This window comes from Hydrocarboniphaga effusa AP103 (assembly GCF_000271305.1).
Taxonomy (GTDB): domain Bacteria; phylum Pseudomonadota; class Gammaproteobacteria; order Nevskiales; family Nevskiaceae; genus Hydrocarboniphaga; species Hydrocarboniphaga effusa.
On the sequence record NZ_AKGD01000003.1, the window covers coordinates 460,214 to 672,278 of the forward strand.

Annotated in this window: 170 protein-coding genes, 9 tRNA genes and 2 pseudogenes (1 of these 181 only partly in view); 100 read left to right on the forward strand and 81 right to left on the reverse strand. The window is 64.6% G+C overall.

Annotated elements, in window-relative coordinates; translation table 11 throughout:
* Positions 1–2,585: the 3' portion of an RHS repeat-associated core domain-containing protein gene (locus tag WQQ_RS24480; protein WP_007186764.1), read on the forward strand. Its footprint begins 1,816 nt before the window's first position; only the last 2,585 of its 4,401 coding nucleotides appear in the window; its start codon lies off the left edge, out of view; its stop codon occupies positions 2,583–2,585.
* A 434-nt stretch (positions 2,586–3,019) separates the two neighbouring features.
* Here WQQ_RS24480 and WQQ_RS24485 read toward each other — a convergent pair whose 3' ends face one another.
* The 3 genes from WQQ_RS24485 to WQQ_RS23885 form a co-directional block, all read right to left on the reverse strand.
* Positions 3,020–4,693, reverse strand: a complete 1,674-nt coding sequence (locus tag WQQ_RS24485; protein WP_007186765.1) for a P-loop ATPase, Sll1717 family — start codon at positions 4,691–4,693, stop codon at positions 3,020–3,022.
* Between the two features lie 53 nt (positions 4,694–4,746).
* On the reverse strand, positions 4,747–5,940 hold the full coding sequence (locus WQQ_RS18410) for a ribonucleotide-diphosphate reductase subunit beta (RefSeq protein ID WP_050997753.1): 1,194 nt from the start codon (positions 5,938–5,940) through the stop codon (positions 4,747–4,749).
* 220 nt (positions 5,941–6,160) lie between these two features.
* Positions 6,161–6,916 carry a DUF2214 family protein gene (locus WQQ_RS23885; RefSeq protein ID WP_007186767.1) on the reverse strand — a complete coding sequence of 252 codons (756 nt, stop codon included), beginning with the start codon at positions 6,914–6,916 and terminating at the stop codon, positions 6,161–6,163.
* 155 nt (positions 6,917–7,071) lie between these two features.
* Here WQQ_RS23885 and WQQ_RS18425 point away from each other — a divergent pair.
* Positions 7,072–7,148, forward strand: a tRNA-Pro gene (locus tag WQQ_RS18425).
* 115 nt (positions 7,149–7,263) lie between these two features.
* Here WQQ_RS18425 and astD read toward each other — a convergent pair.
* From astD to WQQ_RS18440, 3 genes are all read right to left on the reverse strand, one after another.
* Positions 7,264–8,748, reverse strand: a complete 1,485-nt coding sequence (astD, locus tag WQQ_RS18430) for a succinylglutamate-semialdehyde dehydrogenase (RefSeq protein ID WP_202800703.1) — start codon at positions 8,746–8,748, stop codon at positions 7,264–7,266.
* On the reverse strand, positions 8,745–9,755 hold the full coding sequence (gene astA, locus WQQ_RS18435; protein WP_007186769.1) for an arginine N-succinyltransferase: 1,011 nt from the start codon (positions 9,753–9,755) through the stop codon (positions 8,745–8,747). Before astA ends, astD begins: the two co-directional genes overlap by 4 nt.
* Before the next feature lie 190 nt (positions 9,756–9,945).
* On the reverse strand, positions 9,946–11,160 hold the full coding sequence (locus tag WQQ_RS18440) for a hydrolase (protein WP_007186771.1): 1,215 nt from the start codon (positions 11,158–11,160) through the stop codon (positions 9,946–9,948).
* Between the two features lie 135 nt (positions 11,161–11,295).
* Here WQQ_RS18440 and WQQ_RS18445 point away from each other — a divergent pair, with 135 nt between their 5' ends.
* The 7 genes from WQQ_RS18445 (at position 11,296) to WQQ_RS18475 (ending at position 17,616) form a co-directional block, all read left to right on the forward strand.
* Positions 11,296–12,126 (forward strand): transporter substrate-binding domain-containing protein, encoded by an 831-nt coding sequence (locus WQQ_RS18445; protein ID WP_083844640.1) that lies wholly within the window; start codon positions 11,296–11,298, stop codon positions 12,124–12,126.
* A 195-nt stretch (positions 12,127–12,321) separates the two neighbouring features.
* Complete coding sequence (locus WQQ_RS18450) at positions 12,322–13,269, forward strand: amino acid ABC transporter permease (protein ID WP_007186773.1); 948 nt, start codon at positions 12,322–12,324, stop codon at positions 13,267–13,269.
* Complete coding sequence (locus WQQ_RS18455) at positions 13,262–14,014, forward strand: amino acid ABC transporter ATP-binding protein (RefSeq protein ID WP_007186774.1); 753 nt, start codon at positions 13,262–13,264, stop codon at positions 14,012–14,014. The genes WQQ_RS18450 and WQQ_RS18455 overlap by 8 nt, the downstream gene beginning before the upstream one ends.
* A gap of 105 nt (positions 14,015–14,119) precedes the next feature.
* Positions 14,120–14,196: transfer RNA gene (locus WQQ_RS18460), tRNA-Arg, on the forward strand.
* Between the two features lie 189 nt (positions 14,197–14,385).
* A complete protein-coding gene (locus tag WQQ_RS18465) occupies positions 14,386–16,251 on the forward strand; it encodes an Ig-like domain-containing protein (protein WP_040454851.1) in 1,866 nt (621 codons plus the stop codon).
* Positions 16,252–16,326: 75 nt separating this feature from the next.
* Complete coding sequence (ald, locus tag WQQ_RS18470; RefSeq protein ID WP_007186776.1) at positions 16,327–17,442, forward strand: alanine dehydrogenase; 1,116 nt, start codon at positions 16,327–16,329, stop codon at positions 17,440–17,442.
* 98 nt (positions 17,443–17,540) lie between these two features.
* Positions 17,541–17,616 (forward strand) — tRNA-His (locus WQQ_RS18475).
* Between the two features lie 29 nt (positions 17,617–17,645).
* Here the strand turns inward: WQQ_RS18475 and WQQ_RS18480 are convergent.
* Both WQQ_RS18480 and WQQ_RS18485 read right to left on the reverse strand, forming a co-directional pair.
* A complete protein-coding gene (locus WQQ_RS18480) occupies positions 17,646–18,539 on the reverse strand; it encodes a carbon-nitrogen hydrolase (protein ID WP_007186777.1) in 894 nt (297 codons plus the stop codon).
* Positions 18,540–18,573: 34 nt separating this feature from the next.
* The gene (locus WQQ_RS18485; RefSeq protein WP_007186778.1) at positions 18,574–19,605 is read right to left on the reverse strand and encodes an agmatine deiminase family protein; all 1,032 of its coding nucleotides are present in this window, start codon (positions 19,603–19,605) and stop codon (positions 18,574–18,576) included.
* 162 nt (positions 19,606–19,767) lie between these two features.
* On the opposite strand from WQQ_RS18485, the gene WQQ_RS23890 reads away from it, so the two are divergent.
* Positions 19,768–19,938, forward strand: a complete 171-nt coding sequence (locus WQQ_RS23890) for an entericidin A/B family lipoprotein (RefSeq protein ID WP_007186779.1) — start codon at positions 19,768–19,770, stop codon at positions 19,936–19,938.
* Between the two features lie 92 nt (positions 19,939–20,030).
* Here WQQ_RS23890 and WQQ_RS18490 read toward each other — a convergent pair whose 3' ends face one another.
* Entirely contained in the window at positions 20,031–20,375 is a 345-nt protein-coding gene (locus WQQ_RS18490) for a hypothetical protein (protein ID WP_007186780.1), read from the reverse strand.
* A 186-nt stretch (positions 20,376–20,561) separates the two neighbouring features.
* Here WQQ_RS18490 and WQQ_RS18495 point away from each other — a divergent pair, with 186 nt between their 5' ends.
* Entirely contained in the window at positions 20,562–21,809 is a 1,248-nt protein-coding gene (locus tag WQQ_RS18495) for a lipoprotein-releasing ABC transporter permease subunit (protein ID WP_007186781.1), read from the forward strand.
* Entirely contained in the window at positions 21,802–22,536 is a 735-nt protein-coding gene (lolD, locus tag WQQ_RS18500; RefSeq protein WP_040454853.1) for a lipoprotein-releasing ABC transporter ATP-binding protein LolD, read from the forward strand. The genes WQQ_RS18495 and lolD overlap by 8 nt, the downstream gene beginning before the upstream one ends.
* A gap of 17 nt (positions 22,537–22,553) precedes the next feature.
* Here lolD and WQQ_RS18505 read toward each other — a convergent pair whose 3' ends face one another.
* Entirely contained in the window at positions 22,554–23,252 is a 699-nt protein-coding gene (locus WQQ_RS18505) for a glutathione S-transferase N-terminal domain-containing protein (RefSeq protein WP_007186784.1), read from the reverse strand.
* A gap of 117 nt (positions 23,253–23,369) precedes the next feature.
* On the opposite strand from WQQ_RS18505, the gene WQQ_RS18510 reads away from it, so the two are divergent.
* The gene (locus WQQ_RS18510) at positions 23,370–25,634 is read left to right on the forward strand and encodes a DNA internalization-related competence protein ComEC/Rec2 (RefSeq protein ID WP_157534772.1); all 2,265 of its coding nucleotides are present in this window, start codon (positions 23,370–23,372) and stop codon (positions 25,632–25,634) included.
* Positions 25,635–25,645: 11 nt separating this feature from the next.
* Here WQQ_RS18510 and hisI read toward each other — a convergent pair whose 3' ends face one another.
* The 3 genes from hisI to WQQ_RS18525 all read right to left on the reverse strand — a co-directional run bounded on the left by hisI (position 25,646) and on the right by WQQ_RS18525 (position 27,810).
* Positions 25,646–26,128: a phosphoribosyl-AMP cyclohydrolase gene (gene hisI, locus WQQ_RS18515; protein ID WP_007186786.1), complete on the reverse strand. Its 483-nt coding sequence runs from the start codon at positions 26,126–26,128 to the stop codon at positions 25,646–25,648.
* A gap of 72 nt (positions 26,129–26,200) precedes the next feature.
* Positions 26,201–26,920 carry a hypothetical protein gene (locus WQQ_RS23285; protein WP_007186787.1) on the reverse strand — a complete coding sequence of 240 codons (720 nt, stop codon included), beginning with the start codon at positions 26,918–26,920 and terminating at the stop codon, positions 26,201–26,203.
* 50 nt (positions 26,921–26,970) lie between these two features.
* Complete coding sequence (locus WQQ_RS18525; RefSeq protein ID WP_007186788.1) at positions 26,971–27,810, reverse strand: 6-pyruvoyl trahydropterin synthase family protein; 840 nt, start codon at positions 27,808–27,810, stop codon at positions 26,971–26,973.
* A gap of 125 nt (positions 27,811–27,935) precedes the next feature.
* Here WQQ_RS18525 and gltX point away from each other — a divergent pair, with 125 nt between their 5' ends.
* From gltX to WQQ_RS18555, 6 genes are all read left to right on the forward strand, one after another.
* Entirely contained in the window at positions 27,936–29,360 is a 1,425-nt protein-coding gene (gene gltX / locus WQQ_RS18530) for a glutamate--tRNA ligase (protein WP_007186789.1), read from the forward strand.
* 11 nt (positions 29,361–29,371) lie between these two features.
* Entirely contained in the window at positions 29,372–29,563 is a 192-nt protein-coding gene (locus WQQ_RS18535) for a hypothetical protein (RefSeq protein WP_007186790.1), read from the forward strand.
* Between the two features lie 79 nt (positions 29,564–29,642).
* Complete coding sequence (thrS, locus tag WQQ_RS18540) at positions 29,643–31,562, forward strand: threonine--tRNA ligase (protein WP_007186791.1); 1,920 nt, start codon at positions 29,643–29,645, stop codon at positions 31,560–31,562.
* Positions 31,562–32,473, forward strand: coding sequence for a M23 family metallopeptidase (locus WQQ_RS18545; RefSeq protein ID WP_237715087.1), 912 nt, complete (start codon positions 31,562–31,564; stop codon positions 32,471–32,473). Before thrS ends, WQQ_RS18545 begins: the two co-directional genes overlap by 1 nt.
* A complete protein-coding gene (locus tag WQQ_RS18550; protein ID WP_007186793.1) occupies positions 32,470–32,934 on the forward strand; it encodes a DUF1499 domain-containing protein in 465 nt (154 codons plus the stop codon). Before WQQ_RS18545 ends, WQQ_RS18550 begins: the two co-directional genes overlap by 4 nt.
* Before the next feature lie 162 nt (positions 32,935–33,096).
* Entirely contained in the window at positions 33,097–34,059 is a 963-nt protein-coding gene (locus WQQ_RS18555) for an NAD-dependent epimerase/dehydratase family protein (RefSeq protein WP_007186794.1), read from the forward strand.
* Between the two features lie 7 nt (positions 34,060–34,066).
* Here WQQ_RS18555 and ruvX read toward each other — a convergent pair whose 3' ends face one another.
* The 4 genes from ruvX to gshA form a co-directional block, all read right to left on the reverse strand.
* A complete protein-coding gene (gene ruvX / locus WQQ_RS18560; RefSeq protein ID WP_007186795.1) occupies positions 34,067–34,495 on the reverse strand; it encodes a Holliday junction resolvase RuvX in 429 nt (142 codons plus the stop codon).
* Positions 34,492–35,052, reverse strand: coding sequence for a YqgE/AlgH family protein (locus WQQ_RS18565; protein WP_007186796.1), 561 nt, complete (start codon positions 35,050–35,052; stop codon positions 34,492–34,494). The genes ruvX and WQQ_RS18565 overlap by 4 nt, the downstream gene beginning before the upstream one ends.
* Positions 35,053–35,172: 120 nt before the next feature.
* Positions 35,173–36,126: a glutathione synthase gene (gshB, locus tag WQQ_RS18570; protein WP_007186797.1), complete on the reverse strand. Its 954-nt coding sequence runs from the start codon at positions 36,124–36,126 to the stop codon at positions 35,173–35,175.
* A complete protein-coding gene (gshA, locus tag WQQ_RS18575) occupies positions 36,126–37,430 on the reverse strand; it encodes a glutamate--cysteine ligase (protein WP_007186798.1) in 1,305 nt (434 codons plus the stop codon). Before gshA ends, gshB begins: the two co-directional genes overlap by 1 nt.
* 225 nt (positions 37,431–37,655) lie before the next feature.
* Here gshA and fdxA point away from each other — a divergent pair, with 225 nt between their 5' ends.
* Complete coding sequence (fdxA, locus tag WQQ_RS18580) at positions 37,656–37,979, forward strand: ferredoxin FdxA (RefSeq protein ID WP_007186799.1); 324 nt, start codon at positions 37,656–37,658, stop codon at positions 37,977–37,979.
* 1,107 nt (positions 37,980–39,086) lie between these two features.
* Here fdxA and WQQ_RS24990 read toward each other — a convergent pair.
* Complete coding sequence (locus tag WQQ_RS24990; RefSeq protein ID WP_085943149.1) at positions 39,087–39,683, reverse strand: hypothetical protein; 597 nt, start codon at positions 39,681–39,683, stop codon at positions 39,087–39,089.
* A 13-nt stretch (positions 39,684–39,696) separates the two neighbouring features.
* On the opposite strand from WQQ_RS24990, the gene WQQ_RS23895 reads away from it, so the two are divergent.
* From WQQ_RS23895 to WQQ_RS18615, 7 genes are all read left to right on the forward strand, one after another.
* A complete protein-coding gene (locus WQQ_RS23895) occupies positions 39,697–40,821 on the forward strand; it encodes a PD-(D/E)XK nuclease family protein (RefSeq protein WP_085943152.1) in 1,125 nt (374 codons plus the stop codon).
* On the forward strand, positions 40,818–44,336 hold the full coding sequence (locus WQQ_RS23290) for a UvrD-helicase domain-containing protein (RefSeq protein WP_007186802.1): 3,519 nt from the start codon (positions 40,818–40,820) through the stop codon (positions 44,334–44,336). Before WQQ_RS23895 ends, WQQ_RS23290 begins: the two co-directional genes overlap by 4 nt.
* A gap of 285 nt (positions 44,337–44,621) precedes the next feature.
* Complete coding sequence (locus WQQ_RS18595; RefSeq protein WP_007186803.1) at positions 44,622–47,789, forward strand: efflux RND transporter permease subunit; 3,168 nt, start codon at positions 44,622–44,624, stop codon at positions 47,787–47,789.
* A 9-nt stretch (positions 47,790–47,798) separates the two neighbouring features.
* Positions 47,799–49,007, forward strand: coding sequence for an efflux RND transporter periplasmic adaptor subunit (locus WQQ_RS18600; RefSeq protein WP_007186804.1), 1,209 nt, complete (start codon positions 47,799–47,801; stop codon positions 49,005–49,007).
* 8 nt (positions 49,008–49,015) lie between these two features.
* The gene (locus WQQ_RS18605) at positions 49,016–50,569 is read left to right on the forward strand and encodes an efflux transporter outer membrane subunit (protein ID WP_007186805.1); all 1,554 of its coding nucleotides are present in this window, start codon (positions 49,016–49,018) and stop codon (positions 50,567–50,569) included.
* A gap of 50 nt (positions 50,570–50,619) precedes the next feature.
* Positions 50,620–51,261: a GntR family transcriptional regulator gene (locus WQQ_RS23295; RefSeq protein ID WP_192812998.1), complete on the forward strand. Its 642-nt coding sequence runs from the start codon at positions 50,620–50,622 to the stop codon at positions 51,259–51,261.
* A 152-nt stretch (positions 51,262–51,413) separates the two neighbouring features.
* On the forward strand, positions 51,414–52,976 hold the full coding sequence (locus tag WQQ_RS18615; protein ID WP_083844643.1) for a GGDEF domain-containing protein: 1,563 nt from the start codon (positions 51,414–51,416) through the stop codon (positions 52,974–52,976).
* A 101-nt stretch (positions 52,977–53,077) separates the two neighbouring features.
* Here WQQ_RS18615 and WQQ_RS18620 read toward each other — a convergent pair whose 3' ends face one another.
* The 13 genes from WQQ_RS18620 to WQQ_RS18680 form a co-directional block, all read right to left on the reverse strand.
* Positions 53,078–54,550: an efflux transporter outer membrane subunit gene (locus WQQ_RS18620; RefSeq protein WP_050997756.1), complete on the reverse strand. Its 1,473-nt coding sequence runs from the start codon at positions 54,548–54,550 to the stop codon at positions 53,078–53,080.
* Positions 54,531–55,724 carry an efflux RND transporter periplasmic adaptor subunit gene (locus tag WQQ_RS18625; RefSeq protein ID WP_040454857.1) on the reverse strand — a complete coding sequence of 398 codons (1,194 nt, stop codon included), beginning with the start codon at positions 55,722–55,724 and terminating at the stop codon, positions 54,531–54,533. Before WQQ_RS18625 ends, WQQ_RS18620 begins: the two co-directional genes overlap by 20 nt.
* Complete coding sequence (locus WQQ_RS18630; RefSeq protein WP_007186811.1) at positions 55,696–58,926, reverse strand: efflux RND transporter permease subunit; 3,231 nt, start codon at positions 58,924–58,926, stop codon at positions 55,696–55,698. The genes WQQ_RS18625 and WQQ_RS18630 overlap by 29 nt, the downstream gene beginning before the upstream one ends.
* 209 nt (positions 58,927–59,135) lie before the next feature.
* On the reverse strand, positions 59,136–60,563 hold the full coding sequence (locus WQQ_RS18635) for a sensor histidine kinase (RefSeq protein ID WP_007186812.1): 1,428 nt from the start codon (positions 60,561–60,563) through the stop codon (positions 59,136–59,138).
* The gene (locus tag WQQ_RS18640; RefSeq protein ID WP_007186813.1) at positions 60,547–61,245 is read right to left on the reverse strand and encodes a response regulator transcription factor; all 699 of its coding nucleotides are present in this window, start codon (positions 61,243–61,245) and stop codon (positions 60,547–60,549) included. The genes WQQ_RS18635 and WQQ_RS18640 overlap by 17 nt, the downstream gene beginning before the upstream one ends.
* A 114-nt stretch (positions 61,246–61,359) precedes the next feature.
* On the reverse strand, positions 61,360–63,525 hold the full coding sequence (pbpC, locus tag WQQ_RS18645; RefSeq protein ID WP_007186814.1) for a penicillin-binding protein 1C: 2,166 nt from the start codon (positions 63,523–63,525) through the stop codon (positions 61,360–61,362).
* A 3-nt stretch (positions 63,526–63,528) separates the two neighbouring features.
* Positions 63,529–64,644 carry a glutathionylspermidine synthase family protein gene (locus WQQ_RS18650; protein WP_007186815.1) on the reverse strand — a complete coding sequence of 372 codons (1,116 nt, stop codon included), beginning with the start codon at positions 64,642–64,644 and terminating at the stop codon, positions 63,529–63,531.
* The gene (locus WQQ_RS18655; protein ID WP_007186816.1) at positions 64,644–65,042 is read right to left on the reverse strand and encodes a hypothetical protein; all 399 of its coding nucleotides are present in this window, start codon (positions 65,040–65,042) and stop codon (positions 64,644–64,646) included. Before WQQ_RS18655 ends, WQQ_RS18650 begins: the two co-directional genes overlap by 1 nt.
* A gap of 2 nt (positions 65,043–65,044) precedes the next feature.
* On the reverse strand, positions 65,045–65,446 hold the full coding sequence (locus WQQ_RS18660; RefSeq protein ID WP_007186817.1) for a DUF350 domain-containing protein: 402 nt from the start codon (positions 65,444–65,446) through the stop codon (positions 65,045–65,047).
* A gap of 54 nt (positions 65,447–65,500) precedes the next feature.
* Complete coding sequence (locus WQQ_RS18665) at positions 65,501–71,281, reverse strand: alpha-2-macroglobulin family protein (RefSeq protein WP_040454859.1); 5,781 nt, start codon at positions 71,279–71,281, stop codon at positions 65,501–65,503.
* A 155-nt stretch (positions 71,282–71,436) separates the two neighbouring features.
* On the reverse strand, positions 71,437–72,576 hold the full coding sequence (locus WQQ_RS18670) for a hypothetical protein (RefSeq protein WP_007186820.1): 1,140 nt from the start codon (positions 72,574–72,576) through the stop codon (positions 71,437–71,439).
* A 131-nt stretch (positions 72,577–72,707) separates the two neighbouring features.
* The gene (gene zapE, locus WQQ_RS18675; protein ID WP_007186821.1) at positions 72,708–73,799 is read right to left on the reverse strand and encodes a cell division protein ZapE; all 1,092 of its coding nucleotides are present in this window, start codon (positions 73,797–73,799) and stop codon (positions 72,708–72,710) included.
* An 8-nt stretch (positions 73,800–73,807) separates the two neighbouring features.
* A complete protein-coding gene (locus tag WQQ_RS18680) occupies positions 73,808–74,596 on the reverse strand; it encodes a lysophospholipid acyltransferase family protein (protein ID WP_007186822.1) in 789 nt (262 codons plus the stop codon).
* Positions 74,597–74,759: 163 nt separating this feature from the next.
* Here WQQ_RS18680 and WQQ_RS18685 point away from each other — a divergent pair, with 163 nt between their 5' ends.
* From WQQ_RS18685 to WQQ_RS18695, 3 genes are all read left to right on the forward strand, one after another.
* Entirely contained in the window at positions 74,760–75,560 is an 801-nt protein-coding gene (locus WQQ_RS18685; protein ID WP_007186823.1) for a DsbC family protein, read from the forward strand.
* Between the two features lie 8 nt (positions 75,561–75,568).
* Entirely contained in the window at positions 75,569–76,333 is a 765-nt protein-coding gene (locus tag WQQ_RS18690) for a DsbC family protein (protein ID WP_083844644.1), read from the forward strand.
* An 81-nt stretch (positions 76,334–76,414) separates the two neighbouring features.
* Positions 76,415–76,825 (forward strand): PGPGW domain-containing protein, encoded by a 411-nt coding sequence (locus tag WQQ_RS18695; RefSeq protein ID WP_007186825.1) that lies wholly within the window; start codon positions 76,415–76,417, stop codon positions 76,823–76,825.
* A gap of 102 nt (positions 76,826–76,927) precedes the next feature.
* On the opposite strand, the gene WQQ_RS18700 is transcribed toward WQQ_RS18695, so the two are convergent.
* From WQQ_RS18700 to WQQ_RS18735, 8 genes are all read right to left on the reverse strand, one after another.
* Entirely contained in the window at positions 76,928–77,752 is an 825-nt protein-coding gene (locus tag WQQ_RS18700) for a hypothetical protein (protein ID WP_040454864.1), read from the reverse strand.
* A complete protein-coding gene (locus tag WQQ_RS23300; RefSeq protein ID WP_050997759.1) occupies positions 77,749–79,242 on the reverse strand; it encodes a tetratricopeptide repeat protein in 1,494 nt (497 codons plus the stop codon). The genes WQQ_RS18700 and WQQ_RS23300 overlap by 4 nt, the downstream gene beginning before the upstream one ends.
* Positions 79,243–79,344: 102 nt before the next feature.
* Positions 79,345–79,833, reverse strand: coding sequence for a hypothetical protein (locus WQQ_RS18710; RefSeq protein WP_007186828.1), 489 nt, complete (start codon positions 79,831–79,833; stop codon positions 79,345–79,347).
* Positions 79,830–80,927, reverse strand: coding sequence for an aminopeptidase (locus tag WQQ_RS18715; protein WP_007186829.1), 1,098 nt, complete (start codon positions 80,925–80,927; stop codon positions 79,830–79,832). The genes WQQ_RS18710 and WQQ_RS18715 overlap by 4 nt, the downstream gene beginning before the upstream one ends.
* Before the next feature lie 36 nt (positions 80,928–80,963).
* Positions 80,964–81,932: an MBL fold metallo-hydrolase gene (locus WQQ_RS18720; RefSeq protein WP_007186830.1), complete on the reverse strand. Its 969-nt coding sequence runs from the start codon at positions 81,930–81,932 to the stop codon at positions 80,964–80,966.
* Positions 81,933–81,944: 12 nt separating this feature from the next.
* Positions 81,945–82,913: a helix-turn-helix transcriptional regulator gene (locus WQQ_RS18725; protein ID WP_007186831.1), complete on the reverse strand. Its 969-nt coding sequence runs from the start codon at positions 82,911–82,913 to the stop codon at positions 81,945–81,947.
* Between the two features lie 148 nt (positions 82,914–83,061).
* Positions 83,062–86,115 (reverse strand): efflux RND transporter permease subunit, encoded by a 3,054-nt coding sequence (locus WQQ_RS18730; RefSeq protein WP_007186832.1) that lies wholly within the window; start codon positions 86,113–86,115, stop codon positions 83,062–83,064.
* 12 nt (positions 86,116–86,127) lie between these two features.
* On the reverse strand, positions 86,128–87,240 hold the full coding sequence (locus WQQ_RS18735; protein ID WP_007186833.1) for an efflux RND transporter periplasmic adaptor subunit: 1,113 nt from the start codon (positions 87,238–87,240) through the stop codon (positions 86,128–86,130).
* 64 nt (positions 87,241–87,304) lie between these two features.
* Between WQQ_RS18735 and WQQ_RS18740 the strand changes: the two genes are divergently transcribed.
* Complete coding sequence (locus WQQ_RS18740) at positions 87,305–87,985, forward strand: TetR/AcrR family transcriptional regulator (protein ID WP_083844645.1); 681 nt, start codon at positions 87,305–87,307, stop codon at positions 87,983–87,985.
* Between the two features lie 55 nt (positions 87,986–88,040).
* On the opposite strand, the gene WQQ_RS18745 is transcribed toward WQQ_RS18740, so the two are convergent.
* From WQQ_RS18745 to WQQ_RS25315, 10 genes and pseudogenes are all read right to left on the reverse strand, one after another.
* Complete coding sequence (locus WQQ_RS18745; RefSeq protein ID WP_007186835.1) at positions 88,041–88,520, reverse strand: carboxymuconolactone decarboxylase family protein; 480 nt, start codon at positions 88,518–88,520, stop codon at positions 88,041–88,043.
* Positions 88,521–88,548: 28 nt separating this feature from the next.
* Positions 88,549–89,469 (reverse strand): RNA polymerase sigma-70 factor, encoded by a 921-nt coding sequence (locus WQQ_RS18750; RefSeq protein ID WP_007186836.1) that lies wholly within the window; start codon positions 89,467–89,469, stop codon positions 88,549–88,551.
* 8 nt (positions 89,470–89,477) lie between these two features.
* Complete coding sequence (locus WQQ_RS25410) at positions 89,478–89,642, reverse strand: hypothetical protein (protein ID WP_007186837.1); 165 nt, start codon at positions 89,640–89,642, stop codon at positions 89,478–89,480.
* 151 nt (positions 89,643–89,793) lie between these two features.
* Positions 89,794–90,111 (reverse strand): MafI2 family immunity protein, encoded by a 318-nt coding sequence (locus WQQ_RS25425; protein WP_494546128.1) that lies wholly within the window; start codon positions 90,109–90,111, stop codon positions 89,794–89,796.
* Between the two features lie 10 nt (positions 90,112–90,121).
* Positions 90,122–90,661 carry a hypothetical protein gene (locus tag WQQ_RS18760; RefSeq protein ID WP_040454871.1) on the reverse strand — a complete coding sequence of 180 codons (540 nt, stop codon included), beginning with the start codon at positions 90,659–90,661 and terminating at the stop codon, positions 90,122–90,124.
* 720 nt (positions 90,662–91,381) lie between these two features.
* The gene (locus WQQ_RS18770; RefSeq protein WP_040454875.1) at positions 91,382–91,735 is read right to left on the reverse strand and encodes a hypothetical protein; all 354 of its coding nucleotides are present in this window, start codon (positions 91,733–91,735) and stop codon (positions 91,382–91,384) included.
* On the reverse strand, positions 91,735–92,049 hold the full coding sequence (locus tag WQQ_RS24490; protein WP_157534773.1) for a hypothetical protein: 315 nt from the start codon (positions 92,047–92,049) through the stop codon (positions 91,735–91,737). The genes WQQ_RS18770 and WQQ_RS24490 overlap by 1 nt, the downstream gene beginning before the upstream one ends.
* Before the next feature lie 422 nt (positions 92,050–92,471).
* On the reverse strand, positions 92,472–92,903 hold the full coding sequence (locus WQQ_RS18775) for a hypothetical protein (protein WP_040454877.1): 432 nt from the start codon (positions 92,901–92,903) through the stop codon (positions 92,472–92,474).
* A gap of 1,496 nt (positions 92,904–94,399) precedes the next feature.
* Entirely contained in the window at positions 94,400–94,804 is a 405-nt protein-coding gene (locus tag WQQ_RS24995; RefSeq protein WP_237715088.1) for a sterol desaturase family protein, read from the reverse strand.
* Between the two features lie 35 nt (positions 94,805–94,839).
* Positions 94,840–95,217: pseudogene (locus WQQ_RS25315) on the reverse strand (sterol desaturase family protein); the annotation flags it as partial.
* Positions 95,218–95,939: 722 nt separating this feature from the next.
* Here WQQ_RS25315 and WQQ_RS24775 point away from each other — a divergent pair.
* From WQQ_RS24775 to ypfJ, 3 genes and pseudogenes are all read left to right on the forward strand, one after another.
* Positions 95,940–96,925, forward strand: a pseudogene (locus tag WQQ_RS24775) (integron integrase).
* A 197-nt stretch (positions 96,926–97,122) separates the two neighbouring features.
* Positions 97,123–98,307: a tRNA guanosine(34) transglycosylase Tgt gene (tgt, locus tag WQQ_RS18800; protein ID WP_050997761.1), complete on the forward strand. Its 1,185-nt coding sequence runs from the start codon at positions 97,123–97,125 to the stop codon at positions 98,305–98,307.
* Positions 98,308–98,334: 27 nt separating this feature from the next.
* Positions 98,335–99,180, forward strand: coding sequence for a KPN_02809 family neutral zinc metallopeptidase (gene ypfJ, locus WQQ_RS18805; protein WP_007186844.1), 846 nt, complete (start codon positions 98,335–98,337; stop codon positions 99,178–99,180).
* A 122-nt stretch (positions 99,181–99,302) separates the two neighbouring features.
* Here the strand turns inward: ypfJ and WQQ_RS18810 are convergent, their stop codons facing one another.
* Together WQQ_RS18810 and WQQ_RS18815 are read right to left on the reverse strand one after the other, a co-directional pair.
* Positions 99,303–100,130 (reverse strand): hypothetical protein, encoded by an 828-nt coding sequence (locus tag WQQ_RS18810; RefSeq protein WP_007186845.1) that lies wholly within the window; start codon positions 100,128–100,130, stop codon positions 99,303–99,305.
* 329 nt (positions 100,131–100,459) lie between these two features.
* The gene (locus tag WQQ_RS18815) at positions 100,460–101,329 is read right to left on the reverse strand and encodes a universal stress protein (RefSeq protein WP_007186846.1); all 870 of its coding nucleotides are present in this window, start codon (positions 101,327–101,329) and stop codon (positions 100,460–100,462) included.
* 173 nt (positions 101,330–101,502) lie between these two features.
* On the opposite strand from WQQ_RS18815, the gene WQQ_RS18820 reads away from it, so the two are divergent.
* Together WQQ_RS18820 and WQQ_RS23305 are read left to right on the forward strand one after the other, a co-directional pair.
* Positions 101,503–102,072, forward strand: coding sequence for an RNA polymerase sigma factor (locus WQQ_RS18820; RefSeq protein WP_007186847.1), 570 nt, complete (start codon positions 101,503–101,505; stop codon positions 102,070–102,072).
* Between the two features lies 1 nt (position 102,073).
* A complete protein-coding gene (locus WQQ_RS23305) occupies positions 102,074–102,826 on the forward strand; it encodes an anti-sigma factor (RefSeq protein ID WP_007186848.1) in 753 nt (250 codons plus the stop codon).
* Between the two features lie 114 nt (positions 102,827–102,940).
* On the opposite strand, the gene WQQ_RS18830 is transcribed toward WQQ_RS23305, so the two are convergent.
* From WQQ_RS18830 to WQQ_RS18850, 5 genes are all read right to left on the reverse strand, one after another.
* Positions 102,941–104,836: a response regulator gene (locus tag WQQ_RS18830; RefSeq protein WP_007186849.1), complete on the reverse strand. Its 1,896-nt coding sequence runs from the start codon at positions 104,834–104,836 to the stop codon at positions 102,941–102,943.
* A gap of 66 nt (positions 104,837–104,902) precedes the next feature.
* Entirely contained in the window at positions 104,903–105,364 is a 462-nt protein-coding gene (locus WQQ_RS18835) for a response regulator (RefSeq protein ID WP_040455095.1), read from the reverse strand.
* 12 nt (positions 105,365–105,376) lie between these two features.
* A complete protein-coding gene (locus tag WQQ_RS18840) occupies positions 105,377–107,692 on the reverse strand; it encodes an ATP-binding protein (protein WP_007186851.1) in 2,316 nt (771 codons plus the stop codon).
* Positions 107,689–108,273 (reverse strand): biliverdin-producing heme oxygenase, encoded by a 585-nt coding sequence (locus WQQ_RS18845; RefSeq protein ID WP_007186852.1) that lies wholly within the window; start codon positions 108,271–108,273, stop codon positions 107,689–107,691. Before WQQ_RS18845 ends, WQQ_RS18840 begins: the two co-directional genes overlap by 4 nt.
* Before the next feature lie 173 nt (positions 108,274–108,446).
* Positions 108,447–108,893: a Spy/CpxP family protein refolding chaperone gene (locus tag WQQ_RS18850; RefSeq protein WP_007186853.1), complete on the reverse strand. Its 447-nt coding sequence runs from the start codon at positions 108,891–108,893 to the stop codon at positions 108,447–108,449.
* Between the two features lie 188 nt (positions 108,894–109,081).
* Here WQQ_RS18850 and WQQ_RS18855 point away from each other — a divergent pair, with 188 nt between their 5' ends.
* Together WQQ_RS18855 and WQQ_RS18860 are read left to right on the forward strand one after the other, a co-directional pair.
* Entirely contained in the window at positions 109,082–109,783 is a 702-nt protein-coding gene (locus tag WQQ_RS18855; protein WP_007186854.1) for a response regulator, read from the forward strand.
* Complete coding sequence (locus WQQ_RS18860) at positions 109,780–111,093, forward strand: sensor histidine kinase (protein WP_007186855.1); 1,314 nt, start codon at positions 109,780–109,782, stop codon at positions 111,091–111,093. Before WQQ_RS18855 ends, WQQ_RS18860 begins: the two co-directional genes overlap by 4 nt.
* 22 nt (positions 111,094–111,115) lie before the next feature.
* On the opposite strand, the gene WQQ_RS18865 is transcribed toward WQQ_RS18860, so the two are convergent.
* The 3 genes from WQQ_RS18865 to WQQ_RS24055 form a co-directional block, all read right to left on the reverse strand.
* Positions 111,116–112,222, reverse strand: coding sequence for a hybrid sensor histidine kinase/response regulator (locus tag WQQ_RS18865; protein WP_007186856.1), 1,107 nt, complete (start codon positions 112,220–112,222; stop codon positions 111,116–111,118).
* 182 nt (positions 112,223–112,404) lie between these two features.
* Positions 112,405–112,632 carry a hypothetical protein gene (locus tag WQQ_RS18870; protein WP_007186857.1) on the reverse strand — a complete coding sequence of 76 codons (228 nt, stop codon included), beginning with the start codon at positions 112,630–112,632 and terminating at the stop codon, positions 112,405–112,407.
* 275 nt (positions 112,633–112,907) lie between these two features.
* Positions 112,908–113,312 (reverse strand): glycine zipper family protein, encoded by a 405-nt coding sequence (locus WQQ_RS24055; protein WP_007186858.1) that lies wholly within the window; start codon positions 113,310–113,312, stop codon positions 112,908–112,910.
* A gap of 216 nt (positions 113,313–113,528) precedes the next feature.
* Between WQQ_RS24055 and WQQ_RS18880 the strand changes: the two genes are divergently transcribed.
* The 9 genes from WQQ_RS18880 to WQQ_RS18920 all read left to right on the forward strand — a co-directional run bounded on the left by WQQ_RS18880 (position 113,529) and on the right by WQQ_RS18920 (position 124,311).
* Positions 113,529–115,163, forward strand: coding sequence for a TldD/PmbA family protein (locus WQQ_RS18880; protein WP_007186859.1), 1,635 nt, complete (start codon positions 113,529–113,531; stop codon positions 115,161–115,163).
* A 27-nt stretch (positions 115,164–115,190) separates the two neighbouring features.
* A complete protein-coding gene (locus tag WQQ_RS18885) occupies positions 115,191–116,525 on the forward strand; it encodes a TldD/PmbA family protein (protein ID WP_007186860.1) in 1,335 nt (444 codons plus the stop codon).
* A 136-nt stretch (positions 116,526–116,661) separates the two neighbouring features.
* Positions 116,662–117,330 carry a DUF4159 domain-containing protein gene (locus WQQ_RS18890; protein ID WP_007186861.1) on the forward strand — a complete coding sequence of 223 codons (669 nt, stop codon included), beginning with the start codon at positions 116,662–116,664 and terminating at the stop codon, positions 117,328–117,330.
* A 39-nt stretch (positions 117,331–117,369) separates the two neighbouring features.
* On the forward strand, positions 117,370–118,383 hold the full coding sequence (locus WQQ_RS18895; RefSeq protein WP_007186862.1) for an AAA family ATPase: 1,014 nt from the start codon (positions 117,370–117,372) through the stop codon (positions 118,381–118,383).
* Between the two features lie 20 nt (positions 118,384–118,403).
* Complete coding sequence (locus tag WQQ_RS18900; RefSeq protein ID WP_007186863.1) at positions 118,404–119,282, forward strand: DUF58 domain-containing protein; 879 nt, start codon at positions 118,404–118,406, stop codon at positions 119,280–119,282.
* On the forward strand, positions 119,282–120,373 hold the full coding sequence (locus tag WQQ_RS18905) for a BatA domain-containing protein (RefSeq protein WP_007186864.1): 1,092 nt from the start codon (positions 119,282–119,284) through the stop codon (positions 120,371–120,373). Before WQQ_RS18900 ends, WQQ_RS18905 begins: the two co-directional genes overlap by 1 nt.
* Positions 120,366–122,450, forward strand: coding sequence for a DUF4175 family protein (locus WQQ_RS18910; RefSeq protein ID WP_007186865.1), 2,085 nt, complete (start codon positions 120,366–120,368; stop codon positions 122,448–122,450). Before WQQ_RS18905 ends, WQQ_RS18910 begins: the two co-directional genes overlap by 8 nt.
* Positions 122,447–124,162 (forward strand): hypothetical protein, encoded by a 1,716-nt coding sequence (locus WQQ_RS18915; RefSeq protein WP_007186866.1) that lies wholly within the window; start codon positions 122,447–122,449, stop codon positions 124,160–124,162. The genes WQQ_RS18910 and WQQ_RS18915 overlap by 4 nt, the downstream gene beginning before the upstream one ends.
* A gap of 72 nt (positions 124,163–124,234) precedes the next feature.
* A tRNA-Met gene (locus tag WQQ_RS18920) sits at positions 124,235–124,311 on the forward strand.
* Positions 124,312–124,464: 153 nt separating this feature from the next.
* On the opposite strand, the gene WQQ_RS18925 is transcribed toward WQQ_RS18920, so the two are convergent.
* Together WQQ_RS18925 and WQQ_RS18930 are read right to left on the reverse strand one after the other, a co-directional pair.
* The gene (locus tag WQQ_RS18925; protein ID WP_050997764.1) at positions 124,465–124,800 is read right to left on the reverse strand and encodes a (2Fe-2S) ferredoxin domain-containing protein; all 336 of its coding nucleotides are present in this window, start codon (positions 124,798–124,800) and stop codon (positions 124,465–124,467) included.
* Positions 124,801–125,209: 409 nt separating this feature from the next.
* Positions 125,210–127,309 (reverse strand): TonB-dependent receptor, encoded by a 2,100-nt coding sequence (locus WQQ_RS18930; protein ID WP_007186868.1) that lies wholly within the window; start codon positions 127,307–127,309, stop codon positions 125,210–125,212.
* Between the two features lie 196 nt (positions 127,310–127,505).
* On the opposite strand from WQQ_RS18930, the gene nikR reads away from it, so the two are divergent.
* The 6 genes from nikR (at position 127,506) to WQQ_RS18960 (ending at position 134,264) form a co-directional block, all read left to right on the forward strand.
* On the forward strand, positions 127,506–128,003 hold the full coding sequence (gene nikR, locus WQQ_RS18935; RefSeq protein WP_007186869.1) for a nickel-responsive transcriptional regulator NikR: 498 nt from the start codon (positions 127,506–127,508) through the stop codon (positions 128,001–128,003).
* Between the two features lie 435 nt (positions 128,004–128,438).
* Positions 128,439–129,458 (forward strand): AAA family ATPase, encoded by a 1,020-nt coding sequence (locus WQQ_RS18940; protein WP_007186870.1) that lies wholly within the window; start codon positions 128,439–128,441, stop codon positions 129,456–129,458.
* A gap of 28 nt (positions 129,459–129,486) precedes the next feature.
* On the forward strand, positions 129,487–130,413 hold the full coding sequence (locus WQQ_RS18945) for a DUF58 domain-containing protein (RefSeq protein ID WP_040455107.1): 927 nt from the start codon (positions 129,487–129,489) through the stop codon (positions 130,411–130,413).
* A 15-nt stretch (positions 130,414–130,428) separates the two neighbouring features.
* On the forward strand, positions 130,429–131,451 hold the full coding sequence (locus WQQ_RS18950; protein WP_007186872.1) for a VWA domain-containing protein: 1,023 nt from the start codon (positions 130,429–130,431) through the stop codon (positions 131,449–131,451).
* 200 nt (positions 131,452–131,651) lie between these two features.
* Complete coding sequence (locus WQQ_RS18955) at positions 131,652–133,157, forward strand: M81 family metallopeptidase (RefSeq protein WP_040455109.1); 1,506 nt, start codon at positions 131,652–131,654, stop codon at positions 133,155–133,157.
* Between the two features lie 138 nt (positions 133,158–133,295).
* Positions 133,296–134,264, forward strand: coding sequence for a threo-3-hydroxy-L-aspartate ammonia-lyase (locus tag WQQ_RS18960; protein WP_007186874.1), 969 nt, complete (start codon positions 133,296–133,298; stop codon positions 134,262–134,264).
* Positions 134,265–134,327: 63 nt separating this feature from the next.
* On the opposite strand, the gene WQQ_RS18965 is transcribed toward WQQ_RS18960, so the two are convergent.
* The 4 genes from WQQ_RS18965 to WQQ_RS18980 form a co-directional block, all read right to left on the reverse strand.
* The gene (locus WQQ_RS18965; RefSeq protein ID WP_157534775.1) at positions 134,328–135,770 is read right to left on the reverse strand and encodes a hypothetical protein; all 1,443 of its coding nucleotides are present in this window, start codon (positions 135,768–135,770) and stop codon (positions 134,328–134,330) included.
* A 55-nt stretch (positions 135,771–135,825) separates the two neighbouring features.
* A complete protein-coding gene (locus WQQ_RS18970; protein ID WP_007186876.1) occupies positions 135,826–137,637 on the reverse strand; it encodes a vWA domain-containing protein in 1,812 nt (603 codons plus the stop codon).
* A 54-nt stretch (positions 137,638–137,691) separates the two neighbouring features.
* Positions 137,692–138,741, reverse strand: a complete 1,050-nt coding sequence (locus WQQ_RS18975) for a HupE/UreJ family protein (protein WP_007186877.1) — start codon at positions 138,739–138,741, stop codon at positions 137,692–137,694.
* 282 nt (positions 138,742–139,023) lie between these two features.
* Positions 139,024–139,956 (reverse strand): LysR family transcriptional regulator, encoded by a 933-nt coding sequence (locus WQQ_RS18980; RefSeq protein ID WP_050997766.1) that lies wholly within the window; start codon positions 139,954–139,956, stop codon positions 139,024–139,026.
* Between the two features lie 853 nt (positions 139,957–140,809).
* Here WQQ_RS18980 and WQQ_RS18985 point away from each other — a divergent pair.
* The 7 genes from WQQ_RS18985 (at position 140,810) to WQQ_RS19015 (ending at position 152,837) form a co-directional block, all read left to right on the forward strand.
* Positions 140,810–143,770 carry a TonB-dependent receptor domain-containing protein gene (locus WQQ_RS18985; protein ID WP_157534776.1) on the forward strand — a complete coding sequence of 987 codons (2,961 nt, stop codon included), beginning with the start codon at positions 140,810–140,812 and terminating at the stop codon, positions 143,768–143,770.
* A 118-nt stretch (positions 143,771–143,888) separates the two neighbouring features.
* Entirely contained in the window at positions 143,889–145,280 is a 1,392-nt protein-coding gene (locus WQQ_RS18990) for a CapA family protein (protein WP_157534777.1), read from the forward strand.
* A 325-nt stretch (positions 145,281–145,605) separates the two neighbouring features.
* Positions 145,606–148,662, forward strand: a complete 3,057-nt coding sequence (locus WQQ_RS18995; protein ID WP_007186882.1) for a TonB-dependent receptor plug domain-containing protein — start codon at positions 145,606–145,608, stop codon at positions 148,660–148,662.
* 84 nt (positions 148,663–148,746) lie between these two features.
* A complete protein-coding gene (locus WQQ_RS19000) occupies positions 148,747–149,484 on the forward strand; it encodes a HupE/UreJ family protein (protein WP_202800706.1) in 738 nt (245 codons plus the stop codon).
* Positions 149,485–149,535: 51 nt separating this feature from the next.
* Positions 149,536–151,629, forward strand: a complete 2,094-nt coding sequence (locus WQQ_RS19005) for a TonB-dependent receptor (protein ID WP_157534778.1) — start codon at positions 149,536–149,538, stop codon at positions 151,627–151,629.
* Positions 151,630–151,639: 10 nt separating this feature from the next.
* A complete protein-coding gene (locus WQQ_RS19010) occupies positions 151,640–152,365 on the forward strand; it encodes a DUF4198 domain-containing protein (RefSeq protein WP_007186886.1) in 726 nt (241 codons plus the stop codon).
* A gap of 4 nt (positions 152,366–152,369) precedes the next feature.
* The gene (locus WQQ_RS19015; RefSeq protein ID WP_007186887.1) at positions 152,370–152,837 is read left to right on the forward strand and encodes a carboxypeptidase-like regulatory domain-containing protein; all 468 of its coding nucleotides are present in this window, start codon (positions 152,370–152,372) and stop codon (positions 152,835–152,837) included.
* Between the two features lie 73 nt (positions 152,838–152,910).
* On the opposite strand, the gene dgcA is transcribed toward WQQ_RS19015, so the two are convergent.
* From dgcA to WQQ_RS19030, 3 genes are all read right to left on the reverse strand, one after another.
* The gene (gene dgcA, locus WQQ_RS19020) at positions 152,911–153,900 is read right to left on the reverse strand and encodes an N-acetyl-D-Glu racemase DgcA (RefSeq protein WP_040454887.1); all 990 of its coding nucleotides are present in this window, start codon (positions 153,898–153,900) and stop codon (positions 152,911–152,913) included.
* Positions 153,885–154,922 (reverse strand): N-acetyltransferase DgcN, encoded by a 1,038-nt coding sequence (dgcN, locus tag WQQ_RS19025; protein WP_050997767.1) that lies wholly within the window; start codon positions 154,920–154,922, stop codon positions 153,885–153,887. The genes dgcA and dgcN overlap by 16 nt, the downstream gene beginning before the upstream one ends.
* Before the next feature lie 229 nt (positions 154,923–155,151).
* The gene (locus WQQ_RS19030) at positions 155,152–156,021 is read right to left on the reverse strand and encodes a D-amino acid aminotransferase (RefSeq protein ID WP_007186890.1); all 870 of its coding nucleotides are present in this window, start codon (positions 156,019–156,021) and stop codon (positions 155,152–155,154) included.
* A 383-nt stretch (positions 156,022–156,404) separates the two neighbouring features.
* On the opposite strand from WQQ_RS19030, the gene WQQ_RS19035 reads away from it, so the two are divergent.
* The 18 genes from WQQ_RS19035 to WQQ_RS19120 all read left to right on the forward strand — a co-directional run bounded on the left by WQQ_RS19035 (position 156,405) and on the right by WQQ_RS19120 (position 176,741).
* Entirely contained in the window at positions 156,405–157,910 is a 1,506-nt protein-coding gene (locus WQQ_RS19035; protein ID WP_040455116.1) for a M81 family metallopeptidase, read from the forward strand.
* A gap of 209 nt (positions 157,911–158,119) precedes the next feature.
* Complete coding sequence (locus WQQ_RS19040) at positions 158,120–159,733, forward strand: M81 family metallopeptidase (RefSeq protein ID WP_007186892.1); 1,614 nt, start codon at positions 158,120–158,122, stop codon at positions 159,731–159,733.
* Between the two features lie 279 nt (positions 159,734–160,012).
* Positions 160,013–161,518: a M81 family metallopeptidase gene (locus tag WQQ_RS19045; protein WP_040455117.1), complete on the forward strand. Its 1,506-nt coding sequence runs from the start codon at positions 160,013–160,015 to the stop codon at positions 161,516–161,518.
* Positions 161,519–161,922: 404 nt separating this feature from the next.
* Positions 161,923–162,552: an energy transducer TonB gene (locus WQQ_RS25135; RefSeq protein ID WP_040454888.1), complete on the forward strand. Its 630-nt coding sequence runs from the start codon at positions 161,923–161,925 to the stop codon at positions 162,550–162,552.
* Positions 162,553–162,588: 36 nt separating this feature from the next.
* Entirely contained in the window at positions 162,589–163,455 is an 867-nt protein-coding gene (locus WQQ_RS19055) for a MotA/TolQ/ExbB proton channel family protein (protein WP_007186895.1), read from the forward strand.
* 215 nt (positions 163,456–163,670) lie between these two features.
* Positions 163,671–164,099, forward strand: a complete 429-nt coding sequence (locus WQQ_RS19060) for an ExbD/TolR family protein (protein ID WP_007186896.1) — start codon at positions 163,671–163,673, stop codon at positions 164,097–164,099.
* 147 nt (positions 164,100–164,246) lie between these two features.
* Positions 164,247–164,681 carry an ExbD/TolR family protein gene (locus tag WQQ_RS19065; RefSeq protein WP_007186897.1) on the forward strand — a complete coding sequence of 145 codons (435 nt, stop codon included), beginning with the start codon at positions 164,247–164,249 and terminating at the stop codon, positions 164,679–164,681.
* An 11-nt stretch (positions 164,682–164,692) separates the two neighbouring features.
* Positions 164,693–165,922 (forward strand): hypothetical protein, encoded by a 1,230-nt coding sequence (locus WQQ_RS19070; protein ID WP_040455119.1) that lies wholly within the window; start codon positions 164,693–164,695, stop codon positions 165,920–165,922.
* A 90-nt stretch (positions 165,923–166,012) separates the two neighbouring features.
* Positions 166,013–167,302 carry a D-amino acid dehydrogenase gene (locus WQQ_RS19075; RefSeq protein ID WP_007186899.1) on the forward strand — a complete coding sequence of 430 codons (1,290 nt, stop codon included), beginning with the start codon at positions 166,013–166,015 and terminating at the stop codon, positions 167,300–167,302.
* Between the two features lie 76 nt (positions 167,303–167,378).
* Positions 167,379–168,272, forward strand: a complete 894-nt coding sequence (locus tag WQQ_RS19080; protein ID WP_007186900.1) for a LysR family transcriptional regulator — start codon at positions 167,379–167,381, stop codon at positions 168,270–168,272.
* Positions 168,273–168,334: 62 nt separating this feature from the next.
* A complete protein-coding gene (gene cuyB, locus WQQ_RS19085) occupies positions 168,335–169,126 on the forward strand; it encodes a cysteate racemase (RefSeq protein ID WP_007186901.1) in 792 nt (263 codons plus the stop codon).
* A gap of 95 nt (positions 169,127–169,221) precedes the next feature.
* Entirely contained in the window at positions 169,222–170,181 is a 960-nt protein-coding gene (locus tag WQQ_RS19090; protein ID WP_007186902.1) for an aldo/keto reductase, read from the forward strand.
* On the forward strand, positions 170,178–171,062 hold the full coding sequence (gene bla / locus WQQ_RS19095) for a class A beta-lactamase (protein ID WP_007186903.1): 885 nt from the start codon (positions 170,178–170,180) through the stop codon (positions 171,060–171,062). Before WQQ_RS19090 ends, bla begins: the two co-directional genes overlap by 4 nt.
* Positions 171,063–171,132: 70 nt before the next feature.
* Positions 171,133–171,927 carry an outer membrane lipoprotein-sorting protein gene (locus WQQ_RS19100; protein WP_007186904.1) on the forward strand — a complete coding sequence of 265 codons (795 nt, stop codon included), beginning with the start codon at positions 171,133–171,135 and terminating at the stop codon, positions 171,925–171,927.
* A 12-nt stretch (positions 171,928–171,939) separates the two neighbouring features.
* Positions 171,940–174,714, forward strand: coding sequence for an MMPL family transporter (locus WQQ_RS19105; RefSeq protein WP_007186905.1), 2,775 nt, complete (start codon positions 171,940–171,942; stop codon positions 174,712–174,714).
* A 12-nt stretch (positions 174,715–174,726) separates the two neighbouring features.
* Positions 174,727–175,581 carry an SDR family oxidoreductase gene (locus tag WQQ_RS19110; RefSeq protein WP_007186906.1) on the forward strand — a complete coding sequence of 285 codons (855 nt, stop codon included), beginning with the start codon at positions 174,727–174,729 and terminating at the stop codon, positions 175,579–175,581.
* A 13-nt stretch (positions 175,582–175,594) separates the two neighbouring features.
* Positions 175,595–176,104 carry a transcription elongation factor GreB gene (gene greB / locus WQQ_RS19115; protein ID WP_007186907.1) on the forward strand — a complete coding sequence of 170 codons (510 nt, stop codon included), beginning with the start codon at positions 175,595–175,597 and terminating at the stop codon, positions 176,102–176,104.
* A gap of 121 nt (positions 176,105–176,225) precedes the next feature.
* Positions 176,226–176,741 (forward strand): CC0125/CC1285 family lipoprotein, encoded by a 516-nt coding sequence (locus WQQ_RS19120; RefSeq protein ID WP_040454889.1) that lies wholly within the window; start codon positions 176,226–176,228, stop codon positions 176,739–176,741.
* A 66-nt stretch (positions 176,742–176,807) separates the two neighbouring features.
* On the opposite strand, the gene WQQ_RS23310 is transcribed toward WQQ_RS19120, so the two are convergent.
* Together WQQ_RS23310 and WQQ_RS19130 are read right to left on the reverse strand one after the other, a co-directional pair.
* On the reverse strand, positions 176,808–179,537 hold the full coding sequence (locus WQQ_RS23310) for a protein kinase domain-containing protein (protein ID WP_007186909.1): 2,730 nt from the start codon (positions 179,535–179,537) through the stop codon (positions 176,808–176,810).
* A gap of 16 nt (positions 179,538–179,553) precedes the next feature.
* Positions 179,554–179,916 (reverse strand): rhodanese-like domain-containing protein, encoded by a 363-nt coding sequence (locus tag WQQ_RS19130; RefSeq protein WP_007186910.1) that lies wholly within the window; start codon positions 179,914–179,916, stop codon positions 179,554–179,556.
* 232 nt (positions 179,917–180,148) lie between these two features.
* Between WQQ_RS19130 and WQQ_RS19135 the strand changes: the two genes are divergently transcribed.
* Genes WQQ_RS19135 through WQQ_RS23315 form a run of 6 tightly spaced genes read left to right on the forward strand, consistent with a single transcriptional unit; the run spans position 180,149 to position 186,556 of the window.
* Entirely contained in the window at positions 180,149–180,889 is a 741-nt protein-coding gene (locus WQQ_RS19135; protein WP_192812999.1) for a DUF3450 domain-containing protein, read from the forward strand.
* Complete coding sequence (locus WQQ_RS19140) at positions 180,886–182,298, forward strand: MotA/TolQ/ExbB proton channel family protein (RefSeq protein WP_007186912.1); 1,413 nt, start codon at positions 180,886–180,888, stop codon at positions 182,296–182,298. Before WQQ_RS19135 ends, WQQ_RS19140 begins: the two co-directional genes overlap by 4 nt.
* Positions 182,285–182,821 carry a MotA/TolQ/ExbB proton channel family protein gene (locus WQQ_RS19145; RefSeq protein WP_007186913.1) on the forward strand — a complete coding sequence of 179 codons (537 nt, stop codon included), beginning with the start codon at positions 182,285–182,287 and terminating at the stop codon, positions 182,819–182,821. The genes WQQ_RS19140 and WQQ_RS19145 overlap by 14 nt, the downstream gene beginning before the upstream one ends.
* Positions 182,818–183,222, forward strand: coding sequence for an ExbD/TolR family protein (locus tag WQQ_RS19150; RefSeq protein WP_007186914.1), 405 nt, complete (start codon positions 182,818–182,820; stop codon positions 183,220–183,222). Before WQQ_RS19145 ends, WQQ_RS19150 begins: the two co-directional genes overlap by 4 nt.
* A 19-nt stretch (positions 183,223–183,241) precedes the next feature.
* On the forward strand, positions 183,242–183,982 hold the full coding sequence (locus WQQ_RS19155; RefSeq protein WP_007186915.1) for an energy transducer TonB: 741 nt from the start codon (positions 183,242–183,244) through the stop codon (positions 183,980–183,982).
* 3 nt (positions 183,983–183,985) lie between these two features.
* Positions 183,986–186,556, forward strand: coding sequence for a DUF1329 domain-containing protein (locus tag WQQ_RS23315; protein WP_007186916.1), 2,571 nt, complete (start codon positions 183,986–183,988; stop codon positions 186,554–186,556).
* A 148-nt stretch (positions 186,557–186,704) separates the two neighbouring features.
* Here WQQ_RS23315 and WQQ_RS19165 read toward each other — a convergent pair whose 3' ends face one another.
* Positions 186,705–187,169, reverse strand: coding sequence for a DUF2147 domain-containing protein (locus WQQ_RS19165; protein ID WP_007186917.1), 465 nt, complete (start codon positions 187,167–187,169; stop codon positions 186,705–186,707).
* A gap of 149 nt (positions 187,170–187,318) precedes the next feature.
* Positions 187,319–187,762 (reverse strand): DUF6918 family protein, encoded by a 444-nt coding sequence (locus tag WQQ_RS19170; RefSeq protein WP_007186918.1) that lies wholly within the window; start codon positions 187,760–187,762, stop codon positions 187,319–187,321.
* Positions 187,763–187,785: 23 nt separating this feature from the next.
* On the opposite strand from WQQ_RS19170, the gene WQQ_RS19175 reads away from it, so the two are divergent.
* From WQQ_RS19175 to WQQ_RS19190, 4 genes are all read left to right on the forward strand, one after another.
* On the forward strand, positions 187,786–189,204 hold the full coding sequence (locus tag WQQ_RS19175; RefSeq protein ID WP_007186919.1) for an ABC1 kinase family protein: 1,419 nt from the start codon (positions 187,786–187,788) through the stop codon (positions 189,202–189,204).
* Positions 189,205–189,359: 155 nt separating this feature from the next.
* Positions 189,360–190,712 carry a DUF1329 domain-containing protein gene (locus WQQ_RS19180; RefSeq protein WP_007186920.1) on the forward strand — a complete coding sequence of 451 codons (1,353 nt, stop codon included), beginning with the start codon at positions 189,360–189,362 and terminating at the stop codon, positions 190,710–190,712.
* 66 nt (positions 190,713–190,778) lie between these two features.
* On the forward strand, positions 190,779–191,273 hold the full coding sequence (locus WQQ_RS19185; RefSeq protein ID WP_007186921.1) for a DUF2505 domain-containing protein: 495 nt from the start codon (positions 190,779–190,781) through the stop codon (positions 191,271–191,273).
* A complete protein-coding gene (locus WQQ_RS19190) occupies positions 191,270–192,541 on the forward strand; it encodes a serine hydrolase domain-containing protein (protein ID WP_040454893.1) in 1,272 nt (423 codons plus the stop codon). Before WQQ_RS19185 ends, WQQ_RS19190 begins: the two co-directional genes overlap by 4 nt.
* On the opposite strand, the gene WQQ_RS19195 is transcribed toward WQQ_RS19190, so the two are convergent.
* Positions 192,482–193,948: a WS/DGAT/MGAT family O-acyltransferase gene (locus tag WQQ_RS19195; protein ID WP_083844651.1), complete on the reverse strand. Its 1,467-nt coding sequence runs from the start codon at positions 193,946–193,948 to the stop codon at positions 192,482–192,484. The two genes, WQQ_RS19190 and WQQ_RS19195, sit on opposite strands and share 60 nt — an antisense overlap.
* A gap of 112 nt (positions 193,949–194,060) precedes the next feature.
* Complete coding sequence (locus WQQ_RS19200) at positions 194,061–194,699, reverse strand: hypothetical protein (RefSeq protein ID WP_040454895.1); 639 nt, start codon at positions 194,697–194,699, stop codon at positions 194,061–194,063.
* A 157-nt stretch (positions 194,700–194,856) separates the two neighbouring features.
* Here WQQ_RS19200 and WQQ_RS19205 point away from each other — a divergent pair, with 157 nt between their 5' ends.
* Positions 194,857–195,132: a hypothetical protein gene (locus WQQ_RS19205; protein ID WP_007186923.1), complete on the forward strand. Its 276-nt coding sequence runs from the start codon at positions 194,857–194,859 to the stop codon at positions 195,130–195,132.
* A 93-nt stretch (positions 195,133–195,225) separates the two neighbouring features.
* On the opposite strand, the gene WQQ_RS19210 is transcribed toward WQQ_RS19205, so the two are convergent.
* Together WQQ_RS19210 and WQQ_RS19215 are read right to left on the reverse strand one after the other, a co-directional pair.
* Positions 195,226–195,301, reverse strand: a tRNA-Glu gene (locus WQQ_RS19210).
* A gap of 15 nt (positions 195,302–195,316) precedes the next feature.
* Positions 195,317–195,392 (reverse strand) — tRNA-Ala (locus tag WQQ_RS19215).
* Between the two features lie 196 nt (positions 195,393–195,588).
* Here WQQ_RS19215 and WQQ_RS19220 point away from each other — a divergent pair.
* Complete coding sequence (locus tag WQQ_RS19220; RefSeq protein ID WP_007186924.1) at positions 195,589–197,211, forward strand: isovaleryl-CoA dehydrogenase; 1,623 nt, start codon at positions 195,589–195,591, stop codon at positions 197,209–197,211.
* A 7-nt stretch (positions 197,212–197,218) separates the two neighbouring features.
* On the opposite strand, the gene WQQ_RS19225 is transcribed toward WQQ_RS19220, so the two are convergent.
* The 3 genes from WQQ_RS19225 to hemP are packed head-to-tail and all read right to left on the reverse strand — an operon-like array spanning position 197,219 to position 199,289.
* Entirely contained in the window at positions 197,219–198,004 is a 786-nt protein-coding gene (locus WQQ_RS19225) for a heme ABC transporter ATP-binding protein (RefSeq protein WP_040454897.1), read from the reverse strand.
* A complete protein-coding gene (locus WQQ_RS19230) occupies positions 198,005–199,057 on the reverse strand; it encodes a FecCD family ABC transporter permease (RefSeq protein WP_007186926.1) in 1,053 nt (350 codons plus the stop codon).
* A 58-nt stretch (positions 199,058–199,115) separates the two neighbouring features.
* Positions 199,116–199,289 carry a hemin uptake protein HemP gene (hemP, locus tag WQQ_RS23910; RefSeq protein ID WP_237715089.1) on the reverse strand — a complete coding sequence of 58 codons (174 nt, stop codon included), beginning with the start codon at positions 199,287–199,289 and terminating at the stop codon, positions 199,116–199,118.
* 159 nt (positions 199,290–199,448) lie between these two features.
* Between hemP and WQQ_RS19240 the strand changes: the two genes are divergently transcribed.
* The 10 genes from WQQ_RS19240 (at position 199,449) to WQQ_RS19285 (ending at position 209,639) form a co-directional block, all read left to right on the forward strand.
* Positions 199,449–199,533 (forward strand) — tRNA-Leu (locus WQQ_RS19240).
* Positions 199,534–199,620: 87 nt separating this feature from the next.
* Entirely contained in the window at positions 199,621–200,934 is a 1,314-nt protein-coding gene (gene tig, locus WQQ_RS19245) for a trigger factor (protein WP_007186927.1), read from the forward strand.
* Positions 200,935–200,986: 52 nt separating this feature from the next.
* On the forward strand, positions 200,987–201,607 hold the full coding sequence (gene clpP, locus WQQ_RS19250) for an ATP-dependent Clp endopeptidase proteolytic subunit ClpP (RefSeq protein WP_040454899.1): 621 nt from the start codon (positions 200,987–200,989) through the stop codon (positions 201,605–201,607).
* A 96-nt stretch (positions 201,608–201,703) separates the two neighbouring features.
* Positions 201,704–202,975, forward strand: coding sequence for an ATP-dependent Clp protease ATP-binding subunit ClpX (gene clpX / locus WQQ_RS19255; protein ID WP_040454900.1), 1,272 nt, complete (start codon positions 201,704–201,706; stop codon positions 202,973–202,975).
* Between the two features lie 222 nt (positions 202,976–203,197).
* Positions 203,198–205,528 carry an endopeptidase La gene (gene lon, locus WQQ_RS19260; RefSeq protein ID WP_157534779.1) on the forward strand — a complete coding sequence of 777 codons (2,331 nt, stop codon included), beginning with the start codon at positions 203,198–203,200 and terminating at the stop codon, positions 205,526–205,528.
* Positions 205,529–205,814: 286 nt separating this feature from the next.
* Entirely contained in the window at positions 205,815–206,087 is a 273-nt protein-coding gene (locus WQQ_RS19265) for an HU family DNA-binding protein (protein ID WP_007186932.1), read from the forward strand.
* 55 nt (positions 206,088–206,142) lie between these two features.
* Positions 206,143–206,218: transfer RNA gene (locus tag WQQ_RS19270), tRNA-Val, on the forward strand.
* 9 nt (positions 206,219–206,227) lie between these two features.
* Positions 206,228–206,304, forward strand: a tRNA-Asp gene (locus WQQ_RS19275).
* A 115-nt stretch (positions 206,305–206,419) separates the two neighbouring features.
* Positions 206,420–208,354: a SurA N-terminal domain-containing protein gene (locus WQQ_RS19280; protein WP_007186933.1), complete on the forward strand. Its 1,935-nt coding sequence runs from the start codon at positions 206,420–206,422 to the stop codon at positions 208,352–208,354.
* A 7-nt stretch (positions 208,355–208,361) separates the two neighbouring features.
* Positions 208,362–209,639: a dicarboxylate/amino acid:cation symporter gene (locus tag WQQ_RS19285; RefSeq protein ID WP_007186934.1), complete on the forward strand. Its 1,278-nt coding sequence runs from the start codon at positions 208,362–208,364 to the stop codon at positions 209,637–209,639.
* 53 nt (positions 209,640–209,692) lie between these two features.
* On the opposite strand, the gene fabV is transcribed toward WQQ_RS19285, so the two are convergent.
* Positions 209,693–210,886, reverse strand: a complete 1,194-nt coding sequence (gene fabV, locus WQQ_RS19290) for an enoyl-ACP reductase FabV (protein ID WP_007186935.1) — start codon at positions 210,884–210,886, stop codon at positions 209,693–209,695.
* Between the two features lie 103 nt (positions 210,887–210,989).
* Entirely contained in the window at positions 210,990–211,994 is a 1,005-nt protein-coding gene (locus tag WQQ_RS19295) for an AgmX/PglI C-terminal domain-containing protein (RefSeq protein ID WP_007186936.1), read from the reverse strand.
* Between the last annotated feature and the right edge of the window lie 71 nt (positions 211,995–212,065).

Sequence of the window (212,065 nt, forward strand, 5' to 3'; positions counted from 1 at the left end):
CGGGTGTTGTCGTCAGCTATACGTATGATGCTCGGGGTCGGGTAAAAACCGTTTCTCGAAATGTGGACGGTACACTGGCGACTACCACCTTTACGTACAACGGCATGGGTAAGGTAACTAAGTATCAATCACCGACTGAGACTACGAATTTCACTTACGATAATGCTGGGCAAATGATCAGTAGATCGGGAGGCAGTCGGAGCTATGCAACTACAATTGTGGGCTCCTCAATGCCAACTACTGCTATCGCCACCTCTTCGCTTAAATACTCGTACAACTTACTTGGTAAGCTGCAGAAGATCACAGGTGTCATCGATACGATGCGAGAAGAGTGCGCTCCACCCTCGAGCGGAGCTAATTGCGAACCGATCGACGTTACTCGCCAGTCCACGTTCTATACCAAGGAGTGGGTATACGATTCTTTGGGACGGGTAACTAACGTCAAGGGCAATAATGGCCAGAACACGCGGTACGCTTATGACAGTAATGGCAATGTGAGCAAGATTACAGACTCGTTAGGTAGGGTATCGCTCTATACCTATAACGCGCACGATGAGGTGAAAACCGCAAAAGACCCACTCAACAAGACAACGTCATATGAATACGACGGCCTTGGCAACTTAGCCTCGGTGACCGATGCTCGGCTTAATCGAACTGACTATTACCGTGATGGCTTCGGCCAAGTAGTAACTGAATCAAGCCCGGATCGAGGCATCATTAGTCGTGTATTTGATGAAAAAGGACGTCCTTACAATATGACGGCGGCTGACGGAGTTCTGACAGTTATCAACTACGATGGTGCGAACCGCCCTACTAGTTTATCAGCTGGCTCAGTAACGCAATCCTTCAGCTATGACACGTGCACCAATGGACAAGGAGCTCTATGTTCTGATTCGGATTCCAGCGGTAGTTCAACCAGCTATAGTTACCGTCCCAATGGACAAGTCGCATCTTTAACAGAAACGGTTAACGGCACTGCTTATACAACGGGTTACACGTACGATGCTGGGGATCGTGTGAGCACTATCACTTATCCAGGCGGAAATGTTGTGACCTACACCTATGGCCCGCTGTCGCAGGTCGCGTCGGTGAAAGTAAAAATCGGCAACGTCACTTCGAATATCCTTACAAGTTCACTTTACGCAGGCGTAGGTTTCGGCCCTTGGTCAAGACTGGACCTCGGAAACGGTGATTCGCTAAGCAGAGCGTTCGACCTCGATCTGCGCCCTACTACTACATATGCGTCGCCGTCGAATGCAATTTCCATGAGCTTCGCTTACAACGCAGCCAACGAGGTCACCAAGCGGACGGACAACGTCAATAGCAATCTGACCCAGACATATGGATATGACCCGCTGTCACGATTGAAATCGGTGACTTCTACGGCTGGCAATCAGTCCTGGACGTTAGACGATGTTGGCAATCGCAACACGCACGTATGGGGAGGCAGCACTGATACTTACACTGTGGACGGGACAAGCAATAGAGTTTCTGCAATCACTGGTAGCCGAGCCAAATCGTTTGGATTTGATGCCGACGGAAATGTAACCACGAAGTCCGGAACCGGAGGCAATTACGGCTACGCGTATGATGGACTTAACCGTCTAAAAACGCTCACTAGTGGCAGCAGCCAGACAAACTATTCTTATAACGTGAAGCATCAACGCGTGCGTAAGGCTGGGCCTGGAGGTTCGTTCTCATACGTGTACGGTGGATCAGGAACCCCGCTGGGCCAGACGTCGAGTGGAGGGACTACCCTTACGACCCAGTACATCTGGCTCAACGGCAGCGCTATCGCAATGATCCGAAATGGAGTCATTTACTATGTTGCGAATGATCAGGTCGGAAGGCCAGAAGCAATAACTAATTCTTCTCGCACTGTGGTGTGGAGAGCGAATAATTTCGCTTTTGATCGAACCGTTACCACTAATAGTATTGGTGGATTCAACCTTGGATTTCCAGGCCAGTACTATGATGCCGAATCAGGACTCTGGTACAACTGGAATCGATACTATGATTCGAGTATCGGGCGGTATTTGCAGAGCGATCCGGTCGGATTACAAGGCGGGCTTAATACCTATGCCTATGCTGGCGGGAATCCAATCAGCTTCGTTGATCCATATGGACTTTATTGCCTCTCCGAATCGGAACTGGATGCCGCGGCCGCAGCAATCGGAGGAGGACTTGCGGGAGCAATAGATGTCGGAGCTAAGGGGTTTGCTGTTGGCGGTATTCCTGGCGCGATCGTTGGCGGTGTTTTGGGGGGAGCAAGAGGCGCCGCCGTTGCAGTGGGCACAAGCACGGTCGCAAGTGGCATTGGATTGAATTCGTCTGCGCTAGGAAGTGGTCTTGCTGAGCAGGGCAATTGGAGAGCGCGTGGCGTGGCGGCGGTGGGCGGATACATTGGAGGTGCCTTAGGTGAAGCGGGGAGCATGCACGGTCCTAATCTTCCCGGGTCTATTGTCGCAGGCGCTATCGGCGGTGCGATTGGCGGAAATCCAGTAGCAGGGGCTGTCGGTGGTGTCGTTACAGCACTTGCGAAAGAAGCACTGGCGGCGGGCAATAACTGCGGATGCGGACAGTAGGGGGGCGTTATGGGTTGTCCAGTATGTGGGAAACGGCTTCCATTGGGTGTGCAGATTTTTGAGAAGCGGGGGGGCAATTTTCCTTGCCCTCACTGTAAAACCACGATATATCGCCGTAGCGAGTACGTCGTGTTGGAATGGGTCATCTTTGGCGTAGGGTTGCTATTGCTAATGCTGTTGGACCGGATAGAGGCGACGCATGCAACTAGACTTGGGATCTTTTCGTTGTATGGAATCTTTTACGTCGGTGGGTTGATGCTTTTCCAACGCGTTGTCCGCTACTCTGTGAAAGGTAAAGAGCGGGGCTAGCGCTTATAGGTCGACAGTGGATAATCCGATTCAAAAATAAACTGGATAGTCGTCGTCCTGTGCATAACCAAGTGACAAGTGCAGTCGAGCAAAGCAGCCGGGCGAAGAAGAAAGTTCGCTGGGAATTATGGATAGCTATCCTGCAAAAGTGAAATATTACTATCCGGTATTACATTAAGTGCCTGCCAGACCATTCTATGTATTTTGATTCGATTGCATCGTGAAGCTTCGCCAATGGAAATTTTTGGCTGATCTTTCCATGCCCAACACATAGCATCATTTGAGTCGGTCTTTATTCCAAGAATGCCAACTTGATATAAGGTCTGAATTATCGTCCGGAGAATATCATCTCTAGTTGCATTAAATGTCGAGTCCCCTAGCTTTAAAGCATCTCTAACGCAAGGATCAGTAGGGTTTCCCTCCCAAAGCTTTGTAATAGTATCTTCAAGTTTGTACTTCTTTATGTATTCTGGATTTAGTTGGCTCGGCGCGCCTCTAAGTATTTCGACTGTGATATCCAAGGATGGATATATGTCTGCCCATTCTTCTTGTAGGGACTTTATTCGCTTTTCGGAGTAGACGTTTTCGGCTTTTCGTATGTCATTGATTGAGATTTTCGACTTATCCGAGGCGATTTTGAAGGTCTCATTAACAAATTGTATTATATCTCGTGGCCTGCGGAGAGTTCGTTGTATCATGTAGTCAAATGGTGTTACGCCGCCACCACTGCTTTTAGGAGTTGGGAAGAGATCATCAAATGTTATTCTTTGACGAGAGTATTGTCGCTCGAAAACTGCAGTTACTCTTTTGTTTACTAAGCTTTTCAAACTAGATTCTGTCCAGTTAAGTTCAAGTAATAGGGCTTCGTATTTTTCTTCCTGGAAACCACTGTCTCGAGTTTTATCATAGACCAATGCAAGAAGGTCGCGACGTAAAGCGACTACTATTTTTACCGAATCAAGTTGCCTAAATGTTTTAATTTCTTCTATAAGTGCTCTGATAAGTCTGCATCTAGTATCGGTTCCGGCCCAGTTATCGTCTAGGCCATCAATCAGCACGTAGAATTTTTTCTGCGGATCTCCTAGTAAATCTTCATCAGCTAGAAGTTCTAGTACTTCTCCTAGCTTTCTGATTTGAGCATCATTAACTATCCGCTTTGCACGCTGACTTAGTTCGTTTTTTTGCTCTTCTGAAATTACGCGTTTTGCATTGGCCTCTCCTTTGATTTCGCTAAAATCAAGGCTTAATGCTCCGCCAAGCTGATTCTCCAGCTTGCGTGTTACTTCTTTGACTCTTAGTTCAGTTTCTTCCCAGAATTTTTCTCCCCACTCTTGAAGATAGCTGAGCGCCTTCTTTTTTTTCTCATTAGAGGAGAATTTTTTAGCTAGAGTGTCAAATATTGTATGTTGCTTTAGAGAGTCTGTTATCTTGAATCTACACTTTAATAGTTCTACAACTAAGACATGTCGCCAAAGAAGTTTAAAGAAAGTATTTAAATTGACATCCAATTGCTCAACAAATTGCAGGATTGTAGAGTTTTCGATGTAATGAAAAGACAATGTTTGCGGATCAAGATAAACTGATTTTTCGCAATCTTCCTTTAGTTTTAAGATAAGGGCACTTTTCCCTGATCCGACTCGTCCTAAGGCAATGGATTTTGGATTAGCACAATCTTTGGCGCTGATATATTCGTCTGATTCAATGAAGCAGTCAGATAGTAGGGCTTTGTCGGATTCAGCGTCGAGCTCCCCGATCTTGGTGTGTTTTTTTAGCCTGATAGGATTAACTTCAATATCCATGTTCGTATGTCGTCGAGAGGGCAAAAAAAAGCCCCTGTAAAGGGGCTCAAGTTTCAGTCCCAGCTGAGTGCACCACCGGTTTGATACTCGGTGACTCTAGTCTCGAAGAAGTTCTTCTCCTTCTTGAGATCGATCACCTCGCTCATCCACGGGAACGGGTTCTCGGCGCCGGGGTAGATTTCCTTGAGGCCGATCTGGTTGCAGCGGCGGTTGGCGATGTACTGCATGTACTCGTTGAACATGCTGGCGTTGAGGCCCAGCACGCCGCGCGGCATGGTGTCGTGGGCGTAGCGGATTTCGAGTTCCGTCGCCTCGACGATCATCTTGCGCGCTTCTTCCTGGAACTCAGCGGTCCACAGGTGCGGGTTTTCGATCTTGATCTGGTTGATCACGTCGATGCCGAAGTTCATGTGCATGGCTTCGTCGCGCATGATGTATTGGATCTGCTCGGACGCGCCCACCATCTTGTTGCGGCGGCCGAAGCTCAGCAGCTGCACGAAGCCCACGTAGAAGAAAATGCCTTCGAACACCACGTAGAAGGCGATCATGTCGCGCAGCAGGCGCTGGTCGTTCTCGGGCGTGCCGGTGTGGAAGTTCTCGTCGGCCAGGCTCTGCGTGTACGGCAGGCTCCAGGCGGCCTTGTCGTGGATGCTCGGCACTTCGCGGTACATGTTGAAGACTTCGGCTTCGTCGAGGCCGAGGCTTTCGATGATGTACTGGTAGGCGTGGGTGTGGATCGCCTCTTCGAAGGCCTGGCGCAGGATGTACTGGCGGCACTCGGGGTTGGTGATGTGCTTGTAGACGGCCAGCACGAGGTTGTTGGCCACCAGCGAGTCGGCGGTGGAGAAGAAGCCGAGGCTGCGCTTGATGATCATGCGCTCGTCTTCGGTCAGGCCCTTGGGGTCGTTCCAGAGCGCGATGTCGGCGCTCATGCCCACTTCCTGCGGCATCCAGTGGTTATTGCAGGCGGCCAGGTACTTCTCCCAGGCCCACTTGTACTTGAAAGGCACCAGCTGGTTGAGGTCGGCGCGGCAGTTGATGATCTTCTTGTCGTCGACGTGGATGCGGCCGGCACCCATCGTCAGGTCTTCGAGACCCGTTGCACCGGCGACGCCAGGGTTGGGGGCGGAAGCCACTACGGCCGCCGGAGCGGAGCGGGGGGCGGAGACAGGCGCGGACTGCTGGGCGAGCAGGCGCGGGTCAGGCTTGGCGGCGGAGCTAGCGGGGGCATCGTCCCATTCCAACATCGTTCAATCCTTTTTGTTTGAGTTGCCCAGGGCCAGAAGATTCAACGCGCTGGCGGGCAGGTTTTTCGATTCATGAGAGCCGGCTGGCGGGTATGCACCGGGCATTGGAGCCGGGTGGACCGCTGGCGACGGACGTGGCTCTAGGTTGCTCCGCCACGCCGGGAGCGTCAAGGGGAAAAACACTATTGGTAGTAGTGCTCTGTGTGGCTGGGCACTCGATTCATGAATGAGATACCCCCTGAGTCGCTTCGCGCCCTCCCCCTGGAAGGGGGGCGCCACCCTCGCTGCGGGGCGGCGCGGCCGGCCCAGGCCCTTGCTCGGTGGCAACTGGCTTGGTGCATGCCGGCTGCATACGTGGCGCCATGAAAGTTTGAAAGGCTAGGCAGCTTGAGCAGGTACATCTGCGCGAACACGGCGCCGACGAGCAGGAAGACGGCGATGTAATGCAGCGTGGCGATGATGACGGGGACGAGCATGTCGGGCTGGCGGTGGCTGGCTGAAGGTGCGGGGAGGTTCGGGGGTATTGGGGCGGGGTGCAAGGGGTGGAGAGCGTGGGATGCTTCTCCGGCCGACCCTCTCTCCCCCGCTGCGCGGGGACTCTCTCCCGCAAGCGGGAGAGAGGAACGGTGGGCTCGGTCGGGCCGGGCAGGCCGGCGTCGACGGCTTTCTTCCAGCGCCGGTAGCGGATCGTCGGGCCTATCGACAGCAGGGCCGAGACGATGAACAGCGTGAGCGCGAGGTGAAAGGCGCCATTGTGGAAGTAGTAGGCCATGCCCTTGGCATGCGCCGCGTTGCCGAAGCCGGAGATCAGAATCGCCACGGCGCCGATGCCGAAGACGATGTCGGCGCGCGCGATGCCGCGCACGGCATCCGCGCTCGGCGGCAGCTTGAGCAGGTACATCTGCGCGAACACGGCGCCGACGAGCAGGAAGACGGCGATGTAATGCAGCGTGGCGATGATGACGGGGACGAGCATGTCGGGCTGGCGGTGGCTGGCTGAAGGTGCGGGGAGGTTCGGGGGTATTGGGGCGGGGTGCAAGGGGTGGAGAGCGTGGGATGCTTCTCCGGCCGACCCTCTCTCCCCCGCTGCGCGGGGACTCTCTCCCGCAAGCGGGAGAGAGGAACGGGGGGCGGAATGTAGCGCAGCCTGGTAGCGCACTTGCATGGGGTGCAAGGGGTCGCGAGTTCGAATCCCGCCATTCCGACCATGCATGTCCCCTCTCCCGCTTGCGGGAGAGGGTGGTCCGAAGGACCGGGAGAGGGGCCGCCTGGAAAAGAGAACAGACCCTGCCGGCCCATTCCTTCAACCCCCGGCCTGCTCCTTCACCCCAACTCAACCCCCGGCGCCAACTCCTTCGGCAACTCGCTGCGATCCGCCGCCATCATCGCCACCGGATACGCGCAGTAATCGGCCGCGTAATACGCGCTCGGCCGATGGTTGCCCGATTGCCCGATGCCGCCGAACGGCGCGGCGCTCGAGGCGCCCGTGGTCTGGCGGTTCCAGTTGACGATGCCGGCCTTGATCTCGAGCGAGAACTGCTCCCACTGCGCGGCCGACTCCGACAGCAGAGCGGACGACAGCCCATAGCGCGTGCGGTTGGCGAGCCGGATGGCCTGGTCGAACTTGTCGTAGCGGATCAGCTGCAGCAGCGGGCCGAAGTATTCCTCGTCGGGCAGATGCTTGATGGCGGTCACGTCGAGCAGGGCCGGCGAGACGAAGGCCGCACCGAGCGGCAGGCGCTTCATCGTGACGAGTGCCTGCGCGCCTTGCGCGATGAGCTGCGTCTGCGCGGCGAGCAGCTGGTCGGCCGCGCGCACCGAGATCAGCGGGCCCATGAACGGCTGAGGCTCGTCGTCCCAGGCGCCGATGCGAATCTTGCCGATCGCCGCCACCAGCGCTTCGATCAGCGCATCGCCGGGCTTGCCCTTGGGCACGAACAAACGCCGCGCGCAGGTGCAGCGCTGGCCCGACGACAGATACGCCGATTGCAGGATGTCGTAGACCGCTGCTTTCAGATCACCCGGAGAGGCGCCGAGCTCGCCGACGATCAGCGGATTGTTGCCGCCCATTTCGAGCGCGAGGATGCGCCCCGGATGCGCGGCGAACTGCTGCTGCAACAGCAGGCCCGTGCGCGAGCTGCCGGTGAAGAACAGGCCATCGAGATCGTGATGCTGCGCCAGCGCTTCGCCGGTGGCGCGCTCGCCTTGCAGCAGCTGCAGCACGCCGGGCGGAATGCCGGCTTCTTCCCAGTATTTGACGGTTTCTTCGGCCACGCGCGGCGTGAGCTCGCTGGGCTTGAAGATCACGCAATTGCCGGCGAGCAGTGCCGGCACGATGTGCCCGTTGGGCAAATGCCCCGGGAAGTTGTACGGCCCGAACACCGCGACGACGCCATGCGGTCGATGACGCAGCGCGGTGCGCACGTTGCCGGCTTGTCCGTCCTGCGAGCCCGTGCGCTCGTGATAGGCCTTCACCGAGATGTCGACCTTGTTGATCATGGTCGTGACTTCGGTGCGCGTCTCCCACAGCGGCTTGCCGGTTTCCTGGCTGATGATGCTCGCGAGCGATTCCGCATTGGCCTTGAGCTGTTGCGCGAACTTGCGCGTTATCGCTTCGCGCTCGGCGAAGCTCGTGCGGCCCCAGCTCTTGAACGCGGCGCGTGCGGCGTCCATCGCGCGCTGCACGTCGGTGGAACTGGCGGCGTTACCTTCCCAGACCGCGTCCATCGTCGCCGGATCGAGGCTGACGAATTCACGGCCGCCGCCGGCGTGGCGCTGGCCGTCGATGAACAACCAACCCGAGCTCACAGGGCCACCACGCGCACGGATTCGCGGGCCTGCACGCCGAGCGCCTGCGCGAGTTCGGCGCTGATGCTCACGCTGTTCTCGCCCGGCGTGAGTTGGGCGAGTGCGCAGCGGAACCCATGCAGGCGATCGTTGGCGATCAGGTGCGTGTTGCCGCTGCTGGCGTCGGTGATCTGGCAGGGCAGCAACTGCGATTTACGGATCGAGCGGATGTCCATGAGCGGCGCTTCCACGGTCGGGCCTCCGTCGAAGATATCGACATAGTTCTGATAGCGGAACCCTTCCTGCTCCAGCAGGTGCAGCGCGGGCGCGGTCTGCGGATGCACGCGGCCCATCACGGCTTGCGCTTCGGGCGGCAGCAAAACGGAATAGATCGGATGCGGCGGCATGAGCTCGGCGATGAAGGCCTTGTTGCCCATGCCGACGATGTGCTCGGCGGCTTCGTAATCGATGCTGAAGAAATGCCGGCCCAGGCCTTCCCAGAACGGTGATTGGCCTTTTTCGTCGGAGACACCGCGCATTTCGGCGATCACTTTCTCGGAGAAGCGGGCAGGGAAGTTGCCCATGAACAGGAAGCGGCACTTCGACAGCAAACGCCCCGCGCCACCGCTGCGGAACTCCGGGCGCAGGTAGAGCGAGCAGAGCACCGAGGTGGCGGTGTAGTCGTTCGACAGATGCAGCGTCGGAATGCGGTTGTAGACGCCGAGTTCGCGATTGGCGTGCACGGTGACGCCGACGTGATAGTTGTAGAACGGCTCGTCGAGCCCGCAGGCCGCTTCGATCGCGCAGCAGCCGCCGATCTCGCCGGTGTTGCTGTCTTCGAGCACGAACATGTAGCGCTCGTGGCCGGCGGTCTTCACGTCGGTATCGAAGGATTGCACGGAGAGCGCAATCTTCTTGGCGAGGAAGTCCTTGTCGGGCGGCAGCGAAGTGAAGCCCGCGCCGGCGGTCTGCGCCATGTGGACGAGGTCGTCGAGATCGTCGGGGCGGATGGGGCGGATGAGTTTCATGGTTTGGTTATGGACATTTGTTGTTGCATCGATTTGATCCCCTCTCCCGCGTGCGGGAGAGGGTGGCGCGTAGCGCCGGGTGAGGGAGCGCTCTCCGGTAACGCGCCTGCCGTTTGCGACCTTTGTTCCCTCACTCCCCGCCTGCGGCGGGACTCTCTCCCGCACGCGGGAGAGAGGAAAAAGCGAAGACTCACGTCCAAACCAACTCCCCGCTCGCAAGCCTCAGCAGCAGCAGCGCCGACAACTTCGCGCGCTCGCTCAAGCTCGAAACCCGCATCCATTCGCGCTCCGAATGAATCTCGCCGCCGACGACGCCGAGGTTGTCGATGTTCGGCAGCCCATGCGCGGCGAGGTTGTTGCCGTCGCAGCAGCCGCCCGTGGGCTTGAACTGCAGGTCGAGATTCAGCTCGCGACCGCAGTCGCGAATCATCTCGGCGAGCCGCTGATGGCGTTCGTCGAAAACCTTGGGTGGACGCGTGAAGCCGCCGCGCAATTCCACGCCATAGCCCTCGCGCGCGTTGAGCCGCGTGAGCAGCAGGTCGAGCTGATCGTGCAGCCAGCATTCGTCGGCTGGCTGCGAGGTGCGGACGTTGAACTTGAAGATGCACAGATCCGGCACGATGTTGAGCGCGCCGCCGCCGCGCACGTAACCCGGATTCAAGGTGAGGCCTTCGCGCTGGCCGTTGAGCGCTGCGATGGCGCCGATCAGTTCGGCGCTCGCGGCGATGGCGTTGCGGCCCTGCTCGGGATTGCGGCCCGCATGCGCGGCGCGTCCATGCACGATCAGGTCGAAATTGCCGCTGCCCTTGCGTGCGGAGGCGAGATTGCCGTCGGCGTAGGCGGGTTCGTAGATCAGGCCCAGATGGTGGCGCCGAGCGGCCTCGGCGAGCAGCGGCGCCGAGCCGCGGCTGCCGATTTCCTCGTCCGGGTTCAGCAGCACTTCCCAGCCGATGCGGTTGCGCAGCGGCGAGCGTTCGAGTGCGGAGATCGCGGCCCACATCACCAGCAGGCCGCCCTTGAGGTCGGCGACGCCGGGGCCGTTGAGGCGATCGGCGCCCTGTTCGGTGGTGTGCTGGAACGGGCTGTCGGCCGCGTAGACCGTGTCCAGGTGCCCGCAGAAGAACACCTGCAGCGGCGCCTCGGGCCGCTTGCGCAGGCGCAGGGCGTGGCCGATGGGGCGTTCGCGTTCGCTGCCGTCGTCCGCAGTGGAGCGGTAGGCGGGCAGGGCGAGCCTTTCGGCCTGCGCCTGCAGCGGCGCGTAGAGCGCCTGCATGCGCGCGCCCACCGCATCGACGCCCGCGGCGTTGAAGCTGCCGGAGTTGATGGCGCAGAGCTGCAGCAGTTCGGCGCGCAGGGCGGGCAGCTGCTCGTCTATCCATTGCAACGCGGCACGATGATCGGCCATGGCGGTGACGTTCGGGATGACGGCCCATGGTAGGCGAGGCGGATCGCCACCGCCTGGGTGGAATCACCGGGTCACGATCCGGCATGCCGGATGCTAGGCTTGACCGGTTGATTCCACGATTCGATCGAGAGTTGCATGAGAAAAGGCTGGCGGGGAGGCCTGTTGGCGCTGTGCGCCGCGCTGCTGTGGCTGCCGGCCGCGGTGGCCTGGGGCCAGGACGCGTCGACGCCGTCCGGGCCTTCGGTGCTCGACGAGATCAAGGCGCGCGGCGAGCTGCGCGTGGGGCTCGAAGCGGGCTACATGCCGTTCGAGATGCGTGACAAGCGCGGCGGCATCATCGGCTTCGACGTCGACCTGGCCAAGCTCATGGCGCGCAAGCTCGGGGTCAGGCTCACGCTCGTCAACACGCAGTGGGACGGCATCATCCCGGCGCTGCTGACGGGCAAGTTCGACGTGCTGATGTCGGGCATGACGATCACCGAGGACCGCGCCAAGCAGGTCGACTTCGCCGACCCGTACATCATCATCGGCCAGAGCGTGATCATGCAGCCCAAGCTCGCCGCGACCGTCCACGGCGTGGACGATCTGAACAAACCCGAATACATCGTCGCGACCAAGCTCGGCACCACGGGCGATACCGCCGCTGCGCAATACATGCCGCGTGCGCAGATCATGAAGTTCGAGACCGAGGCCGAAGCCTTGCTGCAGGTGCGCAGCGGACGCGCCCACGCCTTCGTCTACGACCTGCCGTACAACGCGGTCTACATGGCGCGCAACCCCGGCACGCTCGCGCATCTGTCCAAGCCGTTCACGCGCGAGGAACTCGGCTGGGCGATCCGCAAGAACGATCCGCGCTGGCGCGCCTGGCTCAACGATTTCCTCGCCGGCGCGCATCGCGACAAGGCCTACGATGCGCTGTATGGCAAGTGGTTCGAGCGCACGGCCTGGCTGAAGCTGGTGAATTGACGATGAGCCACGTGCAAGCTGTTTTGCTCCCCTCTCCCGCGTGCGGGAGAGGGTGGTCCGAAGGACCGGGTGAGGGAGCATTGTGTGGAGTGGTCGCTCTCTTTTCGACTCGCGAACCCTCACCCCCCGCTACGCGGGACCCTCTCCCGCACGCGGGAGAGGGGACAGCCTGGACAGCGTCGATCGGTGCTACGCATGTCTAACCCCAACAACCGATTCGCCTGGACCGCCGTCTACTTCGCCATCATCGCGCTGATCATCGGTGGCATCTACGCGATGTCGACGCGCGTGAACTACGACTGGAACTGGTCCGACGTTCCGCAGTATCTCGTCAGCACCACCGGCCAGGAGCTGCGCGCTCCGTTCGACGGCTACGTGACGATCGCCGAGGACGGCAAGTCGCTCACGCTCGCCGAATACGAAGGCGAGCGTAAGCAGACCTACACCGATTTCGCCGACACCTACGCGGAGAGCGGAGACCTGGTGTTCCGCGACGATCTGCTCGCGTATCAGGCCGGGCTCAAGCCGGGCATTCTGCTCGTGGGCCTGTGGATGACGCTGAAACTGTCGGCGGTGTCGCTGGTGTTCGCGCTGCTGCTCGGGCTCGTCGCCGGGCTCGGCCGCGTGGCCGACAACCCGGCCGCCAAGCGCCTGTCGTCGACCTACGTCGAGCTCATTCGCGGTACGCCGCTGCTCGTGCAGATCTTCATCGTCTACTTCTTCATCGGCACGGTGCTCAAGCTGTCGGCGTTCACGGCGGGCGTCGCGGCGCTCGCGGTGTTCACCGGTGCCTACATCGCCGAGATCGTGCGCGGGGGCATTCAGTCGGTGCCCAAAGGGCAGATGGAGGCGGCGCGCAGCCTCGGGATGAGCTACACGCAGGCGATGCGCCACGTGATCCTGCCGCAGGCGCTCAAGAAGACGCTGCCTTCGCTGGCCGGGCAGTTCATCAACCTGATCAAGGATTCGTCGCTGGTCTCGGTGATGGCGCTGACCGACCTGACCAAGGCCGGGCGCGAGATCGTGAGCTCGAACTTCCGTCCGTTCGAGGTCTGGTTCACGGTCGCGATCATGTACCTGCTGCTCACCGGCAGCCTGTCGTGGCTGGTGCGCCGGCTCGAGAAGAGGATGGCGCATGACTGAGTCCGACCAGGAGATGCTGATCAGCGCCACCGGCGTCGACAAGTGCTACGACAACGGCACGCAGGCGCTCAAGAACGTGGATCTGCAGGTGAGACGCGGCGAAGTCGTCTGCATCGTCGGGCCGAGCGGTTCGGGCAAGAGCACGCTGCTGCGCACGCTCAATGCGATGGAGACGATCACCGGCGGCGAAGTGATCGTCGACGGCATCTCCGTGCATGCGCGCGGCACCGATCTGAACCGGCTGCGCACGAACGTGGGAATGGTGTTCCAGCAGTTCAACCTGTTCCCGCACATGACCGTGATCGAGAACGTGATGCTGGCCCCGATCAAGGTGCTCAAGTGTTCGCCGGCCGAGGCGCGCGAGCGGGCCGAAAAGCTGCTCGCCAAGGTCGGCCTGGCGGAGAAGGCCGATGTGCATCCGGGCCAGCTCTCGGGTGGCCAGCAGCAGCGCGTCGCGATCGCGCGGGCGCTCGCGATGCAGCCGGCGATCATGCTGTTCGACGAACCCACCAGCGCGCTCGATCCCGAAATGGTCGGCGAGGTGCTCGACGTGATGAAGACCCTCGCTCGCGAGGGCATGACCATGTGCGTGGTTACTCACGAGATGGGCTTTGCGCGCGCGATGGCCAACCGCGTGATCTTCATGGACGCCGGCCAGATCCAGTGCGAGCAGCCGCCTGCTACTTTTTTCACCGAACCGAAAAACGAGCGCCTGCGCAGTTTTCTCGGGCAGGTGCTCAAGTAGCGCCGGTTGCCGGCCGCTGCTGACGTGGCTGACACCGGCAACGAAATATCGGGCCGGCGACTTTAACTTTATGTAAGTGGATCGCCCCCGTTAAACTAGGCCGATGTCCCCGTAGCTCAGCTGGATAGAGCGCACGCCTCCTAAGCGTGAGGTCGCAGGTTCGACTCCCGCCGGGGACGCCATCTCTCGAACGCATGCGGCCGCCCAGATGCCGCCGCCCGCCCATCGCGCCATCGGCCGCGCCCATCGAACCGAAAAGTTTTGCGACGAACCTCTCGGCGAGCATTCGCGCTGAGAACGGGTGCGTTATCCCTCGCCCCGCAACGGCGGTAGCATCCGCCTGCACAAGCCGCCGCATCGTCGGAGCGATCATGAAACAACTCAAAGCCACCGCCTTGCTGATGTCCTTGCTGCTGGCCGCCTGTGGCGGCGGCGGTGGATATAGCGATGACGATGATGGAGGCGGCGATGGTGGCAGTGGAGGCGGTAGCGCTACGGTTTCGCGCGTGATCCTGCTTTCGAGCTCTCCGCAGCTGCCTTCTGCGGCCGACCAGCCGACCGAGGGCATCACGCTGTCGGCGCAGGCGCTCGACGCCAGCGGCAACCTGATTACCGCTTCCACGATCAACTTCTCGATTCCGCCGAGCAGTGGCGCGTTGATTGTCGCGGCCGACGACGGTTCAGGGACGCGCACGGCCACGCTGACCACGGCGGGAGACCCTACGCCGCGCACGATTACGGTCACTGCAACTGCTGCCACGACCTCAGCGGCGGGAGTGAGCGCTTCGCGAGACATCCCTGTAACAGGCACTACGCTGACGCTGACCGGGCCGGACGCCATCGGATTTGGTCGGGGTGGTCAGTACGTTGCGACCCTGCTCGATTCCGCTGGTGCGGGTATCGGCGGAGCACCGATCACTTTCAATTCGTCAGCCGGCTCTTTGTCGGTGATGAACGCGACGTCGAACTCGGTGGGCGTTGCCCAGACCACGCTGACCGGAAGCGCCTCGGGCAATGTCACCGCGCAGGCGCTGGGGCTGTCGGCTACTCGCAGCGTGGCGATTTCGTCCGACCAGTTCAGCATTCTGGCGCCGACCGAAGCGAGCAATATCGCGCTCAATACCCCACAGCCGATCAGTGTGCAGTGGTTGCGGGAGGGCTCCGCTACCGAGACTGCCGGAGCAACAGTGAATCTATCGGCATCGCGCGGAACGGTTACGCCCAATACGGTGACTCTTGACGACAGCGGACGCGCAACGGCTTCTATCACTTCGGCCAATGCCGGTGGAGCCGTTATCGTTGCGAGCAGTCCTGCGCTAACGCAGCCCTCGACGTCGGTTTCGGTGGAGTTCGTCGCTACGACGGCCTCGGCTATCAACGTCCAGGCCTCGCCCGCGACGCTTCCAGTTGGAGAGAGCAGTGTGGTGACCGCTACCGTGCGCGACGCGGCCGGTAACCTCGTCAAGAACAAGACTGTTGACTTCACTTTGACCGATGTTTCGGGGGGAACTTTGTCGGCTCCGAGCGCGGTCACAAGCAGCCAGGGCAAGGCATCGGTGACCTACAACGCATCAAGCGTGTCGTCCGCTGACCGAGGCGTGCAGGTGCGAGCGGTGGTGCGCGATACGCCATCAGTGTTTTCGACCGTCGCCTTCACCGTTCGCGGTCAAGCACTGCGTATCACCTTGGGCACCGGCAACGAAATTTTTGAGCCCAATGAAACAACCTACCAGCTCCCCTACACGGTACTGGTCACCGACTCATCGGGTAATGCGGTGACCGACGCGACATTCCGGCTCAGCGTGCTGCCGGTGGCATATCGAAAGGGCATGTATGCTCAGGTTGACGTCGATGGCGATGACACCGCTGATGCCTGGGCTCCAATAGTCTCGACATTCTGCGACAACGAAGACGTTGACTATGACGGTGTGCTCGATCCCGGTGAGGACTTCAACGGCAATACGCGACTCGATCCAGGCAATGTGGCGTCTGTCCCCGCGACGCTCGCGCTGGATAGCACAGGCGCCGGTCAGTTCAACATCACATATCCGCAGGATCGGGCCAGCTGGGTCGTGGTGGAGCTGCGGGGTGTAGCCACTGTCGCGGGAACGGAGTCAACCGAAAGCGCCATTTTTGTATTGCCGGCTTCCGCGCCGGATCTCAGCAATCTGGATGTTTCGCCGCCAGGCGCGACCAGTCCCTATGCCACAGCTGGTAGCTGCGCATCCCCCAATTAACCCCAGGAATTCACTTCAGGCGTCAGCCGATCAGCCCATGAAATACTGCAGCCGTCCTAAATCCCGGAGGCTGCAATGCTCATCGGCACGCCCAAAGAAATCAAAGTTCACGAGTACCGCGTCGGGCTGACGCCGGCCGGTGTCAAGGAGCTCAAGGCTCACGGGCATCAGGTGATGGTGCAGGCTGGCGCCGGCAGCGGTATCGGAATCACCGACGAGGTGTTCCGCGCCGCGGGCGCGGAGATCGTTTCCAGCGCGCAGGAGATCTTCGCGCGCGCCGAGATGGTCATCAAAGTGAAAGAGCCGCAGCCGGTCGAGTGCAAGCTGCTGCGCGAAAACCAGCTGCTGTTCACCTATCTGCATCTGGCCCCCGATCCCGAACAGACCCGGGCGTTGGTCGACTCGGGTTGCATCGCCATCGCCTATGAAACCGTGACCGATCCGCGCGGCGGCCTGCCGCTGCTGGCGCCGATGAGCGAAGTCGCCGGCCGCATGTCGATACAGGCCGGGGCGCATGCGATGGAGAAGGCCCAGGGCGGCAACGGCGTGCTGCTCGGCGGCGTTCCGGGCGTGGCGGCGGCCGAGGTGCTCGTGATCGGTGGCGGCGTGGTGGGCTACAACGCGGCGCGCATCGCGGTGGGCATGGGCGCCAACGTGACGGTGCTCGATCGCTCGCTGCCGCGTTTGAACCAGCTCGACTCGCTGTTCCAGGGCCGGCTCAACACCATTTATTCGACCGTCGACGCGGTGGAGCACTACACGCAGCAGGCCGACCTCGTGATCGGTGCGGTGCTCGTCCCGGGCGCTGCGGCACCCAAGCTCGTCAATCGCCAGCATCTGCGTGCGATGAAGGACGGAGCGGTCGTCGTCGACGTGGCGATCGACCAGGGCGGCTGCTTCGAAACCTCGCGCCCGACCACGCACCAGAACCCGACTTATCTCGAAGAAGGCGTCGTGCATTACTGCGTCGCCAACATGCCGGGCGGAGTCGCGCGTACCTCGACGTTCGCGCTGACCAACGCGACGCTGCCTTTTGCGCTCGCGCTTGCGAACAAGGGCTACAAGCAGGCGCTCAGGGATGATGCGTATCTGCGCGAAGGCCTCAACGTGCATACGGGCAAGATCACCTACAAGGCTGTGGCCGAGGACTTGGGCTACGCGTATACGCCGGCCAGTGAGCTGTTGAATTGATTTGTTGACGTTCCTCTCTCCCGCGAGCGGGAGAGAGTCCCGCCATCGGCGGGGAGTGAGGGAGCACGGTCTGGAATGTGTGTGATGTCGAAGGGTGCGTGGCTGTAGCTCAGTTGGTAGAGTCCAGGATTGTGATTCCTGTTGTCGTGGGTTCGAGTCCCATCAGCCACCCCACCCGCGAGCGGGAGAGGGGACACGCGATATCAATCGCGATACCGTTTCACCAGATCCTCATACGCATCGATGCGCCGGTCGCGCAGGAACGGCCACCAGCGGCGCACGTTTTCCGAACGCGCGAGGTCGATGTCGACGACGAGCGTCTCGGCTTTTTCGGTGCCGGCCTGGGCGATGAATTCGCCCTGCGGGCCGACTGCGAAGCTCGATCCCCAAAAGGTCGCGCCCTTGAGCGATCCGGTCGGGTCCGCTTCGTGGCCGCAGCGATTGGCGACGATCACGGGCAGGCCGTTGGCGACCGCGTGCGAGCGCTGGATGGTGATCCAGGCGTCGCGCTGGCGGGCCTGTTCTTCCTGCGTGTCTTCGGGGTTCCAGCCGATCGCGGTCGGGTAGAACAGCAGGTCGGCGCCGGCCAGTGCCATCAGCCGCGCGCCTTCGGGATACCACTGGTCCCAGCAGACCAGGATGCCGAGCTTGCCGAGGCTGGTCTCGATCGGCTTGAAGCCGAGGTCGCCCGGTGTGAAGTAGAACTTCTCGTAGTAGCCCGGATCGTCCGGAATGTGCATCTTGCGATACACGCCGGCGAGGCTGCCGTCCTTTTCAAGGACGACGGCGGTGTTGTGATAAAGCCCGGGCGCACGGCGCTCGAACAGCGAGCCGATGATGACGATGCCGAGTTCTTTCGCAAGCTCGCCGAGAAACTTCGTCGACGGCCCCGGAATCGGTTCGGCGAGGTCGAACAGCTCGGTCGATTCGTGCTGGCAAAAGTAGAGGCCCGTGTGCAGCTCCTGCAGCAGCACGAGCTGGGCGCCACGCGCGGCGGCGTCGCGCACGGCGGCGGCGGAGACCGAGAGGTTGTGTTCGCGATCGTCGGTGCAGGCCTGTTGGACGATGCCGATGCGCAGGGTTTTCTTCGATGCCATCTGTCTTGTGCCTCTCGAACTCTCGTGAGCGGACTCAGCCGCGTGCGGGCGCCTGCGGAATCTGCATGGTGACGCAGTGCAGGCCGCCGTACTGCAGGATGAGGGCGCGGCAATCGATGCCAATGACCTGGCGATCCTCGAAAACCTCACGCAGCTTCGACAGCGCGGGCTCGTCGTTGGCGTCGCCGTAGATCGGCACGAGCACGACGTTGTTCATGATCAAAAAGTTCGCATAGCCGGCCGGCAGGCGCTGGCCGTCTTCATCGTAGATCGGCGCGGGCAGCGGCAGTTCCACGAGGTCGTATGGACTGCCGTCGCGCGTGCGCAGCGCCGCGAGTTCTTCGGCGAGGCCCTTGAGGTCTTCGTAGTGCGCGTCGCTCGGATCGCTGCAACCCTGATACGCGATGGTGTGCGCGTCGCAGAAGCGGGCGATGGTGTCGACGTGGCCGTCGGTGTCGTCGCCGAGCAGATCGCCATGCTTGAGCCAGAGCACGCGCTCGATGCCGAACTCGCGCTTGAGCACGGCTTCGATGCCTTCGCGCGTCAGCTGCGGATTGCGCGTCGGTGCGAGCAGGCAGCGCTCGGTGGTCAGCAGGGCGCCGCAGCCGTCGACTTCGATGCCGCCGCCCTCGAGCACGAAATCCACCGTCTCGACTGGCGCGCTCCAGGCGCCGAGCCCGGCGAGCTTGCGCGTGAGCTGGTTGTCGCGCTCGGCCGAGAATTTGTTGCCCCAGCCGTTGAAGGTGAAATCCAGATGCACGAGCCGGCCGTCGCGAATCACCGTGATCGGCCCGTGGTCGCGAGCCCAGACGTCGTCCGATTCGACGCGATAGACGCGCAGCCGGGCCGGATGCGCCCCGGCCTGGATCAGCCGTTCGCGCAGATTGGCCGGATCAAGCCCGTAGTTGATGTGCACTTCCTGGTGCTGGCTGATGGCGACCGCGATGGCGACGAAATTGGCTTCCACGGCCTCGAAATGACGCGCGAAGTCACCGTCGGCACGCGGCCAGGTCAGCATCACGGCGGACTGGGGAGCCCATTCGGGCGGCAGGAAATTGCGGGGCATGGCCTTGAATCGGGGAGGCGGCGAGGGCCGCGACCTTACACCGGAATGATGTCAGCGGGAATGCGGCCGGCGCCGGCCGGAAACCGTTCAGTTGTGCGAGGGCATGCTGCCGCCGGGCATCGAGCCCATCACGAAAAGAAGCACCCAACGAAAGGACTCGTCATGAAAACCTTCAAACCGCTGTTCGGTACTGCCGCGACCCTGCTGCTGCTCTCGGGCTCGCTGTTCCTGACCGCCTGCAACACCATGGAAGGCGCCGGCAAGGACATCGAAGCGGGCGGCGAGGCGATCCAGAAGTGCGCCGATACCACGGATCCGTCCTGCAAGCGCTGAGCAGTCCGAGCTGGACCGCAGGGCGAATCATGCCTGCCACTGCCGTCGCCCGACCTGCACAGGCGAACGGTGGGTCGTGACTCGGCCTACTCCTAGCCTCCGCTGAGACCGTCGCGCCGGGCCAGCGGGGCCGGCGCGTCCGGTCGCACCGCGTGGATCACGTGCTGATTCTCGAAGAACACCGAGAAGCCGTCGTAATCCCAGCGCGTGATCGGGGGATGCCGGGGTGAATCCCCTCCCACCGCCGCGTGACGCTGCCTGGGCTCGCCGAATTGCCGGCTGACGGCCTGCATGCTCTCGCCTTTGTCCGGCAGGCCGCCTGACGCGGGTGCTGCAGTCGCAATCGGAGTGGGCTGCGAGCCTGCCGGCATCACGAGTTCCTCCGCCTGGGCCGACATCACGGCGAGCATCGACAACAGGGCTGCGGGCTTGATCATGGCAAGGGCTCGTCGAAGCGCATGGCCGAACTATAACCATTGCCAGCCGCAACGAACGGGACCCGCGCGACACCTGGGCGCAGGACGGTGATCGACGGCGTGCTGGGCCTTCACCTCGTCCCGATTTCGCAGCAGGTGCCTTCGCTCGCGACTGAGCCGAGGGCTCCTATGATCTAATGCCCGCCCATGCGACACCCCTACGAACTCTTCGCCGGCCTGCGCTATACGCGGGCCAAGCGGCGTAATCACTTCATATCGTTCATCTCGTTCGCGTCGATGCTCGGGATCGGCATCGGCGTGACCGCGCTGATCACCGTGCTCTCGGTCATGAACGGCTTCGAGCGCGAGCTGCGCACGCGCATTCTCGGCATGGCCTCGCACGCGACGATCTCGGCCTTCGAAGGCGGGCTCGCCGATTGGCCCGGCGTCGCCGACACGGCGCGCAAGAATCCCGACGTGGAAGCGGTGGCTCCGTACGTCGAAGGCGAGGGCATGCTGCGGCTCGGCAGCGGGCTGTCGGGGACGATGCTGCGCGGCGTGCTGCCGGACGAGGAGCGCGGCGTGTCCGACATCGGCGACAAGATGGTCGCGGGCTCGCTCGATGACCTCAAGGCCGGCTCGTTCAACATCGTCATCGGCTACGAGCTCGCGCAGGTGCTCGGCGTGACGCCGGGTGACAAGGTCGACCTCATGATTCCGCAGGCCAGCGTGACGCCCGCCGGCGTGCTGCCACGCTTCCGGCGCTTCACCGTCTCGGGCATCTTCAAGGTCGGCATGTACGAGTTCGATCGCACGCTGGTGCTGATCCATCTCGGCGACGCGCAGTCGCTGTACCGCATGGGCGACACGGTGACCGGCGTCCGCATCAAGCTGCACGACATGTTCAAGGCGCCGACGGTGTCGCGCGAGCTCGCCGGACAGCTGCAAGGCATCTACTACGTCAACGACTGGACGCGCAGCCACGCGAATTTCTTCAGCGCGGTGGCGACCGAGAAGATGGTGATGTTCATCATCCTGTCGCTGATCGTCGGCGTGGCCGCGTTCAACATCGTGTCGACGCTGGTGATGGTGGTGCAGGACAAGCAGGCCGATATCGCGATCCTGCGCACGCTCGGCGCGAGCCCGCGTTCGATCATGGCGATCTTCATGGTGCAGGGCTCGCTGATCGGCATCATCGGCACGGTGATCGGCGTGGTCGGCGGCGTCAGCCTGGCGCTCAACGTCGAGCGGCTGGTGCCGCTGCTGCAGGCGCTGACCGGGCATCAGTTCTTGTCGCCCGAGGTCTACTACATCAGTGATCTGCCGTCCGAGCTCAAGTCCAGCGACGTGATCCGCATCAGCATTCTCTCGCTCGCGCTGGGCCTGCTGTCGACGCTGTATCCGGCCTGGCGCGCCTCGCGCGTGCAGCCGGCGGAGGCGCTGCGCTATGAATAGGAATCCGACGACCGTGACCGGCGAAACGCCCATCATCCGTGCCAAAGGCCTGTCGAAGACCTTCGACGACGGACGCCTCAATCTCAAGGTGCTCGACAACGTCGACTTCGAGCTGCGTCGCGGCGAACGCGTGGCCATCGTCGGCGCTTCGGGCAGCGGCAAATCGACGCTGCTGCACGTGCTCGGCGGGCTCGATTCGCCGACGGCGGGCGAAGTGTTCGTCGCCGGCGAACGCATGTCGGCGCTGTCGGATGCGGCGCGCGGGCAGCTGCGCAATCAGCGGCTCGGCTTCGTCTACCAGTTCCATCACCTGTTGCCCGAGTTCACTGCGCTCGAGAACGTGATGATGCCGCTGCTGATTCGCCGCACTGAGCTCGCCAGTGCGCGCAAGCAGGCCGGCGATCTGCTCGATCGCGTCGGCCTGGGCCAGCGCCTGCAGCACAAGCCCGGCGAGCTGTCGGGCGGCGAGCGTCAGCGTGCCGCGGTTGCGCGTGCGCTCGTGACCAGGCCCGATTGCGTGCTCGCCGACGAGCCGACCGGCAACCTCGATTCGCGCACGGCCGATCGCGTGTTCGAGCTCATGCTGGAGCTCAATCGCGAACTCGGCACCAGCCTCGTCGTCGTGACCCACGACCTCGGCCTGGCCTCGCGCATGGATCACATCTGGACGCTCGATACGGGCCGCCTGCAGCGGCACGACGAGCTGACCGGCACTTCGCCGGGCTGAGCGAGGCCTGCGGCTTTCTACGACGGAATCGTGAGCCCGCGAACCACCGCAGGCCGCGCGACGAAGGTATCGAGCACGCGACGCACGTTCGCAAAGCCATCGAAGCCGACGATCTCGCCGGCCCCGTAGAAGCCGACCAGGTTGCGCACCCACGGAAACACCGCGATGTCCGCGATCGTGTATTCGTCGCCGATGAGCCAGCTGCGCGATTCGAGATGGCGATCGAGCACGTCGAGCAGGCGCTTGCTCTCGGCCACGTAGCGATCGCGCGGACGCTTGTCCTCGTAATCCCTGCCGGCGAACTTGTGGAAGAAGCCGAGCTGCCCGAACATCGGGCCGATGCCGCCCATCTGGAACATCAGCCACTGCAGCGTTTCGTAGCGCTTGGCCGCGTCCGACGGCATCAGCTGGCCGGTCTTGTCGGCCAGATAGACCAGGATCGCGCCGGATTCGAACAAGGCCAGCGGCTGGCCGTTGGGGCCGTTCGGATCGAGGATCGCCGGAATCTTGTTGTTCGGATTCAGCGACAGGAACTCCGGTGAGAGCTGGTCCTGGGTATCGAAGCTGACCTTGTGCACCTCGTAGGGCAAGCCGGTTTCTTCGAGCGCGATCGACACCTTGACGCCGTTGGGCGTGGGCAGCGAGTAGAGCTGCAGGCGCTCGGGATGCTGGGCGGGCCATTTCCGCGTGATCGGGAAGGCGGAGAGATCGGTCATGTCGGCGCTCGGGTCCAGGGATGCCCCAGAGTGTAGTGGCCGCTTGAGATGCTCGCTCGATTACGGCTTGTGATGTGCTGCGCGATGCGTGTCGCGCAGCCTCGCTACGCTCGCGTGATGACGCTGCGTCGTTCCGCCCGAAGTCCGTTCGCGCTGGCCTTGCCGTTCACGCTCGGCATTCTGGCCGTGCATGCGCTGCGCGAATTGCCCGCACCGTGGATGCTCGGACTGTTCGCGATTCCGGCGCTGCTGCCGTGGCGCGGGCGGGCGACCCATGCGCTGTTCGTGTTCGGCGTGCTCTGGTGCGTCTGGCGCGTGCAGGACGATGTCGCGCTGCGATGGCCGCTGTCGCGGCACAACGAAACGATCGAGTTGCGCGGCCATGTCGCGGCGCTGCCGGAGCCCGACGACATCGACGGCGAGCGCCGCTGGCGTTTCCAGTTTCGCGCGGACGATGCCTCGATTCCGCTGATTCGCGCCTCCTGGTATCGCGCGCCCGTGGAACTCAAGGCCGGCGAGTGCTGGCTTCTGACGCTGCGCATGCGAACGCCGCATGGCTCGCTGAATCCGGGCGCCTTCGACTACGAGGCCTGGCTGTTCCGCGAAGGGGTTGGAGCGCTCGCAAGCGTGCGGTCGGGCGAGCGCTGCGAAGCCCTGAGCGGCCCGCCTTGGCTGCTCATGCGCCAGCGTCTGCTCGATCGTCTGCACGCCGCCTTGCCTGGGCATCCGGGCCTGCCGCTGCTGGCGGCGCTGACGATCGGTGACGACTCGGCCATCTCCGCGCACGACTGGGATGTGTTCCGACAAACCGGGACGACGCACCTTGTGGCGATATCCGGCTTCAACGTCGCCATCGGGGCGAGCGTGGCGTTCTTCCTCGGCCGCTGGCTCTGGGCCTTGTGGCCGCCGCTGTGCCTGCGCTTGCCCGCGCAGAAGGCCGGCATGGTCGCGGCAGCGGCGGCCGGTGTCGCCTATGCGTTCCTGGCCGGCTGGGAGCCGCCGGTGCAGCGTGCGGCGCTGATGCTCGTTTTTCTGCTCGGAGCGGCCTGGTTCGATCGGTTGCAGCATCCGTTTCGAGTGCTCGCGCTGGCCTGGATCGCGGTGCTGCTGGTCGACCCCGAAGCGGTGCTGAGCCCCGGGCTGTGGCTGTCGTTCGGAGCCGTGGGGCTGATCTTCTACCTGACCCTGCATCGGCTCGCGGCCGCGCCGTTCTGGCTCGAAGCCCTGCGCGTGCAGGCGGCGCTGACGCTCGGGCTGCTGCCGCTGAGCCTCGGCTGGTTTCAAGGCATGGGCTGGAGCGCGCTGCCGGTGAACCTGATCGCGGTGCCGCTGGTGGCCGTCGTCACCCCGATCGCGCTCGCGGCCTTGCTGCTCGACTGGATCTGGCCCTGGTTCGGAACGCCGCTGCTCGGGCTCACGGCCTCGGCGTTGTCGGAACTCCAGCGCTACCTGCAGGCGCTGGCCGCGTGGACCGAAGCCGGCTGGTGGGCCGCGAGCCCGCCGTTGCCGGCGCTCGCGCTGGCCCTGCTCGGCGCCCTGTTGCTACTCGCGCCGCGCGGTCTGCCGACGCGCCCGCTCGGCCTGCTGTGCCTGCTGCCGCTGCTATGGCCGCCGCAACCGGCGCCCGCGCGCGGTTTCGAAGTCGCCGTGCTCGATGTCGGCCAGGGCCTGTCGGCGGTCGTGCAAACTGCTGGCCACACGCTGCTTTACGACGCCGGTCCGGCGATCGAAGAGGGCTTCGACGCGGGCGAAAGCGTGGTCGTGCCGTATCTGCTCGGGCGCGGAATCCGCAGGCTCGATGCGCTCGTGATTTCGCACGAGGATCGTGATCACGCCGGTGGCCTCGAGGCGGTTCGGCGTTTCGTTGGCGCGAAGGCCGAATACGGTGCGCTGACGGCCCAGCCTTGCCGCGACGGCCAGGCCTGGAACTGGGACGGAGTGGAGTTCCTTGTGCTGCACCCGGACGAAGGGCCGTGGTCGGACAACGAGGGCTCGTGCGTGCTGCTCGTGAGCGATGGAACGCGCCGTCTGCTGTTGGCCGGTGACATCGAACGCAAGGCCGAGCGACGGCTGATCGAGCGGCATCCCGAAGAGATCGCCGCCGATCTGCTCGTCGCCCCGCATCACGGAAGCAAGAGCTCGTCGTCGCAGGCTTTCGTCGAGGCGGTGAGGCCGAAAGTGGTGCTCTACGGGGCCGGCTGGCGCAGCCGCTTCGGGCATCCGCGCCCGGAAGTCGTGGCCCGGTATGCCGCGATCGGGGCCGAACAGCGGGTCACCGGCGTGGAGGGCGCGTTGTTCGCAATACCGACGGACGACGGCTGGGCCGTCGAAGGCTACCGCGAGCAGGCCTTGCGCTGGTGGAACGCGCCCGCGGAGCCTTGAGAACCACTGACTTAGAGGATCGTCGGGTTCGGCGCGTCGCCGTAGATGGCCTTGGGGTCGAAGGCCTTCTCGTGCTCTTCGAAGTTCAGCTCGCCGGCTGCACCGCGCGCGTCGGTGGGCACCGAGCGGTAGAAGCAGGAGCGATAGCCGACGTGGCAGCTCGCATCGCCGTTGACCGACACGCGCAGCCAGATCGCGTCCTGGTCGTCGTCGATGCGCAGTTCTTCGACCTTCTGCACCAGGCCGCTGGTCGCGCCCTTGTGCCAGAGCACCTTGCGCGAGCGGCTGTAGTAGTGCGCTTCGCCGGTCAGGATGGTCTTCTTGAGCGCCTCGACGTTCATGTAGCCGAGCATCAGCACTTCGCCGGTGCCGTAGGCCGTCGTCACGCACGGAATGAGGCCGTGCTCGTCGAACTTGGGCGCGAGTTCGTGGCCTTCCTCGACCTGTTCGATGGAGAGACGGGGGAAGAAACGGACGTCGTCGGCGGAGCTCATGTCAGCTAAGAGGCAGAAAAACGGGCGCGCATTATTCCACAGTTGGAAATGCGCGCCCTTGGACGGCTGCGTTCAGCGGTCGCGGCCGTTGCGGGCCTTGTCGCCCCAGCCGCTGCCGCGAGAACGGGAGCCCGAATCGGAGCTCGGCCGAGGCGGCGGCGACGGACGCGGGGCGCTGTCCTGGCGGGGCGGCGAGCTGATCTGCGGGCGAGGGGGAGAAGGAGCGCTCGGGCGGCTGTCGTTGCCGCCCGTCACGCGGCCGAGCCAGCCGTTCGACCGACCGCTGTCCGAAGGCGGAGACGGCAGGTTGGGGCGCGGGTTGCTGTTGCCCTGATTGCCACGCGGACCGCCCCAGGAGCTGCCCCGATCCCGATCGTCCCGGTTCTGGTTGCCGCCGGCCTCTCGCGCCACATCACCCCAACCCCGGCCGCGATCGCGATCGTGGTCATGATCGTGGCCATGGTCATGGCCCCCGCGCGGCGGCGGAGCCGGGTAGTAGTAGCCGTAACCCGGACGGTAGGCGTACCCCGGGCGGAAGGCGTCGTAATAAATCGTCGTCGAGTTGTACGCTGGGTAGCCGTAGTAGCCGCCCGAATAATACGGGTCGTAGTAGCGATCCGAGTAAACGGCGCCAACGCCGCCTCCGCCGTAGTACGGGCCGGAGGATGGATACGAATCGGGGTAATAGGTCGCACAACCGCCGAGCGCCAAGGCACCGGCCAGCGCCGAAACCAAGCCGAGGAAGCGGCGCGGTTTGAAACTGGAGTTCAAGACGGGGAAGGACTTGTTCATGGATGCCACGCTGCGCGTCAAGCGCTGAATAAGGTGTGAATTCTGCCGGCTTACGAATCGCCGTTCTTGCAACTTGCAATGGCGCCTTTCATGACGCCTTCGTAAGCCTTTGCTTGGACCGTCTGTCCGCCTTTGACGTTCCCGCTCATGCGCTTGGCGATCCACTCGGCGAGCTTTTCGACGGTGGTATCGCTGTCGATGAGTTCGACCCGGCTTTCGGGCAGGCCGAGTTCGAAGCGTCCCTCGGGCGAGCGGTATGCGAAGCGCAGCCGGCCGTCGGCCGCTCCGACGACGTCTTCGCGTGTGGCGAGATAAATGTCGGTCCAGCGCGCCGCGAGCGCGGCTTCGAGCGCCTGTGACCGGATGCCGTCGACCCGGATCTCGATGCGCGAACGGTGCCCGTGGGCGATGCGCTGGCACTGGCCCTGATGCTTCTTGAGCCCGTGCACGTAGTGGTAATAGGCGCCATCGATGCGCTCGGTGCGCAGGTTCAGGTGGATCTCGGCGACATTCGCCGGCACCACGGCTTTCAGATGCGGCAGCAGGTAATCGGTGACGGCCTGCGCATCGATGGATTCGGCATCGACCAGGCTCACGGCCACGGACGGCGAGCGATGCTCGATCAACCCGGCATTGGAGTGGAACTGCAGCTCGATATCGCCATCGCGCTGCCCGATCGTGAGTTCCGGCGCGAGCTGGGGCACCAGCAGCGTATGGTCGACCGAGCCGTCGATCGCGCGCTTGAGGCGCTTCTTGACGTCGCCGAAGTCGAGCACCATCGACTGCTCGTCGAGGTCGCCGTGCAGCTCGACGTCGACGATCCAGCTTTCACCGACCAGTCCGCGCCGCGCGTCGAGGTAGGCGCAGTCGATGACGGTGAGTTGTTCCACGAAAAGACAGTTCATCCCGCATTTTAGTCTGTGCGCGGGGCTCGGGTGCGGTTGCCGCCACGGCTGCTGTAGAACGCCTGCTGTAGAATTGCCGGCCTCTAAAAAGACCCCCAGCCGCCGCCATCATGTCCGCCGTCACCCGCTTTGCCCCCAGCCCGACCGGCTTCCTGCACATCGGCGGGGCGCGCACGGCCCTGTTTTCGTATCTGGTCGCCAAGAACCTCGGCGGCAAGTTCCTGCTGCGCATCGAGGACACCGACCGCGAACGCTCCACCCAGGAGGCGGTCGACGCCATCTTCGAGGGCATGGAATGGCTGGGCCTGAAGTCGGATTTCGACTCGGTCTACCAGACCCAGCGTTTCGACCGCTACAAGGAAGTCATCGCCCAGATGCTCGCGGCTGGCACCGCCTATTACTGCTACGCGACCAGGGAGGAGCTCGACGCGATGCGCGCCGAGCAGATGGCGCGCAAGGAAAAGCCTCGCTACGACGGCCGCTGGCGCCCCGAAGCCGGCAAGACCTTGCCGGAGCCGCCGGCCGGCGTGCCGCCCGTGGTCCGCTTCAGGAACCCGGTCGAGGGCGAGGTCGTGCTCGACGACCTCATCAAGGGCCCGATCGTGTTCGCCAACACCGAGCTCGACGACCTCATCATCGCGCGCGCCGATGGCGTGCCGACCTACAACTTCTGCGTCGTCGTGGATGACTGGGACATGGGCATCACCCACGTGATCCGCGGCGACGACCACGTCAACAACACCCCGCGCCAGATCAACATCCTCAAGGCGCTCGGTGCCGAGCCGCCGGCTTACGCGCACGTGTCGATGATCCTCGGCGCCGACGGCGCCAAGCTGTCCAAGCGCCACGGCGCGCTCGGCGTCATGGAATATCGCGCGATGGGCTTTCTGCCCGAGGCGCTACTGAACTACCTCGTGCGCCTGGGCTGGAGCCATGGCGACCAGGAGCTGTTCACGCGCCAGGAGATGATCGAGAAGTTCGATCTCTCCAAGGTCTCGTCGAGCGCCGCGCGCTTCGACATGGAGAAGGCCTACTGGGTCAATCACCAGTACCTCAAGAGCGTCGATCCGGAAGTGGTCGTGCCCGAGTTCGAATGGCATCTGCGCCGCATGGGCCTCGATCCGGCCAATGGCCCGTCGCTCGTCGACGTGATCCTGTCGCAGCGCGAGCGCTGCCGCACGCTGCTCGAGATGGCCGAGAAGTCGCACTTCCTCTACGCGGACCTGAGCGGTTACAACGAGAAGGATGCGGCCAAGCATTTCAATGCCGACGGCCTGCATGCGCTCGCCGGGCTCTACAAGACGCTCAAGGCGCTCGGAACCTGGGACGCGCCGACCTTGCACGCGGCCGTCAATGGCTTCGCCGAAGCCGAGAAGCTCGGCCTCGGCAAGGTCGCCCAGCCGCTGCGCGTGGCGATCGTCGGCATGGCGGTGTCGCCGCCGATCGATCAGACCCTCGCGCTGCTGGGACGCGAACGAACGTTGGCGCGGCTCGACGCCGCCGTGGCCTGGGCGCGGTCGCGCGCCTCGGCCTGATCGGGCTGCACATGGGCCTGACGGACGCCATTCGCCTCGCCGCCGAAAACGGCTGCGAAATCGTCCCCACGGAAAACGGTCGCGTGATGATTCGCGCGATCTCCTACGACGCAGACCCTTACGAACTCGAAGAACGCCGCCTGCTGAGCATGAGTCGCGAAGAGTTTCTGACGGAGTGGCTGCCGCCACGCTTCGAAAACTGATCGTTCGCTTCAAGCCAGCCGCCGTTCGCACCAAGGCATGACCGGGCGCGAAACACGCGCCCGCAGAGAAGGAAAGCCGATGTCCATTCAAATCACCTTCCCCGACGGCAACGTCAAAAGCTACGACGCGCCGCCGACCGGCCTGTCGATCGCGCAGGGCATTTCGCCTGGCCTGGCCAAGAAGGCCGCGCTGATCAAGCTCGACGGCGAGCTCTACGATCTCACTCGCCCGATCGAGCGCAGTGCTGCGATCGAAATCGTCACGCGCGACAAGCCCGAAGTGCTTGACGTGATTCGTCACGATGCCGCGCATGTGCTGGCCCAGGCCGTGCAGGAGCTGTTCCCCGGAACGCAGATCACCTTCGGTCCGTCGACCGACGTGGGCTTCTACTACGACTTCGCGCGCAGCGAGCCTTTCAGCGAATCCGATCTCGAAGTGATCGAGGCCCGCATGCGCGACATCGTCAAGCGCGATCTGCCGATCACGCGCGAAGTCTGGCCGCGCGAGCAGGTGATCGAGTTCTTCGAAAAGAGTGGCGAGAAGTTCAAGGCCGAATGGGTTTCCGAAGGCATCGCGGCCGGCGAAGAGATCAGCATCTATCGCCAGGGCCAGGATTGGCTCGACATGTGCCGCGGCCCGCATCTGGCGTCGACCGCCAAGCTCGGCACCGCGTTCAAGCTCACCAAGGTCAGCGGCGCTTACTGGCGCGGCGATGCCAACAACGCGCAGTTGCAGCGCATCTACGGCGTGGCCTTCGCGACCGACGATGAGCTCAAGGCTTATCTGAAGATGGTCGAGGAAGCCGAGAAGCGCGATCACCGTAAGCTCGCCAAGCAGCTCGACCTGTTCCATCAGCAGGAGGAAGCGCCCGGCATGGTGTTCTGGCACCCGAAGGGCTGGGCGATCTGGCAGGCGGTCGAGCAGTACGTGCGCGGTGTTTATCGCCGCAGCGGCTATCAGGAAGTGCGCGGCCCGCAGATCATGGATGTCTCGCTGTGGAAGCGTTCGGGCCACTGGGACAACTACCAGGAGAACATGTTCTTCACCGAGTCCGAGAAGCGGACCTATGCGGTGAAGCCGATGAATTGCCCGGGCCATGTGCAGATCTACAATGCCGGCCTGCGCAGCTATCGCGATCTGCCGATCCGCTACGGCGAGTTCGGCGGCTGCCATCGCAACGAACCGAGCGGCGGCTTGCACGGCATCATGCGCGTGCGCGCGTTCACGCAGGACGACGGCCACATCTTCTGTACGCCCGAGCAGGTCGAAGGCGAAGTGACCGCCTTCCACCAGCAGGCGATGAAGGTCTACGCCGACTTCGGCTTCGACACCATCGCGGTCAAGCTCGCGCTGCGTCCGGACAAGCGCCTGGGCACCGAAGAGGCCTGGGATCACGCCGAGAATTCGCTGCGTGCTGCGCTGCGCGCGGCTGGCGTGGAATGGGAAGAGCTGCCGGGCGAGGGCGCGTTCTATGGCCCGAAGATCGAGTATCACATGAAGGATTCGATCGGCCGCAGCTGGCAGGTCGGAACCATGCAGTTCGATCCGATGATGCCCGAGCGCCTCGACGCCGAGTACGTTGACGAGCATTCGCAGAAGCGCCGCCCGATCATGCTGCATCGTGCGATCGTGGGTTCGATGGAGCGCTTCATCGGCATCCTGATCGAGCATCACGCCGGTGCCATGCCGCTGTGGCTCGCGCCCGTGCAGGCCGTGGTCGCGCCGATCGTGTCGGATGCGGATGGCTATGCGACTGAAGTGTGCGAGGCACTGAAGGACGCGGGCCTGCGTGCGGACACCGATCTGCGCAACGAGAAGATCAACTACAAGATCCGCGAGCACTCGGTGCACAAGGTGCCGGTGATCGTCGTCGTCGGCCGCAAGGAAGCCGAAGAGAAGACCGTCACGCTGCGTCGTCTCGGTGTCGAGTACCAGAAGACCATGCCGCTGGCCGAGGCGATCGCGCTGCTCAGCGCCGACGCCAAGGCGCCGGCCTGATGACTCTCGTAGGGCGGATCGTGAGCCGCCGTTTGCTGTCGATGGGCAAACAGCGGCGGGTCTCGACTCGCCCTACGGTTCTGTTCGCGCTGCTGCTGTCTGCTTCCAATGCGATCGCCGCGTCGCCGCAGATCGAAGGCCAGTGGAGGCAGGGCGAGTTGCTGCGCGGGCATGTCGAGCCCGGCTCCCAAGTCCGCTTCAAGGGCCAGCGCGTCAACGTCGGAGGCGACGGGCTTTTCATCATCGGACTCGATCGCGACGAGCCGGCCAAGGTCGAGCTCGAAGTCGTCGAGCCCAGCGGCAGCGCGCACACGAGCACGCACGCGGTCGCGACGCGTCAGTACAAGATCCAGCGCATCGACGGTCTGCCGCAGGACAAGGTCAACGCGCCGCCCGAGCTGAGCGCGCGCATCGAGCGCGAAGCCGCGCTCGTGCGAAAAGCCCGCTTTCGCGACACGCCGCGCACCGATTTTCTGCAGGGCTTCATCTGGCCGTGCACCGGCCGCATCTCGGGCGTCTACGGATCGCAGCGCATTTTGAACGGCGAGTCCAAGCAGCCGCATTACGGCGTCGATGTCGCGGCGCCGACCGGAACGCCCGTGAAAGCGCCGGCCGGCGGCGTCGTCACGCTCGCCGAGCCCGACTTGTACTACACCGGCGGCACCCTCATCATCGACCACGGCCACGGATTGGCCTCGGCGTTTCTGCATTTGTCGAAGCTCAGGGCCAAGGTGGGCGACGTGGTGGAGCAGGGACAGGTCGTGGCCTCGTCCGGGGCAACCGGGCGTGCGACCGGGCCGCATCTGGATTGGCGCATCAGCTGGCTCGATGCACGCATCGATCCGCAGCGCCTGGTTCCCGCAATGCCGTCCACGTCATCCAAGAAAGAATCGAAAAAAGCCAAACCATGAAGTTTTTGCTGCGCTTGATCGTGCTGGTGCTGCTGGTCGCCGTTGCCGGCCTCGCGGTAGGCACCTATTACACGCTGACGCCGCCGTCCGATCTGTATCTGAGCAAGGGCGAATTCAGCGGTTGCCCCAAGCGGCCGAGCTGCGTGTCCTCGATGGCCAAGGACGATCTGCACAAGGTCGCGGCACTCGGTTATACGGGCGACATGGGCATCAACTACGTGATCATGCACGAGGTCGTCGAGCGCCTTGGGGGCCAGATCCAGCAGGAGCAGTCGGGCTACATCCATGCGGTTTTCGCCGCGCCGCGCTTCGGCTTTCCGCTGCGCGACGACCTCGAAGTGCTGATGCTTGCGAACGGCCGCGTCGACGTGCGCTCGGCTTCGCGCTTCGCCTACGACGATGCCGGTAGCAATCGGGCCCGGGTCGAGCAACTCCGGCAGGCATTCGAAGCGATGCCCTGAGTGGTTCGCAACTTGCCGTCCTACTGTGAAATCGACACCTGATTCAGGAAATGCGTTTTTGTAAGCTGCCTGCTTCATTGCACTGCCAGACTGACGGGCTTGGACCCCACCGCCGGCGCAGCGCCAGCCCATTTCTGTTTTGAAAGAGCGCCAGAACTAAGAATGCCCATCGCACTGATCTTCGGCGGCACCGGCTATATCGGAACGAATCTCGCCGAGAGCCTGGTCGCCGATGCCGGCACCCGCGTCGTTGTTGCCGACATCAAACCGCCCGAGCGGGAGATTCCGGGTGTGAGCTATGTGCACTGCGATGTGCGTAAGCCGATCGATGCGAGCCTGTTCGCAGGCCTGCAGATCGACTGGATCTTCAACTTCGCGGCCATCCATCGTGAGCCCGGCCACGCGGCGCACGAGTATTACGACACCAACCTCGCCGGCGCCGAAAACGTCTGCGCCCTAGCCGAGGCGATCGGCTGCGACCGTATCCTGTTCTCGTCGAGCATCTCGGTTTACGGTCCCACGCCCGCTGCGACGAGCGAGCAATCGACCAAGCTGCCGAACACGCCCTACGGCGTCACCAAGCTGATCGCCGAATACATGCATCGCGAATGGTTGGCGCGCGGCGCTTCGCGCAAGCTCGTGATCGTTCGTCCCGGTGTGATCTACGGCCCGGCCGATCCGGGCAATATCCTGCGCATGATTCGCGCGATCCGGCGCGGTTATTTCGTGCTGCCGACCGCGAGCACGATCAAGAAATCCTACGGCTATATCTACGGGCTGATCGACAGCATGCGCTACGCGATGTCGTTGCCCGAATCGCTCGTGCTCTACAACTACGTGGAGCGCGAGACGATGCCGCTGGGGCAGATGATCGCGACGATCAACGAAGTCTTCGGAAGCTCGGGCCGGCTGATTCGTGCGCCGATGAGCCTGCTCGTGCTGGCCGCCAAGCTCATCCAGTCGGTGAATCCGAACCTCAACGGCATCCACCCCGACCGGGTGCGCAAGGTCGGGCGTCCGACGCATATCGTGCCGGGCTTCCTGATCGAGCGCGGCTTCGATTTCCGCTACGACTTCAAGAGCTCCCTGCAGCACTGGAAGCAGGCCAGGCCCAGCGATTTCTGAGCGCGGCTCAGCCCTGCTCGGCGAGCCACTGTTCGAGCACGATGCGTGCGGCCTGGCCGTCGCGGTCGCCCTTGCGTACGCGGCGATTCATGCGCCCGCTCGAGCGCGCGTCGCGCAGCTCGTAATCGGCCGCGCGTGAGGAATAGCGCTCGTCGATCAGGTGCACCTGCAGGCCGCTGCGCTGTTGCAGGCTGCGGGCGAAGCGCCGCGCCGGTTCGGTGATGGCCTGTTCGCTGCCGTCCTCGTCGAGCGGCAAGCCGACGATCAACGCGACCGGCCGCCATTCGTGGATCAGCTTGTTGACCGCGGCCCAGTCGGGTTGCGCATGCACGGCGATGGCTGCCAGCGGTCGCGCCGTCTGCGTGAGGCTGTCGCCGACGGCGGTGCCGATGCGCTTGGAGCCGTAGTCGAACGCCAGGTAAGTGCCGCCGCTCAAGCGTGACCGGCGGAGGCCGTGAGCTGGGTGACGTCGACGCCGAGCAGGCGCGTCGCAGCCTGCCAGCGATCGCGCGCGGGCAGCGTGAACAGGATGGACGAATCGACCGGCGTATTGAGCCAGGAGTTGTGCAGGATCTCGTCTTCGAGCTGGCCTGCGCCCCAGCCGGCGTAGCCGAGCGTGACGATGTAGTGCTCGGGCCCCTCACCGCTGCCGATCGCCCCGAGAATGTCGCGCGAGGTGGTGATGTAGAGATCGTCCTGCACCTGCAGGGAAGATTCCCATCCGCCGGGCTCGCGATGCACGACGAAGCCGCGCTCGGGCTGCACGGGTCCGCCCCAGTAGATCGGTCGGTCTTCGCCCATCTTCTCGTGATCGACGCCCATCTGGTCGAGCATCGCGGTCAGCGCGAGTTCGGTCGGGCGATTGATGACCAGGCCCACCGCACCCTGGTCATTGTGCTCGCAGAGCAGCGACACCGTGTGGTTGAACTGATCGTCCTCGAGGCCGGGCATGGCGACGAGGAACTGGTTCTTCAGGAATTCACCGGAGCTCATGATGCGAGTATTCCTCTGGACGTTTGGTCGAAGCAAGCGCTGAGTCCTTGCGAACGGACCGGTCCGTCGGTAATGCGGAAACCACCGCAGGATCGATGAAGCGGATCGCTTGCGGCGCGATCAGGGCAGCCGCTTCTCGATCGCCTGGATCAGCAGCCCGCCGATGTCGGTGCCGAAGGCCGCGTCGATCTCGCGCGCGCAGGTCGGGCTCGTCACGTTGATCTCGGTCAGGTGTTCGCCGATCACGTCGAGGCCGACGAACAGCAGGCCCCGGCGCTTGAGCTCGGGGCCCACGGCCAGCGCGATCTGGCGGTCGCGCTCGGTCAGAGGGCGCGGCTCGCCGCTGCCGCCCGCCGCGAGATTGCCGCGCGTCTCGCCGGCCTGCGGGACGCGCGCGAGGCAATACGGAACCGGCTCGCCGTCGACGACGAGCACGCGTTTGTCGCCGTCGCGGATGCTGGGCAGATATTGCTGCGCGACGATCGTTCGGGTGCCGAGCAAGGTCAGCTGCTCGATCACCGAGCCGAGGTTCATCCCGTCGCTGGCGACGCGGAAAATGCCCATGCCGCCCATACCGTCGACCGGCTTGTAGATCACGTCGCGATGCTCGGCGTGAAACGCGCGCAGGATCGCAGAGTCGCGCGCGAACAGCGTCGGCGGCACGAGTTCGGGGAACCAGGCCGTGAACATCTTCTCGTTGCAGTCGCGCAGCGACTCGGGCTTGTTGACTACCAGCGCGCCCTGGGCTTCGGCGCGTTCGAGCAGGTAGGTCGTCGTCACATATTCGAGATCGAACGGCGGGTCCTTGCGCATCGCGATCGCATCGATTTCGCCGAGCTTGACGGCGGTCGCTTCACCGGCGAATTCGTACCAGTGCTTGCTGTCGTCGAACACGGTGACCGGTCGCGCACGACCCAAGGCGATGCCGTCGCGCAGCCACAGGTCGGCCATCTCGAGATACAGCAGCTGCCAGCCGCGCTTCTGGGCGGCGAGCATGATCGCGAGCGTGGTGTCCTTGTACGGCTTGATGGACCCGATCGGGTCCATGATGACGCCGAGCCGTCGGGCGCTCATCAGGCGGCCTTGGCGAGCATGCGGCTCGCGGCGACTTCGCGTGCGGCCGCGAGCAAGGCCAGGCGCGCGACGATGCCGTAGGCGTAGGAGCGATTCGGCAGCGCATCGGGCGCGAGCGTGCGATCGGGGTGGCTGCAACAGCTCTCGAACGCGAGCGGCTTGAACGACATGCCCGGCGAGTTGAGGTTCTCCTGGTTGCCGCGCTTTTCATTGACGCGGTAGAAGCCGCCGACGACGAAGCGATCGATCATATAGACCACCGGCTCGGCGGTGTGATGTTCCGGGCCCCAGGTTTCGAAGGTGTAGACGCCTTCCTGGATGATCGCGCCGGTGACGTCGCGGCCTTCCTTGGCGCTCGCCATGTGGGTGCGCGCCTTGCGGTTCATCTCGCGCACGTCGTCGACCGACTTCACCGTCATCACGCCCATGCCGTAGGTGCCGGCATCGGCCTTGACGATGACGAAGGGCTCTTCCTTGATGTCGTACTGCTTGTACTTGGCCTTGATGTCCTCGAGCAGCAGCTCGACGTTGCTGACCAGGCATTCCTCGCCTTCGCGCTTGAGGAAGTTGATCTGCCCGCAATTGCGGAACAGCGGGTCGACGAGCCAGGAGTCGATGCCGGCCACTTCGCCGAAATCGCGCGCCACCTCGCGGTAGAAGCCGAAGTGATGCGACTTGAGCCGCGCATGCCAGCCGAGCGCCTGCGGTGGCAGCACCTGCTGTTCGACGCCATCGAGGATCGGCGGAATGCCGGCCGACAGATCGTTGTTGAGCAGCACCACGCAGGGATCGAAATCGGCGAGATGCACGCGATTGCCGGTGCGCTGCAGTGGTTCCAGATGCAGCGTGCGTCCCGAGATTTCGAGCGTCAGATCGGTGGGCTCGCGCAAATCCGGAATCACCGAGCCGATGCGCACGTGGAAGCCGGCTTTCTGGATCAGGTCGAACAGCGTCGCCACGTTTTCGAGATAGAACTTGTTGCGCGTGTGGTTTTCGGGCACCAGCAGCAGGCTCTTGGCGTCAGGACACACGCGTTCGACGGCCGACTGGATCGCCTGCACGCAGAGCGATTCGAATTCGGGGTTCAGGTTGTTGAAGCCGCCCGGGAACAGGTTGGTGTCGACCGGAGCGAGCTTGAAGCCCGCGTTGCGCAGGTCGACCGAGCAGTAGAACGGCGGTGCGGTCTTGTGCCACTGGCTGCGGAACCAGGCCTCGATGTCGGCCGACCGTTGCAGCAGCTGGGTTTCGAAGCGCAGCAGCGGCGCGGTGTTGCCGGTGCTCAGCGAGGGGGCAGTTCCAGTCATAAATCGTCCTGTGGTCCGGCCCGAGGGCGGGTGCGGCATGGTAGCGTCATTCGCAGGTGGGGACCGCCGGCCCGATTGCAAGGCCGGACGGGTTGCCGATGATCGGCGGTCCGCCGGAATGGCCGGGCAGAGGGCTCACGAGCGACCCCATGCAAATTCAATCGGGTACAATGCCGGCCGTTTTTTGTTTCTCAATTTTGTATTCACGAAATCTCAGCCGCCGCCATGACCTTCGTCGTCACCGAAAACTGCATCAAGTGCAAGTACACCGATTGTGTCGAGGTGTGTCCGGTCGACTGTTTCCACGAGGGTCCGAACTTCCTCGTCATCGATCCCGAAGAGTGCATCGACTGCACGCTCTGCGAGCCCGAATGCCCGGCCGAGGCGATCTTCGCCGAGGACGACCTGCCCGAGAACCAGGGCGAGTTCAAGCAGATCAACGCCGATCTCGCCAAGACCTGGCCGGTCATCACCGAGAAGAAGGACCCGCTGCCGGAAGCCAAGGAATTCGACGGCAAGCCCGGCAAGCTCGGACTGCTCGAACGCTGATCCGGATTTTCGCGGGCGCTGCGGTCGTCGCCGAACGACCGGCAGCCACCAGACCCGTTGCACCAGGCCATCGAAGCCGCAAGCATGCGGATATCGATGGCTGAGAACCTCTCCTTCGCGAACAAGCCTGACACGCTGACGCTCACCGCGAGCGATCGGCTGGCGCGCGCCTTGCGCGAGGACCACAGCCTGCAGGCGCGTGGCCAGGGCGCCCAGGTCTGGGAGGCGCCGGCGATCCAGAGCCTGCGCCAGTGGATGCAGGACGCCTGGACCGCGAGCTGGCCGATCGAGCAGCTGCTGCACTCGACCCAGGAGCTCGCGCTCTGGCGCGACGCGGTCCAACAGGACGCCCAGGGCGCCGCCTTGCTCGCTCCGCTGTCCGCCGCCCGCGAGGCGCGCCGGGCCGAGCAGCTCGTCGCCCGCTACGAGCTCTCGCTGCCGCGCCCGCAGAGCGAGGACCACCAGGCCTTCGCACGCTGGCGAGCCGAGTTCCGCGATCGCCTGCAGCGCCGCGGCTGGCTGGTGTCGGCCGATCTGCCCGCGCAGGTCATCGCGGCCGTCCGCGCCGGGCGCATCCGGGCGCCGCAGCGCATCGTGCTCGCCGGTTTCGGCGCGACGCTTGCGCCCAGCGAACGCAGCCTGTTCGCCGCGCTCGAAGCCGCCGGCAGCCGTATCGAGCGCTGGCAGCCGCCGCGCTTCTCCCCGGAACTGCAGCGCCTGCGCCATGCCGACGCGCAGGCGCAGTTCCGCGCGATCGGGGCGGACATCCGCCGCCGGCTGATGCCGTTCGCCGATCACAGCAGCCCGCCGCCGCGCATCGTCATCGCGATGCCCGATCCGGACGGCCGGCGGGAACTGCTCGAATCGATCTTCCGGCCATTGCTCGCTCCGTGGCTGCAAGGTCTGGAGGCCAGCCACCAGCGCCCGCAGCCCTGGCGCTGGGAGGCGGGCGGGGCGCTGGCCGATCAGCCGCCGATCGCCGCCGCGCTCGCACTGGCCGAGCTGCGCCCGCGCGACAACGCGCCGGGCCTGGTCGGGCGCGTGCTGCTGTCGTCCGCGCTGTGGGACGAGTTCGACCGTGGTCTCGGCGCCCGCGCCGAGGCCCGGCTACGCGACGAAGGCTGGCCGCGCATCAGCTTCGAGCGCCTGACCGCGGCGCTGCCCGAGCGGCTCCAGGCGCGTTATCTGGCCCTGCGCGATGCGATCGCCGCCGCCCCGTCTCGCGCGCTGCCGAGCGCCTGGAGCCAGCACTGGCAGCAGCGCCTGCGGACCGTGCAGGGCCCGTGGTCGCCGCAGTCGGATTCGGCCGGCTTCCAGCTGTATCGCGAATGGGAGCGCCTGCTCGCCCGGTTTTCGTCGATGGATGCGCAGCTCGCCCAGGTCAGCGCCGGCGAGGCGCTGAGCTGGCTGCGCGAACTCGCGCGCAGCGCCCGCTTCGATGCGCGCGTCGAATACACCCAGCCGGTGCTGATCCTGCGGCTCGACGAGGCCATGGGCCTGCCGTGCGACGTGCTCTACCTGGTCGACCTGTCGGCCGACGGCTTTCCGGGCCGGCCGCGCGGTGCCGAGGCGCATTCGGATTACCTGCCGCTCGACCCGCAGATCGCCGCCGGTGTGCCGGGCGCCGCGCCGGCGCTGCTGCTCGCGCGCTCGCGCGAGCTGGCGGCCGAACTGCTCACGCTGGCGCCCGAGGTCTCGCTGCACGTCGTCGCCTTTGATGAGCGCGGGGCGCAGGTCACGCCGTCGCCGCTGTTCGGCACGCCGGCCGATTGGGTCGAAGCGCCGGCGCTCGCCGAGCTCTCGGGCCTCGACCGGCACGCCGTCGCCGCTGTTCGGCACGCCGGCCGATTGGGTCGAAGCGCCGGCGCTCGCCGAGCTCTCGGGCCTCGACCGGCGCACCGCCCAAGGGCCGCAGTGCACGCGACCGGCCGACGATCCGGTGCCGGCCGTCGGCGCCGACGAGCTCGGCCGGCTGCGTGCCGGCGCGGCGCTGTTCCAGGCCTGGTTCGAATCGCCGTTCTTCGCGTTCGCGCGTTCGCGGCTCGGCATCGAAGCGCTGCGCGAGCCTTCGCGCTGGCTCGACGCCGCGCGCCAGGGACACGTCGCGCACGCGGTGCTCGAAGCGGTCTGGGGCGAGCTGCGCAGCAGCGCCGAACTGGCCCGGCGCAGCGACGAGGAGATCGCCACCGCCATCGCCGCCGCGCTCGATCCGGCGCTCGATCAGCACATGCCGCCGGCCGATTACGGCCGCGTGCCGGTGGCGCTCGAGCGTGCGCGCCAGGCCGACGTGCTCGGGCAATGGATGCGCCACGAGCGCCGCCGGCTCGATCCGTTTTCGGTTGAGCACATCGAAGCCGAGGTCGAGATGCGGCTTGCCGGCCTGCCGCTCAAGCTGCGCATCGACCGCATCGACCGCGTGCGCCATCCGGACGGCGATCGCTGGCTGGTGCTCGACTACAAGACCGGCCGCAACGCCGATCCGCGCGGCTGGAGCGCCGACCGGCTCGCCGAGCCGCAGCTGCCGCTCTACGCGAGCCATGCGGCGGCCGAAGTCATGGGTGTTCCGCGTGTCGACGGCATCTGCTTCGGCCATCTCAAGGACGGCCATCCGACCTTGTCGGCACTGACCGACTGGCGGCAGAAACTCATCGAAGGCGAGCTGCAGGATCTGCGCGACGACTGGGCGAACAAGCTGTCGGACTGGCGCCAGCAGCTGATCGCCGCGGCGCGCGGATTCCTGGCCGGCGAGGCCGGCATCGGCAAGGTCAATGCGCGCAGCTTCTATGCGGACCTGCTGCTGTTCGTCGACGCGGACGCGCAGTCCGACGAGGACGAGTCGTGACTTCGCCGACCGAGATACGCAAGCCCTTGCCCGACGCCGAGCAGCGCCGCGCCGCGCTGAACCTCGATCGCAACGTGCTCGTGATGGCGCCGGCCGGCTCGGGCAAGACCGGCCTGCTCGTGAGCCGCATGCTGCTCGCGCTCGCGCGCTGCGAGCAGCCCGAGCAGGTCGTCGCGATCACCTTTACCAACAAGGCCGCGGCCGAGATCCGCTTTCGTCTGCTCGAACTGCTGCAGGCCGCCGAGCGCGGCGAGCCCGGCGAGCACATGCCGGCCGCCTACGAGGCCGCGCGCGAGCTGCTCGACCACGATCGCCGCCGTGGCTGGAACCTGCTCGACCAGCCCGACCGGCTGCGCGCGCTGACCATCGACAGCTTCAACGCCCAGCTCGCCGGACGGCAGCCGCTGCTGTCGCGGCTCGGCGGTCCGGTGCGCGTCGCCGAGGATGCGCGCGAACTGTATTCCGAAGCGGTCATGCGCCTGTTCGCCGAGCTCGAGGACGACGAGCTGCCGGTGGCCGATCGCGATGCGCTCGCGCTGGTGCTGAGGCTCGCGGGCAATCGCATCGACCGGCTCATCGGCCCGCTGAGCGAGCTGCTCGCACGCCGCGAGCAGTGGCTGTCGCCGGTCGTGAGCTACGACGAATCCGTCTGGGACGAGGCCGAAGCGGCGCTGCTGCGCGGTTTCGTCGAACAGGGGCTCGGCGATTTTCATCGCCTGCTCGGCGAAGCCTCGGGCTGCGAACTGGTGGACCTGCTGCGCGAAGGCGCGAGTCAGCACGAGCTGCTGCGCTGGGCCGAGACGCTGAGCGCCTGGCCGCCCGCGACGCTCGAACACCTGCCGACGTTCCGCCAGCTCATCGAGCTGCTGATGACCAAGGACGGGCGCCTGCGCTCGGCCGGCGGCATCAACGTCAAGAGCGGTTTCGTCGCCAGGCAGGCTTACACGCAGCGCATGAAGCAGCTGCTCGAGTCCCTGGCCGGAGACGAGGCGCTGGAGGCCGCCTGCCAGCGCCTGCGCAAGCTGCCGCATCCGCATTACCCGCCGACGCTCAAGGACTTCCAGCGCGCGCTGCTGCGCTGCCTGCGCCGGTTGTCGGCGCATCTGCTCGCGGTGTTCGGCGAGCGTGGCGAGACCGATTTCTCGGAGATCGCGCGCTCGGCGCTGGTCGCGCTCGAAACGTCCGACGAAGGCGTCGGCGAAGGCCTGCTGTGGGCCGATCGACACATCCGCCATCTGCTGGTCGACGAGATGCAGGACACCAGCGAATCGCAGGTGCAGCTGCTGCTGCGCCTCACCGCGGCCTGGGAAGACGGCGACGGGCGCTCGCTGTTTCTGGTCGGCGATCCGCAGCAATCGATCTATGCGTTCCGCAAGGCCGAGGTGCGGCTGTTCCTGCAGCTCTGGGGCGAGCGCCGGCTCGGCCACCTGCCGCTGTCCTGCCTGCGGTTGTCGGCCAATTTCCGCAGCAGCGCGGCGGTGGTCGACTGGTTCAATGAGGCCTTGTCGGCGGTATTCCCGAAGAACACCGACGCTGAGCGCGGCATCGTGCCGTTCGCGCCTAGCGACGCGCAGCGTCCGGCCGCGGACGGACGCGTCGACATCGCCGCGTTCGGCGCGGACGAAGGCGCCATCGCCGCCGAGGCGGCGGCCGAGCAGGCCGAGCGGCTCGTCGCGAGCGGTGCGAGCGTGGTCGTGCTCGGACGTGCGCGCCCGCATCTGGCGCCGGTGATCCGCGCCTTGCGCGCGCGCGGGCTGTCGCCGGCCTGCCAGGACATCGATCCGCTCGCCACCCAGCCGGCCGTGCGCGATCTGGTCGCGCTCGCGCGCGCTCTCTGGCATCCGGCCGATCGGCTGCACTGGGCGCTGCTGCTGCGCGCTCCGTTCGTCGGCATGAGCTGGGCCGATCTGGTCGCGATCTCGGCCGGGCGCACGCGCTGGAGCTGGCCGGACCGGATCGAGGCGGCGCTGAAACCGGTCGAGCCGTTCTCCTTGCCCGATAGCCCGGAATTCGGCGAAACCGGCGATCTGTTTGCCGCCCCGCAGGCCGTTTCCGATCCGGGCCCCGATCCCCAGCCCGAGGCCGTGCTCACGCTGAGCGCCGAAGGCCGCGCCCGCCTGCAGCGCCTGTGGGACGCGCTGGCCGCGAGTGCAGCCAACCCGGGCCTGCGCCTGAACCTGGCCGATCGCACCGAGGCGGTCTGGCATGCGCTCGGCGGCGCGGCCTGTGTCGGTGCCGATGGGCTCGCCGACGTGCAGGCCGCGCTGCGCCTGCTGCGCCGGCAGACGGCGGGCGACGGCATCGCCGACATCGCCGCGCTCGACCGCAGCCTGGCGCAGCTCTATGCCGAGCCGCGCGCCGGGCAGGTGCAGGTCATGACCGTGCACAAGGCCAAGGGCCTGGAGTTCGATCACGTGCTGCTGGTGGGCTGCGAGCGCAAGCCGCGCGCCGAAGACAAGCCGCTCTGGCATTTGCGCAGCTGGCAGGCGGGCGAGGGCAGGCACGATCGGGACGGTCATCTGCTGGTTCCACGCCCGCCGGAATCCTTCGACGAGACCGACCCCGCGCACGCGCTCTACGACTGGCTGCACCGGCAGCACGTCGCCGAGCGTCGCAACGAGGCGCTGCGGCTGCTCTACGTCGCGGTCACGCGGGCCAAGCGCAGCCTGACGCTCTACGCCTGCGCGGACGTCGGACCCAAAGGCCCGGAGTTCGCGGCCGAATCCTTCGCCGGCCTGCTGCGGGCCCGCTTCGCGCCGGCGTTCGAAGGCCGCGCCTCCGTCGTGCCGCGGTCCGCCACCGCCACCGCCACGCTGAGCCCGCCGCCGCGCAGCCCGCGGTTGCCGATCGACTGGAAGCCGCTGGCCGACGCCGACGACGCGCTCGTCTATCGCCCGCAGGAGCGCCGCACGCTCAAGCCCAGCGAAGGCGTGCTCAACGCGGCCGAGGACAAGCGCGAGGAGCGCGTGGCCGCGCCGGGCGATCTCTATGCCCAGCTCGTCGGCACGCTCTATCACGAGGCGCTCGAGCGCATCGCTGCGGAAGGCATCGAAGCCTGGGCCGACGGCGGAGATTCGCGGCGCGGTGCCCTGAGCTCGGGCTTCCGGCGGCTCGGCCTGCCCGAGCCGCAGGTCGAGAAGGCGGTCGACCGCGTACTCGAACTCGTTCGACGCACGCTCTCGAGCCCGCGAGGACGCTGGCTGCTCGGGCCCAAGCCCTGGGCGCGCAACGAATATCACCTCGCCGGTTACCAGGGCGGGCAGTGGGTGGCGGCGGTGATCGACCGCTGCTTCGAGGACGACGACGGCACGCTCTGGATCATCGACTACAAAACTTCGGCGAGGCCGATCGAGGCCGGGCAGGTGGCGGCCTACGTGGCCGAGGGCGTGGAGCGCTATCGCAGCCAGCTGCGGGCCTACTTCGGCCTGCTGCGCGAACTCAGGCCCGGAAAAATCCTACGCACCGGCCTCTATTTCGCCGAGGCCGACCGCTTCGAGGAAATCGCGCTGAGCTGAGTGCGCGCGCCTCTGTGGTGGGGTGATCGGCAGGATCAGGCAAGAAAGCGGTAGGAACGATTCACCGCTGGGGTCGGACGGGCCATTACGCTGCGTCGCGCCGCTGCTTTACCGACATGTAAGTAACTAAAAAATAATTCATTTCGCAGGACCGCATTTGTAAGCGATTTGCCGTTGCGGCTCGCGCTTGGAATTATCGATAATCGATTGATGACTGATCGCAATGCCGATCAGCTCGTTAGCCGGAGCTTCGTGGCTTCGCGCCCTGTCAGGAACGCCTACCGCATGTGGATTGTCCGAATCGCCCTTTCGCGGCCCTACACGTTCATCGTGATGGCGCTGTTGCTTCCCTTGCTCGGCGCCCTCGTGGTCATCGGCACGCCGATGCAGAAGGGCATGGCGACCGACATCTTTCCGGACATCAGGATTCCGGTCATCGGCGTGGTCTACAGCTACACCGGCCTGCCGCCCGAGGAAGTCGCGGGGCGCATCACCTCGAACTTCGAGCGCCCGGTCACCACGCTCGTCAACGACGTCGAACACGTGGAATCGCAGGCGTATCCGGGCGTGACCGTCATCAAGGTGTTCTTCCAGCCGGGCGTCGACATCAACCTGGCGATGTCGCAGGTCACTGCGTTCGCGCAGACCACGCTGCGCAACATGCCGTCGGGCATGACGCCGCCGCTGGTGCTCAAGTACAACGCCTCGACGGTGCCGATCCTGCAGCTGGCGCTGTCGTCGACCAAGCTCGGCGAATCCGAGCTGTTCGACTTCGGTAATTCGTTCATCCGCGCCCAGCTGGCGACCGTTGCGGGCGCTTCGATCCCGTTTCCGTTCGGCGGCGCGACGCGCCAGATCCAGGTCGACCTGATGCCGGCGCGCCTGCGTGCGCTGGGGCTGTCGGCGTCCGACGTCAACACCGCGATCGGCAACCAGAACCTCATCATTCCGGCCGGTACGCAGAAGATCGGCGGCATCGAATACAACGTGAAGCTCAACGCGAGCCCGATCGACTACCAGAAGCTCAACGACCTGCCGGTGCGGCAGATCGGCGATTCGGTGGTCTACGTGCGCGACGTCGCCCACGTGCACGACGGCCATCCGCCGCAGACCAACATCGTGCGCGTCGACGGCAAGCGCGCGGTGCTGATGTCGATCCAGAAGACCGGTTCGGCTTCGACGCTCGACATCGTCAGCACGATCAAGGAACGCCTGCCGTTCATTCGCGAGCAGCTGCCCGAAGGCGCGCGCATCGCCGACACCGGCGACCAGTCGATCTTCGTCAAGGCCGCGGTCAAGGGCGTGGTCACCGAAGGCCTGATCGCGGCCGCGCTCACGGCCTTGATGATCCTGCTGTTCCTCGGCAGCTGGCGCTCGACGCTGATCATCACGATCTCGATTCCGCTGGCGATCATCAGCTCGATCCTCGCGCTCAACGCGCTCGGCGAGACCATCAACATCATGACGCTCGGCGGCCTGGCGCTGGCGGTCGGCATTCTCGTCGACGACGCCACCGTGACCATCGAGAACATCAACCGCTTCCTCGAGGAAGGCATGGACGTCGAAGCCGCCATTCTCGAAGGCTCGCGGCAGATCCTGGTGCCGGCGCTGGTGTCGACGATGGCGATCTGCATCGTGTTCGTGCCGATGTTCCTGCTCTCGGGTGTCGCGCGCTATCTGTTCGTGCCGATGGCCGAGGCGGTGGTGTTCGCGATGATCGCCTCGTACATCCTCTCGCGCACGCTGGTGCCGACGCTCGCCATGTACTGGCTCAAGAAGCACGACCCGCATGCGCACGAGCAGCCGGCCAAGGGCCCGCTGCAGCGCTTCCAGCGCGGCTTCGAGGCGCGCTTCGAGAAATTCCGTGGCCGTTATCACGAAGTGCTGCAGTCGGTGCAGGAGCGTCGCGGTGCGTTCGTCGGCGTGTTTCTCGGCGCCATGCTGCTGTCGACGCTGCTGTATCCGCTGCTCGGCCAGAACTTCTTCCCGAGCATCGACGCGGGCCAGATCAAGCTGCACATTCGCGCCGCCACCGGCACCCGCGTGGAAGACACCGCGATCCTCGTCGACCACATCGAAGCGGCACTCAAGAAGGTGATTCCGGCCGAGGAGTTCGAAAGCATCGTCGACAACGTCGGCCTGCCGGTTTCGGGCATCAACCTCACGTACAGCAACTCGGGCCAGATCGGCGTGGGCGACGCCGATATCTTCGTCGCGCTCAAGGAAGGCCACGGCTCCACGCCCGACTACGTGCGCGAGCTGCGCAAGCGCCTGCCCGAGGAGTTTCCGTCGACGAGCTTCGCGTTCCTGCCCGCCGACATCACCAGCCAGATCCTCAACTTCGGCCTGCCGGCTCCGATCGACATCCAGGTGGTCGGCGGCAGTCCGAAGAATCGCGAGGTGGCCTACAAGCTGCTCAACGCGCTGCGCGGCGTGCCGGGGCTCGTCGATCTGCGCGTGCAGCAGGCTTTCAACCAGCCCGAGCTGCGCGTCGCCACCGATCGCAGCCGCGCCGAGCAGCTCGGCCTGACCCAGCGCGATGTCGCCAACAACCTGCTCATCACGCTGTCGGGCAGCCTGCAGACCTCGCCGACGTTCTGGCTCAACCTCAACAACGGCACGCAGTATCCGATCGTGACGCAGGCGCCGCAGAACCAGCTCGCGACGCTGCAGGATCTGCAGAACCTGCCGGTGGCGAGCAGCAGCGGCGAGCCGCAGATCCTCGGCGGACTGGCGACGATCGAACGCGGCTTCGGTTCGAGCATCGTCAGCAAGTACGACGCGCAGCCGGTCATCGATATCTACGGCGCCGTGCAGGACCGCGATCTCGGCAGCGTGAGCCGGCGCGTCGACGAGATCATCGCCGAGCACAGCCAGGATCTGCCCAAGGGCACGCGCATCGTCGCGCGCGGCCAGATGCTGACGATGCAGCAGTCATACACCGGCCTGCTGATCGGCCTGGCCGGCGCCATCGTGCTCGTCTACCTGCTGATCGTCGTCAACTTCCAGTCCTGGCTCGATCCTTTCATCATCATCTCGGCCTTGCCGGCCGCGCTCGCGGGCATCGCCTGGATGCTGTTCGTCACCGGCACCACGCTGTCGGTGCCGGCCCTGACCGGCGCGATCCTGTGCATGGGCGTGGCGACCGCGAACTCGATCCTGATGGTGAGCTTCGCGCGCGAGCGTCTGGCCGAAGGCGCCAGCGCCGCGCAGGCCGCGCTCGACGCGGGCTACACGCGATTCCGTCCGGTGCTGATGACCGCGCTCGCGATGATCATCGGCATGCTGCCGATGGCGCTCGGCGTCGGCGAAGGCGGCGAGCAGAACGCGCCGCTCGGCCGCGCCGTGATCGGCGGCCTGATCTTCGCCACCATCGCGACGCTGCTGTTCGTTCCGACCCTGTTCTCGATGCTGCACGGCCGCGATCACGCGGCCCACACTCCCAGCGCTTAAGTGGCCGTCATGAAGACCAACTTTCATCTTTCGCAGAAACCTTCCGCGCAGCAGGGCTTTTCGCGCGTCGGCATCGTCATCGGCCTCGTCGCGCTGATCCTCGTCGCCTGGGGCCTGTTCTCGCGCCAGCGCGCGAGCGCCAGGCTCGAGGAAGACACCCAGGCGCAGATCGCGCTGCCGGTCGAGGTGGTCAGGCCCAAGGCCTCGGGCGGCGAAGTCGCGCTGGTGCTGCCGGGCAGCGTGCAGGCCAACTACCAGGCGCCGATCTATGCGCGTACCGCCGGCTATCTGAAGCGCTGGCTGGTCGACATCGGCACGCCCGTGAAGGCCGGCCAGGTGCTCGCCGAGATCGAAGCGCCGGATCTCGACGAACAGCTGCACGCTTCCGAAGCGCAGCTCGCGAACGCCGAGGCCAACCTCAAGATCGCGCAGGTCACCGCCGAGCGCTGGCGCGACCTGCGTTCGACCGATTCGGTCTCGCAGCAGGAGGCCGATGAGCGCAGCGCCACCGCGGCCGCGAGCCTCGCCGCGACCAACGCGGCGCGCGCCAACCTGCAGCGCCTGCGCGAGCTGTCGGGCTTCAAGAACATCGTCGCGCCGTTCGACGGCGTCATCACCGCGCGCAACACCGATCGCGGTGCGCTGATCAACAGCGGCAGCAGCTCGGGCGCCGAGCTGTTCCGCATCGCCGACACGCGCTCGCTGCGCCTGTACGTGCGCGTGCCGCAGACCTATGCGGCGAGCATGAGCGATGGCCTGCAGGCCGAAGTGTTCTTCCCCGATCGTCCGGGCAAGTCCTACACGGCCAAGCTCGACAGCACCTCGAGTGCGATCGACGCGAGCTCGCGCACCTTGCTCGCGCAGCTGCTCGTCGACAACGCCAACAACGAGCTGCTGCCGGGTTCGTATGCCGAGGTGCACTTCAAGCTCGGCGTCGCGAGCGCGGCCTCGATGCTGCGCGTGCCGGCCAATGCGCTGCTGTTCAGCGGCGACGGCCTGCGCGTCGCTACCGTTGCGGGCGACAAGGTGGTGATGAAGAAAGTCACGCTCGGCCGCGACTTCGGTACCGAGATCGAGATCGCGAGCGGCCTGACGACGCAGGACCAGGTCATCGTCGCGCCGCCGGATTCGATCACTGACAGCACGCAGGTGCGCATCACGCAGTCCGAAGACACCCGGCAGGCGCAGCAGGCGCCGCAGAAGGATGCGAAGTCGTGAGCAGGCCGATGTCCGCCAAGTTACCGCTCGATGCGAATGCGATGGCGATGGCAGCGCTTGCCGCGCTGCGGGCTCCGGTTTTGACGGGAGCGCTTGCCGCGCTGCGGGCTCCGGTTTTGACGGGAGCGCTTGCCGCGCTGCTGTCGGCCTGCTCGCTTGCGCCCGAGTACGAAGCGCCGGTGATGCCCGAAGTTTCCGGCTACAAGGAAAACGCCGGTGACTGGAAGCCCGCGCAGCCGGCCGACGCCGCGCCGCGCGGTCCCTGGTGGGAGGCTTTCGGCGATGCGCAGCTCAACGCGCTCGAAGCGCAGCTCGCCTCGTCGAGCCAGGATCTGCGCGCCGCGTTCGCGCGCTACGAGCAGGCACGAGCCCTGGCCGGGCAGACGCGTTCGAACCTGTTCCCGACCGTCGATGCGAACGCCGGCGTCACCCGCGCCCGCGTGTCCGGCAACGCCCCGGGCAATGGCGGCGATCCGGCGATCGGCAACGATTTTCTCGCCACGCTCAGACTCTCGTGGGAGATCGACCTGTTCGGTCGCCTGCGCAACGCGACCGCGGCCGCGAACCGTCGGGTCGAAGCCAGCGCGGGCGAGCTCGCCGCGCTCGATTTGAGCTTGCAGACGCAGCTCGCTTCGACTTATTTCCTGCTGCGCGGCAGCGATTCGACGATCGCATTGCTCGAGGACAGCGTGCACGCCTTCGAGCGGGCGCTCGAACTCACGCGCAACCGCTATTCGGGCGGCATTTCGGCCGAGGCCGACGTCGCGCAAGCCGAGACGCAGGTGCAATCGACCTACGCGCAGCTCGCGGCCGCACGTTTGCAGCGCGCGCAGTACGAGCATGCGATCGCGGTGCTCGTCGGCCAGTCGGCGTCGACGTTCACGCTCGCACCGGGCGCGTTCACGGTGGAGCCGCCGGCGGTCGACATCGGCCTGCCGTCGAGCCTCATCGAACGCCGTCCGGACATCGCCTCGGCCGAGCGCGCGGTAGCCGCTGCGAACGCCGAAATCGGCGTCGCGCGTGCGGCCTGGTTCCCGGTTTTCAGCTTCGGCGCCGGCGGTGGCTACGAGGCCACGCGCAGTTCGGACTGGTTCGATGCGCCGAGCCGCCTGTGGTCGATCGGCCCGTCGCTGGCGCTGCCGCTGATCGACGGCGGAGCGCGTGCCTCGCTCAACCAGCGCACGCGCGCAGCCTATGACGAGGCGGTGGCGAATTACCGCAAGGCGGTGCTCGTGGCGTATCAGGAAGTCGAGGACAATCTCGCGGCGCTGAACCATCTGGCCGAGCAGGCCAGGCGCAGCGATGCGGCTTTCGAAGCCGCCTCGCGCTCGCTGTTCCACGCCAACAAGCGCTACGCGGCCGGCGTTGCCGACTATCTCGAAGTGACCAGCACGCAGACCACCACGCTCAACGTGCAGCGCGCCGCGCTCGATGCGCGCGTCAATCGCGTGGTCGCGGGCATCGATCTGATTCGCGCGACCGGCGGCGGCTGGACGCGCGAGCAGCTCGGCAAGGCGCCGACCGAGCAGGCGAGCCCGCCGTCACCGGTCGTCGCTCCGTGAGTTCGGGCATGCGGGCCCCGGCGACGGGCCAGACCCTCGATCGGGCCTGCATGCGGACTCGTATTCGCGAGCTGCTGGTCTCGCGCATCCTCGACGGCGCCTATCCGGCCGGTTTCCATCTCAAGGAACTCGCGCTCGCGCGCGAATTCAAGGTCAGCCAGGCGCCCGTGCGCGAAGCCTTGCGCGAGCTCGAGACCCTGGGCCTGGTCATCGCCGAGCCGTATCGCGGAACGCGCGTGCGCAGCACCGACGTCGCCGAAATGCTCGATGCCTACGAGCTGCGCGCGACGATCGAAGTGCGGTCGGTCGAACTCGCGATGCCGTTCGCGGACTCGGTTTGCGAAGCGCTCGCAGCGGACATGGAACGCATCCGCCTGGGTTTCGGCTCGCCTGAAAAGGACACCGCGTATCTGCCCGCGGTGCTGGCGTTCCATCGCAGGCTCGTCGAGGCCAGCGGCAACCGGGCTTTTCTGACCACCTGGGACAGTTTCCACTGGGACGTGCGCGCGCGTCTGCTGCTGCGTCGCATCGCCGAAAGCGGCAACGATTATTCCGCCGCCGTCGGATTCCACCAGGCGATCCTCGATCGCGTGCGTGCGGCGGACACGGCCGGCGCAATGGCTGCCATTCGCGTGGCCTTCGCGAGCTTTCTGTCCGCGTTTCGCCAGGCGCTCGACCCTCACGGGCCTTGACGCCGCTACCGCCGCGTCCTGGGTGGCCGCCGGCACCTGAAGAAATCGAGGCTTGCGGCCAACTCCGCGACAGCTTCGGCATTCCAGCCGCCGTTTCGGGCGCCGAGCGCCTGCGGATGCCGTGACGGACGGCAACGAGCATCGGCGGGCACATGCTATTTTCCGGCTTGAACGGGGTGCGCAGGTTTGCAGAGTCGCTCGAGCGGCCAAGGGAGCGAGCCACCGTCCCGCACAAGGATGAGGAGACGGATGTGCCAGTGTTCCTTCTCGCCGTTTCGATTCTGCTCGTGCATGGACTGCTCATCGGATTCTTTCCTGCGCAAGGACAATATCTCTCGCTGCTGATGCTGACGCTGCTCCCGGCAACTGCGGGGCTCTCGAGCCTGTGGCGGGCTCGTGCCCATGGCCCTCTCCACGAGTGGAGGGCGCTGAGTCTGGGCATGGCGCTGTGGTCCGCCGCAATGGCAGTCCATCTCGTTTCAACGCGATATGACGCTGCCTGGCTCGACGTGGCGAGCCTGGCGTTGTTCGTGCTCTATGGCGTTCCGCTGACGTTCGTGCTCGCGACTCCGGAGAGCGGGCGAAGCTCCGAACGTGTGATCGACGGCGTTCTGGCGCTGGGGCTCGGAGCGCTGTTTGCGGTGCATACCCAGGCGTTCGCGACCCTGCCCAAGTCAGATCCGCGGGGAATTCTGAGTCTGCAGCTGCTGTTCGACATCGAGAACTTCTACATCCTGCTGTTCTCGTTCATCCGCTGGCGCTCAAGCCGGGATCCGCGGCTCCGGGAGTTCTTCTGGCGGCTCACGCAGTTTTCGTTCGTCTATTTCCTGACGGCGTTCTACATCAATCATCTCGAGTCCGAGAGCGCCGGCTACGGCAGCTATTCGGACCTGTTGATCGACGTGCCGTTCCTGCTGCTGGCTGCATCGGCGCTGCGCCGGGGCAGCCACGACGACGAGGTGCCCGAGCCGAATCGCCGGCTGGTTCGTATCGTGGCGGCGGTGAGCCCGCTGGTGCTGCCCTTGAGCCTGCTGGCGACTTCCGCGCTGCTGGCCGGGCAGCATCTGCGCCTGGCGATCGTCGGCTTCGCCTTTGCGATCGTCGGCTACGGATCGCGTAGCGTGGTGACGCAAGTGCATTCGTCCGAAACGCAGGAGCAGCTCGACGAACTGGCGCACACCGATGCGCTCACCGGCGTGGCCAACCGACGCCGCTTCGATGAAGAAATTCGGCGGCAATGCCGGAACGCCTTCCAAAGCGGACAGAACCTTTCCCTGCTGATGATCGACATCGATCACTTCAAACGACTCAACGACGCAATGGGCCATCAGATGGGGGACCGGCGATTGCGCGAGGTGGCGAAAGAACTTGCGGCACTGTCGCGGCGAAGCGGGGACCTCGTCGCCCGCTACGGAGGAGAGGAGTTCGCGGTGATCCTGCGTACCGCTTCCGGCGAGGCGGCAGCCCAGTTCGCCGAGCGCTTGAGATCCGGCATCGAGCGATTGCGTCTGGACGCACCGCCGCCGGCCTCGAACGTGACGATCAGTGTGGGCGTCAGTTGCTTGCACCCGGCGATGAAGGGAGAGCCGGCAGCCTTGATCGCCGATGCCGACGCCTGTCTTTACGAAGCCAAGCGCCGTGGGCGCAATTGCGTGGCGTTCGGGAGCCAGATCGTCGGCGGGCTCACTCCGCCGGTTTTCAAGCAGCTGGGTTGATCTAGCATAAGCCCAGGCCGATATGGCGAAAGCCCGTGTGCCGAAGCCGGTCCGGGCCGCCAAGGCGGCCGTTTCGCCGATCCCGGCCTTGAAGTCCCGGCTCAGCGACCGGCGGTTTCGACCGGCGCGGGCACCGTCGCCACCGGGTCGCCGATCGACCATCCGCCGCCGAGCGCGCGAATCAGCCCAACGCTCGCGCGCAGCCGGTTCACCGAGATCGTCACGAGATCACGCTGCGCCTGCAGCGAGGCGGTTTGCGCGCTGGTGACTTCGAGGTAGTTCACCGCGCCCTGGCGATAGCGGATCGTCGCCAGATCGACTGCCTGCTGAGCCGCGGCGACGGCTTCGGTTTCCTCGTGCGAGGCGTCGCGATAGTGATCGAGCAGGGCCAGCTGGTCTTCGACCTGGGCGAAGGCCTGCAGCACGGTCATGCGATAACTCGCGCCGGCCTCGTCGAGGTCGGCCTTGGCCTGGTCGCGCAGCGAGGCGCGGCGCCCGCCGTCGAACAGATCGAGCGCCAGCGACGGGCCGATGGCCCAGAACAGGTTCGAAGCCTTGAACCAGTCGCTGCCCCGATAGCTCTGGTAGCCGACCGAGCCGCTCAGGCTCAGGCTCGGAAACCAGGCCGCGCGCGCCACGCCGAGGCTCGCGTTGGCCGCTGCGGTGCGCCGCTCGGCCGCGGCGATGTCGGGCCTGCGCTGCAGCAAGGTCGACGGCACCGACAGCGGCAGCTGCGGCAGATCGATCTTGGCCGTGCTCGGCGCGATCGAAAAGCTCGACGGCGATTCGCCGATCAGGGCTGCGATCGCGTGTTCGAGCACCGCGCGCTGGCCGAGCGACGTCGACAGCTCGGCCTTGGCGGTCTGCAATTGCGTGCGCGCGCGCGCCACGTCGAGGCCCGAGCCGATGCCGCCGTCGCGACGCGACTCGGTGACCTTGAGCGCGTGCGCGAACGCGTCGACGTTGTCGCGCAGCAGCTGCACGGTGTAGTCGTAGCCGCGCAGCTGCAGATAGCGATCGACGAGATCGGAGCGCAGGCTCAGCCGCGCGGATTCGAGGTCGGCCGTCGCCGCATCGAAGTTCGCGCTGCCGGCCCTGACCGTGTTGCGCACGCGGCCCCACAGATCGACTTCGTAGCTGGCCTGCAGGCCCAGCGAGTTGTCGTCGAAGTAGCGCGTTTCCGAGCCGCTCGGCGGGCGCATGTCGGAGCCGCGATTCGGCTCGTACTGGCCGTTGACGGACAGGCGAGGGAACAGCGACACGCGGCTGCGATCGTAGATCGCGCGCGCCTGCTCGAAGCGCGCGAGCGCGGCGGCCAGGTTCGGGCTGTTGCGATCGAGCGTGCCGATCAGCCCGCTCAGCGTTTCATCGCCGTAGAGCGTCCACCAGCTGCCGCGATCGAGCGCGTCGGCCGGCATCGCGGGCGCCCATTCGCGATCGTGCGCGGCCTCTTTGTACTGCTCGGCGATCGCCACCGACGGCAGCTCGTAGCGCGGGGCCGCGCAGCCGCCCAGCGACAGCGCGAGCGCGAGGCTCGCGGGCAATGCGAGCCGCTCAGCTCTTGTTGGCGACATCGGTCTTCTTCTCGGCCGCGAGTTGCACCCGATCGCCGCTGGCGAGCGATTCGGGCGGGTTGTCGATGACGCGATCGTGGGCCTGCAGGCCGGTCACTTCGACGGACTTGCCCATGTCGCGATCGATGTGGATCGGTTTCATGAGCACCTTGCTGTCGGGCCCGAGCGTGGCCACCTGCAGGCCTTCGCGCGCGAAGATCAGGCTGCTCGCCGGAATGGCGACGCCGTTCGCGTTCGCCGGCAACAGCAGCTTCACGTCGGCGTAGCCGCCCGCGAGCAGGCTGCCGTCGGCGTTGTCGACCACCAGCTGCACGAGCCCGCCGCCGGAGCGCGCATTGATGGTTCCGGCCGCGCTTTGAACGGTCGCCTTGAACTTGCGGCCCGCGTGTTCGGGCACGCTGAGCTCGGCTTCGCCGCCGAGCTTGATCGACGGCATGTAGCTCTGCGGAACCTGCACGTAGACGCGCAGCTTGCGCGTGTTGGCCACCGTGAACAGCGCCGGACCGTTGTTGCTGGTGCCCGCGCTGATCAGCGCACCGATGTCGGTCGAGCGCGAAGTCACCACGCCGTCGAACGGCGCGACGATGCGGCGAAAGCCCTGCGTCGCCGCAAGCGTGTCGACGGCCGCGCGCGCCGCGATCACGGCGGCTTTCTTGGCTGCGTAGTCGCCGGCTTTTTCGTCGACTTCCTGCGTCGACACCGCTTCGGTGCCGAGCATCGCCTGCCAGCGCTTGGCGGTGGTTTCGGCGAGCCGCGCATCGGCTTCGACGCGCAACAGGTTGGCGCGTGCCTGCGCGAGCTGCTGGTCGAGATCGGGTGTTTCGATCAGCGCGAGCAGGTCGCCGGCCTTGACCTCGGTGCCGATGTCGGCGTACCAGGTTTTCAGATAGCCGTCGGCGCGCGCGTAGATCGGCGCGTTCGAGAACGCTTCGAGCCGGCCCGGCAACTGCAGTCCATTGCCGATGCCGAGCGCCTTGGGCTCGGCGACGACCACGCTCGGAACGGCGTTCGCCTCGGTCCATTCACGCAGCTCGTTGCTGCTGCGGGCGCGTTGCATGACGCCGATGGTGACGATGCCGATGGCGGCGACGGAAGCGACGATGCCGGCGGTGCGCAGGCTGCGCATGGCGCTGGGAGTCGCGTTGTCAGTCGTAAGCTTGTGAGTGGGCGACATGGGGATGTCCTGAAGCCAGATTCGAAGAAGGAGTCGATGCAGCGGCGCGGCCGTAGCGCGCATGCACGATGCTGAAGACCACGGGTACGAAGAACAGCGTCGCGATCGTCGCGAAGATCAGGCCGCCGATCACCGCGCGGCCGAGCGGCGCGTTCTGTTCGCCGCCTTCGCCGAGGCCGATCGCCATCGGCGCCATGCCGATGATCATCGCGAGCGCGGTCATCAGCACCGGGCGAAAGCGCGTGTAGCCGGCTTCGAGCGCGGCCTGCGTCGCATCGCCGACGACGAGCAGGCGCTCGCGCGCGAAGCTGATGACGAGGATCGAATTGGCGGTCGACACGCCCATGCACATGATCGCGCCGGTCAGCGCGGGCACCGACAGCGGCGTGCCGGTGGTGAACAGCATCCAGACGATGCCGGCGAGCGCGGCGGGCAGGGCGGTGATGATCACGAACGGATCGGACCAGGACTGGAAGTTCACCACGATCAGCAGGTAGATCAGCACCACCGCCCCGAGCAGGCCGAACAGCAGGCCCGAGAACGCCTGGTTCATCGTCGTGACCTGGCCTTGCAGCGTCACCGTCGTGCCCTTGGGCGCGGATGGCATGGCCTCGTCGATGATCGCTTGAATGTCGTTCGCGATACTGCCCAGATCACGGCCCTGCGGCGACGCCAGAATGTCGATCACCGGCAGGATGTCGCGATTCGAGATCACCGCCGGCGTCATCGTGCGGCGCAGCTCGCCGATGCCGCCGAGCACTTGTGTCTCGCCGCCGGTCGTCGCGAGCGGCAGGCTTTCGAGCGCCGGCAGCGAATCGAGCTTGTATTGCGGAATCTGCGCGACCACCTGGTAGGCCACGCCGTTGTCCGGATTGAGCCACCAGAGCGGCGTCACCTGGCTCGATCCGGCCAGCGAAATCACCATCGTGTTGGTCACGTCGCGAGAGGTGATGCCGAGCTGCTGCGCGCGCGATCGATCGATGTCGACATTGAAGGTGGGATACCGGCCGGACTGCTGGATGCGCGCATCGGCGACGCCGGGCACCCGGCGAATCTTGCGCAGCAGCTCGTTGGCGAAGTCGCGATTGTCTTCGAGCAGCTTGCCGCGCACCTGCACCGCGATCGGCGACGGGCTGCCGAAGTTGAGGATCTGGCTGGTGATGTCGGCCGGCAGGAACGAGAAGCTCATCATCGGAAATTCGCGAGGCAGGCGTTCGCGCAGCTCGCGCATGTAATCGGCGGTCGGACGATGCCCGTGCCTGAGCGTGATCTGGATGTCGCCGTCCTGCGGGCCGATGGTGCCGGTGTTGTTGTAGGCGTTGTTGATCTGCGAGATCGGCAGGCCGATGTTGTCGGTGATCACCGCGAGTTCGTCGGGCGGAATCACCCGGCGGATCACCTCCTGCACCTGCGCGAAGTAGCGCGAGGTCTCTTCGACGCGGGTTCCGATCGGCGCTCGCGCGTGCAGCAGCATCTGGCCGGTGTCGACGGTCGGGAAGAAGTTGCGCCCGAGCATCGGCACCAGCAGGAACGAGCAGGCGATCAGGCCGAGAAAGGCCGGCACGAACAGCTTGCGCTTGGCCAGCGCGAACGCGAGCCACTGTTGATAGACGGCGCGCGTGCGCTCGAAGCGCGCTTCGAAGCCGCGCTGGAACCGAACCAGCGGGTTGCGCGAAGCCGGCAGCGATTCGTTGTTGCCGTGCAGGTCGGTATGCGGTGCATGCGGCCTGAGCAGGAACTTGGCCATCGTCGGCACCAGCGTGCGTGAGAGAATGAACGAGCAGACCATCGCGAACATCACGCTCATCGCCATCGGCACGAACAGGAACTTCGCCGTGCCTTCGAGGAAGAACATCGGCACGAAGACGATGCAGATGCACAGCAGCGCGACGAAAGCCGGAGCGACGATCTGCTGCGCGCCGTCGAGAATCGCGGTCTCGACGTCCTTGCCCTGCTCGAGATGCCAGTTGATGTTCTCGATCGTCACGGTCGCGTCGTCGACGAGAATGCCCACCGCGAGCGCCAGCCCGCCGAGCGTCATGATGTTGAGCGTCTCGCCGAACGCCGACAGCAGCATGATCGCGCCGAGCACCGACAGCGGAATCGAGATCGCGATGATGACGGTCGAGCGCCAGCTGCCGAGGAACAGCAGGATCATCAGGCTCGTCAGCGCGGCCGCGAGAATGCCCTCGTGCATCACGCCCTCGATCGCCGCGCGCACGAAGATCGACTGGTCGCCGATCAGGTTCACTTCGAGCGCATCGGGCAGCAGCGGCTTGATCTGCTGCAGGCGGGCGCGAATGCCGTCGACGATGTCGAGCGTCGAGGTCGCGCCGTTCTTGAGCACCGACATCAGCACCGAGCGGCTGCCGTCGACGTGCACGACGTTGGTCTGCACCGCGTTGCCGTCGTGCACGTAGGCGATGTCGCGCATCAGCACGTTGGTGCCGTTGACGAACTTGATCGGAATGGAGTTGAACTCTTCGAGCACCGAGGCGGTGTTGTTGACGCGCACCGAATAGTCGAACTCGCCGATCTTCTGCGTGCCGGTCGGCGTGATCTGGTGCTGCGCCGCGAGTGCGTTGGAGACATCCTGCGGCGACAGGCCGCGCGCCTTGAGCGCATCGGGATCGACGTCGACCATGATCATGCGGGTCTTGCCGCCGAACGGCAGCGGTACGCCGGCGCCCGGAACGGTGACGAGCTGCGGACGCAGCGACTGCATGCCGATGTCGTTGAGCGCCTGCTCCGACAAGCCCTGGCCGGACAGCGTGAGCTGCAGGATCGGCACCGTCGCCGCGTTGTAATTGAGGATGGCCGGCGGGTTAGTGCCCTGCGGCATGTTCTTGAGCAGGCTCTGCGCCGAAGCCGTCACCTGCGCGTTGGCGACCGCGATGTTGACGCCCGGCTGGAAGTAGATCTTGGTGACGCCGAAGCCGGCCACCGAAGTCGATTCGACGTGCTCGATGTCGTTGACCATCGTCGTCAGCGAGCGCTCGAACACCGTCGTCATGTAGCCCGCGAGCTTGTCGGGCGGCTGACCGGCGTACTGCCAGACCACCGAGATCACCGGGATCCGGATCTCGGGAAAAATGTCGGTGGGCGTGCGCAGGTAGGCGAGCGGCCCGCCGATCAGGATGAGCAGCGCCAGCACGATGAAGGTATATGGGCGAGACAGCGCGATTCTGACGATGCCGAGCATGCGGCCGATCCTGCGGCGAAGAAGCTTGCCGGATCGCAATTAACGCACCGACAGCAGGCGCGGGGCATGAAGATAAATTCACTATGCAGGATCGGCCTATGCGATGCCGGCCGCGTGATCGGTGAAGGTTATCGGCTCATTCGCGCGAGTTATGGAAATGACCCCGAAAAATGTCGCTCTCGACACTCGCAGCGAACGCCGCGCCCCCACTATCCAGGCTTGGCGGCGGCCGCCCCGACCAGTTCCTCGGGCCAGCAGCGCAGGCTGACGCGCGTTCCACCGCCATCGTGCGCGGCTGCGATTTCGAGCTGGAAACCGTGCAGCCGGACGATCGCCGCCACGATACTGAGGCCGAGGCCGAAGCCTTCGACGTCGCGGCAGTTCTCGCTGCGATAAAAGCGCTGCAACACCGAATCACGCTCCTCGGCCGGTATGCCCGGACCGCTGTCGACGACGTCGACGCGCACGCCGGCCGGCGTCAGGCCGGCGCACAGGCGCACGTCGCCGCCGGCCGGCGTGAACTTGATCGCGTTGCTGACGAGGTTGCTCATCGCCTCGAACATCAGGCCCGTGTCGGCGCGGACCTCGAGCGGCTCGACGATCTCGAGCGAAAAGCGAACCCCCTTGTCTTCGGCCAGCGGAGCATAAAGCTCGTGCAGCTGGCGCAGCGTGGCCGACAGGTCGGTGCCGTCGAAGCCGGCGCGGCGATGCAGGTATTCGAGTTCGGAGATGCGCAGCAGGGCGCGGAAGCGATCGAGCAGGGCGTCGGTGTCGGTGATGCAGCGCTCGAGTGTCGCGGAGCGAATATCTTCGGCCGGCGTCTGCTGGCGCAGCCGGTGCAGCTGCGCGCGCAGGCGCGTCAACGGTGTGCGCAGGTCGTGCGCGATGTTGTCGCAGACGCCCTTGATCTCGCCGACCAGTCGCTCGATCTCGCCGAGCATGCGGTTGACGATGCTCGTGAGCATGTCGAGTTCGTCGTGCCGCGAGGACACCGGCAGCCGCTGCGAGAAGTCGCCGCGAATGATCAGCTCGGTGGTCTGGCCGATCTTCTCGATGCGTCGGCGCGGGCCGCGCGCGAGCAGCAGGCCGCCGACGACGCCCGGGATGATCGTCAGCGAAAGCCCCCACAGCAGCGCGCCGCCGATGATGTTGCCGATGCGGTCGACCACCCGCGCATCGCGTGCGAGCACCACGAGTTCGCCGCTCGGCATCCGCTTGGCGACCGCCCGCACGTGCGGAATCACGGCCGGCCCGGCACCGCCGTAGGCCGTCGTCGAGACGTTGCTGAGTTCGACGATCCGGCCGTCGATCGCCAGACCTTCGGGTATTTGCCGCAGGCCGCCGGCGAGGTGACGGCCCTGCTGATCGAAAACCCCGCCTTGCGTGAGATTGCCCATGGCGGTGATCGCATTCATCGCGCCGGTCAGCTGGCCGGGCGCGACGCTCGAGAGATAGCTCATGCGCTGGGCGATGATCTCGTCGATCACCGTGCGCAGATAGCGGCTGCTTTCCCAGTAGATGAAGCTGATGACCGCGCTGCTCCAGAGCACGAACAGCAGGCCGTAGACCGCGATGATGCGCGTGCTGGTGGCGCGCAGGAACAGCGTCCGCAGCCGGCGCTCAGTGCTTTTCGGCAAGTGCTGTGCTCGCACTCAAGGTGTAGCCCTGGCCGCGGACGGTATGGATCAGCGGCGTGAGCCCGGGCAGGTCGATCTTGCGGCGCAGGCGGCCGATATGGACGTCGATCAGGTTGGTGCCGGGGTCGAAGTGATAACCCCAGACGGTCTCGAAGATCATCATGCGCGTGAGCACCTGGCCGTTGTTGCGCATGAGGAATTCGAGCAGGCGGAACTCGGTGGGCAGCAGGCTCAGCTCCTGGCTTCCGCGACGGGCCGTGCGGCTCATGAGATCGAGCTCCAGGTCCATCACCTTGAGATCGAGCACGGTCGGCGTGCTGCCGCGGCGGCGCATCAGCACCTCGATGCGCGCGGCCATCTCGTCGGGTGCGAACGGCTTGGTCATGTAGTCGTCGCCGCCCGCGCGCAAGCCGCGGATGCGCTCGTCAACGTCCGACAGCGCGCTGATCATGAGCACCGGCGTGTCGACGCCGGCCTCGCGCAAGGCCTTGACCACGGCCAAGCCGTCGAGCCCGGGCAGCATGCGGTCGAGCGTGATCGCGTCGTAGCGCGTGCCGGAAGCCTTCTGCAGTCCCTCGTGGCCGTTGGCGGCCCAGTCGACGGTGATGCCGTGCGCGGAGAGCTCGGCGATGATTTCTCGCGCCGTGATCTCGTCGTCTTCGATCGTCAGAACCTTGATCATGGGACGGGATGATAGCGGCCTTGGCCGAAGCGGGCCCGAATCGACCGGGTTTGGCGAGCCGAGCGAACGCCGGTCGAGCGAGGACGCAGCGCGGCAGCTCGGTCAAGGTTTCGCCTAGTTGGGCGTCCGCACGCTGAAATTCACGCTGTCGAGCACGCGGCCCTGGGCGTCGACCAGGTCGAGCCTGTGCGGGCCCGGCAGCGGCGTCCACAATCGCGGCCGGGCCGCGTTGCCGACAACGCGCCCGTCGAGCCGCAGGCTCAGGTCGGCCGACGCCGGTTCGGCGCGCAGCGGCAGGTGCTGGCGCGGCAGCGGAATGTCCGGATCGAGCGCGATGAAGCTGCCGGCGGCCGGCGAGACGATGCGCGCACGCGCCGCGAGCCCCGGCGCCGGGGCGACCAGCGCGGTCTGGGTGCCTTCGGTGAACCATTCCTCGCGCTCGGGTTCGAGGGCGCCCGCGTAGCGCACGCGCTGGTGAACGAGGCCTGGCGGCGGCGTCTCGGGCTCGCGCGGCGACGCGGCCAGGGTCTCGAGCGCATCGAGAATCTCGCGCCAGGCCGGGGCCGCGCCGGTGATGCCCGAAACCGTGCGCATCGGCTCGCCCTCGAAATTGCCGACCCAGACCGCCACGGTGTAGCGCGCGCTTCCGCCGATGCACCAGTTGTCGCGCAGGTTCTTGCTGGTGCCGGTCTTGACCCAGGCGCGATAGGACGTCGACAGCGGGCCCTCGAGATCGAAGGTCACCGCTCGCGCGCCGCGGTCGGCCAGGATGTCGCGAATGATGAAGGCGGCCTGCGCGGACATCGCCTGGCGCGGCGGCGCAGTTTCTTCGTCGAGGCGATAACGCAGTGCCGACCAGCGGCCGCCATTGGCCAGCGTGCGATAGGCGTTGGCCTGTTCGAGCAGGCTCACCTCGGCTGAGCCGAGCGCGAGCGAATAGCCGTAGAACTCCCCCGATTCGGTGAGCCCGTCGACATAGCCGAGCGCATGCAGGCGCTCGCGAAACGCCTCGGTGCCGGTCAGGACGAGCGTGCGCACGGCCGGAATGTTCAGCGAGCCCGCGAGCGCGGTGCGCACGCTGACCAGGCCCTGGTAGTCGTGCTCGTAGTTCTGCGGCCGATAGAGCCCGGCGCCGGCCGCCAGCGCCACCGGCGAATCGTCGAGCAGGCTCGCGGCCGTGAGCCAGCCTTTCTCGATCGCCAGACCGTACAGGAAGGGCTTGAGCGTGGAGCCGGCCTGGCGCAGCGCGCGCGCGCCGTCGACCTGCGCCGCGCGGCTGCCCGGACCGGCCGAGCCGACGTAGGCCAGAACGTCGCCGCTCGCGTTGTCGACGACCACGGCCGCACCATCGCGCACGCGCTCGCCGACGAGCGAACGCAGCTGGTTCTGCAAGGCTTGCAGCGACAGCTGCTGAACGCGAGCATCGAGCGTCGAGCGCAGGCGTTCGCCAGGCTCGCGCAGCAGCCGGCGCGCCAGGTGCGGTGCGAGACTGCGTTCGAGCGCGATCGCGGGCGGACGCGCGAGCGCGGCGAAGGTCAGCGCCCGCTGCGCATCGCAGTCGTCGCCGCGCAGCGAGCCGATCGCGCAGCTGCGTCGCGCCACGGCTTCGGCTTTCGCGCCGGGCGCCGGCAGCAGCGCAACGAGCGTGCGCGACTCGGCGAGGTTCAAGGCCGAAGCCGGCTTGCCGAACAGCTGTGCCGAAGCCGCCGCGATGCCCTGCGTCTCGCCGCGAAAGCTCACCTGGTTCAGATAAGCCTCGAGCACCTCGTCGCGCGACCAGCTGCGGGCGAGCGATCTGGCGGCGCGTATCTGCCGGAGCTTCTGCAGCAGGCCGCGACGCCGGGCGCTAGCCGCCAGCGCCGGATCGAGCTGGGCGACGAGCTGCATCTGCAAGGTGCTCGCCCCGCGATACGCGCGATCGAGCAAGCGATCGCGCATCGCGCCCGCGATCGCGAGCGCATCGACGCCCGCATGCGAGGCGAAGCGCCGATCTTCGGCCTTGATCAGCGTGTCGATCAGCGCGGGCGAAATCTCATCGAGCGCCACCCAGCCGAGCCGGCGTCGTGACAGATCGAGCCGCTGCGCCTGCAGCAGCACGCCGTTGCGATCGAGCAGCTGCGCCTCGGACGAGCGATAGCGCTCGCGCACGCTCGCGAAATCCGGCGACGGCTGGGGCCGCGTGTCGCGCCAGATGCGCAGGGCGAACAGCAATGCGATCAAGGCCAGCAGCGAGGCCAGCGCGATCGCCGAGCGTCCGAACGTGAGCCTCGGAAGTCGCATGGTTCAGAACAGATGTGGAACGAAGCGGCTGGTGTTGCGCGTGATCGGGCCGTCGTCCTCGCGGATGCCGATGCCGGCCGCTTCGTCACCGATGATCCAGGAACCGATCACCGGCCTGCGTCCGCCGAAGTCGGGCAGCTCGTGCAGGCGCTGGTAGATCCAATCATCGACCTGGTCGCCGTCCCGCTTCGGCAGCAGCAGACGGCTTTCGAAAATCTGCGTGTCCTGGCCTTCGCGTCCGAGGCGCGGCTTGCGTACGAGCGGGCCGCTGAGCGTGTCCGGCGAGTTCGATGCGGGCAGCAGGTTCGGATGGCCCGGAAACCACTGCCAGAGCAGCGGCAGTACGGCCTTGTTCGACAGCAGCATCTTCCAGGCGGGCTCGATCCAGCGCGTCGGCGCCTTGTGCAGATGCTCGCCGAAGGCCTCGACGAGCATCCATTCCCAGGGATAGAGCTTGAACAGCTGCGCGATCGGACGCTCGTCGAGATCGGTGAATGCGCGCCCGTTCCAGCCGACGTCGGTGATGTCGAGCGCCACGGTTTCGAAACCGGCCTGCACGCAGGTGTCGCGCAGGTATTCGCAGGTGACGCGATCTTCGAGCGCCTCGTGCACGCTCGCGAAATGCACGCGCGGCGAGGCGAGCCCGATCTCGTTCCAGGCTTTGACGAGCTTCTCGTGGATCGAGTTGAACTGGTCCCGGCCCGAGCGCTGGTCCTGCAACCAGAACCATTGCACGACACTGGCTTCGAACAGCGCGGTCGGCGTGTCGGCGTTGTATTCGAGCAGCTTCGGCGGCTGGCGGCCGTCGTAGCTCAGGTCCATGCGGCCGTACAGCGCGCGTTCGCCCGCGCGCCAGCTCTGCTCGACCAGCGCGGACGCGTGGAGATTGAGTCCGAGCCTTTCGTAGTCGCCGCGCTCGACGACGCGATCGACGAGTTCGAGGCTCATGTCGTGCAGCGCCTGCGTCGCGGTTTCGAGTTCGTCGATCTGCCCGCTGTCGAAGCGATAGCAGGCGTCTTCGGTCCAGTACGGCTGGCCATCGATGCTGTGAAACTCGAAACCGATGGCCGCGAGCCGCTGTTCCCAGTTCTCGCGCGGTGGAATCGACAGGCGTTTCATCAGCCCATGTGACCGCCACTGTGCGAGCCGAAGCCGGATCGCGTCGAGCGCGTGCTTTGCTCGGTTTCGACCGGGCCCCGATAGCGGCCGGCGGCCGAGCTGCCGTGCGTCGAACCGCAGCGCTGGCCCGGCCCCGCATCGTACGGGGCACGCGAGCGCTCGTCGGGGTCACGCAGATACCAGGGGCCGACCCAACGGCCGAGCTGGCTCTCGTAGCTGCACTGCGCGCTGCTGTAGGCGCAGTTGCAATCGTCGAGATTCGCGTACTGATTGCGCAGATGCGGTAGTTGCCTTTCCGGCGGCAGTCGGGAACGTTGGCCCCGCTCGGCCAGAGCCAGACTGCCGAGTACCGCGCCGCCGAGCAGCATCAGCACCACGGTTTCGCTCGATCGGCTCATCGTCAGTAAGTCATCGCCGCCGCGTTGAGAACGCCGGCGCCGACCCCGATGGCCGCGCACAGGATCGCGACGCTCAGGCGATCCTGTTCGATGAGCTCGTGCAGCGGTCTGAACGACAGTCGCAGCGCCAGATAGACGATCAGCTGCACGACCAGCGCGACGACGCCCCAGACCGCGAAGTCGGCCAGATTCACACTGTGCGCGAGCGCGCTCGCCACCGGCAGCACGAAGCCCAGCAGCGCGCCGCTGAGCATCACCGCGGCGCTGACGTTGCCTTCGCGAATCAGCCGGAATTCGCTATGCGGTGTGATGAGAATGTAAAGCCCGACGAAGACGCCGCACTCGACGAGCGCGAGCAGCCACCAGGCGAGAAATTGCGGCAGGGTCAGCAGGTAGTCGAGCACGGGCTCTCCGGGGCGTTCGTCATCGTGACAGGTGAAGGTCGAGCGAGCGGCATCTCAAGGCTCCTTCACCTCGATCACCTCGTTCGGCGTTTCACCGAACATCTCGGGTGCGTACATCGCCTCGACGCGCGTCGCCGGCAGCGTGAAGCGTCCGGCGGCGTTGAAGCGCAGCGTGTATTCGGTCGAGAAGCGGCCCTTGGGCACGTATTCGTAATAGGCGCGATACGCGTCGAAGCGGCGCTCTTCGAAGCTCGGCCAGGCGTTGCCGCCGGCCTGTTCTCCCGCAGCGAGCAAGGCCGAATCGCGGCCGAGGTTGCCGACGATGCTGCTGCCCGCGGGCACCGGATCGTCGACGGCGACCCAGCCCATGTCGGATGCGGCTTCGACTTCGAGCCTGATGCGCGCGACGTCGCCGCTGCTCCAGCGATCCTGGTGTTTGCGCTCGACCGCCGTGATCGTGCGCTTGATGCGATAGCCGGCCGAGAACGGCTCGCGCAGCGGCACCGCGGCGCGCGTCTGCACGATGGCCCAGGGCGCGCCGCCGCCGTCGTGCGCGAGTTTCAGTTCGCCGGATGCGAGCGGCCAGGGCAGGTCGAGCGGCGGCGGATCGGCGCCCGCTTCGACGCTGTTCCAGTCGCTTTGCTGGATAGCCTCTCCAAGTTCGGCACGCGTGCTGCCCGTGACCTTGCCGCGCTCGAAGGCGGCGGCGAACTGTTCGAGCGCGAGCGAGCCCCAGGCGTTGGCGGTGCTCAGGTCCCAGTGTCCACGCTTCTGCAGATCGACCGCGCCGCGCACGAGCCGAGGCAGGTCGGCCTTCCAGTCGGCCTCCTTGAGCAGGGCGAGAATCGCGCGGTTGATGTTGCTGTCGACCGAGCCCATGAGCCACCAGGACAGCGAATCCTGGTCGGACGAAAGCCCCAGCCTCGTGCCCTGCAGATCGAACCGGGCCCGCAGCACCGACTTCGCCTCGGCCAGACGCTCGGCCTTGCGCGGCAGCTTGTCGACGCGCTGCAGAATGCCGATCCAGTCGATCAGCGCCGAGGTCGGCAGCAGCGTGGGATCGAAGCTCATCGATTCGAGCCATTGAGGCTTGGCGCGATCGTGGCGCGACAAGGCTTCGATCGCGGCGAGACGACGCGGAACCAGCACGGAGTTGCCGATCGCGCCGCCACGGCGGATGCGGCCTTCGGCATAGCGTTCGAGGCCGCCGAGCATGCGTTCGCGCGTGTCGTCCGGAATCGGCCAGCCGCTGGTGTCGGCGAGCTGCACGAGATAGCTCGTGAGCACGTCGCTGCCTTCGAGCGTATCGATCGCCCAATACTTGGCGAGGCCGTCGCCATCGAGCGCGGTCGGCAGGCGGCTCATGAGCGTGTTCCAGGCTTCGCGGTTGTTCGTGGCGATCGCGCGTGAGGCCTGCTGCTCGTTGCAGCTGTACGGATAGGCCTGCATCCATTCGCGCACGCCGGCGAGGCTGGCCGTGAGCGAAGGCGAAAGCGCGACGCGCACGCCGCCGCGGGCAGCAGACTCGGGTGTGGTGCCGCGCAACGCGTCGGACGGCGCCGCGACGGGCAGCGATTGCGGGCCGTCGATTTGCAGCAGCGTGGCCTGCTGCACGCGCACCGGCACGGCCGCCGCCACCTGCTGCGTCACGCGCAAGGCGTCGAGCGTTTCGCCGCTGCCGCTCTTGGCGCTGACGGTCCAGCTCAAGCCGCCGATGCCGTAAGGCACGCTGACGGTGAAATGCACGGGCTGCGCGGATTGCGCGGGCAGGCTGATCTGCTGCGAAGCCGGAGCGGGCAGCTCGGCATCGGATTGATCGCGCAATGTCGCGCTCAGTGCGATGCTCTGCGGCTGGTCGCTGGTGTTGCGCAGCGTGAACTGTGCCGCGTATTCGTCGCCTTCGCGCACCAGCGGCGGCAGGCCCGACAGCAGCTGCACGTCCTGCGTCGTGCGCACGCTCGCATGGCCTTCGCCGAAGCGATCGCTGCCGGCGCTGGCGACCGCGGTGAAGCGGAACTCGGTCAGCGCATCGTTGAGCGGCACTTCGAGCTTCGCGCGGCCTTGCGCATCGAGCGGAACGCGCGCCTGCCAGCTCAGCAGGCTGTTGAGCATTTCGCGCGGAGCCCCGCGACCGCCGCCACCGCCGGGCGCCGCGGACTTGCGACCGTAGTGACGTTTGCCGACCACCTGCATCTGCGCGGTCGAGGTCAGCACCTCGATGCCACGCCGCTGCATCATTGCCTCGAGCACATCGACCGAGCGATTCGGCAGCAGGTCGAGCAGGGCCTCGTCGACCGCGGTGAAGGCGAGCTCGGCGCCTTCGGGCAAGGGCTTGCCGTCGGCGGTCTTCACCTCGATGTCCACGCTGGCCTTGTCGCGCGTCTTGTACTGCGGCTGCGCGGGCTTGACCTTGACCAGCAGGCGATGCGCATCCCAGCCGACGTCGACGGCGGCGATGCCGAGCCGATACGCGGGCTTGGACAGGTCGACCATCGCGGTCGGATTGCCGCCCTCGATGCCGATGAAGCGATCGAGCCTGAGCCAGCGCAGGAAGCTCGCGAGCCTGGAGCGGAAGTCGCTGACGCGCGGCCGCAGGGCGAGCACGGAGACGTAGACGTTGGGCGCGTAGCGGTCGAGCATCGGCACCTCGATGGTCGGATCGCTGCCCGAAATCTCCGTGACGAAGGCATCGAGCACGCCTTCGCGCTCGATGCTCACGAGCGCGGTGGCGTGGCGGAACGGGCTGCGCACCTGCAGTTTCAGCTTCTGGCCCGGCGCGAGCTGGCGCTGCTCCGGAATCACGTCCATACGATCCGAATCGCCCTGCGCGAACCAGTCGTCGTCGCTGCCCGAAATCCAGGCGCTGCTGGTCGCGCGCGAACGGCGGCCTTCGTCGTCGCGCGCGACCGCTTCGATGGTGATGTTGCCCGTGGCTTTCGGGGCGATGCTGCATTCGAACCGGCCTTGCGCATCGCTGCGCCCGCTGCAATCCGCGCCGAGCTTGCGCGTCTCGGTGCTGCTCGAATACGCATAGAAGCCGCCGACGAGGCGCTTGCGATAGCCATGCGACTTGCGCTCGTAGAGCGTCACCGACACCGGGCGATTGGCTGCCGGCTTGCCGTCGACGCCGAGCACCACGGCCTGCACCTTCAGCGCATCGCCGGCCTTGACGTTGCCCGATGCGACGCCGACGACCACGCCGGCCGGCCACAGCGCGACCGTGCCGCGCACCGAGGCGATCTGGCCGTTGGCATCGGGATATTCGAGCTCGGTGACGAGCGTCCTGGGCTCGTCGAGCTTGGGCAGATCGTCGATGACCGCATGCGCCGAGCCGTTGGCGTCGAGCACCAGCGGCTGCGTGCGGCTGCTCGCGGGCTTGCCGCCTTCGTCGTTCCCGTCGTCCCCATACTCGCCATTCTCGACGAGCCCGAGGGCGATGCGCTCCGCGCCGAAGCGATAGCCGTCGTAGCCGGGAAAGTCGAGCGCTTTGGGCTGCAGCTGGCTGCGCAGCTTCACGCCGAGACCGCCTGCGCCACCACCCGAGAAGTAGCCGACGTAGAGATCGAGCGGCAGCGATTCGAGCGCGATCGCGGGCTGCTTGGGCGGCTCGACGAGCGCGCGCATGAGCGGCACGCGGTATTGCTCGACGCGGAAGCTGCCGCTGTCCGCGCTGATGCGCTCGCCATCGGGCTTTTCTGGCCCTTCGAGCCGCAAGTTGTATTCGCCCAGGCGCGCCGAATCGGGAATCTTCCATTCGCTCGTCGCGATGCCGTGCGCATCGAAGCTGAGCGGCAATTCCACGCGCTGCTCGCCGCCGATGTGTTCGACGACGAGCTTGTCCGGCGCTTCGGCCGGCACGCGCAGGCCTCCGGCGTCGTGACGGCGCCAGTAGTGCTTCATCGACACCGTTTCACCGGCGCGGAACAGGCTGCGATCGAGCACCGTATGGCCGATGGTGGGTGTGTCCCAGAGCCCCATGCTCAGGTTGAAATCGTAGGGCGAGATGCCTTCGTTCCAGCTCGACAGCACGAACGAGAAATCGCCGTCGTGACGGGCGCTGACGAGCAGCGGAGCGCTGTCGCCGCCGTTCTCGCAGCTGCTCCAGGTCTGCGGCTTCGGCAGTGTCGCGGTAATGCGCACGATGCCGTTTTCGTCGCTGCGTCCCTGCCAGATCGGGCTCGCATCGCAGCCATCGACGACGCGCACGTCGGCGTTCGCAACCGGCTTGCCGCGATCGAGCGTGGTGACGAAGGCGAGCGAGGATTCGCGCCCCCATTTGAAATGCACGGACAGGTTGGTAACGAGCGCGGTGGTGGCGACATAGCGTGTCTTGCCCGGGCCGATCAGCGCTTCGCCGAGCCGCGGACTGGCGATCTCGACGACATGAAAGCCCGGTTCCCTGAGCGGAATGCCGACCACTTCGAAGGCCTTGCCGCCGACCGGCCGCTTGAACTCGAAGCTCGCGACCTCGCTGTCGCCCGCGAACACCGAATCGACGCCGGGCTGCACGAAATTGCGATCTTCCCAGCGCCCGTTCGCTGCGCGATGCACGCGCGCCATCCAGTCGATGACCTGCGCCTCGTCGTCGATGCGCTTGCTCTTGCCGCCGATGGCGAGTGCGTTCACCGGGTCTTCGATGTCGCGCAGCGTGACGGGCAAGACGCCGCCTTGCTTGAGCTCGAGAATGCCGAACTCGGACGGGAACTTGGCGAGTGGCGGCGCCGCGTCGGTGCCGATCGCGAGCGGAAAGCTGCCGGCGTTCGACAGCGGGCGTCCGGCGTCGTCCGCCAGATCGTCCGGCAACGCGACGCTGAGGCTCGCGCTCTCCGGAAACGGAGCCGCGAACTCGATGCGGTCGACTACCACTTCGCCGTCGTCGAAAGCCTTGGGTTCGAACTTCCTGCCGCCGCCTTCGATGCGAACTTTCGCCGCGAGCCTGGCCGGCACCGGCGCCGAGAAGCGCAGGCTCATCGGCAGCACCGGTACGCAGCCGGCCTGCGGATTGAGCCGGTCGCACGAAAAGCTTGCGGTGAACGCGGAGCGCGTCTCGAACTTGAGCACCTGGTCGGTCCGGGTCGCCGCGCCGCCGGCCGCCGCGATGCCCGCGCCCCAGACCAGGTCGACGCCCGAGGCATCGGGCAGTGGGCGCGCGCAACGCAGCAGCACCAGGCGCTGTTCGCGCTGAGCCGTCTGCTCGGTGGACAGCTTGGTCCAGGCGTCTTCGCCGTCATCGCGCAGCAGCCGCCGGTACTGGTAGCCGAGCTGCTCGCGCTGATCGAGCACGGCCTTGCGCTCTGCGCCTTCGAGCAGCTTGACGGGCAGGCGCTCGGACAGGTTGTCGACCGCGCACCAGGCGTGCTGCTCGATGCTTTCGCGCGTCGCCGGCGCGTCGAGCGCGAGCAGGAACAGCTGATCGGAGTCGATGCCGCTGGCGCCCTCGTAGGGCATCGAGCGGCGCACCGCCGGGCCGCCCGTGTCGAACGCGAATTCGCGCTTGCCGGTGATGGCCGCGCCGGCCTCGGTCTTCAGCTCGGCCTTGAGCTTGACGCTGCAGCGCAGTCCGGCGGGCAGGGTGTCTTCGAAGTCGTAAGCCCAGTTGCGTGCATCGACCCAGCGGCCGCTGCCCTTGGCGCCGCCGCAGACGACGTCGGCCGGAGCGGGCAGGCGAGGATCGCCCATCGGCACCATGGCTTCGTCGAAGCCGATGGTGACTTGGGCGACGTCGCGGACGCTGCCCTGAGGGGACACGCGGGTGACGGTCGCGGCGCTGGCGGGGCCCGGGCCGGCCAGCAGGCCGACGAGGAGCAGGACGGTGGGGACGAGGGCTGCGCGCATGTTCCTTTCCTGGAATCTGGTTGTTGTTTGTGGGAGCAAAGATAGCGTACGGGCATGCGCAATGGCTCGCCCGCTGGCGAGTCCGCCCGGCTCGTCAAAGCGCCGGGCTCGCCGCCGCAAGCCCGCCGAGCTCTACAACGAGCCCCCGCAAAACCTCAACCCACCAGCACCCAGCGCTGCGAATCCGCCCACAGGGATGCAATCCGATGCAGGGTCTCGCTGCGGCCCAGAATGCCGAGCCTCGGATAAAGCGCCCGCAAGGGATCGCGCAGCGCGCCCTGATGCTCGATCGATTCGATCCGCGCGGCCGGGCATAGCCAGCGCAAGCTCAGCAGCGCCGTGCTGAGCGAACCGATCACGTGCGCCTGCTGCAACCACGGCGCGTAAGCCTCGATCGGCAGGCGCGGATCCCATTCGATCAGCTCGTCTCTCGGCGCGTCCAGCAACCACTCGCGACTGCGCGGGTGACGCTTGACCGCGACACGACGCCCGGCCGCGCGCGCTTCGGACAAGCGCTGCGACAGGGCCGAGCGCAGCGGCCGGTCGACCCTGAGCAGATGGTCATGCGGAAGCAGCAGGAGCTCGTCGATGGCCTGGGCCGGCGGCTCGCCGTCGCCGATGGTGCGAATCAGGCGCTCGCTGATCGAGCGCAGTTGCGGCGTCCGATACCACTCGGCGCGCAAGGCCCGGCGCGGCCTGCGCGACAGGCCCTCGTGCGCATGTTCCGGAAACGCGAGCCAGGCGCTCTGCGACCAGTTCGAGAGGCCGAGTGCGAGCGGCTTGCGATACCAGAGGCCGTAGCAGAGCCAGCCCCCGAGCGCTTCGAGCGCCTGGATCAAGGCTTCGGCCCGGCGTGGACGCAGGCTGACGAGACCGGAGTACGAAAAGCTGCCGTCGTCGAGATACACGCCGCGCGCACCGAAGCGCTTCTGCGCGATCTGCGCCGCGTACTGGAATTCCGCACGACGGTCGTTGCCGCCGACGACTTCGTCGGGCTCGCATTCGAGCACGAGCTTGCGCACGCGGCGCAGCACCGGACGCGTGCGCAGCACTTTATCGAAGACCGATTTGCCGATGCGCGGAAGCTCGACGATCCTGAGTCCGGGCTCGGCCAGGTGCGCGAGCGCATCGAGCCAGCGGTTCTCGCGACCCGGTCGCTGATCGATCAGCGCGAGCGTGCGACGCGCATCGCGATACGGGCCGAACAACAGGCCGAGCGCGCAGAACAGCTGCCACGGCGTGGAGACGAGCAACAGCACGCTTCGCGGCGCTTCGTGATCGGGTGGGACAGGCATGGCGCCGGACCGTCATTGCGGGATGGCGACTCTAGCGGCGCGAAGCGGCCTTGGAGTGCGCGATCGCGGCGGCGGCGCGATTGTTCTATCGATACACCCGATGCGCCTGGCCGCGCGAAGCCGGAAATGCCTCAGACCAGATGCGGCTTGGCCAGGTATTCCTGCGACTGCATCTCGCGCAGGCGCGATTGCGTGCGCTTGAACTCGAAGCGCAGTTTCTTGCCCGTGTAGAGCTGCTCCTGCGGAACCGCGGCGGCGATCAGCAGCTTGACGCCGCGGTCGTAGAACTCGTCGACGAGGTTGATGAAGCGGCGCGCGGAATCCTCGTGCTCGAAGCTCAGCTGCGGCACGCGCGACAGGATCACCGCGTGGTATTCGCGGGCGAGCTGGATGTAGTCGGCGGCGGCGCGCGCGCTTTCGCAAAGCTCGGAGAAATCGAACCAGGCGACGCCGTCGGCGCGTCGGCGCGCCTTCACCGGGCGGCCCTGGATCTGCAGCGTCACGTCTACGATGCCCGGCTCGGGCGCGATTTCGCCGAACCATTGCGCGAGCTTGGCCTCGGCCTCGGCGTCGCTGCTGTCGAGGTAGAGCTGCACGCGCGTGAGCGCGCGCAGGCGGTAATCGACGCCGCCGTCGACGTTGAGCACCTTGAGGTTCTGCTTGAGCCGCTCGATCGCCGGCACGAAGTTCTGCCGCTGCAGGCCGTCCTTGTAGAGCTCGTCGGGCGCGCAGTTGCTCGTCGCGACGAGCGTGACGCCTTCGTCGAACAGGTATTGGGTGAGCTTGCCGAGGATCATCGCGTCGGCGATGTCGGAGACGTAGAACTCGTCGAAGCACAGCACGCGCACCTGATGCGAAATCTCGAGCGCGACGAGCTTGAGCGGATCGCGCTTGTGCGAGAAATGCCGGCGCCGCTCGTGCACTTCGAGCATGAAGCGGTGGAAGTGCGTGCGCTGCTTTTGCGCAAAGGGCAGCGAGTCGTAGAAGGCATCCATCAGATGCGTCTTGCCGCGACCGACGCCGCCCCACATGTACAGCCCTTCGACCTTGGGCCAGTGCAGGCGATCGCTGAGCAGGCGCTTCTTCGGCGGATTGGCGAGCAGCGCGCGCTGCACCTGGTCGAGCGCATCGACGGCGGCGGCTTGCGAGGCGTCGGCGACGAAGCCGCTCTTGGCGAGGTCCTGTTCGTAGCGTTGGCGCGGGGAGAGATTCGAATCGGTCATGTGCGGGTTCAGACGAGCTCGACGGGCTCGTCCTTGGGGATGGGAGAGGCGATGGGTGCGGCGGGCGGTTGCAGGTCGGGCTCGCCGCACATCGAAAGAATCTGCGCGCGTGCCGCATCGCGCAGCGTGGCGACATCGAGATCGGAGACGATCGGCTGGCCGATCTCCACATCGATCCAGCTCCAGCGCAGGCGCCAGCTGCCGCCGCCGAGCAGGCGCCGCGAGCCGCGGATGGCGACCGGAACCACCGGCACGCCGGCCTTCCTGGCGAGCAGGAAGGCGCCGTTCTTGAACGGCAGCAGGCCCGCTTCGGCCTTGAACGTGCCCTCGACGAAGATCGCCAGCGACTGGCCCTGCTGCAGCACCTTGAACATCTGCCGGGTCTGCATCGCCCCGGCGCGCGCGTTCTCGCGGTTCACGAACAGGTGCGCCATGCGCTTGAGCACGGCCCCGGCGTAAGGCCAGTTGGCGACCCCGTGCTGGATCACGAAGCAGAAGTCCGGAGGCAGCGCGGCCGTCATCAGCAGGCCGTCGTAGTAGCTCGCGTGATTGGAGACGACGATGCAGGGCGTCCGCGGCAGGTTTTCGCGCCCTTTGACGGTGAACGGAATGCCCATCAGCAGCAGCCCGAGCCGGGTGCCGAAGGCCCCGAGCCTGCGCCGGCGCTCCACGCCCGGCACCACCAGGATCAGCGGGCAGACGAGCAGGAAGGTGACGACGCAGAACACCAGAACCGAATAGACGCTGTGGAGCAGCCCGAACAGCGGGGCGAACAGGGACGGGGGGGCTTGGCGCATGGGGCGTCATTATAGGTTCAAGCCCAATGAGCCCACTCGCGGCGGCCGGCAGGGTGTTCCATGCGGGATATCGCCGTGAACAACGGAGCTTGTTTGGTGTCATCATTTCCGCCTTCGGCCATTGCCGCCGGCTCTTTGCTGTCCCACCCAGATGGATCGCGCTGTGATCAAACTCCGCTACTGCCTGTCGCTCCTGATTCTGTCCCTGGCCGCCTGCGCCCCGCCGGCGCCCGAAGCCGGCAAGCAGCAAGCCGCCGCCGAGCGCATCGACGGGGCGCCGGCGTCGGCGGGCGACATCGAAGCCGTCCGCAGCGCGATCAAGGCGCACGTCCCGGACCTCGACCCCGAGCATGTGCGCGCCACTCCGCTGCCGGGGATCTACGAGATCCAGATCGGCATGAACTTCGGCTACGTGACGGCCGACGGCCGCTACCTGATCGCGGGCGATCTGACCGATCTGCAGACGCGCAAGGAAATCACCGAGGATTCGCGCCGCGTGGCGCGCGCCACGCTGGTGTCGAACCTCGAGAAGGACGGCTTCATCGAATTCGCGCCCGAAGCGACCAAGGCCAAGTACACGGTCACCGTGTTCACCGACATCGATTGCGGCTTCTGCCGCCGCCTGCACAGCCACATCAAGGAGTACAACGACCAGGGCATCGCGGTGCGCTACGTGTTCTTCCCGCGCTCGGGCGCGGACACCGATTCGTTCTACAAGGCCGAGCAGGTCTGGTGCTCGGCCGACCAGAAGGGCGCGCTCACGCAGGCCAAGCTCGGCGCGCCGATCGCCGGCGACCGCTCGTGCAAGAACCCGGTCGCCGAGCAGTTGCAGGCCGCCGGTGACCTCGGCCTGCGCGGCACGCCGTCGATCATCCTCGCCAACGGCGACCTCGTGCCGGGCTATCGCCAGCCGGCCGAGCTGCTCAAGCTGCTGCAGGCCGCAGAGGCGACGCCGACGGGCTGACCCGCGGCATGCGGACGATGCCCCGCCTCGGCGGCTGGCTACGGACCTTGGCCGGCCTGCTTTGCACGCTGCTGGCCGCGAGTGCTCCGGCACAGCAGCCCGACCCCGAGCTCGAGCAGATTCGCGACAAGCTCGCCAAGAGCCTGCCCGACGTGCAGCGCCAGAACATCGTGCGTTCGCCGGCTCCGGGGCTGTACGAAATCCACCAGGCGCATGCCTTCGGCTATGTGACGGCCGACGGGCGCTACCTGGTATCGGGCGACCTGATCGACATGCAGTCGGGCGCGCGCCTGACCGATCAGCGGCGCAACCAGGAGCGCTTGCAAAGCGTGCTCGACCAGGCCGGCAACGCCATCGTGTTCGCTCCGCCGCCGGGCCAGGCGCGGCAGTGGGTGACCATCTTCACCGACGTCGATTGCCATTACTGCAAGCTGCTGCACAAGGAAATCGACGCCATCAACGACGCCGGCATCGGTGTTCGCTATCTGTTCTTCTCCAAGGACGGCAAGCCGTCGCAGGCCTTCGACGAGGCGCAGAAAGTGTGGTGCGACGTCGATCGCCAGGGCGTGCTGAGCACCGCGCTGCTGACCGGCAAGCTGCCGCGCCGGGCGGCCGGTGCTTGCCCGAACCCGGTCGAGAGCCAATACGAGCTCGCCAAGGCGATGGGCCTGCGCGGAACGCCCGCCACCATCCTGCCCGACGGCAGCGTGCTGTACGGCTTCGTCAAGGCGCGCGAATTCGTCAAGCAGGTCGACGAGCATCCTGCGCGCTGAGCGCGCTGCGCGCGTGGACCGGCGATTCAGTCGCCGGCCATTGCGTCTCTCCTACGGTTCGGCAACGGAGGGGACGACACGATGATGGAGCGGATCAAGGACCGCCTGCGGCGCTTCAAGCAAAGCGCACCGGGGCACCGCTTTCAGGATCAACATGCAGACCGGCGAGAGGCGCACAGCAGCGCCTTCGGCCGGGTGTTGCGCCTCGGAGCGGGCATCGTCGTCACCGTGGTCGGCATCATCGCGATGCCGGCGCCCGGGCCCGGGATGCTGATCACCGCGTTCGGGCTCGTGATGCTCGCGCATGAGTCATTGGTGGTCGCCAGGCTGCTCGACGCGGCCGAACTCAAGCTGCGGCCGATCGCGCTGGCTGCGCTGGCCTGGTGGAAGCGGCGCGGCACGGGCGCGCGGATCGCGCTGGGTGCGCTCGCGCTGGTGATCGCCGGAGCTTGTGTGCTGATCGGGCTCAAGCTGATGCAGGTCGTGGCCTGAGAAAAGACCAGGTCGTCATGCCTTCGAGACGAACTGCTTGCGTAGCGGTCGTCGGACGATAGCGGCTCGTTCCGAGGGTGCGGTGCCTGGGCCGATGAGCGCCTATTGCGTGAGGTCTTCCGGCGCAACCGGTCCGCAGATATCCGGCCGGGACTGGATCTGAACACAGGCCTGCTTGGCCGAATCGAAAGCGGCATCCAGTTCGGTCAGGCGCTTCTTGAAAGCCTCGGCGTTCGCGCATTCGCGCAAGGCGTTCGCCTGTTGGCTGGTTCCCCACATGACGGCTTGCAACATGGGCGTCGCCGTGCCGATCTGTTTGCCGGCGGGTGATTCAAGGAAGCGTGCAAGACGCTGGTCGATCTGTTCGAGTGTGCTGTTGATCGAAGCCGATTGCGCTGCTCCGCATTCCGCCACGGCAGCTGGCGACGGTGAAGCTGAGGCGGCGGAGGCTCCTCCGGAAAGTTCATTCTTGCGTGCCTCGAAGAAGCAAATCTGCATGCGTTTCTTGGCGACGCCTTCCTGATAGGTTTCGGGGCTGAACCGGTTGTCGCAACAGCCCCCTTGATACGGCCTCGCCTGGAAGGTGTCGAGTTCGACCTGATCTTTCTGCATGGATTTGGCGAGACTCTCGATCACCGCTTGGGCATCACGCGCATTGCGGATGTTGCGAGTGTCCGCGATGTGCCAGGCGATGCTGTCGTTGGTTTCTGCTCCCGAAAGATAGTGGTTCCTCCACATATCCTCCCGCTCCTGGACGTATCGGGAGGGCAGGCTCGAGCGATTCTTTGGAGGGATGTCTTTGTCGACGACGGCCTGCAAGAAAGCTTCCTGCTCCTGCACACAATCCGACTGCGAGACAGCCCAGGCGTGGCTGGCGGATGCCGCCAGGAAAATCGCCGCTAAAACGCGCGCCGGTTGGATTTTCATTTCGCGCTCTCTTTCATGCGCTTGATGAGCGCATCCAGATTTGGGCTGCTCACGGGTTTGCGCGCCTGACTGGCCGCCGTCACTTCCTGCTGGCGCGCGGTGGCTAGCAGCGCCTTGCGCTGGGCTTCGGCAGCGACGCGGTGCTGTTCTTCTGCTGCGAGCCGTTCCGCCTCGGCTTTTTGAGATTGGTACTCCGCCGTCAACGGCCCCAGCAAGCGTTCCGTCGGTTGTTTGGCAGACGCGACCTCAGCCGCGTGTGCACGCTCCAGCTCGTCGAAGGCGGCGACCAGCGGCGCGGCGAGCTTCTGCCACAGCTCGAGGCATTTGCGCGGCTTGCAGTAATGATGGGTCTTGCCATCCCCGTAATTCCCGGTCGGCGATTGGCGTGACTCCTGGATGCACGGCTCATCGTGGTGGTTCGAGTCGGACTTCTTGAGTGCTCCGCATTTCGAGACCAGGGCGAAGTTCACGTACTGGCTGGCATCCTGCGGCGTACGCGTCACCGACAGCGATTCCTGATCTTCCCAGGGCTCCTTCGGCTCCCGGCTGCTGATGCTGCGCGAGTAGCCCTCGCCATTCCACGCGATGGATTCGCGCCGGCTTCCGGCGTAGACGTTCTTGACGCCGTACATCTGCGTGAACGTGCGCCCGATGGGTCTGCCGTCCAGCATCCACATGTCGGAGTAGCCGATGAGTTCGCCGTTGTCTCTGAGGTAGATCAGCCGGCCCGGGCCAAGGGCCAGACCATCAGCGCAAACTCCATCCCATACGCTCTGTTTCGCCGCATCGATGGCGCCCTGCCGGTATTTCGGATCGACTCCGCCGAGTGCGATCCGCCCGCAACCATCGGCACCGCGCAGGATCTCTTCGCCGGTCTGAAATTGGATTGAGCCTGTCGTGACCGAGCGCTTTTGGCGGGTTGCGGCACTGAGCGTCGCGGGGACGGTGCGAACGGTGACGGGTTGCGCCGCGGTTACCTTGCTTCCGTTATTCGCGAGTTCTGGCGGCAGCGAAACTTCTACCCCCGCATTGAGCAAATTGTTCAACCTGTCCCGCGCGCCAGGGTAATTGTGTTCAGCCGCTTTTTGGTACCACCAGGCGGCATATGAGTCATTCCTTTCAACACCCGAGCCGCTTTGATACATACGACCAAGGCTCGTTTCGGAAGGAGGCGCGCCCTGCATTGCGGCCTTTCTGTACCAATAAACCGCTTTTGAGAAATCACGGCGTGTGCCCCAGCCGTTCTCATACATGTAAGCAAGTACATCCTGCGCAGATGCGTCGCCTTGTTCGGCCTGGTTTTCCAGAATGGGAAGGGCGACGGTGTAATCGCCGCGGTTGAAGGCGTCCAGACCTTCTCGCACGGTCGCTTCGCGGGTTAGAACGCCGTCTTCTGTTCCGTTCTCCTGCAACTTCGTCCCGGCCCCCGCCATGCGCGGCAACAGGCAAAGACAGCACGCCAACGCAAGCCACCACGACATTTTGCTCATGCGACGCCCCCGCGCCTCTAGCCCCACGCCTGATCGTATCCCAAGGGAAGACGGAAAAATCGCGTGCAAAACAATTAAAGGCGCAGACCACGGTATCGAGCTTCAGCGCGCTCCGTAAGCATCGTCGCAGAGCCGGTGCAATTCGTCGAAGGCGTCCTTGAGCTTCGGCAGATCGTCCGGCTCGGGGGCGAGCACGGGCGTTTCGCTCAAGTGGCTGGAGCTCACCACATCGCCCGGATTGGTCACCTGCATGTCGATGCAGTTGAGCCGCGACTGGCAGTACAGGCCCAGCGAGCCGGTTCCCATCCAGAGCGGGATCACGTCGGCCAGCGGAACCTCCTGCCGGACCACCTGGCCGCCTTCGATCGCCTCGCGACGGATCTCCAGGTCGCAGCCGTTGCGCGAGAAGCGATAGCTCCACAGGAAGTAACGCCCGCTGCGGCTCCAGCCTTCGCCGCTCTGGCGATTGAGCTTTTCGAGCACGAAGCGGTTGGCGTCGCGGCGCGCCTCGGACGTCGAGTCGCGGCTGCCGAAGCCGGTGATCGTGACGAAGACCAGGCCGATCAGCACGAGCGAGGCGAGCGCTCTCATGTGGCGGACTCCGCGGCCAGGGCTTCGAGCCTGGCCTGGCGCTCGTTCGGCGACAGCGCGCCGAGCCGGGCGGCGGCCTCGTAGAACGCGGCCCAGTCGCGATTCTGCTCGCGCCAGAGCGCGGCGAACGCCGGCACCCACTGGTCGTAGAGGCCGAACGGCAGCAGGCGCGCGTTGTTGAGCGGTTCGGAAAACCAATCGTCGTAGCCCGCGTAACCGCCCCAGGTTTCATCGCGCAGCACGCGATAGCGCGCCCGCAGGTCGTCGAACACCGCCTGCTTGGCCTGGCGCATCGCATCGGCTTCGAGCGGCTGGGCGTAGAGCGCCTGCAGCTGCTCGCGCGTCGCCAGGATCAGCTCGACGAACTGGTGATTGCGCTGCTCGCGGCGCAGCTCGGCGGACTCGTCGATGCCGGGCACTTCGTTGAGTGCGAGATAGTCGCGACGGCCTTGCTCCTCGACGAAGCTCGCGAAGGATTCGTTGAACGCGGTGTCGTTCTTCACGTAGAGCCGCTGGTGCGCGAGCTCGTGGAACAGCGTGCCGATCAGGTGCGCATCGGACCAGCGCATCATCGTGTTGATGACCGGATCGTCGAACCAGCCGAGCGTCGAATAGGCCGGCACGCCGCCGACTTCCACTTCATAACCCTTGCTCTTCAACTTGGCGGCCTGCGCTTCGGCTCCGGCCCGAGAAAAGTAGCCGCGATACGCCAGGCAACCGGCGATCGGAAAGCAGGACTCGACCGCGGCGAGCGAGAACTCCGGCGTCGCGAACACGTTCCAGACCACGTAATCTCGCTTGAGATCGGCGTACAGCGTATAGCTGCCGTTGTCGGGCAGGTGCAGATACTCGGAGGCGAAGCGGCGGGCCTGCTGGAGCTGGCTCAGGCGTCCGCGCAGCTTGGGGTCGCGATTGGAGTCGCCGACGATGCCGGCGATCGGCTCGCGGCTCGACAGCAACTGCATCTGCCCACGCGCAAGCTGCCAGTAATAACCCGCAGTGGTGCAGCCGGTCAGTCCCAGGCACAGGCAGCCGGCAAGAAGGAGCGAACGCATGGCCGTGATTTTAGCCGGGCCGCCGCAGAGCCTGGGCATCCGATCGTAACGGGGACCGCCGCCGGCCAGCGCCGCTCAGCCTGCCTTGTCGAGCCAGACTTCGAGGCCCTGGGCATTGAGATCCATGTCCATCGCGAGCCAGTCGCGGGCGAAGGCCTCGCTGGCCGGCGCATGCTTTTCGCGCAGGGCTTCGAGGCTGTGCTCGAGCAGGGCGGCCTTGAGTGCCCGATGACGTGCGTCGCCATCCGCTGCGCCGCCACCCAGTCCGCGGGCGAGGCGCTGGTAGTCGCGCAACCCTTGCCGCAGTTCGGCGGCGAGTTGAACCACATTCTCGACGCAGCCGTAATGCGTCAGGTACATGCGCTGCGGATCGAACGATAGATAGCGGTCGAGCGTCTGCTCCCAGGCATCGGGCTCGAACTGCACGGGCGTGGTCGTCGGCAGCAGAAATGCCCCGGCCGGACCGTCGAAGACGCGATACGACAGGCCGAAGGTATCGCCCGTGAAGAAACCGCGGCTCTGCGCGTCCCAGACCGAGAAGTGATGGCGTGCATGGCCGGGCGTATCGACGAACAGCAGCTCGCGATCGCCCAGGGCGACGCGAGCGCCATCGTCGGCCTCGATCACGCGCGAGGACTCGATCGGCAATATCTCGCCGTACATCGCGCGCACCACTTCATCGCCGTAGACGGCGGTTGCACCGGCGATGAGCTTCGACGGATCGATCAGGTGCCGGGCTCCGCGCGGATGCACGACGAGCCTGGCCTGCGGCAGTTCGCGCATCAGCAGGCCGGCGCCGCCGGCATGGTCCAGATGCACGTGGGTCGGAATCAGATAGCGAATCTGCTCGCGGCGCAGGCCCAGCGATTCGATCGTCGCGAGCAGCCCGGGCACGCCGGGCGAAGTGCCGCACTCGATCAGCGCGGCCTCGCCCTGGTGTTCGATCAGGTAGCAGCAGGCCAGCCCGGGCCTGTCCTGCAGCGTGTCGATGCAGTGAATGCCGTGGCCGAGGTCTTCGGCCTCGCGAATCGCCGACAGATTCATGATGGGCGGGCCTCAGCGTGCGGCAGCGGTGGGCGGTGCCGCATCGCTGCTGTTGGCGGCCGGGCGGCGCACGAGGTCGACCAGGTCTTCGCGGCGGTAGATGCCGAGCTTGCGGTAGATGCGCGAGGCATGGTTGGCGACCGTCGATACCGCGATGTCGTACTGGCGCGCCACGCTCTTGAAGGTCTTGCCGTTGCCGAGCGCGCGCGCGATCTGCTGCTCGCGCGGCGACAGACCATCGAGCGGCAGCGGCTTGCGCGCATACATCTGGAACACGCCGCCGAGCGGAGAGACGCGGAAATGCAGTGGGCCGAGGACGAAATCGGCGGTGCCGTCGAGTTCGAGGTTGGGCAGGGCGAACGGCAGCTCGGTGAAGTCGGGCGAACCGTCTTCGGCGGCGACCAGCTCGCGGAAGCGCTTGCTCGCCGCATAGATCACGCCGCCCGAATCGATCACCGCGGCGGTGCCGCGGTTGCTGCGCCCGAGCGCGAGCAGCCACTCGTCGCGCTGAATGTACTGGTGCAGCGACAGGCTTCCGGCCTCGACCAGATGCCCGACCGCGCGGCTCAGCAGAGCGGGGGGCTGCGTGTTGCCGCGAAAGTAGACCAGCACCACGCTGTCGAGCGCAGTCTTGCGATGCGAGTAGCGCTGCACTTGCACGCGCACGGTGTCCGCGAGCTTGGGCGACTGCAGCTCGGAAGGAACCGGCGAGAGCAGCTTTTCGACGAAATCGCCGGACTTGGTGAGCTTGGTCACCGTCGAGCGGCTGATGCCGAGCTCGGCCGGGAATTCGGTGAACTCGCCGATCACGCTGCTGTGCGACAGCGTGATCCAGACCGCGCCCGAGGCGCCGGCCCATTCGCACAGCGCCGACAGCCCGCAATTGCGGAACTCGGACCACTCGCTGATGACGGCCTGGCCGTAGAAGTCCTGGATCAGTTCGTCGAAACGAGACTCTCTGACGCTCTCGGGCGTGCTCATCTGCAATCCTTGCGTGTCGGGTGGTTCCGAAGACTTCACAGACCAAAAACTGGCGCTAAACCAAAGCCTTCGGTCGTCTGAAGATCAACTTGTAGATATACCGGTAGATATACCACAGACCACGGCGACTCCGGGCCCGATCGATGGATCAGCGTGTGCCGGTGCGCGGCACCCGGAACCAGGCCGCATAGAGCGCCGGCACGAACAGCAGGGTCAGCAGCGTCGCCGCGATGAGCCCGCCCATGATCGCCACCGCCATCGGGCCGAAGAATTCCGAGCGCGACAGCGGAATCATCGCCAGCACCGCGGCCGCGGCGGTCAACACGATCGGCCGCAGGCGGCGCACGGTGGCATCGACGATGGCGACCTGCGGCGGGTGGCCATCGGTGATGTCCTGCTCGATCTGGTCGACCAGGATCACGGTGTTGCGCATGATCATGCCGGCCAGCGCGATGGTGCCGAGCATCGCGACGAAGCCGAACGGCTTCAGCAACAGCAGCAGCGCCACGGCGACGCCGATGATGCCGAGCGGAGCGGTCAGGAACACCAGCACCGTACGCGAGAAACTCTTGAGCTGGATCATCAGCAAGGTCAGCACGCAGAGCAAAAACAGCGGCATGCCAGCGTTGACCGAAGCCGATCCCTTGCCGCTGTCCTCGACGGTGCCGCCGGTTTCGATGCGATAGCCGCGCGGCAGCTCGATCTTCTGGATCTCGGGCAGCAGCTGGCTCACCACCACCGGGGGTTGCACGTTGGCGTAGATGTCGGCGCGCACGGTCACGGTCGGGATGCGGTCCCGGCGCCAGAGAATGCCGGGCTCGAAGCTCTGCTCGATCTGCGCGAGCTGGGCCAGCGGCACCGAGCCGCCCGCGGTCGGAATCGACAGCGAGCCGAGCAGGTTCAGATGCTTCTGCTCGGCCACCGGGCCGCGCAGGGTGATCGGGATGAGCTTGTTCTCCTCGCGGAAATCCGACAGCTGCGCGCCGTCGAGCGAGCCCGAAATGGTCTGCGCGATGTCGGACGAAGTCACGCCGAGCGCGCGCGCACGGTCCTGGTCGACCTTGACCTTGATGACCTTCGACGGCTCGTAGCTGTCGAGATGGATGCCGGCCGGGTAGGGATTGGCGCGGAAGATCGCGGCCACCTTTTCGGCGATCTGCTGCGCCACCGCGCGATCCGGCCCCATGACGCGGAACTGCAGTACGTAGCCGACCGGCGGGCCGTTCTCGAGCCGGTTCACGCGCCAGCGCAGGTCCGGGAACGCCAGCGGCAGCGCTTCGAGCAGCTTGGCTCGCAGGGCTTCGCGGGCCTTGATGTCATGCGTGTTGATGACGAACTGCGTGAAGCTCGCGGCGGGCAGCTGCTGATCGAGCGCCAGATAAAAGCGCGGCGTGCCGGAGCCGACGTAGGCCACGAAGTTCTCGATGCCCTCCTGCTTCTTGAGCAGGGCTTCGAGCCGCTTGGCGGCCTCGTCGGTCGCATCGAGCGAAGCGCCTTCGGGCAGCTTCAGGTCGACGAGCAGCTCGAGCCGCGTCGACGACGGGAAGAACTGCTGCGGCACCATGCCGAACAGCACGATGGCGCCGACGAAGATGCCCAGCGTCGCCACGATGGTCGTCCAGCGCGCATCGACGCAGGTTTGCACGGCCTTGCGAAACGCGCGGTACATGCGCGTGTCGTAGATGTCGTGATGCTGCTCGTCCTCGGATTTGCGGAACGCATGCTCGGGCAGCAGGTAGTAGCCGAGCAGCGGCACGAACACCACCGCCGCGATCCACGACAGCAGCAGCGCGATCGTCACCACCTGGAAGATCGAGCGCGTGTATTCGCCGGTGCTCGACGCGGCGGTGGCGATCGGCAGAAAGCCCGCCGCCGTGATCAGCGTGCCGGTGAGCATCGGGAACGCGGTGCTCGTGTACGCGAAGGCCGCGGCCTTGAGCCGGTCGTAGCCTTGCTCGAGCTTCACCGCCATCATCTCCACCGCGATGATCGCGTCGTCGACGAGCAGGCCCAGCGCGAGTACCAGCGAGCCGAGCGAAATCTTGTGCAGGTCGATGCCGAACTGGCGCATGGCGACGAACGTCGCCGCGAGCACCAGCGGAATCGTCAGCGCGACGACCAGGCCGGTGCGCACGCCGAGGCTGATGAAACTCACTGCGAGCACGATCGCCACCGCCTCGATCAGCGCATGCGCGAACTCGTCGATGCCACGCGTCACCGCACGCGGCTGGTCGGCGACGCGCGACAGCTCCATTCCGAGCGGAAGGCCTGCGCGAATGTCCTCGATCTCCGCATCGAGCGACTGGCCGAGCCGGATGATGTGCCCGCCTTTTTCCATCGACACCGAAATGCCGAGCGCGCTCACGCCGTTGACGCGCATGCGCGTGGCCGGCGGGTCTTGATAACCGCGATAGATGTCGGCGATGTCGCCGAGCCGCACGCTGCGCCCATCGGCCGCGATCGGCAGGTTGCGCAGGTCGTCGACGGACTGCAGTCGCCCGCTCACGCGGGTATAGATGCGCTCGAGCGGCGTGTCGAAACTGCCGGTCGCGACGATCGCGTTCTGCGACTGCAGGGCGTTGACGACGCTCGTGAGCGGAATGCCGAGCTGGCCGCGCTTGGCGTTGGCGAGGTCGACGAACACGCGCTCTTCCTGGGTGCCGAGGAAATCGACCTTCGCCACCTGCGGCACGCGCAGCAGACGATCACGAATGCGATCGCCGTAGTCCTTGAGCTCTTCATAGCTGAACTCGGGGCCGGTCAGCGCGTAGATGTTGCCGAAGGTGTCGCCGAACTCGTCATTGAACAGCGGCCCGACGATGCCCGCGGGCAGGCGTCCGCGAATGTCGCCGATCTTCTTGCGGATCTGGTAGAACGATTCCTGCATCGCCGAAGGCGGCAGGTCGTCGCGGATGATGATGGTGACCACCGATTCGCCGGGACGCGAGTAACTGCGCACGAAATCGAGCGTCTCGAGCTCGAGCAGCTTTTCTTCGATGCGATCGGTGACCAGGCGGTCCATCTCGTCGGCGCTCGCGCCGGGCCAGTAGGTCTGGATCACCATCACGCGGAACGTGAACGGCGGATCTTCGGATTGGCCCAGGCTGGTGTAGGCGCGCACGCCCATCACCGCGAGCAGCACCATGAAGAAGATCACCAGCGGGCGGTTGGCGAGCGCCCATTCGCTCAGGTTGAAGCGCATGGCGGCGGTTCCTTAAAGACCGACCGGCGCGCTGCGATCGATCGCCTTCACGGCCATGCCCGGAAGCAGCAGGTGCACGCCGGCCGAGATCACCTGATCGTCGGGCTTCAAGGGGCCGCGCACGATCGCGTCGCGCTCGAGAAACTGCAGCACTTCGACGTTCACCGGCTGCGCCGTGAGCGGATCGCCCTGCGCGCGCCAGATCGTCGGCTTGCCGTTGATCTCGGTGACCGCCGTCAGCGGCAGGCGGAACGAGCCGGCGACCGCGGAGGCTCCGACGATCACGCTGGCGGTGGTGCCCAGGCGGATGTCGTCGTCCGGATCGACGATGGTGATGCGCGCCTCGTGCGTGCGCAGCTGCGGATCGGCCGAGGCGGATACTTCGCGAATGCGGCCTTGATACCGCTTGTCCGGCAGGCTCCAGAGCGTGACCGTGAGCGTGGCCGAGTTACGCAGTGCGGCGACCGCGCCGCCCTCGGGCACGGTGATGCGCACCTCGCGCTCGCCGTCACGCGCGAAGTTGAGCACCGCCTGGCCGGCGGCGACGTTCTGGCCGACTTCGGACAGCAGTTCGGTGACGGTGCCCGGCGCGTCGGCGACCAGGCTCGTGTAGCCGGCCTGGTTGCGGATCACCGCGAGCTGCGACTTGGCCTGATCGAGCCGGGCCTGCGCGGCCTCGGCCTCGTTGCGGCGCAGGTCGACCAGCGACTGGCTCACGAAGCCCTTGGCGAGCAGGTCTTCGTGGCGCTTGTACTCGCTCTTGGTCAGCCGTGCCTCGGCTTCGGCGGCTTTGACCGCCGCGTTGGAGGCTTCGACATTGAGCCTGGCGTCGATCGGATCGAGCACCGCGAGCACGGCGCCCTTGTCGACGTGCATGCCGATCTCGGCGCGACGCTCGATGATCTTGCCGGCGACGCGGAACGACAGCGCCGACTCGACGCGGGCGCGCACGGTGCCCGGATAGGCCTCGCCGGCGAGCGCATCGAGCCCGGCCGGCTTGACCACGGCGACCGGCCGAGGCGGGGCGGGCGGGGCCTCTTTGTCGCCGCAGGCGCTCAGGCTCAGGATCAGGGTGAACGCCAAACTCAAACCGGCCGCCGTGTGCGGGCCGAAGCTGCGGTGCATGAGGTCTCCCATTCGCGGCCGGCGGCCGCCCACTCATTTCTGAACTTGATAGTACATTAAGTGAATGTCACGCTGCCCATCCCCCCCCTCAAAGCCCGTCACGCCCGAGCGCGAAGCCCCTTCGCGCGGCCGTCCCAAGGACCAGGACAAGCGTCTGGCCGTGCTCGAATCCGCCAAGACGCTGTTCTCCCGCGACGGTCTCGAATCCACCAGCATGGAGGCCATCGCCAAGCTCGCGGGCGTCTCCAAGGTGACGCTGTACAGCCACTTTGTCGACAAGGACGAGCTGTTTCGCGAGGCGGTCGAACAGGTGTGCCGGGCGCACACGCCCGACACGCATTACGAGTTCGCTGCCGGCCAGAACCTGCGCGAGCGCTTCACGATGATCGCGGAAGGCTTCTTCGACCTGATCATCGGCGAAGACTCGCTACAGCTGACGCGGCTGATGGCGAGCAGCCCCGAGCGACATCGCAAGCTGTCGGCCCTGTTCTGGCAGGCGGGCCCCGAAAAGACCATCGCCCTGCTCGCGAAGATGCTCGTCGCCGCCACCGACAGCGGCGAGTTGCAGGTGACCAACCCGGCCGAAGCCGCCTCGCAGTTCTTCTGCCTGATCAAGGGGCCGTATCACCTGCAGATGCTCGTCGGCGCGATCGAAGCCGTGCCCGCCGCCGAGCGCCGGCAGCACATCGATGCTTCGGTCGACGTGTTCTTGCGGGCGTATTCGAAGGCGGGCGGCAGGCGCTAGCGGAAGTCCGCCTCACGAGTGGGCGGACCTGCGTAGAGTTATCCCAAGCCGGCGCTCAGGCCAACTCGGCCCTTTCGAGCCCGAATGCCTTGTCGAGCGAGCCCGGCACGTTGCGGAACGCGATGTTGAGCCGATTCCAGAGATTGATGATGCCGACCGCGAACGTCAGGTCCGACAGCTCCTTCTCCGAGAACTGCTCGAGCGCGGCGGCGTAATCGGAATCGGAGACGCCATGCTCGCCGAGCCGGGTCAGCGCCTCGGTCCAGGCCAGCGCCGCGCGTTCGCGCTCGCTGAACAACGGGGACTCACGCCAGATGGCGACGTGGTGCAGGCGCAGTTCGCGCTCGCCGCCGATCTTGGCCTGCTTGATATGCATGTCGAGGCAGAACGCGCAGCCGTTGAGCTGCGAGGCGCGGATGTCGACCAGATACAGGATGCCGCTTTCGATGCCGCTGGCCTTGACGCCCATGCTCAGCGTACTGAGTTTCTTGAACAGGTCCGACGATTGCTGCATGTAGTTGAGGCGAGGTGACATGGCGATGCTCCATTGATGAATGAGGACTTCACTCACCAGACGGGGCAGCCTCCGCGTTTGTGACATCGACCGTTCGCAGCCCGAGCTTCGATGCGATGCGCCTGAGCTTGTCCGGGTTGCGCTGCACGAGCATGCGGGTCACGCGCTGGCCGTCGGTCTCGATGCTCTCGACCGAATGCAGGCAGTCGCCGACGATGCGCAGCAGCGCCCATTCGCCGTTGACGAGCGCCGGCTCCAGGCGCTGCAGTCCTGCCGCGCGACGCATGGCCGCGATGAACAGCTTCACGAGCCTCCAGGCGCCGATCATCGGCCGGCCGAAGCTCGACACCTTGCCGCCGCCGTCGCCGATCAGCTCGGCATCTTCGGCGAGCAGCGCCTGCAAGGCGGTGGTGTCTCCACGCGAGAGCGCGTCGGCGAAACGATCGAGCAGGCGGCGGTGCACTTGGGGCGAAACGCTCTGCCGCTGCTTGCCTTCGCGCAGCTGCGTCTTCGCCCGGCTCACGAGCTGACGCGACGCGGCCTCGGTCTTGCCGATGCAGCGTGCCACTTCGTCGTAGCCGAGATCGAACAACTCGCGCAGCACGAAAGCGGCGCGCGCATCGGGCGTCAGTCGTTCGAGCAGCGCGAGAAACGCGATCGAGACCTCATCGGCGCGCTCGGTGGCTTCTTCGGGCGTCGGCTCGTCGCTGAGCGTCGGCTCGGGCAACCAGAGGCCGAAATATTCCTCGCGCTCGTTCTTCGCCAGGCGCAGCCGGTCGATCGCGAGCCGAGTGGTCACCGTCACGAGCCAGGCTTCGGTGGATTCGAGCGTGGCCCGCGGCGCCTCGTACCAGCGCAACCAGGCGTCCTGCACCACCTCCTCGGCCTCCGCGACCGAACCGAGCATGCGATACGCGATGGCTTGCAGGCGGGAGCGGTGGCGATCGAAAGCGAGTAGCGAAGCGTCCATGTGGGCGCTCAGGGTTTGGGTGAAGTGCAGTAGGCCTCGACGCTGGCCTGGCTGGCTTCGAAGCCCTGCGCCTGCGCGAGCTCCCATGGGCGCTCGCAGCGAGCGGACTTCTCGCACCACAGGTAGCCAGCGGACGGAATGCAGCCGTGAGCGTCGCGATCGGAACCGGGCATCGGCGGGCGAGGCGAGTCGGCGCTTGCTGTGGGCTGGACGGTCGCCGGTTTGTGGCAGGGGGGGAGCCATATCGTCAGGGCGAACGCAGCAATTAGAGCGCGCATACAGGAGGGTAGTTAGACGAAGCAGCTTTGGTCAGATAGATGGTCGTCAACCAAGATCGTCTGGCTCCCAGCGCCGATAGACAACATGTTCGAGCGGGACTAGGCTGTTAGGAAAAGGAGCGGATACATGCTGCTCGTCAAGATTCCAAGGTCCGGGAAAGTCCGCAATCACCTCCGTGGCAGCACAAGAACCACTTTCTCGCACTGCACCCTTAGTATCGCCATCGTACTCAAAACGGACGCGAACTATGCATGCGCGTTCGTCGACCTCGATGGATGCCTGACGCAGTTGAGGATGGACTTCGCCCTGCAGGGCGCGGACCAACGACAGCACGAGCGACTGGTGGGATGTGGGGCTATGCATGTGATTCGCTTCACCACTTCATCATCGGCGCGGGGTTGAAGGGGTGCCGAACAAACCAGCTCAAGGCCGTGCGCACGAGCATCTTGTGAAAGCCAGCGTTTGGATACTGGGCCTTGACCTCGCGCACGTAATTCCTCGAAAGACCGAACTTGACGAGGCCTAAAGAGAAATCGACAAGGTCCGCCTGGCGAAACGCTTCAACGAGCGGGTAACGCGTATCCGTATACGGGCGAAGCTTGTGATGCTCGGTGATCAGCAGGCTGACTTCCTCGGCCCAATGCTGGAGGCCCCGAGCTTTCAGGCACTCCATCGCCGGCGGCACGGAAGGCGGCAGATAGTCCATCGTCCTGGCTGTCCACAGCCCGATGTCGTGATAGCAGGCCGCAATGGCCACTTTTTGCCGTTCTTCGTCGGTGCAATGCCGAAGCGCGAGACAGAACGTGACCATGCGATGGCAGTGATTGCTGTAACCCTGGAAGTCGGAGCCGATGACGACTTTCCAGGGTTCAAGCAGGTCGGTTAAAAGCTGATGGGGGTCAGCGTTCGTCATTGCATTGAACTCTTGTCGAATGTGTCCGTGTTAGCGGGGTTGAACCCAGCCCAAGGATACCGACCAAGAATCGAGCGATCTTCATGCTGCCCAATGCTCAAGTTAAGCGGCGGGCACAGCCCGTCCGCTTGAATGCCCTGTTAGGCGTCATTCGCCACAGCCTCCACTGCGTGGTTGATGATGCCGGCCAGCGCTCCGATGGGCAACGTAATCAGCGCGCCAACGAAGAATAGGTAGAGGGCGCCAACAAGAATCTCTGGAGCGCGGGCCAGCGATGTGAATAGGTCCAGGTTGCTGTTCCAGGTAGCCTGGAGATATGCCAGGGACGCGAGAACAGGATGAGTCGCTAGCGCAACGATGACACCACGGAGAGACCCACCGAGAAGACGCGGCTGCACTACGGAAGGCCACTCAAAGCGCCGCGTGAGTAGGTACGCGAGCAATGCCGAGAACGCTGCAAGCGCAGCAAATCCATACGGACTCGTCGTGCCAAGCCGACCATAGTCAACGGGTGGACCAAGTACTAAGCGAGCAGCACAAAACGCTGCAGCCATGTATATAAACGCTTGAAGGGCGGTCGTCATGACGCCTAACGCCGAGGTTCAGCCGCGGCCTCGCCAGAGGGCCGAAGGCCCGGAGGCGAGGACGTCAGCTGGAACCTCTTGTTCGGCTGCGTCGCAACGAAGCAACGAATCCGATGAGCGCGAGAGAGGTTGACCATCATTCATTTGGCTCTCTCGCAGATGGCCCGGGTCTGTCGGCATTGGACCCAGTGGCCCTCGCATCGAACTTGCGCAGGACGAAGATGCAGAGCAAAGCAATGCCGGTTGCGACAATAAGCCAAAAGGATGCGCTCATGAGGAACCAGCCCACGAGAAATGACGTGTTCCAGTTCTCCGGGATGTCTGGTCTATACGCGCTGACCATGCCGCTAACTCCAAGCATCAAGCCTGCAAGCAACGCAACAAGATATAGGGCCCGATCCGGCAGCGGCCCCGTGAGCGTCCTGTAGCTCAACCAGGCAAACACACCGAGACCCGGCAGAACGATAAGAAGTGCGATTTCGGAGCCCATCAATACTCCCTCGAAGTCGCCGAACGCGGAGTTAAGCGGCGGCCCGCGAGCTGCCGTTGCAGAACCCAAAGCGGTTTCGGGGCCGTCCGCTTGAACGCCTGGTTATAGCGCAACGAATGCCAGCTACGCGGCACCACTGAGAAAACCGACGTGAGCTGGCCGAACCGCACCAGACCAAACGACCGCAACAGCAATGCCAGAAACCCAGCTGCAAGCGACGAGCACAACGGCAAACTCAGGGCGCTTGCAGAGCCGAGCTGAAACTCGGTTCGCTGCAAGCTTGAAAGATGCGCCATGTCGGTGACTTTGAGCACGTTATGCCTTTGCGTCTTTGCCGCTATAACGCGGGGTTAAGCGGCGGCCCGCGAGCTGCCGTTGCAGAACCCAAAGCGGTTTCGGGGCCGTCCGCTTGAACGCCTGGTTATAGCGCAACGAATGCCAGCTACGCGGTGCCACTACGCAAGCCGACGCGAACTCCCCGAACTGCGCCAGACCCAACGACCGCAACAGCAACGCCAGAAACCCAGCTGCAAGCGACGAGCACAACGGCAAACTCAGGGCGCTTGCAGAGCCGAGCTGAAACTCGGTTCGCTGCAAGCTTGAAAGATGTGCCATGTCGGTGACTTTGAGCACGTTATGCCTTTGCGTCTTTGCCGCTATAACGCCCCCGCATCAGCCGCGGATTTGCCGCAGCGAAGCGAAGGCAAATACGTCGGCTGGATGCAATGGTTGGGCTTCACTGCGGATAGACCAAACGGCATTGCGACCTCCTGCCGGCAAGATGAAGGCGCACATATATCTTTCTGTTCTTCAGGGCTCCATGGCCCCAGTCAAAGTACGTAGCTTCCGTGAAGTGCAGGGTAAAAGTGCTGTGTGGAGCAATTTGTCGATCTCCCGAATCGTGCTCTGCAGACTCAATAGGCTCGTCTTTGTGCTTGAACCAACCTGACCGGTAGAAAAGCTCCCAATGAGTGAGGATGACTGGCTTGGCAGATAGGTTCCGAATGAGAACTTCGTTTCCAATCTCGACGCTGCTAGTGAAGTTGTAGCTGACCTCAAGTCGAAAGCGCGTTTGCCAAAGCTCGAACAGCTTCACAAGTGCCAGAGTCGTTGAGAGCCCAGCGCCCCACCACGCCAAGAACACAGATGTCGAATTGCCGTCAGCCATTCTGTGAAGCCCAACGCCCTAGCTCAGCCGCGCTCATGCCGGCGCGAAGCGGCGGCATGAACGTCGGCTGGAGCTGATGGTTGGGCGACTAGAGGCAATGGCGGCTATTCCTGAATACGCTTTGCATGTTCCGAATATGGAGTGCGCGCATTGACCAAGCATGCGTCACGCTCCGATATAGACAGTTTCTCGCAGTCCTGCACCCGCAGCGATTGCGTGCTGTCGTAGACCTGCTGCGAGCTACACCCAACAAGAAGAAGGATAGTGGCCGCATAAAAAGATGCTTTCATAGAGTTCCCTGCTTTTCCTTTACGCCCAACGCCGGCGTTAAGCCGCCGGACTCGCCGCAGCGAAGCGGAGGCGAGGACGGTCGGCTTCAACAGCTTGTTGGGCCGAGCCCCTTGCTACGAACATTTCAGTCTCCTACGAAGAGAATCTCAGCGACGCGGTCATTGGAGTCGCACCGTACGCTGAGCTGAAGATCATCAAGGAGGCTGAGATCGTACAGCGACAGACCCCTACTAGGAGGTACCGACATGGTGTTCAATAGATCACTCGTGAACGTAGGCTCCGAATACTCCAAGTCCGGAGAACTATGGGCGGCGGCGTAGCGATGGAATTCCGCGCGCACCTTCTCGCAGCTGTCTCCTTCTGCCACCTGACGAGACAAACGTGCGAGTGGGTGTGCAAACTTGTTGTGGATGTACGGGTACATCACCGCCACGCCGATGAGGCCTGCAGCGCAACCTAGTGCGATCGATCCGCGCATGTCACGACATATGGGCCCAACGCCGAGCATAAGCCGCGGCCACGCCGGAGCGCAGCGGAGGCGTGGACGTCGGCTTGATGCTCTGGTTAGCGCGGGCCGGGTTGGTGGGCGCCAGAAACCCAGCTGCAGGCGACGAGCACAACGGCAAACTCAGGGCGCTTGCAGAGCCGAGCTGAAACTCGGTTCGCTGCAAGGTTGGAAGATGCGCCATGTTGATGAACTTGAGCACGCTATGCCTTTGCGCCTTTGCCGCTATAACGCCAAAACTCACGCGCGGCGAAGCCGTCGCGTGGAGTGCCTTGTTGGGCGGGACATACCCTCAGCCCTGTGGGCTGAGCCGAACGGTGACGCGTCTGTTCCAGCACTGCAAAATTTCTCCCGATGCATTGCGTTGCATGATTATGTTCTTTGGATGCCGGACCTCAAGGGTTGTGTCATCAAGCCACCTGATTTCCAAACCAAGATCTACACCACCTGCGCTAACTGCGCCTGCGCCACACTTGCCCCCATCGAAAGACAACAAGACTTGGGTGTGACTTCCCATCGGGCCCCAGCGCGTTTCAACAATCTCGGCGGTGCACCAGCCAGGCGGAGAGACCGACTGCGAAATCACTTGAGACGGCAAGTGATCGCCGCCGCTGCGTCCGCAAGCAACAAGGGCAAAGGCCGCGCTCAAATTTGCAAACCGCTTTATAAGCCTGACGTCCGAGACGCCCAACGCCGCAGTTCACCCGCGGCCCCGCCGGAGCGGCGAAGCCGCGGAGGCGGGGTCGTCGGGTGCAACTGATGGTTGGGCGCGTGCCTTGGGCATTGCGACTTCAGTGATATGTACATCCCTGAGCTTCAACATATCGAATATCCGGGAGCTTCTGTCGCCGATGAATCCGCAATGCACTACCCGCTCTTTCGGGTTTTCCCAAGTACCGAACATCAGATCCCACAATGGGAGCCCGTAGTTATTCGCATGGAAGTCGGTTTTGTGATGAACACGGTGCATTTCCGGGCGCGCCACGATGTAACCCAGCCAGTACGGCGTTCTCTTGTCGGCATGAATGAACAGGTTATAGAGGGCGGCGAAGAGGAGCGCCCAAGCGGCCGCATTAGCGTAGCGCCGTAGATCAGGTACGCGCACAGACTGCTGATGAATGTCGCAGCGACTCCGTCAAGTGGGTGCATATAGAAAGAGGTCAGCGCTTCGATGCGGGTGGGGCTGTGATGAAGCTGGTGAAACACACGCCAGAGGAAGTCGAATCTGTGCATTGCCCTGTGCCACCAGTATGCGACGAAGCTGCTGGTAAAGAAGCACAGAGTCCCAACCGCAACTTCTGGCCACGTGGCTGGCAATGTGACCAGAGAATTAGTGGAAAACCACCGATGGAAGACAACGCCGGCGGCTAGCGTGAATCCGACTTGAACGATATTGAGGACGCCGGCACTGCGCATCCAGCGCCTATCGCAACTCGCCCCTGTGGCAGGAGCAATCACTTCGAGCGTAAAGACCGCACAGAACGCGAAGAGCACTACAAAGTAGAGAGCTATAGTCATCGCAGACCTCTTTGTGCCCAACGCGGAGTTAAGCGGCGGCCCGCGAGCTGCCGTTGCAGAACCCAAAGCGGTTTCGGGGCCGTCCGCTTGAACGCCGGTGCCAGAAACCCAGCTGCAAGCGACGAGCACAACGGCAAACTCAGGGCGCTTGCAGAGCCGAGCTGAAACCGGCTTCGCTGCAAGCTTGGAAGATGCGCCATGTTGATGAACTTGAGCACGCTATGCCTTTGCGTCTTTGCCGCTATAACGCCGAGCTTAAGCCGCGGGCCCGCCGGAGGCGGGACCGTCGGCTTGAAGCGTTGGTTGGGCATGAGCGCCCGAAAGTAGCTGCCGCAACTGCTCCGTTGTGTACGAACCGTGGCCTTGCGCAATGGCTTTAAGTGCAGGTACCAACGCCGCAGCTCCAGCCCGACCAAACTGCTTTTCAAGCTCTGACCTGTCTTCTGACTTAAAGAACTTGGCGGGAGTGAAGTCGTAGTAAAGCTCAGAAAATGACGAGCCGTAGCCAACCTCAAACCAGTGTTGCCCACTCTCCATGCGATGGGCTATCTGGAAGTCCCTGAAGTGGGATGGCCCACAAAAGATGATTGTGCCTTTCATGCCCAACGCGAATTAGAAGACACGGGATTGTCCAATAAACTGGCAATGCTTTTCGATAAGCTCGTCACAGTCTTTGCAACCCCTTGAATGTTATGAATCCCCATCGCTCGATGGGAATTCTCATGTCCAATAAACCGGCAGGCCCACAGAACCCGAAGCTGCTCGATCTGGTGCGTTTCCGAATTCGCGCCAAGCATTACAGCCTCAGTACTGAAACCAGCTATGTCGACTGGATTAAACGCTTCATCTTGTTTCACGGCAAGCGGCATCCGGTGGAGATGGGCATTGCGGAGGTCGAGGCATTCCTGACCGACCTGGCGGTGACTCGCCACGTCTCGGCCAGTACCCAGAACCAGGCATTGGCGGCCATTTTGTTTCTGTATCGCGATGTGCTGGGTCAGGAGTTGCCCTGGTTGACCGAGGTGGTGCGTGCCAAGAAGCCGCAGCGGTTGCCGACGGTGCTGTCGCGTGGCGAGGTCGAGGCTTTGCTGCGAGCTACACGCGGGGCCACCGGGCTGGTGGCTCGTTTGCTATACGGAACCGGCATGCGGCTGATGGAGGCCGTTCGGCTGCGAGTGAAGGATGTGGATTTCACTTGCAGCGAGATCGTCGTGCGCCAAGGTAAAGGCGGAAAAGACAGGGTGACGATGCTCCCGCAGAGCCTGAAGGCTTCTCTGCGCGAACAATTCCGAGCTCGGCGCCACCTGTTCGACCAGGATGTGCAGGCTGGCTGAGCAAACGTATGGATGCCGGATGCTCTGGTAATCAAGTATCCGAACGCAGCAAAGGAGTGGGGTTGGCAGTACGTGTTCGCTGCTCAAGCCTTGTCGGTCGACCCGCGCAGTGCTTCGGTGAGGTGGCACCATTTGGACGAGAAGCTGGTGCAGCGTCATCTTCGCATTGCGGCATTGTCCGCGCAGATCACCCGCCCGGTTTCGCCTCACGTACTGCGGCATTGTTTTGCCACGCATCTGCTCGAGTCGGGCTATGACATTCGCACGGTGCAGGAGCTGCTAGGCCACAGCGATGTCAGCACCACCATGTCTACACGCACGTGCTCAATCGCGGTGGGCGTGCGGTGAACAGCCCGCTCGACGGTTTGGAGTGAGGTGGGGTCTGCAAAAATCACCAATCCATCGTGAGGCTGGCCAAAAGGGACGGGCTCCAGGGTTCGTGGAGGCAGGCTGTGCAGCCGTGTGAGGCAATTTTGAATAAGGGACAGGCCGATGAGGGCGTCCCCAACTTGCACCCCGTTCCGGTTCCCGATACAACGCGCCCCTCTTGCCGCAAGCGGATCGTCGATCAGTGGAATTCCAGCTTCTCAGTACCTCGGGGGCCGCTCGCCGTGGCCGGTTGACGTTCGAGCGCGGGGTGGTGGAGACGCCCATCTTCATGCCGGTGGGCACCTACGGGACGGTCAAGAGCGTTTCGCCCGAGGAGCTGCGCGCGGTCGGTAGCCAGATCATCCTCGGCAATACCTTTCACCTGATGCTGCGGCCGGGTGAGCAGCTGATCCGCGACACCTTCGGCAGCCTGCATGGCTTCATGAACTGGACCGGGCCCATCCTCACCGACTCGGGTGGCTTTCAGGTCTGGAGCCTGGCCGAGCTGCGCAAGATCAGCGAGGAGGGGGTGAAGTTCGCGTCGCCGCTCAATGGCGATCGCATCTTTCTGACGCCCGAGCGCTCGATCGAGGTCCAGCATGCGCTGGGCTCGGACATCATCATGCAGTTCGACGAGTGCACGCCGTACCCGGCCACGGAGAAGCAGGCGCGCAGCTCGATGGAGCTGTCGGCGCGCTGGGCCGCGCGCTGCAAGACGGCTCACGGCGACAACAAGAATGCGCTTTTCGGCATCGTGCAGGGCGGCATGCATGCGCATCTGCGGCTCGAATCGCTGCAGCACTTGGCCGGCATCGGCTTCGACGGCTACGCGGTCGGCGGGCTGTCGGTCGGCGAGCCCGAGGTGGAGCGCTTGCAGGTGCTCGACGCGGTGGGGCCGCAGCTGCCGGCCGATTGCCCGCATTACCTGATGGGTGTCGGCACGCCGCGCGACATCGTGCAGGCGGTCGGGCGGGGCATCGACATGTTCGATTGCGTGATGCCCACGCGTAATGCGCGCAACGGTCATCTGTTCACGAGCCAGGGCGTGATCAAGATTCGCAACGCGGCGCATCGCACAGACCCGGCTGCGCTCGATCCGAATTGCGATTGCTATACCTGCCGCAACTACTCGCGTGCGTATCTGCATCATCTCGACCGCTGCGACGAAATGCTCGGGCCGCGGCTCAACACCATTCACAACCTGCACTATTACCTGAGCCTGATGCAGCGCATCCGCAAGGCGATCGAGGACGATCGCTTCGAGACTTTCGCTGCCGATTTCCTTGCCTCTCCTGAAGGGCGGCCGGCCAAATCCAAGTTGTCGGTCGCGGTGGCGGATGCAGCAAACGGCAGTACAGCGAATACCGGCGACACTGGCGACAACTGATGATCCCCTATCCACCGGAGTCCGGGCATGAAATGGCGTGAGGGCAGGCGCAGCGGCAACGTCACCGGTGGTGGCGGCGGCGGTGGCGGTTTGAGGCTCGGGTTGGGTGGCGTCGCGGTGGTCGTGGTGCTCGGGCTGTTGTTCGGCAAGAGCCCGATGGAGATGCTCGGGCTCGTCGCCCAGCTCGAACAGGGCGGGGCGCCGACGCAGCAGCAGCCGCTACCCGACAACGAAACCACCGATTTCGTGCGCGCCATCCTCGGGTCGACCGAAGATGTCTGGAGCGCCTTGTTCACCCAGAGCGGTTCGCAATATCAAGCGCCGACCCTGGTGCTGTTCTCGGGCTCGGTGCAGACGGCTTGCGGCGGCGCGAGCTCGGCGAGCGGGCCGTTCTACTGCCCGGGCGATCGTCAGGTCTATCTCGACACCAGCTTCTTCGACGAAATGCGCCAGCGGCTTGGTGGCGGCGGTGACTTTGCCAACGCCTACGTGATCGCGCACGAGGTCGGCCATCACGTGCAGACGCTCACGGGTACCACGCAGAAGGTGCAGCAGGCGCGTGCGGCCGGGCAGAGCGTGGAGGGCGACGGCGGCCTGCTCGTGCGCCAGGAATTGCAGGCCGATTGCTACGCGGGCGTGTGGGCCCACGTGGCCGAGCAGCGCCTGCACTGGCTCGAAGAAGGTGATGTCGAACGGGCGCTGGCCACCGCAAGCGCGATCGGCGACGACCGCCTGCAGCGCGAAGCCCGCGGCACGGTCGTGCCGGATGCGTTCACGCACGGGACGTCCGAGCAGCGCGTGCGCTGGTTCCGCAGGGGCTTCGAGTCTGGAGAGCCGCAGCGCTGTGACACGTTTGCGGCGGCAGACCTCTAAGACGAGTCGGGCGGGGTAGCGCGAAAGCGCGTAAGCCGCCTTCGGCTCATGGCTCAGGCATCAACGCAAGCGGCGGGTCACGGCCTTCGGCCTGACCCGCCCCACGAACGGCCGATCTGTTCCTACTGCTTGAGCAGCCCGATGAACGAGTCGACCTTCTGGTCGATCAGCGCTTTCACGTTCTTCTCGAGCGTGAATTGCAGCGGCTTGGAGAACGGCTCGGGAATGTCGTTGGGCATGCCGGGAATTTCCACGTAAAGCCGTTCGCCGGGCGCTTCCACCGGTGCCTGCAGCTTGCCAGGCAAGCCGACGATGCGATGGAAGCGAATGGTGGAAAACGCGGCGTTCTGCGTCTTGCCCATCCCGCTGCGGTTGTAGAGGCCGTTGCCGAGCAGGGTCTGCGAAGTGCCGGTCACCCCATCGTCGAGCTCGTAAGGTGAAACCACGATCAGCATCTGCAGGCGGTTCTGCTTGATGATGGCGTCGAACTCGTTCTGCCATTCGCCGAAGTTGCCGGACTTGCCGTTCCAGCTCTTTTGCCATTCGGACTTGTAGCGCAAGAGCCGGGCGCTCGGGCGGATCAGCACTGGCTGGTAGGGCACGCCGCCCAGGATGCGCTTGCGCAGGGATTCGGTGACGTAGCCCGGAAGATCGAAGCTCGGGATCAGCGTGCGGCGAAAGTCGCCACGCCCCAGCGTGCCCGCGTGCGTGAGTGCGATCTCGTTGTCGAGCGCCACCATCAGGCCCACGCGGCTGCCGTTGGGCAGGCGGGTGCTGACGGGCGGCTTCCAGGCCGGGTCCTTGATCGACGCCTGATCGTATCCCTGCTCGGCCGAACTGAAGATCTTGACGCCGCCGATCTTGTCGTCGGGGCTGGGTGTCGACGAACAGGCCGACAGCAACAGGCACAGCAGCGCAGCAACTACACCGTAGCGTTTCAGCACAAGCATCCATTCTCTCCGGGGGCGTGGGCGACACCCGTCGCCCGGTTCAGGTCCTGACGACCCGATTGTGATGAGGCTCGGGTTCTTCGAACGTCGCGAAATGACCAAGGGTCGAACTCGCCGCCCGGATGGTCCCTGATGCCATCTTCGAAGAGCTTTTTGCTCGCTTGCGGAAAGACTTACCTCTGGCTTGCGGGCGACGTTATCGCACAGTCCGACGCCGGCGTCAGCATTTCTGCGTACGAAAATTCCGGGTGGGACTGTCGGCGTCGGAGACGAAGAAGGCCCGCGCCGGGGGCAGGCCTTCGCTCGCGCCGAAACGAGAAGCGCCGCGGTTAGTGCGGCTGGCGGACGATGAGAACCGATTGCTTGCCGTGGCTCAGCAGATGCTCGCTCGTGCTGCCGACCAGAAAGCGCTCGAGCGCGCCGCGGGGATGATGGCCGGCCACGATCACTTCGGCCCCGATCCGCTCACTGAGCTCTTCGAGCGCGATGTCGACGCTGCCGAACACCAGGTGGCGTCGCGGCTCCGGCACACGGTAGCGGTCGGCCAGGATGCGGAAGCGCTCGCGATGCAGGGCCTGCAGCTCCTCGGTCAGCACCGGCGTGGCCGCCACGCCCTGTAGGCCCGCGTCTTCGGGCATGTTGATCACCGGCTCGACCGCATGCGCGACATGCACTTCGGCTCCGGTCGCGGCGGCCAACCGCTCGGCCTGCGCGATCACCCCGGCGTTCAGGTCATCGGCTCCTGCGGCCTCGACGATGTCGACCGCGGCGAGCACCCGATGGGGGACGTGATCGCCCCGGCTGCCGACCACCATCAGCGGGACCGGGCACTGGCGTGCGAGCGCCTGATCCTCCGGTGTCGAGAACAGCCGCCGCAGAGCACTGTTTTTGCCGGGCTGCTTGATGACGAGATCGGGAGCGAACCTGCCGATGTCCGCGAGCAGGGCGTCGGGCTTCAACGGGCCGGCGAGCAGATGGCCGCTGGCTTCGATGCCTTCGCCCCGCAACAGGGTCAGCGTCGAGGCGAGCCAGCTCGCGGAATCGGCATCTGCGTCGCCGGCCTCTGTGCAAGCCTGAAGGATGATGCGGGCCTGCGTTCGCCTGGCCAGCGCGATACCCTGTGCGAGCGCCGGGCAAGGGCCACTGCCTGCCGGAACCATGAGCAGAATGCGTTGGTAGGAAGCGCTGTTGTTCGTCATGACCAGCTCCTGTCTGGGAGTCGTCGCACCATAGGCGTGGCCAACTGTCTGCCCACGGAATGGGCACCCGGGTCGGCGCCGTGCGAATTTGCACCTTGAAGGGTGTGCAAGCTCGCGCTTTCCCATTAGCCTATCCGGATGCATCCAGTTCTGGCCGGCCGCCGAAAAGCCCAATGACATCCGAGCTGCCCGACAAGCTGCTCGAGCGTGTCGCCAAAGGAGACCGTTCGGCGACCCAGGAATGCATCCGTCGCCACGGTGCGTTGGTCTGGTCGCTGGCCCTGCGCTCGACGCATGGGGACAGGGCCGAAGCCGAGGATGCGGTCCAGGAGATCTTCATCGAAGTGTGGCGCGCAGCAGGCAAGTACGATCCGGCCAAGGGCAGTGAATCGCTGTTCGTGGCGATGATCGCCCGGCGTCGCCTGATCGATCGTTTTCGCGCCAGGGCTCCCGAGACCACCGATATCGAGGATGTCGAGATCGTGGCCGATGATGATCCGGCGCAGGCCGCCGAGCTCGGCGCCGATTTCAATGCGGTGCGCGCCGGTCTGACGCAGCTCAAGCCCGAGGAGCGCAAGGTGCTCGATCTGGGCTTCGTCTACGGCATGACGCAGTCGGAGATCGTGGAACGCACGGGCATGCCGCTAGGCACCGTCAAGTCGCATATGCGCCGTGGCCTGATCCGGCTGCGCGAATGGTTGCAGGCCGGCGGAGCCGCCGGCCGTACGGGCGAGGGGATCTGACATGACTCAGAAACCCAATCACGGTCCCGATCGCGTCGAGCTGGACGACGAACTGCTGAGCTGGCTCACGCAGGACAAGCGCAAGACGCTCGACTTCGACAGCCTCGACGAGGAGCAGCGCGAGCTCGAAGCCGCCGCGGCGCTGTATGCGCTCGGCAGTACCGATATCGAGCCGATGCCGGCGCACTTGCAGGACAAGCTCGTTGCGCTGGCCGATCAGCATCTCGATCCCGCCAAGGCGCTCCCGGCCGCCTCGAAGCCGAAGCCCGAGGGCTGGTGGAGCAGCCTCAAGCTGGCCTGGGGCACGGCTGCATTCGCGACCCTGGCCGCGGTTGCGCTCGGCGTGAGGCTCGTGAGCCTGCCGGTGGCCGAAGCGCCGCCGAAGCTGGCCGACCTCATCGGCACGCACATCCCGTTGCAGCCGGGCCCGGATCAAGCCGGCCAGGGTGTGCGGGGCGAGGTGATCTGGGATGCGCAGCGCGGCGGCGGCTACCTGAAGCTGGCGGGATTGCCGGTCAACGATCCGCAGCGCGAGCAGTATCAGCTCTGGATCTTCGACGGCACGCGCGACGAGCGCTATCCGGTCGACGGCGGCGTGTTCAACATCGTGCGCAACGGCGAGGCCGAGCTGTGGATTCGCGTGCCGGTGCCGGTGCGCCAGGCCGCGCTGTTCGCGGTCACGGTCGAGAAGGCTGGCGGCACCGTCGTGTCGGATCGCGGCCGCATCGTCGCGATCGCCAAGCCAGGGGCTTGAGGAGCCGGGAGACGGGGAGCGAGAGACGGGAGACGCAACAGCGGTTTTGTTTCGCACTGCGTTTCTTGCTTTTGCCTCTACGTCTCCCGTCTCTCGTTCCCGTCTCCCGGCTTCTCACAGCGTCAATGACTGAATCAAGGAACTGAGCCGGTCGAAGCCGACCGGTTTGGTCACGTGCGCGGTGAATCCGGCCTGGCGGCAGCGCTTGACGTCGTCGTCCATGCCATAGCCGGTCATCGCGATCGACGGGGCGTTCTGATGCGTGACGAACACCTTGACCACGTCGGTGCCGTCGCCGTCGGGCAGGCCGATGTCGCTGATCAGCAGATCGAAGCGGGCGCTGGCCGATTTTTGCTTGGCCTCTTCCACGTTCGCGGCCGATTCAACCGTATGACCCGATAGCGTCAGCAGCGTGGTCATCGCCAGCGTGGTGTCCTCGTTGTCTTCGACGAGCAGGATGTTGAGCGAGCGGTTGGCGGCCGGCTGCGACTCGACCGGCGTGTCCGCGCGCTCGTCGAGCCGCTCGGTCAGAGGCAGCGTGAGCGTGAAGCTCGCGCCCCGGCCGTCTCCATCGCTTTCGGCCACCAGGTCTCCCTTGTGCTTGAGCGCGAGCGCATGGGCGATCGCCAGGCCCAGCCCGAGACCGCCGAACTGGCGATTGATGGTGCCGTCGGCCTGCTCGAACGCCGAAAAGATGCGCGGCAAGGCGGCCTCGGTGATGCCGATGCGGCTGTCGGCGACCCGCAGGGCGAGCGTCCGTGAATCCGGATTGAAAGTCTCCACGCTGATGCGCCCGCCGGCCGGTGTGAACTTGATCGCGTTGCGCAGCAGGTTGGAGACGATCTGCTGCAGCCTCATCGAATCGCCGTCGACCTTGGCCGGATCGGCACCAAGCCTGATTTCGAACTGATGGCGCTTGTCCGCCGCGTCGACCTGGGCGCCGGCCAGGATCGGCTCCAGCGTCTCGTGGAAATCGAGCGGGCGCAACTGCAGGCTCATCTTGTCGTGCGAGATGCTGGTGAGATCGAGCAGATCGTCGATCAGCCGCGATTCAAGCTCGATGTTGCGGCGGATCAGCGGCAGCAGCTCGGCGAGCTTGGGCGGCAGGTCGCCGCGCTGCTCGATGAAGCTGGTCGCCGCGAGGATCGGCGTGAGCGGAGTGCGCAGTTCGTGCGAGAGCATCGCCAGAAAGCGGTCCTTGGCCGCGTTGGCGGCTTCGGCCTCTTCCTTGGCGGTGCGCAGGGCATCGGCAGCGCGCCGGGCTTCGGTGGTGTCGCGGATGATCTTCGAAAAGCCGATCAGCTCACCGGCGTCGTTGCGAATGGCGGTGGTGACGATGCTGGCGAAGAACTCCTCGTTGTCACGGCCGTGCATCCAGGTTTCGCGCACATGGCTGTCCTGATGCTCGGCGATGCTGATCGAGGCCATGACCTCGCGATCGCCGCTTTCGTCGTTCGCGAACAGCCGGCCGGCCGACTTGCCGACGACATCGTCGGCACGGAAGCCCAGCAAGCGCTCGGCCGCGCCATTCCAGCTCAGGATGCGGCCGTGCCGGTCGAGACTGATGACCGCGTAGTCCTTGAGCGCGTTGACCAGCAGCCGAAAGCCGGTTTCGTATTCACGCAAAGCACTTTCGGCCCGGATGCGATTGCGGCGCTCGTCGGATTCGGTGACCGCGCGGCGCACCGTCATCGGCAAGCGCTGCAGGCGTTGCTTGATGACGTAATCGGTCGCTCCCTGCTTGAGCATTTCGACTGCGTGCTCCTCGCCGAGCACGCCGGATACGAAAATGAAGGGCGTCTCGGGGGCTTCGGCGCGGGCGATCGAAAGCGCTTCGGCACCCGAGAACGTCGGCAGCATGAAGTCCGACAGGATCACATCGAAGTGTTTGCTCGCGAGCTGGGTGCGAAAGGCGGCTTCGGTGTCGACGAGCGTCAGTTCGAGCTCACAGTCGAGCATCATGAGCCTGGCCTCGTTGAGCTCGGCGTCCAGGCGATTGTCCTCCACCATCAGGACGGACAAGCGTCTGGGCCATATCGCTGACGACGGGGGGTTCATCGCGTCCGGGGCCCTGGCCTAGCTCACGCCTTTGCGCAACACGCGGGCCGAGCCCGGCGGCGGCTCGTTGAGTACGGCCCAGAAGATGCCGAGATCGGCGATCGCCTCGACGAAGTCGCGAAAGGCGACCGGCTTGACCACGTAGGCATTGACGCCGAGCTCGTAGCTGCGCAGCAGGTCGGGCTCTTCGCGAGAAGAGGTCAGCATCACCACTGGAATGCTCTTGAGCGACTGCGTCGAGCGCACCGTCTGCAGTACTTCGATGCCATCGACCTTGGGCAGCTTGAGATCGAGCAGGATCACCGCCGGGTTGCCGGCGATGCGGTGGGTGAACTCACCGCGACTGTGCAGGTAATCCAGCGCTTCGGCTCCGTCGCGCGCGACGATGACTTCGTTCGCCAGCTGGCTCTTGGCCAGCGCGATCAGGGTGAGCTCGAGGTCCTTGGGATTGTCTTCGACGAGCAGAATGGGTTTGAGCATGGAGGTCATCCACTAATTTCCTGAAACCGTTCTGGTTGCCGGCGGATTGGGGCCGGCGACCGTGTTCTTGTTTGTTTTGGGTAACGAAAATGAAAACGTGGCTCCCCGGTCGGGTTCGCCGGCGGCCCAGACGTGGCCATCGTGGCGCTCGATGATGCGGCGTACGTTGGCGAGGCCGATGCCGGTGCCTTCGAAGTCTTCCATCCGATGCAGGCGCTGGAACACCCCGAACAGCTTGTTCGCGTAGTTCATGTTGAAGCCGACGCCGTTGTCACGTACATGAATCACGTGATAGTCGGGCTGATCCTCGGCTTCGATCCGGATCTCGGCGGCCGGGCGCTTGCGCGTGTACTTGACGGCGTTCGACAGCAGATTGCGCAGTGCCAGCTGCAGGAAGGTGGGGTCTGCGTTCACGCTCGGCAGTTCGCCGATGTGCCATTGAATATCGCGCCCCGCGGTTTCATCGTCCAGATCGGCGATCGTGCGATCGATCAACGATCGGAGCGGAAAATCCGAGCGGCGCAGGGCCGAGCGCCCCATTTGCGAAAAGCTCAGCAGGTTGTCGACCAGCGTGCCGGCGAAATGCGCCGACTCCTCGATGTTGTGCAGAAACCGCGTGCCGCGCTCGCTGAGCACGTTGCCTTCGAATTCGCGCAGCAGATCGGCATAGCCGACGATGTGCCGCAGCGGAGCGCGCAGGTCGTGCGAGACCGAATACGAAAACGCTTCGAGCTCGCGGTTGGAACGCGAAAGCTCTTCTGCGAGCGAGGCCAGCTCTTCGGCGCGGCGCAGCACCACCGCGAGAATCGCGCCGCGGAATTCGAGCGCGCCTTCGAGCTCGCTGCGCCGCCAGGGCAGCGAGCGGCCGCGGACGGTTTCGACCCAGCTTTCGAAGCTGCTGCGCGGGCGCAGGCGCTGCACGGTTTCGGATGACGATTCCGGGTCCACGGCCTTGGCCGGGTTGCCGGCCCAGCGCACGGTCTGCACGACTTCGGGACGGAACCAGATCAGGAAGTGCTGGTGCAGCTGCGAGATCGAGATGGCGAGCACGCCGGCGATGTGATGTCCGAGCGCGGCGGCACCGTCGTATTCGCTGGCGAGCTGATGCGTGCTGAAGATGCCCTCCAAGGCGCGATCCCCGATCCAGTCCACCAGCGCGAAGATCGCCGGTTCGTTCGGCGCGTCGCCGAGCCGCAGGCAGCGGCCGCCCGAGATGATCGCGGCACCGCTGGCTTCGGCGAAGCCCAGAAAAGCCTCCGCATTCGCGGCCAGACCGCTGACGAAGTTGTCGCTATCGGTCATCGAGGACAGCAGCGACACCATCTTGCGGCGCAGCTCCAGGCTGTGCGTGGCTTCGCTGCGCTCCTCCTTGGCTTCGATCTGCAGCGACAGGATCTGCCCCAGGTGCTCGCAGGCGGTGCGGATATCGAACGGCGGCTTGCGCGCGCTTTCGTGATGGCAGGAGATCAGACCCCAGAGTTCACCGCGCACGATGATCGAGATCGACATCGATGCGAGCGTGCGCATGTTCTTGAGGTACTGCACATGCACGGGCGAAACGCTGCGCAGGCCCGAGTAGCGCAAATCGGTGGGCTTTTTGGTGATCGGGTTGAGCGCCGGAACCAGCGGTGAGGGCACGTAATGGGCATCGGCGATCAGGCGGATGTGATTGCTGCGGTACAGCTCGCGCGCCTGCTTGGGAATGTCCGAGGCCGGGAAATACAGGTCCAGGTAGGACTCGTAGCCCGGCTCGAGGCTTTCGCCGAGCACATGGCCGTGGCCTTCGTCATTGAAACGGTAGACGAGTACCCGGCCGAAGCCGGTTATACGGCGCGTTTCGCGGGCCGCCAGCTCGCAGAGCTCGATCACCGATTCGGTCTGCTGCAGGCTCGCGACGAACGAGCGCACCAGTGGATACATCGTGCCGAAACTGCTTTCGTCGTCGCTCGCAGCCGGCTCGATTTCGAGGATCAGCAGGCCATCGTGACGATGCACGATCGCGTCCATGAGCTGTTCTCGGACGCTCATATGGCCGAGGTACAGCGGTCTATCGAGCAGGCCGCCCGCGGTCACCGCACGATGCAGGCGCTCGAGGCTCGATTGCGAAAGCAGATCGGCGATCGGCCGGCCGAGCAATTCGTCCGCTGCCTTTCCAGCCAGCTCGCGGACGTTCTCGCTGAGCTGGGCGATGGTGAGCGCGAACTCATTGAGGCAGAACCAATAGCCGTGCGGCTGAATGGCGCCCGGAACATGGATGGGCTCGCGGTCGCAGGCATCGAGCAGATCCTGCGGCAGGGCATCGACTGCGGTTTGCGGCCGCACACTCATGCAACGCCCCGCAGAGGCTGGGCGAACCAACGGCCGAGATCGACGAAGCAATCGCGTGCCGCAGCGATGGTGGCTGGGTATTCAGCCCAAGCCAGACTGTCGGCCATGCGCTCGCGGAAGGCTTTCCACATCGGTCCGGTGTGGGCGCCGTGGCCCAGGAAGTAGGCGTTGCCGGCCCCCGGCGCGAGATTGAGCTGGCGCGCGACATGCGGGCCCAGCACGCGACCGCCGAGCGTCGAGCCTTCCATCACGTAGAAGCGACCGAACCAGCGCGCCTTGTCGCCCATGTCGGTGAACGCGGAATGACGCGACAGCTCATCGATCACCCCGGGACTGACCCCGAGCTGCAGCAGATCGGCCACCAGCTGCGAGCAGCGCAGGCGAGGCTTGACGAGGTCTGCGAGGTCGGGCGGGGCAAATTGCTGCAACGCACGTTCGTAGGGCTCTACGTAGCCGAGAAAATGCTGCAGCGTCCCGATGTAATGCTCTCGCGTCAGCCCAGGTCGCATCAGATCGAGCTGATCTTCGAGGGCCTGATGTTCGACTGCCGTTTCTTCCTTGAGACTGGCAAACAGGTCCATGCATGGGCCACAAGCGAGTGTTGTCCGAATGATAGCGGTCCGATGTTTCTAATACGAATTGGATTAACGGAAAGATGCAGAAGTGCGCAATGTCGAACTTTTGTCTACTGCGTGAACGGAAAGGGCCGGCATGGCCGGCCCTTTTTTACAACATGGCGGAGCCACTCGGATGCTTAGTTTTCCCTCGGCGGTACCGGGCGCTTGGCGAGCTCCGCGGCGAGCTCGCTGCGCTGGGCCGGGGTCAACACGCCGTAGACCTGGCTGCGCAGGCTGGCCATCTGTTGTACCCGGTTGCGGGCTTCGGTGGCCTCGGCATCGGCGAGTTGCTGGGTCAGCGATTGGAACTGCGCGGTGCCCGGCGTGGCGAGCTCGAAGCTCCGGCGCAGCTCGAATTGCGCCTTGCGATCGGACTGGCCTTGCTCGCGCTGGGCCTTGAGGAAGCCGCGAATCTGCTCGCGCTGCGAATCGCTCAGCTCGAGATTGCGCAACTCGTGCATGAAAGGTCCGCCGCGATGCGGTCCGGGACCGTGGCGGCCAGGACCGCCTTCCTCGTTGGCGAAGGCGGCGGAAGAAAGGGCTAGACCGGCCGCCAGAGCGGCGATGGTGATGGAACGACGCATGATCAAACTCCGGTTGCTGCGGGATGAGAGCCTGGCCGTCGCTTGAAGTGTCGATGGCCCGGGCTGCGGGAGTATTGAAACGCGCCCCACCATCGAGAAACGTTGCGAGCGCGTAAAGATGAGTAAACGGCTGGCCCTGCGCCGGCTTTCGCCTTGCGACAACGGCAAGACACGGCAAAAGTAGCCGCATGAACCGAATACTCATCGCAGACGACGATCGCGAGCTGTGCCGCTTGCTGAAGGACTACCTGGGCCGCGAAGGCTTCGATGTCGACACCGTGCACGACGGCCAGAGTGCACTGGCCCGGCTCGCCGACCCGGCGCGGCGCCCGGACCTGCTGATCCTCGACGTGATGATGCCGGGACGTGATGGCCTGCAGACGCTGGCCGAATTGCGTGCGCGCCATGCGCTGCCGGTGATCATGCTGTCGGCTCGCGGCGAGCCGGTGGATCGTGTGGTCGGCCTCGAACTCGGAGCCGACGACTATCTGGCCAAGCCCTGCCTGCCGCGTGAGCTGCTCGCCCGCATTCGGGCGCGCCTGCGCCAGGCGGTGCCGAGCGTGCCGGCCGCTTTGCAGATCGGGCTCATGCGCTTGCAGCCGGCCGAGCGTCGTGGTTTTTACGCCGATACCGAGCTGGAACTCACGGGCGCCGAATTCTCGCTGCTGCTCGCGTTGGCGCAGCGTGTGGGGCAGGTGGTCGACAAGGCCGTGCTCACGCGCGAGGCGCTAGGCCGTGAGATCGAGCGCTTCGATCGCAGTGTCGATGTGCACCTGTCGCGCCTGCGCCGCAAGCTCGGCGATGCGTCGGAGCAGCAGATCCGCATCGAAGCCATTCGTGGTGTCGGCTATCAGCTGGTGGTGCCGGGCATCGAGGAGCGTGCGAAGTGAGCCGGCTCTATCTGCGATTGCTGCTGTGGTTCTGCATCGCCAACGTGCTCACGCTGTTGATCAGCGTGTTCCTGACCGAGCGGCTCACGCGCCATGCCTACGGCATCGAACCCGATTGGCCGGCGCTGGCCGCGCAGGCCAATCGCGCTTATGAACGCAAGGGTCGCGAAGGTCTGGAGCACTGGATCGACGAGCGCCGCGAGGCCGGCTTCGAAGCGACCTTGTTCGAGGGCGAGCGCAATTTGTCGGGCCGTCGTCCGCCGGCTCCACGCTTGCTGTACGAGTTGATGGCTTCGGACAACGTCGAGATCCGGCTGCGGCCCGACGTGCGCGTGATCGGTCAGCGTGTCGTCGGCCGCGACGGCGTTGCACGGCAGTTCGTCGCTTTGCGCCGACCGCCGCCGCCGCCGCGCCTCGAACAACTGCTGGCGATGCAGATCGGCCTGTCGGTGCTCGTGATCGGCATCATCGGCTGGTGGCTCGCGCGCTCGATCGCCCGGCCGGTCGCGGCGGTCGGCCAGGCGGCCCGGCTGGTGGCGGCGGGCGATCTGTCGGCTCGCGTGCCGGCGCGCTTTTCGCGCGGTGCGGACGAGGTCGGCGATCTGGCTCGCGATTTCGATCGCATGGCGGCTCGCATCGAGGCGCTCGTCGTGCAGGAGCGCGGCGTGCTGCAGGATGTTTCGCATGAGCTGCGGTCGCCGCTGGCGCGTTTGCATCTGCTGATCGATCTCGCGCGCGGCGCTCCTGCGGCCGAGGCCGAAGCGCATTTCGCCCGTACGGAACACGAAATTTCGCGACTCGACCGGCTCATCGGCGACGCGCTCGCGCTGTCGAGGCTCGAGTCCGATCTGCCCGGAGCCGAGCGCGAATCGGTCAATCTCGGCCAGCTCATCAACACGCAGGTCGAGGATTTTCAGCTCGAGGCCGATGCTCGGCGCATCCGTCTCGATGCCGATCCCGCGTTCGGTGTTTTGGTGTCCGGCAGCACGGTGTTGCTCGGCCGTGCGCTCGACAACCTGATCTCGAACGCGATCAAGTTCAGCCCGGACGAAGGCCGCGTGCGCGTCTCGCTGCGCACGAGCGGCGCGTATGCGGAGCTATCGGTGCGCGACTGGGGACCGGGCGTTCCGGACGATGAACTCGCCATGCTGTTCCGCCCGTTCTTCCGTGGCAGCAACGCGGCGCGCGCCGAAGGCCACGGGCTAGGCCTGGCGATCGTCGAGCGCATTGCGCAGGCGCATCGCGGCAGCGTGGAGGCCGTCAATGCCGAAGGGGGCGGACTCGAGGTGAAGCTGCGGCTTCCGCTGTGATGCGTGAGGGCCCGATCGGGCCTCACATCATCGGCAATTCGAAATGCAGCGCTGCGCCGTGCGGAATGACGTTCTGCGCCCAGATGCGTCCACCATGGGCCTCGACGATGCCCTTGGTGATGTAGAGTCCGAGCCCGGTTCCGCCGCGACGGTCGGCCGTCGTCGAGAAATAGGCCTCGAACAGGCGCGGCAGATCGGCTTCGGCGATGCCGGGGCCGGAATCCTCGATGGCGAAGTGCAGCACGCCGGTTCCCGCATGACCTTTGACGCAAATGCGGGAGCCTTCGTCGCAGAACTTGATCGCGTTGCCGATGAGGTTGCCGAAGACCTGCAGCAGGCGCTGGCGATCGCAGTTCAGCAAGTTCGGCATTTCGCCGAGCTCCATGTCGAGCGTGAGCTTCTTGGCGGCGGCCCGACGTTGCTGATGCTCGACCGCCTCGAGCACGATCTCGCGAATGTTGCAGGGCTGGCGATTCACCGACAGCCGGCCGCTGCGCAGCGTGGCCATGTCGAGCAGATCGCTGATCAGCCGCTGCATGCGGTCGACCGAGCGGTTGAGGATGCCCGCGAGCTCGAGTGACTGCGTGTCCTGGCGAATTTCGCCGACCTTCTGCAGCAACTGGGCGGTCATCGCCACCGCGTTGAGCGGATCGCGCAGGTCGTGCGAGACCACGGCGAGCACGTCGTCACGCAGTTGCACGGCGCGGGCGAGGTCTTGCTTGCGACGATAGAGGCTGAAAAAAGTATCGGCCTTGTGCCGCAGGATGTTCGGATCGATCGGCTTGAACAGAAAATCCACCGCGCCGCTTTCGTAGCCGCGAAACACGCGCTGCGCCTCGCGCGAGGCTGCAGTGACGAAGATGATCGGCACGTGCCGCGAACGCTCGTTTCCGCGCATGAGCTCGGCCAGCTCGAAGCCGTCCATCTCGGGCATGTGCACATCGAGCAGGGCAAGCGCGACGTCGTGCTTGAGCAGCAGTTCGAGCGCCTCGTAGCCGGACTGGGCGCACAGCACATCGACGTCGTCGGCTCGCAGCAAGGCTTCGAGTGCGACGAGATTCTCGGCAACGTCGTCGACGATCAGGCACTTGATCGGCGGCAGCTGCGATTCGCGCCGGGCCGGAGTCATTCGCCTCGCGAGCTCGGCTGGACTGTAGCGAGGGTGAACGAACGGGATGGAGTCAAGGCTTTCACGCGCTGGGGTTTCACGGTGGACGACGGGCTGCGGATGCGCCCGGCCGACGATGGTAACGCGCGGAAGCGAATTAATCGTCCCATCCGCCACATCCGTGGCCATATGCGGGGGCTCGATCAAGGGCAGTAGAAAACGTAGCGGCCTCGCCGACGGCAGCGAGGCAGGCCGGCGCGCACGGAATGCAGTACGCCGAAACCGACATCGCGTGCGTGGAAGCCGGGTCTGGACGGAGGCAGGCGCCGCTGCATCGGCGCGGTCTGCTCGGTGGGTTCCTCGAACTTGCGCTCGGCAACCAGCTTCAACTCGCGCGTTGCCGGCCCGTGGTATTCGGCTTCTGTACTCATGGAGCCCCTTCTGAGTTCTGGCCGGGAAACCCAAATTCCGTGCCGCGCGGCCAGGGGCTCAAATGGCAATCAAATCAAGGGAATCGGCCGAGCTGCAAGCGTTTTGACCATGCAAAATGCGAGCGGTCTGCGCGATGGCTTGCAAATTGCCCGAAAACTCGCGGAGACCGGCCCGGTAGGAGCCCGAAGCAGGCGAGTCGTCCGCAGGGTGTCCGCTGCGGTGTCCGCGGACAGCCCGGCGGACACTGCGGCGGCTCCCCTGGCCGCGTCCGGCGTTAGTGGCGGTGATGGCGGTGACGGTGGTGGCGATCGTGGTGATGGGGATGACGATCGTAGTGGCGCGGAGCTGGACGATAGACCACGACGTCGCGGTGGCGATGGCGCGGCGGGGCGTAGTAGTGGCGCGGACCCCGATCGTAGCGGCGGTCATAGCGGGAATGGTGGCGATGGTCATAGCGACGATCGTGATGGCGATGATCTCGGCTGTCCGCGACCGCGACGCCGAGCGCGGCGCCCGTCACCGCGCCGACGACCGCGCCTTGATTGCCCGCCACGCTATGGCCGATGACGGTTCCGACACCGGCGCCGATGAGGCCGCCGGTGGTCTTGTCTCCAGCAAAAACCGGCATCGCAGTGCTGGCGAGCAGCGCGCCGGTGATGAAGAGAATTTTCCTGTCCATGTGAATTTCTCCGTTTCTGGCCTCGATCGAGGTCGGTCTCAGGCTGCCGTTCCAGTGTGCAAACACTGTGGAGCCAGCATGGAGTTTCACTCTTGCCGCAGCGGCTCGAACCTGCATAGCTGACTATCGAATGAATCCAGGCCCGTTTCGTGCCTGCTGACGGCCTGTCCGCTGTTTTTCGCAATCGAATGTCCGCACTCAAACGAAGGAGCACGCATGCTCAGACGTGATTTCATCAAGATGAGCGGCGCCGGTGTCGGCGCGCTCATGCTGCCGATCTACGGCAATGCCGTCGCCGCCGATATTCTCGGCACCAAGATCGACGTGGCGCTCAAGAAGCGGTTCGCCGACGTGGCGCTCAATACCGCGAAGAAGGGCGGAGCGAGCTATTGCGATGTGCGCATCGGCCGCTATCTGCGCCAGTTCGTGATCACGCGCGAGAACCGCGTCGAGAACGTGGTGAACACCGAGTCGATGGGCACCGGCATCCGGGTGATCGCCAACGGAACCTGGGGTTTCGCTGCCACCTCGGACTTCAGTGAAGACGGCATCGCCAAGGCGGCCGCGCAGGCCGTCGCGATCGCCAGGGCCAATTCCAAGTTCCAGGGCGAGCCCGTGCAACTCGCGCCGAACAAGGGCGTCGGCGACGTGTCCTGGGCCACGCCGATCGTGAAGAATGCGATGGAAGTGCCGCTCAAGGAGAAGGTCGACCTGCTCATGGAGGTGAACGGGCAGGCGATGAAGGCGGGCGCGGACTACATCAACTCGATCCTGTTCCTCGTCAACGAGCAGAAGTACTTCGCGAGCACCGATGGCTCGTACATCGACCAGGACATCCATCGCATCTGGGCGCCGACCGAAGTCACCGCGATCGACAAGGCGTCGGGCAAGTTCCGCACGCGCGAAGGCCTGTCGGCGCCGATGGGCATGGGTTTCGAATATCTCGACGGCAAGCCGGCCGGCAAGATCGCGCTGCCGGGCGGCGCGGTGGCGTATTCGAGCTCGTACAACATGGTGGAAGACGCGGTCGCCGCGGCCAGGCAGGCGCGCGCGAAGATCAAGGCGCGCTCGGTGAAGCCCGGTCGCTACGACCTGGTGCTGGACCCTTCGCATCTGTGGCTGACGATCCACGAATCGGTCGGCCATCCGACCGAACTCGATCGCGTGCTCGGCTACGAGGCCAACTACGCCGGAACCAGCTTCGCCACGCTCGACAAGTGGCGCAGCAAGAGCTTCAAGTGGGGCAGCGACAAGGTCAACATCGTCGCCGACAAGACGCAGCCGCTTTCGCTCGGTGCGGTCGGCTACGACGACGAGGGCGTCAAGACCAAGCGCTGGGATCTGATCAAGAACGGCGTGCTCGTGAATTACCAGGCGATTCGCGACCAGGCGCACATCATCGGCGAGAAGGAAAGCCAGGGCTGCTGCTACGCGGATAGCTGGTCGAGCGTGCAGTTCCAGCGCATGGCCAATGTTTCCTTGCAGCCGGGCGGCACCAAGCTGGCGGTCGAGGAGATGATTTCGAAAGTCGAGAACGGCATCTACATCATCGGCGACGGCAGCTTCTCGATCGACCAGCAGCGCTACAACGCGCAGTTCGGCGGCCAGCTGTTCTACGAGATCAAGAACGGCAAGATCACCGAGCAGATAGAGGACGTGGCCTACCAGATCCGCACGCCGGAATTCTGGAACGCCTGCTCGGCTGTCTGCGACGATCGCGACTACCGCTTCGGTGGCTCGTTCTTCGATGGCAAGGGCCAGCCCGGCCAGGTGTCGGCGGTCAGCCACGGCTCGTCGACGGCGCGCTTCGATGGCATCAACGTCATCAACACGGCTCGCAGCCTCGGCTGATTCCGCTCGATCATCAAGGAAACCCACATGACGATTTTCACTGAGCAGGAAGCCAAGGCCCTGCTGGACAAGGTCATCAAGCTGTCGAAGGCCGACGAATGCATCGCCACGCTCGAAGGCGCGATCGACGGCAATGTGCGCTTCGCCCGCAACAGCGTCTCCACCAGCGGCATCGTCAGCAATTGCGATCTCGCCGTGCAGGTCGCGTTCGGCAAGCGCGTCGGCACCGCGACGATCAACAAGTTCGACGACGCTTCGCTCGAACGCGTCGTGCGGCGCGCCGAAGAACTCGCCCGGCTCGCACCCGAGAATCCGGAGTTCATGCCGGCGATCGGCAAGCAGGCCTACACGCCGACGAGCACGTTCGTGCAGGCCACGGCCGATATCACGCCGGATTACCGCGCGCAGGTGTCGGCGGACTGCATCGCGCCCTGCAAGAAGGACAAGCTCACGGCCGCGGGTTTCTTCTCCGACGGCCAGCGCTTCTCGGCGATCGCCAACAGCAAGGGCAACTTCGGCTACCAGAAATACACGGTCGCCGATTTCACCTGCACGGTGCGAACCGACGACGGCAAGGGCTCGGGCTGGGTGGCGCGCAACGTCGCCGACGTGAAGCAGTTCGATGCCAGGAGCGAAATCCAGATCGCGATCGAAAAGGCCAAGCGTTCGAGCGAAGCCAAGGCGCTCGAGCCGGGCAAGTACACCGTGGTGCTCGAGCCCGCCGCGAGCGCCGGGCTGATCTCGTTCATGATGGTGGGATTCGATGCGCGCCAGGCCGATGAGGGCCGCAGCTTCCTGACCAAGAAAGGCGGCGGCAACAAGGTCGGCGAGAAGGTGTTCGACGAGCGCGTGACGATGTACGCCGACCCGGCCGACGCGAATGCGGCCGTGCTGCCGTGGGACGAAGACGGCTTGCCGCGCGAGCGCACGCCCATCGTGACCAAGGGCGTCGTCGACTACCTGCAGTATTCGCGCTACTGGGCCAAGAAGCAGGGCAAGAAGAGCGTGGGTGCGGTTGGCAACCTGATCATGGTCGGCGGCGACAAGTCGACGATGGACCTCGTCAAGAGCACCAAGAAAGGCGTGCTCGTGACGCGCACCTGGTACATCCGCATGGTCGATCCGCAAACCGTGTTGCTGACGGGGCTCACGCGCGACGGCACGTTCTACATCGAGAACGGCGAGATCAAGTATCCGATCAAGAACTTCCGCTTCAACGAATCGCCCGTGATCATGCTCAACAACGTCGAAGAATTCGGCAAGCCCGTGCGCGTGGCCGATGACGAGTCGCCGTTCATCATGATGGTCCCGCCGATGAAGCTGCGCGAATTCACGTTCACGTCGCTGTCGGATGCGGTGTAGCTTGAGCTTGCGGCGCGCCAGTCGAACGGCTGCCGGCTGTTCCTCTCTCCCGCGTGCGGGAGAGAGTGCCCCGACAGGGGCGAGAGAGGGGCTGTAAGTGAAGCGGCGCGAACTTCTTCGCTCCTCTGTCGCGACGATGGCAAGCGCGCTGCTGCCCAGGGTTGCATTCGCCACCGAAGCAGCGAGCGCCCCCTACGACTTCTGGTTCACCCGGCTCATGTACGAATCGGGCGACTGGGACGTCGACCAGCGCATGCCGTCGAACATCATCGACTCGCTGCTGCAGTACACGACGCTGCGCGTCGACGCGACCGAGCATGTGATCCCGCTGGCCGATTCGCGCATGCTGTCGGCGCCGTTCTGTAATCTGGCCGGACACAAGCTCGTCGAATTCAACCCGGAGGAGCGGGCCAACTTCGAGCGCTATGTCCGCAACGGCGGCTTCGTCTTCGTCGACGACTGCAATCACGACATCGATGGCTTGTTCGCCAAATCGTTCGAAGCCGAAATGGCCACGATCTTCGGCGACAACGCGCTCGTGAAGCTACCGAAGACGCACGCGATCTACCGCAGTTTCTTCCGCTTCGACGGCCCGCCGAACACGGCCTTCGAACTCAACGGCTGGGGCGACGACCTGGTTCACGATTATCTGAAGGGCATCGAGATCGGCGGTCGCCTGGGCGTGCTCTACAGCAACAAAGACTACGGCTGCGAATGGGATTTCGACTGGCGCAACAAGCGTTTCCAGGCCGAAGACCTCACCAGGTTCGCGGTCAATATCGTCACTTACGCGCTGACGGCCTGACGCGCCGGCGCTCATCGAACGCTCATCCAATCGGCAATCATGGCTCCCGATCCCGCTACGAACTCACCGCTCACAGAAGACGAAATCCGCCAGCGCCTCGACAAGCTCGCGCAGGTACGCAGCGCCATCGGCCAGGCCATCGTCGGCCAGCGCGAAACGGTCGAGCAATTGCTCATCGGCCTGCTCGCGGGTGGGCACTGCCTGCTCGAAGGCGTGCCCGGGCTCGGCAAGACCTTGCTCGTGCGCTCGCTCGGCCAGGCGCTCGATCTCGAGTTCCGCCGCGTGCAGTTCACGCCGGACCTGATGCCGAGCGATATTCTCGGCACCGAGATCCTCGAAGAAGATCACGGCACCGGCAAACGGCACTTCAAGTTCCAGAAAGGCCCGGTGTTCACCAACCTTCTGCTCGCCGACGAGCTCAACCGTACACCGCCGAAGACGCAGGCGGCGCTGCTCGAAGCGATGCAGGAACATACGGTGAGCTACGCGGGCACCACCTGGGCGTTGCCCGAACCTTTCTTCGTGCTCGCGACACAGAATCCGCTCGAACAGGCCGGCACTTATCCATTGCCCGAAGCGCAGCTCGATCGCTTCCTGTTGCACGTGCGCGTCGATTACCCGAGCGAGGCCGAGGAGAAGGCGATCCTCGCGCAGACCACCGGCGCCACGAATGCGCGCATCGACGCGGTGATGCGCGGCGATGAAGTGCTGGCCTTGCAAAGGCTCACGCGAGAAGTGCATGTCAGCGATGACGTGCTGGGCTGGATCAACCAGCTGGTGCGTGCGACGCGCCCGCAAACCAGCGAGCTCAAGATCGTGCGCGAATGCTTGCGCTGGGGCGCCGGACCGCGTGCCGGGCAATCGCTGGTGCTCGCCTCGAAGGCGCGGGCCTTGCTGCACGGCCGCTTCGCGATCACGCGTGAAGACGTGCGTGCGCTCGCGGCGCCGGTGCTGCGTCATCGCCTGCTGCTTTCGTTCGCGGCCGAAGCCGAGCAGCGATCGACCGACGATGTCGTGAGCGCACTGCTCGACGCGGTGGCGTTCCCATCCTGATTCGATCGCGCCGTCTTCGCATGCTGATTGTCCCCGATCTGCTCGCCAGCCTTTCCGGCATGCGCCTGCGCGCACGCCGGCCGAGCCTAGGGCAGGGCATAGGCCAGCATGCGAGCCGCAGTCGTGGCGCGGGGCTCGAGTTCGCGCAATACCGCGCCTACGAGCCCGGCGACGAATTGCGGCGCATCGATTGGAAGCTCTACGGACGCTCCGATCGCTTCTTCGTGCGGGACGCCGAGCGCGATAGCCCATTGACCGCGTGGGCGATCGTGGATGCGAGCGCCTCGATGGGGCAGGCCGACACGCTCGTACCCGAACGCACGCGCCTGGCCGCCGCGCGCACGCTCGCGGCCTGCCTGTTCGAACTCGCCTTCAGGCAGGGCGATCGCTTCGGCCTCGTGCTGATCGCGCAGGATCGAGTGTTCGTCACCGACGCTGCGAGCGGACGGCGCCATCGTGATCGCCTGCATTTCGAGCTCGCTCGCGCCGAAGCGGCGGGCGGCTGGCCGATCGAGTCGTCGCTGCATTCGCTCTGGCAATCGATAGCGCCGGGCGCCGTGGTGATGATGCTGTCCGATGGCTTCGAAGAGCGAGCGCTCGCCCTGGCCGAACGCTTGTCCGCAGCGAATCGCGATGTCTCGTTCGTGCGCCTGCTGACGATGGAAGAGCGTGAGTTTCCGTTCGAAGGCGGGCCGCGTTTTCGCGATCCGGAGTCCGCGCAGGAACAGCGAGTCGATGCGGCTCGCGTACGCGCGGACTTTCTGCGTCGCTTCGGCGAGTCCCGGCAAGCCTTGCTCGCGCGGCTCGCCGCATCGGGCGTACGAGCCTGCGAAGCGTTTACCGGCCAGCCGCTCGATCTGCCGTTGCGACGCTTGTTCGGTGGCCGGGACTTCGCCTGATGAGCGTGCTGTTTCCGCTGGGGCTGCTTGCGCTCGGTGCACTCGCGCTGCCGATCGTGCTGCATCTGCTTCGCAGGCCGGAGGACCGCATCGTTCCGTTCGCGGCCTGGCGATACCTGAGCCGCGCAGGCCTGCCACGCGAGCGCGTGCACATTCGCCGCTGGCTGTTGCTCGTCCTGCGCTTGCTGCTGATCGCGACGCTCGCCTTGCTCGTCGCGATGCCGGTTCGCCAGGCCGATGCGGGCCCGAAGCTGCAGTGGGTCTTGGTGTCTCCACAGCTTTCGGCCGAGGCCGCGCATGCCGCACTGAACCGGCCGGGCGCGCAGTGGCGTTGGCTGCAGGCTGGCTTTCCGTCGCTCGACGAGCCGTCGTCGCCTGCGACTGATCCGGGTTTGTTGCGCGAATTCGATGCGCAGCTCGCGGCCACCGACCTGCTCACCGTGATCGTTCCCGAACAATTGTCCGGGCTCGACGCGGTGCGTCCCGAATTGAGCCGCGAAGTGGAATGGATCGTGGTGAGCGGCGAGCCGACGGAAACCCGTCAAGCGCCCTTGGTCGTCGTGCGTCACGACCATGCGGCCGCTGTGGAACTCGGCACCCTCGAGGCTTTGCGCTCGGCGTGGCAGGCGGCGGGCAAGCCGGTGAATTTCGACATCGCGGCGCAATCGCAGGCCATCGATGCGCGTGCGCAACTGTTGGTCTGGCTCGGTGGCGAACCGGATGCCGAGGCCCTGCGCTGGGTGCGCGAGGGCGGAACCCTGCTGCGAACTCGGGCAAGCGAGGGAGCCTGGCCCTTGCGCGAAGCGCCGTTCGGCCAGGGGCGAATTTTTTCGATCACCACCGCGCTCGATCCTGCTGCGACGCCGGGCGTTGCGGACGCCGGCTTCGCCGCACAGTTGCGCGAAGACCTGTTGCGCCCGGCGCGTCCGCCCGATCGTGCCGATGCACAGGGTTTGAAGCCGGTGCGGGCCGAACTGCCTGCGATCCCGAGGAGCGAGCCTATCGACGACTGGCTGATCTGGATCGCGCTGGCCTTGTTTCTCGCGGAGCGTGCCGGTGCGGCGTGGCCGAAGAGACGGGCGCATGACTGAGCCGATCGTCGTCCACCTGCTCGGCCTCTTGAGTGCTGCGCGTCGTCGCACGCTCGTGGTGGCTTTGCTGTGGGCCTTGCCTGCACTGTGCGTCGTGTCGTTCGCGGTGTGGCAATCGGGCTCCATGGTCATGTTGGGCGCGGCCTTGGCTATCGTCATCGCGTGCGCGGTGCTGGCCCGGCGGCGATTGAAGCCGCTCGATCGCCACTGGCTCGTGCGCCAGCTCAATGCGCGTATTCCTGCCGCGGATGACAGCCTCGATCTGCTGCTGTTCGCGCCTGAGCAATCGGGTCCGCTGGTTCGCCTGCAGCAACAGCGCTTGCGCGAGCGGCTGCGCGAGGCGCCATTGCCGGATCTGCGCCCCGCCTATCCGTGGAGCCGCCTCGCGCTTGCATGGCTGTCGGCTGCAATCGCCTGTGGCTTGCTGTTGTGGCAGCCCTGGCACGGTCATTCGTTGCCGGTAGTTGCGAACGAGGCGGGCGATGGCGCTGCCGGTATCGCGCGGGGTTCGTTCGAAGCGCGCCTGCGCATCGAGCCGCCGCCTTACACGGGCTTGCGTGCGTCGGACGACACCAGCCCGGAAGTACGCCTGCCCGAAGGCAGCCGGCTGCAGTGGACGCTGCGCTTCGGCTCCCAGCCGACGGCGGTTTCGCTGCAGTTTCACGATGGCTCCTCGCTCGTCTTGCAGCGCAAGGCAGAAGGCTGGATCGGCGAGCGCCGAGTCGAAGCGTCCACGCTATATCGGGTCGTCGCCGTCGGTGCGGGCATCGACGAGCAGCGGCTTTATCGGCTCGACGTGATTCCCGATCGCGCACCGGAGATCGTCGTTCGCGCTCCGCAACAGACGCTCAACGAACTCAGCCCCGACCAGTCGCAATGGTCGCTGTCGTTCGAGGCTCGCGACGACTACGGCTTGGCTATGGCCGAGCTTTCGATCTCGCTCGCACAGGGCTCGGGCGAGCAGATCGAAGTCAGGGAACAGAAGCGCGTACTCGAAGGCAGCGGCGGCGCACGCGAGCGCCGCTACCAGCAGACGCTCGATCTGCAAGCGCTCGGCTTCGCGCAGGGCGACGATCTGATCGTTCGCCTGAGCGTGGGCGACAACCGCGAGCCCGAGCCCAATGTGAGTCGCAGTGCGAGTTTCATCCTGCGCTGGCCGGCCGAGGCGAGCGAGCAGGGCGAGGGCCTGCAAGGCGTGGCGCAGAAGACGATGCCGGCTTACTTCCGCAGCCAGCGCCAGATCATCATCGACACCGAGGCGCTCATCGCGCAGAAGCCTGGGCTCGACGAGTCCGAATTCGAGAAGAGGGCCGATGCGATCGGTTTCGATCAGAAGATGCTGCGCCTGCGTTACGGCCAGTTCCTCGGCGAGGAATCCGAAAGCCCGGGGCATGAAGAGGGAAATGAAGCGGAGCATGAAGATCACGCGCAAGCGCGGCGCTCCGCGGGCTCGCGAGCCGACGAGGTGATGCGCGAGTTCGGCCACACGCACGACATCGCCGAAGCCGCGACCTTGCTCGACGACCAGACCAAGCAGCTGCTGCGCCGTGCGCTGGCGGCGATGTGGGCCGCCGAAGGCCAGTTGCGAATGGGACAACTGCAAGCCGCGCTGCCGCACGAACACGAGGCGCTCGAAGCGATCAAGCAGGTACAGCAATCGACGCGCATCTATCTCGCTCGCATGGGGCTGGATCTGCCGGCCGTCGATCCGGCACGGCGCCTGACCGGTGATCGCACCGGGCTCAGCGATCCGCAGCCGATCGCGCTCGGCGACGATGTGGCCGATGCGGCGCCACTCGTCGAAACCTGGCGGGCGCTCGACAGCGGCGCGCTGCCGGAGATCCGCGCGCTGCGCGAGTGGCTCGATGCGCATCCGCAACCGGGCGATCGCGCGATCGCGCTGCTGCGCAGCGCCGACGAGTTGCGCCGCTCGCCGGCCTGCGTCGAATGTCGCGAGCGCTTCAAGGCGCAGCTCTGGCCGTTGTTGCCGATGCAGCGTGCCGCCTTGCGTGCGCGCAGCGCGCCCGATGCGGAGGCGCAGGCCTTTGGGCGTGGCCTGCGAGGCGCGCGGCCATGAGCGCGCCGATGCTGGTGGCTGCCGCGCTCGCGCTTGCGACGCTCATGGTCATTTGGCGCAGCCTGCGCCGCGAAACCGGCGTCAAGGCGCGGCTGCTGTGGAGCGCGATGTCTTTGCTGGCCGCGGCCGCGTTCTGGCTGCTGCTGTATCCACCGCAACGAGCGTGGCGCGAAGACGCCTTGAACGTGATCGTTCCAGGTGGCGACGCCGCCGTATCGTCGCTGCCTTCCGGTCAAAGCATCGTCGCCTTGCCGGGAGCCGATGCGCCAGCGCGCGTCGAGCGCGTTCCCGATCTGGCGACGGCCTTGCGGCGTCATCCACAGGTGCGCGAACTCGACATTGCCGGCGACCATCTGCCGCTGCGCGACCGATCCGTGGCCGCCGCCTTGCGGCTGCGCTTGCATTCGGCAGCCGAAGCGCCGGGCTTCCGCGATCTTCATTGGACGCAGCGCAGCGCCGCCGGACAGCAATGGTTCGTCGTCGGCGGCGTGTCCGCCGAAGGTGCGACGGTCGAGCTGCGCGATCCGGCCGGAGCGCTCGTGGACGCCGTCGCTGTCGAGTCCGGTGGACGCTTCAGCTTGTCCGCCCCCGCGCGCATCGCCGGACTCGCCCGCTTCGAACTGAACTTGCTCGATGCGCGCAAGCAACGCATCGACAGCGCGAGCCTGCCGCTCGAGGTCGAAAGCGGCATCGCACTGAGCGCGATCGTGCAGGCCGGAGCGCCGAGCCCCGAACTCAAGTACTGGCGGCGCTGGGCCAGCGACGCCGGCATGAGGATCGACTCGCACATCGCGCTGAGCGACGGGCTCGGCGTCGGCGATGCGAGCGCGATGTTCGATCCGGCAGCGCTCGCCGCAGCGGACTTCGCGGTGTTCGACGAGCGCAGCTGGCTTGCGCTCGCTCCGGCTCAAAAAGCCACGTTGCTCGCGGCGGTCGATCAGGGACTCGGGTTGCTGCTGCGGGCCAGCGGGCCACCCGATGCGGGCGTGCTGGCGGAATGGAGTGCGCTGGGTTTCGCGCTCGCTTCGGAGGGCTCGGCCGTGAGCGCCAGCATCGATGGGGCGCTGTCCTTGCGCGAGCATCTCGACTTCCGCGCCGCGCCGCTCTCGATCACCGGCGGCTCCGCAGCACCGCTGCTGAGCGACGATCATGGTCGCGTGCTGATCGCCGCGGTTTCGCGCGGGCAGGGACGCATCGCGCTGTCCACGCTGCTCGACAGCTTCCAGCTCGTGCTGCGGGGGGATGCGGGCCGCTATGGCGGCCTCTGGGGCCGTCTGATCGCAGAAGTGGCCAGGCCTCGGCAGCCTGCAATGAGGAGGTCGCCGATTCCGGTCGGCTGGGTCGGCGAGCGGCAAGTGCTCTGCGACCTCGGCGACCAGGCTCGCGTGATCTCCGCGAGCGGCGCCGAGACCCGCCTGATCGTCTCCGAGCGTTGCGCGGCTTATTGGCCCGAGGAAGCGGGCTGGCACCGCCTCGCCGACGGCGATGCACGCGAGCCCTTCTACGTGCGGGCTTCCGGTGATGCCGAAAGCCTGCGCAATCACCGCGACCGTGTCGCCACCCAGGCGCTGGCGTCGGCCGGCGAATCCACCGTAGCGGCGAGTCCCGTAGCGGGCCGTCGGCCGATGGACCGCTGGCCCTTGCTGCTGTTGTGGCTGCTGCCGACGGCCCTGCTGTGGTGGCGAGAACGCCGGCCGCTATCGCCGCGCTGACCCGCTCCGCTTGGCGAAAATTTGATCGTTTACGCTGCAGCTTCAATCGTTTATGATGCGCGCCCCCAAGATGGTGATGTAGCTCAGACGGTTAGAGCGCGGCACTCATAATGCTGAGGTCGGTGGTTCGATTCCACTCATCACCACCAGTAACTCCTTGAATATAAAGAAGCCCCTTCAGTCGCTTACGAAGGCTTCGCAAGGTTGCTGGTGATTTGCCGGGCTTGTCCGGCTTCTTCGTTGATCCTTTCTTTCGCAGTCCCTCGCTCATCGGCGTCGCCGATGCTGCGGGTCACATGTGCTCAGGCTGCCGGCGGATTCGTCAGCCAATCGAGCAGTGCTTGTGGATCGTCGCCGCTTCGGTGCACCCGAAGCTTCTTGCGCTCATTGGTTGCGAGTTCGCTGCCGCGTGCGAGCGCTACGCCGCGCTTCGGGCAGAGGTCGAGGCAGCTGCATTCGACGACACGAATGCGCTTTTTGAGTCCTCGCGATTTGAGCTCACGCTTGAGCCATTTTCGCAGTGAGGCGGATTCGTCGTCGTCGCTGCGATGCAGGCACTCGACGCAGACGAACACGATGTCCTGCCAATCGGACGCTGCGCGAATCGGGAGTCGCTTGGGTTCGTCGATCGTTTGCATGAGGTGAGTGTGTTGCAGCGGCATGAGAATCGGATGAAGGAAATTTCATCTGCAGCCCTGCGCAGGCGCCAATATTGAGTTCTGTAGACAATCGATACAAACCGACATCTTAATCACGAAAAGCCGAGTTAGAATGGCTTCGCGTCGAGGAACTCCCCCAGTCCTCACGCGAGCAGCACAGGACATCCCCCCTATGTGTTCCTGTCTGCGCAGGGCACCTGACTTTCTCCCTAATGTCAGTGTCCGCGCCGCGGCGACCGCCCCCACGGTCCCGCGGCTTTTTATTGCGTGACGTTCAGTCGGGGCGCGCCCACGCTGCATCAAAAAAAGAATGCCGCAGCGATGATGCCTGCGGCGAAGTACAGGGTTTCGTTGCCTTCGCCAGCGGGATTCGAGCGCTGGCGATGACTCAAAGACTCGCGCCGATCGTCAGGCGTACGGCACGCGGCTCGACCGGATGGAAGTGATAATCCGCCACGCCTTCCGCTGGTTCTCCGGGCAGGCGCGATTCGTAGTAGTAGGTGATGTCGTTGTCGTCGCTGTCGAACACGTTGAGTATCGCGAGCGAGACCAGGTAGCGCTTCAGGAAGCGATAGCTGCCTTGTGCGTTGACCACCGTGGTGGGCTTGGAACGCGCGCTGTTGTCTTCGATCAGGGCGGCCTCGCCGAGACGGCGCAAGCGCAGACCGGCGCTCCAGCCCTGCGTTTCGGGCACTGTGACGCCGACCGAGATCACATCTTCGATCGAGTTCGGAATGCGGTCGCCGTCTGCGGCGCGGACCTCGGCGGGAACATCGAGCCGGCCGTGCGAGTACGCGTAGTCGGCGTCGATCGCGAGCCAGGGCAGCGGCTCGTAATACGCGGAGAGTTCGACGCCCCGACGCGTGCTCGGCGGCCCGGCCTCGCTGTTGCCGGCGTCACCGATGTAAACCAGTTCCGAATCCGACTTGAGCTGCCAGAGCGTAGCGGTGAGCTTGGTGTGCGGAATCATGGCGCTGGTCAGGCCCATTTCGGCTCCGCGCACGCGCACCAGGGGAGTGACGCGGTCTGCGGGTGTCTGATGGGTCGGGTCGGTGGGATCGAGCCTGATGGTGGTTCCGCGTGCGTCGTTGCTGTGAAAGCCTTCGCCGTAGTTGAGATAGAACTCGGTGCGCTCGAACGGGCCGAAGATCATCGCGGCCTTGGGTGTGACCAGATGATCGTCGGCCTTGCCGGAGTTGGCGGCCAGATCGCTGTCGACGTCGAAGTCGTAGAAATCCGCTCGTGCGCCAAGCTCGGTCCGATACCAGTTGGTCCACTGCTGGCGGCTGCTCAAGTACCAGCCGAGGCTCGCTTCCTTGACCTTGTCCTGGCGGACGGTTTCGGTGCGCTCGCGACGCTGCGTCAGATACAGGCCGACCGGAGAAATCCGGTCATAGCGGCTTTGCAGGCCGGTTTCGATGTCGATCGGAATCCGCGTCGACAGCTGCCAGTAACGCAGCAGGCTGGCGCCGAACACCTTGCGATCGTCGTATTGCTCGAACTGATCGTCCGGCAATGCATCGGTGTCGTTTGGGTCGGTGAAGTAGTACGTGAAATCGGAGTACAGCTGCATCTTGTAGCTCAGCGCGTAGGCGGCGGCTTTCCAGTGGCCGAGCGCGGCGGGCTTGCGCAGCTCGGCGTTGAGGCTGAAGCGGCGCACGTCGCCGCCGTCGGTCGGATCGATGAAGCCGAGTTGGTCGATCTGCCCGCTTTGCACCGCACGCAGCGGAATCTGGTCGGGGGCGAAGTAATCGATGGCGTAGGCCTGGAAGCCGATCGTGTAGCCGTCCTCGTCGGTCCCGCGGTTGTAACGGGCAATGCCCTTGTAGATCTCGGCGTCCTGCTTGAGGTCGTAGGCGCCGTCGTAACGCGTGGCTTCGCCGCCGAGCAGCAACGTGCCGCCGGCGAGCTTGGGCGACGCCGCGACCAGTGCGCTGCGATAGCCGTATTCGCCGATCGTCAGGCGCGCCATCGGCGCCGGCAGCTCGTCGACATAGCGCAGCCGGGCCGAGCCGGCGGCGCCGAAATCGCCGACGTCGGCGTAGTAGGGGCCCTTGCGGTATTCGAGCGAGCCGATCAACTCCGGGATCATGAAATTGATGTCCGCATAGCCCTGACCGTGGCCGTGCGTACGCATGTTGACCGGCAGGCCGTCGACCTCCGAATAGAAGTCGGTGCCATGGTCGAGATTGAAGCCGCGCAGGAAATACTGGTTGGCTTTGCCCTCGCCACTGTGTTGGGTGACGATGAGCCCCGGCACGAATTCGAGCAGCTCGCCGGCCCGCGAGATCGGGCGCTCGGCGAGCTGGTCGGCGGTGACGTAGCCCTCGGTGGATGAGCTCGCCGAATCTTCGAGCGTGACTTCGCCGGTGACCTGCATCGCCGGTAGCTCGACCACGGGAACCCCACCTGCCCATGCGGCGCCGCTGCAGAACAACGAGGCCAGCGTGAAGCTTGCGACGAGCCGCTGCTGCATGGTGTTTTTCATTGCGGTTCGGGTGTATGAAGAATGATGCCTTCTTCATATTGAATTTGTGTGTCAGCTCCGTACAAATGAAACATCGGATGGCGGACATAACCGGGCGTTATCGGTCGCCGCGCCAGCGACCGCTGCAGGTCGGCTCGGGCTCGTGTCTAATTCCCTCCTGTGGTCATCTTCAACTCCGGTCGACGGAAGGCTTTGCATGCAGCGCTACACGATCTCGCTCGAGGACTCTCTGGCCGAGAAGTTTGATGAATGGATTCGCAAGCATCGTTACGAGAATCGCTCCGAGGCGGTTCGCGATTTGCTGCGCAACCGCCTAGGCGAGGAAGCGCTGGGCGAGACGATCGCTTCGGGCGAATGCGTGGCCTGCGTGTCGTACACCTACGATCACCACCAGCGCGAGCTCGGTCGCCGGCTCACCGAAGATCAGCATGCGCACTACGATCTCGCGGTCTCGACGCTGCATGTGCATCTCGATGCGGATCAGTGCCTGGAAGTCACGCTGCTGCGGGGTGAAGTCGGCCGCGTGCGTGAACAGGCCGAAGGCATGATCGCCGAACGTGGCGTTCAGCACGGCAAGGTGAATCTGGTTCCGGTGAGCGCGAGCAAGGGCCACCACCATCACGGCCATTCCCATCACCACCACGATGGCGATCACGTCAACGTGCGCCTGCCCGCCAGAAAGGCGCCGCGCTGACGGCGCCGTAAGCTTGGACGCTGCCAGCTGACATCGTCGTAAGCCACATGCGGCGCAGGTGCGTTCTGCCGTTCGCCTCTGCTCCGTAAAGGTACGCAGAAAACGCTCGATTACCTGCCTGGTTTGCTTATTGCTGTGGTAATCGAGTGCGCAAGAAAATCTTTTTCCGATCCGCCTGTTATCCGCGCCCGGAGCTTACGGGGCGGGGCTGTGTCGCAAGCCCCGACGAGCTCGCCACATCCTGCATAACCTCCAGTTATGCGGACTCTGGATCAATTCATTAGCTCCTGTAGTTTCCGCTTCATATCTTTACGATGAATCCAATCTTGAAGACAGCCGACCAGTGGCTGCTTTCGATCGCTTCTCCCTGTGCATGCAAAAGCCCCTGGCCTCGTCATGCCCCCTGCATTCGCTTCGTAACGACACTCAACACCGATGAGCGCAACTTCCATTGAAACCGTATCGAGCGCTTCCGTCGGAGCGCAGTGGGCCTCCCAGCTGTCGACCGAGATCGGCAAGGCCGTTCTCGGTCAGTTGCACATCATCGAGCGCCTGCAGATCGCATTGCTGACCGGCGGTCATGTGCTGCTCGAGGGCATGCCGGGTCTGGCCAAGACGCTGCTTGTGAAGTCGCTCGCCGATTCGCTCGGCGTGAACTTCGAGCGCATCCAGTTCACGCCCGATCTTCTTCCGAGCGACATCGTCGGCACGATGGTGTATTCGCCGGGCGACGGTAAGTTCTCGCCGCATCTCGGCCCGATCTTCGCGAACCTCGTGCTCGCGGACGAGATCAACCGCGCGCCGGCCAAGGTGCAGAGCGCGCTGCTCGAAGCGATGCAGGAGCGCCAGGTGACGCTCGGCGGCTCGACGTATGCGCTGCCCAAGCCCTTCCTGGTGATGGCGACGCAGAACCCGGTCGAGCAGGAGGGCACCTATCCCTTGCCCGAAGCGCAGCTCGATCGCTTCCTCTTCAAGCTGCTGCTCGACTACCCGAGCGTCGAAGAAGAAATCGAGATGGTGCGTCGCTGGGGCTACGTGACGAGCAAGCCCGAGCTGTTCGCGGTGTCGAGCGGTGAAGAGCTGCTGAGTCTGCGCGGACAGGTCGATGCCGTGCACATGGCCGAATCGGTCCAGGCCTACGTGGTCACGCTGGTGCGAGCGACGCGCGACATCGCGGCCGGCAAGGGCGCCACGCCCGGCGCGCTGCGCACGCTGACCTATGGCGCTTCGCCGCGCGCCTGCCTGGGCTTGTTCCAGGCGAGCAAGGCGCTGGCCTGGCTGCACGGTTCGGATTTCGTCACGCCGGCGATGGTGCAGGCGGTGTTCGCGGATGTCATGCGTCATCGCATCGGCCTGACGTATGAGGCCGAAGCCAGCGGTTTGAGCGCCGACGCGGTACTGGCCGAGATTCTCAAGAAGACCGCGGTTCCCGAGACGGCCAAGGCTGCGGCCTGAGCCGGTGATCAGCTCCGTGATCGGTTCCGTGCCCCATTCGACCGCGTCCGCGACGGCTCCCGCCTCGCTGCCGAGCGCGTCTCCGGCGGTGTTGCGGCGGCTCGAATGGCGCGTTCGTCACGCGGTCAACACGAGCCTGACGGGCGATTATCGCTCGTCGTTCCGCGGCCGTGGAATGGAGTTCGACCAAGTCGTCAAATATCAGTGGGGCGACGATCTTCGCGACATCGACTGGAACGTCACTGCGCGTCTCGGCGAGCCGTATCGCAAGAAGTTCGTCGAAGAGCGCGAGCTCGCGCTGATCTTCCTGTTCGAAGATTCGCCCGCGTTGCAGTTCGGCTCCGCGGGCCGCACGCGACGCGATACGCTGCTCGAGATGGCCGCGCTGCTGATGCTGGTGGGTTCGATCAATCGCGATCGCGTTGGGTTGCTGTACAGCTCGCCGGTCACTTCCTGGTATCAGAAGCCGCTGCCGGGACACAAAGGCGTGATGCGCACGGCATCGCGCCTGCTGAGCCAGGAGCCGCCTCCGCTCGATGGTCCGTCGGAGTGCAAGCTGCCCTGGCAGTTCCTGCGCACGATCGCGCCCAAGGGCAGCATCCTGCTGTGGTTCGGACCGTTCACCGCCACCGATGAGCAGCCCACAGGCTGGAAGGGCCTGCAGCAGCGCTATCAGACCGTCGGCGTGCGCGCCGACGATCCCTGGGACCGCAAGCTGCCCGAACGCGCCAACTTCACCGCCTACGATCCGTTGCAGGGTCGGCTGGTGTCGATCAACACCTCGTCGCCGGCCGAGCAGGCAGCGCATGCGCGTTGGCGCGACCGGCGCGACGCCTACTTCGACGATCTGTTCCCGCAGCTCGATGATCGTCTGCAGGTCAACAACTCCGACGATTCGCTCGACACGCTGGTCCGCTACTTCCATCGCCATTCGCATCACGGCATCCGAGCCTGAGATTTCGCCAACGCCATGACAGGCTGGACTTTCCACGATCCGCTTTGGCTGTGCCTGCTCGCGCTGCTGCCGCTGACGGCCCTGTTGCGCCGCCGTCGCAGCGTCACCGCGCTCGTCGTTCCGAGTGCGGCTGAGTGGCATGCGCCCGGCACCACGCCGACCGCAGCCTGGCCGGTGCTCTGCGTCTACGCGGGGCTGGCGCTGCTGATCGTCGCCATGGCGCGGCCGCAGTTTCTCGAGCCGATGAAGGATCACAGGAAGAGCGGCTACGACTTCATCATCGCCATCGACCTGTCCACCAGCATGTACGCCGAAGATTTCCAGCGCGGCGACGTGTTCATCAATCGCCTGCAGGCGATCAAGCCGATCATCTCGGCTTTCATCAACGAACGTCCGGACGACCGCGTGGGCATCGTCACGTTCGCGGGTCGCGCTTACACCTTCGCACCGCTGACTTTCGATCACGAATGGCTGCGCAAGCAGACCTCGCGGCTGTCGATCGGCCTGATCGAAGACGGCACCGCCATCGGCGACGCGATCGGCGTTTCGCTCAAGCGTCTGGCCGAAGGCTGGAAGGAAAACGAACAGCCGCGAGAAGGCGCTTTCATCGTGTTGCTGACCGATGGATCGAGCAACAAGGGGTCGCTCGATCCGCGTCAGGCGGCGAAGTTCGCGGCCGACGAATCGGTGGCCGTCTACACGATCGCGGCAGGTGCCGAAGGCAAGGTGCCGATGCCGATCTACGATTACCAGGGCAACCGCACGGGTATCGAAATGCGCGAGTCCGACATCGACGTGCTGCTGTTGCGCGACATCGCCGAAACCACTGGTGGCGCGTTCTTCCGCGCCACGGACCAGAACGGCGTTGCCGAGGCATTCGAGAAGATCAATCAAGCGGCCAAGGTGGACTTCGATGCACCGCCTCCGCTCGTGAGTCACGAGGCGTTCTACATGTTCGCCTTGCTGGGCATTGCGCTGATGGGCCTGGGGCTTTATGCCGCCAACTATCGGCCTGGGCAGGAGCAGGCGATCGCCTGAGCGGTACGACAGAAATCCGGTAGTCGGTTCGATGCCGTCAACAAGATTCAACATTGAAACAAGGATATCCAATGGCCATTTCCAGACGCGCGATATTTACGCTCGCACTGAGCGTGTTGTCGATGTTGCCCTTCGCCGCCGAAGCTCAACAGACGGCGAAGAAGGCAGCATCCTCCTCCACCGGGTCCAATCAGAAGCCGATCCGTATTGCAGTCATGCAGTTCTCGCACGAGACGGTGACCTTCCTGCCGTACGAGACCACCACCAACGACTTCATCTACGAAGGTTCGCCGGCCCGTGGTGAAGCGCTGCTCGAATCGTCGCCCAACGGCTACATCGGCGGCTTCGTGAAGGTGGCGCGCGAGCATGCGAACGTCGAACTCGTCGGCATCGAATCGCCGCTCGGTTCGAAGAAGGGCTCGGGCTCGGGCTGGATCACCAAGGAGGCCTTCGATCACTTCGTCGACAACATGATCAAGGACCTCAAGGCGCAAGGCCCGTTCGACGGCGCCTACCTGTCGCTGCACGGCGCCATGGGCGTGAAGGACGTCGCCAAGCCCGAAGCGGTGATCGCGCGGCGCGTGCGCGAAGCCATTGGTCCCAAGGCTTACATCGTCGGCACTTTCGACCCGCACGGAAACGAGGACGACGAGTTCCTCAAGTACGCGAACCTCGCGTTCACGATCAAGTACTACCCGCACTATGACGGATCGCTGCAGGGCGAACGCGCTGCGCGCACGCTGATCCGCTCGATCCGCGGCGACTACAAGCCGACGACCGCGACGCGCAAGCCGCCGATCATCACGGCCTCGGTGCTGCAGTGGACGGGCGCCTCGCCGTGGATGGATCTGGTGCAGCGTGCGCTGGTCTGGGAAGCGCGCTCGCCGGACGTCTACGTGAACTTCTACTACGGCTTCGCGTTCGCCGACGTGGTCGACGCGGGCATGACCTTCCAGGTGATGACCAACGGCGATCCGGAGCTGGCGAACAAGATCGCCGACGACATGGCGAACACCGCCTGGCGCTTGCGCGAGCAGCTGGTCTCGGGCACCAAGGTCTATTCGATGACCGAAGGCGTGAAGCTCGCCAAGGAAGCGATCGCCAAGGGCAAGACGCCGTTCGTGCTGGCCGATCACAGCGACCGTTCGGGCGCCGCGACCTGGCTGCTCAAGCAGGTCATCGACCAGAAGCTCAGCAAGACGCTGATCGGCACTGTGGCCGACAACGACGTGATCGAAGAGCTGCGCAAGAAAGGCGTCAAGGTCGGCGACAAGTTCGACATGATGGTCGGTGGCAAGCTCGACGAATCGGCCGGTGACCCGGTGCGCGTGGTCGGCACCGTCAACACCGTCAGCGGCGGCCTGGGCCGTCGCGGCAGCGCTGCGTCCTCGCAGCTCTGGGTCAGCGTCAAGTTCGGTGACGGCAACGTGCTGATCATCAGCCCCTACCTGCACCAGAACACCGATCCCGAAGATTTCATGAACCTCGGCATCAACATCAAGGACTTCAAGGGCTTCGCGATCAAGTCGCGCGTGCACTTCCGTCGCGGCTACGACGACAACGGCTTCGCGCCGACGATCCTGCTCGTCGAGCCGGATCAGCCCTTCCTCGGCACGGTTCGCCTCGAAGGTCTGAAGTACCAGCATCTGAAGCTCAACACCTTCTATCCGTACAACAAGAGCATCGTCTATCCGGCAAAGAAGTAAGCGCTTGAGCGAGTCGTAACGTTGATTGAAGGCGGCGCGAACTTTCGGGTTCGCGCCGTTTTTGTTTGGAGCGGCGATTCCCGCCTACGCGGGAATGACAAATGAGATGATGTCGCCACGCCCATATCGAGTCGTCACATGAGCATGCTTGGTTTGCCCACCTATCAGGATGTCGTTGCGGCTTCGGCGCGCTTGCAGGGCTACGCGCACCGAACGCCGGTGATGCGGTCGCGCCTGCTCGACGCGGAGATCGGGGCCGAGCTGTTCTTCAAGTGCGAGAACCTGCAGCGCATCGGCGCGTTCAAGTTTCGCGGTGCGGTCAACGCGCTTTCGCAGTTCGACGAGCGCCAGCGCAGGGCAGGCGTGGTCGCGTTCTCGTCGGGCAATCATGCGCAGGCGATCGCGCTGTCCGCGCGGCTGCTCGGCATGCCCGCGACCATCGTGATGCCGCATGACGCGCCGCCGAACAAGATCGCGGCAACCCAGGGCTACGGTGCGAGCGTGCTGATCTACAACCGCTATACCGAAGATCGCGAGCGGATCGGGCGCGAGCTCGCCCAGGAGCGCGGCATGACGCTGATTCCGCCCTACGATCATCCGGACGTGATCGCGGGGCAGGGCACGGCGGCCAAGGAACTGTTCGAAGACGTCGGGCCGCTCGATGCCTTGTTCGTGAGCCTCGGCGGTGGTGGCCTGCTGTCGGGCTCGGCCTTGTCCGCTCGTGCGCTCGCGCCGGACTGCAAGGTCTACGGCTGCGAGCCCGAAGCCGGCAACGACGGCCAGCAATCGTTTCGCTCAGGCGAGATCGTGCACATCGAAACACCGAAGACGATCGCCGACGGTGCGCAGACGCAGCATCTCGGTCATTACACGTTTCCGATCATTCGCCGCGACGTCGACGACGTGATCACCGCGACCGACGACGAACTTGTCGACGCCATGCGTACATTCGCGTCGACGATGAAGCTTATCGTCGAGCCGACCGGTTGCCTGGGGCTGGCGGTCGCACGCCGAATGAAGGCGCAGATTCAGGGCAAGCGTGTGGGCGTCATCATCAGTGGCGGCAATGTCGCGATCGAGCGGTTCTGCAGTTTGCTGGCAGGCTGAAGTTGCAGCTGCCGCAATGAAAAAGGGCCGCATTTCCGCGGCCCTTTTAATAGCCGAGAATCTTTACGAAGCGCGCGCGTAAAGCGGCATCACCGCCGTGCGGCGCACCCAGCCGACATGATCCTGATCCACGGCGATCTGCGACCAGGTCAAAAAGCTGCGGCGCGTCTGCACGATGGTGCCGGCGTTGGCGGGCGAGGTTTCTTCGCGCGGGACCAGATCGGTCGGCGCCGGGCTCAGATTGATCGGCTGCAGCAGAATGCAGGCGGTCGCGTCGTGCAGCTTGCCGTAGGCGTTCCAGCTGCTGATCGCCACCGTCATCACGATCAAGCCTGCTGCGAGGCCGCCGCCTCCGCCGATCAGCAGCGGTTTGCGCATCGGCAGGTAGATCGACAACACCAGGGCCGTGAGACCTGCGGTGAGCAGCAGGCCCGCGAATAAGCCGAGCCGTTGCCAGCCCGAGGCCGAAAGCAGCACCGGAATGCGCTGGTACCAGCTGCCGAACAGCATCGGCCTCAGCGTCGAATCCATGGTCTGCGCCTGCGTGATCGCATAGCGCAGGTTGTCGCGTGTTTCCTTCGCCGACGGATTGAGCAGGAACGAGGCGGTGGCATGCGCGATCGCGGCGTTCCAGTTTTCGTGCTGGATGTTGTAGGCGGCGACGTTGTAGTGCGCGGCCCAATCGTTCCAGTTGGCTTCGAGCGCCTTGAGCGCGGCTTCGTTCGCCGTGGTCAGATCGACGATCGCGGCAGCGGCTTCATCGACGTCCGCGCGGGCGGGCTGCACGCTCATGAAGCAGCTCAGCGTAAGCGTGGCGGCGGCGAGCGATGGAATCCAGTAGGCGAGGCGATTCGGGAACAGGCGTTCGCGACGCGGCGGCACGACGGCGGCCGCGGCTCTGGAGGCTTCGTCGAGCCAGCCATTCGGCGTCCGTCCGCCAGCGGCGAACAGCCCGCGCTCGGTGGCCTGCCAGAGCTCGCGCCAGTTGCGCGTCACTGCTTCGTCGCCCGTGAGCGAAAGCGTGGCCTGCGTGACCTGCTTGCCGGTCGGCGCGGAAACGCCGACGCCCCAGGTGCGCGCCGTGGCGCGCAGCCAGGCGTGCAGATACTGCGGCTCCGGCGTGCCAGGGGCTCGACGCATTCTGGCGAGCAGCTTGCGCAGCTCGCGCACTCCGGAGCGGCGCAGGCGTGTCGGATCTTCGTCGAGCGCTCGCTTCCAGGCCATGCCGACCCAGGTCGCGGCGGGCAGCACGAGCGCGAGCAGCAACAGCCAGGCCGGATCGAGTGCGGCGGGTGTGCGACCGTTGCTGCCGAGCGGCAAGGCGTCGTAGTGCACGGGTGGCGGCGCCTCGGCGGTGGCGATGCTGCTCTCGCTCGTGTTCGCTGTCGCTGTCGCGGCTTCGTCCGCAGCGGCCGCAATCGAATGGTGCGCCATTGAAGTGCACAACAGACTGCCGCAGAGCAGCCAGGGTTTCAGGTGGTCGCGAGCACTGGCGAAAAAGGTCATGGTCACAGTGGTCTGATGATGATCGGGGCGGGCGCTCGTCGAGTGATCGGGTCGATCACCAGTCGAAAGCATTGGTGTCCTGTTGTTCGAGGCTCTCGGCGAGCAACTGATGCAGGCGGCCCGGAGAGTCCTTCTTGTTCACGTCTTCGAGTCGCTTCATGTTGAGCGCGAGAATCGGATCGTTGCTCACGTCGTTGCCGCCAGAGCCCGAGCTGGCTTTGGCGGTCATGCGCGCACGCTTCGGCGGAGGCGGCAGCTTCTTGGGGCGCGGCGGGGCGAGCTTCTGATCCGTCGTGAGTTCACCGAGTGCCGCATCGGTCTTGGCGGACGAGCCCTGGCCGAACGAATCGCTGGCGGCTTGCGAGCTGCTCTGTCCGGTGACCGTCGGCGGATTGTCCTCTTCGTCGAGCTGCTCTTTCTTGGCCTGCGATTCTTCTTCGCGCTTGGCTTCTTCCTTCTCGATCGGCTCGAGCATGGCGGTGAGCTGGCTGCGGTAGTAGTTCCAGTCGGCGACGGAGGTATCGAGCTTTTCGCCCTGGTAGGTCGCGTCGATCGCATCGCGAATCACGCCTTCGGAGACTTCGGTTTCGGTGCGCTGCGAATCGAGTCCGTACTTGATGGTTTCCTCGACGAGCAGGCGCAGGTCGTAGGCATCGTAGTCGTACTCCGCGAGATGCTCGGTGATCGCGCGCACGCGCTTGATCGGATTGCTGTCGAAGACTTCGCGCACCTCGAAGCCGGCATCGGTATCGAAGTGTGCTCGCGCTGTGGGTGCCCCCGCTGCGATCGCGATGCAAAGCGATACGCCCATCGCGAGCGCGGATCTGACGTTGCCGTTGGAGCCGTATTGTTTCTGGCGGATCTGACGCGGACGCGGGCGCTGCTGAAACTCCTTGAACAAGCCGTAGAAGCCCAGCAGGATCGCGGGAAGCAGGATCCACTGGAAACGCTCCTTCTGCGTGTTGCCCGATTCCTTGTTGAAGCGCCCCTTGCGGCCTTTCTCCACGGTATCGGCGAGCAGCGCCTTGACATCGCCGATCTCGCTCAGCGAGCTCGCATTGACGTATTTGCCGTTGGTGCGCTTGGCGATCGCCTCCAGCGTCGTCGTCGTGAGCTTGGAGTAGATGGTGTCGCCATCCTCGTTGACGAGATAGCCGCCTTCACCATCCGGAATGAACGCGCCTTTCTCGGTTCCCAGCCCCATCGAAACGATGTGCACGTCGCGCTCGACCAGCGCATCGAGCTTGGCATTCCAGCCGTCGGTGCTGCTCTCGCCGTCGCTGAGCACGATCAGGTAGCGATCGGTGTCGGCCGTATCGCTGAAGCCATCGAGCGCCGCCTGCAGCATGCCGGTGTAGTCGGTGCCGCCCTGCGGCAGGTAATCGGTATCGAGTATCGGCAGGAACTCGCGAATGATGTGGTAATCCGGGCTCAGCGGAACCTGCACGAACGAGGTGCCCGAAAACACGACCAGCCCCACGCTTTCGCCGTTGAGGCTGTCGAGCAGATCGGTGGTGATCTTGCGCGCGTGTTCGAGCCGTGAAGGCTCGACGTCCTCGGTGAGCATGCTGCGCGAGAGATCGAGCGCGATCATGACTTCGCGCGTGTTCACGAACATCTCTTCGGTCTGCTCGCCCCAGCGCGGCTTGGCGAGCGCGAAGATCACCAGGGCGATGGCGCCGAGCGTGATGAAAGCCGGGCGCATCGCTTGCGGCGAGGCCAAGCGCACGCGGTTTCCGAGAATCGAGACGCGCCGCATCACCTGCCAGCGTGGCTTGGGCGCCTGCATCGTGAGCCGCCGAATGCCGATCGCCGCGATCAGCGGAAAGACCAGCGCGAGCAAAAACCAGGGGTTGCCGAAACTCATCGATGAAGCTCCTGGGCGGCGAGCAGTTACGCGCCCATCATTGATCTCAGGAAATTATCCGAAAGCGCGCTGTACGAACCAGACGGCGGCGCACAGGCAGGCGAGGGCGGAGCCCACGTGCAGCACGCCGATGCGATAGAACGCGGTCCTGCGCAGTGCGAATGCGATCGGAAGAAATGCGGCGACGATCGCGAGTTGGCCGAGCTCGACGCCGAGATTGAATGCGAGCAGTGTGCGTCCGATCGGTCCCGCGTCCAGATCGAGCTCGCTGAGCGCCCCGGCGAAGCCGAACCCATGCAGCAGGCCGAACGTGAATGCGAGCCAGGCGCCACGCCCGCCAGCGGTCGTCGGCACGAAGTTGTGCAGTGCTGCGAGCGCCACCGACGCCGCGATCGCCGATTCGACGAACCGGCCCGGCAGACGGATCCAGTCGAGCATCGCGCAGCTCAGGGTGATGGAGTGTGCGACCGTGAAAGCCGAGACGATGATCACGACGCGCAGCAAGGCGCCGCCGAAGCTGGAAGCCGGCTCGCGTCCGTCTCGAGTGCGCTGATAGACGGCCGGAATCAGCAGCACGAGCAAGAACAGGATGTGGTCGTAGCCGATCCAGATATGCCAGACGCCGGAACGCAGGAACTCCATGAAGCCGCCGTCGAGCGCATCGTCCGCCGCGAACGTCTGCATGCCGGTTGCGGCCGAAACCACGGCATTGTTGCGACGCTTGTCGGGCCAGACGATCTTGAGATGGCAGGAGTGCCCGGCGTTCAGCTCGGACAACAGCGTGTAGTCGACCCCGAGCGCGCGCGTCTGCTCGGGAAGCGGTGACTTGATGCGGGTCAGAATGAAATCTTCGCCGTTCTGGCTGCCGAACAGCAGGCGATCGAACGACAGGCCCAGCTCCAGCTGATCGACTGCCACGTGCAGGTGCGAGCGCAGGTAGTCTTCGATGTCGGCCTTGCGGGCGTTGATTTCGTCGCCTTTGATCTCACCGTCGCCGTTGGCGTCGAGCTGCAGGGCGATGCCGAGGTCGGCCAGCTTGATTACCCATTCCCCGCTGAGGCTGGCCTCGTGTATCTCCAGGGTCAGATATGCCTCGTTGGCCACGTGCGCGCTCGCCACACCCGAAAAAAGGATGGTCAGAGCGCAAAGAGCCCGAAACAGAGATTTCATGAAATTTTATTTAATTCTGTCTCTATCGGCGATTTCGGGTTCCGACGAGCACTTTAATACGAATTCGCCGATCTTCTCGCAGTCGGTTCTCAAATAGGGCCCCAATTTGGATTCCCAATCTGGATCGGCTACCCTCGTCGATAGTGCACCAAATAAGTGCGGCTCGATGAAGCGCCGTGCCGTCCAGGACTCCGAGGGTATGGACGGCGGCGACGATCAACGCGCCAGGGCAAGCTTGGGCATCGTCGGCTGGATGGCGCCGATGCAGTCGCTGGCGACGCTCTTGACGCACTGCATGAAGCTGCGCTGCACGCTGTTGAGCGGACCGTCGATGCGATAGACCGCGTAAAGCGGAACCGGCACGGCCGGCTCGACGAGACGCACCTGCAGCTCGGGGCCGCTGTTGGCCGCGGTGAACGGATCCACGAGGGCGAAGCCCTCGCCGTTGCAGACCAGATCCTTGGCGATCTGATAGGTCTGCACCCAGATCGACACGCGTGGCGGCGGATCGAGCAGTTCGAGGTGGGTCTGCAGCTTGCGGCCGAAGCTGTCGGCGGTCGTGATGCCGACCATCGGCGCATCTTCCAGATAGTCCATGCCGATCGGCATGCAGGCTTCGCGCGGGCTCCAGGTGCCGGCCGGCGCGATCATCGCCAGCGAGCCCGTGCACAGCGGCTCGCAGCGCACGTCCGGGTGGTTGAGTTCCTGCAGCGTGAAGCCGACGTCGACCTCGCGCAGCACGATGGACTTGAGCATGTCCGGGGAGTGCTGGGTGGAGAGTTCGACCGCGGTCTGGCCGAGCTGGCGGCGCAGGCGGGTGATCGACTTCGGGATGATCGCGTTCGCCAGCGTGGGTGTGCTCACCACGCGCAGCAGATAGTTCTCGGCGCGGGCGATGTTCGACGCCAGGCGTTGCAGGTCGCGCAGCTCATCGAAGATGCGCTCCATCTGGCCCTTGAGCATCTGGCTCTCGGGAGTCAGGTGCAGGCGACCCTTGGCCCGCACGAACAAGGGGAAGCCCAGGCGCCGCTCGGCCTGCTGCAGCAGCTTGGTTGCCGCAGGCTGCGAAATATTGAGCAGCGAGGCGGCATCCGTGAGGGTGCCCGCCTGCACGATGGCCTGGAACATCTCGATGTATCGGAGATGCATCGTCCCGATGGTCGAGACAGGAAAATCAGAGGATTGCGTCTTTGCGTCCATATTGATTTCACCGATTTAGTGAATCGGAAAATTGCAGCATTCATGCCACGGACAGTCCGGGCACGACGACATGGGCCATGACAAATTCGCATAGCGCGGCCGGACCGGGACAGTACCGGTTCCAGGACCGTCGCTGGGGCTTCCTGGACGGGTAAATTCCTATAAACAGATCGAATAGTACACCTGATCGGGCCGTCACTCGTGGGGGCGGCACCGATATGGAACGGCGATTACCAGAACCGGGCGCGGTTGTTGCCTAGTGGGGCAAGTGCATAACAACAGGTTATGAACTTTCGCGTCTTTTTCATTGGTCGGCCTGAAAACCGCTTGCTAGCGTGAAAAAAGGGTTGAGGTAGCCGATCGTCGTTGAGACATGGCAGCGAGCGATGGCTTTCAACAACGGATGCAGATGACCGCATTCGCCGCTGGTTTCCTTTCCAACGATGCTCTGCCGGGTGGCTTCGGTGGAACTACGTAGGGAAAGCGCTCAGCCCCGTTCGCATAAGGGTTTGGCTCTCATGCAACTCGTCACGTCAGCAGTGACGCTTCGTTCTTGCGTAGTGGTAGTGGCTGTAGTGATGCGCCGGCATCAAACCAATAAATCTGTTGAGAACCATCGATCATTATTTTTGGGGGCTGTCCTGTGTTCATACCGAAGAAAACCTCTGTTTCCGACCGCAGCGAGCTAGGCGGCCGGAGCTGGAAAGTAGCCGCCGGATCGGCCAAGCATCTGCTTGGAGCGCTCGTCATCACCGGTGCCGCACATGCGCAGGAAGCGCCCGTTGCAGAATCCGCAACCGAAGTGGCTCAAACCGAAGTCGCTCAAGCCCCGGCCCCCGCCGCGGCCGACACGTCGGTTCAAGTCGAAGAAATCATCGTCACGGGTTCGAGCATCCGTCGTGAAGACGACGCCGCGCTGCCCGTGACCGTGGTCAGCAAGGAAGAGATGGACCTGCGTGACGCCGGTTCGCCCGTCGACCTGCTGACCTCGCTGCCGGCCGTTGCCAACGTGCCGCTCAACGAATCCACCCAGGGCGGCGCCGGTGCGCGTGGCGACATCGCCGCGGTTGCGTTGCGTGGCCTGGGCTCGGGCAGCACGCTGGTGCTGCTCAATGGCCGTCGCATGGCTGCTCACGGCATCTCGACGAACGAGAACGGCGTGCCGGCGATGTCGGTCAACGCCAACGTGATGCCGGCGCGCGGCCTCGAGCGTGTCGACGTGCTGCGCGACGGCGCTTCGTCGATCTACGGCTCCGACGCGGTCGCAGGCGTGATCAACTTCATCGCCGACCGCAAGTTCGTCGGCAATGAAATCGAAGCCCAGGTCGGTATCACCGAGATCGGTTCGGGCGACGAGCGTCGTATCACCGCCACGCACGGCGGGTTCTACTTTGATGACAAGCTGCACTGGATCAGCACGCTCGACTGGTTCGATCGTGACGAGACCGAGAGCGGCGACATCATGGGCGATTCCGACAAGTCCTCGCGCGCCAGGCCGGGCTTCATCAACGCCAACGGCAGCGGTCCATTCTTCGATCGCAACGCGTCGGGTGCGTATCCTTCCTTCCGCTACGCCGGAGCGAACGGAACGCAGTACCTCGTGCCGAACGAGGCGGGTGGCGCGAGCCTCACCAACGTCACGCCGTCGCGCACGGGCGTTCAGCGCGATTACTACTACGACATGAACACCGGTTACGCGCTGCCGCAGTCCTCGCGCATCAACTGGTTCAATCAGGTCGATTACCAGGTCAACGACAAGCTCACGCTGTTCGGTGAAGCGCTGCTGTACTCGGCGTCGTCCCGCATGGTGCGTCCGCCGGTGGCGTACACCTCCAGCACCGACAAGCCGATCGTGGTCGCGGCGGGCAACAAGTTCAATCCGTTCGGGCAGGATGTGACCATCCTCTCGCATCGCTTCGTCGATGCGGGCAACGAGAAGGTCGATATCGATACCACCGCCTATCGCTTCGTGCTCGGCGGCCGCGGCAACATCACCGACAAGTGGAACTGGGAAGCCGCGGGCATGTACTCGCGCTCGGGCACCGAGGACGTGTCCCTCAACGCCATCCGTGAAAGCGACCTGCAGCGCGCCGTGGCCGAGGAGCGCTACAACCCGTTCGGTTACGAGTTCTCCAACGTCAACGGCGTCATCACGCCGACGACGCGCTACATCAATCCGCAGTCGGAAATCGATACCTTCACCGAGCACTTCATCCAGAAGGGTCGCAATATCCTCGCGAGCGTCGATGCGCGCGTGACGGGCGAAGTCGTCGATCTGTGGGCCGGCCCCGTCATGCTGGCAGTGGGCGGCGAACACCGTTGGGACGACTACGAACTGACGCGCCCGCAGTATCACGGCCTGAATGGCGAAGGCAACGATCTGGGTCTGTCCCCGACCGACAACGACTTCGTGCAGGCATCGCCGGTCGGCGACATCATCGGTGATCGCACGGTGGCGGCGGCATTCGCCGAAACCATCATTCCGCTCGCTGCGCCGTTCAACGAAATCCCGTTGCTGCACAGCCTGTCGCTCGGTGCGTCGGTCCGTTACGAGCGCTACAGCGATTTCGGCAGCACCACCAACCCCAAGTTCACGCTGGACTGGCGCCCGATCAAGCCGATCATGATCCGCGGCTCGTACAACGAAGGCTTCCGCGCTCCGAACCTCGCGATGACCAATTATCCGTCGCGCGCCACGGTGGGATCGTACGACGATCCGTATCGTCGTCCGCTCGGCGGCACGCAGGATTTGCAGTTCCAGCGCCTGACGACGATCAACGGCAACAGCGATCTCGATCCCGAAACCTCCAAGGGCAAGACGCTGGGCGTGGTGGTCGATGTGCCGTTCGTCGATGGCCTGCGCTTCTCGGTCGATTACTTCAACATCAAGCAGAAGGGTCTGATCGCGGGTCCGGATGCATCGCAGCTGCGCAACAACGATCGCGACCTGCTCCTCGCCGCGATGAACGCGCAGCTCGCCGCCGGCGTTCCGATCGATCAGATCGACCTCGGCAGCGGCACGGCGAACTATGCGGGTAACCCGTACATCGTCCGCGATGCGCTGACGGCCGAGGATCGCACCGCGTTCGCTACCTACAACGCCGCCAACCCGGACAACCGGCTGGCTCCGGTCGGTGTGCTGCGCAACACCTTGACGCCGTTCTCCAACCTGAACTCGTCGGAGATCACCGGTTACGACTTCAACATCACCTACAACCTGCCGGCGTACGAGTGGGGCAAGGTCAATGTCTCGACCGACTGGACCTATCTGAGCCGCTTCCGCCGTGTCGGTGGTTTGACCGGTGCTTCGTCGACTCAGCTGGGCCTCGACGGCAACTCGCGTGTGCGTGGTTCGTTCAACATGGTGTGGGCTTCCAACGAAGGCCAGTGGTCGGCAGGTTGGAGCGCTTACTACATCGGCGCCTACGCGGATAGCCAGGCTTCGATCAGCGATGCCACCTACCTGGGCCTGTTCCGTGACGCCGATGGCGGCTGGTCGGGTGAACCGAGCTACGTGAAGACGGTCGACGGCGTCCACTACTGGAAGATCGACGATTCGATCACCTACAACGCGTTCCTGTCGAAGGGCTTCACCTCCGAGAGCAATCAGTTCATCGATGGCCTCAATGTCCGCCTCGGCGTTCGCAACCTGACCGACGAGAAGCCGCCGCTCAGCACGCACGTCGCGGGCTACGACGCTTCGGTCTACAACAGCGTCGCCGTGGGTCGCGTCTGGACCCTGCGTCTCTCCAAGTCGTTCTAAGCAGTCGTCCACGCACTTTGCAGTCCACGCCCGCAAGGAGTTCGATGCCGCTTTCCCGCACGAGCTCCTTGCGGTCCGTCATCACTCGGATCATTCGAGTCACTTTCGAACAATGACCATGAAACAGAAAAAAAACGTACTCGCGAATCTGATCGTGGGCGCCGCGCTCATGCAGGCGGCACCGTCGGCTCTCGCGGCCAAGCCTTCGCCGGGGTGGGAGTCCGCTGCGGGCAAATCCGATGAAATGGTGTTCGCGCTGACCGGCGACTCCATCATCAACCGTCGCATCTCGGTGCAGGCCGTGCCGGGTGGAGACGATCTCTATGGCGTCATTCGCGGTGCCGACGTCGCTTTCACCAATTTCGAAACGCTGATCCACGGATTCACCGAAGCGCCGGCCGTGCACAGCGGCGGTACCTACATGGGTTCGCCGGCGTTCATCACCGACGAACTCAAGTGGGCTGGCTTCGATCTGCTCGGCGCCGCCAATAACCACGCCAACGACTACGGCGTGGAAGGCATGCGCAAGACGATGGAAGCGCTCGACAAGACCGACTTCACCTACGCGGGCATCGGCGAGAACCTCGCGCTCGCGCGCTCGCCCAAGTATCACGACACCTCCAAGGGCCGCGTCGCGCTGATCGGACTGTCTTCGTCGTTCCCCGATGAAATCGCAGCCGGCGCCCAGCGCAAGGACATTCGGGGTCGCCCGGGCCTGAACCCGCTGCACCACGAAACCACGCACACGGTTCCGCAGGCAACCCTGGACACGCTCAAGCAGCTCAAGGGCCCGAGCAGCTTCACGCTCGGTGGCGCGGACAAGGGCTTCAAGTTCGGCGAAGACTTCTATGTCGTCGGCGACAAGGTCGGCACCAGCACCAAGGCCAACGAGCGTGATCTGAAGGAACTCGTGGCGAGCGTCAAGGATGCGAACAAGATGGCCGACTGGGTCGTCGTGAGCATCCACGCGCACGAAGGCATCACCGGCGATCGCAGCAAGCCGGCCGAGTTCGTCGAAGAGTTCGCCCACGCGATGATCGATGCGGGCGCCGACATGGTGGTGGGCCACGGCCCGCACATCCTGCGCGGCATCGAGATTTACAAGGGCAAGCCGATCTTCTATTCGCTCGGCAACTTCATCTTCGAGAACGATCTCGTCGAGTTCCAGCCTTCGGACAACTACGAGAAGACCGGCCTGCCGGCCGATGCGCTGCCGGGTGATTACTTCGCCGGCCGCACCAAGAACGACACCGTCGGCTTTCCGGCCGATCGCAAGTTCTGGCAGTCGGTGGTTCCGGAAGTGATCTACAGCAAGGACCGCACGCTCAAGTCGATTCGCCTGCATCCGGTTGCGCTCGGCTATGGCACCTCGCGCGCCAAGCGCGGCCAGCCGTATCCGGCGACGCCGAAGGACGTCGAGGAAATCTTCGGCGACCTCAAGGCACTCTGCGAGCCGTACGGAACCAGTATCGCGGTGAAGAACGGCGTCGGCACGCTGTCCTGGAAGTAAGCCTGGAAGCGGCGCTCATCGCCACACTGGAAGCAAGAGCAGCGGACATCAGCTGCATCGTGTGATTCATCGGCCGGAGCCGGCGCGGTCCGGCCGATGAGACCCGGGAACGGAAGTCGGATCGTGATGGATCGGCCTCCGTTGACGGATGTAGTGCAGCGGCAAGGAAAGCAAACGGCCTGGGGACCGTGAGCTGAGGGTGGACGCGCCGAGCGGTGCGCCATCCAGTCAATCGTCGAATGGTCGCGATGGCAGCCTCGAGGCTGCCAGGGGCGCGACTTGCCGGCGGCAATTCAGTCATCGTCTCTAACTCAAGGGGGCTGTTGTGTCATCGCAAAACGTTTCATCCCGTTCCGATCAGCGCGAAGCGAGCGCTTCGATCTGGAAGCTTTCAACCAAAGGCCTGCTGAGTGCGCTGGCGCTGGCCACCATGGCCAGTGCGCATGCTCAGGAGGCTCCCGTTTCTTCCGATCCGGCCGATGCGTCGCCGGGGCAAGTGGAAGTCGAAGCCAACGCTCCGACCGGTGAGACCACCGCCGCCGAAGCGCCCACCACTCCGACGGCCACAGCGGACACCACCGCAGAAGTCGAAGAGATCGTCGTCACCGGCTCGCGCATCGTGCGCAACGGCTACGACACGCCGACGCCGGTCACCGTGATCGGTGAGGCGGACCTGCAGGCTTCGGGCCGCTCCAACGTCGCCGACTTCGTCAACGAACTGCCGTCGGTTGCCGGCAGCACCGCTCCGGCAACGTCGAACCGCAGCATCAGCGGCGGCACCGCGGGCATCAGCTCGATCAACCTGCGCAGCCTCGGCAACAACCGCACGCTCGTGCTGCTCGATGGCAAGCGCTCGGTGGGTTCGATCGCCAACGGCACCGTCGACATCAATACGTTTCCGCAGGCGCTCGTCAAGAACGTCGAAATCGTCACCGGTGGCGCTTCGTCGGTGTACGGCTCCGATGCCGTCTCGGGCGTCGTCAACTTCATCCTCGATCGCAAGTACACGGGCCTCAAGGGCAGCGTCGAAGCCGGCGAGACCACCTACGGCGACGATCGCAGCCTGCTCGGCACGCTGACCTTCGGTACCGGCTTCGCCGACGGCCGCGGCCACTTCCTGATCAACGGCGAAAGCTCGCGCCGCGACGGCATCTTCGGCGTTCCGCGCCAATGGGCCGAGAAGGGCTGGTACATGGTGCAGAACCCGGACTACCGAGCCGGCAATGGCCAGGCCCAGTACATGCCGACCAGCCAGGCCGGCATGGCGGTGATGACGCCGGGCGGCATCATCACGTCGGTGACGGTTCGCGATCCGACGCCGGAATTGCCGAACCGAACTCGGGTGCTGACCGATACCGCGCTGCAAGGCAACTATTTCGGCGGCAACGGTGTCGTCAACCAGTTCAACTACGGGGCGGTCGGCGGCCAGTGGACCGTCGGCGGCGACTGGAAGCTCGGGCAGTCCTACGACCGCACTTCGCTCGAGCCCGAGAGCAACCGCGACGGTCTGTTCACGCGCCTGAGCTTCGACGTCGCCGACAACCTCAACGTGTTCGCGGAAGCCTCGTACAACAAGAACGAGGCCTATCAGTGGGGCGGCACCAACTCGGACAAGGGCAGCGTGGTCATCCGCTCCGACAACGCCTTCATTCCCGACGAGATCAAGTCGCAGCTCGATGCACTGGGCGCGACGCAGTTCAACCTCGGCACCTCGAACGCCGACATCCCGACGCGCATCACCGACAACGAGCGTGAAGTGCAGCGCTACGTGCTCGGCTTCGAAGGCAGCTTCGATGTCGGTGCCCAGGGCTTCAAGTGGGATGGCTACTACCAGAAGGGCATCACCGACGCGCACGAGGGCCTGTACGTCTACAACACCCAGCGCCTGGCCTGGGCGCAGGATGCGATCGAAGTCGACGGCCAGATCGTCTGCCGTGCGACCGCCAACGGAACCGCGGGCGCCGAGAACTGCGTGCCGTTCAACCGCATGGGCGTGGGCATGAACAGCCAGGAGGCGGTGGACTACATCATGGGTTCGCCGTTCCGCAAGCAGAAGTTCGAGCAGGACGTCGCCGCGGTCAACTTCAGCACCAACATCGACAATGCCTGGTTCAATCCGATCGGCATCGCCTTCGGCGCCGAGCACCGCATCGAAAAGATTTCGGGTGAAGTGGATCCGCAGTATTCGAGCGGCTGGGCCTTCGGCAACTTCCTCGTCACCGATGGCAAGTACGACGTGACCGAGGCCTACCTCGAAGCGCTCGTGCCGATCACCGACAGTCTCGAATTCAACGGCGCCGTGCGCGGCACCGACTACAGCGAATCGGGCTACGTGACGACCTGGAAGACCGGCCTGACCTGGTCGCCGTTCGACGACCTCAAGCTGCGCGTGACGCAGTCGCGCGACATTCGTGCGCCCAACCTGCAGGAGCTGTTCCAGGCCGGCCAGCGCCGTACGAACTTCCTCGGCAACCCGTATCAGCTGGATGTAAATGATCAACCCAAGTCGATGCGCTTCACCGAAACCACGATGGGCAATACCGACCTGAAGCCCGAGAAGGCCGATACGCTGGGCCTGGGCCTCATCTATCGTCCGTCGTTCGTGCCGGGCCTGGGCTTCTCGGTCGACTACTACGACATCGAGATCAACGACGCCATCGGTACGGTGGTGGCGCAGGACATCGTCGACCGCTGCTTCTCGGGCATCACGCAGTTCTGCGGCCAGATCGGCACCGTCGACGGTCGGGGCCTGGATACGACGCAGAGCGACATCCTGATCACCAACCAGCCGTTGAACTTCGTCTCCCAGCGCGCCCGCGGCCTCGACCTCGAAGCGAGCTATTCGGTGCCGATGGCGATGATCTCGGATGGACTGGAAGGCATGCTGTCGTTCCGCGCACTGGCGACGCACTATCTCGAAATGTCGTCGAACAACGGCGTGGATGGCGAGATCGACCGTGCGGGCCAGAACAGCGGCGACGGCCCGCCCGACTGGCGCTATCGCTTGTCGGCGACGTACAACCTCGATCGCTTCACCTTCATGCTCACCGGCCGCGGCATCAGTGCCGGCACGTACGACAACACCTACGTCGAGTGCAATGGCGATTGCCCGACTTCGACTGGCCGCAATCGCACGATCACCAACAACAAGATCGCCGGTGCGTTCTACGTCGACACCTTCCTCTCGTACAACGTCGGCGCGAGCGGCAAGTCCAACAACCAGGTGTTCTTCAAGATCATGAACTTCTTCAACGAAGATCCTGAAGCCGTGGGCCTCGGCCCGTCGGACAGCTCCAACGTCGAGCCGGGCGTCAACCGCGCGCTCTACGACTACCTGGGCCGCACCTTCCGCCTCGGTTACCGCTTCGAATTCGGCGCGTAACAAACATCGTGTAGAACCTAGCAAGGGTTGGAGGTGCCCAGCTTGACCGGGCACCTCTTTTTTTCATCATTGGGTCATACAAAAGTGAAAAACTTCTTACGCCGGGTGCTGGCTCTGGGGCTGCTCGCTTCATCGGGTCTGGCGCAGGCGCACAACGTCTCCGAGCTCGCCAAGCAACGCATGCTGGATGGCGACTACCTGGATTTCGCGATGGTGGGCGCCGAGCACATGCTGACGGGCTACGACCATCTGCTGTTCCTGCTCGGCGTGCTGTTCTTTCTCAAGAGCTTCATCGACATCGTCAAGTTCATCACCGCGTTCACGCTGGGCCACACGCTCGTGCTGATCTTCGCGACCAAGGCGGGCGTCGGAGCCAACCCTTACCTGATCGATGCGGTGATCGCGCTGACGGTGATCTACAAGGCGTTCGAGAACCTCGATGGCTTTCGTCGCTGGTTCAAATTCAATGCGCCGAGCCTGTTGCTGATGGTGTTCTTGTTCGGACTGATTCATGGCTTCGGCCTGTCGACTCGCCTGCAGCAGATGACGCTCGCCAAGGACCCGATGCTCGTATCCAAGGTGATCGCGTTCAACGTCGGCGTCGAGCTCGGGCAGATCGCGGCGCTCACGGTGATGGCCGCGGTGATCCGCTTGTGGCGCGAGACCTCGGCCTGGCCGCTGGTCTCGCGTGTCGCCAATACGGCGCTCATCTGCGCCGGTGCGGTGTTGTTCGTGCAGCAGTTGCAGGGCTATGCCGGTACGCGCGAGCCGGCGATCGAGCGGTCGAAGGTTTCGATCGATTCGGCCGGTGAAAAGCTTTAGAAAATTTCATCGGGCCTGAGGCCTGCAAGAAACTCACTTATCAAAATTCCAATGATCAAAACCGAAAATCCGATAGCAAGCGCTTCGTCTTGCCCGCCGTTGCGCAAGCGCGGCATGGCGATCGTCGCGAGCCTGATGCTGGCTCCGGCCTATGCCCAGAGCTCGGGCGACGCGAACGATATCCAGGTCGCCGCCGCCGAGGGGGGCGTCATGGAAGAGGTCATCGTCAAGGGCCAGGCCTTGCGTCGCGAGGACAGCGGCTATTCGTCGACGACGCTCGACCAGCAGCAGATTCGCGATGAGCGGGTCTCACAGGCGCAGGAACTGTTTCGCCAGGTGCCGGGCATGAACGTGCTCGACTACGGATTGCCGGGCGTGGGCAGCGCGGTGGTCATCCGTGGCTTCGGTGGCGGGGGCCACGGTGGCGATCTGGGCACCGTGCTCGATGGCATTCCGCTCAACGAGGCGATGTCGCACGCCGACGGCTATGTCGATTTCAGCGTCGTGGTGCCGCTCGAGATCGATCAGATGACGGTGTTCAAGGGCCCGGTTTCGGCGCTCTACGGCAACTTCAACCGTGGCGGCCTCGTGAGCCTGGTCACACGCAAGACCGGCGATTACCTGCAGGCCGACCTGGCGCTCGGCGCTTTCGACACCTTCGATGCGCAGGCCGCGATGGGAACGCCGATCGGCGAACGCCAGCAGCTCAACCTCGCCGCGCAGGCGTATCACAGCGACGGCTTCCGTCCGCAGTCGCGCACCGATCGCGGAACCTTCGCGGGACGCTGGAGCATCGCGGCGACCCAGAGGCTACAGTTCGCGGTCTCCGCGCGTGTGCACGAGGCGAGTTCGGCCGGTCCCTCGTACATGACCCAGGCGCAGTTCGACCGCGATCCGTATGGCATCGATCCGAACGTGCAGAACGACGGCGCGGACAAGGGCTTCTCGACCTTCAGGCTCGACGCCAACTACGCCCTGAGCGAGACGCTCAAGCTGCTCAGCTTCGCCTACACCACGCGGCAGGACTTCACGCGCTGGTTCACGCGCCCGGTCAGTGCGACCGAATGGCGGCAGCGAGAGGAAACCTACGATCGCGAAGTCTATGGCCTGGGGACGAGCCTCAATGGCCGGCAACAGCTGCTCGCCAAACCGATCAACTGGGTGGCCGGTGTCGAGGCATTCACCGAGCGCACCGACTACGCGTACTACGACGGCCTCGATCATCGCGAGCGCCTGAATCCGGCGATCAACGACCGTCGCGCCGAACTCGACAGCCTGTCGGCGTTCGCCGAGGCGGACTGGGCCTTGCATTCGCTGTTCATGCCGTCGCTGGGCCTGCGCGCCGATCGTTTCACCGGTGATTGCTCGCTCAACGGTCCGGAGACCAGCACGAGCCCCTGCGGTGATCTCAACGAGCTCGACAACCTGAGCCCCAAGCTCGCGCTGCGCATGCAGCCCTGGAGCTGGCTCGGATTGCGTGCGAGCTGGGCGCAGGGCTTCGCACTGCCGAGCGGTTTCATCAAGTACGCGGCCTCGGCCAGCTCGCTCGATCCGAACGTGTTCAAGCAGACCGAAATCGGCGCCACGCTCAAGCCCGTCCAGGGCCTCGCCTTCGACATCGCCGCATTTCGCCTGAGCTCGACCAACGAGGTGCGCACGCTCGCGACCGGCGACTACGACAACTTCGGCGCGACCTTGCGCCGTGGCATCGAAACGAGCCTGCAATGGCATCCGCTGGCCGCCTTGGAGCTGTCGGCGGTCTACGCCTACACCGATTCCGAGATCAGGAAAAACGGTAACGCCGCGCTGGTCGGCAACGAGGTGGCGGGCGTTTCGCGCGATACCGCGACGCTCAACGCGCGCTGGCTGCCGGACCAGGATTGGGCCTTCGATGCCACCTGGCGCCTGGTCGGCGACTACGAGATCGACGCGGCGAACTCCGAGCGATCTGCCAGTTTCACCACGGTGGATGTCGGCGCGACGCGCGCCGTTCGCAGCGGATTGCACGTGTATCGCTTCTACCTGAGCCTCGACAACGTCACCGACCGCGTCTATTCCGCGTCGACGACGCGCATCGGCGGACAGACACTTCACGCCCCGGCCGCGCCGCGCACGCTGCGCGCCGGCGTTCAATTCGATTTCTAAGGAGACCTTCATGTCGATGAACCTCGTTCGACCCATGCGCGCGCTGGCCGGCTTCGGCCTTGCCGCCGCAACGCTGTATTGCGCCAGCGCATCGGCGCACACGGTCTGGCTGCAGCCCGATTCGACGCCGGGCGTCTATCGTGTCTACTTCGGTGGCCATGCGGGCAAGCTCGAATCGTATCCGGCCGACAAGCTCAAATCCGCCGATGCCTATGACGCGAGCGGCAAGCGCATCGACATGATCAGGACCGATGCCGCCGACGGCGTGCGCCTGCGGCCGGTGCGCGAGCCGGCGCTGATCGCGATGCATTACGAAAACGGAATCTGGACGCGCACGCCCGAAGGCCGCAGCGTGAACAAGACCCTGGATGAAGTGCCGGGCGCCAAGCAGGCGACCAACGCGGTCAAGTATCACAAGACCATCCTGCAGTGGACGCCGTTCGTGACGCAGACGCTCGGCCAGCCTTTCGAAGTCACGCCGCTCGAGGCCAAGGCCCCGCGCGCCGGCCAGCCCTTGCGCGTACGCATCACGATCGACGGCAAGCCCGCGGCTGGCATCAAGATCGGTCGCGACGAAGAAGGCAGCGAAGGCATCAGCGATGCCGATGGTGTGGCGAGCTTCGTTCCGACCAAGGGTTTCAACAAGCTGTGGTCCGGCCAGCGCACCAAGGTGAGCGGCAACCCGAAGTTCACCGAGTTCAGCTACGAGTACCTGTTCGGCTTTCATGCGGAGTGATGCGATGCGACAGATCAAGCCCAGGATCAAGCTGATTTGCGCGGGCCTGCTGGTGTCGGTGGTCTCGCTTGCGGTGCACGCACACGGATTGCTGGTCAGCGTCAAAGGCGAGGGCAGCAGCATTGTCGGCACCGTCTACTACTCGGACGGTGCGCTGGCGGTCGGCGAGTTCGTGCAGCTCATCGATATCGACGCACCGGCCGAACAGGCGCGCACGAGCAATGCCGACAGCGACGGCCGCTTCCGCTTCGATGATGCGACGGTCGGGCATCGCTATCGCATCATCGTCGAAGGCGAAGAGGGGCACGTTACCGAAATGGAGCTGCTGCTGGCCGAAGGCGAAAAAGCCAGGCTCAACGATGCGGATGGTGCAGCCGAAGAGGAGGGCGGGTTTCCGGCCTGGCTCGTGATCGGCGGCCTGCTGTTGCTGTCTGCGATCCCGGCGTGGCTGCTGAGAAAGAAGAAACCATGAGTGCCTGAAAAGCCCCGGAGCGTGCTCCGGGGCTTTTGTGCCTGCTCGACCGACGCGCGCTTTTCGAGTTGGCTCAGCCACCGCCCCAGACATAGCCTTCGGGCGCAACGAGCTGGCCATCGCGCAGATAAGCGCCGCCCTTGTAGTCCTGCTCGAGCCAGAGCGGACCGTCGAGGTCGACGTAGCTGGCGTGGCGTGCGATGTGAAACGCCGGGGCGATGCCGAGCGAGCTGCTGATCATGCAGCCGCTCATGATCAGCATGCCGGCCGACTGCGCGTTCCACAGCAGTTGCAGGGCGCCCGTGAGTCCGCCGGCCTTGTCGAGCTTGATGTTGATGGCCTGATAGCGGTTCAGCAGCCTCGGCAGATCTTCGGCGACGTGGCAGGACTCGTCGGCGCAGATCGGACGCAGCGGAACGAAGCCCTCGAGCACCGCGTCCTCGTCCGCGGGCAAGGGCTGTTCGACCAGATCGACACGCGCTTCGACGAGGATCGGCTGCATGGCCTTGAGGATGTCGAAGGTCCAGCTCTCGTTCGGATCGACGATGAGCCTGGCATCGGGTGCCGCCGCGCGCACCGCGAGCAGCTGGGTCTCGGGATCTTCGGCGTCGACCTTGACCTTGAGCAGCGGGGCATTGCGAAGCTTAAGCGCCGCTGCGTGCATGGCCTCGACGGAGTCCAGGCTCACGGTCAGCGCGCTGACGAGCGCAGGCAATGGTCCGAGGCCGAGCTGATCGTGGACCGGCTGGCCGATCTGCTGGGCGGCCAGGTCCCAGTACGCGCAATCGATCGCGTTGCGCGCGGCGCCCGGCGCGAGCGCCTCCTGCAGCTGCGATTGCGAAAGCCCGCTGGAAATCGCATCGGAAACCTCGTTGATCTGCTCGATCACCGAGTCCACGGTTTCGCCGTAGCGTGCGTACGGAACCGCTTCGCCGCGTCCGCGCCGATCGCCCTGGCGCAGCTCGACGACGACTACGTCGGCCGCCACCTTGACTCCGCGCGAGATTCGAAACGGAGCCGTGAGCGGCAGCGACTGACGGATGACGCTCAGCGTGGGAAACATTGGAGAAGTTGGTTGGTGATGCGTTCGACGCCGCTGGCGACCGGATCTTCGCAAGGCAGTCCCAGGGCGTCCTCGGCGGCCTTGCAGGCGTCGATGGCGGCCTGCGGCGTGAGCCTGGAGGTGTTCAGCGCGATGCCGACGGCGACGACATCGGGCTGGGTGAGGCGGGCTTGCTGCAGGTTGGATTCAAGCGTGGCCTTCAGGCTCGGCAGCGAGTAATGCGGCAGGCCGCGCATGTGCGGACGCAGCGGCTCGTGGCACAGCACGAGCGCGTCGGGCTGGGCGCCGTGCAACAAGCCGAGCGAAACCCCCGCGTACGAAGGATGGAACAGCGAGCCCTGGCCTTCGATGAGATCCCAGCCGTCGTCCTCGCGGCCCGGCGTGAGCCACTCGGCGCCGCCCGAGATGAAGTCGGCGACGAGCGCATCGATCGGAACGCCGGAGCCCGCGATGAGAATGCCGGTCTGCCCGGTGGCACGGAAATCGGCCGGGATGCCGCGCTTGCGCAGCTCGCGCTCGATCGCCAGCGTCGTATACATCTTGCCGACCGAGCAATCGGTGCCGACCGTGAGCAGGCGACGGCCCGGACGCGGCAGCCCTTTGCCGACCGACAGTTGATACGGAAAGCTGCGCGCATCGAACAGCGCGCGCCCGCTGCGTCGCGCCGCTTCGGTGATCTGGGCGACCGAATCGAGCCGCTGATGCAGGCCCGAGGCGACGTTGAGCCCGGCGTCGAGCGCGGCGACGATGTCCCGCACGTTGTGGGCGCTGAGCTCGCCGCCGGCGTTGGCGAGCCCGATCACCAGGGTGTTCGCACCGGCTGCCCTGGCCTCGGCAAACGTGAGCTCCCGCAGGTCCAGGCTTGCGTGGCAATCGGGCCCGCGGAACTGTCCGATGCACCAGTCGGGCCGCCAGAACGCAAGGCCGCGAGCCGTCTTGATGGCGAGATCATCCGACGCGTCGCCGAGGTACAGCAGATAGGGCGGCCCCCAGTCTGGCGCGGGGGACGGGTTGAGGATCATAAGGTCAGGCTTGGCTGGAGCAGCGTGGGTATCCGAAGAATCACTGAAGTCCTGGGCGTACCGCTGGCGATGAGCGCAGTGGAATGTCGCGGCGGGATGTCGAAGCGAGACCGGGCCGATGCTTGAACGATAGCCGTCCCTACGTAGACCTATCTAATCAAAAGACGGAGGGCAAACATAACCGCCAGTTATTCGCGCGAAGGCCATGGTCCGCCGACGCTGCGACGATTCAGTCCGAGCGGCTGCAGACGCTGAGCTTGTAGTCGACGAACCGCCGTGCGAACGATTTCCACAACTCGCCCGGAACGCCGTGGCCGATCTTGCGCGTATCGACGCTCACGATCGGGGTGATGTCCTTGGTCGAACTGCTGATCCAGATCTCGTCCGCATCGTAGAGCTCGGCCTTGGCGATTTCGCGTTCGACGAGCGCGATGCGGTGACGATCACACAGCTCGATGATCAGCTCGCGCGTGATGCCGTTGAGGATGCGCGTGCTGCGCGGCGGTGTGCCGATGCGTCCATCCTTGATCAGGAACACATTGGTCGATGCGCCTTCGGTGACCAGGCCGTCGCGGATCAGGATCGCCTCGGCCGCGCCCATCGCGTAAGCCTGTTGTTTTGCGAGCACGTTCGGTAGCAGCGAAACCGATTTGATGTCGCAGCGTCCCCAGCGTATGTCGTCGAGCGTGATCGCGGCGAAGCCGAGCGCCGCATCCGGATCGTGGGTCGGAGACCGCGTGATCGACGTGGCCGACATGAAGACCGTCGGCGGCACGACCGGATATGGAAAAGGATGATCGCGCTTGTCGGGGGCGCCGCGCGTCACCTGCATGTAGAGGCTCAGTTCACCGCCGCCGTTGCGGCGCACGAGCTCGCGACAAAGCTCCATCCATTCGGGAACGCTGTGAGGCGAGGGGATCTGCAGGCCATCGAGCGAGCGTTCGAGCCGGCGCAGGTGCTGCTCGGCGCGGAACAGCACGCCATTGAACACCGGGATGACTTCGTAGATGCCGTCGGCGAACAGGAAGCCCCGGTCCATCGGAGAGATGCGCGCCTGGCTGGCTTCGATGAAGCTGCCGTTGAGGAAAACCTCGCTCATGCGAATGGAGACGAAAACTGTTCGGGAAGATTGGCGGCGACGCGCAAATCATATCAGCAGGCCGCGACCGGCCTGCCTGGAACATGGGCATTAGAAGGCGCCCGGGCACATAACCGAAAGTTATGCCGGAAGCGAATCATTTCATTGGATCGATGGGGAACCGAAACCTACTTTCCCAAGCCATGGACCGCGGGGCCATGACGATCACATGACGATCAGCGGACCCGGCGGCCGAAGCTTTCTCCACACCGGACAGAACCTAAGTGAAAATGTTCCAGCGCTTCACGGCCGTGCTCGCCTTGGGGGCGGTCGCCTTGCTGTCCTCCCTGCAGGCGCAAGCGGCCACCGCAAGCTCAGCGAAATCGGGCTCGGCACAAAAGCCGCTGCGCATCGCGGTCATGCGCTTCGAGCACGAGACGGTCACTTTCCTGCCGTTCGATACCGTCAAGGACGATTTCATCTACGAAGGCTCGCCTGCACGCGGCGACGCGCTGCTCGAGGGCAGCAGCTACGACAAGAGCCGCTCTTCGATCGGCGGCTTCGTGAAAGTGGCGCGCGAGCATGCGAACGTCGAACTCGTCGGCATCGAATCGCCGCTCGGTTCGAAGAAGGGAACCGGCTCGGGCTGGATCACCAAGGAAGCCTTCGACTACTTCGTCGACAACATGATCAAGGACATCAAGGCGCAAGGGCCGTTCGACGGCGCCTACCTGTCGCTGCATGGCGCGATGGGCGTCCGCGACGTCGCCAAGCCCGAAGCCGTCATCGCACGCCGCGTGCGCGAAGCCATCGGCCCGAAGGCGATGATCGTCGGCACCTTCGACCCGCACGGCAACGAGGACGAGGATTTCCTGAAGTACGCGAATCTTGCGTTCACGATCAAGTATTACCCGCACTACGACGGCTATCTGCAGGGCGAGCGCGCGGCGCGCACGCTGATCCGTGCGCTGCGTGGCGACTACAAGCCCACCACCGCGACGCGCAAGCCGCCGATCATCACGGCCTCGGTGCTGCAGTGGACGGGCGCCTCGCCGTGGATGGATCTGGTGCAGCGTGCGCTGGTCTGGGAAGCACGCTCGCCGGACGTCTACGTGAACTTCTACTACGGCTTCGCGTTCGCCGACGTGGTCGACGCGGGCATGACCTTCCAGGTGATGACCAACGGCGATCCGGAACTCGCGAACAAGATCGCCGACGACATGGCCAGCACTGCTTGGCGCCTGCGCAAGGAGCTGGTTTCGGGTACCAAGGTGTACTCGCATACCGAAGGCGTGAAGCTCGCCAAGGAGGCGATCAAGAGCGGCAAGACGCCGTTCGTGCTGGCCGATCACAGCGACCGTTCGGGCGCCGCGACCTGGCTGCTCAAGCAGGTCATCGACCAGAAGCTGTCCGGTACGCTGATCGGCACGATCGCGGATCCCGAAGCCATCGAGACGCTGCGCAAGCAGGGCGTCAAGGTCGGCGACAAGTTCGACATGATGATCGGCGGCAGGCTCGACGAATCGGCCGGCGATCCGGTGCGCGTGGTCGGCACCGTGAACACGGTCAGCGGCCCGGCCGGCGATGCCAAGGGCGCCCAGCTCTGGGTCAGCGTGAAGTTCGGTGACGGCAACGTCGTCGTCATCAGCCCGAACCTGTTCCAGGTGCGCTGGCCCGAGGTGTTCAACGACATCGGCATCAACCCGGCCGACTTCAAGGGCTTCGCGATCAAGTCGCGCGTGCATTTCCGCCGCGGCTTCTACGACAACGGCTACGCGCCGACGATCCTGCTCGTCGAGCCCGACCAGCCTTTCCTCGGCACGGTTCGACTCGAAGGGCTCAAGTACCAGCATCTCAAGCTCGACAAGTTCTATCCGTACGGCAAGAACGTGAGCTATCCGGCCAAGTGAAGACGAACCCCTCTCCGGAAAGGAGAGGGGCAGGGTAGCCAATGTCGCCGCTGCGATGACGGAAAAGCGATAACCCACGGTTATGCACTCCCGGCATCAATTCATTGGATCGCAGCGGGACGCGGCCCCTATCGTCGACCGATCATCGATCGAATCAGGCCCTCGCTGGCCTGGCCTCCTCATCAGCAGCAGGAATCAGGAACCGCTTCATGAAAATCACGCGTAGAAAAATGCTGTCCGTCTCGACCGTCGCAGGCCTTTCGGCCACCGGTCTGGCGAGCGGCGTGCAGGCGGCCGAAAAGAAGGCTGGCAGCAACAGCAAGCCGATCCGCATTGCGGTGATGAACTTCATGCACGAGAACGTCACCTTCCTGCCGTACGACACCGTGCTCGACGACTTCATCTACGAAGGCTCGCCGGCGCGCGGCGAAGCGCTGCTCGGCTCGGGCTTCGGCACCATCACCGGCTTCGTGAAAGTGGCGCGCGAGCATGCGAACGTCGAAGTCGTCGGCATCGAATCGCCGCTGTTTCCGAAGCGCGGTTCGGCCTCGGGCTGGGTGACGAAGGACGCCTTCGACACCTTGATGGCGAACATGATCAAGGACCTCAAGGCGCAAGGGCCGTTCGACGGCGCCTACCTGTCGCTGCACGGCGCCATGAGCGTGCGTGACGTGCCGCGCGCAGAAGCCGAGATCGCGCGCCGAGTGCGCGAAGTGATCGGCCCGAAGGCTTTCATCGCCGGCACTTTCGATCCGCACGGCAACGAGGATCAGGAGTTCCTGCGCTACGCGAACTTCGCGTTCTGCATCAAGTATTACCCGCACTACGACGATCATCTGCAGGGCGAGCGCGCCGCGCGCATGCTGATTCGCAGCATTCGCGGCGACTACAAGCCGACGACGGCGACGCGCAAGCCGCCGATCATCACGGCCTCGGTGCTGCAGTGGACGGGCGCTTCGCCGTGGATGGACCTCGTGCAGCGCGCACTGGTGTGGGAGGCGCGTTCGCCGGATGTCTACGTGAGCTTCTACTACGGCTTCGCGTTCGGCGACGCGGTGGATTGCGGCATGACTTTCCAGGTGATGACCAATGGCGATCCGGAACTCGCGAACAAGGTCGCCGAAGACATGGCGATGACGGCCTGGCGCCTGCGCAAGGAGCTCGTCTACGGCACCAAGGTGTACTCGCATGCCGAAGGTGTGAAGCTGGCCAAGGAAGCGATCGCCAGCGGCAAGAACCTGCCGGTGGTACTGGCCGATCACAGCGATCGCTCCGGCGCCGCGACCTGGCAGCTCGAACAGGTCATCAGCCAGAAGCTCAGCAAGACGCTGCTCGGAACCGTCGCGGACGAGCAGGCGATCGAGGCGCTGCGCAAGAAGGGCGTCAAGGTCGGTGACAAGTTCGACATGGAGATCGGCGGCCGTCTCGACGAATCGGCCGGCAAGCCGGTGCGCGTGACCGGCGTGGTCCACACCGTGAGCGGTGGCATCGGGCGCTTCGGCGGTGCGGCCAAGTCGCAGCTCTGGGTCAGCGTCAAGTTCGGCGACGGCAACGTCGTCATCATCAGCCCCTACCTGTACCAGAACCTCGAGCCCGACGAGTTCCTGGACCTGGGCATCAACCCGGCTGACTTCAAGGTGTTCTGCATCAAGTCGCGCGTGCATTTCCGCCGCGGTTATCACGACAACGGCTACGCCAAGACGATTCTGCTCGTCGAGCCCGAGCAGCCCTTCGTCGGTACCGTGCGACTCGAAGCGCTCAATTACAAATACGTCAAGCTCGACAAGTTCTACCCGTACGGGAAGAACGTCACTTATCCCTGAGCGAGATCGCCCGCGGCAACAGCACCGAGGGCGTTCTCTTTGGGTGTCGCGAGCGCCACGAGTCGGTTGGGGAGCCGGCGAGTGGCGTTTTTTCTATGTGCATCACGTGCGGTTCGAACCATTCTGAAACTACGTCACTGAGTACAAGGGAGCAGCATGAAGATCACTCGAAGAGAAATCATCAAGGCCATCGGCCCGGCGTCGCTGGCTGGGGTTTCGCTGGGGTTCACGGCGCAGGCGGCCGAGAAATCGGCCTCGTCCAAGCCATCGGCCAAGCCGCTGCGGATCGCGGCGATCTACTTCGTGCACGAGACGGTGACGTTCCTGCCGTACGACACCACGCTCGAAGATTTCATCTACGAAGGCTCGCCCGCGCGCGGCGAAGCCCTGCTGTCTTCGGACCCGCAAGGGGCGATGGGCGGCTTCGTCAAAGTGGCGCGCGAACATGCGAACGTCGAAGTCATCGGCATCGAATCGCCGCTGATGCCCAAGACCGGCTCGGCCTCGGGCTGGATCGACAAGACCACCTACGATCATTTCGTCAACAAGATGATCGATGAGCTCAAGGCCCAGGGGCCGTGGGACTGCGTCTACCTCGCACTGCACGGTGCGATGGGCGTTCGTGGCGTGGAGCGCCCGGAAGCCGAACTCGCCCGGCGCGTGCGCGCGGTGGTGGGACCGAAGGCTTTCATCGGAGGCACCTTCGACCCGCACGGCAACGAAGATCCGGAGTTCCTGCGCCACGCCAATCTCGCGTTCTGCGTGAAGTATTACCCGCACTATGACTACTACCTGCAGGGCGAGCGCATGGCGCGTGCGCTGATCCGCTGCGCCCGCGGTGATTACAAGCCGACCACGGCCACGCGCAAGCCGCCGATGATCACGCCGTCGGTGCTGCAGTGGACTGGCCAGTCGCCATGGATGGACATGGTGCAGCGCGCGCTGGTCTGGGAAGCGCGTCTGCCCGACGTCTACGTGAGCTTCTATTACGGCTTCGCGTTCATGGATTCGGCCGAAGCCGGCATGACCTTCCAGGTGATGACCAATGGCGATCCGGAGCTCGCGAACAAGATCGCCGACGACATGGCGCTCACCGCGTGGCGTCGCCGCGAAGAGTTCTACGCCACCAAGGTGCTGTCGATGAAGGAGGGCGTGGCCAAGGCCAAGGAAGCGATGAAAGCGGGCAAGACGCCGATCGTACTGGCCGACCACAGCGACCGCTCCGGTGCGGCGACCTGGCTGTTGCGCGAAGTCATCGACCAGAAGCTCAGCAACACGCTGATCGCGACGGTCGCGGACAAGGACACGATCGAAGCCTTGCGCAAGAAGGGCGTCAAGGTCGGCGACAAGTTCGACATGCTGGTCGGCGGCAAGCTCGACGTTTCGGCCGGCGAGCCGGTGCGCATCGTCGGCACCGTCAACACAGTCAGCGGTGGCTCGGGCGGGCGGCGCGACGGACGCGTCAGCGCGGCGGCTTCGCAGCTCTGGGTCAGCGTCAAGTTCGGTGACGGCAACGTGCTCGTGATCAGCCCGTACCTGCACCAGAACACCGAGCCGGACGCTTTCCTCGACATCGGCATCAACCCGGACAGCTTCAAGGCGATCGCGATCAAGTCGCGCGTGCATTTCCGTCGCGGCTACTACGACAGCGGTTATGCCAAGACGATCCTGCTGGTGGAGCCCGACCAGCCCTTCGTCGGCACCGTGAGGCTCGACGCGCTCGACTACAAGCATCTCGACCTGAAGAAGTTCTATCCGTATGGAAAGAACATCTCGTATCCGTAGCAAGGGGCCCAGAAGGTCGGGGTGCCACAAGGCTATATAATTGCAAGCCGCAGTGGCGCCCTGCTCCGCATGTTGATCGCGTTCGTCAACCTGTAACGCGATCACTCTATTTTTGTTAAAAAAGTTTGAGATAGAAATACATAACTTCGAGTTATGTCGGCAGTCGATCAATTCATTTGATAGAGGGCTGCCGAAACCCTATCTTCTGGCTGTCACGATTCATTTGGCCCTGAGTGTGAAAGCACACATCAGAACCCGATTAAAATTTTTTCATCATTGCGATTTATGTGATCCATCCAAAAAACAGCGGAAGAAATAACAGAGCCCACCCGTAGGAGCGGCGACGGCTTGTGAAGCACCTTTGGGAAAGCACTCTTCGCTTTCCGCCATGCAGGAGTTAAATGATGGAATTTGGCAAACGCCAAGACCCCAAGAAGCGGTTGTACGGCATCGTGGGCGTGGTGCTTTTTCACGTTTTGCTGGTTTGGGGTCTCGTGTCGGGTCTGGCTCGCAAGGCGATCGAAGTGCTGCCGTCGCCGATCGAAACCCAGATCCTCGAAGACGATGTTCCGCAAGAGGAGCCGCCACCGCCGCCGCCTCCGCCGGATCTCGACATTCCGCCGCCGCCGTTCGTGCCCCCGCCTGAAATCAATATCGCGACGCCACCGCCGCCGTCACAGAACACGCTGTCCGCTGTGTCGACGACGCCGCCTCCGCCGGCCCCGCCGCCGGTCGCCGCCCCCAAGCCCGCTGTTCGCGTTGCGCCCGTCGTCAAGGCCAGCGCCTGCCGTCAGCCGGAATATCCGCCGGTCTCGGAGCGCCTGGGTGAAGCCGGAACCGTGGTGCTGCAGATGCTGGTGGGCGTCGACGGCAAGGTGACCGAGAGCCGGATCGAGACGAGCAGCGGTTTCGAACGTCTCGACAAGGCTGCTCAGCAGGCGCTGTCGCGCTGCCGGTTCACGCCGGGCTCCGTCGACGGCAAACCCGAGCCGAGCTGGGCCCCGCTCAAGTACACGTTCAAGCCGCAGTCCTGACACGCAGTCCTGATTCCTATCATTTGGAGATATTCGATGTTGTTCAAAGCCTCTCTCAAGGCGCTGATCCTGAGCGCCACCGTGTTGCTGCCGACGGCGCTGATGGCGCAGGACGCTCCCGCCGAAGCTCCGGCCACCGAAGCGCCTGCCGAAACGGCCGCTCCGGCGCCGGTCGCTGCCGAAACCGCCGCTCCTGCCGAAGCTCCGGCCGCCGGTGACAAGGAGACCATCGCCGTCGAGAACCCTTATGGGATCGGCGCGCTGTGGGCGCAGGGCGACTTCGTCGCCAAGGGTGTTCTGGTGCTGATGCTGATCATGTCGGGTGCGACCTGGTACATCATGATCGTCAAGCTCATCGACCAGACCAAGCTGTTCAAGCAGGCCAAGGAAGCCAACGCCACGTTCTGGACCAGCAAGTCGGTCGCCGAAGGTCTCTCCAAGGTCAAGACGGGCACGCCATTCTGGTACATCGCCGATCGTGGCGTCGCCGCGAGCCAGCATCACGAAGGTACGCTGGTCGAGCAGATCGACCTGTCGAGCTGGGTGACGATGAGCATCAATCGCGCGGTCGACGAAATCCAGAGCAAGCTGCAGGGCGGCCTCGCCGTGCTCGCCACCGTGGGTTCGACCGCTCCGTTCGTGGGCCTGTTCGGCACGGTCTGGGGCATCTACCACGCGCTGACGGCCATCGGCATCAGCGGCCAGGCCTCGATCGACAAGGTCGCCGGTCCGGTCGGTGAAGCGCTGATCATGACCGCCATCGGTCTGGCGGTCGCCGTGCCGGCGGTCATGGGCTACAACTGGCTGGTTCGCCGCAACAAGGCGGGCATGGAGACGGTGCGCAGCTTCAGCGCGGACCTGCACTCGGTCCTGCTGTCCGGCACCCGCGTCGGCAACAAGTAAGGTCCCAGGTTGTGAAGGGCAAGATACGCGAGGCGAGTTTCACTCTCCCCACGTCTCAAACGGCTTGTCCTTCACTTTTTATCCGGGAACCGGAACTCGGGAATCGGGAGTGAAGGGTCGGGAATCGTAAAAGCCAATGAACGGCTGCGCGATCCCGCTTCAACGATTCCCAAGGCCCCATTCCAGATTCCCCAAAAGTTCGGAGAACTTTTCCGATGGCGATGCAAGTAGGTGGAGACGACGAAGGCGAAGACGCCGTTGTCTCCGCGATCAATACCACGCCGCTGGTGGACGTGATGCTGGTGCTGCTGATCATCTTTTTGATCACGATTCCGGTGGTGACGCAGACGGTGCCGGTGAAGCTGCCGAACGAGCGCAACCAGGCGCTGCAGACCAAGCCCGAGAACATCGTGATTGCGATCGACAAGGACGGGAACATGTACTGGAACGTCTCGCGCGTTGCAGACACGAACGCCTTGTTCGAGAAGCTGAAGGTGGAAGCGGTGAAGGTGCCGCAGCCGGAAGTTCACATTCGCGGCGATCAGACGAGTCGCTACCAGGCTGTTGGGCAAGTGATGGTGACTTGCCAGCGCGCGGGTATCGCGAAAGTCGGGTTCATTCTCGAACCGCCGCCGAGAGGCTAAGCAACAAGATTGTGCGAAGCACCGGGAGAGGGGCTGATCGGAAAGTGCGCTCACTTTTCAGACGAACCCTCTCTCCCCTTGCTCACGCAAGGGACTCTCTCCCGCAAGCGGGAGAGAGGACCAATCAAATCGAACGGAGCAATCCCAATGGGTATGAACGTAGGAAGCGGCGGTGGCTCCGGTGATCCGGAAGTCGTTGTCGACGTCAACACCACGCCGCTGATCGACGTGATGCTGGTGCTGCTGGTGATGCTGATCATCACGATCCCGATCCAGACGCACGCGGTGAAGCTGGACATGCCGCAGGCGAACAGCCCGCCGTCGGATGCGCCGCCGCCGCCGGCAGTGGACCTGGAGATCGACTTCGACGGCACGATCCTGTGGAACGGCTCGCCGATGGACCGCGGCACGCTCGAAGCGAACTTCCGTCGTGAAGGTCATGCCGATGCAGCGGCCCAGAGCGAGTTCCACATTCGTCCGAACAAGCTCGTGGAATACAAGTACGTTGCGGGTGTCCTGGCCAGCGCACAGCGCAACGGCGTGACCAAGATCGGCATCGTCGGCAACGAACAATTCATGTGAGCCTGATGACCATGAAAACGCACTCCAACCGTATTCGCCTGTCGGCTTTTGTATTCCTGCTGGCCGTCCAGGCGCCTTTTATCGGCTCGGCGTTCGCCGCCGAGAAGCAGAGCCTGCGCGCCGAAGTCGGCGCTCCGCTGCAGGAGGCGCAAAAAGCGCTGCAGGCCAAGGATTACAAGGGCGCGCTGGCCAAGATCAACGCGGCGGAAGCCGTCGGCAAGCTGACCTCGTACGAGTCGTACATCATCAACAGCCTCAAGGCTTCGGCCGCGCTCGGCGGTGGTGATTACAAGACCGCGCTGACGGCCTTCGAACAAGTGCTCGAATCGCCCGAGCTTCCGCCCGCCGAGAAGCTGCAGAAGTACGATGCCTATGTGAAGATCGCGTACGCCAGCAAGGACTACAACAAGACTGCCGAAGCCATCGAGAAGTACAAGGCCGCTGGCGGCAGCAACGCCGAAACGCTCGGCCTGTACGTTCAGAGCCTGTACCTTGCCGGCAAGTACAAGGAAGCCGGCGTCGAACTCGCGAGCCAGATCAAGTCGCTGGAGGCGGCGGGCAAGCGCCCGACCGATACGCAGCTGCAATTGCTCGCCTCGTGCGCGCTCAAGCAGAACGACATGGTTGCGTACACGGCGGCACTCGAAAAGATCGTCACCTATACGCCCAAGCCCGACTACTGGCTCGATCTGACGCTGCGCACGAGCAACAAACCGGGCTTCTCGCCGAATCTCACGCTCGACGTCTATCGCTTGCGCAAGCGCACCGAAACGCTGCAGAAGACCGGCGATTACATGGAGGCCGCGCAGCTCGCTCTGCAGGCCGGTTTCCCGGGCGAAGCGCAGGCTTTCGTCGATGAGGGCTATGCCAAGAAGCTGCTCGGAGAAGGCGCGGACGCTTCGCGTCACCAGCGCCTGAAGGATCTCGTCGCCAAGAAGCTCGCCGACGACAAGGCCACGCTCGCGGAAGGCGAGAAGGCCGCTGCCGCGCAGGCCACGGGCGATGCGCTCGTCGCGACGGGTTTCAATCTCGTCGCCTACGGTGATTTCGACAAGGGCATCGCGCTGATGGAGCAGGGCATCGCCAAGGGCGGGCTCAAATCAGCCGATCAGGCCAAGCTGCATCTGGGCTATGCTCAGTTGCTCGCGGGCAAGAAGACCGAAGCCAAGAAGACGCTTGCCGAAGTCAAGGCCACCGACGGCAGCGCCGACATGGCGCGCCTGTACACGCTGGCTGGCTGAAGAGGAGCGGTTTTCAAGAAAAACCTCTGAGTCGGCCGCTGCGTTTCCGCTCGCTACGCCGATCACCGCAGACTCAGAGGTTTTTGCCGGATGAAGATCATCGTCATGGGGGCGGGAGTCCTCGGTGTGACTTCCGCCTGGTATCTGTCCAAGGCGGGACACGAAGTCGTGGTGCTCGATCGCAATGCGGGCCCTGCGCGCGAAACCAGCTTCGGCAATGGTGGGCAGATATCCGTCAGCCATGCCGAACCCTGGGCCAACCCGAGCGCGCCGCTGAAGTTGCTGCGCTGGCTCGGCAAGGAAGATGCGCCCTTGCTGTTCCGGTTTCGAGCCGATCCGTCGCAATGGGCTTGGGGTTTGAAATTTCTGCGTGAATGCGGCGCCGCCAGGACACGGCGCAACATGGCGCAGCTGGTTCGACTGGGCACCTACAGTCGAGAAAGCCTGCAGGCGCTCAGAGCGGAAACCGGCCTCGAATACGAGCATCTCGAACGCGGCATCCTGCACTACTACACCGGTGCGAAGGAATTCGACGCAGCGCTCGCCGCGGCTCGCGTCATGCGCGAACTCGGTTGCGAGCGGCGCGTGATCGACAACGACGAGCTGCTGCGTATCGAGCCCGCCTTGGCACACATCCGCCCCAAGTTGGCCGGCGCGACCTACACGAGTGCGGACGAGTCCGGCGACGCGTATCTGTTCACCAATCGACTCGCTGCTTTGTGCGAACAGCGCGGTGTGCGATTTCGTTTCGGCGTCAGGCTGCAGCGCCTGCATCGGCAGGACGATCGACTGGTCGGCGTGGAATTGGCTGATGAGAACGGTGCTTACCAACTCGAACGGGCCGATGCCTACGTGATCGCGCTCGGAAGCTTCAGTCCGCAGCTCGCGAAGACCGCCGGTGTTTCGCTCGACATCTATCCGGTGAAGGGCTATTCGCTGACCTTGCCGATCGCCGATCCGGCCAAGGCGCCGACGATCAGCCTTACCGACGAAGCGCACAAGATCGTTTTCAGCCGTTTCGGCGATCGCCTGCGCATCGCGGGAACCGCTGAATTCAACGGCTATTCGATGCAACTCAACGCGGTGCGCTGCAAGGCACTGCTGGATCGCACGCTCGAAGTTTTTCCAGGCGTCGCAGAGCCTGAACATGCACGTTTTTGGACCGGGCTTCGCCCCGCGACACCGGGCAACGTGCCCTATGTTGGTCGCAGCGCGGTTCGCAATCTGTATCTCAACACCGGCCACGGAACGCTGGGTTGGACGCACGCCTGCGGCTCCGGGCGAGCCGTCGCGGAGATCGTCGACGGACGCGTGCCCGACTGCGATTTCGAGTTCATGGGCGTCGGACGAGGTTCGCAATCTGCGGTCGCGGCGACCTAGGGAAACACTCTTTCGCTCGCGGTCTGCTTCGGTAAGATCGTTTCATCGGACAGTTTCCGGTTTATGAGTAGGCGCCATGGATCTCAAGTGGTTGGAAGACTTCGTCAGCCTGGCCGAAACGCGCAGCTTTTCGCGTTCGGCCGAGGAACGTCACGTGACGCAGCCGGCGTTCAGCCGGCGCATACAGGCGCTCGAAATGTGGCTCGGTGCGCCGCTGATCGATCGCACCACGTATCCGACGACACTGACCGAATCGGGCCGGCGTTTTCGCGAAACCGCCGAGGAGATCATCCAGCTGCTCGGCACCGCGCGAGCCGACCTGACCGCGGAGAATCGCACGCGTCGTCGCAGCGTGAGCATGGCCGCGTTGCACACGCTCGCGCTGACGTTCTTCCCGCGCTGGTTCGGCAAGATCGAAGAAGCGACGGGCTCGATCGGCAGCCGCCTGCTCGCCGACGATTTCCACAATTGTCTGCAGGCGATCGCCGAGAACGGTTACGACTTCCTGCTCACGTATCACCATCCCTGTGCGCCGGTTACGCTCGATCCGTCCAAGTTTCCATACCTGGTCGTCGGCACCGATGCGCTCGTCGCAGTGCGCAGTCCGCGCTTGCCGGAGGAGTCGTCGCTGTTTCTCGATTACGCGAGCAACTCCTTCCTCGGTCGCGTCGCCACGTATGCGCAAGCGATGTCCGGCCTGGAGTCCGCCATCGTGCACACGAGCGAGAACGCGATGGCCGAAGCGCTCAAGTTCATGGCGCTCGAAGGACATGGTGCGGCCTGGCTTCCGCGCAGTCTCGTCAAAGTCGAGCTCGAACGCGGAGAACTGGTGACTTTCGGCGCGGAAACTGCGTTGGAGATTCGGCTTTATCGCGCATTGGAGCGTCGTCGGGGGGCCGTCGATGCGGTGTGGAATGCTGCTTCCGCGCTGGTTGCCAAACCTATGTTCGAGGCGCATAACCCAGGCTGAGAAGGCATTGGACCCTCTCTTGGCTCGAGCGCATCGTAGCGAGCCGAATGAGGAGATTGCTGATGCTGGGCGTGTTGGGTGGAATGGGGCCGGCTGCAACGGTCGACTTCATGGAAAAAGTGATCGACTGCACGGGCGCCGATACCGATCAGGAAAACATCCCGATGATCGTCTGCTCGGCCAGCAACATTCCCGATCGCACCGCTTACATCCTCGGCAACGGTCCGGACCCGCTACCCGACATGATCGTTGCCGTGCGCCGCCTCGAAGTTGCCGGCGCGACACGCATCGCCATTCCGTGCAACACCGCACACTACTGGCATGCAGCGCTGCAGGCGGTCACGTCGCTGCCGATCCTGCATATCGTCGAAGTGGTCTGCGACGTGCTCGAGCGCGAGCCGAATGCGAAGGCGCGCGGCCCGATCGGCATACTCGCGACTCACGGCACGCTCGCGGCGGGAATCTATTCGCAGCATCTGGCGGAGCGGGGATTCAGCAGCCTGCAGCCGCAGGGCGACGATCAGCACGAAGTCATGCGCGCGATCGGCCTGGTCAAGGCGGGTTGCACGGCCGAGGCCATCGAGCCGCTGATGCGCCAGGCGCAGAAGCTGTGGGACCGTGGCTGCAGTGTGGTGGTGATGGCCTGCACCGAAATTCCGATCGCGCTCGCGCATCGTCCCGAGGTGGCGCAAGGCCGCCTGCTCGATGCCACCGACGAGCTCGCCAAAGCCTGCGTTGCGATCTACAAGTCGGCTTTGGGCGAGAATGAGCCCGATGTGGAGTCGGGCGCACCCGGCGCTCCGGTGCCCACGCTTCATGGCGCTTCGATCTACGGCGGTACGCTGCAGGCCTGACGGCGGGCTCACCATCGTCGGACGTTCGCAGCCAAGGCCCGCTACCATGCGGGCCTTGTGCCGTCCGGCCACCGGGAAACTCGAGGAGACCGAAAATGGAAATGCGAGCGCTCGGCCGCAGTGGCCTGCAAGTCGCGCCGCTGGTTTTCGGCGGCAACGTGTTCGGCTGGACATGTGATCGCAAGACCAGCTTCGATCTGCTCGATGCTTTCGTCGATGCGGGCTTCAACGGCATCGACACCGCCGATTCGTATTCGTACTGGGTGCCCGGCAATCGCGGCGGCGAATCCGAAACCATCATCGGACAGTGGCTCAAGGCCCATCCGTCCAAGCGCGGCAAAGTGCTGCTGATGACCAAGGTCGGCATGAAGATGGGCGAGGGCTGCGTGGGCTTGTCCGCGCGCTGGATCGAGCGTGCGGTCGAAGATTCCTTGCGCAGGCTGCAGACCGACGTCATCGACCTGTACCAGTCGCACAAGCCCGATGCGGAAACGCCACACGAAGAAACGCTCGCCGCTTACGACAAGCTGCTCAAGGCCGGCAAGATTCGCGCGATCGGAGCCTCCAACCTCGATGCGCAACAGCTGGTCGCCTCGCTCGATGCCGCTGCCAGGCACGGCCTGCCTCGCTACGAGACGCTGCAGCCCGAATACAACCTCTATGATCGCGCCAGGTTCGACGGGCCTTTGCGTGATCTCGTGATGCGCGAGCAGATCGGCGTGATCACCTTCTACAGCCTCGCTTCGGGCTTCCTGTCGGGCAAGTATCGCTCGCAGGCCGATCTCGCCAAAAGCCTGCGCGGGCCGCGTGTCGCTCACTATCTCGATGCTCGCGGCCACCGGATTCTGGCGGCGCTCGATGCGGTGGCGCAGTCGCAAGGATCGGTGCCGGCCGAAGTCGCGCTGGCCTGGATCATCCAGCGAGAAGGCGTGACGGCGCCGATCGCCAGCGCCACCGACTTGAGCCAGCTCGACAGCCTGATCCGCTCGGTCCGGCTGCGCCTGACGGCAGACCAGATCGCCGCGCTCGACGCCGCGAGCGCGCCCGCGACATGAAGCGTCGACAGTTCGCGCGCGGCCTGGCCTTGGCCGGCTTCGCACTGTCGCCGCTGGCCGGCCTGGCCGCGCAGCGTCCGGTGCAGGGCGACGGCGATGGCGAGGCTTTGTGGCGCGGCATCGAGGACGAGGTCGGTGGCCGCTTCGGCGTGGCCGTGCTCGACACCGGCAGCGGTCGCCTGGCCGGGCATCGGCTCGATGAGCGCTTTCCGATGTGCAGCACTTTCAAGTGGGTCGCGGCCGCGCTGGTATTGCAGCGTGTCGATGCGGGCCAGGAGCAGCTTCAACGTCGCATCCGCTTCGGGCGCGAGGTGTTGCTGTCCCACTCGCCGGTGACCGAGCAGCACGTACGCGGCGACGGCATGACGCTCGCGGAGCTTTGCGCCGCCACGATCAGCGTCAGCGACAACGCGGCGGGCAATCTGCTGCTCGACAGCTTCGGCGGCCCGGCCGCGCTGACGCGCTACGTGCGCGGCCTCGGCGATTCCGTGACACGCCTGGATCGCAACGAGCCGACGCTCAACGAATCCCTTCCGGGCGATCCGCGCGACACCACCAGCCCACGCGCGATGGCCGGCCTGCTGCGAACGCTGTTGCTCGGCGATGCGCTGTCGGCTGCGAGTCGCGCGCAGTTGCGCCGCTGGATGGAGGCGACCCAGACCAGCGACCGCCGGCTCCGCGCCCGCTTGCCCGCAGGCTGGCGCCTGGCCAGCAAGACCGGCACCGGTCCGCGCGGCAGTACCAACGACATCGGCGTCTACTGGCCGCCCGGCGCTCGACCTCCGCTGGTGGTGGCGGTCTACCAGACCGGCTCCGCCGCTCCGCTGTCCGCGCTCGAAGCGGCGATCGCTGGCGTGGCGGCGCGAGTCACGGGCACCTGATCGGCGGTTCGAGATCGTCCGCGGCCAACCGGCTAAGCTGTCGCGCAAAAGCGGAGCGCCGGGGAGAGCGATGCGAGCATACGAGACGACCAAGGCCGCGCTGGCGGTCCTGACCATGCTGTTCGGAGGCGCGGCGTACGCGGCCGAGCCCAGCGTCGCCGAGATCGAAAGCTGCATGCGAGCCAATGTGCCGGCCGCGATGCAGGTGCGCGAGTTCAGCCTGAACTCGATCGACAGGAATGGCGGCGAGCGCAAGCTGCAGGGCCGGCTGTTCGCCGCGCGCGAGAACGGCCAGTTGCGCAGCATGATGAAGATCGAGATGCCGCTCGACCTGCGTGGAGCCGCGTACCTGCTGCGCGAAGGCAAGCCCGGCGAGCAGGACGCGATGTACGTGTTCCTGCCGGCGCTCAACAAGACCCGGCGCATCGTCGGCGGGACACAGGATGCGCCCTTGTTCGGCACCGACATCTCGTATGCCGACATCAAGCAGATCCACAGCGCCTTCGTCGGCGGTGCGATCGAACTCGAGAAGACCGAGGCCTACGAAAAACGCGAGAGCGTCGTGCTGATGCTGACGCCCGACGCGCAGCAGCAATCGCAATTCAGCGGTATCCGCAGCTGGGTCGATCGACAAAGCTGCGTGCCGCTCAAGGTGGAGTTCATCGGCGAACAGCAGGTGCGCAAGCGCTACACGGTCAGGCCGGCCGATCTCAAGCAGGCCGGGTCGCATTGGTATGCGAGCAAGGCGCTGATGGAGGACATCGGCGGCGGAACGCGCACGCAGATCGAACTCTCGGGCGTGAAGAGTCTCGACTCGCTGGCGAACAACTACTTCAACCCGCGCAGCTTCCAGCTCGCGAACTAGAAGACAAACGCCTTGCTGGAGCGCATCGCCGAACGCATTGCACGCTGGCCTTGGGTGCCGCTGCTGCTCGTGGCCATCATCACGGTTTTCGCCGCGCTTTCGTGTTTCGACGGGCACGGTCGGCTGCGGCTCGGCATCGACCCGTCGACCGAGAAGCTGCTGCCGGCCGACGACACCGATCGCCTCAATTACGAGCATCTGCGGCAGACCTTCGGCGATACCGATGCGGTGCTGCTCGCGGTGCGCTTCGATCCGGTCTGGACGCCCGAGAACCTCGCGGCGATCGCGCGGCTCAGCGATGCCCTCAAGCGACTGGGTGGCGTCGCCTCGGTGTTCTCGATCGCAACGGCGCCGAATCTGCTCGCCACGGGCGAAGAGATCGAAGTGGGCAGCTTCACCGAACAGGCCGCGGCCGATCCGCGGAGTGTCGGAGCGCTCGAGCAGGCCTTGAAGGCCAACCCGATCTATCGCGGCAGCCTGGTCTCCGACGACGGGCGCTACGCCGCTTTCGTGATCTCGTTCGATGGCGTCGACGAAACCCGCTTCCTGCACGAGCATTACGCCGATCGCATCCGACAGCTCGCGGCCGAGCAGACGCGCAGCGCCGAGATTCGGGTCACCGGCGCCCCGGTGATCCGCAGTGCCACGACCACCGCACTGATCGACACCCTGTCGTTCACCATCCCGACCATCTACGCATTGATCGTCGGCTTGCTGCTGTTCGCGTTCCGCTCGGTGCGCGCGACGCTCGCGGCGCTGGTCTGCGTGAGCACCGCGCTGGTGTGGACGCTCGCGAGCGCCGCCGCGCTCGGCATCCCGCTCAACGTCGTCACCGTGATAACGCCGCCGCTCGTGATCACGCTCGGTCTGGCCTACAACATTCACCTGCTGTCCGATTTTTTCGCCGAAGCCGCGCAGACGCCGGACGAGCGCCGCAAGCGCACGCAGCACGTGATGCGCGAACTCGCGGCCCCGCTGTTGCTTGCCACCGCGACGACGATCGCGGGCTTTCTAGCGCTGCTGTTCAACGCGCTGCCGGCGATCCAGCAGTTCGTCTGGCTGTCGGTGCTCGGCGTGGCGTATCTGTTCGTGCTGACGCTGTTCTTCATGCCGGCGATGCTCGCGGTGCTGCACTGCGGGCGTCGCGAGCATCGCCAGCTCGGTCAGCGGCTTGCGGAGCGCTTCGCTCCGATTCTCGCGCGCTTCGATACGCGCTGGCGCGGACGCATCATCCTGGTCGCGCTGATCATGGTGCCGTTCGACCTGTGGCTCGCCACCGGCATTCCGATCGGCACCGACTACGTCAAGGGCTTCGTCGCGGGCCATCCGGCGCGGCAGGATTACGAGGCGATCAACCGCATCTTCAACGGCGCGAATCTGGTGTCGGTGCATATCGACAGCCATCTCAACGATGCGCTGACGCAGCCCGAACTGCTGCACGCGATCGATGGCTTGCAGAGCTGGCTGCGCGAGCAGCCCGAAGTCGGGGCCGCGGTTTCGTACGTCGATCACGTCAAGCTCATCAACCAGAGCATGAGCGAAGGCGATGCGGCGGCCTATGCGATTCCCGACTCGGCCGCTGCGATCAAGCAGCTGCTGGTCTTCGGCGGAGGCGAGCAGATTCGCCGCTTCGTCGATCCGCGTTATCGCGAGGCACTGATCTCGGTTCGGCTCAACGTCAACGATTCGGCCGAGATCGCGCGCTTCGTCGAGCGCACCGAGCAGCGCCTGCGCGAGCTGCCGCCCGCGCTCAACGGCCAGCTGACCGGAAGCTCGGTGCTCGCGACGCGCACGGTCGAAGCGATCGGCAGCGGGCAATGGGTGTCGCTCGCGGCCGCGAGCTTCGTGATCTGGGCCTTGCTCGCCTTCATGTTCATGTCGCCTCGCGCCGGGCTCTGGGCCTTGCTGCCCAACCTGCTGCCGGTTGCGGTGTATTTCGGCCTGCTGCGGTTGCTGGATATTCCGCTGAACCCGACCAACAGCCTGATCGCGAGCATCGTGCTCGGCATCGCGGTCGACGACACCGTGCATTTTCTCGCGCGCTTCAACAGCCTGGCGCGCAGCCTCGGCAACGAACGCAAGGCGATGGAGGCGGCGCTCGCGCATTCGCTGCGGCCGACTTCGCTCAACACGCTCGCGCTGTGCGCGGGCCTGCTGATGTTCGCGGGCAGCGAGTTGCGCAGCCAGGTGCAGTTCGGCCTGCTCGCATCGTTCACGCTGTTCGTCGCCTGGGTGTCGGAGATCACGCTGACGCCGGCGCTGGCCACCAAGCTCAAGATCGTTACGCTCTGGGACGTTCTGCGAGTCGACCTCGGCCAGTCGCCGCAGCACACCATTCCGCTGCTGGCCGGGCTTTCGCTGCGGCAGGCGAGGGTATTCGCGCTCATTTCCAGGCTCGAGCGCCACAAGGCCGGCGCGACCGTGATCCGCCAGGGCGACCAGGCGCGCGACATGTACGTGATCGTCGACGGCGAGATCGAAGTCTGGATCGATCAGGCGAGCCAGAAAAAAGTCCTTGCCCGCTTGGGGCGAGGAACGGTGCTCGGAGAAGCGGGATACTTCGGCCAGCGGCGCACGGCCAATGTGCTGGCGGCGACGCCATTGCGCGTGCTGCGCTTCGACTCGCAGGATCTGGAACGCCTGCGCCGGCGTTATCCGCGTATCGCCGCCACCGTGTTCCGCAACCTGAACCGGGTCCAGGCCGAACGCCTCGCGCGCGCGACCGCGATGCTGCAGGACGGCGAGCCGCGGCCGAACCTAGAACCGAATTTGCCTACACCCACTTGAGGAGAGACGTACATGAGCACGAACGACAAGCCGTTGGCGGGAAAAACCTTGTTCATCACCGGCGGCAGCCGCGGCATCGGCCTGGCGATCGCCGAGCGCGCCGCGAAAGACGGCGCCAACGTGACGATCGCGGCCAAGACCGCCGAGGCGCATCCCAAGCTCGAAGGCACGATCCACACGGCCGTCGAGGCGATCGAGAAGGCCGGCGGCAAGGGCCTGGCCGTGCAGTGCGACATTCGCGACGAAGACCAGGTGCAGGCCGCGATCGCCAAGACCGTCGAGCGCTTCGGCGGCATCGACATTCTCGTCAACAACGCGAGCGCGATCTCGCTGACCGGCACGCTCGAAACCGACATGAAGAAGTACGACCTCATGAACGGCATCAACGCGCGTGGCACCTATCTGGTCGGGCGTGCCTGCATTCCGCATCTGAGGAAATCGGCCAACCCGCACATTCTCACGCTGTCTCCGCCGCTGGAGATGAAGACCAAGTGGTTCGCTCCGCATGTGGCGTACTCGATGGCCAAGTACGGCATGAGCCTGTGCACGCTCGGCTGGGCCGAGGAGTTTCGCCGTGACGGCATCGCCGCCAATTCGCTGTGGCCGCGCACGGCCATCGCCACCGCCGCGATCAACCTGATCGGCGGCGATGCGCTCATGAAGCAGTCGCGCACGCCCGAGATCATGGCCGACGCGGCGCACGTGATCCTGTCCAGGCCCAGCCGCGAATTCACGGGCAATTTCTGCATCGACGATCTGGTGCTGTTCGATGTCGGCGTGCGTGATTTCTCGCGCTATGCTGCGGTGCCGGGCAATACGAAGTTCATGGTCGACTTCTTCGTTCCCGACGATCTGCCCGAAGTCTGAAACAGAAAAACCGATGAGCCGCTGGCGTCCCCCGAACGAAAAATCCTCGCTGTACATCACGCCCGAAGGCTATGCGCGCCTGCGTGCCGAATACGAAGAGCTCTGGAGCCGGCGCCGGCCTGAAGTGGTCAAAGCCCTGGCCGCAGCGGCGGCCGAGGGCGATCGCTCCGAGAACGCCGAGTATCAGTACCGCAAGAAGGAACTGCGCGAGATCGACCGGCGCGTGCGCTACCTGCAGGTTCGGCTGCCGGATCTGAAAGTGGTCGAGCGCGTTCCCGACGAGACCTCGCGCGTGTTCTTCGGAGCGCGTGTCGAGGTCGCGGACGAAGCCGGCGACAGCCGGCACTATCGCGTCGTCGGGCCCGACGAGGTCGGGATAGCGCCGGGCGACATCAGCGTCGATTCGCCGCTCGCGCGAGCCTTGCTCGGCAAGGCCGAAGGCGATGTGTTCAAGGTGCTGCTGCCCGGCGGTGAATCCGAGATGGAGGTCGTGGCCGTAACGTATGGTCATGGCGGGCCATGATGGCGTAGCGGGCGCTAACTAAATTGCAGCTGAACCGAAACCCCGGGCAGCTTGGCGCTGTCAGATAATCGCCACATGGCACTTCCGCCACAGCGACGAAAAGCTTTCTCAGGAGTTCTCCATGCGTACCTTCTTCTCCGGCGCACTCACAACCAGCCTTGCCTTGGCGCTAGCGGCTTGCGCAACCGCGACGCCATATCAGCCGGTGGGCAAGAGCGGGAGCGGCTATGCCGAGCAGCGGCTCGAATCGAACCGCTACAAGATCACCTTCGCGGGCAATTCGATCACCCCGCGGCAGACGGTCGAGAACTACCTGCTGTACCGCTCGGCCGAGGTGACGCTGCAGAACGGCTACGACTACTTCGTGCTCGCCGACAACAACACCGATTCACAGACCAGCTATTCGCAGACCTTCGGCGGCGGTTTCGGCTCGTACTACTGGGGGCCCTGGGGCGGACCGGGTTGGGGCTGGGGAGGCAGCACGGGCACCTCGATTCCGCGTACGGAATACCAGGCCCAGGCCAACATTCTCGTGTTCAAGGGCGAGAAGCCGGCCAACGATCCCAAGGCGTTCAATGCGCACGAGGTCAAGGCCAATCTCGAGAGCGTGATCGTGAGGCCGCAGACCAAGGGCTGAGCGTGTTGCCATAAACCCCGGCTGCCTCAGGTAGCCGGGGTTTTATGTGTATGGGGTCAGCCGATGCTATGGCTTGACTGCAGAAAGACCTTGAGCTTTGCGCTGCTCGATCTCCAGAGCGTACTCGTGCGCCCGCTGGACGTAGCGGTGATCGGCTCCGAGCAGGGATTCGAGCCGTTCGCTCGCCTTGGACAGCAATGCTTGTGCCTCGGGGTACTGAGCCAGCATGGCTTGGCTGCGCGCCATCGCCAGATCGATGGCCCAGGGCAGGAAGTGCTCGTCGCCGAGCGCTCGATGGGCCAGTGCCGACATCGGTTTCTGCATTTCGAGCGCCTCGCTCCAGCGGCCGAGGTCTTGCAGGCTGCGGGCGATGTTGTGTGCGGTGGTCAGCGTTTCGCGGCGATCCTCGCCCAGCACCGCTTTCTGCGTCGTGTAGATCGCACGGTACAACACCAGCGCTGCATCGTGATCGCCCTTGTTCGCATACATCGTGGCCAGGTTGGCGCGCTGCTGCATGGCGTGGGAGTTCTGTTCACCGTAGCGCTCGACCAGCGCTTGGATGGCGAAGCTTTGCAGTTCGATGGCGCGGTCGAGCTGCCCCAAATGCTGCAGCGCGAGCGTCAGCTGGTTGATGGTGGCCAGCGTTTCCATGTGCGTCGGGCCATAGATGCGCTGCATATCGACGTAGAGCGGGGCGAGGATGGCCACGGCCTCCGCATCCTGGCCCTGCGTTGCCAGAGCGCCGCCCAGGTTGCGGCGAAGATTGGTGGTGTTGTTGGCGTAACGGCCTTTGACGCGCTCGAAGCGTGGCAAGGCTGCGCGGTAGACCTCGACGGCTTCCGGACGATTGAGTTCGCCGAGCAGATCGCCTCGAATGACGGCATAGCGCAGAGCGGCGTCAGAGTCGGGGTCGATATGGGCCAGCTCGGGCGCGAGCGCGTCGAGCTGGGCCAGGCCATCTTCGGCATGGCCTAGCACGCGTTCGAACTCGGCCAGGTAGACGCGGGTTTCGAAGGCGAGTTCAGGCATTTTCGCCCGTTCGACCTCGGCCAGCGCCTCGCGATAGAGCGCGCGGGATTCCTCGTAGCGATCGAGCTGCGACATCGCGTCGGCCAGTTGCACTTGGGCTTCCCACCGTGTTTTCAAGGCGTCCGCCGGAAGCAGCGTGAGCGCGCTGCGGAACTGCGTGATCGCTTGCTCGAACTGCGCCAGGCCAACGAACACCGTTCCCAAGGACATGCGCACGCGTGCTTCGAGCTGCGGTTGCTCCATGCCGGAGTCGATGCGTCGTGCCGCCGCTTCGACGACTTCGCGAACGCTGATGTCGCTGCGGTCGTTGCCGCGCGGATCGGCGGCTTCCAGCAGGTCGTGCTGCAGGAAATCGTTGACGGCTGCGGTCTCGGCCTGCGCGAGCCTGGCCTGATCGCGCGCCCGACGTGCATCGAGATAGAGCCATGTGCTCACGGCAAGGCCGATGGCCAGGATACCGACCGCTGCCATTTGCCAGCCGCGCCGGGCCTGGAGCCGATCGAGTTGCTGCTGCGCATACTCGGCCTGCACGCGAGCAGCTTCTTCGGCCGCCCTTTGAGCGCGTCGCTCGTCGAGTCCGCGCAGGCGCTGCGCCAGCGCGGCCGCATCGGCCAGCCGGTGCGCGGGATCGAGTTCGGCTGCGGCGGCGATGTCCTCGCGCAGCAGCGGGTCGGTGACATCGCGCTCCCAGCCCGGAGCGAGCGGGCGGCGAAGGTCGCCGACGATGAGCTGGAACAGCAGTACACCGAGCGCATAGACATCGCTCTTGAGCGTGGCCGGCTGGCCGGTGACGACTTCGGGCGCCAGATACAGCAGCGAGCCGGAGCCGCTGCTGGCCTCGTCGTCGCTGCGCGTGAGCCCGAGGCGGGTGATCGACAGGCTCTGCAGGCGCGTGTCGTCGATCAGCAGGCCGCTGCCGAAATCGGCGAGCCGGACCTGCGGCTCGCTGCCGGCTTCGACGATCAGCAGGTTCTGCGGCTTGACGTCCTTGTGCAGCACGCCGACCGCGTGCGCGGCCGCGAGCGCTTCGGCGGCCTGGGCCACCAGATCGATGCGCGTCTCGACGGGTGCCTGCGCGTTGGTGGCGAGCCAGCGCTCCAGGCTGCCGCCCGAGCACCACTCGGTTTCGATGAAGTAGGGGGCTTCCTGCAGGTTCCAGTCGAGCACCGGCACCACCGCCGCCTGGTCGCCGAGGCTTTCGATCAGCAGGCGTTGCAGCGTGATCTCGCGCTTGAGCGTCGACAGGCCGATGCCGTCGCCGGCGAACTTGAATACCCGGCGTTCGCGCGTCTTGTCGTGCACGGCGAGCCAGGTTTCGTTGCGCCCTTCGCCGAGCCGCTCGACGAGCTGCCAGTTGGGACGCAGCGGCGGGTTCTGCCCGGCCTGCAGATGCAGCGTCGGCGCCGATTGCGTCTTCACCGGCGTCAGCCGCTCGACCGGCGCGTCGAAGCGATAGCCGTAGCCGTGCACGGTGCGGATCAGCGTCTGCGAGCTGTCGCCCAGCGCCTTGCGCAGCAGCGAAATGGCGCGAGCGAGCACCGATTCGCTGAGCACGCGGCCGGGCCAGACGGCCTCCATGAGCTCGTCCTTGGTCAGCACTTCGCCCGGATGGCGCACGAACTGGCGCAGCAGCTCCAGCGCCTTGGCCTCGAGCGGCACGACATCGCCGAGATGCAGGATCTCGAGGCGAAACTCGTCGAGCTCGCTGTCGCCGAAGCGCCAGCGGGCGGGTTGCAGATTCGGATTGGCGGGCGCCGGAGACGTCATGGCGATCGGCGGCGGCTTACTCGACCGGCAGCAGATCCTTGAGCGCGCGCCAGCCGCCATCGACATTGACGACCTTGTCGTAGCCCATGCGCTTGAGGTTGTCGGCCGCCAGCGCCGAGCGCGAGCCGCCACCGCAATACAGGTAGAGCGGGGTGCTGCGATCCGGATACTTGGTTTCGATGTCGCGCTCGATCACGCCCTTGCCGATGTGCTCGGCGCCCTTCAGATGGCCGGCGGCGAATTCGCTTTCCTCGCGCGTATCGATGAGCTTGGCGCCCGGCGTGGCCGCGAGTTCGGCCGCCAGTTCGGTGGGGCGGATTTCGCGAACGCGGCTGCGGGCCTCGGCGACGAGGTCGGAAAACTTGAGAGGGCTGCTCATCGGGTGATCCTTGGCGTGGGGGCGGGGCTGGAATTCTAGCGGCAGCCAACACTTGCATGCGTTTCTCGGCCGCTGCGTATGCGTTGACAAGCCTGGACAGCAATAAGAATCTTGCCCGATTGCAGAGCCCGACGCGCCGGATGCATCACCGAAGAGCGCGATGAGGTGTGCGTCGAAGCGAGGAAGCGCAGTGTTGGCGAAACCCCGAGTGGCGGCTTGGTGCGGCGTTCTGGTGAGCTTGGCGATGGCCGCGCCGATGACGGCGGCCGGCGCCGATCCGGTCGGGCAGGCGATCAATGCGACGGTCGAGGCCAACCGCGGCGCCCGGGCCTCACAGTCGCGCATCGACGCGCTCGACGACCAGACCCGGCAGATGCTCGAACGCTATCGGGCCGCCACCTGGCAGTCGCAGCAGCTCAAGGTCTACGCCGAGCAGCTCGAAGAACTCGCCAGCGGCCAGGAGGCCGAGCGCGATTCGCTGCAGCGCCAGCTCGCCGAAGTGGATCGCACCGAGCGCGAGCTGCTGCCGCTGATGCTGCGCATGACGCAGGGGCTCGAATCCATCGTTGCCGAAGACCTGCCGTTTCTGCAGCAGGAGCGTCGCGATCGCATCGCCGGCATCAAGCGCCTGATGGCCGATCCGTCGGCGACCAACCCGGACAGGTTCAAGCGCATTCTCGAGGCCTACCAGATCGAGGCCGAATACGGCCGCACGCTCGGAGCCGAACGCACGCAGGTCGAGAACCGCTCGGTGGACGTGCTGCGCGTCGGCCGCACGGCGCTGTATTACCTGAGCATCGACGGCCGCGAGGCCGGCTGGTGGAATGCGGCGCAAAAGCGCTGGGACAGACTCGACGGCGGCGAGATCGCGCAGATTCGCCGTGGCCTGCGCATGGCGCGCGAAACGCTGGCGCCCGATCTGCTGCGTCTGCCCGTGCCGACGGCGGCGATGCATGCGGGAGCCCAGCCATGAGCCTGCGCAACGCAATGTTCGCTTTCGCGCTGTGCGGCCTGGGCATCGGCTCCGCGCTCGCGCAGAACGCGGCTCCGGCTCCGCAGGCGGCTCGGCCGGCGCAAGGCCTCGATCGACTGCTCGACCAGATTCGCGAAGGCTCGCAGCAGATGTCCAAGACCAATCAGGAGCGCGAGGCGCGCTTCCTGCGCGACAAGAACCAGCAGGCGCAGCTACTCGCCGAAGCCGAGGGCGCGCGCAACGCGGCCGATGCGCGGGCCAAGCAGGCCAAGGCGCGCTACGACGGCGCGCAGGCCGGCATCGCCGCGCTCAAGCAGCAGCTGCAGGGTCGCGTCGGCGACAGCGCGCAGATTTTCTCGGCGGTGTCCGATGCGGCCGGCGCGCTCAAGGCGCAGGCGCAGGATTCGCTCGTGACGCCGCAGCTTCCGACACGCAGCGCCGAGCTCGACCAGCTCGCTCAAGCCCGCGAATTGCCCGGCGTCGATCAGATCGAGAAGCTGTGGTTTCTGTATGCGCAGGAGATCGCCGAGAACGGCAAGGTCGCGCGCTTCAAGGCGCAGGTGTTCGACGACGCTGGCCAACCGCAGCAGGCCGAAGTCACGCGCATCGGCGCGTTCACTGCGTTCGCGGACGGACGCTATCTGGCGATCGAACCGGGCACCGGCCAGCTCACCGCGCTGCCGCGACAGCCATCAGATTTCACCGGCTTGATCCGCAGCTTCGGCAAGGACGCGGATGACCAGATCCGCGACATCCTCGTCGATCCTTCGCGCGGCGCGCTGCTGCGGCTCGCGGCCGAGCGGCCTGCGCTGTCCGAACGCATTCACCAGGCCGGAGCGGTCGGCTACGTGATCATCGCCATTGGCCTGGTCGGTGCGGCGCTCGCGATCCATCAGCTCGTCTATCTGCTGCTGGTCGGCCGGAAAGTCGGCGCGCAGCTGCGCGATCTGGGCAGGCCGCGCGACGACAATCCGCTCGGTCGTGTGCTCGGCTGCCTGCGCGGCGAATCGCCCGACAGCCTGCGCGCGCTCGACACCGAGGCGATCGAGACTCGACTGGCCGAAGCGGTGCTGCGCGAAACGCCCAAGCTCGAACGCTATCAGGCGCTGCTGCGCATGATCGTCGCGGCGGGCCCGCTGCTCGGCCTGCTCGGCACCGTGGTCGGCATGATCATGACCTTCCAGGTCATCACCGAACTCGGCTCCGGCGATCCCAAGGTGATGGCCGGCGGCATCTCGCACGCGATGGTCGCGACCGTGCTCGGCCTGCTGATCGCGATTCCGCTGCTGTTCGCGAACAGCTTCCTCGGCGCGCGTTCGCGCGTGCTCACGCAGATTCTCGACGAGCAGGCGGCCGGCATGCTCGCGCGTCAGCTCGAGGCGCGGCGCTCGCGCAATGCCGATGCTTGAATCGCTGCTCGTTCCGTATCGCCAGTTCGACGAGTTCCTCGATCTCGGCGGCTGGGTGGTGGGCTGGATCGTGCTCTGCGCGCTGGTGATGTGGACGCTGGTGCTCGAACGCAGCTGGTTTCTGCTGCGCATTTATCCGCAGCTGCGCAACGACTGCGTGCGGGAGTGGCGTGAACGTGAGGAGCGTACTTCCTGGACCGCGCAGCGCATTCGCACCGCGATGGTGTCCGAGTTGCGGCTGGCGATGGAAAGCGGCCTGCCGATCATTCGCGTGATGGTGCCGATGAGTCCCCTGCTCGGCTTGCTCGGCACCGTCGTCGGCATGCTGCAGGTCTTCGATGCGATGACGGCCGCGCGCAGCGCCGATACGCGTGCGATGGCCGATGGCATTTCGCACGCGATGATCGCGACGATGGCCGGGCTCGTCGTGAGCCTGCTCGGCCTGTTCTGCGCGCACCTGCTCGGCTCGCGCGTGAAGCTCGAAACCGCGAAGCTCAACGATCTGCTGGATGCGGCGCCATGAAGTTGCGCAGACGCAGCGAGACGCACGAAGAGTCGGCGATGGACCTGGCGCCGATGCTGGACTTCGTCATGAACCTGCTGATCTTCTTCATCATCGCGGCGGCCTTCGTGCACGAATCCGGCATCCGCGTGAACCGGCCCGCGGCCAAGACCGCCAAGCCCGAAGACAAGGGCAGCATCTTCGTCGCGGTGTCGGCGAACAATGAAATCTGGATCGATCGCGAGCACGTCGACATCCGTCGGCTGCGCGGCGAGATCGAGCGCATGAAGCGCGAGCGACCGAAAGCCGCGGTCGTCGTCCAGGCCGATCGCGACGCGCGCGCCGGCGTGCTCGTAGAAGTGATGGATCAGGCGCGCCTGGCGGGTGTCGCGGACGTCGCGATCGCGGCGACTCCGCAGTGATGCGATCGTCGGGCGGCGCATGCTGATCGAACATCGCTTGCCGGCTTCCGCGCGCAGGCGCTGGCTCTGGTTGCCGCCGCTGGCACTCGCGCTGACCTGGCTGCTGTTTCTCGCGCTGTATCAGGCGATACGTACGGACGAAGTCGCGATCGAGCCGAGTACGCTGATCGACGCGGTGCGCGTGGTTCAGACCCAGCGCAGCGAAGCCACGCCGCAGCAGGCGATGCGCGCGCTCGAATCGCCGCCGCCACCGCCGCCTTCGGCCCCGCCATCGCTCGCAGGCGGTGCGATGCCGACGCTGTCGCTGCCGGCGATGGCGGTGTCGCCGATCGAAGTGGGCAACATCGCGGTGCCGCTCGGAACCACGATCGGCGGCGGGCCTGGCCTGGGCTCCGGAAGCTTCGGCGGCTTTGCGCGTGGCGGCGGAGGAGGCGGCGGTTCGGGCGGGGCGGGTGGCGGCAACTACAGCGGCGGCAAGTGGAAAGGCAAGCCGCTGGTTCCGATTTCGACCGCGCGTCCGCAGATGCCCGAGTGGGCCTGCAAGCAGAAGATCGCGGGTTGGGTCGAAGCGGTTTTCACGATCACCGCCAATGGGCACGTGCGCGACGTGAAGATCGCGGATGCCGATCCCAAGGGCGTCTACGAAGCCGCCGCGATCGAAAGCATTTCGAACTGGCTCTACGAACCCACGGGCGCGAACCTCGAAATTCGCCAGCGCGTGCCGATGGACCCGGCCGACTGCGCGTTCAACTGGCGCTGAGCGATGAGCTCGCTCGACAGAGTCGTCGCCTGCGTCGCCTTGCTGTGCGTTTGTATCGTCGCGAGTGCCGAGCAATACAAGAGTGAAGTGCGCGAGCTGCCGAGCAACGCGGCCGACTCCAAGCCGGTCGATACGAAAACGCTGCTCAAGCAGACCACCGATCCGTACGGCAAGGCGCTGCTGCTGCGCGACCTGGCCGCACAGGCCGCGCAGAAGAAGGACTACAAGCAGGCCGCGCAATTGCTCGAGCAGGCCATCGCGCAGAAGTCGCTGTCCGGCCCGGCCGAAACCGCCATGCGCCAGGATCTCGCGCAGCTGTACATGGCGACCGGCGACACCAAGCAGATGGTTCCGCAACTCGAAGCGCAGGTGAAGAGCGGCAAGGCTTCGCCCGAAGCCTACGTCGCGCTCGGCGCGGCCTATGTCGAGCAGAAGCGCTACGCCGACGCGGTGCCGCTGCTCGAAAAAGGTGTGCGCGCGGTCAAGCAGCCCGATCCGAGCTGGAAGCAGGCGTTGCTCGCCGCGTATCTCGGCGCGGGCAAGGACAAGGAAGCCCTGCCGCTGCTCGAAGAGGCCGTGCGTCGCAGCCCGGCGCAGCGCGAGCTGTGGATTCAGCTCGCGGCCGTGAGCCTCAAGGCCGGCGACAAGGAAAAGGCGCAGGCCGTGCTCGAGCTCGCGAGCCGGCTCGGCCATTTGCGCGACGACAACGATCGCCTTCGCCTGGTCACGCTGACCGGGCAAATTGGTGCTCCTTTCGAAGCGGCTTCGCTGCTCAAGGGCTGGATCGCGGGCAGGCAACTGCCGGACAACGCCGAGAATCGCAAGCTGCTTGCGACGCTCTGGCTCGCGGCCCGCGAAAAGAAACTCGCGCTCGACGCGATCGACCAGGCGCTCGCGGTGGCGCCGAGCAGTGACTTGCTGCAACAGAAGGCGCAGCTGCACATGGAGCGCGAGGAATATCCGCAAGCGATCGCGGTGCTCGAGAAGCTCACGGCCGGCAACGCCAGGTCCGGATCGCTGTGGCTCACGCTCGGCATGGCGCGCTATCAGCAGGCCGATGTCGATGGCGCGCTCCTCGCGTTTCGCCAGGCCCAGGGATACACGCCGAATCGCAAGCTCGCCGACGAGTGGGTGAAGTATCTGGAATCGGGCAGGGCGCGCGAGCAGGCGATGATCGCGCTCGAGCAGACGCGGCAGCGCAAGCAGGAGGAATCGGTCGAAACGAGCGATCGGCTGCTCGGCGATTCGGTTGCGGTCGGCAATGCGGAAGGCGCGGCGGCGCCTGTCGCAGCGGCTACGCGCAGTAGTGGCGCGCTGACGCCGGTTGGCGCCCAGCGCGAGGGCAACGCGGCCGGCACGATTCCGGCCTGGACCGGCGGCATCCAGCGCTCGCAATGGCCGGCGGGTTTCGCAGCGGGCCAAAGGCTCAAGGATGTCTACGCTCAGGACAAGCCGCTGTTCACGATCACTGCCGCGAACGCGGCGCAATACGCGAACCAGCTGTCCGCCGGTCATCGGGCGTTGCTGCGCAGGAGCGGCTATGCGATGCCGGTGTATCCGTCGCGGCGCAGCGTCGCGTATCCGCAGGCGATCTACGAGGCGAGCCAGGCCAACATCGGCCGCGCCGCCTTGACGGGAACCGATTCGCTGCAAGGCGCCCGGTTGGGCGTGCCGTTCCCGAAGCCGGACAGCGGCGTGAAGATCATGTGGAATCATCGGACGCGCTATCGCGGTAACACGATGCAGGCGCAGAGCTCGCAAGCCGTGGTGCAGAAAGACGGCAGCGCGACCTGGCTCAAGCAGATGGAGCGCGTGCTGTATCGCTATGCCAACACCGATGATCCGATCGACCTGTCGCAACGCAATATCCTGCTGTATTACCTGAGCGCATTCGGACGCAGCCTCAACCGGCTCGACTTCGTCGCGCTCGTGCACGAGACCGCGAACGCCACGCAGAACGGTCGCAACGTCTGGGCGCTGCCGCTCGACATCGGCAAGCTGTTCCGCATTCCGCCAGTGGGCTACGACCAGCCGTTTCCGGGCTCGGAAGGCCTGTACTTCGTCGACATGGTCGACATGTACAACGGCGGTTTCGACCGCTATGTCTGGAAGCTGCAGGGCAAGCGCGAACTGTATGTGCCGTACAACAACTATCGCATCGGTGACGGACGCTTTCGCTATGCGCAGCTGGTCAAGCCGGGTTACCTGAATCCGGAAGCAACCCGCTACGAACTGCACCGGGTCTGGGTCATCGAGGCGACCGAGCGCGGCGGCAAGAAGCACAGCTTCGGCAAGCGCGTGTTCTACGTGGACGAAGACAGCTGGAACGTCGTGCTCGTCGAGAACTACGAGCACGACGATCAGACGCTATGGCGGTTTCAGGAAGGCCACTTGCTGTCCCTCTACGATTCACTGTCCGCGAATTGCGCGCCCGTGGTGACTTACGACTTCAAGGACGGGCGCTATTTCATCAATCGACTGACGGCGGAAGACGCACCGGCACAATTCAATGTGCCGATGCGAGAGCAGGATTTCACGCCGGACGCCGTGCGTACACGCTACAACCGTCGCTAGGCTTCCGAATACGCCGCTGCGCTCGGCATTTCGCGTGCGGGCGGTGCTCGGAATCCTCAGGTACTTACAGCACGCTGCGGTGTCTTCGCTCCGTCCTCACACGACCTGCCGTCGCTCACAGCGCTTATTCGAAAGCCTGGTTGCAGGCTTACTGCGCGCGCACCCATTCCTGCGTGCGGCCCAGCATCGAGACGCCCATGTAGCCGCGGACCTTGAGCTTCTGGCCGCCGGCCTCGGGCTCGAGCTTGGCGCCGTAGACCTTGCCCTTTTGCGGGTCGAGGATCTTGCCGTCGCCCCAGCCGTCGCCCGTTTTCTTGACGCCCCAGAGAATGGTCATGCCCTGGATCGGCTTGTCCTTGCGATCGCCTTCGCATTTCTCGCAGGTCGGATTCGGCTTCGACGGGTTGATCAGTTCGACGACACTGCCCTGCAGTTCGCCGTTGACCTCTTTGATCTCGACAACGGACTTGGGCTTGCCGGTTTCGTCGTCGATGGTCTGCCAGCGTCCGACCGGCGATTCGCCTGCCGCAAATACCGAACCCGCACTGAGCGCGAGCGCTGCGATGGCCGCGGCTTTGAGCGAGCGACAAAACAGATGAGGCGAGGTCTTCATGGCGGTCTCCTCCGCAAGTTTTTCAATAGGTCAAGCCGGTCGGACCGTAGTCCCGACCGACTGAACGCTCCATGAGCTTCCCATCGCTGGGGGCCAAGGCCGTTCCGAAGCCGTCATGGCCTCCGCAGAGGGGGCATCGGTGCAGCCGATCAGTTCAAGTAGCCGGACAAGGTTTTCGAAAGCTCGGGAAACAGCGTCTCGATCTCTTCATGGAGAGTGCTGCGCAGCTTGCGATAGGTCGATTTCGCCGCCTCGTTCGAACTTTCTGCCGCGCGCCCGTCGATCTTCCTCCTCAGAGCCTCGATGGCCTCATCGGCGTTCTTGCGCAGGAACAGGCTGAAGTCTCGATCGGAGGTTTGGCCGAAGCGCGCGTAGAGCGGTTCCAATGCCTCGACGAGATCAGGCAACAAGCGGTTGATCGCGCGAGGGATCAGATCCGGCCTGGTTGCCTTCAAGACCGCGAGTCCGGCCTTGAGCGCAAGACCGCGCAGGCTCCGCAAACTATTCAGATGATGTTCGACTATCCTCACGCAGTCTGCGGTCAGCGCTTCTTTCCGGTGCGGGGCCAGCAGAATCTCGGCAAGCGTGGACATATTTGCTCAGGGGCCTTGGTTGGATGGTCAAGAATAATGATGATGCCTCGTTGTTGCAGGGCAGCAAAAGGGGCCTGGATCGGCTCAAGACACGGCCGTTCGAACGCAATCTGGCATTGACCAAGCTCGGTTTCGGTGCCGGCAGCAAGATCGTCGCTCATGGCATCCGCAATATGTTCCGCGGCGAGATCGAGCGTGATGAAGCCAATCGCGGTTTTTACGAACGTCAGGCGCGCGTACTCGCCGACGAACTAGGGCAGCTCAAGGGCAGCGTGATGAAGGCTGGCCAGATGCTGTCTCTTTGGGGCCAGTATTTTCTGCCTGAGGAAGCGGTCGACGTGCTGGCGAGCCTGCAGGACGACACCGCGCCGGTGGCCTGGAAGTACATCGCCCCGGCCCTCGAGAAGGAACTCGGTCGCGCCAGGTTGCGTGAACTCGAAATCGACGAACAGCCGCTCGCCGCCGCTTCGCTAGGGCAGGCGCATCGGGCACGCCGGAAGTCCGACGGCTTGGACGTTGTGGTCAAGGTGCAATACCCGGGCGTGGCCGATGCCATCGACAGCGATATCCGTACGCTGTCTCGACTGGTATTGATGTCCAAGCTCACGCCCAAGGGGCTGGACGTCAATCCGATCTTCGCGGAACTGCGCGAGATGCTGTATCAGGAGGTCGACTACAAGGCCGAGCGTCGCTATACGGAAGCCTTCTGTGCCAAGCTTGCGGACGACGATCGCTTCGTGGTGCCGAAGGTGATCGCCGAGTATTCGAGCGGTCGCATCTTGACCACCAGTTATGAGCGTGGCGTCAGTGCCCGCCACGCCTCGGTCGCGGCGTTATCGCAGCCGCGGCGCAACAGGCTCGGCAGCGCGTTCATGGAACTGTTCCTGCGCGAATTCTTCGACTGGGGCATGGTGCAGACCGATCCGCACTTCGGCAACTATCGCATTCGCATCGACGAAGGCGGTGAAGACGACCGCATCGTGCTGCTCGATTTCGGTGCCACCAAGCGCTTCGAACGCAAGTTCATCGATTCCTACACCTGCATCGTGCGCGGCGCGCTCGAACACAAGCCCGAGCTGATCGAGAAGGGCGCGCTGCGCATCGGGCTCATGCAGCCGAACTTTCCTCGTGCGGTGCACGAGGCTTTCGCCATGATGTGCGAGACCATCGTCGAGCCCTTCACCGATCCGTCGGAGGGGCGCGTTCCCCCTCAATTGTTGAATGAGACAGGGGGTTATCGCTGGGGGGCCAGTGATCTGCCGATGCGGGTGACGCAGACTGGCGCTCGCAATGCTCTGTCCGTCTATTTCCGCGTGCCGCCGCGGGAGATCGTGTTTCTGCATCGACGCCTGGCCGGCGTATTTGTCATGCTGGCCCAGCTGCGAGCCGAAATCTCCACACGAGCCACGCTGCTGAGGGCGATCGAAGGGCTGGGTACGTGATGGCTTTCACGCAAAAAGCAGTACGCATGGAAGCGCTTGCGTCTGGTTGTTTTTTATGGTTTGCAGTCGGTTGGAAATTCGCTAGCATCGGCTCGTTTTTATTTCAAAAAATGACTCAGCACTCACGTGCTCGAGTCCTGTCGAGGAGATGATCCATGAAACAGCGCATCGCGCTAACGCTCGGCGTCGCCTGTATGGCGTACGCCGCACTCGCATCAGCCAAAGTCGGTCCCGACGAGGCTGGCAAGCTCGGCAAGGACTTGACGCCGGTCGGCGCCGAAAAGGCCGGCAACGCCGATGGTTCGATTCCCGCCTGGGAGCCGGCTCCCAAGCACGGCAATCTGAGCGGCGAATTCCCGCACGATGAGAAGATCGACGCCGAAAAGCCCAAGTTCACGATCAACAAGGGCAACCTCGCGCAGTACGAAGCCAAGCTCACCGAAGGTCACAAGTTCCTGCTGAAGACCTACGACAGCTACAAGATGAACGTCTACCCGACGCATCGTCAGGTCGACTATCCGGCCGAGGTCAAGGAAGCCACGGTCAAGAACGCCGGCACCTGCGAAATGATCGGCACCGACACGCTCGACAATTGCAAGCTGGGCTTTCCGTTCCCGATCCCGAAGACCGGCGCCGAGCCGATCTGGAATCACAAGCTCAAGTTCCGCGGTGATTACGCCAAGCGCTACAACAACCAGATGATCGTGCAGCGCGACGGACAGTTCGTGCTGACCAAGATCATCGAAGATGCCGCGTTCTACTACGGCTCGCCAAGCAAGCAGGTTCCGCTGACCAAGGATTCCGGCGAGTTCCTGCGCTATCTGTCGCGCACGATCGCGCCGCCGCGTCTGGCCGGCACCTTCATTCTCGTGCACGAAAAGGCCGGCACCGGTGAAGCGGGTCGTGCGGCCTGGCTCTACACGCCAGCGCTCAAACGCATTCGCCGCGCGCCCACTGTCTGCTGCGACAATCCGTACGAGGGCACCGACGGCCACCAGTTCTACGACCAGGTGGACATGTTCAACGGCTCGCTCGAGCGCTACAACTGGAAGCTCGTCGGCAAGAAGGAAATCTACATCCCGTACGACAGCAACAAGATCGCGGGCAACACCATCAAGTACAAGGATCTCGTTCGTCCGAAGCACTTGAACCAGGATCTGCCGCGCTACGAGCTGCACCGTGTCTGGGTGGTCGAAGCCAACATCAAGCAGGGCACCAGCCACACCTTCGGCAAGCGCGTGATGTATCTCGACGAAGACAGCTGGAACATCGTCGCCGAGGACGACTACGACAACCGCGGCCAGCTCATGCAGTTCCACGAAGGTCATCTGGTGGTTGCGTACAACATCCAGGCCGCTTCGACGGTTCCGGAAGTGATCTATCACTTCAACTCGGGCCGCTACTTCATCACCGCCGCGTTCAACGAAGACAAGCCGTACGACCTCTCGGTCAAGTACAACGACGACTACTTCAACGCGAGTTCCGTGCAGAAGATGACGACCAAGTAAGTCGGCATCACCGTCTCAAACTCAGCCGCCGGGTTTCGCTCCCGGCGGCTTTTTCATGCCAGAGCAATGAACTTCAGTATCGAATTGCAGTACCCCGCCGCAGCCGAAACGGTGATGAAGATGATCGTCGACAGGCACTACTTCGAGCGCAAGTATCAGGCGCTGGAAGTCGCTGATTTCGAGATTACGGATGACCGGCTTTCTGCCGATGCTTTCAGCATCGATTTTCGCTTTCGTGCAGCCGGGGCGACGAATATTCCGGAGTTCGCGAGAAAATTCGTCGGCGATGCGATTCGCGTGAAGCAGACCGAGCGCTGGCGGATCGCGCAGCGCAGGGGTGCGATCGAAATCGATATCGCCGGCGCGCCCGTGAGCGTTCAAGCAGATATGCACCTGCTGGCGAAAGGCGCAGACCAGTCGACGCTCAAGCTCGACTGGACGATCCGCTGCGGTGTTCCGCTGCTCGGCGGCAAGGTCGAGAAGCTCGTCGCCGAAGACGTGCGTCGACGCGCCGAAGCCGACGGCGCGGTCTCTGCCAGGCTCGTGGGCGACTACGCATGATCGAGCGGCTGCTCAAGCCGAATCGCATCAAAGTCGCGCGCGACCTGTCGAGCGTGACGACGCGCGATCCGGCATTCGAAGTCGATCCGGCCTCGGTGCAGATGAGCGAGGCGCAGGTCGGTCTGATCTGGCGACGCATCGAGCAGCTGTATCAAGGCGGTTTGCAGCCTGCGATTTCATTCGTGCTTCGCCGACAGGGGCGCATTGTCATGCGCCGGAGCATCGGCCATGCGGCACTCGGCACGCGTGGACCGCGAGCCGCTGCACTGTGTACCCCGGAGACACCGATCTGTCTGTTCTCCGCATCCAAGGCTGTGACCGCGATGCTGGTGCACAAGCTTGCCGAGCAGAGGCATATCGGCCTCGACGATCGTATCGAGCGCTACATCCCGGAATATGGCGTCGAGGGCAAGGGGAGCACGACGGTGCGGCATCTGCTCGCGCATCGGGCCGGCATTCCGCGCGTGAAGCCGGGCACCGATCCGTCGATCCTGTTCGACTGGAAGGCAGTCGTGAAAATGCTCTGCGCCGCCAAGCCGATCAACACGGAAGGCGAGGTGCAGTCCTATCACGCGATCACCGGCGGCTTCATTCTCGGCGAGCTCGTGCAGCGCGTTTCGGGGCTGTCTTTGCAGGACTTCCTGGCCGAGTACATCAGCAAGCCGCTGGGGCTCGACGTCTTCCATTACGGCCTGCCTGAGTCGAAGCGCTGCGATGTGGCGATCAACTACCTCACGGGTCCACGACCGTGGTTTCCGCTGACGACCTACGTGCAGCAGATTCTCGGTGCCTCGTTCGAGCGCGTGGTGGACGTTTCGAATTCGCCCGAGTTTCTATCGGCGGTGATTCCGGCCGGCAATCTGTATGCGACAGCCGATGGCATCGGCGCTTTCTTCGAGATGATGCTGAGCGGCGGGCATTGGAACGGCAAGCAGATCTTCAAACCCGAGACGATCGCCGAAGCCGTGCGCCCGGCCGGGCCGATTCACGTCGATCGCACCTTGTTCGTGCCGGTGCGTTTCAGCGCTGGCATGGTGCTCGGCGAATGGCCTTTCGGTTTGTACGGGCGTGATTGCCGCAGCGCTTATGGCCACCTCGGCTTTCTGACGACGATCTGCTGGGCCGATCCGGCACGCGATATCTCGGTGGCTTTTCTGAACACCGGAAAATCGATTTCGACGGATCAGCTGCGTCCCCTGGCTCGTGTGCTAGGCACCATCAGTCGGGTTTGCAAGCCGCTCGCGCACTCGCGGCGCGTCGTTGATTGACACCACGCGACGTTCGGCCGTCTCGATGTCGGCGATGCCGAGCGCCCGCTCGAGTTCATCGAGCGCTTCTCCGGCGTAGATCGCCAGCTTCTGCACGCGCGGCAGCGCATCGCGGCAGGCCGTGAAGCTCAGCGTGAAGCTCTCCGCGTAACCGAGTGCGGTGATGTTCAAGGCCTGGCCGCGGAACAACACCGACAGCGGGAAGATCCCTTCGAGCTCGGCGCCGTCGAAATACAGCTTGTTGCGCGCGGCCGGCACGTTCGAGATCAGCACGTTGAACAATGGCGGCAGGCTTCCCGAGAGTCCGCTGACCTTCGCGAGCGTGAGCGGCGCCATCAGCAGCAGGCTGTACTGCGCGAGCGCGGTCGGCGACAGCTGCTGTATGTGGCGCTTGCCCGCCTGCGTCGAGACATTGATTGCGTGGAGGCGTTCGACAGGGTCGGCGATCTGGGTTTCGAGATCGGTCAGCAGGCCGCACAGCGAGTTGCCGCCCACCTGATTGCGGCGCGGACGCAAGGCGATTGGCACGAGCGAGACCAGCGACGAGCGCGGCAGCGCATCGAGCTCGGACAGATAGCGGCGCAAGGCTCCGCCGCAGACCGCGAGCAGCACATCGTTGGTCGTTGTGTGGGTTTGCTCGGCGATGCGCTTGAGCCGGCTCAGTTTGAGCGCCTGCGTCGCAAAGCGCCGCTGTCCACCGATACGTCCGTTGAGCAGGCTGGAAGGCGCCTTGAGCAGGGCAGGCAGGCTGCCGTTGGGATACTCCAGGCGCGCACGCACGAGACTGCGATATACCTCGGGAACTGCACGCAATTGCGCGCGCAGCCCGGTCAGACGTTGCTGGGCGGCAGCGAACGGTCCCGGAGCCGGTGGACGCACGCTGGTTGGCAGCGGCATCGCCCACGGCGGCGGTTGGTTGAGCGCATCTGGCTTTTCGGAGAGCCAGCTCTTGATGAGCTTGAGTCCGCCGAGGCCGTCGACCGCAGCGTGGTGGCCCTTGAGGTAGATTGCGAAACGATTGTGTTCGAGCCCTTCGATGATGTGGCATTCCCAGGGCGGCCGGCTCAGGTCCAGCGGGTGCGAATGCAGCCGCGAGATCAGCACGCCGAGTTCGCGCTGGCCGCCCGGCTTGGGTAAGGCCGAATGGCGCAGGTGATAGTCGAGATCGACGTGCTGATCGGTTTCCCAGTACGGCGCAATCGCCGCGAGCGGTCCCTGCGCCAGCACGTGGTTGAACGGCGATCGGCTGACCGGATAACTGCGCAGCCGGGCGACGAGCTGGCTCAGATACTGACGCCCGATCTTCGGTGGCAGGCGAAACGTCAGTAACGCGCCGACATGCATCGGCGTGTCGGGCGATTCCATCTTCAGAAAGCAGGTGTCGATCAGGCTCAGCCTCTTCATCATGATCCTTGCGTCGTGTGGCCGCAGTCACGTCGGCTGCGTACGGTTGAGCATCAGGTCGTAGGGAAGCCTAACGGCTGAGGGCGGCTTGCGATAGTCGGGCCTATCGCTCGATTCAGCTGCCTGCTGCGGGCATCAGGCGCTTGAGCATTTCGTGCGCGGGCCAATACAGCAGCAGCGGCCAGCCGACCAGCGTGAACAGAAGCCAGACCCAGGCCGGCATCCAGGTCTGAGCGGCATCGTCCGAGAGTCCATGGACGTAATTGATGTTCACGGGCTCGATGCCGCGCGTGGGCGAGGGCGGTGGCATGAAGAAGTAGCAGATCAGCAGCAGCGCGCTCGCAATGGTCGTCCAAAGCAGCAGAGCGCGGACGTCGTAGCCCGTGCGGCTCAGCAGGTACAGTAAAAACAGCGGTAACCAGCCATGGAACAGCGAAAGGCCGCGCAGGCCGAGCGAGCGCTTGGAGTCGAACATGTAGTCGGTCATGCCCGAGAGCCGACCCCCCACAGCCCCGACCGCAAAGTCGAGCAGCCAGAAAGTTTGCGGTAGCAGGATGCCGACGGTCGCGATCGACAGCAGCAGCGCGCTTTCGGTCCAGATGCCGACCAGGGTCAGCAGCAGCGCCACGTCGCAGAAATAGAGAAAATTGCGAGGTCCGTACTGGCGCAGATAGATCGGCACGAGCACGGCCATGAAGGTCGTGTAGGCCAGCTTCCAGGGCAGCGGGATGAGTGCGGGGGTCGCGGTTTCCATGAGGCTCCGGCAGCGTGCCGAACGCAGTTCGACGAAACGGCGTTTATATCAGCCTTACCTCGATCCGGTTTTGTGAAGCGATCGATCGCTGGCACGGCCCGTGCAATTGCGGCAGCGGACGGAGACGTTCGCACATTCATGCAACAGGAGTTGGATTTTGGAAGACAACAACACGCAAGACCCCGACGTGATTCGCGAGGGAAGCCTGCTGTTTCCGGTCGTGGGATTCGGGCTCGCACCGGTGCAGAACGGCATCGGCGTGCTCAAGCTGCGTTACTTCGAATCACCGGGCCAAGCGGTGCCGAGCGAGACGCCTGCGTACTCATTGAACATCAGCACGCTGCGCCGCATGGGCGAACAGTTCCTGGTAATGGCCGGCTATCTCGAAGCCGCACAGGAAAAGCTCGCTGAAAAGGCGCAGAAGGCGGAGTGACGAAAAGCCTTCGGGCAACAAAAAAGCGAAGCCAGGTGGACCGGTTTCGCTTTGCTTGTCCGGCTGAACCGGAAACATCAAGCCATTCGAAGATGGCGTCCCCACGGGGATTCGAACCCCGGTTACCTCCGTGAAAGGGAGGTGTCCTAGGCCTCTAGACGATGGGGACTTAGGAACGAAAATTTGGTGGAGCTAGTCGGGATCGAACCGACGACCTCCTGCATGCCATGCAGGCGCTCTCCCAGCTGAGCTATAGCCCCGTTTCAACGTGTTGCCCGTTGCAGCGGGCGCGCAGTATAGGCGGAACAAAATTGGCAAACAAGCATTTTTTTCAAATCGATGATGGTGCGGTGCAAGTGGATAAAGCCTGCCCGAAGCGAGGCTTACATCGGCTGGTTTGTCTCGTCGAAAGGGGCCTCGTGCTTTAATCACCAGACCCACTTTCAGGAGGCCGTCATGCACGACGCCCATCGCTTCATCACGCACACCGTCACCAACCAGCCTCCGCCTCTGCAGGACTACAACGCCTTCGAGCTCGACACCGCGCTGAAGTCCGCGGTGCTGCGCGAGGCGGGCGACTGGGGCGCGACGGACTTGCAGATTTACGGCGGGATCGCGGGCGGTGAGCTGCTCGAGCTCGGTTTCGCAGCCAACGAAAACAAGCCCAGACTCCGGACTTTCGATCGCTACGGCCACCGCATCGACGAAGTCGAATTTCATCCGTCCTATCACCGGACGATGTCGCTCGCGATGCAACATGGTGTGCATAGCTACGCTTGGCGCAATCGGCGTCCCGGAGCGCAGGTGGTGCGATCGGCGCTGGCCTATCTGCACTATCAGGCCGAGGCGGGCACCAGCTGTCCGCTGACGATGACCTATGCGGCCGTGCCCGCCTTGCAGCACACGCCGGTGCTCGCCGCGCAATGGCTGCCGCGCATCACTTCGCCACAGTACGACGCGCGCGTGCTGCCGGCCGATCGGAAGGGCGGCTGCACCATCGGCATGGGCATGACCGAAAAGCAGGGCGGTTCCGACGTGCGCGCCAACACGACGCGTGCGGTCTCGCGTGGCGATCACTACGAGATCGTCGGCCACAAATGGTTCTTCTCGGCGCCGATGTGCGACGCCTGGCTCGTGCTAGCGCAGGCCGAGGGGGGGCTGAGCTGCTTTCTGATGCCCAAGCTGCTCGCAGACGGCACGCGCAACGCGATCCGCATTCAGCGGCTCAAGGACAAGCTCGGTGATTGGAGCAATGCGTCGAGCGAAGTGGAATTCCACGGCGCCCAGGCTTGGCTCGTCGGGGCCGAGGGCCGCGGTGTGGCGACGATTCTCGAGATGGTCGCGCTGACCCGGCTCGACTGCATGACCGGCTCGGCCGGGCTCATGCGCCAGGCGCTCGTGCAGGCCATTCACCACGCGCGGCATCGCACGGCGTTCGGGCGACTGCTCGTCGATCAGCCGCTGATGCAGAACGTGCTGGCCGACATGGCGCTCGAGGTCGAGGCCGCGGCCTCGCTCGCGATGCGCACCGCCCGCGCGGTCGACGAGCAGGACACCGCGCTCGCGCGCATCCTCACCGCGGTCGGCAAATACTGGAACTGCAAGCGCGCTCCGGCGCTCGTCAACGAGGCGCAGGAATGTCTCGGCGGTGCGGGCTACGTGGAGGAATCGATCCTCCCTCGGCTTTATCGGCAGGCGCCACTCAATTCGATCTGGGAAGGTAGCGGCAACGTGCAGTGTCTCGACGTGCTGCGCGCGTTTTCGCGCGAGCCGGTTTCGCGCGAGGCGGTGTTCGCGGAACTCGGTTCGGCCCGTGGAGCGAACCGCGCGTACGACCGCGAGTTGTCCGCGCTCGCGGCGCTGCTCGGCGACGCCCAGCTGGTCGAATCTCAGTCGCGAGCGCTCGTCGAGCGCATGGCGCTGATGTTCCAGGCGGCCATTTTGATTCGGGCTGGCGACGCGACGGTGTCGGATGCCTTCGTCGCGAGTCGGATCGATGGCGGTCGCGGCCAGGCGTTCGGAACGCTGGCGGCCGATCTGCCGCTACGTGGGCTGATCGATCGCGCCTGGTGCGGCTAGGAGCAACTCACCACGACCGACTCACCACAATGTAAGGACGCGCGCCTTTGCGTGTCTGCGCGACTTCGACACGAATGCCGTACAGCTCGCTGAGTCGTTCGGCGGTCAGCACATCGGCAGGCGGGCCGCTCGCGATCAGCTCCCCCGAGCGCAGCAGACTCACCCGATCGGCGAAGGCCATGGCCTGATTCGGGTCGTGCAGCACGGCGAGCACTCCGCCGCCGCGGTCGGCGAAGGCGCGCGCCTGCGACAGACAGTCGTACTGATGCGCGAGGTCGAGGCTGGCGGTGGGTTCGTCCAGCAACAAATAGGCTGGCGGGCCGGGCCGATCGTTCCAGATTTGCGCGAGCACGCGGGCGAACTGCACCCGCGCTCGCTCGCCGCCCGACAGTGTCGGATAGCGCCGCTCGGCGAGGTGGCTCACGCCAGCGGCGCGCAAGGTTTGGTCGATGATGCGGTTTTCTTCGTCCAGCCCGGTCGATGCGCTCGCGAGCCGGCCAAGCTGCACGACCTCGCGCGTGGTGAAACCGAAGCGCAGGTTTTCCTGCTGAGGCAACACCGCCCGGCGTGCCGCCAACTTGGCGATGGGCCAGTCCGACAGCGGGCGATCGTCGAGGCTGACGCAGCCAGTGCTGGGGCGCAGGTCGCCACAAAGCAGTTGCAGCAGAGTCGACTTGCCCGCTCCATTGGCGCCGAGCACCGCATGGACTTCGCCCGGACGCAACTCCATTGACAGCCGGGCGAGCCGGCGCTGTCGGTGTTGCCCCAGACTGATGTCGATTGCCCGGAGCATTTACCAGGACTCGACGCGGTTACGGTGCCGCATCAGCAGAATCAGGAAGAACGGAGCGCCGAGCACGGCCGTCAGGATGCCGACCGGCAGTTCCTGCGGGGCGAAGCTCGTGCGGGCGATGACGTCCGCAGTCGCGAGCAGCGCCGCCCCGCAGAGTGCGCTGGCCGGCAGCACCGTCCGATGGTCCGGCCCCGCCCACAGGCGGATCCAATGCGGGGCGAGCAGTCCGACGAAGCCGATCAACCCGCTCAGGGCGACGCAGCAGGCGACGGCGAGCACGACGCCGGCAAGCACCCGACGCTTGAGGCGTTCGACGTCGATGCCCAGGTGGCGCGCTTCGGCTTCGCCGAGCTGCAGCGCATTGAGTGCATGTGCCTGGCGCGGGAGCCAGAGCAGCAGGGCGATCAGAATCGGGGCGATCAGTGCTATCTCGCGCCAGCCGGACTTGGCCAGCGAGCCGAACATCCAGAAGCTGATGTTGCGCAGGGCGCTCGGATCGGCGATCGACACGATAAAACCGATTCCCGCCGCGAACAGCGCGTTCGCCGCCAAGCCGGCCAGCAGCAGGGTGGTGACGCGCGTGTGGCCGTCGGATCGGGCCAGGCCGGAGGCGAGCGCGGCGCTCAGCAGTCCGCCAGCGAAAGCGGCGAGCGGAATCGACACGATCCGCATGGATTCGGGCGCCTGCCGCCCGAGCAGGATCGCAAGCGCGGCTCCGAAAGCGGCCCCGCTGGCGACGCCGATCAGGCCGGGATCGGCCAGCGGATTGCGAAACAGACCCTGCATCGCCGCGCCCGATTGCGCCAGGCTCGCACCGACCAGCAGGGCGAGGACGACGCGCGGAAGCCGCAATTGCAGGACGGTGCCGATCTCGAACGCCCCGGGCGGCGGGTCGAGACCCGCCCCGATCGCGGGGATCAGACTGCCAATGACCCGGGACAAGGCGATGGAACTGCTGCCCAGGCAGAGCCCCAGCATGGCTGCCGCGACGACGGCGACTGCCAGCAGGAACATCAGCGCCAGGCGCGATCGGAGGCGGGAAGGTGCGGACATGGCCGCCTATTGTGTCATCCCGAGCGCTGCACTCGGGCCGATGCGAGGAACTACTTTCCTATTTGTTCAGGATGAGTTTGTCGTTTCGAGTCAGGCGCAGGCGGTACTCCTGACCCTGATGTTCGATGATCAACTCGTGCGTGCCACGGAACAGATCCTGGCTCTTGAGGCGGGGCTGCACGGAGGTGCGGATGACCGGGCTGCGACGCGGCATGCTGAGGGTGGCTTCCATCGGTGACTCCTGCGTAGTGGGTGCGTTTAATGATAATCATTATCAATAACGCGTCAATGGGATTCGGCAATCGGGTGACGAACGGTTGCATGCCGACGCGGGTCCGCCGAACGGGCAGTCTGCGTACGCACTGATATACTTCCGGGCTCGGTCGCGTAGGCGAGAGTGGCGGAATTGGTAGACGCCCGGGATTTAGGTTCCCGTGCCGCAAGGCGTGCGAGTTCGAGTCTCGCCTTTCGCACCATCACCTTCGGGTGAGACCGACCGATCAAGAGTGCCGCTTGGCGGCGCTCCCATACAAACCACTACACACCAATAAGAGTCATCTTCAATGGAAGTCCAACTCGAAACCCCGGGCGGCCTGCTCCGCCAGCTGAAGGTCCGCATTCCCGCCGAGAACGTCACCAAGGCGGTCGAACAGCGCCTCAGGCAGCTCTCCAGCCGTGCCAAGGTGCCGGGTTTCCGTCCGGGCAAGGCTCCGCAGAAGGTGATCGAACAGCAGTATGGCGCCTCTGCCCGTCTCGACGCGGTCAGCGATCTCGTGCAGAAGAGCTACCCGGAAGCCCTCGGCAAGGCCGGCGTGAACCCGGCCGGCATGCCGAAGATCGACATCACCGCCGAAGCGCCGGGCCAGCCGCTCGAATACACCGCCAGTTTCGAGGTGTATCCGGAAATTGCGCTGCAGGGCCTGGACTCGTTCAAGATCGAAAAGCCGTCCGTGCTGATCCAGGATTCGGACATCGATAAACTCATCGAGAACCTGCGCAAGGGCCGTCGTAGCTTCGAAGCCGTGTCGCGCGCCGTGGCTTCGGGTGACTCGGTGAGCATCGATTTCGAAGGCAAGCTCGATGGCGTGCCGTTCGACGGCGGCAAGGGCGAAAAAGTGGAATTCGAAGTCGGTGCCGGCCAGTTTCTGCCGGACCTCGAGAACGGCATCGTCGGCCACTCGGCCGGCGAAACCTTCGACGTCTCGGTGAGCTTCCCCGAGGACTATCGCGCCGAGAATCTCAAGGGCAAGACGGCGGTGTTCACGGTGACCGTGCACGAGGTCAAGGAAGCCAAGCTGCCAGCCCTCGACGACGCCGATTTCCTGACCGCTCACAATGTCGATTCCGCTGCGACCCTGCGCGACAAGGCCAGATCGGCGCTCGAAGGCGAGCGTGACAAGGCGATTCGCAACCGCCTGAAGTCGCAGGCGCTCGAGCAACTGCTTGCGCAGAACCCGATCGAAGTGCCGACCGCACTGATCGAGCAGGAAATTCCGCGCCTGCGCGAAGATGCCGCCAGCCGCATGAACCTGCGCAACGTGCCGCCCGAAAAGCGTGACGAACTGCTGCCGAACTCGCTCTTCGAGCAGACCGCGCGCCGTCGCGTGGCCCTGGGCCTGCTGATCGGCGAAGTGATCAAGGCGCAGAACATCCAGCTCGACGCCGCCCGCGTCGACAAGGCGCTCGACGAACTCGCCGCCGATTACGAGCAGCCCGAAGAGGTCAAGCAGTATTACCGTAGCAATGGCCAGATGATGCAGAGCCTGCGCGCGGTTTCGCTCGAAGACCAGGTGGTCGAGGCACTACTCGCCAGCACTACGCCGATCGAGCAACCGATGAGCCTGGAACAGCTCTTGAATCCCCAGGCGCAGGCCTGATTTCCATCAAGACCCGTTCCCAATAAACGCTCCTACATTCAGTCGAGGATCAATGACCGACATTCGCGCCCGTGCTACCGGACTCGTCCCGATGGTGGTCGAACAGACCGCCCGTGGCGAGCGCGCCTACGACATCTACTCCCGGCTGCTCAAGGAGCGGATCATTTTCATCGTCGGCCCGATCGACGATTACATGGCGAACATCGTGGTCGCGCAGATGCTGTTCCTGGAATCGGAGAATCCCGACAAGGACATTCATCTGTATATCAATTCTCCGGGTGGCATCATTACCGCAGGTCTGTCGATCTACGACACCATGAAGTTCATCAAGCCGGATGTGGCGACGATGTGCATCGGCCAGGCGGCCAGTATGGGCGCCTTCCTGCTCTCCGCCGGAACCAAGGGTAAGCGTTATTCTCTGCCGCACTCGCGGATCATGATTCACCAGCCATCGGGCGGCGCTCAAGGAACGGCTGCAGATGTCGAAATACAGGCCAAGGAAATCCTGTACTTGCGTGAGCGCCTGAACAAGCTGATGGCTGACCATACCGGACAGCCTATAGAGCGTATCGCCAAGGATGTAGAGCGCGATTACTTCATGAGTGCCGAGGCGGCCAGGGACTACGGAATGATCGACCGCATTCTGGAAACCCGGTTACCCTCAGCTACATAGGCGTTTTTTGATCATTTTGCGCTCGCGCAAGTGCGTGTTATATGTAGGTCGACCCGGTCCTGGGCCCGTTGCCCAGGCTGGAATGAGGAAAGATAGATGAGTGGAGATTTGCGCGGAGGCTCCCACAACGGTCGGGTTCTGTACTGCTCTTTCTGTGGCAAGAGCGAGCACGAAGTCCGGAAGTTGATTGCGGGTCCGTCCGTCTACATCTGCGACGAGTGCGTCGACCTTTGCAATGACATCATTCGCGAAGAAGTCCACGCCAAGCCGCAAACCAAGGGTTTGCCGAAGCCGCAGGAGATCCGTGCGGTTCTCGATGAGTACGTGATCGGCCAGGAACAGGCCAAGAAAGTGCTGTCCGTCGCGGTCTACAACCATTACAAGCGGCTGTCGACCAAGGGTTCGCAGGACGGCGTCGAGCTCGCCAAATCGAACATTCTGCTGATCGGGCCGACCGGTTCGGGCAAGACGCTGCTGGCCGAAACGCTGGCCCGCCTGCTCGACGTGCCGTTCGCGATCGCCGACGCCACCACGCTGACCGAGGCTGGTTACGTGGGCGAGGACGTCGAAAACATCATCCAGCGTCTGCTGCAGAAGTGCGATTACGACATCGAAAAGGCACAGCGCGGCATCGTCTATATTGATGAAATCGACAAGATCGCCCGCAAGAGCGAGAACCCGTCGATCACGCGCGACGTCTCGGGTGAGGGTGTGCAGCAGGCCCTGCTCAAGCTGATCGAAGGCACCATCGCGCAGGTTCCGCCGCAGGGCGGTCGCAAGCATCCACAGCAGGAGTTCCTGCAGGTCAACACGGCCGGCATCCTGTTCATTTGCGGGGGTGCGTTTGCGGGTCTGGAGCGCGTGATCCAGCAGCGTACCGAGCGCACCGGCATCGGCTTCTCGGCCGACGTCAAATCGCAGAAGGACACGGCTCAGCTCAACAAGATGTTCTCGTCGATGGAGCCGGATGACCTCATCCGCTTCGGCCTGATTCCGGAATTCGTCGGCCGCCTGCCGGTCGCCGCCATTCTCGAAGAACTCGACGAGGCCGCGCTGATGTCGATTCTCAAGGAGCCAAAGAACGCGCTGGTCAAGCAGTACGCCAAGCTGTTCCAGATGGAGGGCTGCCAGCTCGAACTTCGTGAAGACGCGCTGCGTGCTGTCGCCCGCAAGGCCAAGGAGCGTCGTACCGGCGCCCGTGGTCTGCGCACCATTCTCGAAAACATCCTGCTCGACGTCATGTACGACTTGCCGTCGATGCAGAACGTCTCCAAGGTGGTCGTTGACGAAGCGGTGGTGAAGGGTGAAGCCAAGCCGTTCATCGTCTACGAGAACGCCGAGAAGCGCGAAGTCAAGAACAGCGCCTGAGCCTGCCCTGCCGTTGCTCGAATTGAACGCCCCGCTCGATGCGGGGCGTTTTCGTTGGTGCCGATGAATCGGTGGGTGCATCGGAATAACTTGAAACCACCGTACCGACCCTCATCTGCAATAATCAGGCATCAACGCCGCCAACGAGAGTGCTAAGTGGAAGCGACCCAAGACCGTCAAGCGCCTGTTCTTCCTCTGCGTGATGTGGTGGTCTATCCCCACATGGCGATACCGCTGTTCGTCGGCCGAGAGAAATCCATTCGCGCGCTCTCCGCCGCCATGCAGAACGACAAACGCATTCTGCTTGTCGCCCAGCGCACCGCGGATACGGATGATCCGAGCGCCAACGACATCTATCGCGTCGGTACGCTCGCGAGCATTCTGCAGATGCTCAAGCTGCCCGACGGCACCGTGAAGGTCCTCGTCGAGGGTGTGCAACGCGCGCAGATCCTGAATCTCGACATGGACGGCAACTACGCGGTTGCCGATTGCAAGCCGCTGCCGGTCGACGAGGTGCCCGCTGCGGGCCGCGAAGTCGATGCACTCGTACGTTCGACGCTGGCGCAGTTCGAGCAGTACATCAAGCTCAACAAGAAAGTGCCGGCCGAATTGCTGCCATCGCTCGCGAGCATGGATGCACCGGGCCGCCTGGCAGACACCATCGCTGCGCATCTGAATCTCAAGCTCGAAGACAAGCAGCAGGTTCTCGAGATCGACGATCCGCATGCGCGACTCGAACATGTGTTCTCGCAACTCGAAAGCGAAATCGACGTGCTGCAGATCGAAAAGAAGATCCGCGGCCGGGTGAAATCGCAGATGGAGAAGAATCAGCGCGAGTACTACCTCAACGAGCAGATGAAGGCGATTCAGAAAGAGCTCGGTGAAGGCGAGGACGCGCCAAACGAGCAAGAGGAATACGCGCGCAAGATCGAAAAGAGCGGCATGCCCAAGGAAGCCAAGGCCAAGGCCAAGGCGGAATTGAACAAGCTCAAGATGATGCCGCCGATGTCGGCCGAAGCCACCGTCGTCCGCAACTATCTCGATCACCTGACCACGGTACCGTGGAAGAAGGCGACCAAGACGCGCATCGATCTGAAGGTCGCACAGGACAAGCTCGACGAAGACCACCACGGGCTCGAGAAAGTCAAAGAGCGCATCCTCGAATATCTCGCCGTGCAGAGCCGCGTGAAAAAGCTGCGCGGCCCGATCCTGTGCCTGGTCGGTCCGCCTGGCGTCGGCAAGACCAGCCTCGGGCGCTCGATTGCCGAAGCCGTGAATCGCAAGTTCGTGCGCATGTCGCTCGGCGGCGTGCGTGACGAGGCCGAGATCCGCGGCCACCGACGTACCTACATCGGCGCGATGCCCGGCAAGATCGTGCAGAACCTGACGAAAGTGGGGGTGAAGAACCCGCTGTTCCTACTCGATGAAATCGACAAGATGAGCATGGATTTTCGCGGCGATCCGTCGGCCGCGCTGCTCGAAGTGCTCGATCCGGAGCAGAATTCCACGTTCAACGATCATTATCTCGACGTCGACCTCGATCTGTCGGACGTGATGTTCGTGGCCACCGCGAATACGCTGAACATTCCGGGTCCGTTGCTCGATCGCATGGAAGTCATTCGCCTGTCGGGTTACACCGAAGACGAAAAGCTCAATATCGCCAAGCAGTATCTGATTCCGAAGCAGCTCAAGAACAATGGGCTCAAGGCCGAAGGCGAACTCGAAATCAGCGATGCGGCGATTCGCGCTTTGATTCGTCATTACACGCGCGAAGCCGGCGTGCGCAATCTCGAGCGTGAGATCAGCAAGGTCGCGCGCAAAGTCGTGAAGGAAGTGCTGCTCAAACCGACCGACAAGGCGCTCAAGGTCACCGACAAGAACCTCGACAAGTATCTTGGTGTACAGAAATTCCGCTATGGCCGCGCTGAAGAGAAGAACCAGATCGGCCAGGTCACCGGCCTTGCCTGGACCGAGGTTGGCGGCGAACTGTTGTCGATCGAAGCTGCGCTTTCGCCGGGCAAGGGCAAGCTCACGCAGACGGGTTCGCTCGGCAACGTCATGCAGGAGTCCATCCAGGCGGCGTTGACTGTCGTGCGTTCACGCGCCCGCGGGCTTGGCATCGACCCCAGCTTCCATCAATCGAACGACATTCATGTGCATGTGCCCGAAGGTGCGACGCCCAAGGATGGCCCGAGCGCTGGCGTCGCGATGTGCACGGCAATGGTTTCGGCGCTGACCGGCATTCCGGTTCGAGCCGATGTCGCGATGACGGGCGAAATCACCTTGCGTGGCGAAGTACTGCCGATCGGTGGTCTCAAAGAAAAGCTGCTCGCGGCTCAGCGCGGCGGTATTCGCACCGTGGTGATCCCGCACGAGAACGTGAAGGATCTCGCGGACATTCCTCCGAACATCAAGAAAGAGCTCAAGATAGAACCGGTCCGTTGGATCGAAGACGTACTCAAGATTGCGCTCGAAAGCATGCCGGAGCCCAAGTCGGCCGAGACGCCGTCGCCTGTTCCTGCTTCGCAGAACGATCTCGTCAGGCCGCACTGACGGTATCGGGGCTTTAGGCCAGCGAAAGTTCAGTGCGTAAAAGACCGCGTTCCGGGCAGGTGTTTTCCTAGCCCGCAACGCGGTTTTCTTTATTGACGCTCAACTCAGGCGCTTGCTATAAAAACGACCGTCCTTCCTCGCGCACAACTCACATTACATCGCTGCTAGGGCATCCAGGCTGGCTTGATGTCGGGCGATATTGCGCGTGGCGTGGTTCTTACATCGCCAGAGTCGACACCACCGTTCGTGTTGGCCAGCAGCGGCATCATTTCCCAGGGATTTTCAGATGAACAAGGCAGAACTTATTCAGGCCGTCGCCGACAAGGCCGATTTGTCGAAAGCAGACGCAACGCGTGCGCTTGATGCTATGATTCTCGTCATCGGCAAAGCGCTCAAGAAGAAGGATAAAGTGGCGCTTGTCGGGTTTGGTACCTTTCAGGTTCGTGAGCGAGCGGCTCGCGTTGGTCGGAATCCCAAGACCGGTGCAGCGCTCAAGATCAAAGCCAGCAAAACGCCTTCATTTAAAGCTGGCAAAGCTCTGAAAGATGCTATAAAGTAGCGGACTCGGTGGGGCGATTCGGTTAGCGCGAAAATCTTCTCCGGCATCACCTGACGGGTGCTTAGCTCAGCTGGTAGAGCGTCGCCCTTACAAGGCGAATGTCGGCGGTTCGAGCCCGTCAGCACCCACCAAAAAATAGTGGAGCGGTAGTTCAGTTGGTTAGAATATCGGCCTGTCACGCCGAGGGTCGCGGGTTCGAGTCCCGTCCGCTCCGCCACTTGTTGCAACAGATGGGGCACCTCAAGAGGGTGCCTTATTTGTTTGTGCCGCAGAAAAATTGGCGGCAATACTTCTTATAACTCCGCCAGCAAACTCATCATCGGAAGACCTCCATGCTGCAGTCCATTCGCGATCGCCTGTCCGGTCCCATCGTCTGGTTTGTGATCGGTCTGATCTGTATTCCGTTCGCGTTCTGGGGAGTTGAATCGTTTCGGGGGGGCGGGTCCGATCCGGCGGTGGCGAAAGTCGGCGACAAGGAGATCACCCAAGCCGAATTCCGTCAGGGCTACGAGCAACGCTATCAGCAGCTCGTTTCGCTGATGGGCGAGAACTTCCGTCCCGAGATGATCGACCAGGCACGCTTCCGCCAGAACGTCATCAACGACATGGTGCAGGAATCGCTCATGCGCCAGTACACGCAGGCCGAAGGCTATCGTGCGACCGATGCAGCGGTGTTCGATTACCTGAGCAGCGTGCCGGCGTTCCAGGAGAACGGAAAATTCTCAGCCCAGCTTTATCGCGATCTGCTCGCTCGACGCGGCATGAATCCGCAGACCTTCGAATCGCAGCTCAGAAGCTCGCTGGTGATCGATCAGCTGCGTGAAACCATCGTCGATTCTGCTTTCGTGAGCAGCCAAGAAGCCGCGCTGGCCTATCGCCTCGAGGCGCAGCAGCGTGACGTCAGCGTGGCCTTGTTCTCGGTCGAAAAGCTCAAGGCTGCCGCGCAAGTGACCGATGCGCAGGTTTCGGAGCATTACCAAGCGAACAAGTCGCGTTACACGGCACCCGAGCGTCTCAAACTGTCGTATGTCGACCTCGATGTTTCGCAGTTGCCGAAGGCCGAGAACCCTGGCGCCGACGTGCTCAAGACGCTCTACGACGCCGAGAAGGACAGCCGCTTCGCGAGCCCTGAGGAGCGTAAGGCGCGTCACATTCTCGTGAACTTCGGGGCCGACAAATCCGAAGCCAAGAAGAAGATCGAGAAGTTCGCCGAACAGATCAAGGGGGGCGCCGATTTCGCCACGCTCGCGAAGGAGAACTCCGACGATACTGGTTCCAAGGCGGCGGGTGGCGACCTGGGCTGGGTGCGCCGCGGCGTGATGGTCGGCAAGTTCGAAGAAGCCTTGTTCGGACTCAAGCAGGGACAGGTCAGCGACCCCGTCGAAACCGAATTCGGCTGGCATCTGATCCAGCTCGAAGAGCTCAAGGCACCGGCGATTCGTCCGTTCGAGGACGCCGAAGTGCAGGCCGAACTGCTCGATGTCTATCAGCAGCGCGATCTGCAGAAGCGCTTCCAGGAAAAGTCCGAGAAGCTCGGCGAACTCGCGTTCGAGAACCCCACTTCGCTCGATGCGGTCGCCAAGGCGCTCGATCTCAAAGTGCAGACGACCGATTGGTTCACGCGCGAAGGCGGTGCCGGCATTCTCGCGGACGATGGCGTCAAGCAGGCCGCTTTCTCGACGGAAGTCCTGACCGACAACGAGAACAGCAAGCCCTTGCCGCTTGGTCAGGAGCGCGTCGTGGTGATTCGCAAGGCCGAATACGAGGCACCGCGCGAGCGCAAGCTCGAGGAAGTGGCCGAGACGATCAAGGATGAAATCAAACTCGAAACCGCCAAGACACAAGTCGCGTCGAAAGCGGACGAGCTGATCAAGGCGCTGCAGACCGGCCTGACGCTGCAGGCCGCGGCCGATGCTGCCGGTGCCAGCGTCGCGTACACCGGCACGGTCAAGCGCACCGATGCGCAGCCCGATCGCGCCACGCTCGATGCCGCTTTCCGTCTGCCGCGTCCGGCCGACGGCAAGACCAGCACGGGCAAGGCGGTGCTCGCCAATGGCGACGTGAGCGTGGTCGTTCTCAGCAAGGTCACGGAGCCATCGGCCGCCGATGCCTCTGCCGCCAGCAGCGAGCGTTCGCGCCTGCGCGAGCAGGTCGCCGGCGCCGAGTTCGGCTCCATGCGCAAGGCGCTCGAGAAGGAGATCAAGGTCGAGATCAAGCAGACCGAGGTCGACGAGGCTGCGACGGAAGGCGAGGGCGTCGCGCCGTAAGGGCGCCATGCGACTGCCCGCCCTCCACTGGCAGATCGTCATCGCCCTGGCCCTCGCGGCCGGGGCCGGTTTCTGGTTCGGCGATGTCGCGGGCTTCATCACGTTCTGCGACTTCGTCGGCAAGTTTTTTCTCAACGGACTGAAGCTGCTCGTGGTTCCGCTGGTGCTTTCGGCGATGATCGCCGGCATCGGTGCGATCACCCAAACCAAGGCGCTGGGCCGCTACGGCCTCGTCACGCTGGGCTTCTACGTCGGCACCGGATTCATCGCGATCCTGACCGGCCTGCTGATGGTCAACCTGCTGCAGCCCGGCATCATCGGCGGCAAACCCGCGGGGCCATTGCTCGGGCTCGACTCCGATGTCGGCGACGTGATGTCGACGGTCCAAGGCAAGGGCGCCGGCGATCTGCTCGACGTGCTGCTGCGGCTCGTTCCGGAGAACCTGTTCGCCGCCGCCGCGGCCGGCGACATGCTCGGGCTCGTGCTGTTCGGCTTTCTGTTCGGCTATTTCGTTTCGCGATTGCCATCGGGGCTGCACAAGACGCAGCGCGAATTCTGGCAAGGTCTCTACGAGATCATGATCAGCATCGCCAACGTGATCATGCGATTGGCTCCGCTCGGCGTGTTCGGTCTGGTTGCGCCGATCATCGCCAAAACCGGTTGGAGTGCGTTCAAACCCCTGGCCTGGTTCTGCGTCGCGGTACTCGGTGCGCTGACGATTCACGTCACCGTGACCTTGCCGCTGGTGCTGCGCTTCGTGGCGCGCGTTTCGCCGATCAAGCACTTCCGTACGATGGGGCCGGCGATGCTGACCGCGTTCTCGACGAGTTCTTCGGCCGCAAGCCTGCCGGTGACCATCGATCGACTCGAAAAACACGGCGGTGTGCCTCAACGCATCACCGGCTTCGTGCTGCCGATCGGGGCGAACGTCAACACCGACGGCACCGCGCTCTACGAGTGCGCGGCCGCGATGTTCATCGCCCAGGCCTACGGTTTGCCGCTCGATCTGCCGACGCAGTTCATCATCGTACTGGCGGCCTTGCTGACCTCGGTCGGCGTGGCCGGCATTCCGTCGGCGAGCCTGGTCGCGATCGCGCTGATTCTGGGCTCGATCGGCCTGCCTTTAGAAGGCGTCGGCCTGGTGCTTGCGGTCGATCGCATCCTCGACATGTGCCGAACCGCCGTGAACGTATTCGGTGATTCTTGCGCGACCGTGGTCGTGGCCCGGCTCAACGGCGAAGGTGGCGTGCATGGGGAGCCGGCCTTGGGTTCTTCAGTGAAATAAAAGCCATGAAAAAGCCCGCGGTCGACGCGGGCTTTTTCATGGCTCAGGTCGAACTACTCGATCACATTGGCGATCGGCGTCACCGGATCGACGTCGGCCTCGTAGTCGACGCCCGCGATGTCGAAACCGAACAGGCGCAGGAATTCCTGACGATACGAGGCGAAGTCCGTCAGCGTGTTGATGTTGTCGTTCTCGACGAGGTTCCAGGTCTTCTCGATCTCGTCCTGCACGGCCGGTTCGAGTTCCTTGTAATCGGTGCGGATGCGGCCTTCTTCATCGAGACGCGGCGTGGCGCCGTAGAGATTGTCCTTGTAGAGCTCGACGAGTTGCTCGATACAGCCCTCGTGCGTGCCGTTGGCCTTCATGATCTTGAACAGCATCGCCAGATACAGTGGCATCACCGGAATCGCCGAGCTGGCCTGCGTCACCACGGCCTTGAGCACGGCGACACGCGCGTCGCCGCCGCTGGCGCCGAGCTTGGCGCGAATGTCGAGCACCTTCTTGTCGAGATCCTTCTTGGCGGCGCCGATGGTGCCGTTCCAGTAGATCGCGCGTGTGACCTTCTCGCCCAGATAAGTGAACGCCGTGGTCTTGGCGCCAGGGGCGAGCACGCCCGCGGCGTCGAGCGCGTCGATCCACATCTGCCAGTCTTCGCCGCCCATGACCGCGACGGTGTTGTCGATCTCGGCCTGCGTGGCCGGCTCGAGCGTGATCTCCTTGATGATCACCTTGTCGGTGTCGAGTCCGCGCTGCGTGAGCGACTGGCCGATCGGCTTGAGCGTGGAGCTGAACACTTCGCCGGTCTTGGGATGCTTGCGGCGTGGAGAGGCCAGGCTGTAGACGACCAGGTCGACCTGCCCGAGATCCTGCCTGATGACCTCGATGGTCTTCTGCTTGATCTCGTCGGAGAACGCGTCGCCGTTGATGCTCTTGGCGTAGAGGCCCTTGCCTTCGGCGAACTTGTGGAATGCCGCCGAATTGTACCAGCCGGCGGTGCCGGTCTTGCCTTCCTCACCCGGCTTTTCGAAGAACACGCCGAGCGTCGCCGCGCCGTAGCCGAAGGCCGCGGTGATGCGGGCGGCGAGGCCGTAGCCGGTCGAGGCACCGATCACGAGCACTTTCTTGGGGCCGGCGCCGAACGCGCCCTGGGCCTGCACGTACTCGATCTGCTGCTTCACATTGGCTTCGCAGCCGGCCGGGTGAGCGGTCACGCACATGAAGCCACGGATACGGGGTTTGATGATCATCGGAACGGAATGTCAGTTGGGGATCGGCCCCCCATGATACGGGGGCCGATGCGCAGGCCCAATACGCCGGGCGATGAGACCGAATCGAGCCGCTTCCCGGTTGCTAGGCCGGGAAGAAGGTCAGCGGATAGTTCGGATAAGTGAAGGCGGGGACATTCTTGGCCCCGAAGTTCAGCAGCATGACGCGCTGCACGATCTTGTTCTCGAGCTCGGGATCGCCGAGTTCGGACGAGACGATGTTGCAGGCCGTGACCGCGCCGCTCGGGGCGATCGTCAGGCTCAGGATCACCTTGCCGCGCAGGTTCGGATTGTCGCGCACGGCGCGCGTGTAGAGCGCGTAGAACGCCGACTTGTTGCGATCGAAGGTCAGCTGGATCTCTTCGAGCGTGCGTGCCGCGAGCGCCTTGTCGCCGCTCTGGCCGGCCTTGCTGCGTTCCGGGCCCGCGCCGATCGGGCTTTCGACCGTCGTCGTGCGGCGCTGGCCGAGGCCGGCGCCCGACTGCGAGCGGCGGGTTTCGCCCGTGCCGGCGCCCGAAATGCCGCCCGAACTCGCGGCAGCCGAGCCGGCGATCGCGCCTCCGCCGGCCGCACCGCCCGAAGCGCCGGTGCCGGCCTTGGCCGTCACCACGTCCGAAGACAGCGGGCGCGCCGAATCGAGTCCCTGCAGCGAATTGTCGCGCAGGGCCTTGAGCTGATCGGCCATCGCCATCACGCCGGTCTGGGCGGCCTTTTCACGGGCGCTTTCGACCTGCTGTTCGCGCGTCGGCTCGGGCTTGGGTTCGGCCTTGGGCTTGGCCGGCTCGGGCTTCTTGGCTTCCTGCGGCTTGGGCTCCTCGGCCGGCTCGGGCGAGTTGTCCTCGCTTGGCTTGGGCTCTTCGACCTGATCGGCGACCTCGGCCTCGGGCAGCAGGCTCACGTAGCGGCGTTCGAGCGTATCGCCGCCGCCACGCTGCAGGCCGGCGAGTTTGAGGAACGGCACGACGATCGCGAGCACCAGGAACAGCCCCACGGCGATGGCGGCCACCTTGCGGAACCGGCGATCGGTCTCGTCGACGATGCCCCAGGAGTCGAGTCCGAGGGGTTGGTTATGGAAGGAGGCGGAAGTCATAGGGCGTGATTACGTGGTGCTGACGCGGCTCAGAGACTCGAACCTTTCTTCTCGACGACAGCGAGCGAGAT

What these genes read in the sequence shown, in the direction of transcription:
- WQQ_RS19010 (WP_007186886.1), top strand. Translation starts at nt 151,640, where the DNA reads ATGTCGATGAACCTCGTTCGACCCATGCGCGCGCTGGCCGGCTTCGGC.
- WQQ_RS18720 (WP_007186830.1), bottom strand. Translation starts at nt 81,932, where the DNA reads ATGAATCTGTCGGCGATTCGCGAGGCCGAAGACCTCGGCCACGGCATT.
- WQQ_RS23885 (WP_007186767.1), bottom strand. Translation starts at nt 6,916, where the DNA reads ATGCTCGTCCCCGTCATCATCGCCACGCTGCATTACATCGCCGTCTTC.
- WQQ_RS19195 (WP_083844651.1), bottom strand. Translation starts at nt 193,948, where the DNA reads ATGATGAAGAGGCTGAGCCTGATCGACACCTGCTTTCTGAAGATGGAA.
- WQQ_RS18905 (WP_007186864.1), top strand. Translation starts at nt 119,282, where the DNA reads ATGAGCGTGCTGTTTCCGCTGGGGCTGCTTGCGCTCGGTGCACTCGCG.
- pbpC (WP_007186814.1), bottom strand. Translation starts at nt 63,525, where the DNA reads ATGCGACTTCCGAGGCTCACGTTCGGACGCTCGGCGATCGCGCTGGCC.
- WQQ_RS18740 (WP_083844645.1), top strand. Translation starts at nt 87,305, where the DNA reads ATGTCACGCTGCCCATCCCCCCCCTCAAAGCCCGTCACGCCCGAGCGC.
- WQQ_RS18410 (WP_050997753.1), bottom strand. Translation starts at nt 5,940, where the DNA reads ATGTTGGAATGGGACGATGCCCCCGCTAGCTCCGCCGCCAAGCCTGAC.
- WQQ_RS23300 (WP_050997759.1), bottom strand. Translation starts at nt 79,242, where the DNA reads ATGAGCAAAATGTCGTGGTGGCTTGCGTTGGCGTGCTGTCTTTGCCTG.
- WQQ_RS19220 (WP_007186924.1), top strand. Translation starts at nt 195,589, where the DNA reads ATGCACGACGCCCATCGCTTCATCACGCACACCGTCACCAACCAGCCT.
- WQQ_RS19190 (WP_040454893.1), top strand. Translation starts at nt 191,270, where the DNA reads ATGATCGAGCGGCTGCTCAAGCCGAATCGCATCAAAGTCGCGCGCGAC.
- WQQ_RS19200 (WP_040454895.1), bottom strand. Translation starts at nt 194,699, where the DNA reads ATGGAAACCGCGACCCCCGCACTCATCCCGCTGCCCTGGAAGCTGGCC.
- WQQ_RS18725 (WP_007186831.1), bottom strand. Translation starts at nt 82,913, where the DNA reads ATGAGCACGCCCGAGAGCGTCAGAGAGTCTCGTTTCGACGAACTGATC.
- WQQ_RS18665 (WP_040454859.1), bottom strand. Translation starts at nt 71,281, where the DNA reads ATGCGCGCAGCCCTCGTCCCCACCGTCCTGCTCCTCGTCGGCCTGCTG.
- WQQ_RS19285 (WP_007186934.1), top strand. Translation starts at nt 208,362, where the DNA reads ATGCGACTGCCCGCCCTCCACTGGCAGATCGTCATCGCCCTGGCCCTC.
- WQQ_RS19130 (WP_007186910.1), bottom strand. Translation starts at nt 179,916, where the DNA reads ATGAGCAGCCCTCTCAAGTTTTCCGACCTCGTCGCCGAGGCCCGCAGC.
- WQQ_RS18870 (WP_007186857.1), bottom strand. Translation starts at nt 112,632, where the DNA reads ATGAGTACAGAAGCCGAATACCACGGGCCGGCAACGCGCGAGTTGAAG.
- gshA (WP_007186798.1), bottom strand. Translation starts at nt 37,430, where the DNA reads ATGACTGGAACTGCCCCCTCGCTGAGCACCGGCAACACCGCGCCGCTG.
- WQQ_RS19040 (WP_007186892.1), top strand. Translation starts at nt 158,120, where the DNA reads ATGAAAATCACGCGTAGAAAAATGCTGTCCGTCTCGACCGTCGCAGGC.
- WQQ_RS18730 (WP_007186832.1), bottom strand. Translation starts at nt 86,115, where the DNA reads ATGCGCTTCAACCTGAGCGAATGGGCGCTCGCCAACCGCCCGCTGGTG.
- WQQ_RS18910 (WP_007186865.1), top strand. Translation starts at nt 120,366, where the DNA reads ATGACTGAGCCGATCGTCGTCCACCTGCTCGGCCTCTTGAGTGCTGCG.
- WQQ_RS18970 (WP_007186876.1), bottom strand. Translation starts at nt 137,637, where the DNA reads ATGAGTTTCGGCAACCCCTGGTTTTTGCTCGCGCTGGTCTTTCCGCTG.
- WQQ_RS23890 (WP_007186779.1), top strand. Translation starts at nt 19,768, where the DNA reads ATGAAAACCTTCAAACCGCTGTTCGGTACTGCCGCGACCCTGCTGCTG.
- WQQ_RS19015 (WP_007186887.1), top strand. Translation starts at nt 152,370, where the DNA reads ATGCGACAGATCAAGCCCAGGATCAAGCTGATTTGCGCGGGCCTGCTG.
- WQQ_RS19295 (WP_007186936.1), bottom strand. Translation starts at nt 211,994, where the DNA reads ATGACTTCCGCCTCCTTCCATAACCAACCCCTCGGACTCGACTCCTGG.
- WQQ_RS18600 (WP_007186804.1), top strand. Translation starts at nt 47,799, where the DNA reads ATGAAGACCAACTTTCATCTTTCGCAGAAACCTTCCGCGCAGCAGGGC.
- WQQ_RS18880 (WP_007186859.1), top strand. Translation starts at nt 113,529, where the DNA reads ATGCTCAGACGTGATTTCATCAAGATGAGCGGCGCCGGTGTCGGCGCG.
- astA (WP_007186769.1), bottom strand. Translation starts at nt 9,755, where the DNA reads ATGAAACTCATCCGCCCCATCCGCCCCGACGATCTCGACGACCTCGTC.
- WQQ_RS18900 (WP_007186863.1), top strand. Translation starts at nt 118,404, where the DNA reads ATGCTGATTGTCCCCGATCTGCTCGCCAGCCTTTCCGGCATGCGCCTG.
- WQQ_RS18550 (WP_007186793.1), top strand. Translation starts at nt 32,470, where the DNA reads ATGAAGTTTTTGCTGCGCTTGATCGTGCTGGTGCTGCTGGTCGCCGTT.
- WQQ_RS18625 (WP_040454857.1), bottom strand. Translation starts at nt 55,724, where the DNA reads ATGTCGCCCACTCACAAGCTTACGACTGACAACGCGACTCCCAGCGCC.
- WQQ_RS18980 (WP_050997766.1), bottom strand. Translation starts at nt 139,956, where the DNA reads ATGCATCTCCGATACATCGAGATGTTCCAGGCCATCGTGCAGGCGGGC.
- WQQ_RS18480 (WP_007186777.1), bottom strand. Translation starts at nt 18,539, where the DNA reads ATGGCATCGAAGAAAACCCTGCGCATCGGCATCGTCCAACAGGCCTGC.
- WQQ_RS18815 (WP_007186846.1), bottom strand. Translation starts at nt 101,329, where the DNA reads ATGACGAACAACAGCGCTTCCTACCAACGCATTCTGCTCATGGTTCCG.
- WQQ_RS18495 (WP_007186781.1), top strand. Translation starts at nt 20,562, where the DNA reads ATGCGACACCCCTACGAACTCTTCGCCGGCCTGCGCTATACGCGGGCC.
- WQQ_RS18445 (WP_083844640.1), top strand. Translation starts at nt 11,296, where the DNA reads ATGAGAAAAGGCTGGCGGGGAGGCCTGTTGGCGCTGTGCGCCGCGCTG.
- WQQ_RS19055 (WP_007186895.1), top strand. Translation starts at nt 162,589, where the DNA reads ATGTTGTTCAAAGCCTCTCTCAAGGCGCTGATCCTGAGCGCCACCGTG.
- WQQ_RS19070 (WP_040455119.1), top strand. Translation starts at nt 164,693, where the DNA reads ATGAAAACGCACTCCAACCGTATTCGCCTGTCGGCTTTTGTATTCCTG.
- WQQ_RS18615 (WP_083844643.1), top strand. Translation starts at nt 51,414, where the DNA reads ATGCTATTTTCCGGCTTGAACGGGGTGCGCAGGTTTGCAGAGTCGCTC.
- WQQ_RS19185 (WP_007186921.1), top strand. Translation starts at nt 190,779, where the DNA reads ATGAACTTCAGTATCGAATTGCAGTACCCCGCCGCAGCCGAAACGGTG.
- WQQ_RS18620 (WP_050997756.1), bottom strand. Translation starts at nt 54,550, where the DNA reads ATGTCGCCAACAAGAGCTGAGCGGCTCGCATTGCCCGCGAGCCTCGCG.
- WQQ_RS18535 (WP_007186790.1), top strand. Translation starts at nt 29,372, where the DNA reads ATGGGCCTGACGGACGCCATTCGCCTCGCCGCCGAAAACGGCTGCGAA.
- WQQ_RS18990 (WP_157534777.1), top strand. Translation starts at nt 143,889, where the DNA reads ATGAAACAGAAAAAAAACGTACTCGCGAATCTGATCGTGGGCGCCGCG.
- dgcN (WP_050997767.1), bottom strand. Translation starts at nt 154,922, where the DNA reads ATGATCCTCAACCCGTCCCCCGCGCCAGACTGGGGGCCGCCCTATCTG.
- WQQ_RS18940 (WP_007186870.1), top strand. Translation starts at nt 128,439, where the DNA reads ATGAGCGCAACTTCCATTGAAACCGTATCGAGCGCTTCCGTCGGAGCG.
- WQQ_RS19005 (WP_157534778.1), top strand. Translation starts at nt 149,536, where the DNA reads ATGATCAAAACCGAAAATCCGATAGCAAGCGCTTCGTCTTGCCCGCCG.
- WQQ_RS19060 (WP_007186896.1), top strand. Translation starts at nt 163,671, where the DNA reads ATGGCGATGCAAGTAGGTGGAGACGACGAAGGCGAAGACGCCGTTGTC.
- WQQ_RS23295 (WP_192812998.1), top strand. Translation starts at nt 50,620, where the DNA reads ATGCGGACTCGTATTCGCGAGCTGCTGGTCTCGCGCATCCTCGACGGC.
- WQQ_RS24055 (WP_007186858.1), bottom strand. Translation starts at nt 113,312, where the DNA reads ATGGACAGGAAAATTCTCTTCATCACCGGCGCGCTGCTCGCCAGCACT.
- WQQ_RS18640 (WP_007186813.1), bottom strand. Translation starts at nt 61,245, where the DNA reads ATGATCAAGGTTCTGACGATCGAAGACGACGAGATCACGGCGCGAGAA.
- WQQ_RS18965 (WP_157534775.1), bottom strand. Translation starts at nt 135,770, where the DNA reads ATGACCTTTTTCGCCAGTGCTCGCGACCACCTGAAACCCTGGCTGCTC.
- tig (WP_007186927.1), top strand. Translation starts at nt 199,621, where the DNA reads ATGGAAGTCCAACTCGAAACCCCGGGCGGCCTGCTCCGCCAGCTGAAG.
- WQQ_RS18440 (WP_007186771.1), bottom strand. Translation starts at nt 11,160, where the DNA reads ATGGCCGATCATCGTGCCGCGTTGCAATGGATAGACGAGCAGCTGCCC.
- WQQ_RS23315 (WP_007186916.1), top strand. Translation starts at nt 183,986, where the DNA reads ATGAGCTCGCTCGACAGAGTCGTCGCCTGCGTCGCCTTGCTGTGCGTT.
- WQQ_RS25425 (WP_494546128.1), bottom strand. Translation starts at nt 90,111, where the DNA reads ATGCATAGCCCCACATCCCACCAGTCGCTCGTGCTGTCGTTGGTCCGC.
- nikR (WP_007186869.1), top strand. Translation starts at nt 127,506, where the DNA reads ATGCAGCGCTACACGATCTCGCTCGAGGACTCTCTGGCCGAGAAGTTT.
- WQQ_RS19120 (WP_040454889.1), top strand. Translation starts at nt 176,226, where the DNA reads ATGCGTACCTTCTTCTCCGGCGCACTCACAACCAGCCTTGCCTTGGCG.
- WQQ_RS18715 (WP_007186829.1), bottom strand. Translation starts at nt 80,927, where the DNA reads ATGCCCAGGCTCTGCGGCGGCCCGGCTAAAATCACGGCCATGCGTTCG.
- WQQ_RS18865 (WP_007186856.1), bottom strand. Translation starts at nt 112,222, where the DNA reads ATGACTCCGGCCCGGCGCGAATCGCAGCTGCCGCCGATCAAGTGCCTG.
- WQQ_RS18710 (WP_007186828.1), bottom strand. Translation starts at nt 79,833, where the DNA reads ATGAGAGCGCTCGCCTCGCTCGTGCTGATCGGCCTGGTCTTCGTCACG.
- greB (WP_007186907.1), top strand. Translation starts at nt 175,595, where the DNA reads ATGAGCCGCTGGCGTCCCCCGAACGAAAAATCCTCGCTGTACATCACG.
- WQQ_RS18950 (WP_007186872.1), top strand. Translation starts at nt 130,429, where the DNA reads ATGACAGGCTGGACTTTCCACGATCCGCTTTGGCTGTGCCTGCTCGCG.
- gshB (WP_007186797.1), bottom strand. Translation starts at nt 36,126, where the DNA reads ATGAGCGCCCGACGGCTCGGCGTCATCATGGACCCGATCGGGTCCATC.
- WQQ_RS18735 (WP_007186833.1), bottom strand. Translation starts at nt 87,240, where the DNA reads ATGCACCGCAGCTTCGGCCCGCACACGGCGGCCGGTTTGAGTTTGGCG.
- lon (WP_157534779.1), top strand. Translation starts at nt 203,198, where the DNA reads ATGGCGATACCGCTGTTCGTCGGCCGAGAGAAATCCATTCGCGCGCTC.
- WQQ_RS18630 (WP_007186811.1), bottom strand. Translation starts at nt 58,926, where the DNA reads ATGCTCGGCATCGTCAGAATCGCGCTGTCTCGCCCATATACCTTCATC.
- WQQ_RS18820 (WP_007186847.1), top strand. Translation starts at nt 101,503, where the DNA reads ATGACATCCGAGCTGCCCGACAAGCTGCTCGAGCGTGTCGCCAAAGGA.
- WQQ_RS18840 (WP_007186851.1), bottom strand. Translation starts at nt 107,692, where the DNA reads ATGAGTGTGCGGCCGCAAACCGCAGTCGATGCCCTGCCGCAGGATCTG.
- hemP (WP_237715089.1), bottom strand. Translation starts at nt 199,289, where the DNA reads ATGGAAGCCACCCTCAGCATGCCGCGTCGCAGCCCGGTCATCCGCACC.
- WQQ_RS18845 (WP_007186852.1), bottom strand. Translation starts at nt 108,273, where the DNA reads ATGGACCTGTTTGCCAGTCTCAAGGAAGAAACGGCAGTCGAACATCAG.
- WQQ_RS19110 (WP_007186906.1), top strand. Translation starts at nt 174,727, where the DNA reads ATGAGCACGAACGACAAGCCGTTGGCGGGAAAAACCTTGTTCATCACC.
- WQQ_RS18745 (WP_007186835.1), bottom strand. Translation starts at nt 88,520, where the DNA reads ATGTCACCTCGCCTCAACTACATGCAGCAATCGTCGGACCTGTTCAAG.
- gltX (WP_007186789.1), top strand. Translation starts at nt 27,936, where the DNA reads ATGTCCGCCGTCACCCGCTTTGCCCCCAGCCCGACCGGCTTCCTGCAC.
- WQQ_RS19090 (WP_007186902.1), top strand. Translation starts at nt 169,222, where the DNA reads ATGGAAATGCGAGCGCTCGGCCGCAGTGGCCTGCAAGTCGCGCCGCTG.
- WQQ_RS19280 (WP_007186933.1), top strand. Translation starts at nt 206,420, where the DNA reads ATGCTGCAGTCCATTCGCGATCGCCTGTCCGGTCCCATCGTCTGGTTT.
- WQQ_RS19225 (WP_040454897.1), bottom strand. Translation starts at nt 198,004, where the DNA reads ATGCTCCGGGCAATCGACATCAGTCTGGGGCAACACCGACAGCGCCGG.
- ypfJ (WP_007186844.1), top strand. Translation starts at nt 98,335, where the DNA reads ATGAAATGGCGTGAGGGCAGGCGCAGCGGCAACGTCACCGGTGGTGGC.
- WQQ_RS18605 (WP_007186805.1), top strand. Translation starts at nt 49,016, where the DNA reads ATGTCCGCCAAGTTACCGCTCGATGCGAATGCGATGGCGATGGCAGCG.
- clpX (WP_040454900.1), top strand. Translation starts at nt 201,704, where the DNA reads ATGAGTGGAGATTTGCGCGGAGGCTCCCACAACGGTCGGGTTCTGTAC.
- WQQ_RS18690 (WP_083844644.1), top strand. Translation starts at nt 75,569, where the DNA reads ATGCGGACGATGCCCCGCCTCGGCGGCTGGCTACGGACCTTGGCCGGC.
- WQQ_RS18565 (WP_007186796.1), bottom strand. Translation starts at nt 35,052, where the DNA reads ATGAGCTCCGGTGAATTCCTGAAGAACCAGTTCCTCGTCGCCATGCCC.
- WQQ_RS18895 (WP_007186862.1), top strand. Translation starts at nt 117,370, where the DNA reads ATGGCTCCCGATCCCGCTACGAACTCACCGCTCACAGAAGACGAAATC.
- WQQ_RS18925 (WP_050997764.1), bottom strand. Translation starts at nt 124,800, where the DNA reads ATGCAAACGATCGACGAACCCAAGCGACTCCCGATTCGCGCAGCGTCC.
- WQQ_RS19155 (WP_007186915.1), top strand. Translation starts at nt 183,242, where the DNA reads ATGCTGATCGAACATCGCTTGCCGGCTTCCGCGCGCAGGCGCTGGCTC.
- WQQ_RS18555 (WP_007186794.1), top strand. Translation starts at nt 33,097, where the DNA reads ATGCCCATCGCACTGATCTTCGGCGGCACCGGCTATATCGGAACGAAT.
- WQQ_RS18465 (WP_040454851.1), top strand. Translation starts at nt 14,386, where the DNA reads ATGAAACAACTCAAAGCCACCGCCTTGCTGATGTCCTTGCTGCTGGCC.
- WQQ_RS19030 (WP_007186890.1), bottom strand. Translation starts at nt 156,021, where the DNA reads ATGAGCGAGGTTTTCCTCAACGGCAGCTTCATCGAAGCCAGCCAGGCG.
- WQQ_RS18670 (WP_007186820.1), bottom strand. Translation starts at nt 72,576, where the DNA reads ATGCCTGTCCCACCCGATCACGAAGCGCCGCGAAGCGTGCTGTTGCTC.
- WQQ_RS19150 (WP_007186914.1), top strand. Translation starts at nt 182,818, where the DNA reads ATGAAGTTGCGCAGACGCAGCGAGACGCACGAAGAGTCGGCGATGGAC.
- WQQ_RS18835 (WP_040455095.1), bottom strand. Translation starts at nt 105,364, where the DNA reads ATGCTCAAACCCATTCTGCTCGTCGAAGACAATCCCAAGGACCTCGAG.
- WQQ_RS23895 (WP_085943152.1), top strand. Translation starts at nt 39,697, where the DNA reads ATGAGCGCGGGGCGCAGGTCACGCCGTCGCCGCTGTTCGGCACGCCGG.
- WQQ_RS18930 (WP_007186868.1), bottom strand. Translation starts at nt 127,309, where the DNA reads ATGAAAAACACCATGCAGCAGCGGCTCGTCGCAAGCTTCACGCTGGCC.
- WQQ_RS18650 (WP_007186815.1), bottom strand. Translation starts at nt 64,644, where the DNA reads ATGAAACGCCTGTCGATTCCACCGCGCGAGAACTGGGAACAGCGGCTC.
- WQQ_RS18700 (WP_040454864.1), bottom strand. Translation starts at nt 77,752, where the DNA reads ATGAAAATCCAACCGGCGCGCGTTTTAGCGGCGATTTTCCTGGCGGCA.
- WQQ_RS18505 (WP_007186784.1), bottom strand. Translation starts at nt 23,252, where the DNA reads ATGACCGATCTCTCCGCCTTCCCGATCACGCGGAAATGGCCCGCCCAG.
- WQQ_RS18750 (WP_007186836.1), bottom strand. Translation starts at nt 89,469, where the DNA reads ATGGACGCTTCGCTACTCGCTTTCGATCGCCACCGCTCCCGCCTGCAA.
- WQQ_RS19265 (WP_007186932.1), top strand. Translation starts at nt 205,815, where the DNA reads ATGAACAAGGCAGAACTTATTCAGGCCGTCGCCGACAAGGCCGATTTG.
- WQQ_RS23305 (WP_007186848.1), top strand. Translation starts at nt 102,074, where the DNA reads ATGACTCAGAAACCCAATCACGGTCCCGATCGCGTCGAGCTGGACGAC.
- WQQ_RS18655 (WP_007186816.1), bottom strand. Translation starts at nt 65,042, where the DNA reads ATGAGCCGATCGAGCGAAACCGTGGTGCTGATGCTGCTCGGCGGCGCG.
- WQQ_RS18850 (WP_007186853.1), bottom strand. Translation starts at nt 108,893, where the DNA reads ATGCGTCGTTCCATCACCATCGCCGCTCTGGCGGCCGGTCTAGCCCTT.
- WQQ_RS18775 (WP_040454877.1), bottom strand. Translation starts at nt 92,903, where the DNA reads ATGGCTGACGGCAATTCGACATCTGTGTTCTTGGCGTGGTGGGGCGCT.
- WQQ_RS18890 (WP_007186861.1), top strand. Translation starts at nt 116,662, where the DNA reads ATGGCAAGCGCGCTGCTGCCCAGGGTTGCATTCGCCACCGAAGCAGCG.
- WQQ_RS18695 (WP_007186825.1), top strand. Translation starts at nt 76,415, where the DNA reads ATGATGGAGCGGATCAAGGACCGCCTGCGGCGCTTCAAGCAAAGCGCA.
- WQQ_RS19100 (WP_007186904.1), top strand. Translation starts at nt 171,133, where the DNA reads ATGCGAGCATACGAGACGACCAAGGCCGCGCTGGCGGTCCTGACCATG.
- WQQ_RS24485 (WP_007186765.1), bottom strand. Translation starts at nt 4,693, where the DNA reads ATGGATATTGAAGTTAATCCTATCAGGCTAAAAAAACACACCAAGATC.
- fdxA (WP_007186799.1), top strand. Translation starts at nt 37,656, where the DNA reads ATGACCTTCGTCGTCACCGAAAACTGCATCAAGTGCAAGTACACCGAT.
- WQQ_RS25135 (WP_040454888.1), top strand. Translation starts at nt 161,923, where the DNA reads ATGGAATTTGGCAAACGCCAAGACCCCAAGAAGCGGTTGTACGGCATC.
- lolD (WP_040454853.1), top strand. Translation starts at nt 21,802, where the DNA reads ATGAATAGGAATCCGACGACCGTGACCGGCGAAACGCCCATCATCCGT.
- WQQ_RS18595 (WP_007186803.1), top strand. Translation starts at nt 44,622, where the DNA reads ATGTGGATTGTCCGAATCGCCCTTTCGCGGCCCTACACGTTCATCGTG.
- WQQ_RS18510 (WP_157534772.1), top strand. Translation starts at nt 23,370, where the DNA reads ATGACGCTGCGTCGTTCCGCCCGAAGTCCGTTCGCGCTGGCCTTGCCG.
- WQQ_RS19140 (WP_007186912.1), top strand. Translation starts at nt 180,886, where the DNA reads ATGAGCCTGCGCAACGCAATGTTCGCTTTCGCGCTGTGCGGCCTGGGC.
- cuyB (WP_007186901.1), top strand. Translation starts at nt 168,335, where the DNA reads ATGCTGGGCGTGTTGGGTGGAATGGGGCCGGCTGCAACGGTCGACTTC.
- WQQ_RS19170 (WP_007186918.1), bottom strand. Translation starts at nt 187,762, where the DNA reads ATGTCCACGCTTGCCGAGATTCTGCTGGCCCCGCACCGGAAAGAAGCG.
- WQQ_RS18450 (WP_007186773.1), top strand. Translation starts at nt 12,322, where the DNA reads ATGTCTAACCCCAACAACCGATTCGCCTGGACCGCCGTCTACTTCGCC.
- WQQ_RS18960 (WP_007186874.1), top strand. Translation starts at nt 133,296, where the DNA reads ATGAGCATGCTTGGTTTGCCCACCTATCAGGATGTCGTTGCGGCTTCG.
- WQQ_RS19080 (WP_007186900.1), top strand. Translation starts at nt 167,379, where the DNA reads ATGGATCTCAAGTGGTTGGAAGACTTCGTCAGCCTGGCCGAAACGCGC.
- zapE (WP_007186821.1), bottom strand. Translation starts at nt 73,799, where the DNA reads ATGACCGATTCGAATCTCTCCCCGCGCCAACGCTACGAACAGGACCTC.
- WQQ_RS18545 (WP_237715087.1), top strand. Translation starts at nt 31,562, where the DNA reads ATGACTCTCGTAGGGCGGATCGTGAGCCGCCGTTTGCTGTCGATGGGC.
- WQQ_RS19180 (WP_007186920.1), top strand. Translation starts at nt 189,360, where the DNA reads ATGAAACAGCGCATCGCGCTAACGCTCGGCGTCGCCTGTATGGCGTAC.
- WQQ_RS18485 (WP_007186778.1), bottom strand. Translation starts at nt 19,605, where the DNA reads ATGCCCCGCAATTTCCTGCCGCCCGAATGGGCTCCCCAGTCCGCCGTG.
- WQQ_RS18915 (WP_007186866.1), top strand. Translation starts at nt 122,447, where the DNA reads ATGAGCGCGCCGATGCTGGTGGCTGCCGCGCTCGCGCTTGCGACGCTC.
- WQQ_RS18490 (WP_007186780.1), bottom strand. Translation starts at nt 20,375, where the DNA reads ATGATCAAGCCCGCAGCCCTGTTGTCGATGCTCGCCGTGATGTCGGCC.
- WQQ_RS18885 (WP_007186860.1), top strand. Translation starts at nt 115,191, where the DNA reads ATGACGATTTTCACTGAGCAGGAAGCCAAGGCCCTGCTGGACAAGGTC.
- hisI (WP_007186786.1), bottom strand. Translation starts at nt 26,128, where the DNA reads ATGAGCTCCGCCGACGACGTCCGTTTCTTCCCCCGTCTCTCCATCGAA.
- WQQ_RS19175 (WP_007186919.1), top strand. Translation starts at nt 187,786, where the DNA reads ATGGTCAAGAATAATGATGATGCCTCGTTGTTGCAGGGCAGCAAAAGG.
- WQQ_RS18770 (WP_040454875.1), bottom strand. Translation starts at nt 91,735, where the DNA reads ATGGGCTCCGAAATCGCACTTCTTATCGTTCTGCCGGGTCTCGGTGTG.
- WQQ_RS23310 (WP_007186909.1), bottom strand. Translation starts at nt 179,537, where the DNA reads ATGACGTCTCCGGCGCCCGCCAATCCGAATCTGCAACCCGCCCGCTGG.
- clpP (WP_040454899.1), top strand. Translation starts at nt 200,987, where the DNA reads ATGACCGACATTCGCGCCCGTGCTACCGGACTCGTCCCGATGGTGGTC.
- thrS (WP_007186791.1), top strand. Translation starts at nt 29,643, where the DNA reads ATGTCCATTCAAATCACCTTCCCCGACGGCAACGTCAAAAGCTACGAC.
- WQQ_RS25410 (WP_007186837.1), bottom strand. Translation starts at nt 89,642, where the DNA reads ATGCCCGGTTCCGATCGCGACGCTCACGGCTGCATTCCGTCCGCTGGC.
- WQQ_RS18760 (WP_040454871.1), bottom strand. Translation starts at nt 90,661, where the DNA reads ATGACGAACGCTGACCCCCATCAGCTTTTAACCGACCTGCTTGAACCC.
- WQQ_RS19230 (WP_007186926.1), bottom strand. Translation starts at nt 199,057, where the DNA reads ATGTCCGCACCTTCCCGCCTCCGATCGCGCCTGGCGCTGATGTTCCTG.
- bla (WP_007186903.1), top strand. Translation starts at nt 170,178, where the DNA reads ATGAAGCGTCGACAGTTCGCGCGCGGCCTGGCCTTGGCCGGCTTCGCA.
- fabV (WP_007186935.1), bottom strand. Translation starts at nt 210,886, where the DNA reads ATGATCATCAAACCCCGTATCCGTGGCTTCATGTGCGTGACCGCTCAC.
- WQQ_RS18855 (WP_007186854.1), top strand. Translation starts at nt 109,082, where the DNA reads ATGAACCGAATACTCATCGCAGACGACGATCGCGAGCTGTGCCGCTTG.
- WQQ_RS18455 (WP_007186774.1), top strand. Translation starts at nt 13,262, where the DNA reads ATGACTGAGTCCGACCAGGAGATGCTGATCAGCGCCACCGGCGTCGAC.
- WQQ_RS19065 (WP_007186897.1), top strand. Translation starts at nt 164,247, where the DNA reads ATGGGTATGAACGTAGGAAGCGGCGGTGGCTCCGGTGATCCGGAAGTC.
- WQQ_RS23285 (WP_007186787.1), bottom strand. Translation starts at nt 26,920, where the DNA reads ATGAACAAGTCCTTCCCCGTCTTGAACTCCAGTTTCAAACCGCGCCGC.
- dgcA (WP_040454887.1), bottom strand. Translation starts at nt 153,900, where the DNA reads ATGTTTCCCACGCTGAGCGTCATCCGTCAGTCGCTGCCGCTCACGGCT.
- WQQ_RS19075 (WP_007186899.1), top strand. Translation starts at nt 166,013, where the DNA reads ATGAAGATCATCGTCATGGGGGCGGGAGTCCTCGGTGTGACTTCCGCC.
- ald (WP_007186776.1), top strand. Translation starts at nt 16,327, where the DNA reads ATGCTCATCGGCACGCCCAAAGAAATCAAAGTTCACGAGTACCGCGTC.
- WQQ_RS18680 (WP_007186822.1), bottom strand. Translation starts at nt 74,596, where the DNA reads ATGCGCCAAGCCCCCCCGTCCCTGTTCGCCCCGCTGTTCGGGCTGCTC.
- WQQ_RS18810 (WP_007186845.1), bottom strand. Translation starts at nt 100,130, where the DNA reads ATGCTTGTGCTGAAACGCTACGGTGTAGTTGCTGCGCTGCTGTGCCTG.
- WQQ_RS19145 (WP_007186913.1), top strand. Translation starts at nt 182,285, where the DNA reads ATGCCGATGCTTGAATCGCTGCTCGTTCCGTATCGCCAGTTCGACGAG.
- WQQ_RS19165 (WP_007186917.1), bottom strand. Translation starts at nt 187,169, where the DNA reads ATGAAGACCTCGCCTCATCTGTTTTGTCGCTCGCTCAAAGCCGCGGCC.
- WQQ_RS18830 (WP_007186849.1), bottom strand. Translation starts at nt 104,836, where the DNA reads ATGGTGGAGGACAATCGCCTGGACGCCGAGCTCAACGAGGCCAGGCTC.